219 protein-coding genes, 5 tRNA genes and 1 other RNA gene (1 of these 225 cut by a window edge) are annotated in these 228871 nt (G+C 68.2%); 134 read left to right on the top strand and 91 right to left on the bottom strand.

Translation table 11 applies throughout. The features are described from left to right. The 5 genes in view from ASF30_RS22450 to ASF30_RS01095 are tightly spaced (at most 19 nt apart) and all read left to right on the top strand, a layout consistent with a single transcriptional unit that may run on beyond the window. Nucleotides 1-452, top strand: the 3' portion of a protein-coding gene (locus tag ASF30_RS22450; protein ID WP_235480225.1) for an ECF transporter S component. The gene continues 220 nt to the left of window position 1, outside the view; only the last 452 of its 672 coding nucleotides appear in the window; its start codon lies beyond the left edge, outside the window; the stop codon is at nucleotides 450-452. After that, on the top strand, nucleotides 449-1939 hold the full coding sequence (locus ASF30_RS01110) for an ABC transporter ATP-binding protein (protein ID WP_157496849.1): 1491 nt from the start codon (nucleotides 449-451) through the stop codon (nucleotides 1937-1939). The genes ASF30_RS22450 and ASF30_RS01110 overlap by 4 nt, the downstream gene beginning before the upstream one ends. Next, nucleotides 1936-2733: an energy-coupling factor transporter transmembrane component T family protein gene (locus ASF30_RS01105; protein WP_055900331.1), complete on the top strand. Its 798-nt coding sequence runs from the start codon at nucleotides 1936-1938 to the stop codon at nucleotides 2731-2733. The genes ASF30_RS01110 and ASF30_RS01105 overlap by 4 nt, the downstream gene beginning before the upstream one ends. Further along, nucleotides 2726-3298: an ATP-binding protein gene (locus ASF30_RS01100; protein ID WP_235480224.1), complete on the top strand. Its 573-nt coding sequence runs from the start codon at nucleotides 2726-2728 to the stop codon at nucleotides 3296-3298. The genes ASF30_RS01105 and ASF30_RS01100 overlap by 8 nt, the downstream gene beginning before the upstream one ends. Nucleotides 3299-3317: 19 nt before the next feature. Then, complete coding sequence (locus tag ASF30_RS01095; protein ID WP_055900329.1) at nucleotides 3318-3578, top strand: hypothetical protein; 261 nt, start codon at nucleotides 3318-3320, stop codon at nucleotides 3576-3578. A 10-nt stretch (nucleotides 3579-3588) separates the two neighbouring features. Here ASF30_RS01095 and ASF30_RS01090 read toward each other — a convergent pair whose 3' ends face one another. The 5 genes from ASF30_RS01090 to orn all read right to left on the bottom strand — a co-directional run bounded on the left by ASF30_RS01090 (nucleotide 3589) and on the right by orn (nucleotide 6403). Beyond that, a complete protein-coding gene (locus ASF30_RS01090) occupies nucleotides 3589-4851 on the bottom strand; it encodes a D-alanyl-D-alanine carboxypeptidase family protein (RefSeq protein WP_055900327.1) in 1263 nt (420 codons plus the stop codon). Nucleotides 4852-4907: 56 nt separating this feature from the next. After that, a complete protein-coding gene (locus ASF30_RS01085; protein ID WP_055900324.1) occupies nucleotides 4908-5255 on the bottom strand; it encodes a metallopeptidase family protein in 348 nt (115 codons plus the stop codon). A 28-nt stretch (nucleotides 5256-5283) separates the two neighbouring features. After that, nucleotides 5284-5586 (bottom strand): hypothetical protein, encoded by a 303-nt coding sequence (locus ASF30_RS01080; RefSeq protein WP_055900321.1) that lies wholly within the window; start codon nucleotides 5584-5586, stop codon nucleotides 5284-5286. 57 nt (nucleotides 5587-5643) lie between these two features. Next, nucleotides 5644-5719: transfer RNA gene (locus ASF30_RS01075), tRNA-His, on the bottom strand. Nucleotides 5720-5782: 63 nt separating this feature from the next. Further along, complete coding sequence (gene orn, locus ASF30_RS01070; protein ID WP_055900318.1) at nucleotides 5783-6403, bottom strand: oligoribonuclease; 621 nt, start codon at nucleotides 6401-6403, stop codon at nucleotides 5783-5785. 63 nt (nucleotides 6404-6466) lie between these two features. Here orn and ASF30_RS01065 point away from each other — a divergent pair, with 63 nt between their 5' ends. From ASF30_RS01065 to ASF30_RS22445, 3 genes are all read left to right on the top strand, one after another. Then, nucleotides 6467-6727: a thioredoxin domain-containing protein gene (locus tag ASF30_RS01065; RefSeq protein ID WP_055900315.1), complete on the top strand. Its 261-nt coding sequence runs from the start codon at nucleotides 6467-6469 to the stop codon at nucleotides 6725-6727. A gap of 30 nt (nucleotides 6728-6757) precedes the next feature. Further along, a tRNA-Arg gene (locus ASF30_RS01060) sits at nucleotides 6758-6830 on the top strand. Between the two features lie 51 nt (nucleotides 6831-6881). Then, a complete protein-coding gene (locus tag ASF30_RS22445) occupies nucleotides 6882-7313 on the top strand; it encodes a hypothetical protein (protein WP_157496847.1) in 432 nt (143 codons plus the stop codon). Nucleotides 7314-7343: 30 nt separating this feature from the next. Here the strand turns inward: ASF30_RS22445 and ASF30_RS01050 are convergent, their stop codons facing one another. Then, entirely contained in the window at nucleotides 7344-8564 is a 1221-nt protein-coding gene (locus ASF30_RS01050; RefSeq protein WP_055900309.1) for a cation:proton antiporter, read from the bottom strand. A gap of 117 nt (nucleotides 8565-8681) precedes the next feature. On the opposite strand from ASF30_RS01050, the gene ASF30_RS01045 reads away from it, so the two are divergent. Together ASF30_RS01045 and nadE are read left to right on the top strand one after the other, a co-directional pair. Next, entirely contained in the window at nucleotides 8682-9092 is a 411-nt protein-coding gene (locus tag ASF30_RS01045) for a BP74-related protein (RefSeq protein ID WP_055900306.1), read from the top strand. Nucleotides 9093-9126: 34 nt separating this feature from the next. Beyond that, nucleotides 9127-9957 (top strand): ammonia-dependent NAD(+) synthetase, encoded by an 831-nt coding sequence (nadE, locus tag ASF30_RS01040; RefSeq protein ID WP_055900303.1) that lies wholly within the window; start codon nucleotides 9127-9129, stop codon nucleotides 9955-9957. A gap of 99 nt (nucleotides 9958-10056) precedes the next feature. Here nadE and ASF30_RS01035 read toward each other — a convergent pair whose 3' ends face one another. From ASF30_RS01035 to ASF30_RS01020, 4 genes are all read right to left on the bottom strand, one after another. Beyond that, nucleotides 10057-10785, bottom strand: coding sequence for a hypothetical protein (locus tag ASF30_RS01035; RefSeq protein ID WP_157496845.1), 729 nt, complete (start codon nucleotides 10783-10785; stop codon nucleotides 10057-10059). A gap of 96 nt (nucleotides 10786-10881) precedes the next feature. After that, nucleotides 10882-11139, bottom strand: a complete 258-nt coding sequence (locus ASF30_RS01030; RefSeq protein WP_055900300.1) for a hypothetical protein — start codon at nucleotides 11137-11139, stop codon at nucleotides 10882-10884. A gap of 100 nt (nucleotides 11140-11239) precedes the next feature. Next, nucleotides 11240-12190: an EamA family transporter gene (locus ASF30_RS01025; protein WP_055900297.1), complete on the bottom strand. Its 951-nt coding sequence runs from the start codon at nucleotides 12188-12190 to the stop codon at nucleotides 11240-11242. Between the two features lie 2 nt (nucleotides 12191-12192). Further along, nucleotides 12193-13200, bottom strand: coding sequence for an aldo/keto reductase (locus tag ASF30_RS01020; RefSeq protein ID WP_055900294.1), 1008 nt, complete (start codon nucleotides 13198-13200; stop codon nucleotides 12193-12195). Between the two features lie 230 nt (nucleotides 13201-13430). Here ASF30_RS01020 and ASF30_RS01015 point away from each other — a divergent pair, with 230 nt between their 5' ends. Genes ASF30_RS01015 through ASF30_RS01000 form a run of 4 tightly spaced genes read left to right on the top strand, consistent with a single transcriptional unit; the run spans nucleotide 13431 to nucleotide 16676 of the window. Further along, entirely contained in the window at nucleotides 13431-13931 is a 501-nt protein-coding gene (locus ASF30_RS01015; RefSeq protein ID WP_162240709.1) for a single-stranded DNA-binding protein, read from the top strand. A 22-nt stretch (nucleotides 13932-13953) separates the two neighbouring features. After that, a complete protein-coding gene (locus tag ASF30_RS01010) occupies nucleotides 13954-14478 on the top strand; it encodes a DUF6993 domain-containing protein (RefSeq protein WP_235480223.1) in 525 nt (174 codons plus the stop codon). A 5-nt stretch (nucleotides 14479-14483) separates the two neighbouring features. Next, nucleotides 14484-16166 (top strand): energy-dependent translational throttle protein EttA, encoded by a 1683-nt coding sequence (gene ettA / locus ASF30_RS01005; protein WP_055900285.1) that lies wholly within the window; start codon nucleotides 14484-14486, stop codon nucleotides 16164-16166. Between the two features lie 15 nt (nucleotides 16167-16181). Beyond that, nucleotides 16182-16676: an acyl-CoA thioesterase gene (locus ASF30_RS01000; RefSeq protein ID WP_055900283.1), complete on the top strand. Its 495-nt coding sequence runs from the start codon at nucleotides 16182-16184 to the stop codon at nucleotides 16674-16676. Between the two features lie 51 nt (nucleotides 16677-16727). Here the strand turns inward: ASF30_RS01000 and ASF30_RS00995 are convergent, their stop codons facing one another. Both ASF30_RS00995 and ASF30_RS00990 read right to left on the bottom strand, forming a co-directional pair. Continuing rightward, a complete protein-coding gene (locus tag ASF30_RS00995) occupies nucleotides 16728-17231 on the bottom strand; it encodes a hypothetical protein (RefSeq protein WP_055900280.1) in 504 nt (167 codons plus the stop codon). 17 nt (nucleotides 17232-17248) lie between these two features. Beyond that, the gene (locus ASF30_RS00990; RefSeq protein ID WP_055900277.1) at nucleotides 17249-17734 is read right to left on the bottom strand and encodes a QcrA and Rieske domain-containing protein; all 486 of its coding nucleotides are present in this window, start codon (nucleotides 17732-17734) and stop codon (nucleotides 17249-17251) included. Between the two features lie 149 nt (nucleotides 17735-17883). Here ASF30_RS00990 and ASF30_RS00985 point away from each other — a divergent pair, with 149 nt between their 5' ends. Both ASF30_RS00985 and ASF30_RS00980 read left to right on the top strand, forming a co-directional pair. Continuing rightward, complete coding sequence (locus tag ASF30_RS00985; RefSeq protein ID WP_055900274.1) at nucleotides 17884-18393, top strand: sigma-70 family RNA polymerase sigma factor; 510 nt, start codon at nucleotides 17884-17886, stop codon at nucleotides 18391-18393. Then, on the top strand, nucleotides 18390-19187 hold the full coding sequence (locus tag ASF30_RS00980; RefSeq protein WP_055900272.1) for a zf-HC2 domain-containing protein: 798 nt from the start codon (nucleotides 18390-18392) through the stop codon (nucleotides 19185-19187). Before ASF30_RS00985 ends, ASF30_RS00980 begins: the two co-directional genes overlap by 4 nt. Before the next feature lie 45 nt (nucleotides 19188-19232). On the opposite strand, the gene ASF30_RS00975 is transcribed toward ASF30_RS00980, so the two are convergent. After that, nucleotides 19233-20105, bottom strand: coding sequence for an acyl-CoA thioesterase (locus ASF30_RS00975; protein WP_055900269.1), 873 nt, complete (start codon nucleotides 20103-20105; stop codon nucleotides 19233-19235). 102 nt (nucleotides 20106-20207) lie between these two features. On the opposite strand from ASF30_RS00975, the gene ASF30_RS00970 reads away from it, so the two are divergent. Next, complete coding sequence (locus ASF30_RS00970; RefSeq protein WP_055900266.1) at nucleotides 20208-20879, top strand: hypothetical protein; 672 nt, start codon at nucleotides 20208-20210, stop codon at nucleotides 20877-20879. Between the two features lie 148 nt (nucleotides 20880-21027). Next, a complete protein-coding gene (locus tag ASF30_RS00965; RefSeq protein ID WP_055900263.1) occupies nucleotides 21028-24537 on the top strand; it encodes a hypothetical protein in 3510 nt (1169 codons plus the stop codon). Nucleotides 24538-24669: 132 nt separating this feature from the next. Here ASF30_RS00965 and ASF30_RS00960 read toward each other — a convergent pair whose 3' ends face one another. From ASF30_RS00960 to ASF30_RS00935, 6 genes are all read right to left on the bottom strand, one after another. Next, nucleotides 24670-26319, bottom strand: a complete 1650-nt coding sequence (locus ASF30_RS00960) for an FAD-binding dehydrogenase (RefSeq protein ID WP_055900259.1) — start codon at nucleotides 26317-26319, stop codon at nucleotides 24670-24672. A gap of 80 nt (nucleotides 26320-26399) precedes the next feature. Next, nucleotides 26400-26786 (bottom strand): globin, encoded by a 387-nt coding sequence (locus ASF30_RS00955; protein WP_055902353.1) that lies wholly within the window; start codon nucleotides 26784-26786, stop codon nucleotides 26400-26402. A 106-nt stretch (nucleotides 26787-26892) separates the two neighbouring features. Further along, a complete protein-coding gene (locus tag ASF30_RS00950) occupies nucleotides 26893-28041 on the bottom strand; it encodes a mechanosensitive ion channel family protein (protein ID WP_055900256.1) in 1149 nt (382 codons plus the stop codon). 12 nt (nucleotides 28042-28053) lie between these two features. After that, a complete protein-coding gene (gene pepN, locus ASF30_RS00945) occupies nucleotides 28054-30642 on the bottom strand; it encodes an aminopeptidase N (RefSeq protein WP_055900252.1) in 2589 nt (862 codons plus the stop codon). 64 nt (nucleotides 30643-30706) lie between these two features. Next, nucleotides 30707-33274, bottom strand: coding sequence for an aminopeptidase N (gene pepN / locus ASF30_RS00940; protein WP_055900249.1), 2568 nt, complete (start codon nucleotides 33272-33274; stop codon nucleotides 30707-30709). 63 nt (nucleotides 33275-33337) lie between these two features. Further along, entirely contained in the window at nucleotides 33338-34822 is a 1485-nt protein-coding gene (locus ASF30_RS00935; protein ID WP_055900246.1) for an SDR family NAD(P)-dependent oxidoreductase, read from the bottom strand. A gap of 95 nt (nucleotides 34823-34917) precedes the next feature. On the opposite strand from ASF30_RS00935, the gene ASF30_RS00930 reads away from it, so the two are divergent. The 7 genes from ASF30_RS00930 (at nucleotide 34918) to ASF30_RS00900 (ending at nucleotide 42438) form a co-directional block, all read left to right on the top strand. After that, entirely contained in the window at nucleotides 34918-35463 is a 546-nt protein-coding gene (locus tag ASF30_RS00930; RefSeq protein WP_055900243.1) for a ribose-5-phosphate isomerase, read from the top strand. Nucleotides 35464-35468: 5 nt separating this feature from the next. Further along, the gene (locus tag ASF30_RS00925; RefSeq protein ID WP_055900240.1) at nucleotides 35469-36443 is read left to right on the top strand and encodes an Fpg/Nei family DNA glycosylase; all 975 of its coding nucleotides are present in this window, start codon (nucleotides 35469-35471) and stop codon (nucleotides 36441-36443) included. 55 nt (nucleotides 36444-36498) lie between these two features. After that, the gene (locus ASF30_RS00920; protein ID WP_055900237.1) at nucleotides 36499-37131 is read left to right on the top strand and encodes an FMN-binding negative transcriptional regulator; all 633 of its coding nucleotides are present in this window, start codon (nucleotides 36499-36501) and stop codon (nucleotides 37129-37131) included. After that, nucleotides 37128-38582, top strand: a complete 1455-nt coding sequence (locus ASF30_RS00915) for an amidohydrolase (RefSeq protein ID WP_055900234.1) — start codon at nucleotides 37128-37130, stop codon at nucleotides 38580-38582. Before ASF30_RS00920 ends, ASF30_RS00915 begins: the two co-directional genes overlap by 4 nt. Nucleotides 38583-38752: 170 nt before the next feature. Further along, the gene (locus ASF30_RS00910) at nucleotides 38753-40348 is read left to right on the top strand and encodes a multicopper oxidase family protein (RefSeq protein ID WP_157496843.1); all 1596 of its coding nucleotides are present in this window, start codon (nucleotides 38753-38755) and stop codon (nucleotides 40346-40348) included. Beyond that, complete coding sequence (locus ASF30_RS00905; RefSeq protein ID WP_055900231.1) at nucleotides 40338-41759, top strand: sensor histidine kinase; 1422 nt, start codon at nucleotides 40338-40340, stop codon at nucleotides 41757-41759. Before ASF30_RS00910 ends, ASF30_RS00905 begins: the two co-directional genes overlap by 11 nt. Before the next feature lie 49 nt (nucleotides 41760-41808). Beyond that, complete coding sequence (locus ASF30_RS00900) at nucleotides 41809-42438, top strand: response regulator transcription factor (protein ID WP_055902349.1); 630 nt, start codon at nucleotides 41809-41811, stop codon at nucleotides 42436-42438. 27 nt (nucleotides 42439-42465) lie between these two features. Here the strand turns inward: ASF30_RS00900 and ASF30_RS00895 are convergent, their stop codons facing one another. Beyond that, complete coding sequence (locus ASF30_RS00895; protein WP_082467358.1) at nucleotides 42466-43542, bottom strand: phosphatase domain-containing protein; 1077 nt, start codon at nucleotides 43540-43542, stop codon at nucleotides 42466-42468. A gap of 97 nt (nucleotides 43543-43639) precedes the next feature. Between ASF30_RS00895 and ASF30_RS00890 the strand changes: the two genes are divergently transcribed. The 5 genes from ASF30_RS00890 (at nucleotide 43640) to ASF30_RS00870 (ending at nucleotide 47713) form a co-directional block, all read left to right on the top strand. After that, complete coding sequence (locus tag ASF30_RS00890) at nucleotides 43640-44293, top strand: TetR/AcrR family transcriptional regulator (protein ID WP_055900228.1); 654 nt, start codon at nucleotides 43640-43642, stop codon at nucleotides 44291-44293. A gap of 126 nt (nucleotides 44294-44419) precedes the next feature. Then, on the top strand, nucleotides 44420-45286 hold the full coding sequence (locus ASF30_RS00885; protein WP_055900225.1) for an ABC transporter ATP-binding protein: 867 nt from the start codon (nucleotides 44420-44422) through the stop codon (nucleotides 45284-45286). Then, a complete protein-coding gene (locus ASF30_RS00880; protein ID WP_082467357.1) occupies nucleotides 45283-46005 on the top strand; it encodes an ABC transporter permease in 723 nt (240 codons plus the stop codon). Before ASF30_RS00885 ends, ASF30_RS00880 begins: the two co-directional genes overlap by 4 nt. Then, nucleotides 46002-46784, top strand: coding sequence for an ABC transporter permease (locus tag ASF30_RS00875; RefSeq protein WP_055900222.1), 783 nt, complete (start codon nucleotides 46002-46004; stop codon nucleotides 46782-46784). The genes ASF30_RS00880 and ASF30_RS00875 overlap by 4 nt, the downstream gene beginning before the upstream one ends. Continuing rightward, the gene (locus ASF30_RS00870) at nucleotides 46781-47713 is read left to right on the top strand and encodes an ABC transporter substrate-binding protein (protein WP_055900219.1); all 933 of its coding nucleotides are present in this window, start codon (nucleotides 46781-46783) and stop codon (nucleotides 47711-47713) included. The genes ASF30_RS00875 and ASF30_RS00870 overlap by 4 nt, the downstream gene beginning before the upstream one ends. An 80-nt stretch (nucleotides 47714-47793) precedes the next feature. On the opposite strand, the gene ASF30_RS00865 is transcribed toward ASF30_RS00870, so the two are convergent. The 3 genes from ASF30_RS00865 to ASF30_RS00855 are packed head-to-tail and all read right to left on the bottom strand — an operon-like array spanning nucleotide 47794 to nucleotide 49798. Continuing rightward, entirely contained in the window at nucleotides 47794-48480 is a 687-nt protein-coding gene (locus ASF30_RS00865) for a DedA family protein (protein WP_055900216.1), read from the bottom strand. 30 nt (nucleotides 48481-48510) lie between these two features. Next, nucleotides 48511-49416 carry a M56 family metallopeptidase gene (locus ASF30_RS00860; RefSeq protein WP_055900213.1) on the bottom strand — a complete coding sequence of 302 codons (906 nt, stop codon included), beginning with the start codon at nucleotides 49414-49416 and terminating at the stop codon, nucleotides 48511-48513. Between the two features lie 4 nt (nucleotides 49417-49420). Then, nucleotides 49421-49798: a BlaI/MecI/CopY family transcriptional regulator gene (locus tag ASF30_RS00855; protein WP_055900210.1), complete on the bottom strand. Its 378-nt coding sequence runs from the start codon at nucleotides 49796-49798 to the stop codon at nucleotides 49421-49423. A gap of 90 nt (nucleotides 49799-49888) precedes the next feature. Between ASF30_RS00855 and ASF30_RS00850 the strand changes: the two genes are divergently transcribed. The 10 genes from ASF30_RS00850 (at nucleotide 49889) to holA (ending at nucleotide 65894) form a co-directional block, all read left to right on the top strand. Then, on the top strand, nucleotides 49889-51301 hold the full coding sequence (locus ASF30_RS00850; RefSeq protein WP_055900207.1) for a cytochrome ubiquinol oxidase subunit I: 1413 nt from the start codon (nucleotides 49889-49891) through the stop codon (nucleotides 51299-51301). Between the two features lie 9 nt (nucleotides 51302-51310). Further along, the gene (gene cydB, locus ASF30_RS00845; RefSeq protein ID WP_055900204.1) at nucleotides 51311-52318 is read left to right on the top strand and encodes a cytochrome d ubiquinol oxidase subunit II; all 1008 of its coding nucleotides are present in this window, start codon (nucleotides 51311-51313) and stop codon (nucleotides 52316-52318) included. A gap of 51 nt (nucleotides 52319-52369) precedes the next feature. After that, a complete protein-coding gene (gene cydD, locus ASF30_RS00840) occupies nucleotides 52370-54022 on the top strand; it encodes a thiol reductant ABC exporter subunit CydD (RefSeq protein ID WP_055900201.1) in 1653 nt (550 codons plus the stop codon). Then, entirely contained in the window at nucleotides 54015-55700 is a 1686-nt protein-coding gene (gene cydC, locus ASF30_RS00835; protein ID WP_055900198.1) for a thiol reductant ABC exporter subunit CydC, read from the top strand. The genes cydD and cydC overlap by 8 nt, the downstream gene beginning before the upstream one ends. A gap of 124 nt (nucleotides 55701-55824) precedes the next feature. Continuing rightward, complete coding sequence (locus ASF30_RS00830; RefSeq protein WP_235480222.1) at nucleotides 55825-57399, top strand: M20/M25/M40 family metallo-hydrolase; 1575 nt, start codon at nucleotides 55825-55827, stop codon at nucleotides 57397-57399. An 86-nt stretch (nucleotides 57400-57485) separates the two neighbouring features. Beyond that, nucleotides 57486-58877, top strand: coding sequence for an anthranilate synthase component I family protein (locus ASF30_RS00825; RefSeq protein WP_055900192.1), 1392 nt, complete (start codon nucleotides 57486-57488; stop codon nucleotides 58875-58877). Nucleotides 58878-59003: 126 nt separating this feature from the next. Then, nucleotides 59004-61586 carry a leucine--tRNA ligase gene (leuS, locus tag ASF30_RS00820; RefSeq protein ID WP_055900189.1) on the top strand — a complete coding sequence of 861 codons (2583 nt, stop codon included), beginning with the start codon at nucleotides 59004-59006 and terminating at the stop codon, nucleotides 61584-61586. A 138-nt stretch (nucleotides 61587-61724) separates the two neighbouring features. Continuing rightward, entirely contained in the window at nucleotides 61725-62456 is a 732-nt protein-coding gene (locus ASF30_RS00815) for a ComEA family DNA-binding protein (RefSeq protein WP_235480221.1), read from the top strand. 5 nt (nucleotides 62457-62461) lie between these two features. Next, complete coding sequence (locus ASF30_RS00810; protein WP_055900186.1) at nucleotides 62462-64855, top strand: ComEC/Rec2 family competence protein; 2394 nt, start codon at nucleotides 62462-62464, stop codon at nucleotides 64853-64855. 10 nt (nucleotides 64856-64865) lie between these two features. Continuing rightward, nucleotides 64866-65894: a DNA polymerase III subunit delta gene (gene holA / locus ASF30_RS22440; protein WP_055900183.1), complete on the top strand. Its 1029-nt coding sequence runs from the start codon at nucleotides 64866-64868 to the stop codon at nucleotides 65892-65894. Nucleotides 65895-66085: 191 nt separating this feature from the next. Here holA and rpsT read toward each other — a convergent pair whose 3' ends face one another. From rpsT to ASF30_RS00790, 3 genes are all read right to left on the bottom strand, one after another. Further along, a complete protein-coding gene (gene rpsT, locus ASF30_RS00800; protein WP_055900180.1) occupies nucleotides 66086-66346 on the bottom strand; it encodes a 30S ribosomal protein S20 in 261 nt (86 codons plus the stop codon). A 184-nt stretch (nucleotides 66347-66530) separates the two neighbouring features. Continuing rightward, the gene (locus ASF30_RS00795) at nucleotides 66531-67409 is read right to left on the bottom strand and encodes an NAD-dependent epimerase/dehydratase family protein (RefSeq protein ID WP_055900177.1); all 879 of its coding nucleotides are present in this window, start codon (nucleotides 67407-67409) and stop codon (nucleotides 66531-66533) included. Nucleotides 67410-67497: 88 nt separating this feature from the next. Next, nucleotides 67498-68229: an alpha/beta fold hydrolase gene (locus ASF30_RS00790; RefSeq protein ID WP_055900174.1), complete on the bottom strand. Its 732-nt coding sequence runs from the start codon at nucleotides 68227-68229 to the stop codon at nucleotides 67498-67500. A gap of 34 nt (nucleotides 68230-68263) precedes the next feature. Between ASF30_RS00790 and lepA the strand changes: the two genes are divergently transcribed. Genes lepA through hemW form a run of 4 tightly spaced genes read left to right on the top strand, consistent with a single transcriptional unit; the run spans nucleotide 68264 to nucleotide 72589 of the window. Next, nucleotides 68264-70114 (top strand): translation elongation factor 4, encoded by a 1851-nt coding sequence (gene lepA, locus ASF30_RS00785; protein ID WP_055900171.1) that lies wholly within the window; start codon nucleotides 68264-68266, stop codon nucleotides 70112-70114. Between the two features lie 17 nt (nucleotides 70115-70131). Further along, the gene (locus ASF30_RS00780; RefSeq protein WP_055900168.1) at nucleotides 70132-70665 is read left to right on the top strand and encodes a hypothetical protein; all 534 of its coding nucleotides are present in this window, start codon (nucleotides 70132-70134) and stop codon (nucleotides 70663-70665) included. Nucleotides 70666-70702: 37 nt separating this feature from the next. Beyond that, nucleotides 70703-71353, top strand: coding sequence for a DUF1990 family protein (locus ASF30_RS00775; RefSeq protein ID WP_055900165.1), 651 nt, complete (start codon nucleotides 70703-70705; stop codon nucleotides 71351-71353). 6 nt (nucleotides 71354-71359) lie between these two features. Then, on the top strand, nucleotides 71360-72589 hold the full coding sequence (hemW, locus tag ASF30_RS00770; protein ID WP_055900162.1) for a radical SAM family heme chaperone HemW: 1230 nt from the start codon (nucleotides 71360-71362) through the stop codon (nucleotides 72587-72589). 30 nt (nucleotides 72590-72619) lie between these two features. On the opposite strand, the gene ASF30_RS00765 is transcribed toward hemW, so the two are convergent. Together ASF30_RS00765 and ASF30_RS00760 are read right to left on the bottom strand one after the other, a co-directional pair. After that, nucleotides 72620-73003 carry a DUF4870 domain-containing protein gene (locus ASF30_RS00765; protein WP_055900159.1) on the bottom strand — a complete coding sequence of 128 codons (384 nt, stop codon included), beginning with the start codon at nucleotides 73001-73003 and terminating at the stop codon, nucleotides 72620-72622. A gap of 129 nt (nucleotides 73004-73132) precedes the next feature. Then, nucleotides 73133-73573 carry a DUF4870 domain-containing protein gene (locus ASF30_RS00760; protein WP_055900156.1) on the bottom strand — a complete coding sequence of 147 codons (441 nt, stop codon included), beginning with the start codon at nucleotides 73571-73573 and terminating at the stop codon, nucleotides 73133-73135. Between the two features lie 191 nt (nucleotides 73574-73764). Between ASF30_RS00760 and hrcA the strand changes: the two genes are divergently transcribed. From hrcA to leuA, 13 genes are all read left to right on the top strand, one after another. Next, the gene (gene hrcA / locus ASF30_RS00755) at nucleotides 73765-74787 is read left to right on the top strand and encodes a heat-inducible transcriptional repressor HrcA (RefSeq protein ID WP_055900153.1); all 1023 of its coding nucleotides are present in this window, start codon (nucleotides 73765-73767) and stop codon (nucleotides 74785-74787) included. Between the two features lie 67 nt (nucleotides 74788-74854). Further along, nucleotides 74855-75964 (top strand): molecular chaperone DnaJ, encoded by a 1110-nt coding sequence (gene dnaJ, locus ASF30_RS00750; protein ID WP_055900150.1) that lies wholly within the window; start codon nucleotides 74855-74857, stop codon nucleotides 75962-75964. Between the two features lie 12 nt (nucleotides 75965-75976). Then, nucleotides 75977-76726: a 16S rRNA (uracil(1498)-N(3))-methyltransferase gene (locus tag ASF30_RS00745; protein ID WP_055900147.1), complete on the top strand. Its 750-nt coding sequence runs from the start codon at nucleotides 75977-75979 to the stop codon at nucleotides 76724-76726. 51 nt (nucleotides 76727-76777) lie between these two features. Beyond that, nucleotides 76778-77128 (top strand): histidine triad nucleotide-binding protein, encoded by a 351-nt coding sequence (locus ASF30_RS00740; RefSeq protein WP_055900144.1) that lies wholly within the window; start codon nucleotides 76778-76780, stop codon nucleotides 77126-77128. 61 nt (nucleotides 77129-77189) lie between these two features. Beyond that, a complete protein-coding gene (locus tag ASF30_RS00735; RefSeq protein ID WP_082467457.1) occupies nucleotides 77190-78206 on the top strand; it encodes a PhoH family protein in 1017 nt (338 codons plus the stop codon). Nucleotides 78207-78227: 21 nt separating this feature from the next. Then, nucleotides 78228-78689 (top strand): rRNA maturation RNase YbeY, encoded by a 462-nt coding sequence (gene ybeY, locus ASF30_RS00730; protein ID WP_055900141.1) that lies wholly within the window; start codon nucleotides 78228-78230, stop codon nucleotides 78687-78689. A gap of 4 nt (nucleotides 78690-78693) precedes the next feature. After that, nucleotides 78694-80013, top strand: a complete 1320-nt coding sequence (locus ASF30_RS00725; RefSeq protein ID WP_055900138.1) for a hemolysin family protein — start codon at nucleotides 78694-78696, stop codon at nucleotides 80011-80013. Beyond that, on the top strand, nucleotides 80000-80899 hold the full coding sequence (gene era, locus ASF30_RS00720; RefSeq protein ID WP_055902340.1) for a GTPase Era: 900 nt from the start codon (nucleotides 80000-80002) through the stop codon (nucleotides 80897-80899). Before ASF30_RS00725 ends, era begins: the two co-directional genes overlap by 14 nt. Beyond that, nucleotides 80899-82161, top strand: a complete 1263-nt coding sequence (locus tag ASF30_RS00715; protein ID WP_082467354.1) for a sensor histidine kinase — start codon at nucleotides 80899-80901, stop codon at nucleotides 82159-82161. The genes era and ASF30_RS00715 overlap by 1 nt, the downstream gene beginning before the upstream one ends. Then, on the top strand, nucleotides 82158-82823 hold the full coding sequence (locus ASF30_RS00710; protein WP_055900135.1) for a response regulator: 666 nt from the start codon (nucleotides 82158-82160) through the stop codon (nucleotides 82821-82823). Before ASF30_RS00715 ends, ASF30_RS00710 begins: the two co-directional genes overlap by 4 nt. 118 nt (nucleotides 82824-82941) lie before the next feature. Further along, nucleotides 82942-83703, top strand: a complete 762-nt coding sequence (locus tag ASF30_RS00705) for an ABC transporter ATP-binding protein (RefSeq protein ID WP_055900132.1) — start codon at nucleotides 82942-82944, stop codon at nucleotides 83701-83703. Then, on the top strand, nucleotides 83700-85112 hold the full coding sequence (locus tag ASF30_RS00700; protein ID WP_055900129.1) for an ABC transporter permease: 1413 nt from the start codon (nucleotides 83700-83702) through the stop codon (nucleotides 85110-85112). The genes ASF30_RS00705 and ASF30_RS00700 overlap by 4 nt, the downstream gene beginning before the upstream one ends. 302 nt (nucleotides 85113-85414) lie before the next feature. Then, nucleotides 85415-87184 carry a 2-isopropylmalate synthase gene (leuA, locus tag ASF30_RS00695; protein ID WP_055900126.1) on the top strand — a complete coding sequence of 590 codons (1770 nt, stop codon included), beginning with the start codon at nucleotides 85415-85417 and terminating at the stop codon, nucleotides 87182-87184. A gap of 39 nt (nucleotides 87185-87223) precedes the next feature. On the opposite strand, the gene ASF30_RS00690 is transcribed toward leuA, so the two are convergent. After that, nucleotides 87224-87883, bottom strand: a complete 660-nt coding sequence (locus ASF30_RS00690) for a trimeric intracellular cation channel family protein (protein WP_055900123.1) — start codon at nucleotides 87881-87883, stop codon at nucleotides 87224-87226. 70 nt (nucleotides 87884-87953) lie between these two features. On the opposite strand from ASF30_RS00690, the gene recO reads away from it, so the two are divergent. The 4 genes from recO to ASF30_RS23445 all read left to right on the top strand — a co-directional run bounded on the left by recO (nucleotide 87954) and on the right by ASF30_RS23445 (nucleotide 90412). Next, a complete protein-coding gene (recO, locus tag ASF30_RS00685) occupies nucleotides 87954-88685 on the top strand; it encodes a DNA repair protein RecO (protein ID WP_055900120.1) in 732 nt (243 codons plus the stop codon). Further along, nucleotides 88682-89497: an isoprenyl transferase gene (locus ASF30_RS00680; RefSeq protein WP_055900117.1), complete on the top strand. Its 816-nt coding sequence runs from the start codon at nucleotides 88682-88684 to the stop codon at nucleotides 89495-89497. The genes recO and ASF30_RS00680 overlap by 4 nt, the downstream gene beginning before the upstream one ends. Nucleotides 89498-89627: 130 nt before the next feature. Beyond that, entirely contained in the window at nucleotides 89628-90293 is a 666-nt protein-coding gene (locus ASF30_RS00675; RefSeq protein ID WP_055900114.1) for a DsbA family oxidoreductase, read from the top strand. Then, on the top strand, nucleotides 90290-90412 hold the full coding sequence (locus ASF30_RS23445; protein WP_268765515.1) for a hypothetical protein: 123 nt from the start codon (nucleotides 90290-90292) through the stop codon (nucleotides 90410-90412). Before ASF30_RS00675 ends, ASF30_RS23445 begins: the two co-directional genes overlap by 4 nt. Nucleotides 90413-90541: 129 nt before the next feature. Here ASF30_RS23445 and ASF30_RS00670 read toward each other — a convergent pair whose 3' ends face one another. After that, entirely contained in the window at nucleotides 90542-91036 is a 495-nt protein-coding gene (locus tag ASF30_RS00670; protein ID WP_055900111.1) for an aminoacyl-tRNA deacylase, read from the bottom strand. 50 nt (nucleotides 91037-91086) lie between these two features. Between ASF30_RS00670 and dusB the strand changes: the two genes are divergently transcribed. The 12 genes from dusB (at nucleotide 91087) to ASF30_RS00610 (ending at nucleotide 105345) form a co-directional block, all read left to right on the top strand. Then, complete coding sequence (gene dusB, locus ASF30_RS00665; RefSeq protein WP_055900108.1) at nucleotides 91087-92244, top strand: tRNA dihydrouridine synthase DusB; 1158 nt, start codon at nucleotides 91087-91089, stop codon at nucleotides 92242-92244. Then, entirely contained in the window at nucleotides 92234-93493 is a 1260-nt protein-coding gene (locus ASF30_RS00660; RefSeq protein ID WP_055900105.1) for a deoxyguanosinetriphosphate triphosphohydrolase, read from the top strand. The genes dusB and ASF30_RS00660 overlap by 11 nt, the downstream gene beginning before the upstream one ends. 69 nt (nucleotides 93494-93562) lie before the next feature. Next, complete coding sequence (locus ASF30_RS00655) at nucleotides 93563-94009, top strand: MarR family winged helix-turn-helix transcriptional regulator (RefSeq protein WP_055900102.1); 447 nt, start codon at nucleotides 93563-93565, stop codon at nucleotides 94007-94009. Between the two features lie 107 nt (nucleotides 94010-94116). Further along, nucleotides 94117-95565, top strand: coding sequence for an MATE family efflux transporter (locus ASF30_RS00650; RefSeq protein WP_055900099.1), 1449 nt, complete (start codon nucleotides 94117-94119; stop codon nucleotides 95563-95565). A gap of 90 nt (nucleotides 95566-95655) precedes the next feature. After that, on the top strand, nucleotides 95656-97521 hold the full coding sequence (gene dnaG / locus ASF30_RS00645) for a DNA primase (protein WP_055900096.1): 1866 nt from the start codon (nucleotides 95656-95658) through the stop codon (nucleotides 97519-97521). Between the two features lie 198 nt (nucleotides 97522-97719). Then, a complete protein-coding gene (locus ASF30_RS00640; RefSeq protein ID WP_055900093.1) occupies nucleotides 97720-99357 on the top strand; it encodes an ABC transporter substrate-binding protein in 1638 nt (545 codons plus the stop codon). Between the two features lie 95 nt (nucleotides 99358-99452). Continuing rightward, nucleotides 99453-100538: an ABC transporter permease gene (locus tag ASF30_RS00635; protein ID WP_055900090.1), complete on the top strand. Its 1086-nt coding sequence runs from the start codon at nucleotides 99453-99455 to the stop codon at nucleotides 100536-100538. 2 nt (nucleotides 100539-100540) lie between these two features. After that, nucleotides 100541-101629: an ABC transporter permease gene (locus ASF30_RS00630; RefSeq protein ID WP_055900087.1), complete on the top strand. Its 1089-nt coding sequence runs from the start codon at nucleotides 100541-100543 to the stop codon at nucleotides 101627-101629. Beyond that, on the top strand, nucleotides 101626-103314 hold the full coding sequence (locus ASF30_RS00625) for an ABC transporter ATP-binding protein (protein ID WP_055900084.1): 1689 nt from the start codon (nucleotides 101626-101628) through the stop codon (nucleotides 103312-103314). Before ASF30_RS00630 ends, ASF30_RS00625 begins: the two co-directional genes overlap by 4 nt. A gap of 4 nt (nucleotides 103315-103318) precedes the next feature. Further along, nucleotides 103319-104161 (top strand): ATP-binding cassette domain-containing protein, encoded by an 843-nt coding sequence (locus ASF30_RS00620; RefSeq protein ID WP_147430642.1) that lies wholly within the window; start codon nucleotides 103319-103321, stop codon nucleotides 104159-104161. Nucleotides 104162-104164: 3 nt separating this feature from the next. After that, nucleotides 104165-105178 carry a D-isomer specific 2-hydroxyacid dehydrogenase family protein gene (locus ASF30_RS00615; RefSeq protein ID WP_055900081.1) on the top strand — a complete coding sequence of 338 codons (1014 nt, stop codon included), beginning with the start codon at nucleotides 104165-104167 and terminating at the stop codon, nucleotides 105176-105178. A gap of 94 nt (nucleotides 105179-105272) precedes the next feature. Beyond that, nucleotides 105273-105345 (top strand) — tRNA-Asn (locus ASF30_RS00610). A 61-nt stretch (nucleotides 105346-105406) separates the two neighbouring features. Here the strand turns inward: ASF30_RS00610 and ASF30_RS00605 are convergent. Then, nucleotides 105407-105808 (bottom strand): SRPBCC family protein, encoded by a 402-nt coding sequence (locus tag ASF30_RS00605; protein WP_055900078.1) that lies wholly within the window; start codon nucleotides 105806-105808, stop codon nucleotides 105407-105409. Nucleotides 105809-105816: 8 nt separating this feature from the next. Further along, nucleotides 105817-107691, bottom strand: coding sequence for an alkyl/aryl-sulfatase (locus tag ASF30_RS00600; protein WP_055900075.1), 1875 nt, complete (start codon nucleotides 107689-107691; stop codon nucleotides 105817-105819). 214 nt (nucleotides 107692-107905) lie between these two features. Between ASF30_RS00600 and ASF30_RS00595 the strand changes: the two genes are divergently transcribed. The 6 genes from ASF30_RS00595 (at nucleotide 107906) to ASF30_RS00570 (ending at nucleotide 112245) form a co-directional block, all read left to right on the top strand. Beyond that, on the top strand, nucleotides 107906-109132 hold the full coding sequence (locus ASF30_RS00595; protein WP_157496839.1) for a sensor histidine kinase: 1227 nt from the start codon (nucleotides 107906-107908) through the stop codon (nucleotides 109130-109132). Further along, the gene (locus ASF30_RS00590; RefSeq protein WP_055900069.1) at nucleotides 109129-109791 is read left to right on the top strand and encodes a response regulator transcription factor; all 663 of its coding nucleotides are present in this window, start codon (nucleotides 109129-109131) and stop codon (nucleotides 109789-109791) included. Before ASF30_RS00595 ends, ASF30_RS00590 begins: the two co-directional genes overlap by 4 nt. Nucleotides 109792-109919: 128 nt before the next feature. Then, complete coding sequence (locus ASF30_RS00585; RefSeq protein WP_055902332.1) at nucleotides 109920-110231, top strand: SHOCT domain-containing protein; 312 nt, start codon at nucleotides 109920-109922, stop codon at nucleotides 110229-110231. Between the two features lie 117 nt (nucleotides 110232-110348). Then, the gene (locus ASF30_RS00580; protein ID WP_055900066.1) at nucleotides 110349-111239 is read left to right on the top strand and encodes a sensor histidine kinase; all 891 of its coding nucleotides are present in this window, start codon (nucleotides 110349-110351) and stop codon (nucleotides 111237-111239) included. Further along, nucleotides 111236-111943 (top strand): AzlC family ABC transporter permease, encoded by a 708-nt coding sequence (locus tag ASF30_RS00575; RefSeq protein ID WP_055900063.1) that lies wholly within the window; start codon nucleotides 111236-111238, stop codon nucleotides 111941-111943. The genes ASF30_RS00580 and ASF30_RS00575 overlap by 4 nt, the downstream gene beginning before the upstream one ends. After that, a complete protein-coding gene (locus tag ASF30_RS00570; protein ID WP_055900060.1) occupies nucleotides 111940-112245 on the top strand; it encodes an AzlD domain-containing protein in 306 nt (101 codons plus the stop codon). The genes ASF30_RS00575 and ASF30_RS00570 overlap by 4 nt, the downstream gene beginning before the upstream one ends. Nucleotides 112246-112278: 33 nt before the next feature. Here the strand turns inward: ASF30_RS00570 and def are convergent, their stop codons facing one another. Beyond that, a complete protein-coding gene (def, locus tag ASF30_RS00565) occupies nucleotides 112279-112845 on the bottom strand; it encodes a peptide deformylase (protein WP_055900057.1) in 567 nt (188 codons plus the stop codon). A gap of 40 nt (nucleotides 112846-112885) precedes the next feature. On the opposite strand from def, the gene ASF30_RS00560 reads away from it, so the two are divergent. The 8 genes from ASF30_RS00560 to ASF30_RS00525 all read left to right on the top strand — a co-directional run bounded on the left by ASF30_RS00560 (nucleotide 112886) and on the right by ASF30_RS00525 (nucleotide 118916). Beyond that, a complete protein-coding gene (locus tag ASF30_RS00560) occupies nucleotides 112886-113854 on the top strand; it encodes a DMT family transporter (RefSeq protein WP_235480220.1) in 969 nt (322 codons plus the stop codon). A gap of 92 nt (nucleotides 113855-113946) precedes the next feature. Then, nucleotides 113947-115206: a glycosyltransferase gene (locus ASF30_RS00555; protein WP_055900053.1), complete on the top strand. Its 1260-nt coding sequence runs from the start codon at nucleotides 113947-113949 to the stop codon at nucleotides 115204-115206. A 6-nt stretch (nucleotides 115207-115212) separates the two neighbouring features. Continuing rightward, a tRNA-Ile gene (locus ASF30_RS00550) sits at nucleotides 115213-115286 on the top strand. Nucleotides 115287-115615: 329 nt separating this feature from the next. After that, nucleotides 115616-116191 carry a hypothetical protein gene (locus tag ASF30_RS00545; protein ID WP_055900050.1) on the top strand — a complete coding sequence of 192 codons (576 nt, stop codon included), beginning with the start codon at nucleotides 115616-115618 and terminating at the stop codon, nucleotides 116189-116191. Between the two features lie 5 nt (nucleotides 116192-116196). Beyond that, complete coding sequence (locus tag ASF30_RS00540; RefSeq protein ID WP_055900047.1) at nucleotides 116197-117072, top strand: hypothetical protein; 876 nt, start codon at nucleotides 116197-116199, stop codon at nucleotides 117070-117072. Nucleotides 117073-117167: 95 nt separating this feature from the next. Further along, complete coding sequence (locus tag ASF30_RS00535; protein ID WP_055900044.1) at nucleotides 117168-117680, top strand: hypothetical protein; 513 nt, start codon at nucleotides 117168-117170, stop codon at nucleotides 117678-117680. A 43-nt stretch (nucleotides 117681-117723) separates the two neighbouring features. Then, nucleotides 117724-118323, top strand: coding sequence for a signal peptidase I (locus ASF30_RS00530; protein ID WP_162240708.1), 600 nt, complete (start codon nucleotides 117724-117726; stop codon nucleotides 118321-118323). Next, on the top strand, nucleotides 118320-118916 hold the full coding sequence (locus ASF30_RS00525; RefSeq protein WP_055900038.1) for a hypothetical protein: 597 nt from the start codon (nucleotides 118320-118322) through the stop codon (nucleotides 118914-118916). The genes ASF30_RS00530 and ASF30_RS00525 overlap by 4 nt, the downstream gene beginning before the upstream one ends. A 42-nt stretch (nucleotides 118917-118958) precedes the next feature. Here the strand turns inward: ASF30_RS00525 and ASF30_RS00520 are convergent, their stop codons facing one another. Further along, on the bottom strand, nucleotides 118959-119306 hold the full coding sequence (locus tag ASF30_RS00520) for a UBP-type zinc finger domain-containing protein (protein ID WP_055900035.1): 348 nt from the start codon (nucleotides 119304-119306) through the stop codon (nucleotides 118959-118961). A 126-nt stretch (nucleotides 119307-119432) separates the two neighbouring features. Here ASF30_RS00520 and ASF30_RS00515 point away from each other — a divergent pair, with 126 nt between their 5' ends. Further along, nucleotides 119433-119615: a hypothetical protein gene (locus ASF30_RS00515; protein ID WP_055900032.1), complete on the top strand. Its 183-nt coding sequence runs from the start codon at nucleotides 119433-119435 to the stop codon at nucleotides 119613-119615. Between the two features lie 19 nt (nucleotides 119616-119634). Here the strand turns inward: ASF30_RS00515 and ASF30_RS00510 are convergent, their stop codons facing one another. Then, nucleotides 119635-120570: a DNA-3-methyladenine glycosylase family protein gene (locus ASF30_RS00510; protein ID WP_055900029.1), complete on the bottom strand. Its 936-nt coding sequence runs from the start codon at nucleotides 120568-120570 to the stop codon at nucleotides 119635-119637. 185 nt (nucleotides 120571-120755) lie between these two features. On the opposite strand from ASF30_RS00510, the gene ASF30_RS23250 reads away from it, so the two are divergent. Then, nucleotides 120756-121019, top strand: coding sequence for a hypothetical protein (locus tag ASF30_RS23250; protein WP_055900026.1), 264 nt, complete (start codon nucleotides 120756-120758; stop codon nucleotides 121017-121019). A 70-nt stretch (nucleotides 121020-121089) separates the two neighbouring features. Beyond that, entirely contained in the window at nucleotides 121090-122850 is a 1761-nt protein-coding gene (locus tag ASF30_RS00500) for a bifunctional 3'-5' exonuclease/DNA polymerase (protein WP_055900023.1), read from the top strand. Between the two features lie 44 nt (nucleotides 122851-122894). On the opposite strand, the gene ASF30_RS00495 is transcribed toward ASF30_RS00500, so the two are convergent. After that, nucleotides 122895-123461 carry a PadR family transcriptional regulator gene (locus ASF30_RS00495; protein WP_055900020.1) on the bottom strand — a complete coding sequence of 189 codons (567 nt, stop codon included), beginning with the start codon at nucleotides 123459-123461 and terminating at the stop codon, nucleotides 122895-122897. A gap of 201 nt (nucleotides 123462-123662) precedes the next feature. Between ASF30_RS00495 and ASF30_RS00490 the strand changes: the two genes are divergently transcribed. Beyond that, nucleotides 123663-124184 (top strand): DUF3145 domain-containing protein, encoded by a 522-nt coding sequence (locus tag ASF30_RS00490; protein WP_055900017.1) that lies wholly within the window; start codon nucleotides 123663-123665, stop codon nucleotides 124182-124184. Between the two features lie 104 nt (nucleotides 124185-124288). Here the strand turns inward: ASF30_RS00490 and ASF30_RS00485 are convergent, their stop codons facing one another. From ASF30_RS00485 to aceE, 6 genes are all read right to left on the bottom strand, one after another. Next, complete coding sequence (locus ASF30_RS00485) at nucleotides 124289-125524, bottom strand: beta-ketoacyl-[acyl-carrier-protein] synthase family protein (protein WP_055900014.1); 1236 nt, start codon at nucleotides 125522-125524, stop codon at nucleotides 124289-124291. A gap of 117 nt (nucleotides 125525-125641) precedes the next feature. Beyond that, on the bottom strand, nucleotides 125642-125890 hold the full coding sequence (locus ASF30_RS00480; RefSeq protein WP_055818711.1) for an acyl carrier protein: 249 nt from the start codon (nucleotides 125888-125890) through the stop codon (nucleotides 125642-125644). Nucleotides 125891-125951: 61 nt separating this feature from the next. Then, nucleotides 125952-126956, bottom strand: coding sequence for a beta-ketoacyl-ACP synthase III (locus tag ASF30_RS00475; protein ID WP_055900011.1), 1005 nt, complete (start codon nucleotides 126954-126956; stop codon nucleotides 125952-125954). Nucleotides 126957-126969: 13 nt separating this feature from the next. Continuing rightward, nucleotides 126970-127890: an ACP S-malonyltransferase gene (locus tag ASF30_RS00470; RefSeq protein ID WP_055900008.1), complete on the bottom strand. Its 921-nt coding sequence runs from the start codon at nucleotides 127888-127890 to the stop codon at nucleotides 126970-126972. A gap of 94 nt (nucleotides 127891-127984) precedes the next feature. After that, the gene (locus tag ASF30_RS00465; RefSeq protein WP_055900005.1) at nucleotides 127985-129178 is read right to left on the bottom strand and encodes a PucR family transcriptional regulator; all 1194 of its coding nucleotides are present in this window, start codon (nucleotides 129176-129178) and stop codon (nucleotides 127985-127987) included. Nucleotides 129179-129186: 8 nt separating this feature from the next. Beyond that, a complete protein-coding gene (aceE, locus tag ASF30_RS00460; RefSeq protein WP_055900002.1) occupies nucleotides 129187-131913 on the bottom strand; it encodes a pyruvate dehydrogenase (acetyl-transferring), homodimeric type in 2727 nt (908 codons plus the stop codon). A 173-nt stretch (nucleotides 131914-132086) separates the two neighbouring features. Between aceE and ASF30_RS00455 the strand changes: the two genes are divergently transcribed. Continuing rightward, complete coding sequence (locus tag ASF30_RS00455) at nucleotides 132087-132551, top strand: peroxiredoxin (RefSeq protein ID WP_055902329.1); 465 nt, start codon at nucleotides 132087-132089, stop codon at nucleotides 132549-132551. 23 nt (nucleotides 132552-132574) lie between these two features. Here ASF30_RS00455 and ASF30_RS00450 read toward each other — a convergent pair whose 3' ends face one another. Continuing rightward, nucleotides 132575-133282: a hypothetical protein gene (locus tag ASF30_RS00450; protein WP_055899999.1), complete on the bottom strand. Its 708-nt coding sequence runs from the start codon at nucleotides 133280-133282 to the stop codon at nucleotides 132575-132577. 75 nt (nucleotides 133283-133357) lie between these two features. Continuing rightward, nucleotides 133358-134047, bottom strand: coding sequence for a DUF1345 domain-containing protein (locus tag ASF30_RS00445; RefSeq protein ID WP_055899996.1), 690 nt, complete (start codon nucleotides 134045-134047; stop codon nucleotides 133358-133360). A 53-nt stretch (nucleotides 134048-134100) separates the two neighbouring features. On the opposite strand from ASF30_RS00445, the gene ASF30_RS00440 reads away from it, so the two are divergent. The 6 genes from ASF30_RS00440 to rnpB all read left to right on the top strand — a co-directional run bounded on the left by ASF30_RS00440 (nucleotide 134101) and on the right by rnpB (nucleotide 137706). Next, nucleotides 134101-134173 (top strand) — tRNA-Val (locus tag ASF30_RS00440). A gap of 16 nt (nucleotides 134174-134189) precedes the next feature. After that, the gene (locus tag ASF30_RS00435; protein ID WP_055899993.1) at nucleotides 134190-134705 is read left to right on the top strand and encodes a GNAT family N-acetyltransferase; all 516 of its coding nucleotides are present in this window, start codon (nucleotides 134190-134192) and stop codon (nucleotides 134703-134705) included. 44 nt (nucleotides 134706-134749) lie between these two features. Further along, nucleotides 134750-135697: a DMT family transporter gene (locus tag ASF30_RS00430; RefSeq protein WP_055899990.1), complete on the top strand. Its 948-nt coding sequence runs from the start codon at nucleotides 134750-134752 to the stop codon at nucleotides 135695-135697. Nucleotides 135698-135721: 24 nt separating this feature from the next. After that, nucleotides 135722-136543, top strand: a complete 822-nt coding sequence (locus tag ASF30_RS00425) for a Nif3-like dinuclear metal center hexameric protein (protein ID WP_055899987.1) — start codon at nucleotides 135722-135724, stop codon at nucleotides 136541-136543. Nucleotides 136544-136565: 22 nt separating this feature from the next. Next, nucleotides 136566-137303 (top strand): zinc ribbon domain-containing protein, encoded by a 738-nt coding sequence (locus tag ASF30_RS00420; RefSeq protein ID WP_055899984.1) that lies wholly within the window; start codon nucleotides 136566-136568, stop codon nucleotides 137301-137303. A gap of 28 nt (nucleotides 137304-137331) precedes the next feature. Beyond that, nucleotides 137332-137706: RNase P RNA component class A (gene rnpB, locus ASF30_RS05215), an RNA gene on the top strand. A 135-nt stretch (nucleotides 137707-137841) separates the two neighbouring features. Here the strand turns inward: rnpB and ASF30_RS00415 are convergent. From ASF30_RS00415 to ppgK, 7 genes are all read right to left on the bottom strand, one after another. Then, nucleotides 137842-138540 carry a response regulator gene (locus tag ASF30_RS00415; RefSeq protein WP_055899981.1) on the bottom strand — a complete coding sequence of 233 codons (699 nt, stop codon included), beginning with the start codon at nucleotides 138538-138540 and terminating at the stop codon, nucleotides 137842-137844. After that, on the bottom strand, nucleotides 138541-141090 hold the full coding sequence (locus tag ASF30_RS00410; protein WP_055899978.1) for an ATP-binding protein: 2550 nt from the start codon (nucleotides 141088-141090) through the stop codon (nucleotides 138541-138543). Then, a complete protein-coding gene (kdpC, locus tag ASF30_RS00405) occupies nucleotides 141087-141704 on the bottom strand; it encodes a potassium-transporting ATPase subunit KdpC (protein ID WP_055899975.1) in 618 nt (205 codons plus the stop codon). The genes ASF30_RS00410 and kdpC overlap by 4 nt, the downstream gene beginning before the upstream one ends. 20 nt (nucleotides 141705-141724) lie before the next feature. Next, the gene (kdpB, locus tag ASF30_RS00400; protein WP_055899972.1) at nucleotides 141725-143929 is read right to left on the bottom strand and encodes a potassium-transporting ATPase subunit KdpB; all 2205 of its coding nucleotides are present in this window, start codon (nucleotides 143927-143929) and stop codon (nucleotides 141725-141727) included. Between the two features lie 2 nt (nucleotides 143930-143931). After that, nucleotides 143932-145608 (bottom strand): potassium-transporting ATPase subunit KdpA, encoded by a 1677-nt coding sequence (kdpA, locus tag ASF30_RS00395; protein ID WP_055899969.1) that lies wholly within the window; start codon nucleotides 145606-145608, stop codon nucleotides 143932-143934. Continuing rightward, entirely contained in the window at nucleotides 145609-145698 is a 90-nt protein-coding gene (kdpF, locus tag ASF30_RS22435) for a K(+)-transporting ATPase subunit F (protein ID WP_120999675.1), read from the bottom strand. It abuts the gene before it with no gap. A gap of 245 nt (nucleotides 145699-145943) precedes the next feature. Continuing rightward, a complete protein-coding gene (gene ppgK, locus ASF30_RS00390) occupies nucleotides 145944-146702 on the bottom strand; it encodes a polyphosphate--glucose phosphotransferase (RefSeq protein ID WP_055899966.1) in 759 nt (252 codons plus the stop codon). 40 nt (nucleotides 146703-146742) lie between these two features. Between ppgK and ASF30_RS00385 the strand changes: the two genes are divergently transcribed. Beyond that, nucleotides 146743-146931 carry an SPOR domain-containing protein gene (locus tag ASF30_RS00385; RefSeq protein ID WP_055899963.1) on the top strand — a complete coding sequence of 63 codons (189 nt, stop codon included), beginning with the start codon at nucleotides 146743-146745 and terminating at the stop codon, nucleotides 146929-146931. Nucleotides 146932-146997: 66 nt separating this feature from the next. On the opposite strand, the gene panB is transcribed toward ASF30_RS00385, so the two are convergent. Beyond that, entirely contained in the window at nucleotides 146998-147852 is an 855-nt protein-coding gene (panB, locus tag ASF30_RS00380; RefSeq protein WP_055899960.1) for a 3-methyl-2-oxobutanoate hydroxymethyltransferase, read from the bottom strand. A gap of 70 nt (nucleotides 147853-147922) precedes the next feature. On the opposite strand from panB, the gene glnA (ASF30_RS00375) reads away from it, so the two are divergent. Beyond that, the gene (gene glnA / locus ASF30_RS00375) at nucleotides 147923-149260 is read left to right on the top strand and encodes a type I glutamate--ammonia ligase (protein ID WP_055899957.1); all 1338 of its coding nucleotides are present in this window, start codon (nucleotides 147923-147925) and stop codon (nucleotides 149258-149260) included. 11 nt (nucleotides 149261-149271) lie between these two features. Next, nucleotides 149272-152289 carry a bifunctional [glutamine synthetase] adenylyltransferase/[glutamine synthetase]-adenylyl-L-tyrosine phosphorylase gene (locus tag ASF30_RS00370; RefSeq protein ID WP_055899954.1) on the top strand — a complete coding sequence of 1006 codons (3018 nt, stop codon included), beginning with the start codon at nucleotides 149272-149274 and terminating at the stop codon, nucleotides 152287-152289. Here the strand turns inward: ASF30_RS00370 and ASF30_RS00365 are convergent. After that, complete coding sequence (locus ASF30_RS00365; protein WP_235480219.1) at nucleotides 152250-153041, bottom strand: CPBP family intramembrane glutamic endopeptidase; 792 nt, start codon at nucleotides 153039-153041, stop codon at nucleotides 152250-152252. The genes ASF30_RS00370 and ASF30_RS00365 overlap by 40 nt on opposite strands. Nucleotides 153042-153191: 150 nt before the next feature. Next, complete coding sequence (glnA, locus tag ASF30_RS00360; RefSeq protein ID WP_055899951.1) at nucleotides 153192-154616, bottom strand: type I glutamate--ammonia ligase; 1425 nt, start codon at nucleotides 154614-154616, stop codon at nucleotides 153192-153194. Nucleotides 154617-154751: 135 nt separating this feature from the next. Here glnA (ASF30_RS00360) and ASF30_RS00355 point away from each other — a divergent pair, with 135 nt between their 5' ends. Continuing rightward, the gene (locus ASF30_RS00355) at nucleotides 154752-155192 is read left to right on the top strand and encodes an RDD family protein (protein WP_055899948.1); all 441 of its coding nucleotides are present in this window, start codon (nucleotides 154752-154754) and stop codon (nucleotides 155190-155192) included. 29 nt (nucleotides 155193-155221) lie between these two features. Here the strand turns inward: ASF30_RS00355 and ASF30_RS00350 are convergent, their stop codons facing one another. Continuing rightward, the gene (locus ASF30_RS00350) at nucleotides 155222-155932 is read right to left on the bottom strand and encodes a DUF4191 domain-containing protein (RefSeq protein ID WP_055899945.1); all 711 of its coding nucleotides are present in this window, start codon (nucleotides 155930-155932) and stop codon (nucleotides 155222-155224) included. A gap of 226 nt (nucleotides 155933-156158) precedes the next feature. On the opposite strand from ASF30_RS00350, the gene ASF30_RS00345 reads away from it, so the two are divergent. Next, nucleotides 156159-157571: a hypothetical protein gene (locus ASF30_RS00345; protein ID WP_157496837.1), complete on the top strand. Its 1413-nt coding sequence runs from the start codon at nucleotides 156159-156161 to the stop codon at nucleotides 157569-157571. A gap of 3 nt (nucleotides 157572-157574) precedes the next feature. On the opposite strand, the gene ASF30_RS00340 is transcribed toward ASF30_RS00345, so the two are convergent. From ASF30_RS00340 to ASF30_RS00330, 3 genes are all read right to left on the bottom strand, one after another. After that, a complete protein-coding gene (locus tag ASF30_RS00340) occupies nucleotides 157575-159047 on the bottom strand; it encodes a 2-oxo acid dehydrogenase subunit E2 (RefSeq protein WP_055899939.1) in 1473 nt (490 codons plus the stop codon). A gap of 123 nt (nucleotides 159048-159170) precedes the next feature. Continuing rightward, complete coding sequence (gene lpdA, locus ASF30_RS00335; protein WP_055899936.1) at nucleotides 159171-160544, bottom strand: dihydrolipoyl dehydrogenase; 1374 nt, start codon at nucleotides 160542-160544, stop codon at nucleotides 159171-159173. Nucleotides 160545-160665: 121 nt separating this feature from the next. Continuing rightward, nucleotides 160666-162150, bottom strand: coding sequence for a leucyl aminopeptidase (locus ASF30_RS00330; protein ID WP_055899933.1), 1485 nt, complete (start codon nucleotides 162148-162150; stop codon nucleotides 160666-160668). 94 nt (nucleotides 162151-162244) lie between these two features. On the opposite strand from ASF30_RS00330, the gene ASF30_RS00325 reads away from it, so the two are divergent. The 5 genes from ASF30_RS00325 (at nucleotide 162245) to ASF30_RS00305 (ending at nucleotide 168125) form a co-directional block, all read left to right on the top strand. Further along, nucleotides 162245-163171 (top strand): proteasome assembly chaperone family protein, encoded by a 927-nt coding sequence (locus ASF30_RS00325; protein ID WP_055899929.1) that lies wholly within the window; start codon nucleotides 162245-162247, stop codon nucleotides 163169-163171. A 46-nt stretch (nucleotides 163172-163217) separates the two neighbouring features. Beyond that, a complete protein-coding gene (locus tag ASF30_RS00320; RefSeq protein WP_055899925.1) occupies nucleotides 163218-164552 on the top strand; it encodes an MFS transporter in 1335 nt (444 codons plus the stop codon). Nucleotides 164553-164774: 222 nt separating this feature from the next. After that, nucleotides 164775-166115: an RNA polymerase sigma factor gene (locus ASF30_RS00315; RefSeq protein ID WP_055899922.1), complete on the top strand. Its 1341-nt coding sequence runs from the start codon at nucleotides 164775-164777 to the stop codon at nucleotides 166113-166115. 10 nt (nucleotides 166116-166125) lie between these two features. After that, on the top strand, nucleotides 166126-167388 hold the full coding sequence (locus tag ASF30_RS00310) for a Mur ligase family protein (protein ID WP_157496835.1): 1263 nt from the start codon (nucleotides 166126-166128) through the stop codon (nucleotides 167386-167388). Next, nucleotides 167385-168125, top strand: a complete 741-nt coding sequence (locus tag ASF30_RS00305; protein WP_055899916.1) for a type 1 glutamine amidotransferase — start codon at nucleotides 167385-167387, stop codon at nucleotides 168123-168125. The genes ASF30_RS00310 and ASF30_RS00305 overlap by 4 nt, the downstream gene beginning before the upstream one ends. An 86-nt stretch (nucleotides 168126-168211) precedes the next feature. Here the strand turns inward: ASF30_RS00305 and ASF30_RS00300 are convergent, their stop codons facing one another. Next, nucleotides 168212-168439 (bottom strand): DUF7455 domain-containing protein, encoded by a 228-nt coding sequence (locus ASF30_RS00300; protein ID WP_055899913.1) that lies wholly within the window; start codon nucleotides 168437-168439, stop codon nucleotides 168212-168214. 175 nt (nucleotides 168440-168614) lie between these two features. On the opposite strand from ASF30_RS00300, the gene ASF30_RS00295 reads away from it, so the two are divergent. Both ASF30_RS00295 and ASF30_RS00290 read left to right on the top strand, forming a co-directional pair. Next, nucleotides 168615-170696 (top strand): DNA gyrase/topoisomerase IV subunit B, encoded by a 2082-nt coding sequence (locus ASF30_RS00295; RefSeq protein ID WP_055902322.1) that lies wholly within the window; start codon nucleotides 168615-168617, stop codon nucleotides 170694-170696. Between the two features lie 118 nt (nucleotides 170697-170814). Further along, nucleotides 170815-171261, top strand: coding sequence for an SRPBCC family protein (locus tag ASF30_RS00290; protein WP_055899910.1), 447 nt, complete (start codon nucleotides 170815-170817; stop codon nucleotides 171259-171261). Here the strand turns inward: ASF30_RS00290 and ASF30_RS00285 are convergent. Continuing rightward, nucleotides 171258-173732, bottom strand: coding sequence for a DNA gyrase/topoisomerase IV subunit A (locus ASF30_RS00285; protein ID WP_055899907.1), 2475 nt, complete (start codon nucleotides 173730-173732; stop codon nucleotides 171258-171260). The genes ASF30_RS00290 and ASF30_RS00285 overlap by 4 nt on opposite strands. A gap of 83 nt (nucleotides 173733-173815) precedes the next feature. On the opposite strand from ASF30_RS00285, the gene ASF30_RS00280 reads away from it, so the two are divergent. Next, on the top strand, nucleotides 173816-174955 hold the full coding sequence (locus ASF30_RS00280; protein WP_235480218.1) for an alkaline phosphatase family protein: 1140 nt from the start codon (nucleotides 173816-173818) through the stop codon (nucleotides 174953-174955). 72 nt (nucleotides 174956-175027) lie between these two features. Here the strand turns inward: ASF30_RS00280 and ASF30_RS00275 are convergent, their stop codons facing one another. Beyond that, nucleotides 175028-175630 carry a DUF3043 domain-containing protein gene (locus tag ASF30_RS00275; RefSeq protein WP_055899901.1) on the bottom strand — a complete coding sequence of 201 codons (603 nt, stop codon included), beginning with the start codon at nucleotides 175628-175630 and terminating at the stop codon, nucleotides 175028-175030. Nucleotides 175631-175788: 158 nt separating this feature from the next. Between ASF30_RS00275 and ASF30_RS00270 the strand changes: the two genes are divergently transcribed. From ASF30_RS00270 to ASF30_RS00245, 6 genes are all read left to right on the top strand, one after another. Continuing rightward, entirely contained in the window at nucleotides 175789-179835 is a 4047-nt protein-coding gene (locus ASF30_RS00270; protein ID WP_055899898.1) for a fibronectin type III domain-containing protein, read from the top strand. A 78-nt stretch (nucleotides 179836-179913) separates the two neighbouring features. After that, nucleotides 179914-181338, top strand: coding sequence for a dipeptidase (locus ASF30_RS00265; protein ID WP_055899895.1), 1425 nt, complete (start codon nucleotides 179914-179916; stop codon nucleotides 181336-181338). A gap of 100 nt (nucleotides 181339-181438) precedes the next feature. Next, nucleotides 181439-181795 carry an iron-sulfur cluster insertion protein ErpA gene (gene erpA / locus ASF30_RS00260; RefSeq protein ID WP_055899892.1) on the top strand — a complete coding sequence of 119 codons (357 nt, stop codon included), beginning with the start codon at nucleotides 181439-181441 and terminating at the stop codon, nucleotides 181793-181795. 203 nt (nucleotides 181796-181998) lie between these two features. Beyond that, nucleotides 181999-182892, top strand: a complete 894-nt coding sequence (gene ctaC, locus ASF30_RS00255) for an aa3-type cytochrome oxidase subunit II (protein ID WP_055899889.1) — start codon at nucleotides 181999-182001, stop codon at nucleotides 182890-182892. Between the two features lie 2 nt (nucleotides 182893-182894). Then, nucleotides 182895-184619 (top strand): aa3-type cytochrome oxidase subunit I, encoded by a 1725-nt coding sequence (gene ctaD, locus ASF30_RS00250; RefSeq protein WP_055899886.1) that lies wholly within the window; start codon nucleotides 182895-182897, stop codon nucleotides 184617-184619. After that, nucleotides 184620-185042, top strand: a complete 423-nt coding sequence (locus ASF30_RS00245; RefSeq protein WP_055899882.1) for a cytochrome c oxidase subunit 4 — start codon at nucleotides 184620-184622, stop codon at nucleotides 185040-185042. A gap of 98 nt (nucleotides 185043-185140) precedes the next feature. Here ASF30_RS00245 and ASF30_RS00240 read toward each other — a convergent pair whose 3' ends face one another. From ASF30_RS00240 to ctaE, 5 genes are all read right to left on the bottom strand, one after another. Beyond that, nucleotides 185141-185956, bottom strand: a complete 816-nt coding sequence (locus ASF30_RS00240) for a putative RNA methyltransferase (protein WP_055899879.1) — start codon at nucleotides 185954-185956, stop codon at nucleotides 185141-185143. A 73-nt stretch (nucleotides 185957-186029) separates the two neighbouring features. Continuing rightward, nucleotides 186030-187694 (bottom strand): cytochrome bc1 complex cytochrome b subunit, encoded by a 1665-nt coding sequence (gene qcrB / locus ASF30_RS00235; protein WP_055899876.1) that lies wholly within the window; start codon nucleotides 187692-187694, stop codon nucleotides 186030-186032. After that, a complete protein-coding gene (gene qcrA, locus ASF30_RS00230; RefSeq protein ID WP_055899873.1) occupies nucleotides 187691-188767 on the bottom strand; it encodes a cytochrome bc1 complex Rieske iron-sulfur subunit in 1077 nt (358 codons plus the stop codon). The genes qcrB and qcrA overlap by 4 nt, the downstream gene beginning before the upstream one ends. 39 nt (nucleotides 188768-188806) lie before the next feature. Then, entirely contained in the window at nucleotides 188807-189619 is an 813-nt protein-coding gene (gene qcrC, locus ASF30_RS00225; RefSeq protein WP_055899870.1) for a cytochrome bc1 complex diheme cytochrome c subunit, read from the bottom strand. A 24-nt stretch (nucleotides 189620-189643) separates the two neighbouring features. Further along, entirely contained in the window at nucleotides 189644-190282 is a 639-nt protein-coding gene (gene ctaE / locus ASF30_RS00220; RefSeq protein WP_055899867.1) for an aa3-type cytochrome oxidase subunit III, read from the bottom strand. 135 nt (nucleotides 190283-190417) lie between these two features. Between ctaE and trpD the strand changes: the two genes are divergently transcribed. After that, nucleotides 190418-191473 carry an anthranilate phosphoribosyltransferase gene (gene trpD, locus ASF30_RS00215; protein WP_055899864.1) on the top strand — a complete coding sequence of 352 codons (1056 nt, stop codon included), beginning with the start codon at nucleotides 190418-190420 and terminating at the stop codon, nucleotides 191471-191473. A gap of 32 nt (nucleotides 191474-191505) precedes the next feature. Here trpD and glpK read toward each other — a convergent pair whose 3' ends face one another. Beyond that, nucleotides 191506-193026 (bottom strand): glycerol kinase GlpK, encoded by a 1521-nt coding sequence (glpK, locus tag ASF30_RS00210; protein WP_055899861.1) that lies wholly within the window; start codon nucleotides 193024-193026, stop codon nucleotides 191506-191508. 98 nt (nucleotides 193027-193124) lie between these two features. Further along, entirely contained in the window at nucleotides 193125-193883 is a 759-nt protein-coding gene (locus ASF30_RS00205) for an MIP/aquaporin family protein (RefSeq protein WP_082467344.1), read from the bottom strand. Between the two features lie 211 nt (nucleotides 193884-194094). On the opposite strand from ASF30_RS00205, the gene dhaK reads away from it, so the two are divergent. The 4 genes from dhaK to ASF30_RS00185 are packed head-to-tail and all read left to right on the top strand — an operon-like array spanning nucleotide 194095 to nucleotide 196833. Continuing rightward, the gene (gene dhaK, locus ASF30_RS00200; protein WP_055899855.1) at nucleotides 194095-195096 is read left to right on the top strand and encodes a dihydroxyacetone kinase subunit DhaK; all 1002 of its coding nucleotides are present in this window, start codon (nucleotides 194095-194097) and stop codon (nucleotides 195094-195096) included. Nucleotides 195097-195106: 10 nt separating this feature from the next. After that, on the top strand, nucleotides 195107-195745 hold the full coding sequence (gene dhaL / locus ASF30_RS00195) for a dihydroxyacetone kinase subunit DhaL (RefSeq protein ID WP_055899852.1): 639 nt from the start codon (nucleotides 195107-195109) through the stop codon (nucleotides 195743-195745). 1 nt (nucleotide 195746) lies between these two features. Then, on the top strand, nucleotides 195747-196460 hold the full coding sequence (gene dhaM, locus ASF30_RS00190) for a dihydroxyacetone kinase phosphoryl donor subunit DhaM (RefSeq protein ID WP_055899849.1): 714 nt from the start codon (nucleotides 195747-195749) through the stop codon (nucleotides 196458-196460). A 55-nt stretch (nucleotides 196461-196515) separates the two neighbouring features. After that, nucleotides 196516-196833 carry a hypothetical protein gene (locus ASF30_RS00185; RefSeq protein ID WP_157496833.1) on the top strand — a complete coding sequence of 106 codons (318 nt, stop codon included), beginning with the start codon at nucleotides 196516-196518 and terminating at the stop codon, nucleotides 196831-196833. A 12-nt stretch (nucleotides 196834-196845) separates the two neighbouring features. On the opposite strand, the gene ASF30_RS00180 is transcribed toward ASF30_RS00185, so the two are convergent. Continuing rightward, a complete protein-coding gene (locus tag ASF30_RS00180; RefSeq protein WP_055899843.1) occupies nucleotides 196846-197616 on the bottom strand; it encodes an SDR family NAD(P)-dependent oxidoreductase in 771 nt (256 codons plus the stop codon). 54 nt (nucleotides 197617-197670) lie between these two features. Here ASF30_RS00180 and ASF30_RS00175 point away from each other — a divergent pair, with 54 nt between their 5' ends. Continuing rightward, the gene (locus ASF30_RS00175; RefSeq protein WP_055899840.1) at nucleotides 197671-197889 is read left to right on the top strand and encodes an SCO4848 family membrane protein; all 219 of its coding nucleotides are present in this window, start codon (nucleotides 197671-197673) and stop codon (nucleotides 197887-197889) included. A 72-nt stretch (nucleotides 197890-197961) separates the two neighbouring features. Here ASF30_RS00175 and ASF30_RS00170 read toward each other — a convergent pair whose 3' ends face one another. The 6 genes from ASF30_RS00170 to ASF30_RS22120 all read right to left on the bottom strand — a co-directional run bounded on the left by ASF30_RS00170 (nucleotide 197962) and on the right by ASF30_RS22120 (nucleotide 203642). Beyond that, nucleotides 197962-199041, bottom strand: a complete 1080-nt coding sequence (locus ASF30_RS00170) for a sulfite oxidase (RefSeq protein ID WP_055899837.1) — start codon at nucleotides 199039-199041, stop codon at nucleotides 197962-197964. A 38-nt stretch (nucleotides 199042-199079) separates the two neighbouring features. Continuing rightward, complete coding sequence (locus tag ASF30_RS00165) at nucleotides 199080-199946, bottom strand: enoyl-CoA hydratase/isomerase family protein (RefSeq protein WP_055899834.1); 867 nt, start codon at nucleotides 199944-199946, stop codon at nucleotides 199080-199082. 26 nt (nucleotides 199947-199972) lie between these two features. Next, nucleotides 199973-201313: a Dyp-type peroxidase gene (locus ASF30_RS00160; RefSeq protein WP_055899831.1), complete on the bottom strand. Its 1341-nt coding sequence runs from the start codon at nucleotides 201311-201313 to the stop codon at nucleotides 199973-199975. A gap of 2 nt (nucleotides 201314-201315) precedes the next feature. Beyond that, nucleotides 201316-202455 (bottom strand): DUF4331 family protein, encoded by a 1140-nt coding sequence (locus ASF30_RS00155; RefSeq protein WP_055899828.1) that lies wholly within the window; start codon nucleotides 202453-202455, stop codon nucleotides 201316-201318. 5 nt (nucleotides 202456-202460) lie between these two features. Further along, the gene (locus tag ASF30_RS00150; protein ID WP_055899825.1) at nucleotides 202461-202970 is read right to left on the bottom strand and encodes a hypothetical protein; all 510 of its coding nucleotides are present in this window, start codon (nucleotides 202968-202970) and stop codon (nucleotides 202461-202463) included. Nucleotides 202971-203129: 159 nt separating this feature from the next. Continuing rightward, on the bottom strand, nucleotides 203130-203642 hold the full coding sequence (locus ASF30_RS22120) for a Fur family transcriptional regulator (RefSeq protein WP_082467343.1): 513 nt from the start codon (nucleotides 203640-203642) through the stop codon (nucleotides 203130-203132). A 134-nt stretch (nucleotides 203643-203776) separates the two neighbouring features. Between ASF30_RS22120 and ASF30_RS00135 the strand changes: the two genes are divergently transcribed. Genes ASF30_RS00135 through ASF30_RS00120 form a run of 4 tightly spaced genes read left to right on the top strand, consistent with a single transcriptional unit; the run spans nucleotide 203777 to nucleotide 206241 of the window. Continuing rightward, nucleotides 203777-204466, top strand: coding sequence for an energy-coupling factor ABC transporter permease (locus tag ASF30_RS00135; RefSeq protein ID WP_055899816.1), 690 nt, complete (start codon nucleotides 203777-203779; stop codon nucleotides 204464-204466). Continuing rightward, the gene (locus tag ASF30_RS00130; RefSeq protein WP_235480217.1) at nucleotides 204463-204807 is read left to right on the top strand and encodes a PDGLE domain-containing protein; all 345 of its coding nucleotides are present in this window, start codon (nucleotides 204463-204465) and stop codon (nucleotides 204805-204807) included. The genes ASF30_RS00135 and ASF30_RS00130 overlap by 4 nt, the downstream gene beginning before the upstream one ends. A 4-nt stretch (nucleotides 204808-204811) precedes the next feature. Continuing rightward, nucleotides 204812-205471 carry a cobalt ECF transporter T component CbiQ gene (gene cbiQ / locus ASF30_RS00125; protein WP_055899810.1) on the top strand — a complete coding sequence of 220 codons (660 nt, stop codon included), beginning with the start codon at nucleotides 204812-204814 and terminating at the stop codon, nucleotides 205469-205471. Beyond that, nucleotides 205468-206241, top strand: coding sequence for an energy-coupling factor ABC transporter ATP-binding protein (locus tag ASF30_RS00120; protein ID WP_055899807.1), 774 nt, complete (start codon nucleotides 205468-205470; stop codon nucleotides 206239-206241). Before cbiQ ends, ASF30_RS00120 begins: the two co-directional genes overlap by 4 nt. Before the next feature lie 34 nt (nucleotides 206242-206275). Here ASF30_RS00120 and ASF30_RS00115 read toward each other — a convergent pair whose 3' ends face one another. Both ASF30_RS00115 and ASF30_RS00110 read right to left on the bottom strand, forming a co-directional pair. Further along, nucleotides 206276-206716 (bottom strand): hypothetical protein, encoded by a 441-nt coding sequence (locus ASF30_RS00115; protein ID WP_055899804.1) that lies wholly within the window; start codon nucleotides 206714-206716, stop codon nucleotides 206276-206278. A gap of 92 nt (nucleotides 206717-206808) precedes the next feature. Further along, a complete protein-coding gene (locus ASF30_RS00110; protein WP_055899801.1) occupies nucleotides 206809-207780 on the bottom strand; it encodes a quinone oxidoreductase family protein in 972 nt (323 codons plus the stop codon). A 76-nt stretch (nucleotides 207781-207856) separates the two neighbouring features. Here ASF30_RS00110 and ASF30_RS00105 point away from each other — a divergent pair, with 76 nt between their 5' ends. Then, a complete protein-coding gene (locus tag ASF30_RS00105) occupies nucleotides 207857-208312 on the top strand; it encodes a MarR family winged helix-turn-helix transcriptional regulator (RefSeq protein WP_200918404.1) in 456 nt (151 codons plus the stop codon). Nucleotides 208313-208462: 150 nt separating this feature from the next. On the opposite strand, the gene ASF30_RS00100 is transcribed toward ASF30_RS00105, so the two are convergent. Together ASF30_RS00100 and ASF30_RS00095 are read right to left on the bottom strand one after the other, a co-directional pair. Next, nucleotides 208463-208903: an iron chaperone gene (locus tag ASF30_RS00100; protein WP_055899798.1), complete on the bottom strand. Its 441-nt coding sequence runs from the start codon at nucleotides 208901-208903 to the stop codon at nucleotides 208463-208465. Nucleotides 208904-208982: 79 nt separating this feature from the next. Beyond that, nucleotides 208983-211358 carry an ATP-binding cassette domain-containing protein gene (locus ASF30_RS00095; protein WP_055899795.1) on the bottom strand — a complete coding sequence of 792 codons (2376 nt, stop codon included), beginning with the start codon at nucleotides 211356-211358 and terminating at the stop codon, nucleotides 208983-208985. Nucleotides 211359-211543: 185 nt separating this feature from the next. On the opposite strand from ASF30_RS00095, the gene ASF30_RS00090 reads away from it, so the two are divergent. Next, nucleotides 211544-212125 (top strand): HdeD family acid-resistance protein, encoded by a 582-nt coding sequence (locus tag ASF30_RS00090; protein WP_055899792.1) that lies wholly within the window; start codon nucleotides 211544-211546, stop codon nucleotides 212123-212125. 72 nt (nucleotides 212126-212197) lie between these two features. Here the strand turns inward: ASF30_RS00090 and ASF30_RS00085 are convergent, their stop codons facing one another. Next, complete coding sequence (locus ASF30_RS00085; RefSeq protein ID WP_055899789.1) at nucleotides 212198-212965, bottom strand: SDR family oxidoreductase; 768 nt, start codon at nucleotides 212963-212965, stop codon at nucleotides 212198-212200. 145 nt (nucleotides 212966-213110) lie between these two features. Between ASF30_RS00085 and ASF30_RS00080 the strand changes: the two genes are divergently transcribed. The 4 genes from ASF30_RS00080 to ASF30_RS00065 all read left to right on the top strand — a co-directional run bounded on the left by ASF30_RS00080 (nucleotide 213111) and on the right by ASF30_RS00065 (nucleotide 215809). Further along, a complete protein-coding gene (locus ASF30_RS00080) occupies nucleotides 213111-213590 on the top strand; it encodes an NfeD family protein (protein ID WP_055899786.1) in 480 nt (159 codons plus the stop codon). Further along, the gene (locus ASF30_RS00075) at nucleotides 213587-214519 is read left to right on the top strand and encodes an SPFH domain-containing protein (protein ID WP_055899783.1); all 933 of its coding nucleotides are present in this window, start codon (nucleotides 213587-213589) and stop codon (nucleotides 214517-214519) included. Before ASF30_RS00080 ends, ASF30_RS00075 begins: the two co-directional genes overlap by 4 nt. 8 nt (nucleotides 214520-214527) lie before the next feature. Next, on the top strand, nucleotides 214528-215295 hold the full coding sequence (locus ASF30_RS00070) for a glycerophosphodiester phosphodiesterase (RefSeq protein WP_055899780.1): 768 nt from the start codon (nucleotides 214528-214530) through the stop codon (nucleotides 215293-215295). Between the two features lie 148 nt (nucleotides 215296-215443). Next, nucleotides 215444-215809 (top strand): RNA polymerase-binding protein RbpA, encoded by a 366-nt coding sequence (locus ASF30_RS00065; protein ID WP_055818572.1) that lies wholly within the window; start codon nucleotides 215444-215446, stop codon nucleotides 215807-215809. 102 nt (nucleotides 215810-215911) lie between these two features. Here ASF30_RS00065 and lnt read toward each other — a convergent pair whose 3' ends face one another. The 10 genes from lnt to ASF30_RS00015 all read right to left on the bottom strand — a co-directional run bounded on the left by lnt (nucleotide 215912) and on the right by ASF30_RS00015 (nucleotide 226363). Continuing rightward, the gene (lnt, locus tag ASF30_RS00060; RefSeq protein ID WP_235480216.1) at nucleotides 215912-217480 is read right to left on the bottom strand and encodes an apolipoprotein N-acyltransferase; all 1569 of its coding nucleotides are present in this window, start codon (nucleotides 217478-217480) and stop codon (nucleotides 215912-215914) included. 141 nt (nucleotides 217481-217621) lie between these two features. Continuing rightward, a complete protein-coding gene (locus ASF30_RS00055) occupies nucleotides 217622-220060 on the bottom strand; it encodes a DEAD/DEAH box helicase (RefSeq protein WP_055899777.1) in 2439 nt (812 codons plus the stop codon). A gap of 27 nt (nucleotides 220061-220087) precedes the next feature. Beyond that, complete coding sequence (gene tatC / locus ASF30_RS00050; protein WP_055899774.1) at nucleotides 220088-220840, bottom strand: twin-arginine translocase subunit TatC; 753 nt, start codon at nucleotides 220838-220840, stop codon at nucleotides 220088-220090. A 43-nt stretch (nucleotides 220841-220883) separates the two neighbouring features. Next, entirely contained in the window at nucleotides 220884-221162 is a 279-nt protein-coding gene (gene tatA, locus ASF30_RS00045) for a twin-arginine translocase TatA/TatE family subunit (RefSeq protein WP_055899771.1), read from the bottom strand. A gap of 1 nt (nucleotide 221163) precedes the next feature. Next, on the bottom strand, nucleotides 221164-221511 hold the full coding sequence (locus ASF30_RS00040; RefSeq protein ID WP_055899768.1) for a hypothetical protein: 348 nt from the start codon (nucleotides 221509-221511) through the stop codon (nucleotides 221164-221166). A 9-nt stretch (nucleotides 221512-221520) separates the two neighbouring features. Further along, nucleotides 221521-222516: a helix-turn-helix transcriptional regulator gene (locus tag ASF30_RS00035; protein ID WP_055899765.1), complete on the bottom strand. Its 996-nt coding sequence runs from the start codon at nucleotides 222514-222516 to the stop codon at nucleotides 221521-221523. Further along, complete coding sequence (locus tag ASF30_RS00030; protein WP_235480215.1) at nucleotides 222509-223516, bottom strand: helix-turn-helix transcriptional regulator; 1008 nt, start codon at nucleotides 223514-223516, stop codon at nucleotides 222509-222511. Before ASF30_RS00030 ends, ASF30_RS00035 begins: the two co-directional genes overlap by 8 nt. A gap of 105 nt (nucleotides 223517-223621) precedes the next feature. After that, nucleotides 223622-224596, bottom strand: a complete 975-nt coding sequence (locus ASF30_RS00025; protein ID WP_055899759.1) for an FKBP-type peptidyl-prolyl cis-trans isomerase — start codon at nucleotides 224594-224596, stop codon at nucleotides 223622-223624. 85 nt (nucleotides 224597-224681) lie between these two features. Further along, entirely contained in the window at nucleotides 224682-225686 is a 1005-nt protein-coding gene (locus ASF30_RS00020) for a tRNA (adenine-N1)-methyltransferase (RefSeq protein ID WP_055899756.1), read from the bottom strand. Further along, on the bottom strand, nucleotides 225683-226363 hold the full coding sequence (locus ASF30_RS00015; RefSeq protein WP_055899753.1) for an HAD family hydrolase: 681 nt from the start codon (nucleotides 226361-226363) through the stop codon (nucleotides 225683-225685). Before ASF30_RS00015 ends, ASF30_RS00020 begins: the two co-directional genes overlap by 4 nt. Before the next feature lie 79 nt (nucleotides 226364-226442). On the opposite strand from ASF30_RS00015, the gene ASF30_RS00010 reads away from it, so the two are divergent. Beyond that, nucleotides 226443-227366 (top strand): proteasome assembly chaperone family protein, encoded by a 924-nt coding sequence (locus tag ASF30_RS00010; RefSeq protein ID WP_055899750.1) that lies wholly within the window; start codon nucleotides 226443-226445, stop codon nucleotides 227364-227366. Between the two features lie 258 nt (nucleotides 227367-227624). Here ASF30_RS00010 and ASF30_RS00005 read toward each other — a convergent pair whose 3' ends face one another. Further along, a complete protein-coding gene (locus ASF30_RS00005) occupies nucleotides 227625-228833 on the bottom strand; it encodes an IS30 family transposase (protein ID WP_055899747.1) in 1209 nt (402 codons plus the stop codon). Nucleotides 228834-228871 lie beyond the last annotated feature (38 nt).

Genomic DNA, 228871 nt, shown 5'->3' with positions numbered 1-228871 from the left:
CGGGCGGATGGCTCTTCGCCGGCGTTCTCGGCGGGCTCGTCATCCGCAAGCCCGGCGCCGCGATCTACACCGAACTCGTCGCCGCCGTGGTGTCGATGATCATCGGAACGCAGTGGGGCTTCTCGACGCTCATCTGGGGCCTGGTGGAGGGCCTCGGAGCGGAGATCGTCTTCGCCATCTTCCTGTACCGCAGCTTCAACATCGGCGTGGCCCTCCTCGCCGGCGCCGGGGCCGGCGTGGCCGTCGGCCTGCTCGACACCACCTTCACCAGCTATGCCGCACTCGAACTGCAGTACAAGATCGTCTACCTGGTCTCGGCCGTCGCCTCCGGGGCCGTAGCCGGGTTGCTGTCGTGGTTCGCGATGCGCGGTCTCGCCAGGACTGGAGCCCTCGGGCGGTTCGCAGCCGGTCGGGAGACGAGGTCGGTCGAGGCAGACGCTCCCGCCCTGTGAGCACCTCATCAGGCGCCCGGGTGACGGCGAGCGGATGGGGCTGGCGTCACGCCGGCCGCCGTTCGCACGCCGTCTCCGGGCTGGACCTTCGGATCGAACCCGGCGAGAGGGTGCTGCTGCTCGGCCCGTCCGGCGCGGGCAAGAGCACCCTGCTCGCCGCTCTCGCCGGAGTCCTGGGCGGCGACGACGAGGGCGAGGAGAGCGGCCGACTGGCGATCGACGGCTCAGACCCGCGTCACAGCCGCGGGCGCGCCGGGCTCGTGCTCCAGGATCCCGACGCTCAACTCGTGCTGGCCCGCATCGGAGACGACGTGGCCTTCGGCTGCGAGAATCTCGGGGTACCGCGTGAGGAGACCTGGCGGCGGGTCGGAGAGGCGCTGGACTCGGTCGGCCTCGACCTTCCGCTCGACACTCCGACGTCGGTGCTCTCCGGTGGTCAGAAGCAGCGCCTCGCCCTCGCCGGCGTGCTCGCCATGCGGCCCGGCCTCGTACTCCTCGACGAGCCGACGGCCAACCTCGACCCCGACGGAGTGATCGAGGTGCGGGATGCCGTCGCTCGGTCGCTCGATCGCACGGGCGCAACGCTCATCGTCGTCGAGCACAGGGTCGATGTCTGGCTGCCCGTCGTCGACCGCGTGATCGTGATCGATCCCGCCGGTGGCCTGCTCGCCGACGGACCGCCGGAGTCCGTGCTCACGGGGCACGGGGAGCGGCTGGCAGCCGCCGGCGTGTGGGTGCCCGGCTGGCCGCCCGCAGCGCCAGTACGGCGACGGGACTCGGTGCCGGCCGCATCCGTGCTGACTGTCGATGACGTCGCCGTCGGGCGTACGCCGTTCGCAGCACGGCGTCCCGAGGTGGCGGCGAGCGGAATCTCCTTCGAGGTCGCGGCGGGGCGGGCGCTCGCCCTCACCGGCCCGAACGGTTCGGGCAAGTCCACGACGGCCCTCACCATCGCCGGGCTCCTCGCGCCTGTCGATGGGGCTGTCAGGGCGTCGCGGATGCTGGCGGATGGCCTCGATCCATCGCCGCACCGGTGGCGCAGCCGCGAGCTGCTGCCGCGCATCGGCACCGTCTTCCAGGATCCCGAGCACCAGTTCCTCGCCCCCACGGTGCGGACCGAGCTCCTCGTCGGACCGCGCGCGGTCCGCATGGATCCGGCGGCGGCATCCGCTCGTGCCGACTCCCTTCTGGAGCGCCTGCGACTGAGTCGGCTCGCCGAGGCGAACCCCTTCACCCTCTCGGGCGGCGAGAAGCGTCGGCTCTCGGTCGCAACGGTGCTCGCCACGGCTCCCGGGCTGCTGGTGCTCGACGAGCCGACCTTTGGCCAGGACGCCATCACCTGGGCCGAGCTGATGGCATTGCTCGCCGAACTGCTCGACCAGGGCACGGCGGTGGTGGCTGTCACCCACGACAGGCACGTCGTCGAGGCCATCGCCGACACCGAGTACTCGTTCACGTCACGGTCGAGCGCCGAGGTGGTGCGATGAGCATCCTGACGCCGACCATCCGTCCCAGCCTCGTCGCCCGGATCAATCCCGTGGCCAAGCTCGGCGCCGCACTGCTCATCAGCATGACGTTGCTGCTCTCCATCGACGTGGTCTCAGCTGCTGTCGCGCTGGCCCTCGAGGCCGTCCTGCTCGGCTTCGCCGGACTGAGCGCCCGGCAGTTCTGGCTGCGCACCTCCCCGCTCTGGATCGCCGCACCGCTCGCCGGCCTCACCACAGTGCTCTACGGCGTGGATTCCGGCGCCGTGCTGTGGGAGTGGGGCTTCATCTCGGTGACGGAGGGATCGCTGGGTCTCGGTGTTGCGATCATGCTCCGAGTGCTCGCGATCGGCCTCCCGGGCATCGTGCTTCTCGCCACCACCGACCCCACCGATCTCGCCGACGGCCTCGCACAGGTGGTGCGCCTCCCGGCCCGGTTCGTGCTCGGCGCGTTGGCCGGTCTCCGGCTCGTCGGGCTCGGCATCGAGGACTGGCGCTCGCTCGGCCTCGCCCGGCGCGCTCGGGGAGTGGCCGATGCGCGCGGCCCCATCGGGACTGTGCGCCGGTTCACGGGGCAGGCCTTCGCGCTCCTCGTCATCTCGGTGCGCCGCGGCAGCAAGCTGGCGACGGCGATGGAGGCCCGCGGCTTCGGGGCCGACGATGTACCGCGCAGCTGGGCACGCCCGTCGACCTTCGGGCCTCCCGAGTACGCGCTGCTGGCCATCGGACTCGCGATCTCGCTCGCGGCTGCCGCAGCGGCCGTGTGGGCGGGGACCTGGAGCTTCGTCCTTGCCTGAGTGGTGCTCGCCAGCCAGCGCGGTCTCGCGGGTGCTCGCGCTGGCTTTGGGGGAGAACGCAGCACAATCCCGCCCGACCACCATCCTCATCGACGGGCCGTCGGGCTCGGGCAAGTCCAGTTTCGCCGTTGCTCTCGTCGCTGCGTGGCCGGACGTGCCGCGTCCGACCTTGGTGCGCCTGGACGACATCTACCCGGGGTGGTCCGGGCTGGATGCGGCATCCGGGGCCGTCGCGTCGAGCCTGCTCGCACCGCGCGCGGTCGGCCTCGACGGGGGCTGGGAGGGATGGGACTGGGCGGCGTCGGTCCCCACGGACTGGCACGTCGTCTCGGCCTCGGAGCGGCTCATCCTCGAGGGTTGCGGGGCCCTGTCCAGGGCGGCGGCGCCGCTGGCCGGAGTGCGGGTCTGGATCGAGGCGACGGATGCCGTGCGCAAGCCCCGTGCCCTCGCTCGCGACGCCGGCGCCTTCGACGCCCACTGGGAGCAGTGGGACGCCCAGTGGAGACGCTACGTGGCCCGCGAGCATCCGTCGTCGCATGCAGACGTGTTCGTGCGCGGCGACTGACCGCGAGTAGGTTGGAGGAATGACACCTGCAGAGCCCCACGACGTCGCCTACATCGCCGAGTTCACCGACGGCCCGCTCGAGGGAGAGATCGAGAGCCGCAGCCTGATCGGCGGTACCGCCGAGAAGCGCGTCGGCCGACTGGCCGCGGTCGACGGCCTCGAGTCGCTGTTCTGGTACGACGCGATCGACGAGCGCGACGTGAACGGCGAACTGCACGTGCGATTCCGCTTCGACGCCGGCGACTCCGATCCCGTGGAGTCGGAGGACGAGACCTTCTGAGCGTCGGCCGCTAGCGCGGGGTGCTCGTCGAGCTCTCCGCGCCTGAGGTCTGCGATTCGATCAGCGAGGTCACCATGGGGATCGGGTTCATCAACCGCCATCCCAGGCCGGGATCGCGAATGGCCTGCGAGAGCTTGAGGGCCACGGATGCGTCTCCATCGCCCACGCGGACGTGACCGACCAGGGCACCCTCCGACTTGGTGCTGAAGTCCTCGACATCGACGGTGGTCGACGACGAACCCGACTTCCAGGCCGAGCGGGTGACGGCCTTTCCCGTCACGCCATCGGCCTGCGCGCCCCACGGGGCGCTGAAGTGCACGTACGCGGTCGACTTCGCGATCACGTCGACGGGTTCGGCGCTCTGTTCGGCGCTCGTCGCGAAGGCCTCGATGGCACCTTCCAAGGTCTCGTAGTCCGGCTGACGGATGAATGCGCCCGACACCGTGACGGCGGAGTCATCGGCTCCGATGGTCTTCGTGAAGAGATAGCAGACGCCGGCCGGGTCGGTGAAGCTGCGCGAGATGCCGAAGACCCCGAGGTCGGAGAAGAAGTCGGTGGTGTTCTCCACTCCTCGCGCGTTCACGAGGGCGGTGGCCGGCTTCGAGAGGATGTCGTGCAGAGTGGGCTGCTGCGTGAGCAGCGTTCCGAGGATCGCGGCATCCGTCGCCGTTCCCACGGTGTTCTCGCTGAGCCCCGTCGCGTCGGCGACGGTGGTGTCCTTCATGCCGTTCTTCGCCAGCCACGCGTTCGCTGCCTCGAGGTAGGCGTCGACGGAGCCGAACGCCCACCGGACCAGCGTGTCGGCGTGATTGTTGCTCGAGCCGAGGAGCACGGCCTGGAGCACCTGCTGCTCCGTCCACTTCTCACCGCGGAAGACCGGCAGAGTGCGGGCACCCTCTTTGCTGTAGTCGATGTATCCGGCGTAGTCGGGTGTCGTGATCGTGATCTTCTCGCCGGCCTTGCCGACGGCGAGGGGCTTCTCCTCGATCGTGACGAGCGCGGCGATGACCTTCGCGATGCCGGCGATGGGCACGGCATCGCGGGTTCCGGCGACAGCGAGGGGCTTCGTCTCGCCGACGGCGATGACGGCACTCGCCCCATCGGTGGGAAGAGTCGGGGGCGTGGCGTCGGCGGCGGGGTTCGCGGGGCTGAGCACCTCGGCGTGCACGGCCGGCAGGGGCGCCAGCAGCGTCACCGGGCCGTAGACGCCGATGCCGAGGATGACGACCACGCCGAAGAGGATGCCGAAGAAGCGGCCGGGGCGGAAGTCCATGGCATCAGGTTAACCCGGCCGATCCGTCTCGCCGGCTCGCCACACTCGTTTCGCGGCTAAGCCCAGCCGAGGTCGTGCAGGCGGTCGTCGTCGATGCCGTAGAAGTGCGCGATCTCGTGCACGAGGGTGATGTGGATCTCGTCGCGGAGTTCCTCCTCGTCGTCGCAGATGGCCAGCAGCGGCTCGCGATACAGGATGATGCGATCGGGCATCTCCCCGAAGCCGTACTGCCCGCGCTCGGTGATGGCGACGCCGTCGTAGAGGCCGAGGAGGTCGAGCGAGCCGTCCTCCGGGCGGTCCTCGACCACGAAGATGACGTTCTCGAGGCCGTCGACCATGTCGTCGGGCAGCTCGTCGAGTTCGTCGATCACGAGCTTCTCGAACTCCTCGGCGTTCAGGTCCATGCGCTCATCGTGTCACGATGCGAGCGTGTCAGGCTGACACCAGAGTGCCGCCGAGCCACCACAGAAGGGCCGAGACGACCATGGCCGCGAACGGCACCCAGACGGCGCTGCGGTCCCGTGCCATGAGGATGATCGCCCCTATGGTGCCGATGACCGTCACGACGATGGGCCCGTAGACACCGAGTCCGAAGCCGAGCGGATCGGGATCCGAGTCCATCGCCCAGAGCAGCCCGCCGAAGAAGAAGGCGACCGCGAGCGCCGCTGACACCAGCAGCAGGAGCACGGTGATCGTGATGTCCACGGCGCGCGCCGTGGTGGTGCGGTCGGCCATGCTCATCCTCCGTCGCGGATACGAGAAAGGCCCCGGATCTCTCCGAGGCCTTCTCTCTGGGGTGAGTAACGGGGCTTGAACCCGCGACCTCCTGGACCACAACCAGGCGCTCTACCAACTGAGCTATACCCACCATGCGCCGGTCGAGAACGCCGGATGAATCCAGCGCCGCGCGAAAGGCAACTAGAGAAGTGTATTACACCCGGGAGGTGAAATCTGACACGACGGATGCCGCAGCAGCCTGCGCCTCCTCCGACGTAGGCCCGGGGTCGGGCACGAACATGGCACGACGGTAGTACTCGAGCTCGCGGATCGACTCGAGGATGTCGGCCAGGGCGCGGTGTCCGCCGGCCTTCGGGGGAGCGTTGAAGTAGATGCGCGGGAACCACCGGCGGGCCAGTTCCTTGATGGACGAGACGTCGACGACCCTGTAGTGCAGTTGCGCGTCGAGGCGCGGCATGAAGGCGTGCAGGAAGCTGCGATCGGTTCCGATGCTGTTGCCTGCGAGTGGCGCCTTGGCATCGGCCGGCACGTGCTTGAGCACGTACTCGATGGCCTGGTACTCCGCGTCGGCGACGCTCACACCGTGGGGGATCTCGTCGATGAGGCCGGACTCCGTGTGCATGTTGCGCACGAAGTCGCCCATGCTCTCGAGTGCGCTGTCGTCGGGCTTGATCACGATGCTGATGCCGCCGTCCAGGGGCTTCAGGTCGTAATCGGTGATCACTATCGCGATCTCCACGAGTTCGTCGACGGCGAGGTCGAGTCCGGTCATCTCACAGTCGACCCAGACGAGTCGATCCACACCACTGCTCATGAGGCGAGTCTACGTGCGCCGGGCGACACTCGATCAGCCGGCGCGGATCCGTAGACTGGAAGGATGCTGCTCGAGCTCTACACCTCAGCCTTCTGCGAGCCCTGCATGCAGACCAGGGCCGTCGTCGCCGAGGCCGCGCGTCTGGTTCCGGATGCCGAGGTCGCGGAGTACGACGTCGCGAACAACATCGAGGTCGCCGAGGCCGAGAACATCCGTTCCACGCCGACCATGATCGTGCGGTCGGCTGACGGCTCAGAGGTGTTCCGGGCCGCAGGGGTGCCGACCCTGGCCCAAGTGCTCGTCGCCGCGGCGAAGGCGCTCTGAGCGGCTGCCTGCGAATACACTGGAGCGGTTGCCTCCGTAGCTCAGCGGATAGAGCAGAGGGTTTCTACCCCTTGTGTCGCGGGTTCGATTCCTGCCGGAGGCACTTTCGCCCCGTCGCGATTCTGATGTCGTCTGGTCGCCATAGCGTGGCTGCATGAAGCGATGCTTCCGTTGCTCAGCAGTCAAGCCTTCCTCGGAGTTCAACACCTCGGCGAAGACCGCTGACGGCCTCCATTCGTATTGTCGAGAATGCCAGCATCAGCATTACCTCGACCATCGTGAAAGACATATGGAGAACGTCCGGCGTTCTCGCGATGCTCGGCGCAACGAGGCGCGGGCTCTGGTCGCCCGGCGTTTTGCCGCGGGCTGTGTCGATTGCGGTATCGCGGACATCCGTGTTCTTCAGTTCGATCATGTGCGCGGAACGAAGCTGGATGCGGTCAGCACGATGATCCGAACCGGTCGTAGCCTGACGGCGATCAGCGCCGAGATCGACAAGTGCGATGTGCGTTGTGCGAACTGCCATGCCATCGCGACGATCGCCCGCCTCGGTGCGTCCTGGCATGACCGCTTTCTGGTGACCTAGAAAAGGAGCCCAGCGGTGGCACTCGGCGCCTCACGCCTCGTCGGCGATGAACGCATCCTCCTGCGGTCCGGCGGGTGTGTAGTCGGGCGAGCGCTTGCGGAAGGCCAGCCCGAGCAGCGGGAACAGGAGCACGCTCAGCAGGCCGGCGCCGACGAGAGACGCCGCGGTCCCCGTCGAGAGATCGCCCTCGTCGACTCCGATACTGGTGACGGCGACGATGATCGGCAGCGCCGTGGCGCCGAGCAGGCCGATGGCCACCCTGTCGACGCGAGCCGATCCCGGTGGAGCTGCGATGACACTCGGCAGGCCGCGCACGAGGAGGAACAAGAGCAGGAAGATCGGCAGCAGAAGCAGGTTGCGCATGTCGCCCAGCAGCGCGGCGAGGTCGAAGGTGATGCCGGTGTTGATGAAGAAGATGGGGACTAGGAAGCCATAGCCCACCGCCTCCAGCTTCGACTCGATGATCTCGGCATCCTTCTCGGGTGCACCCGTGAGCAGGAGTCTGTACAGGATGCCGGCCGCGAATGCGCCGAGGAGCATGTCGAGCCCGAGGGCGATGCTCAATGCCGCCAAGGCGAGCAGGATGAAGATGACGAGCCGAACGGCGAACTGGCCGCTGGTGTGCAAGGTGGACGTGACGATCAGGTGCAGTCGGCGCCCGTAGCCCTTGGCCGCCAGCCAGATGGCGATGCCGGCGATGGCGGCGAACGCGATCAGCACGACAGCGGCGACGCCGGGCGTCCGGCCGCTGAGGAACAAGGAGATGGCAAGGAGCGGACCGAATTCTCCGACGGCACCGACGGCGAGGACGGCGATTCCGAAGGGCGTCTTGAGCTCGCCGGCATCCCGCAGCACCGGCAGCAGGGTGCCCAGTGCGGTCGAGGTCAGGGCGACGCCGATGAAGATGCCAGCGCCGAAGGTGGGCGCCAATGCGATGCCGATGATCACCCCGGCGACGAGCGAGATCAGCCACCCGAGAGTCGCCCTCTTGAGCGGTCGTCCCTTGATCGTGGCGAAGTCGATCTCGTTGCCGGCGAGGAAGAACAGCATGGCGAGCCCGAACTCCGACAACAGGTGCACGAAGTCGTCGGAGTGCACCCAGCCGAGCACGGCAGGACCGAGCAGCAGGCCCAGCAGGATCTCGAAGACCACGAGCGGTATCGGTACGAGGCGCCCGAAGAGCCGGGCGAGCAGTGGTGCCGCGACAGCGATCGCCGGTACGAGCACCATGGTGCCCAAGGAAACGTCCATGGATCCTCCGACTGGAAGCTGGGGAACTACCGATACGGCGGGTGCCGTCTTCGGATGATAGCGGCGAGCCGCGCGAGGGGTAGGTCGCCACAGCGCGGGGCTGCCACACTGGGCTGCATGCGTCGTGGACTCGCTGCATCCGTCATCGTCATTGTCGCCGTACTCGCGGGAACGGCGGGGTGTGCCGGCGACGAGCGCGCCGGCTCCGGGCGCCCCGTCGCCACCTTCCAGGTGGTGGATGAGACCTTCCGCATCGAGCTCGTCACGCCGGAGCTCATCGACCATGCGCAGCGACTCTTCGACGGTGAGGAGATCGCGGCGATTCCCGTCGGGAAGATCGTGCGACCTGATCCCGAGGTGAACACGGGCTGGCACTGGCATATCGACCCGACGACCCTCGAGTTCGCCGACGTCACCACCGAGGTGTGCGACGGCCTGCCCTCCTTCGTCGAGGACGAGACCCTCACCAGCGACACCTACTGCCCCTGGAGCGCGAAGATCGTCGCCATGGACTATCCGGAGGGGTAACGAGTCCGAAACGAGCGCGCAGTAGATTCGAAGCATGCGAGAGCTTCAGGCACAGATCATCCAGGAACTGAACGTGCAGGCGACGATCGATCCCGCGGGGGAGGTGGAGCGCCGGGTCGAGTTCCTCACCGAGTACACCAAGCGAGCCGGTACCCGCGGCTTCGTTCTCGGCATCAGCGGGGGTCAGGACTCGACTCTGGCTGGCCGACTCTGCCAGCTCGCGGTCGAGAGACTGGCTGCCGAGGGGGCGGATGCGGCCTTCATCGCGGTGCGGCTGCCGTACCGGATCCAGGCCGATGAAGCCGACGCCCAACTCGCGCTCGAGTTCATCCGGCCTCGGGCTCGTGCCGAGTTCAACATCCATGCCAGCGCCGATGCCTTCGCCGCGGAGTACGCCGACGCGATGGACGAGCCCTTGTCCGACTTCAACAAGGGCAACGTGAAGGCCAGGGCACGCATGATCGCGCAGTACGCGATCGCGGGTCAGCACGGGCTTCTCGTCGTCGGAACCGACCACGCGGCCGAGGCCGTGACGGGCTTCTTCACGAAGTTCGGCGACGGCGGTGCCGACATCCTGCCGCTCTCGGGCCTCACGAAGCGGCAGGGCCGTGCCATGCTGCAGTACCTCGGAGCTCCCGATGTGCTCTCAGCCAAGGCCCCGACCGCCGACCTTCTCGACGAGAATCCCGGCCAGACCGACGAGGCGAATCTCGGACTCAGCTACACCGACATCGACAACTTCCTCGAGGGCCGTGAGGTGGCCGACGATGTGGCCGAGGCGATCGAGAACCGCTACCTCGCCACGCAGCACAAGCGGCGTGATCCGGTGAGCCCGTTCGAGACCTGGTGGAAGCCGTCGCACTGACCGTGGTCGCCGCCGGCGTTCCAGCGCTGCGCGTCGCAGGGTGACGAGAAGGGGAGGACAGGTCGAGACCTGTCCTCCCCTTCTCGTGGACCCGGGTGACTACGCCGTCGTGATGACGTCGGTGCGATCGTCGCCACCGCGTCGGGCCGGGAGCGCCGAGACGTCGTCGAGGAGCTGCTGGGTCTCGGTCGATGGAGCGGATGTCGCCGACGCTGCAGCGGGAACCACGGCGGGTGTGTACGGTGTCGTCGCCGGCGCCGGGTCGAACTGCTGGTGGTGCTGCTCGGCGACCCAGGCGTCCTGCTCCGCGAGGAGGGCCTTCTCCGCGGCGGTGTTCATGACCTTCCAGCGATCGAGGTCGGTCTGGAAGAGCTTGCGGGCGCGAGCCGGACGCTTCTGCCAGTCGACGAGGCGATCCCGGAACTCGACGACTGCAGGCTCCAGTTCATAGCCGAAGGTCGCCGATGCCCGCTTCATCTCGTGCAGCTGGTGGGCGGCCCAGTTCGCAGCGACGGCCGCTCCGCGGATGGGGAGCATCCGAACCCGGATGTCGGCCTCGCCGACAGCGCGGTCGGCGAGCACCTGCTCTTGCGGCGTGAGGGAGTTCCAGACCGAGGACTCGGTTGCGGCATCGATGAGGGCGGCGACAGCCGTCGCCTTCACCTCGCGGTCGCGTTGTTCGATGAGACTGCGGACGGCGGCGCGTGCGATCCAGGCTGCGAGCAGCGCAGAGAGCACCATGGCGACGACGAGCACTCCGGCTGCGAAGAGCGTGGGGCGTGCGTCATCCGAGAAGAGCCAGTTGAAGAAGTCCGTGATCCACTGCATGTGGCGCACTTTACCCGCGCCGGGAACGGATGCTGGGAGCAGCGCCCGGCGTGCCCGAAGCCGCGTGCGGCAGAGCGTTCGTCCCCGCCCGTGGGGCTAGGCGAAGCACTCCGCGGCGGCCTGTGCCGTCCAGAACTCGCCAATCACGATGGAGCGCGATCCGCCGCGCGAGAACCTGGCGACGTAGCGCCCCAGCTCATCGGCGCCGAGGTGCTCGATGTGACCGCGGACCTCGCCGCGATCGGTGACGACCCGCCACAGCTCGGCGCGGACCGGTGCGAAGGCCAGGCCGGGAACCCGGGCGTCGAGGGCGATCCCCTGCCGCAGGGAGCGGATCTCCATCGTTGCGGTCATGTGCGTACTCCTCGCTGTCGGCCGGCCCGTGCGTGCTTTCTCCTGTGTCATCAGGCTAGGAGCACCCACCGACATCCGGTCCCGGAAGGGGCGGCGCAGCTCAGAACAGTCGTTCCGCGGCGAGGGTGCCCGTGGCGAGATCGGCATCGAGGACCTTGCCGGCCCGTGCGGTCTGTGCGAGGACGATACCGACTGTCACGAGGGCCACGCCGAGCAGTTGCACCGCCGTCAGGGTCTCGCCGAGCCAGAGCCACGCCACTCCGAAGGCGAACAGCACCTCCGACGACGCCGTGATTCCCGCCGCCGTCGCCGTGAGGTGCTTCAGTGCGAGCAGGGACAGCAGGAACGGCGCGAACGATCCGAGTACGGCGTTCCACAGCAGCGGGAGGACGAGCGGCACCCAGACGTTCGAGAGGTTGCCTCCGAGGGAGACGGTGGAGTTGAGCAGGGCGGGATCGACCTGCCACCACCCGCTGAAGACGCCCCAGAACAGCGCGGCGAAGCCCATCGACCAGAATCCGACAGCAAGGGGCGATGTCGCCCCCACCTGGCGCTCGCCCACCACGAAGTAGACGGTGAGGGTGGCCGCTGCGGCGAGCGCGAACAGCACTCCGACGACGTTCAGCGTCGACTGGCCGATCTGCGCCACGATCGCGAGGCCGCCGAGCACGAGTCCGATGGCCGCCCAGATGCGCGGCTTGACCCGCTCCTTGAAGACCACCCGCGCTATCACCGCGACGGCGAGCACGGCCAGGTACTCGAGCAGCAGGGCGATGCCGACGGGAAGAAGGCTGACAGCCACGGCGTAGGTCCACTGCAGCAGGGCCACGCCGAAGATGCCGAGCGCCGCCATGACGGCGAGCTGGCGCCCCGTGATGCGGAAGGCGGCACGGTTGGTCACCAGCAGGATGGCACCGGCGATGACCGTGACGGATGCCACTCTCCAGAACGTCAGCTGTGCCGGGGTGATGCCGGCCTCCACGATCACCTTGGTGACCGAGCCGTTCATGCCGAACAGCAGGGCCGCGGCCAGGGCGTAGAGGTAGCCCACCCCTAGCGCTGGCCGGTGCCGTGAACGGCGAAGGGCTCGATCGCGGCGATCTCGTCCGCCGTCAGGGCCGGGGCCTCGAGGGCAGCGACGTTCTGCTCCAGTTGGGCCACGCTCGACGCGCCCACGAGGGCGCTCGTGACGGTCGCGTGCCGCAGGACCCACGACAGGGCGAGCTGTGCGATGGACTGGCCACGGGCATCCGCCACGGCCTTCAGGCCCTGAAGACGTTCGAGGTAGTCGGAGTCGATGCTGTCCTCGGAGAGGAAGCGACTGGTGGCCGCGCGCGAGTCCGACGGAACCTTGCCGTCGAGGTAGCGGTCGGTGAGCAGGCCCTGGGCGAGCGGGGAGAACACGATGCTGCCGGTTCCGAGCTCGTCGAGCACGGGGAACAGGCCGTCCTCGATGTGGCGATCGAACATGGAGTACCGCGGCTGGTGGATCGTCAGGGGGATCTTGTGCTCGGCCAGCGCTGCCGCAGCGGCCTTGGTCTGCTCGGGGTCGTAGTTCGAGATGCCGACGTAGAGCGCCTTTCCCTGCTGCACGGCGCTCGCGAGCGCTCCCATGGTCTCCTCGATGGGAGTCTCGGGGTCGGGGCGGTGCGAGTAGAAGATGTCGACGTAATCGAGTCCCAGGCGCCCGAGCGACTGGTCGAGCGATGAGAGCAGGTACTTGCGCGAGCCGAAGTCACCGTACGGGCCCGGCCACATGTCGTAGCCGGCCTTGCTCGAGATGATGACCTCGTCGCGGTAGCCGCGGAAGTCCTCCGCGAAGATGCGGCCGAAGTTGGTCTCGGCCGATCCGTAGGGCGGACCGTAGTTGTTGGCCAGGTCGAAGTGCGTGATGCCGAGGTCGAAGGCGCGACGCAGGATCGCGCGCTGCACGTCGGTCGAGCGCTCGTCACCGAAGTTGTGCCAGAGGCCCAGCGACAGCGCCGGAAGCTTCAGGCCGCTGCGTCCGGTGCGGCGGTAGGTCATCTCGTCATAGCGGGTGGGGGCAGCGACATAGCTCATGACGCCAGCCTAGGGCTCGGCGCCGACGCGCGGCGGCGTGTGACTCCTCCCCACCCAGCACATCGGAGCCGGGATCCGACGGACTGCGGATGCAGCTCCTACGCCTCAGGCTGCCGCGGCGAACATGGATCCGCGCGGCCCGCTCCGTCGCTTTCAGGCACGAGTGCGACGGGCGCGGGCCGCGTCCCGGCAGCGAGCGCTGCAAGGACGTCGAGAACACGGAGGAAGCCATGTCGAGCAGTATCACCATCATCGGGAACGTCGGCACGGACCCGACGCCGACAATCCTGCCCGGAGGCGCCCGCAAGGTGACGTTCCGGGTGGCGGCGAGCGAGCGGTACTTCGACCGGAAGCGGAACGCCTGGGTCGATGCCGACCCGAGCTGGTTCACCGTCGAGGCGTTCCGCGCTCTCGGGGAGCACGTGCAGGCCTCGGTTCATCGTGGCGACAACGTGATCGTCTCGGGGCGACTGCGGGTGCGCACCTGGGAGAACGAGAAGGGGCGTGGCACAGCGGTCGACGTCGAGGCAGACGCTGTCGGCCACAACCTGACGTGGGGCACCAGCACCTACGTGAAGGCGCTGCGCCCGGAAACGACACCACCCGTCGACGAGCCGACGACCTCGGCCGGCGCCGACCAGGAGCAGCGGCCCGACTGGGCGACGCCGCTGGTCGACGGGTCCGGTGGAGCGGGGCTCGTCGGCGTCGGCGCGGAGGACACTCCGTTCTGACACCGACCCTAGACTCGAGGCTGTGCCTCCGTGGGGTGGCGGACTGGGGTGGAGCGTGCTTCGACGGAATCGGATCGCTGCCGGCGTGATCGTCGCGGCTGGCGCATCGCTCGTGCTCAGCGCCTGCATGTCGCCCACACCGGCTCCCACACCGACACCGACGACCACCTCGGCCGCACCGACGGCGACGCCGACACCGACGACGCCGGCTGTCCCCGTGCTGAAGCCCGGACTCTCCGCCGACGAGAACCTCGCCTATTTCGACATGGTCAACAACGCCGTCATCGCAGCGAACGCGAACGCCGGTGGTCGCGACTTCGTCGATGCCCTGGTCGCCGGGGGATTCGACAAGGCCGCGATGCAGGTGACCCCCGACCGCACGGCCGTCGACCTGCAGGCTGACAGCATCCAGTGGTCCGTACTGTTCAACTCGGAGTGCCTCGTCGGCCAGTACGGCCCGGCGTCGGGCGGCTATCACGGCATCGTCGCCGATCCGACGGGTCAGGGAGCCTGTCTGCTGGGCGAGACGCGCCCCATAGACTGGTAGGCGCTATGGCCGATTACATTTACTCGATGGTCCGCGCCCGCAAGGCCGTGGGCGACAAGCTCATCCTCGACGACGTCACGATGGCGTTCATCCCCGGCGCCAAGATCGGCGTCGTGGGTCCGAACGGTGCCGGAAAGTCCACGATCCTCAAGATCATGGCCGGACTCGACACGCCGTCCAACGGTGAGGCCAAACTGACGCCGGGCTACTCCGTCGGCATCCTGATGCAGGAGCCGGTCCTCGACGAGACCAAGACGGTTCTCGAGAACGTGCAGGAGGGTGTCGGCCCGATCAAGGCGAAGGTCGACCGCTTCAACGAGATCTCCCTCGCCATGGCCGAGCCCGACGCCGACTTCGACGCGCTCCTCGCCGAGATGGGCACGCTGCAGGAGGAGATCGACCACGCCGACGCCTGGGACCTCGACTCCCAGCTCGAGCAGGCGATGGACGCGCTCCGCTGCCCGCCGGGCGACGAGATGATCGGCCACCTCTCCGGTGGTGAGAAGCGCCGCGTCGCTCTCTGCAAGCTGCTGCTGCAGAAGCCCGACCTGCTGCTCCTCGACGAGCCCACCAACCACCTCGACGCCGAGAGCGTGCTCTGGCTCGAGCAGCACCTCTCCAAGTACCCCGGCGCCGTGCTCGCCGTGACCCACGACAGGTACTTCCTCGACCACGTGGCCGAGTGGATCGCCGAGGTCGACCGCGGCCGCCTCTACCCCTACGAGGGCAACTACTCGACCTACCTCGAGAAGAAGCAGGAGCGCCTCGCCGTCCAGGGCAAGAAGGACGCGAAGCTCTCCAAGCGCCTCTCCGAGGAGCTCGACTGGGTGCGCTCCAACGCCAAGGGCCGCCAGGCGAAGTCGAAGGCGCGCCTCGCCCGCTACGAGGAGATGGCAGCCGAGGCCGAGCGCACCAAGAAGCTCGACTTCGAGGAGATCCAGATCCCGCCGGGTCCGCGTCTCGGCGCGATCGTGCTCGAGGTCAAGAACCTCAAGAAGGGCTTCGGTGATCGCACGCTCATCGACGGGCTCAGCTTCTCGCTCCCGCGCAACGGCATCGTCGGCATCATCGGGCCGAACGGTGTCGGTAAGACCACCCTCTTCAAGACCATCGTCGGACTCGAGCCAGCGGATGCCGGTGAGGTCAAGGTCGGCGAGACCGTCTCGATCTCCTACGTCGACCAGACCCGTGGCGGCATCGATCCGACCAAGACGCTGTTCGAGGTCGTCTCCGACGGACTGGACTACATCCAGGTCGGCAAGATGGAGGTCCCGTCGCGTGCCTACGTCGGCACCTTCGGGTTCAAGGGACCCGACCAGCAGAAGCCGGCCGGCGTGCTCTCGGGTGGTGAGCGCAACCGTCTGAACCTCGCGCTCACGCTCAAGCAGGGCGGCAACCTGCTGCTGCTCGACGAGCCCACCAACGACCTCGACGTCGAGACCCTGTCGAGCCTCGAGAACGCCCTGCTCGAGTTCCCCGGCTGCGCCGTGGTCATCACGCACGACAGGTGGTTCCTCGACCGCATCGCGACTCACATCCTCGCGTACGAGGGCACCGAGGAGAACCCGGCGAACTGGTACTGGTTCGAGGGCAACTTCGAGTCGTACGAGCAGAACAAGATCGAGCGCCTCGGTGCCGACGCGGCGAAGCCGCACAGCTCCACGTATCGCAAGCTCACCCGCGACTGAGCGGCGGCGTCACTCGTGAGGCTCGATGTCCCGATCCGGCTGCGCTGGAGCGACCTCGACGCCTACGCGCACGTCAACAACGCCTCGATGCTGCGCCTCCTGGAGGAGGCGCGCATCCAGGCGTTCTGGGAGACTGACGAGGTCGTCGACGGCGAGAACGCCGTCGGCGCCTCGACGGCCGTGCTCGACGGCCGCCCGGGCTCCTCGACGCTGACGATCATCGCGCGCCAGGAGGTCGAGTACCTCGCCCAGGTCCCGTACCAGCGACTGCCGCTCCACGTGCAGCTGTGGATCGGGCGCATGGGCGGGGCCAGCCTCGAGGTCTGCTACGAGGTGCGATCCCCGATCGGGGTCGAGCCGAGGGTGCTCTACGCCCGGGCGGCGACGACGATCGTGCTGGTGGATGCGGCATCCGGTCGCCCGCGACGCATCAGCGATCACGAGCGTGCCTCGTGGACGCCGTTCCTCGATGAGCCCGTGACGTTCACCAAGCGCAACCCGGCCCGCTGAGCGGTTCCGGTCCTCAACGGCCGGTGTCGCTCACTCAGCGACCGGCGCCGCTCACTCGTCGAGCGGGGTGTCGCTGAACGAGCCGTCCCAGACCGCACGCGAGCCCGACTCGCCGATGATGACGGTCGTCACGATCCCGGCAGGCACGACGACGACGGCCGCGACCGCGAGGACTACCGCGACGACGCGTCGCACCAGCGCCGACGGCGATTCGTCTGCCGGCCGTCGCTCGATGAACCGGTACCAGACGTAGACGACCACGGAGAGTACGGCGAGCGCGATGGCCCACGGAAGCAGGGTGCCGCCGAGGTCGGCGTGCTTCTGGATGAGCGGGGAGTCGGGGAGCCTGGCCTCGAGCCACTCGCCGGCCTCTTTCGCCACGTAGACGAGGATGGCCGCGACGATGCCGAGGATGGGAGTGACGAGGCCGAACCAGCGGCGTGCCCGGGGCCACACAGTGGCCAGGAGCACCACCACGGCCGCGACGGGCATCACGATCACCACGGCGTGCACGATCAGGATGTGCAGTGGCAGGCCGTTGAACGAGTAGTCCATGAGGTTCGGCGGCCGGCTCAGGCCGAGGCCAGCACGGCGTCGCCGTCGACGGTGATGGTGAGCTTCGCGAGCCCGGTCAACGCCTTGCTGCCGGCGAAGGGCTCACCCGTGGCAGCGTCGAAACGGGACTGGTGGCACGGGCAGTCGTACTCGGTCTTCGCCGCCGCCACCACGCACTGCTGATGCGTGCAGATGGCGCTGAAACCGACGACCTCTCCCGCTGTCGGCTGGGCGAGGACGATGGGGTCGGATCCGAGCTTCGCGTCGATCGACCCGCCGACGGGGATGTCGGCGAGCTTGGCGACCTCGGTGCCGGATGCCGCACCCCCGGAGGCCGGGGGAGCCTCGGACGACGTGGCCGGACTCGCGGCATCCGTCGACGCCCCTCCCGACGGTGAACCGGTGTCGGTTCCGGGGCTGCACGCCGCGAGAACGACAGCCGTGGCGCCGGCACCGCTCAGGCTGAGTACTGCGCGTCGCGTGATGATCTTCTGCTCTGTCATGAGATGCGATCCTCTCGATGGTGGCGGGAGTAGCTTTGCAGTTCTACTGGAAACACGGTGCGGGGCCGCGAAAGGTTCAGCATGGACGATCATCCGCTCAGGGTGAACCGTTGGAGCACGCCGATCGTGTTAACGATGGAGGTGCTCTCGTGAGCGATGACCGAGCCGAGGCTCTGCGCGTCATCCAGGACGAGCACGCGCCCGCTCTCTGGCGATACGTCGTTCGGCTGACCGGCGACAGGGCCCTCGCCGACGACATCGTGCAGGAGGTGATGCTGCGTGCCTGGCGGCGGCCCGAGATCCTCGACCAGTCGGAGGGCTCGGCCAGGGCCTGGCTCTTCACGGTGACGCGCAACCTCGTCATCGACGACAGGAGGAGTGCCAGGGCGCAGCAGGAGTTCGCGGTCGACGAGCTGCCCGAGGTGGTCCAGGCCGATGCGACGGATGCCGCTCTCGACCGCTGGCTGATCGCCGATGCCATCGGCGAGCTCAGCCGTGACCATCGCGCCGTGCTCGTGACCGTCTACTTCGGCGGTCGCTCGGTAGCTGAGGCGGCGCAGGAGCTCGACGTTCCGAGCGGAACGGTCAAGTCGCGACTGCACTATGCCCTGCGGGCCCTGCGTCTCGCCCTCCAGGAACGCGGGGTGACAGGACGATGAGTACCAGCACAGATGCGTTCTCCGACTGGGATGCCGCTTACGTCCTCGGTGCCCTGAGCCCGCGCGAGCGGCTCGACTACGAGGATCATCTGGCGAGCTGCTCGCGCTGCACCGCGGCGCTGGCCGAGGTCGCCGCGATGCCCGGACTTCTCGCGCGGGTCTCGCTCGAGGAGGTCTTGGATGCCGTCGACGTCGAGTCGACGCCCCCTGAGCCGGGTGCGTCTCCCCATGCCGAACCCCACGCTGCGCGACCCGTCCGGTCTGCCGCCCGTCCGGCATCAAGACCCCCGACCACTCGCCGTCGGGGGCGTCGTCGCGGCCCACTCGTCGCTGGAGCCGTGCTCGGACTGGCAGCGCTGATGACAGCACTCGTGCTGTCGATCGGCGGCGTGGCGCCACCGGCTGCGCGAGCGGAGACGCTGCACCTCGACAGCACGGGCCAGACCGCGTTGACAGCCGATGTGCGGGTGGTCGGAAAGTCCTGGGGCACGGCGTTCTCGACGCACTGTCGGTATGGCCAGGGCGGAGCGGGGGACGGCGGCGGGCGCTACGGATCCGGCTCCACGTCGGGCGATGATGACGGGCAGGGCGAGTCGACGGCATCGGATCGCTATGGCCTCTACGTGACGGACAGCGCCGGCGACGCGCGTCTGGTGTCGAGTTGGACGGCAACGCCCGGAACCGACGTGCGAGCCGACGGATCGACCGACGTGCCGATGGACCAGATCTCTACTGTCGACATCCGCTCCATCGGCTCCGACGACGTGCTCCTCTGGGCCGAGCTCGAGCACTGACGGGTCGCCGGGCTGCTGCCCGCGGAGATGACGGAGACCGCTGACTCAGCGGGCGTCGGGAACCCGGATCATGCCCTCCTGGGCGACGCTGGCGAGCAGCACGCCGTCGGCGGTGAAGATGCTCCCGCGCGCCAGGCCGCGACCGCCTGAGGCGCTGGGGGAGTCCTGCACGTAAAGCAGCCACTCGTCGACCCGGCCCGAGCGGTGCCACCACATGGCGTGGTCGAGGCTGGCCACCTTCAGGCCCCTCGTCGCCCACGGGATGCCGTGCCGGCGCATCGGCGACTCGAGGATGGAGTAGTCCGTGGCGTAGGCCAGCGCGGCGCGGTGCAGGGTGTCGTCGTCGGGCAGGGTGCCCGCCGCCTTCATCCAGACGGCCTGGTGGGCCACGCGCTCACCGTCGACCGAGAGGAAGATCGGCGACTCGACGTGCCGCACGTCGAACGCACGTTCCGTCGACCAGTAGCGCGCCACGTCGTGGTCGATGTGACCGAGCAGGTCGGCCGTCGTCGGCAGCGATTCGGCGGCGGGGATGTCGCTCGGCATCTCGATCTGGTGGTCGACTCCACCATCCGGATCCTGGAACGACGCGATCATCGAGAGGATCGGAACGCCGTTCTGGTACGCCTGCGTCCGCCGGGTGGAGAAGGACCTGCCGTCGTGGATGCGGTCGACCGAGAAGGTGATCGGCAGGTTCACGTCGCCCGGGCGCAGGAAGTAGCCGTGCATGGAGTGGATGGCACGCTCGGCGGGCACGGTACGGCTGGCGGCCACGACGGACTGGGCGAGCACCTGGCCGCCGAAGACCCTGCCGTGCGGCATCCACTGGCTCGGACCCGTGAAGATGTCCTCGTCGGTGCGTGCCCCGGTGTCCACGAGGTCGAGGGTGGCCAGCAGGCCGTCGATGGGGTTCGTCATTTCCACCTCGTGTTCATCTGGCCGACCGCGTGTCGATGTCGCGCGGAGTGGGGGCCGACCGATGCGAGTCCCGGCCCGTCCCTCCGGTAGTTTAGAGGGCAGATGAGCCAGTCATTCCTCCTTACCGATCGTCCCAGTGTGGGCGATCTCACCACCTACCTGTCCCGTGCCTCGCGTGTCGAGGACGGCTCGGTGCGCCTGATCGCGGGCTCGGGCGTTCTCGCCGTGTACACGGCGATCCTCTACCCCCGCGGTCTCCTCGACGAGACGCCCACGGTCCTCGGCCTGCGCACCTTCGCGCTTGCGGATGCGGGCTCGTTCGACGCCGTCGTGCCGAGCCGATCGCTGCTCGACCGCCTGGCGCGGGCCGAGAGCAACGGCGGCGATGGGCCCGCTGAGATCGGCCTGCCCCACGAGGTCGGCAGCGTCACCTGGGCCGGCATCTCGCCGCCTCGCGGTGGCTGGCATGCTCAGGGGTCGACGGATGCCGTTCACCTCGAACTCGCGGCGCACGCCGGCATCGCCGAGATCGCCGATGCCGTGCCGACGGGAACGGGCGAGCAGCTGGTGACCCGGGCTCGTGCCGAGGTGTGGGGTCGACCGATCGACGGGCTGGAGCATGTTCCTGCCGGTGCCGCCTTCGCCGCGCTCAGCCTCGGGTTCCTGCACGCCGACGATCCCGTGAACGTCTTCGAGACCGGGCCGTGGACGCGCCTGACCTCCAAGCGCGGCCACGTGCTCATCCGTCGGAAGGCCTGGTCGCTCAAGAGCTGAGCGCCTGAGCGCGACTCGTGGGCCGTTCGGGCACCACGAGTTCATGGCTGGCTCGGCTTGTGATGGGGGCACCCCGGATGCGGCCGCCGACGAGGCGGACGTACGGTGCTTCGCATCCGCCCCGCGCGGCGGCGACGGAAGGCATCCGATGCTCACCGAAACCCTCACCTCCCTTCCCCTCGGCCGGTCCCTGTCCGTGCTCGCCGACGGCAGGATCGTCGTCGGCACCTCCGGCGGCATCAGGGTCTACCCACCTGGCTCGACCGGCTCGGCGGCCCCGACGACGGTTCTCGCCCTCGGTGGCCGGGTTCGCGCCCTCGTGCCGCACCCTGACGGCGGTGCAGTGCTCGCCGGCGTCGTCGGCCGCGGCCTCGTCTCCATCGCATTCGACGCACCGACGCCGGTCGTCAGCGACCTGGTCAGCGCGGCCGGGATCACGACCATCGATGTGGCGCAGGGTTCGCGCGCCGTCGTGGTCGGCCTCGGCCGCCCTGCCGCCCGCGTCATCGACGTCGACCTCGACACCGCCGCCGTCACGCCGGTGACCAGCGGCCTCGCGACTCCTGTCGGTATCGCCGACGACCCGGCATCAGGTCGTATCATCGTCGCGGCCAGCAGTGCCTCCACCGACCTGCTCTCCATCGAACGTGCGACGGGCATCGTGACTCCCGTCGGCCTCGCCGGGACCGTCGGCAGCGTCACATCGATCGCCTTCCGCTCGGCAGCCCACGACGAACTGGTGGTCGCCGATGGGGCCGGTCGGCTGCTCTCGGTCGCCGTCGTCGGCGGTGTCCCCGTCGCGCCGGCCACTGTCGTCGTCGACAGCCTGGACAGGCTGTGGGGCGCCGTCCCCGCAGCCGACGGCTCCGTCCTGATCGCAGAGGGCAGCCACCTCGTGCGCTTCGTCGAACAGCCTGTGGCGGTCCCGCCCGTGAAACTGGTCATCGGTGCCGACCCCCTGCACGTGAGCAGCTGGCGTCGCATCGCCGTCGAGCTGGACGGCTCCATCCCGTTCACCGATCTCACCTTCGTGACCGACCCTCCGGCTGGAGGACTCGTGTCGCCGTCGCAGGACGCATCGGATGACCCGTCGAAGCCGAGCATCCTGCTCGCCAGTGGAGGCATCACCGGCGACTTCGCCCTCCTCGCCCTCGATCCGATCGGCCAGGCCGTCGCGAAGGAGCCCTTCACCGTCACCGACGCGTGGACCGGCACGCAGGGACCGCCCGTCGCCTACTTCGGCGCGGTGAACGACCAGCAGCCCGACGGCACTTGGGGTGGCGGCGATCCGTTCGTTCCGCAGAACATCGACGTGCACAAGACCGTCGGCACGCGCAACGTCGCCGTCGTGGTCGTGGAGACCAGCGACTGCCCGGCTCTCGGGGCGGCGGATGCTGCCACCCTGCGTGCGACCCTCGACGCCGAGGTGTTCACGGGCACCGTCGAGAGCGGCGTCACCGAATCCGCCCGTGCCTATTTCCAGCGGGTGTCGTATGGCGCCTACGACATCGCGAACGCGGGCATCGTCGGACCGGTCAGGCTGCCGTCGCCGTGGACGAGCTACGCCACCACAGTTGGCGGATCTGGGGACACGAGCGACCTGGGTACGTTCTCCCAGGCCGCGATCGCAGAGGTGTACCGGCAGAATCGCGACCTGGCGGCAGCGGGGCAACCGCCGCTCGTCGACCTCACCACCGTCGACTCCGTCATCATCGTGGTGCGGTCGATCGCGGCGGATCCGGCGAATGGGATCGTCGAGCGCTTCCACTGGCCCTTCGCGTCGCGGCCCGGCGGCTTCCAGAAGTCGTTCCAGGTCGACGCCACCGCCATCCAGCTGCTGTTCGCCCAGATCGAGATCCCCGTGATGCGCACGATCCAGGTGCTGTCGATGCCCGACGATTGGGCGGCGCGTGACGTCCGCGAGTTCCGTGAGACCGTGACGCACGAACTCACGCACAACATCGGCCTCCCCGACGAGTACGCCCGCACGGCCGACTCGGTCGATGCGCACGATCGCGAGGTCGGAGACAACACCGTCGGCCAGTCGTGGACACTGATGAACTTCGAGCAGGAGTTCCCGGAGCCGACGGCGGTCGAGAAGATGCTGCTCGGATGGGTGCGGCCGGAGTGGGTGCGCGCCCTGAGCTTCGCGACCCTCGGTCCCATCGACGAGGACATCGAGCTCCACGCCCTCGAACTCGGCGCGCCACCAGCCGGCCGGGTGAGTGCCGTCGAGATCCGGAAGGGCGACGGGACGAACGCGTACTTCGAGTACCGACGCGAACAGTCCGCCATCGAGAGCGACCAGGACCTGCCCGCCACGAACACCGTGCTCGGAACCGAGTTCATCTCGGGCGACGTCGCTCCCGCGACCCGACGGAACCTGCTGCTCATCGCCGACGACAGTGACAATGACGACGGCGAGTTCCAGCAGGGGGATGACTACAGGGAGACCGACACGACGAGTCCGGAGTACCCGAACGATTTGAAGATGACGGTGCTGCAGACCGCCGCCGACTTCGCCCGCATTCACATCGTCTACGGCGACCAGAAGCCGGATCCGCAGATCCGTCCGTGGGCGGCCTCGACGAACTGGCAGAGTCAGGACATCGAGGTGAAGAACTCGCGGTCGGCGGCCAACGCGGCGTTCCGCAACGTGCCGTGGGCGGGGCATCCGAACAGCATCGAGGCCACAGTGCGGAATCCCGGTGACGTCGATGCCACGGGCGTCGCGGTCGACTTCTTCTGGAAGGACTTCACATTCTCCGAGGGCACCGAGCACTTCCTCGGCCGGGACGTGCGAGACGTGGTGCACGACACCGACGTGGTCTTCACGGCGCCGAGCACCTGGACGCCGCCCGTGCTGCCGATCCTGGGAAACCTCGGCATCACCTTCACCGGCCACTTCTGCGTGGTCGCGCGCATCGCCGAATACGCGGATCCGGTGATCCCCAATCTCAAGGAGGTCACGCCGGCCAACAACGAGGCGCAGTCCAACTACAACGTGGTCATCTCGAGCAGCGCGTCGCCGTCCACCCGCGAGGGTCAGGTGTTGACTGTGCGCAATCCGCAGCCCAAGCGGGCGCGCATCTACACCTCGGTGCGCCAGACCAGTCCGTTCGTGAGGGTCTACCTCGGTGCCGAGTGGGTGGAGCTCGACCCGGGGGAGGAGGCCAACATCACCATCCTCACCGAGTCGGTGATCGGCGACCCGAATCTGCGCGACTACCAGAAGAAGTTCCAGGAGTTCGAGCCGTACCGCCACCCCAGCCACCTCAACATCACCGGCATCGCCGACTCCCGCGAGTCCTGCCACGGCGAGGTGCTGGGAGGCGCCCACATCGTGACGATCTCGGGTCGGGCGACGCGGGTGACCGAGTTCTTCGCGGGCGACGGTGTGGCCTTCGGCCGGGTCGAGACCGTCGACACCGGTGAACCCGTCGACGGACCGATCCTCGTCACCGTCGTGCCCGAGGAGGGTGCCGCCGAGAAGGAGGTGTCGGTGACGGGAGTCGTCAAGAACGGGTCGTTCCGGGTCTCGCTGCGCGAGCTGATGGAACAGGGCGAACGGATGCTGGGCTGGGTGGCGACGGCGCACTACCTCGGCCAGGTCGACAAGGCGCCGTGCACGAGTGACCCGTTCCGCATCGAGAGCTGACGCGACCGTGGAGCAGGCACCGCTATCCGGGGCGGAACGGATCGACGGGAACAGGCCGGCTCGGCCTGCTCCCGTCGATCGCTGCGACGGTCATGCTCCCGCGATGACCGGCTGGATTCGGCCGCTGCAGAGCTAGAGCCGGGCTACAGCACGACCCGCCTGGCGGCCGGTGAAGAGGCAGCCGCCGAGGAAGGTGCCCTCGAGCGCCCTGTAGCCGTGCACGCCTCCGCCGCCGAAGCCGCTCGCCTCTCCGGCCGCGTACAGCCCGGTGATGGGTGTGCCGTCGGCAGCGAGGGCCTGGCCGTCGAGGTTGGTCTGGATGCCGCCCAGGCTCTTGCGCGTGAGGATGTGCAGCTTCACCGCGATGAGCGGACCCGCAGCCGGATCGAGGATGCGGTGCGGGCTGGCGACCCTGATGAGTTTGTCGCCGCGGTACTTGCGGGCGCTCCGCAGCGCATTCACCTGGGCATCCTTGGAGAACTCGTTGTCGAGTTCCCTGTCGCGGGCCACGATCTCGCGCTCGATCCCCTCGACGTCGAGGTCGACATCCGGAGACAGCTTCTTCATGCCGACGAACAGCTCGGGCAGGGTGTCGGCGACCACGAAGTCGACGCCCTTCTCCTTGAACGCCTCGACGGGCCCGGGGGCGCCGGACTTGACCCGCTGGGCGAGCAGCTTCAGGTCCTTGCCGGTGAGGTCGGGATTCTGCTCGCTTCCCGAGAGGGCGAACTCCTTCTCGATGATCTTCTGGGTGAGCACGAACCAGCTGTAGTCGTGCCCCGTCGCCACGATGTGCTCGAGGGTGCCGAGGGTGTCGAATCCCGGGAACAACGGGCCGGGCAGCCGCTTGCCCTCGGCATCGAACCACAGCGACGACGGACCGGGGAGGATGCGGATGCCGTGCTTGTCCCAGATCGGCGCGAAGTTCGTGATGCCCTCGGTGTAGTGCCACATGCGGTCGCCGTTGACGAGCCTGGCGCCGGCTTCTTCGGTGATGCCCAGCATGCGCCCGTCGACGTGGGCTGGCACGCCGGAGAGCATCGTCGCCGGCGGTTCGCCGAGGCGCTCCGGCCACTGAGCGCGCACGAGGTCGTGGTTGCCGCCGATGCCGCCGGAGGCCACGATCACGGCCGGGGCCTCGAACCTGAACTCGCCGACGACGTCTCGGTTGCTCGGTGCTCCGCGGCCGGCGGCATCCGGGGCCAGGACGGCGCCGTGCACTCCGACGACAGCGCCGTCCTCGACGATGAGCCCGTCGACGCGATGACGGTGACGGATGCGAACGAGCCCGGCGGCCTCGCCGGCCTTCACGCGATCGGCGAACGGCGCCACGACCCCCGGGCCGGTGCCCCAGGTGATGTGGAAGCGGGGGACCGAGTTGCCGGGACCGACGGCGCCGTAGCCGCCGCGCTCGGCCCAGCCGACGACGGGGAACCAGCGCACGCCCATCTGGTGCAGCCAGGCACGCTTCTCGCCGGCGGCGAAGTCGAGGTAGGCCTCGGCCCAGCGGCGGCCCCACTCGTCCTCCTCGCGGTCGAAGCCGGCCGAGCCGAACCAGTCCTGGGCGGCGAGGTCGCGGGAGTCCTTGACCCCCATGCGGCGCTGCTCGGGGGAGTCGATCAGGAACAGGCCTCCGAACGACCACCAGGCCTGGCCGCCGAACGAGGCGGCAGGCTCCTGTTCGACGAGGATCACCCGCTTGCCGGCGAGCACGAGCTCGGCAGCGGCGGTCAGGCCGGCGAGGCCGGCTCCGACCACGATGGCGTCAGCGGATTCAGTCATGTGGCTCCTTCGTCACAGGGTGGTGCAGGGGTGGTGCTGCAGGGTGTGCTGGGTGGGTGGTGCTGCGTGGGTGCGCGGCCTCAGTCGTCGAAGGTGTTGACCATGGCGAAGGCGGCGCGTTCGAGATAGTCCCACAGAGTCGCGTCGTGCAGCGGCGACAAGGCGAGCGTGTCGACGGCGTGTCGCATGTGGGCGAGCCAACGGTCGCGGGCGTCGGGGTTCACCTTGAACGGCTGGTGCCGCATCCGCAGCCGCGGGTGACCGCGGTGGGCGCTGTAGGTGCCCGGTCCGCCCCAGTACTGTTCGAGGAACAGGGTGAGGCGTTCCTCGGCCGGCCCGAGGTCCTCCTCCGGGTACATCGGCTTGAGCACGGGGTCGTCGGCGACCCCGACGTAGAACTCGTGCACCAGCTTCGCGAAGGTGGCATGCCCGCCGACCTGCTCGTAGAACGTCTCGGTGACGGGCACGCCGTTCTCGCCGTCGCGGAGGTGCACCGCCGCCGGGATGACGGGGACGCCAGGGACGGATGCCACGGCGTCGGTCGAGGGCGGCTGGGTGGGTTCGACCATGGCGTCAGTCTTCCGGGTTCTGAGGTGGCTTCGGCGCCCGGGGCGCCTTCGGCTGCGGGGCCGGCGTCTCGGTCGACGGCGCCGCGGTCGGCGGCAGCGCGGACGGTGGCTGCGCCGGATCCTGCGCCTTCTTGGGCGCACGCAGGCGGCGGGGCAGGCGCGGCGCCGTGTTCTTCGTCACCGGGATCGTCGTCACCGGCTTGGTGCGCGGGGGCTTGGCTCCCTTGATGCTCGCTGCGCCGTCGAATCCGCTCAGCACGACGCTGTTGAGCGAGGGAAGCTTCACGCCCATCTCGTCGAGCGCCTTCTTCAGCCGCACCCGCAGTTCGCGGGCCACGTCGTCCTTGGCGGCCGTGCGCACCTTGATGACGATTCGGATGACGACGGCGTCGGCCGAGATCGACTCCAGCCCCCAGAGCTCGGGCTTCTCGAGCACGCGACTGCGCCATTTCGGGGTCGCGGCGAGGTCGAGGGCGGTGTCGAGCATCGACTTCTCGACGGCTTCGACGTCGGCGTCGTAGGGGATGGCGAGGTCGATGATGACGCGGGCCCAGCCCTGCGACATGTTGCCGACCCGAAGGATCTCGCCGTTGCGCACGAACCAGAGGGTTCCGTTCACGTCGCGGATCTGGGTGACCCTGATGCCGACGTTCTCGACGATGCCCGTCGCGGGACCGGTGTCGACGATGTCACCGACGCCGAGCTGGTCCTCCATGACCATGAAGATGCCGTTCAGGCCGTCCTTCACGATGTTCTGCGCACCGAAACCGAGGCCGGCGCCGATGGCCGCCGTGAGCAGCGCGAAGGAGCCGAGGATCGTCGTGTCGATGGTGTTGATGATCATCAGCACCGCGACGATGAAGATCGTGACGTTGACGACGTTGGTCAGCACCGAGCCCAGGGTGCGGGTGCGCTGCACGACGCGCACCGCGGCGAGCGGCGAGGCGGCCATGATGGCCTGGGTGTCGTCGCTGGGCTGACCCTTCTTGGCGCCGGTGACCACGCGGCGCACGACCCTGTCGATGACGAAGTGCAGCACCCAGCGCACGAGGAAGGCCACCAGGACGATGATCGCGATCGTGACGGCCTTGCCGGCCGCCGTGTCCCAGAAGTTCTCCCCGACCGCGCCCCAGAAGTCGTTCCACCAGTCCATAGGTCGACCAGTCTAACGAGGCTCGGATGCGCTCTTCTGAGCGTCGTCTGTACGCGCAGCGGCATCGCAGAGCTGGGCCGCGAGGGCGCGGTCGAGCTCCGAGAGCAGCTCGCTCACGCGGCGGACGAGCGCCGGCGGTCCGTCGTTCTCCGACAACCAGGCACGGGCGGCGTCGGCGAGCTGCGACGTGACGAGTGCGGACGGGAACAGCCTGACCACGATCAGCTCGGCCATCGTGTAGCTGCGCTCCGACCACAGGCGCTGGAGCATCTCGAAGTACGGCTCGATGCTCGGTTCGAGCAGAGCTGCCGGGCGGGAGCGGCCCCATCCCGTGGCGATGGCGCGCGCCATGTCGTTCGAGAGGCTTGCATCGGTGGCGACCCTGGTCCAGGCGGCGAGCTTGACCTCGGGGTCGGGTCGGGCTGCTCGGGCCGTGGCGGCGAACTGGCGGCCCTTGGCCGTGTCGTCCGAGGCGAGAGCGTGGTCGATGTCGGCATCCGTCGCCGCTCCACCGGCCGAGAGGGCTATCACGAGCTCCCAGCGCAGGTCGGTGTCGATGGTGAGGCCTTCGAGGGCGACCGAGCCGTCGAGCAGGCTGGCGAGGATGTCGTAGTGCGGAGCCGTCGAGGCGATGCGGATGAAGCTGGTGACGAACTGCAGCTGCGCGTCGGACTCGGCGTCAGCCAGCACCGTGAGCGCCCAGAGTGCGTCACCGCAGTCCGCGGCGACCTGCTCGGCCGCAGCGGGCTCGATGTAGCGCTCGAGGGCGAGCTCCAGCTGCGACAGGGCCGTGCCGCGGGCCGACGACTGGTCCTCGTGCGAGATGTTGCCGAGCACGAGCCGGACGAAGTCGCCAGCCGGGGTCTCGCCGTCGCGGGTCGTGTCCCAGACCGCACCCCAGATGAGCGCGCGGGCGACGGGATCCCGCAGGTCGCAGAGGTGGTCGACGGCCGTGGCCAGTGAGTCCTCGTCGAGACGGATCTTGGCGTAGCTGAGGTCATCGTCGTTGAGGAGCACGAGGGCGCCTCGACTCACGCCGAGAAGCTCGGGCACCTCCGTCCTGGCGCCGTCGACGTCGATCTCCACCCGGTGCCTGCGCACGAGGGACCCCTCGTCATCGAGGTCGTAGAGCCCGATGGCGAGGCGGTGCGGGCGCAGCGTGGGGTGGTCGTCTGCGGCGGTCTGGGTGACGGCGAAGGCCGTGAACCGACCGTCGGCATCCGTGTCGAACTCGGCTCGGAGCGTGTTGACGCCGGCGGTCTCGAGCCAGAGCCGCGACCAGTCGGTGAGCTCGCGCCCGCTCGAGACCTCGAGCTCGTCCAGCAGGTCGCGCAACGTCGCATTGCCGCCGCCGTGCTTGCGCAGGTACATGCCGATTCCGGCATGGAAGGCGTCGAGGCCCACCCAGGCCACGAGCTGCTTGAGCACCGAGGCGCCCTTGGCATAGGTGATCGCGTCGAAGTTGACCTCGACGTCGCGCAGGTCGTTGATGGTCGCCACGATCGGATGCGTCGACGGAAGCTGGTCCGCCATGGCCGCGCGGGTCTTCTCGACCGATGTGAACGTGGACCAGGCGTCGGTGAACTCCGTGACGGATGCCGTGGCGATGGTGCTCGTCCAGGTGGCGAACGACTCGTTCAGCCACAGGTCGTTCCACCACTTCATGGTCACGGAGTTGCCGAACCACATGTGCGAGAGCTCGTGAAGGATGACGACTGTCCGCTGCTGCCTGCGGTGCTCCGAGACCTTGGACCGGAACAGGTACGACTCGTTGAATGTCACCGCGCCGACGTTCTCCATCGCGCCCCAGTTGTACTCGGGCACGAAGATCTGGTCGTACTTGTCGTAGGGGTACTCGACGCCGTAGCTCTGCTCGTAGTACTCGAGTCCCTGCCGCACCGTCTCGAACATGACGTCGGGTTCGGCGTACCGGGCCAGCGAGGCCCTGGTGAACAGTCCGAGCGGGATGCTGCGGCCATCGGGAAGCTCGGCGACGTCGCGCCACACCGCGTACGGCCCGGCGATGATCGCGGCGATGTAGCTCGAGATGACGGGCCCGGCCGGGAACTCCCAGACGGCGGTGCCATCGGCGAGACCGGCATCCGGCAACGGCGTCGGTGCGTTGCTCAGCACCTGCCAGTCGTCGGGAGCGGTGATGGTGAACTGGAAGGTGGCCTTGAGGTCGGGCTGGTCGAACACGGCGAACACCCGGTTCGCCTCGGCGACGGCGAACTCCGTGTAGAGGTACACGGCGTCGTCGACGGGGTCGACGAAGCGGTGCAGGCCCTCACCGGTGTTCGTGTAGGCGGCATCCGACACGACCCGCAGCACGTTCTCGGCCCGGAGTCCGTCGAGACGGATGCGCGTGCCATCGCTCACGTCCTTCGACAGCGCGACCCCGTTGAGCTCGATCGCGTGCACGGCGCGGGTGGAGGCCTCGATGAAGGTCGAGGCTCCCGGCACGGCGTCGAAGGTGACGTGGGTCTCGCTGCCGAACACCTCGGGACCCCGGGTCAGGTCGAGGGCGACGGTGTAGTCGTGCACGCGCACGACGGAGGCTCGCTCCTCGGCTTCGGTGCGGGTCAGGTTCGCAGCGGGCAAGGGCGTGCCTCCGTCGGTGGGTAGCGGTGGGTAGCGGGGGTGTCGGTCGGTCGCTCGGGAGCCGTCAGTCGCTGAGGGCGTCGCGAGCCTGGGCGGCCAGAGCGCGCTCCACACCGGCGAGGTTCTCGATCACGAGGCGACGCAGTGCCGGGATCTCGGGATTCGCAGCGAGCCACGCGGTGGTGGCGTCCACGAGCTCGCGGTTCGCCAGGCCGGCGGGGTAGAGGCCGTCCACGAGCTTCTCGGCGATGGCGTAGCTGCGGCGCTCCCACACCCGACCGAGCATCTCGAAGTACCGGGCGACGAAGGGCTCGAGCAGGCTGGTGTCGGCAGCACGCTGGAACCCGAGCCCGGTGGTGCGAACGATCGTGTTCGGCGCCGTGTCGACCTCGACCAGCGAGTCCCATGCGGCCTGCTTGGCCTCGGCCGTCGGGATGGCGGCACGGGCGTGGGCGGCCGACTGGGCGCCCGTCGCAGTGTTGTCCTCGGCGAGGCGGGCGTCGATGTCGCTCGCGTCAGCCCGACCGGCGGCGACGAGTGCGATCAGCAGCTCCCAGCCGAGGTCGGTGTCGATGTCGAGGCCCTCGAGGCTGGACTCGCCCGTGAACAGGGCTTCCAGTGCGCCGATGTGCGACGACGACTCGGCGATGGACGCGAAGTACTTCACGAACTGGAACTGCGCGTCGCTGCCGGCCTCGGCCTGCTGCGCGAGCGACCAGAAGGTGTCGGCGAGGGCAGTGACGGTCTCGGGGCGGTGGCTCGGGTCGGTGTACGCCGAGGCGGCGAGCACGGCCTGGCCGAGCACTATGCGCAGCGTGGTGGACTCGGTCTCCGATGCGATGTTGCCGAGCACGAGGCGGACGAAGTCGCTGGCGGAGACCTCCCCGTCGCGGGTGGCATCCCAGACGGATGCCCACACCAGCGAGCGGGCGAGCGGGTTCTCGAAGGCGTGCAGGTGCTCGAGGGCCACGGCCAGCGAGGCATCGTCGAGGCGGATCTTCGCGTAGGCGAGGTCGTCGTCGTTGAGCAGCACGAGGTCGGGGCGCGCGAGGCCGACGAGCTCGGCGACGTCGGTCCGGGCTCCGTCGACGTCGAGCTCCACCCGGTGCGTGCGCACCAGCTGCTCGTCCTGCAGGGAGTAGAAGCCGATGGCGAGGCGGTGCGGGCGGATGGTCGGGTACGCCTCGACGGCGGTCTGCAGCACGCCGAACTCCGTGATCGTCCCGGACTCGTCGGTCTCGATGTCGGCACGGAGGGTGTTCACGCCGGCAGTCTCGAGCCAGAGCTTCGCCCACTCCGAGAGGTCGCGGCCGCTCGCGACCTCGAGCTCGGCGAGCAGGTCGGCGAGGGTGGTGTTGCCCCACTGGTGCTTCTTGAAGTACGCGGCCACTCCGGCGAAGAAGGCGTCGATGCCGACCCAGGCGACGAGCTGCTTGAGCACAGACCCGCCCTTGGCGTAGGTGATGCCGTCGAAGTTGACCAGCACGTCCTCGAGGTCGTTGATCGTGGCGACGATCGGATGCGTCGACGGAAGCTGGTCCTGGCGGTACGCCCAGCTCTTCTCCATGGAGTTGAACGTCGTCCACGCCTCGTGCCACTCGGTGGCCTCCGCCGTGGCGATGGTCGACGCCCATTCGGCGAAGGACTCGTTGAGCCAGAGGTCGTTCCACCACTTCATGGTGACGAGGTCGCCGAACCACATGTGGGCCAGCTCGTGCAGGATCGTGACGACGCGACGCTCCTTGATGGCGTCGGTCACCTTCGATCGGAACACGTAGACCTCGGTGAAGGTCACGGCGCCCGCGTTCTCCATGGCGCCGGCGTTGAACTCGGGCACGAAGAGCTGGTCGTACTTGGTGAACGGGTAGGCGTAGTCGAACTTCTCCTCGAAGTACGCGAAGCCCTGGCGGGTCTTCTCGAAGATGTAGTCGGCATCGAGGAACTCGGCGAGGCTCTTGCGGCTGAAGATGCCGAGCGGGATGCTGCGGCCGTCCCGACTCGTCAATTCGCTGCGAACGACGTGGTACGGCCCGGCGACGAGTGCCGTGATGTAGCTCGAGATGCGGTGGGTGGGCTCGAAGGCCCAGGTCTTCGCTGCGGTGGCGGCGTCATCCGACCCGCCGACAGTGGTCGGCTCGGGGGTGGGGGAGTTGGACACGACCTCCCAGTGCGCTGGGGCCGTGACGGTGAAGCGGAACGTCGCCTTGAGGTCGGGCTGCTCGAACACGGCGAACATACGGCGCGAGTCGGGCACCTCGAACTGGCTGTACAGGTAGACCTCGCCGTCGACGGGGTCGACGAAGCGGTGCAGGCCCTCGCCGGTGTTCGTGTAGATCGCGTCGGCGACGATGGTGAGCTCGTTCTCGGCTGCGAGGCCGTCGAGCTGGATGCGCACTCCGTCGCTGACGACGGCCGGATCGAGCGAGGCTCCGTTCAGGGTGACAGAGTGCACGTCACGAGTGATGGCGTCGATGAAGGTCGAGGCCCCGGCCGTGGCGGTGAAGCGCACCGTGGTCTCGCTGCGGAACGTCTCATCGCCCGTCGTCAGGTCGAGGGTGACGTCATAGCTGTCGACGGCGACGATGCCGGCTCGCTCTTCGGCTTCCAGACGGGTGAGGTTCTCTCCGGGCAACGGTGCCTCCTGCGGCGTGTGAGGGAGTGGATGGGTCGGATCGTGTCCGAACATCCAGCCTAATCACCAGTCGGAGCGCTTGTAGTCCTTCAGGAACACTCCCGTGACGTCTTCGCCGGCCTCGCCGCGCACGATCGGGTCGTAGACGCGCGCCGCGCCGTCGACGAGGTCGAGCGGGGCGTGGAAGCCCTCCTCGGCGAGGCGCACCTTGGTGGGGTGCGGGCGCTCATCGGTGATCCAGCCGGTGTCGACGCTCGTCATGAGGATGCCGTCGGACAGCATCTCCTTGGCGCTGGTCCTGGTGAGCATGTTGAGCGCGGCCTTGGCCATGTTGGTGTGCGGATGCCCGGGGCCCTTGTATCCGCGACCGAAGACGCCCTCCATGGCCGACACGTTGACGATGTAGGTGCGACGGGCCTCACTGGCGGCGAGAGCCGGGCGCAGGCGGCTGACGAGGATGAACGGTGCTGTGGTGTTGCACAGCTGCACCTCGAGCATCTCCAGCGGATCGACATCCTCCACGTTGGCGACCCAGCTGTTGGTGTGGTGCAGGTCGGGCACGAGGCCGCCGGCGTCGATGGCGGTGCGGTCCGCCAGCTTGGCCAGCGAGCTCGAGCCCGGCGCAAGGGCGAGAGCCGTGAGGTCGTCGGCGGTCATCGTGCCAGCGAACAGGCCGGACGAGAGGATGGGGTGGCTCGCGACGGAGTCGGCGAGGGCGAGCGGATGCGCGTCGTTCGTGTGGCCGAAGCTCACGATCTCGGGCAGGGGGCCGTCGGGCAGTGGCGACGACTCGGCGTCGACGAGGGGCGAGTAGGCACCGGGGGAGCGACGCACGGTCTGGGCGGCGTTGTTGATGAGGATGTCGAGCGGTCCCTGCGCGGCGACGTCGTCGGCGAGGGCGATGACCTGGGCGGGATCACGCAGGTCGATGCCGACGATGCGCACGCGATGCAACCAGTCGGCCGAGTCGGGCATGGCGGCGAAGCGCCGAGCAGCGTCCCGCGGGAAGCGCGTCGTGATGGTGGTGTGGGCACCATCGCGCAGCAGGCGCAGTGCGATGTACATCCCGATCTTCGCGCGGCCGCCGGTGAGCAGCGCGCGCTTGCCGGTGAGATCGGTGCGAGCGTCGCGCTTGGCGTGGCTCATCGCGGCGCAGCTCGGGCAGAGCTGGTGGTAGAAGGAGTCGACGAGCGTGTAGCGCTCCTTGCAGATGTAGCAGGGCCGGGCGACCTGAAGCTCACCGGCGATGCGGGCATCCGTTCCGCTCACGAGGTCGGCGCCGCGGGTCTCGTCGTCGATGCGGGTGGGGGCGCCCGTCGCCGTCGCGGCGATGACCTGACGATCGGCATCGGCGATGACGCGACGCTTCTCGGCCCGGCGCGTCACCTTGACCGACTTGAACATCTTGGCCGTCGCACGGCGCACGGTGTCGAAGTCGGGGTCGTTCTCGTCGAGGTCGCTGAGAGCGGCGAGAACGCGAAGGGTCGTCTCGAGTTCGGCCGGGTCGATCTGCGGCGCGGAATCAGGGGACGAGGGGTCTGAGGGCATCCGAGGATTCTATCCCGGCGACATCCGTGAGAATGCTGAGGCGGATGCCGTCCCGGCGGCGAAATGCGGCATCCGTCGTCAATACACTGGATGGCATGCGCATCCACATCGCCACCGATCACGCCGGTCTGGAGTTCAGCGAGCATCTCGCGACCCACCTCACGGCCGCAGGCCACGACGTCGTCGATCACGGGCCGACGAGCTACGACGCGCTCGACGACTACCCGTCGTTCTGCATCAACGCGGCCATCGCCGTCGCGCGTGACCAGCGTGACGGGGTCGAGGCCCTCGGCGTGGTGTTCGGCGGATCGGGCAACGGCGAGCAGATCGCCGCCAACAAGGTGGCCGGCATCCGTGCTGCCCTGGTCTGGAACCACAGCACGGCGCTGCTCGCACGCCAGCACAACGACGCCAATGTGATCTCGATCGGTGCCCGACAGCACACTGTCGACGAGGCGACGAGCTTCATCGACGCCTTCATCGCCGAGCCGTTCTCGGGCGAGGAGCGCCACGCGCGCCGCATCGCACAGTTGGCCGAGTTCGAGCAGACGGGCGTGATCGCCGGCAAGTACGTGTCAGCGCAGAACGACGCCCTGGCCGACGTCCACGCTGACGTCGACACCCACGCCGCCAAGGCGTAGCGCCGATGCCCGAGGGCCATTCCGTCCATCGCATCACCCGGCAGTTCGCCCGCAACTACCTCGGCAAGCAGGTCGCCGTCTCGAGTCCGCAGGGGCGTTTCGCCTCGGATGCCGCACTCATCAGTGGTCGCACGATGGTCGACGCCCGCGCCGTCGGCAAGCAGATGTTCCTCGAGTTCGACAACGGACTGTGGTTGCGCGTGCACCTCGGCATGTACGGGGCGTGGGACTTCGCCGGCGAGATCCAGCTGGACGCGACCATCGCATCCGCCAACGGCCGAATGGGCCAGACCAACCAGCGCGGCACCATCCTCGACTCCGCCGGCGAGAACTCGCTGCACTCGATCGGCGCCCCGCGGCGCACCCGCGTGCGCATGTCGGAATCGGAGAAGCCCGGCGAGCTCTCCGACACGTTCCCACCCGAGCCGGTCGGCCAGGTGCGGGCGCGCCTGCTGACCGACACGGTCTGCGCCGACCTGCGCGGACCGACGGCCTGCGAGGTCGTCGACGCCGCCCGCGTGGCCGAGGTGATCGGCAGGCTCGGCCCCGACCCGCTCAACGACGACGAGGTCGAGTCGGAGGAGCGGTTCACCGCCACGGTGCGCCGGAAGCCGACGCCGATCGCGCTGCTGCTCATGGACCAGTCGGTGGTGAGCGGAATCGGCAACGTCTACCGAGCCGAGATGCTGTTCCGAGCGCGGGTGAACCCGCACACACCGGGCAGGCTCGTGCCCGAGGAGACCGTGCGCGGACTCTGGCGCGACTGGGCGCACCTGCTGCGCATCGGCGTGGAGACCGGCCAGATGATGACGATGGACGGCCTCGACGGCGTCTCGTACCGCAACGCCATGGCCAACCGCGCCGACAGGCACTGGGTCTACAAGCGCGAGGGTCTGCCCTGCCGCGTGTGCGGCACCCACATCGTGCTCGAGGAGATGGGTGCCCGCAAGTTGTACTGGTGTCCGCGGTGCCAGGCGTGAGCACCGACGCCCACGTGAGCGAGCCAGGCGCGACAGTCGACCGAGGAGCAGCAGCATGAGACAGAACCCCAGCTTCCTTCTGGCGAGCGACGAGGGCGTCAAACGGCTCATCCGTGAGAACCCGTGGGTCACGATCGTCAGTCGAACGGATGCCGGCGAGCTCGTCGCGTCGCACTACCCGATCGTGCTGCGGGAGGACCTCGACGGCATCGTCATCGAGAGCCACGTCGGTCGGCCCGACGAGTTACTGCACGAACTGGGTCGCCACGAGGTGCTCATCGTCGTGCAGGGTCCGCACGGCTACATCTCGCCCGGCTGGTACGACGGCGGTCCGGCGGTTCCCACCTGGAACTTCGTCGTCGCGCACCTGCACGGCACCCCCGAGCTCCTCTCCGACGCCGAGAACCTGCAGGTGCTCGAGCGCCTCGTCGATCACTTCGAGGACCGCATGCCCGAGCCGTTCCGGATGAACCGCACGCTGGAGAACACGGCGTACGCGGAGCGCATCGTCGTCGGCACCGTCGGCTTCAGGATGCGCGTGGACAGGTTCGTCGCGAAGGACAAGATGAGCCAGAACCGACCCGCCGCCACGGTCGACCGCATCATCGACGAGCTGGAGAACGGCTCGGTGTACACCAGCCGGGAACTCGCCCGCGAGATGCGCCGCGCCCGCGGGGAAGCCGTATGACCCTGGTGCTCGCCGGCGGTCGCATCCTCGGGACCGGGGCCGCCGTCGACATCGTGGTCGAGCGCGGTGCGATCGTCGCGATCGTACCTGCCGGCACCGCTGTGACGGATGCCGCTGACCGCGTCGACCTCGACGGCCGGGTCGTGCTCCCCGGCCTCTGGGACAACCACGTGCACTTCACCCAGTGGGCCCTGACATCCCGCCGCCTCGACCTGTCCGCGGCAGCCTCGGCTGACGAGGTGGTGGCCCTCGTCGGTGCGCGCATCGCCGCCGGCGCGACGGAGGTCGTGGGCTTCGGCTTCCGCGACGGACTGTGGCCGGAGCCGCCGACGGCAGCTCAGCTCGATGTCGTGGCCGCATCCGTGCCCGTGATCCTCGTCAGCGGTGACCTGCACAGCGTCTGGCTCGATTCCGCAGCCCTCGCGCTGCACGGCTTCGCGGGCCACCCCACCGGCCTGCTTCGTGAGGACGACGCCTTCGCCGTCGTGCGCGCACTCGACGACGTGGCCGACGACGTGCTCGACGGCTGGGCCCGGGAGGCCGCGACGGCCGCCGCCCGACGGGGCGTCGTCGGCATCGTCGACCTCGAGATGACCTGGAACCGCGACGTCTGGCTGCGGCGCATCCGTGGCGGCCTCACCGGCCTGCGGGTCGAGTTCGGCGTCTACCGCCAGCACCTCGCCGACGCCATCGCCGCCGGGATGCGCACGGGCGACGTCGTGCCCGGCACCGACGGACTGTTGCGCGTCGGACCGTTCAAGGTCATCACCGACGGCTCGCTGAATACCCGCACGGCGTTCTGCCTCGACCCGTACCCCGGACTCGCGGATGCCGAGGCCTTCGGCCTGCTGACGGTGCAGCCTGACGAGCTGGTGCCGTTGCTCGAGACCGCGCGCGACGGCGGGCTGCGGCCCGCCGTGCACGCCATCGGCGACCACGCGAACTCGCTCGCCCTCGACGCCTTCGCGTCAGTCGGCGTCGGCGGATCGGTCGAACACGCGCAGTTGCTGACGGAGGCGGATGTCGCCCGCTTCGCCGCGCTCGGCGTGACGGCGAGCGTGCAACCCGAGCACGCGATGGACGACCGCGACGTGGCCGAGCGGTACTGGTCCGGGCGCACCGACCGTGCCTTCATGCTGCGCAGCCTGCTCGACTCCGGGGCCGTCCTCGCGCTCGGCTCGGACGCTCCCGTCGCACCGCTCGACCCGTGGGTGAGCATCGCCGCCGCCGTCGGACGCACGCGCGACGGACGAGAGCCGTGGCATCCGGAGCAGTCGATCACGGTGGCCGAGGCCGTCGCCGCTTCGACGCGCAGCACCGTCGAGGTCGGCCAGCCCGCCGACCTCGTGATCGTCGAGACCGACCCGACCACGGCGTCCGTCGACGCCCTCCGTACGCTTCCCGTGGCCGCCACCCTCCTCGCCGGCCGCTTCACCCACCGCGCCCTCTGAGGCTTCGCCCGCCAGGCACGGTGAGCGCGTCTGCAGGACCAGGCCAGGACGTGCCTCTGGCAGGCGTCATCGGCGGCCTCATCCTGTGAACGGATGAGGGGGATAACCCCACCCCGAGTCCGGATGCCGGCCGGATGGGCGCGCCAGCGCCCGCTCGCGAGGCTGGAGGCATGCCAGAGCGCACCACGCCGAACTCGCCGAGCGCGTCGATCCCGCCGACCACCCCACGACGCCGCTCGCGTCTGCGCCGTCCTCGTGCGGTCGCAGGCGTGGCCGCATCCGCCGCGGTCCTCCTCGGCACCGTCGGTGTGCTCGGCGGCTGCTCGATGATCCCCGGCCTGCTCGACGGAGGTCGGGTGAACACCGTGGGCACCGTCGACTTCACGAATCCGCTGGCCATCCCGCCGCTGGCCGAGTCGACTGTCGATGCCGACGGCACGAGGATCTTCGAGCTCACGGCCCAAACCGGAAGTACCGAGTTTCATCCGGGAGTGACGACCGAGACGTGGGGCTTCAACGGCTCCTACCTCGGTCCGACGCTCGTCGCCCATCGTGGAGAGAGAGTTCGCGTCGATATCCGTAACGAACTCGCCGTGCCGACCACCGTGCACTGGCACGGGATGCACCTGCCGGCCGAGATGGACGGCGGCCCGCACCAGGTGATCGAGCCTGGCGACGAGTGGTCGCCGACGTGGACCATCGATCAGCCCGCGGCCACCCTCTGGTACCACCCGCACCCGCATGGCGAGACCGAGGAGCACGTACGGCACGGCCTCGCCGGCCTGTTCTACGTGCAGGACGACGTGGAGGACGCGCTCCCGCTCCCGCAGGAGTACGGAGTCGATGACGTGCCGCTCATCGTGCAGGACGCACAGTTCAACAGCACCGGTGAGCTGAAGGGCACCAACAAGGGCTTCGTGGGCGCACTCGGCAACGAGATGCTGGTGAACGGGACGGCCGACCCCTACCTCGATGTGTCGACCGAGCTGGTGCGACTGCGCCTGCTCAATGCGTCGACGGCACGCACCTACTCCTTCGGTTTCGACGACGATCGAAGCTACGACCTCGTGGCGACCGATGGTGGTCTGCTCGAGCGGCCGGTACCACTCGAGCACCTCCGGCTCTCTCCGGGTGAGCGCGCCGAGATCGTCGTGCGCATGCTGCCGGGCGAGACGACGGTGCTGCGGTCCGCGACGCCCGACCTCGGCGTCGAGGGCGACGGCGGCGCGCAGAATGGCGGCGCCGACAGCTTCGACGTGCTCGAACTGCGCGCCGGGGCGGTGCTCGGCTCCGCGGCATCCGTTACACCCCGGCTCACGACGATAGACAGCCTCGACCCGACGGATGCCGCCACCACCCGTGAACTCCACCTGGACGGCTACGAGATCAATGGGCAGCCGATGGACATGGGCCGCATCGACCAGGTCGTGAACGTCGGGGACACCGAGGTCTGGAACGTGGTGAACGACATGGACCGGCCGCACAACTTCCACATCCACGACGTGCAGTTCCAGGTCGCGGCCATCGACGGATCACCGCCGCCACCCGAGCTCGGCGGCTGGAAGGACACCATCTACCTGCCGCCGCACCGGCACTTCCACCTCGTGATGCGCTTCGACGATTACAGCGACGCGAAGCATCCGTACATGTATCACTGCCACCTGCTCTGGCACGAGGACCGCGGCATGATGGGCCAGTTCGTGGTCGTGAAGCCGGGCCAGCACGTCACAATGACACCAGGAGAGAACGCACACCATGAGCACTGAGAGCATCGCCACCGTCGCCACCACGCCCGCCGAGGCGCGCCCGTCACGCTGGGCCGGCTACGGCGCGCTCTGGCGTCGCGTCCCGCAGGAGCTCGGCTTCCTGCTCCTCACCATGCCCATCGCGATCATCGGGCTCTCGATCCTGGCGCCGCTGTTCTGGACCGGCGTCGGGTCGCTCGTTCTCGTCTTCGGCATCTTCGTCGTGATCGCGAGCCTGTACATCGGCCGAGGGTTCGGCACCCTGGAGCTGGTGCGCCTGCGCTGGGCCGGTCGCCCGGCCATCCCGCAGCCGCACTGGCAGCCGCGCAACGCCGACTCCGGGTACTGGGGGCGCTTCGTCTTCGGACCCGTGGCGGACGGCCACTACTGGCTGTACTTGCTGCACACCATGATCGTCGCGCCGATCATCAGCGTGGTCAGCTGGACCATCACGGTGGCCTGGACCGCCGTCGGCCTCGGCGGCGTGACGTTCTGGATCTGGGCACGCGACATCCCGATGGGCGATCGCCAGTTCTGGCTGCACGACGTCGTACTCGACTGGATGTTCCCCGGCAACGCCTGGCAGTTCGACGACATGGCCGGCGAGATCGTCTTCGAGTTCATCGTCGGAGTTCTATTCCTGATCACGCTTCCCTTCGTCACTCGACTGCTGACCCTCATGCACCAGGGCGTCGCCCGCGGGATGCTGGGCCGCTGGCGCTCCGAGGAGCTGCGCCGCGAGGTCGCCGACCTCAGCGCGTCGCGAGGCGCCGCCGTCGCCGCTGAGGACCGCTCGCTGCGACGCCTCGAGCGCGACATCCACGACGGTCCGCAGCAGCGGCTCGTGAGGCTGCAGATGGACCTGGCGGCCGCCGAGCGGAGGCTCGACACCGATCCCTCCGCGGCAAAGTCGCTGCTCGTCGAGGCACGCCAGCAGGCGCACGACACCCTCGAGGAGCTGCGGGCGTTGTCTCGCGGCTTCGCGCCGCCCATCCTGCAGGACCGCGGCCTGGTGAGCGCGCTCGACTCGCTCGCGACCCGCAGTCCGGTCCCGGTGCGGCTGGAGTCGTCGCTCGACCCCGAGGAGAGGCTGCCGGGGGAGATCGAACGCAGCGCCTACTTCATCGCCGCGGAACTGGTCACCAATGCCGTCAAGCACGCCGGCGCGACCGGCATCCGCCTGATCATCGCGACCCGCCCGACGGATGCCGCCACTGGTGCGACGGCAGATGGCGAGCAGCGCTGGCTCGACCTCTGGGTCGTGGACGACGGCGTCGGGGGAGCGGCGTCTGTCGCCGGACACGGCCTCAGCGGCCTGGAGGAACGCCTGACCGGACTACGCGGGCTGCTGGTCATCGACAGCCCCGTCGGCGGACCGACGAGCGTCGGCGCCCACATCCCATTGCCGGTGGAGGCCGCCGCTCTATCCTGAGTGGGTGACGACGACAGACGCCCCGACTCCGTCGGCACCCCTCCGGATCATGCTCGCCGAGGACTCGGTGCTGCTGCGCGAGGGTCTGGTGCGGCTGTTCGACGAGGCCGGCTTCGAGACCGTCGGCGCCTACGGAGACGCCGAGTCGCTGCTCGCCGAGATCGACGGGGTGCTTCCCGACCTGGTCGTGCTCGACGTGCGGATGCCGCCGACCTTCCGCGACGAGGGCGTTCGGGCCGCCGTGCACATCCGTCACACGCTGCCCGAGGTCGGCATCCTACTGCTCAGCCAGTACGTGGAGGGCGCCTATGCGCAGGAGCTCCTGGCATCGGGGGACGGCGGTGTCGGCTATCTCCTCAAAGACCGCGTCGCTTCGCTCGACGAACTGAAGGATGCGGTGTCCCGGGTGAGCTCAGGTGGCACCGTGCTCGATCCGCAGGTCGTGAGGGAGCTGATCGGCCGCCGAGTCGATCCGCTCGGTGCCCTGACGCCACGAGAACGCGAAGTGCTCGAGCTCATGGCCGAGGGGCGTACGAACGCCGGCATCGCCGAACGGCTGTTCATCGGCATCGGCGCGGTGGAGAAGAACGTCACCGCCATCTTCCAGAAGCTCGGCCTCGACGGCTCGGGCTCGGACCACCGGCGGGTGCTGGCCGTGCTGGCGTACCTGCAGCGCTGAGCGGTCTGGGCGGGCCGATCAGCCGGTTCAGACCATTCCGAGCTCGTCCAACTGTTCAGCGATGCCCGAGCCGTCTGGGGCGTAGACCCACGGAACATCGGGAGTGCTGCCCCGCTCGGACTTCGACCGTCCACCGGCCAGCACGGCCTCACCGGTCGAGAGCTGCCGGATGGCGACGGCCGACACATGACCCGGACGCTCGGCCGAGAACTCGCGGTACACGTCCTCGTCGTGCTGCCCGTCGTCGCCGATGAGCAGCCACTTGATGTTCGGGAACTCCTCGGCCAGCCGGCGCAGGTTGTCGCGCTTGTGCTCCTGGCCACTGCGGAACCAGCGGTCGTGGGTGGGCCCCCAGTCCGTCAGTAGCAGGGTGCCCGCCGGGTAGATGTTGCGCGACAGGAACCGGGTGAGGGTCGGGGCCACGTTCCAGGCCCCGGTCGAGAGGTAGATCACCGGGCTGCCCGGGTGCGACGACACCAGTCGCTCCATCAGGACGGCCATTCCCGGCGTCGGGATGCGCGCGTGCTCGTCGAGCACGAAGGTGTTCCACGCCGCGACGAACGGGCGGGGGAGCACTGTGACCATCACCGTGTCGTCGACGTCGGACACGATGCCGAACGACACGTCCGGCGCGATGATCTGCGTCGGTGCCTCGACGGCGACTCCGCCCGGCGTCTCGATCGTCGCGACATGCCACCCTGGTTCGAGCGCGATGGGGATGACGGCGTCGACGACGCCACCGCGATCGGCCCTCACCTCGGTCGTCCTGCCGTCGATGGTGATCGACACCATCGCCCCATTGAGGGGGACACTGACGAAGCTGCGCCAACCGCGGAGTCGCTCGCTGCGCTTGGCCCGCTTGCGGTCGGCGCGGGTGGGCGGATCCGACGGTACAGGCACCGGCTTCTGCAGCATGACCCGGCAGAGCACCCGTGTCCACTGGGTCGATCCGTAGCCCGCGAACGGGATGATCAGGGGCACTCGCCCGTGTTTCCGGGCCCAGGTCTCCCGTCGCGTGTGCACCATGTCCTCGAACCTGGCGAACAGATGAGTCGTCGGGTGGTCGACGGAACGCTGGGGCTCTGCATCCGTTGAACTGACCATTTGCACCAGTTTCTCACGAGCGAGCCGACTGAGAGCGCGTTCAGGAAACCCCCATTCAGATGCATAGAATGAAGGCTGCAATTTCCAAGGAGGATCAGTGCCGGTAGGCAGCATCATCGGGGCTGAGTTCCCTGTCGCACTCGTGCGAACGGAACCCATCCAACAGCGCGGAGCCGACCGCCTGAACGCTCTGCTCGACGCAGCAGCCACAATCGTCGACGAGATCGGCTTCGACCGTCTCACCACGGCCATGATCGCCGAGCGCTCCGGCGCGTCGATCGGAACGGTCTATCGGTACTTCCCCGACCGCATCGCGGTGCTCCAGGCACTGCGCGAGCGGTCGATGGCCAGGTTCCGCAGCCGCATCGTCTCCCTCATCGAGTCCGAGGCTCCGTCGAGCTGGTGGGAGGCCGTCGACCTCGGCGTCACCTCGTTCGTCGAGCTGTACCGCGCCGAGCCCGGGTTCCGCATCATCCACTTCGTCGACCGCGAGCGCATCCCCGCCGGCGGCACGGAGGACGACATCGACATGCCGTTCGCGAAGATGTACTCCCAGGTCCTCACCGAGGTCTTCGGTCTCGACGGCGGCGAGAACCTCGACTTCCACCTCGAGGTGGCAGTCGAGATGATGGACGCCATCCTCTCGCGGGCCTTCGCCTACGACGCGGACGGTGACGAGCGCTACATCGCCGAAGCGCGCCGGGTGCTGCACGGGTACCTCACGGGATTGTTCGGACCAGTCGCCGGCTGACTTGTCAAGGGGTGAGTCACAGATTCGCCTCAATCCGCAATCCTTTTTGCCTCGAGCGCCGAATGGTGTTTGTGTTGAACACTGACACTGCCCCGTTCGGCTGCATCGAGGAAAAGAGTTCGTCCCATGATCGAGTTCCGCTCGGTGTCGAAACGGTTTCCCGACGGCACTCTCGCGGTCGATGACTTCTCCCTGCTGATCCCCTCACGACGCATCACGGTGTTCGTGGGTTCGTCAGGGTCCGGCAAGACCACTCTCCTCCGCATGATCAACCGCATGGTCGATCCCACGTCGGGTCAGGTCATCATCGATGACACGGATGTCTCCGGCAGCGACCCTGTCCACCTGCGACGCAGCATCGGCTACGTGATGCAGAACGGCGGCCTCCTGCCGCATCGCCGGATCGTGGACAACGTGGCGACGGTTCCGCTTCTGCGGGGAACGTCGAAGTCCGAGGCCCGCGCACGTGCTCTCGAACTGCTCGACACCGTCGGCCTCGACCGCTCACTCGCGACCAAGTACCCGCGGCAGCTCTCCGGCGGCCAGCAGCAGCGCGTCGGGGTCGCCCGCGCCCTCGCCGCCGATCCCAACATCCTGCTGATGGACGAACCGTTCGGCGCCGTCGACCCCATCGTCCGCGTCGAACTGCAGAACGAGCTGAAGCGCCTGCAGCGCGACCTGGACAAGACCGTCGTGTTCGTGACCCACGACATCGACGAGGCCTTCACCCTCGGCGACCAGGTCGTCGTGTTCAAGACCGGAGGCATCGTCGCGCAGGTCGGCACGCCCGCGGAGATCCTCGCGCATCCGGCCGACGACTTCGTCTCGTCGTTCATCGGCGCCGACAGGGGCCAGCGCCGTCTGCACCTCGAGCCCAAGGACCCGGCGAGCGGTCAGATCCTCGTCGTCGACGACACCGGGCGCCCCGCCGGCCTGATCGACGGGGAGGCCCCGTCCGAGGACGTCACGCCCACGGACGTGAGAGTGTCGTGAACTGGTTCCTCTCGAACTGGGAACTCGTCGTCGACCTGACGCTCAACCACATCCGGTTGAGCATCATCCCGATCATCGCCGGCTTCGTCATCGCGGTGCCTCTCGGCCGCCTCGCCATCACAGGTCGAACCGCCCGCGGCATCATCATCACGTCGACGAGCCTGCTCTACACGATCCCGTCACTGCCGCTCTTCGTGATCCTCCCGGCCATCCTCGGCACCAAGGTGCTGAGCGACATCAACCTGATCGTCGCCCTCGGCATCTACGCCGTCGCCATCATGGTGCGCGCGGCCGCCGATGCCTTCGCGTCGGTCTCGCCCGACGTCAAGCAGGCCTCTCTGGCGATGGGGTACTCGCGGTGGCAGCAGTTCTGGAAGGTGGAGTTCCCCCTCGCCGGGCCGGTCCTGCTCGCCGGGATGCGCGTGGTCTCGGTGAGCACGATCGCCCTCGTCTCCGTCGGCGTGCTGATCGGCAGTGAGAACCTCGGCTACCTGTTCGTCAACGGAAAGCAACGCGGGATCCTCGAGGAGGTCGGGACCGGAATCATCGCCAGCCTTCTCATCGCACTCGTCTTCGACCTCGTGCTCGTGCTGCTCGGACGCATCCTGCTTCCGTGGAGTCGCGGCGAGCCGAAGTCGGGAAAGCGTCGGGGCACCGAGGAGATCCTCGTGTCGATGGCTCCGGTTCCCAGCGGAAACACGGGACGAGGCCTCGCATGAACCTCTTCGTGAGCGCGATCCAATGGATCCTCGATCCGGCCAACTGGGTGCCGGGCTCGCAATCGCCGCTGCCCATCCAGGACCGACTGGCGGAACACCTGCTCTACACCTTCGTGTCGGTGCTGATCGCTGCGGCGATCGCGCTGCCCCTCGGCTTCTACATCGGCCACACGGGAAAGGGACGTCAGTTCGTCATCTCCTTCACCGGAGCCATGCGCGCCCTCCCGACCCTCGGTGTGCTGTTCTTCCTGACGATGGTGCTCGGCTACTCGATGGTCGGCACGACGGCGAACTTCGTCGGGACGATGATCGCGCTCGTGCTGCTCGCGATCCCCTCCATCCTCGCCGGGGCCTACGCCGGCCTGGAATCCGTCGATCGCCAGACGATCGACTCCGCCCGGGCGAGCGGCATGACCGAGATGCAGATCCTCACCAAGGTGGAGATCCCGCTCTCGCTCCCGCTCATCATCGGCGGGCTCCGCGCCGGCGTCCTCCAGGTCATCGCGACGGTGGTCATCGCCTCCTACGTCGGTCTCGGCGGCCTCGGACGCATCATCGCCAGCGGCATCGGACTCAACGACTATGACCGCATCCTCGGCGGCGCCATCCTCATCACAGTGCTCGCACTTCTGATCGACGGCGTCTTCGCCGTCATCCAACGACTCACAGCGACGCCGGGTGTCGGCAGCGCACGCCAGACTGAACAACAGAGTCTTCGTCGGCGGGCACACGGCCCGTCCACGACGGTGGGAACACCAATCCAGGAAGGGAAATCATGAGTATTTTCAAGAAGGGCCGGATCGCCATCGGCGTTGTCGCGGTCGGAGCTGTCGTGGCTCTGGCAGGGTGCGCAACAGGAGATCCCACCGCTCCCGAGACCGCTTCGGGGGGAGACTCCGGCGACGCCATCGTCGTCGGCTCGTTCGCCTTCCCCGAGAGCGAGATCCTCGGCGAGATCTACGCCCAGGCGCTCACAGCGCAGGGCTTCGACGTGAGCACCAAGTTCAACATCGGCCCGCGCCAGCAGACCATCCCCGCCCTGCAGGACGGTTCGATCAACCTCATCCCCGAGTACAACGGCAACCTGCTGGCGTACTACGACACGGAGTACACCGAGCGCACGACGGCTGACGTCGACGGCGCCCTCGGCGACGCCGTGGCGAAGGACGACCTGGTGGTCTACAAGTCGGCAGCCGCTGAGGACAAGGACGCCTACGTCGTCACGAAGGAGACCGCCGACAAGAACGGCCTGAAGGCCATCGGCGACCTCTCGAAGATCGAGCCGTTCAGCCTCGGCGCCAACCCGCAGTTCGGTGAGCTCGGCTACGGGATCCCGGGCCTCAAGTCGGTCTACAAGGTGAGCGACGTGACCTTCGTGCCGATTGAGGACTTCGGCGGACCCGACACCGTCAAGGCACTCACCGACAACACCGTGCAGGTCGCCGACATCTACACGACGTCTCCCGACATCAAGTCGAAGAACCTCGTCGTGCTCGATGACCCCGAGAACCTCATCTCGGCGCAGAACGTGATCCCGCTGCTCAGCTCGAAGATCGCGTCGGACAAGCTCGAGAAGGCGCTCGACGCCGTCTCGGCCAAGCTCACGACCGACGACCTCATCGAACTGCGCGACAGGGTCGAGGGCGACGAGAAGGCCTCGGCGAACACCGCGGCCAAGGACTGGCTCGACAAGGCGGGGCTGCTCTAGCAGTTCAGCCACACCAACGAGAACGGGTCGGATGCCTCACGGCATCCGGCCCGTTCCTCGTTCTCGGCGGCCGTCAGCGGTCAGGGCGCCGGGGCGTCGTCCGTTGGTGCTGCGGCAGTCGGGACATCGACGTCGTCGAGGTGGCGCTTCTCCAGGCGCTGCAGCAGCTTCTTGGCCAGCAGCACGAGAAGCAGGAAGACGACAATGATCCCGACGAAGACGTAACCGGCGTAGTGCAATTTGTCGCTGGTCTCCCGGAAGCTGCCGGCCGCCGCCGAGCCCACCGAGACGTAGGCGAACGCCCAGATGATGCTCGCCGGTGCCGTCCAGGCGAGGAAGCGGCGATAGCGCATGGTGCTCATCCCGACTGTGACGGGCACCAGGGAGTGCAGCACGGGCAGGAACCGGGAGACGAAAACGGCGATGCCACCGCGCCTCTCGATGTATCGCTCCGCACGCTGCCAGTTCTGCTCTCCGATGCGACCACCGAGCCTGCTGCGACGGATGCGGGGACCGAACCATCGCCCGAGGTAGAAGCCGATGCTCTCCCCGATGAGCGCCCCGACCACGACCGCGGCGATGAGGGCGAAGTACTCGACAGTCCCGTCGACGGCGGTGCTCGCGACGAGCACGATCGAATCGCCGGGAACGACCAGCCCGACGAGCAGCGACGTCTCCAGCATGATGCCGACGCCCGCGATCAGAGTGCGCAGGACAGGATCCACGGACTGCACTGTCTCGAGGATCCAGAGGAGGACGTCGTTCATCGACCTGAGCCTAGGCGACGCGGCCGGTGATCAGGCTGCGAGTAGCCGGGAGATCCGCGCGCCGATCGCCCCGCTCACCGAAGCCGTCTGTGCGGCATCCGGAGAGAGCCGGAGCGGATGCCGCGGAGTCGTCGTCGACACCCGACGAAGGGGAGGTGCCCCCGTCACCTCGCCGTGGGCCACGTCGCCCCACGCTGAACCGACGAGCGCAATGGCCGTGGCCAGGGTCTCGGCGTCGACCTCGCGGCGTGCTGTGTCGTCGGCGAGCATCTCGACGAGCAGCGCCACCGCTCGCTCCGCCCGATTCGCAATCGGGAACCACGGGAGGGCGCTGTGCCAGGCCGTGAAGGCGAGCAGGACGAGGTGATGGTGCTGGCGCAGGTGCGTGCGTTCGTGCGCCAGCACGGCATCGAGCTGATCGCGGTCGAGCAGGTCGATCAACCCCTCCGATAGCACTGTCACCGTGTGCATGCCCGGGAGGCAGTACGCCACTGGGGCAGCATGGTCGAGCATGCGCGCCCCCGGATGCCCCGGAACAGGCGAGCTCAGCAGTTCGACGAGGGCGTGGTGGCGACGGCGACGACGCTCGGCGCGCACAGCCGTCGTCCCGAGGTTCAGCAGCAGGTGCGCACCGAGGAGTACTGCCGCTCCGAGTGCGACGATGTGAACCGCGCCGACACCCGACGGGAGCGGACCATCGATGAGGCCGCTCAGCAGCAGGCCGGCATCCGCTCCGGCAGCCCCGACGAACGGAGTGAAGCCGAACAGCAGCAGCGCGCCGATCATGCTGGTGCCGCCGGCGAGTGCGATGAGCTGCCACAGCGCCAGGGCCCGACCCGGGGTGCGCGACGGCCACGCCGCTCGGGCGAGGACTATAGGCACGGGCCAGGCGAGCGCGACGGCCACGATGGCCAAGGCTGCGGCTGCCGGATACACGGCTCTAGGCCTGCTGCCGGCGGGCGAGGAGAGTGCGAAGCATCTCGGCTTCCTCGGGGCTGACCTGCCCGACGAAGCGCGCGAGGGCGGCATCCCGATCCGATGCCGTCCCGAGGACCTCGTGCATGAGCTCGGCCGTGTGCTCGGCTCGGCCACTGACCGCGCTGTACAGGTGCGGCCTGCTCTCGCGCTTCCGGTCGACGAAGCCCTTGGCCTCGAGCCGCGACAGCACGGTGAGCACAGTGGTGGTGGCGAGGCCGCGCCCCGCGGTTCCGGCTCCCCGGGCGTCGAGGGCGTCGCGCAGCTCGTTCGCGCTCAGGGGGTTGTCGGCGTCCCAGAGCAGATCCATCACCGCTCTTTCGAGATCACCCAGTGTTGCCATAGGTTCAGAATACCGTTTCGCGTGAATGTGTTCTACGCTCTGTAGAAGTTGGTTTTCTACGCCGTGTAGAAATCATCGAGGGGAGCACCCGTGAACGACTGGCTGGATCCGCTTCTGCTGTCGCGCTGGCAGTTCGGGCTGACGACGATCTACCACTTCCTCTTCGTTCCCATCACGATCGGCCTCAGCTTCACGGCGGCGGTGTTCCAGACCGCCTGGTGGCGCACCGCGAAGGTGCACTACCTGCAGCTGACCCGCTTCTTCGGGACCCTGTTCCTCATCAACTTCGCGATGGGCGTCGTGACGGGCATCGTGCAGGAGTTCCAGTTCGGCATGAACTGGTCGACATACTCGCGCTTCGTCGGCGACGTCTTCGGCGCCCCGCTCGCCCTCGAGGGGCTGCTGGCCTTCTTCCTCGAGGCCACGTTCATCGGCCTCTGGATCTTCGGGTGGGACAAACTGCCCAAGGGGCTGCATCTGGCGACGATCTGGTTGACGAGCATCGGAACCATCCTGTCGGCGTACTTCATCATCGCCGCCAACGCCTTCATGCAGAACCCTGTCGGCTACGAGCTGAACGAGGCTCGCGGTCGAGCCGAACTCACGGACATCTGGGCGCTGCTCACCAACAAGGTGGCCCTGGCCGCCTTCCCGCACACGATCTTCGCGTCGTTCATGGTCGCGGCCGGCCTCATCATCACCGTCGCCGCCTGGCACCTCGCCCGCAACCAGAACCTCGTCACCATGCGGCCGGCCCTCAAGTTCGGGCTCTGGATGATGGTGGCATCCGGCATCCTCACCACCCTCTCGGGCGATCAGCTCGGCCTCGCCATGGTGCAGACCCAGCCGATGAAGATGGCGGCGGCCGAGGCCATGTACACGACCTCGACCGGAGCTGATGCCTCCTTCTCGATCTTCACGCTGGGCACGCCCGACGGCGTGCACGAGTTGTTCTCCATCCGCATCCCGTACCTGCTGTCGTTCCTGTCGACCCACACGCTCGACGGCACCGTCGAGGGCATCAACGACCTGCAGGCGCAGTACGTGCAGCTGTACGGCCCCGGCGACTACACGCCGGTGATCTGGATCACGTACTGGGCGTTCCGCTGGATGATCGGCCTCGGCCTGCTGCACGTCGTCGTCGCCGTCGTCGGCCTCTGGCTCACCCGCAAGGGACGGATGCCGAAGAACAAGTGGATCTGGAGAGCAGCCATCTGGTCGTTCCCGCTGTCGCTGGCGGCGATGATCATGGGCTGGATCTTCACCGAGATGGGGAGGCAACCCTGGATCGTCTTCAGCCTGCTGAAGACGGAGGATGCGGTCTCGCCCAACGTCACAGGCGTCGAGGTGCTCACCTCCCTCATCGCCTTCACCCTGATCTACGGCGCCCTGGCGGTGGTGGAGTTCACGCTCATCAAGCGAGCCGCCCAGAAGGGGCCGCCGCCCGCCCCGGAACCCGATGCCGAGAGCGGCGAGATCAAGCCGCTCACGACGGTCTACTAGGAGGCTCTGATGGATCTGCCCACCCTCTGGTTCTGGATCATCGCCGGTCTGTTCATCGGCTACTTCGTGCTCGACGGCTTCGACTTCGGAGTCGGCATGTCGCTGCCCTTCCTCGGCAAGGACGACGCCGACCGCCGCGTGCTGATCAACACCATCGGCCCGGTCTGGGATCTCAACGAGACCTGGCTCATCGTGGCCGGTGCCTGCCTGTTCGCCGCGTTCCCCGAGTGGTACGCCACCCTGTTCAGCGGCTTCTACCTGGCACTGCTGCTCATCCTGCTCGCCCTGATCGCCCGCGGGGTCTCCTTCGAGTACAGGCACCAGCATCCGGGGTCGCAGTGGAAGGCCTGGTTCGACGGGATGATCATCGTCGGATCGGCCGTCCCGTCTCTCCTGTGGGGCGTGGCCTTCGCGAACATCGTTCAGGGAGTCCCACTCGACGAGGGGCACAACTACACCGGCACCCTCATCGACCTGCTGAACCCGTACGCCCTGCTGGGCGGACTCACGACCCTGCTGCTCTTCTTCACCCACGGTGTCGTGTTCGTCTCGCTCAAGACGACGGATGAGCTGCGGGTGCGGGCGCAGAAGCTCGCCGCGCGCTCCGGCATCATCACCATCGTGGTGGCGGCGCTGTTCCTGCTCTGGACGGCGTTCATCGCCGAGTTCGCCTTCATGTACCTTGTGCTGGCCGCCCTCGCAGCCGTGGCACTGATCGGCTCGTGGGTGCTCAATCGCGCCGGGGCCGAGGGCTGGTCCTTCGCGCTCGGGGCGGCCACCATCGCCTTCGCCGTGCTGGCGCTGTTCACGGCACTGTTCCCCGACGTGATGCCGGCCTCCAACGACCCGGCGAACAGTCTCACCATCGCGAACGCGTCGAGCTCGACGTACACCCTCACCGTCATGAGCTGGACCGCGCTGGTGTTCCTGCCGCTGATCCTCGCCTACCAGGGCTGGACCTACTGGATCTTCCGCAAGCGCGTGACCCGTGCCCACGTCGAGGCTGCCCAGCATTGACGGGCGACGCGCTACCGTTGAAGCCGTGACCGAACCGACACGCACCATCGCGTGAAACCCCTCGATCCACGCCTGCTCCGCCGCGCCATCGGAGCGCGACTGTTCCTCGTCGGGGGCGGTGCCATCGGCTTCGTGCAGACGCTCGCCGTCATCGTCTTCTCCTGGTGCACAGCACAGGCGGTGTCGCGGGCCGTCGCCGGCGCCGCTCTCCCGGAGCTCGTCCCATTCCTCATCGGCCTGGCCACGGCCGTGGCCGTACGCGGCGCTGCCATCTGGGCGACGGATGCGGCCGCTGCAGCGGCATCGTCGCGCGTCAAGGGCGAGCTGCGCGCGCAGGCCGTCGCGGCGGTCGTTCGCCTCGGCCCGGGCTGGGCGCGCGGCCGGGGGACCGCTGGGCTCGCGACCATCCTCGGCGCCGGCCTGGATGCGCTCGACGCCTACTTCGGCAAGTACATGCCGCAGCTGATCCTCACCGCGATCGCCACGCCGTTGCTCGTGCTGGTCATGCTGCTGCAGGATCCGCTCAGCGGCATCATCGTGCTCATCACCCTGCCGCTCATCCCGGTCTTCATGATCCTCATCGGCTGGGCGACTCAGGCCGCCCAGAAGCGCTCGTGGTCCCGGTTGCAGATCCTCTCGGCCGCCTTCCTCGATGTGGTCGGCGGTCTCGGCACCCTGAAGATCTTCGGCCGCCAGCACCGCCAGGCCGCACGCATCGCCGCCGTCACCGACGAGTACCGCCGCGACACCATGAAGGTGTTGCGCATCTCCTTCCTCAGCGGCTTCGTGCTCGAACTGGCCGCCAGCCTCTCGGTGGCCGTCGTGGCCGTGCAGATCGGCCTCCGGCTGCTCGATGGCTCCCTCGCCCTCTCGGTCGGTCTCTTCGTGCTCCTCCTAGCCCCTGAGGCGTTCCTGCCCGTCCGCGGGGTCGGTGTGCAGTTCCATGCCGCCGCCGACGGCCTCGCGGCCGCCGACGACGTGCTCGGGATCCTCGACGAGGCTGATGCCGCACCCGACGCGGGACGGGCGGCGGCGCCCGATGCCCCGGTTCCGCGCTCCATCAACCGACGCCCGGGCGACGATTCGCTGCTCGTCATCGAAGGGTTGTCGGCTTCGCACGATGAGCTCAGCGTCCTCCGGGAGTTCTCCGCCACCGCCGTCGGTGGGAGCGTCACTGTGATCACCGGACCGAGTGGGGCGGGCAAGTCGACGCTCCTGAAGGCCATCGCCGGCCTCGGCGCCCACGACGGCGCCGTGCTCCTCGACGGCCGTGAGCTCCAGCGCTCCGACGTGTCGTGGACGGGACAGCATCCCGGTCTCATCGCGGCGTCGGTGGCCGAGAACGTCGCCCTGGGCGACGAGGCGCCCGACCCCGTGCGAGTCGCGGCGACACTCGCCCGTCTGGGACTCGGCGACGTCGATCCGGCGCTGGCGCTCGGCGTCGGCGGAGCCGGTCTGTCGGGCGGGCAGGCGCAGCGCGTCGGCATAGCGCGGGCTCTCTATCGTCTCGAGGGCCACGGATGCCGCATCCTGCTGCTGGACGAGCCCTCGTCAGCGCTCGATGCCGACTCGGAGGCGCTGATCATCACCGAACTGCGGGCAGCGGCCGACGCCGGCGCGATCGTCATCGTCGTGAGCCACCGCCCGGCCGTCATCGCTGCGGCCGATGCCCTGATCAGGCTCGAGGAGGTCGCCCGTGTCTGACCGCGATGGTGTCTCGGCCTCGGCCCGAGAGGTGCTGCGCCTCGCCCAGCCGCCGACCCGGAGATTCGTGCCCGGCGTGCTGGTCGGTGCCCTCGGCGCGGGTTCAGCCGTCGCGCTGCTGGCGACGTCGGCGTGGCTCATCGCCCGCGCCGCCGAGCAACCCTCGATCGTCTACGTCTCGCTCGCCGTCGTCGGAGTGCGCGCCTTCGCCATCTCGCGTGGCGCCTTCCGCTACCTCGAACGCCTCGTCACGCATGACGCTGCGCTTCGCCAACTCACCAGGCTGCGGGTGCAGCTTCTCGAGCGCCTCGTGCCGCTGGCGCCCGACGGCATGAACGCCATCGGCCGAGGCGACCTCCTCACGAGGTTCTCCCGCGACGTCGACGAGCTGCAGAACCTCCCGCTCCGGGTGCTCCAACCGGCTCTCGTGGCGGCCGTGACGGCCGTGGGGAGCGTGGTCGCCGTGTGGTTCATCAGCCCGTCGGCGGCCCTCGCGCTCGCCTGCTGCCTCGTCGTGGCCTTCATCGCGGGAACCGTCCTGCACGCCGGGGTGTCGGCGCGCGCTGATGCCGCCGTCGCGCCGCTCCGCGGTGCCGTCGGCGCTGCCCTGGTCGACCTGCTCTCCGGTCTCGACGCCCTCATCGCGTACGGCGCCGTCGACGCGAGCCTGGATCGGGTGGCGCGTGCCGATACCGCCCTGCGCCGGGCCGAGACCCGCGCCGCTGCCGGGGCAGGCCTCTCCTCGGCGGTCGTCTCACTCGCGGCCGGCGCCGCGACACTGGCCGGCATCATCATCGCGGTGCCGGCGCTGCACTCGGGTTCCCTCGACGGTCCCGAACTGGCCGTCATCGCCCTGGTACCGCTGGCGGTGTTCGAGGTCTGCTCCATGCTCCCGGCGGCCGTCGGAGCCTGGCGCCCGGTGCGGGCCAGCGCCCGAAGAGTTGCCTCAGCGGTGCCGGACGACGTACCGGGCGAGCTCGCCGTGGATCCGAGGGATGCGCGAGCCGTGACTGCAGCCAGCGGCGGCGAGCTGACGCTGACCGGTCTGACCGCGCGGTGGCCGGACGGCGGTGGGGCCATCGGGCCACTCGATCTCGCCGTGAGACCGGGGGAGCGCCTCCTGGTGCGCGGCGAGAGCGGCGCCGGCAAGACCACGCTCGCCCATGTGCTCGTGCGTCTGCTCGACTACGACGGCTCGTTCCGCCTCGGCGATGAGGAGGCGCGGGAACTGCAGCAGGACGGCATCCGTACCCTGATCGGTCTCTGCGAGCAGCAGCCGTGGATCTTCGACGCGACCCTGCGCGACAATCTCACCTTCGCCCGCGAGACGGCGACGGATGCCGAACTGTCGGCAGTGCTGGACCGCGTCGGCCTCTCCGAGTGGGCGGCTTCCCGCAGTGGACTCGACACGCCCCTCGGCGAGCACGGCTCGCGAGTATCGGGCGGGCAGGCGCAACGCATCGCGTTGGCGCGGTCCCTCCTGGCGGATTTCCCGGTGCTGGTGCTCGACGAGCCGACGGCCAACGTCGACGCCGACCGAGCCGACGCCGTGCTGCGCGACCTCCTCACCGCGGCGTCGACGGATGGGCGCACCGTCATCCTCATCTCGCACGGCGAGGTGCCCGCCGACCTCGTCGATCGGACGGTCACCCTCGTCGACGGACGCATCCCGGCCTGAGGACATTGCTGCGGATGAGAACTTTCACACCCGCGTGTCCCCCGATCGGGGCTAGGTTCGAGGGTGATGTCGGCGTCATCCATGCCGGCGGCTCGGAACACTCGACTCCCCAGAAGGAGCAGCAGTGAACAGAACGCAGATGAAGCGAGGACTGGCCATCGCCACGAGCATCATGCTCGGCGGCGCCCTGGCCATGACCGGAGTCTCCCCGGCGCTGGCCTCCGGGTCCCAGGGCGGCGGCGGTGACGGCTGGGAGCGACTCAACTCCTTCGCCCTCCGCAAGGCCATCACCGCGGACGGCCTGACCCGCCACCTCGAGGCCCTCCAGTCCATCGGAGCCAAGAACGACGGCAATCGCGCAGCGGGAACAGCGGGCCACAAGGCCTCGGGCGCCTACGTGGAGAAGCAGCTGGCGAAGGCCGGCTACAAGACCAGCAGGCAGTACTTCAGCTACGAGCAGTTCGTGCTGAACGACTCCGCCTTCGAACTGACGGCGCCGACACCCACCGTCTACACCGCCGATGAATTCTCGGCGATGAGCTACTCGGCGTCAGGAGACGTCTCAGGACCCGTCGTGCCCGTGGACCTCAACCTCACCGGTGATCGTGCCTCGACCAGCGGCTGCGAGGCGGCCGACTTCACCGGCTTCGTCGTGGGCGCGATAGCGCTGCTGCAGCGCGGCACCTGCCCGTTCTCCGACAAGGTCGCCAATGCCGCCACGGCCGGCGCGACAGCCGCCATCGTCTTCAACCAGGGCAACGACGTGCCCGGCGACGATCGCACCGGCGTCGTCGCCGGCACCCTGGGAACGGCATCCGCCATCCCCGCGGTCGGCACCAGCTTCGCGATCGGCGAGTCCATCGCGGCGACGACCGGCGCGGCGGCCCGGGTCTTCGTCGACGGCACGTTGAAGGAGACCGAGACGTTCAACGTTCTCGCCGACACCTCGGGTCGCGCCTCGGAGACCGTCGTGGTGGGCGCTCACCTCGACTCGGTTGCCGAGGGCCCCGGTATCAACGACAACGGCACCGGTGCGGCGACGCTGCTCGAGACCGCGATCCAGCTGAAGCGTCTGCACATCCAGCCGCAGAACCGCGTGCGGTTCGCATTCTGGAGCGGCGAGGAGGACGGCCTGCAGGGCTCGAACTACTACGTGTCGCAGCTGTCGGAGAAGCAGATCGCTGCCACAGCGGTCAACCTCAACTTCGACATGGTCGGCTCACCCAACGCCGTGCGCTTCGTCTACGACGGCGACGGGGACGCGTTCGGTGCGGCAGGACCCGATGGTTCGGCCGAGATCGAGAAGGTCTTCACCGACTACTTCGGCGCGAAGGGGCTGGCCACGGCGCCCACCGAGTTCGACGGCCGCAGCGACTACTTCGGCTTCATCGAGAACGGCATCCCCGCCGGTGGCCTGTTCACCGGAGCCGAGGGCATCAAGACCGACGAGGAGGCTGCGACCTTCGGCGGAACAGCCGGAGCCCCGTACGATCCCTGCTACCACCAGGCCTGCGACACGACGGCCAATGTCGACCCCGTGGTCTTCGAGCAGATGGCCGACGCCGCGGCCCACGCCACCCTGGCCTTCGCCAAGGTCAAGACCTGGAAGCACGGCCACGGCTGGGGCAAGGGTCACGGCAACGGCTTCGAGAAGATCAAGGAGCACGTGCAGAACCACGGAAGCCACTCGTTCCGCTGAGTGACGTCCGAGTGAGCCGAGAGGCGGATGCCCTTCCCCCGGGCGTCCGCCTCTCGTGTGCTTGGCACCGGCTCTAGGCTGGACGGATGCCCCGGATCATCGCGCTGAACGCCTGGCGCGATCCGGAGCGGGTCTTCACCGACCTGTTCGGCACCGAGAGTCACTCGTTCTGGCTCGATGCCGGCCCTGATGCCGAGCACGGGCGCAGCTGGATGGGTGCCCCCTCGTCTACCGACGCCGTGTCGTCGTTCGGCCCGGGCGATGACGTCTTCGGATTCCTCCGCGCGCGGCTGGCTGAAGCGGGCGACACGGGGTCCGATGCTCGTGGCACCGCCGCCGGGCCTTCGCCAGCCCTCGCGGGCCGCCCGCTCGGCTGGGTCGGCTGGCTCGGCTACGAGGTGGGAGCACGGACGACGGGGGTTGCACTGCCCCTGTCGCCGCATCCGGATGCCGCCTTCCAATTCATCGACCGAGCGCTCGAGTTCGACCACGGCTCGCGCTCGGTGCGGGTCATCGCCCTCGAGAGCGCCGCAGACAGCGCGGGTTTCGGTGCCTGGCTGGAACGTGTCCGGTCTGTCGTCGAAGCCGACGCCGAAGCCGACGGCGACCTGCCACGAGCAGCCCGGCCGGCAGTGGCTGGAGGAGTCAGCGCGAGATGGCGCCACGATCCAGCCGAATACGAACGGCTCATCGACCAGTGCCAACGGGCCATCGGTCGCGGCGACGCCTACCAGTTGTGCCTCACCAACACCATCACGGTCGACGGACGCTTCGACGCCCTGGACACCTATGGCAGGCTGCGTGCCGCCAGCCCGTCGCACCACGGCGGCCTGCTGCGCTTCGGTGATCTCGCTCTGCTCAGCTCATCGCCGGAGCAGTTCCTGCAGGTGTCCTCCTCCGGACACGTCATCACGAAGCCGATCAAGGGCACGCGGCCGCGCGGTCGATCCGTCGTCGAGGACATCGACCTGCGGGCCGAACTCGAGGCGAGCGACAAGGAACAGGCCGAGAACCTGATGATCGTCGACCTCATGCGCAACGACCTGGGGCGCGTCGCGGCTCTGGGGAGTGTCCGGGTGACCAGTCTGCTCGCCGTCGAGAGCTACGCGCAGGTGCACCAGCTCGTGTCGACAGTCGAGGCTGAGCTCGACGCCGGGCTCACGGGCATCGACGCCGTCGAGGCCTGCTTCCCAGCCGGGTCTATGACCGGGGCGCCCAAGATCAGCGCCATGCGCATCCTCGCCGGGCTCGAGCAGGGCCCACGGGGCATCTACTCGGGCGCTTTCGGCTTCCTCGGTGTCGACGGCTCGATCGACCTCGCGATGGTCATCCGTTCGATCGTCCTGACGACGGATGCCGCCACGATAGGTTCCGGCGGAGGCATCACGGCGCTCTCGATACCGGCCGAGGAGGTGGAGGAGACTCGTGTGAAGGCGCGTGCGCTCCTGGCGGTGCTGGGCGTCCATTCCGCTCGGTGAGCCCGGGAATGCGGCATCCGCGGCGCTGTTCAGTAAAGTGGAATCTTGGTTACAGCCATGTTTCGCACAAGGCCGCCCTCGAGCAATGGCGCTCCCATCATCACTTCCGTATCGATTGAGAGTCACGTGGCACACGAGCACGAGTCCGCGAGCAGCGCGCCCGGCGAGGACGAGGTCTACGACTTCGCCTCCATCCAGAAGAAGTGGCTGCCCGTCTGGGACGAGATGAAGCCCTTCCGCTCCGGCGATCCCGACGACAAGCGCCCGCGCAAGTACGTGCTCGACATGTTCCCGTACCCCTCGGGCGACCTGCACATGGGGCACGCCGAGGTCTACGCTCTCGGCGACGTGGTGGCCCGGTACTGGCGCCAGCAGGGCTTCAACGTGATGCATCCGATCGGCTGGGACTCGTTCGGCCTGCCGGCCGAGAACGCCGCCATCAAGCGCGGCATCGACCCGCGCGGCTGGACCTACGACAACATCGCGCAGCAGAAGGCCAGCATGCGCCTGTACGCGACCAGCTTCGACTGGGAGCGCGAGCTGCACACGAGCGACCCCGAGTACTACAAGTGGAACCAGTGGCTGTTCCTGCAGCTCTACAAGAAGGGCCTGGCGTACCGCAAGGACAGCTGGGTGAACTGGGACCCGGTCGACCTCACCGTGCTCGCGAACGAGCAGGTGCTGCCCGACGGCACCTCCGAGCGCAGCGGCGCCGTCGTCGTCAAGAAGAAGCTCACGCAGTGGTACTTCCGCATCACCGACTACGCGGACCGCCTGCTCGACGACCTGAACCAGCTCGAGGGTTCGTGGCCGGCCAAGGTGCTCAACATGCAGCGCAACTGGATCGGCCGATCCATCGGCGCCGATGTCGAGTTCGAGATCGAGGGCCGCGAGGAGCGCGTCACGGTCTTCACGACGCGTCCGGACACCCTCTGGGGAGCGACTTTCATGGTCGTGGCTCCGGACTCCGACCTGGCCGCCGAACTGGTCGACGGGTCCACGCCTGAGATCCAGGAGCGCTTCGGCACCTACCTCGCGGCCGTGCAGAAGTCGACCGAGATGGAGCGCCAGGCCACCGACCGCGAGAAGACCGGAGTCTTCCTCGGCCGCTACGCCGTCAACCCGGTCAATGGCGAGAAGCTGCCCATCTGGGCCGCGGACTACGTGTTGGCCGATTACGGCCACGGCGCCGTCATGGCAGTGCCGGCCCACGACCAGCGCGACCTCGACTTCGCGCGGGCGTTCGACCTGCCGGTGCGCGTGGTCGTCGACGTGAACGCCCCTGTCACCGGTGTCATCCCCGTGATCGACATCGACGAGCACGGCGATCCAGTCCTGCCTGACGTCGAGAGCACCGACCCTGTCGACACCGGCATCGCACTCGTGGGCGAGGGACGCCTGATGAACTCGGGTCCGCTCACGGGACTGTCGAAGTCGAACGCCATCAAGAAGGTCATCGAGATCCTCGCGGCGGAGGGCCGGGGTCGTGCGGCGAAGAACTACCGGCTGCGCGACTGGCTCATCTCGCGCCAGCGCTACTGGGGCACGCCCATCCCGATCATCCACGGTGCTGACGGCACCGAGGTCCCGGTTCCCGAGGACCAGCTTCCGGTTCTGCTCCCGGATGCCGAGGGTCTCGACCTGAAGCCCAAGGGCACCTCGCCCCTGGGTGCCGCAGAAGACTGGGTCAACGTGCCCAACCCCATCGACGGCACTCCGGCCCGCCGCGACGCCGACACCATGGACACCTTCGTGGACAGCTCGTGGTACTTCCTGCGCTTCCTGAACCCGAACGACGACACCAAGGCGTTCGACCCGAAGGAGGCCGAGCGCTGGGCGCCGGTCGACCAGTACGTCGGCGGCGTCGAGCACGCCATCCTGCACCTGCTCTACGCGCGCTTCATCACCAAGGTGCTGTTCGACCTCGGCTACCTCAGCTTCACCGAGCCGTTCTCCGCCCTGCTCAACCAGGGCATGGTCATCCTCGATGGCTCCAAGATGAGCAAGAGCAAGGGCAACATCGTCTACTTCACCGAAGAGGTGGAGAAGCACGGCGTCGACGCCGTGCGCCTGACGATGGCGTTCGCCGGTCCGCCGGAGGACGACATCGACTGGAACGACGTCTCCCCGGTGGGCTCCTCGAAGTTCCTCGCGCGTGCCTGGCGCGTCGCGAAGGACGTCTCGTCGACCCCCGACGTGCTCTGGAAGACCGGCGACCCCGCCCTGCGACGGGTGACCCACCGCTTCCTCGCCGACGCACCCGGCTTGGTCGAGTCGTTCAAGTTCAACGTCGTCGTCGCCCGCCTCATGGAACTCGTGAACGCCACCCGCAAGGTGATCGACTCGGGAGCCGGACCAGCGGATGCCGCCGTGCGCGAGGCCGCTGAGGTCACCGCCATGGCCCTCAACCTGTTCGCGCCCTACACGGCAGAGGACATGTGGGAGAAGCTCGGTTACCAGCCCGGCATCGCGCTGGTGCAGTGGCGCAAGGCCGATCCCAACCTGCTCATCGCCGAGTCCGTCACCGCCGTGGTGCAGGTCGACGGCAAGGTGCGCGACAAGCTCACCGTCTCGCCGAACATCTCGGCTGAGGAGCTCGAGGCCCTGGCTCGGGCCTCGGCCGGTGTCGTGCGCTCCATCGGCGATCGCGAGATCGTGAACGTCATCGTGCGCGCGCCCAAGGTCGTGAGCATCGCCACCAAGGGCTGACCGACTGCTCCTGTCCGCGAAGCGGGCGGGCCGACGAGAAGGGCTGGGGATTCCTCCCCAGCCCTTCTCGCGTCAGGTTGCCGCCGCGATCCGGCGGCGGCGCGGTGGGGTCCGACGACGGCGACCTAGCCTGACCCGGTGGGCATCGCAGACGACGACGCGCTCGGGCGGCTCGATCCGGCCGCACGGGCGGCCCCGCGCGTCCGTCTGGCCGTCGGCGGAGTCGTCGTGCTCGTCATCGCCGCGCTCATCGCCACCGTCGTCGTCGCCATGCTCGGGGCCGGCGGAAGCGACGAGACCATTGATGGGGCCGAGCTGCCGGCCGGGCTGAGGTCGACATCGGGTCCGACATCGGCCTCGGACCCGACGTCCGGGACGGGACTCGGCGCGGCGTCGGAACCGCAACGGGAGACAGCCGCCCTGTTCGTGCACGTGCTGGGCGCCGTCTCCAGGCCGGGGCTCTACGAGCTCACCGCCGGCACCCGCGTGATGGACGCCGTGGCCGCTGCGGGCGGTTTCTCGTCCACGGCCGACCCCGGCGGCGTGAACCTCGCACGGGAACTCTCGGACGGCGAGCAGCTCTACGTGCCCGTCGTCGGCGAGGTGCCGCCCCCGGTCGCCGGAGGCGGCACCGGCGCCGCGCCAGGCGGCGCGGTAAGTCCGGGTGCAGCATCCGCCGGTCCGATCGATCTCAACAGGGCCACGTTGGCCGAGCTCGACACCCTGCCGCGCATCGGACCGAGCCTGGCGCAGCGCATCCTCGACTGGCGCGACGCCAACGGAGGCTTCACCAGCGTCGACGAGTTGCGTGAGGTGAGCGGCATCGGCGACAAGACCTTCGAATCACTGCGCGAGCTCGTGACGGTCTGAGCGCCATGCGAGCGGAGTTGCGGCTGGCCTGGCCGGCCGTCATAGCCTGGGCGGCCGCCTTCGTCGTGATCGGGGTTCCGGATGCCGCGGGCTGGGTGGCCGCAGCCGCCGTCCTGCTCTCCATCGGCATTGTCGTCGTGCTGGTGCGCTCGCGCGGGTCTGCGCGGCTACGCCGCCTGATCGCCGTCGCGGCCCTGGCCGCTGCGGCGACGTCGGTGATCTGCACGGCGATCGCGGCAGCCGTGCCGGCGCGCTCCCCGGTAGTGCTCGTCGAGGCCGCTGAGGAGAACCGCACCGTCATGGTCGAGGCCGTCGTGTCGGCGACGCCGGTCGACGGAGCTGCCGCCTTCTCCGGGGCCGAGCAGCTGCGCTTCGAGGCGCGGGCCGTCGTGGTGGTGAGCCGCGGGCCCGAGGGTACCGCCGCTCCTGCCAGCGCCTCAGCCCCGATGCTCGTCTTCGGTGAGGTCGCGGGAGAGCGGCCGCGCATCGGCAGCACTGTGCGGGCGAAGGGCACAGTTCGAGCGACGGATGCCGGCGAGGACGTCGCCTTCCTCCTGTTCGCCACGGGGCCGATCAGCACGGTCGCACCGCCGCCGTGGTATCTCGGCTGGGCCGATCCGCTGCGGGCTGGCCTGGCGACGGCTGCTGCGACCCTGCCGGGCGACGGCGGCGACCTCCTGCCCGGTCTGGCGATCGGCGACACGAGCGCGGTCTCCGATGAGCTCGACACGGCGATGAAGACCTCGTCGCTGAGCCACCTCACAGCGGTGTCCGGCGCCAACTGCGCCATCGTCGTCGCCGCGACAGTGCTCCTCGCCGGCGTCTGCGGCCTTCCTCGACGCGCACGTTACGCGCTCGCCCTCGTCGCGCTGGCCGGGTTCGTGGTGCTCGTGACGCCCCAGCCGAGCGTGCTGCGTGCTGCCGTGATGGCGACGGTCGTGCTGTTCGCGTTCGGGGTGGGGCGCCCAGGTCGTGGCATCCCGGCTCTGGCCGTCGCCGTCACGGTGCTGCTGGCGGTCGATCCGTGGCTGGCGCGCAGTTACGGCTTCGCGCTCTCGGTCGCCGCCACGGCAGGACTGCTGCTGCTGGCCCGGCCGCTGACGGACGTGCTCGCACGGTGGATGCCGACTCCGCTGGCGATCGCCCTCGCCGTGCCCTCGGCGGCGCAACTCGCCTGTCAGCCGATCCTCGTCCTGCTCGACCCGACGCTGCCGGTGGCCGGGGTGCTCGCCAATCTCCTCGCCGAACCGGCCGCTCCGCTCGGCACGGTGCTCGGGCTGATCGGATGCCTGCTGCTGCCGGCTCTCCCTGGCCTCGGTGCGGCGTGCCTGCAGATCGCTTGGGTGCCCGCGGCGTGGATCGCCCAGATCGCCCGCACCGTCGACGGACTCTCCTGGACCCGGCTGCCGTGGGTCGGTGGGGCGGCCGGGGCCGTTCTCCTCGCCCTGGTCACGGCGGCCGCTGTCTGGCTCGGCGTGCGCCGACGGCGCGACGCGCACGCACGCGCGAGCGGCCGCGTCGCCGGTGCGCTCGTCATCGGACTCATCGTCACTGCCGGTGCCTACGGCGGTGCCCTGGTGGGCTCGTCCGTGCTGCGGTCAGCCTCCATGCCCGCCGACTGGCAGTACGCGGCCTGCGACATCGGACAGGGTGACGCCGTCGTCGTGCGCGACGGCGCCAGCTACGCCCTCATCGACGCCGGTCCTGAGCCTGCTCCGTTGAGCCGCTGCCTCGACAGCCTCGGCATCCATCGACTCGACCTGCTCGTGCTCACGCACTACGACCTCGACCATGTCGGCGGCGTCGACGCCGTCGTCGGCCGCGTCGACAGGTCGATCGTCGGCCTGCCCGAGACCGACGCCGACCGCCGCATCCTGTCGCGCTTGCAGCAGAGCGGCAGCAGCATCGAGCGCGGGGTCGCCGGGTTGACCGGTTCACTCGGCGACCTCGGCTGGGAGGTGCTGTGGCCGCCTCAGGATGCAGCCACCATGGCGACGGGGAACGACGGCAGTGTCACTGTGCGCTTCGCCGGCACCGGACTCAGCTCGATGTTCCTCGGCGATCTCGGCGAGGACTCCCAGGACGCGCTGCTGCGTTCGGCCGATGTCGTCCCGGCCGACGTCGTCAAGGTCGCGCATCACGGCTCGTCCGATCAGAGCGCCGAGCTCTACGAGCGGTTGAGCGCCACCGTCGGCCTCATCTCGGTGGGCGCCGCAACAGCTACGGGCATCCGACGGCGAAGCTCCTCGACATCCTGGCGAGAGTCGGCACCATCGCCGAACGCACCGACGAGCAGGGTCTCGTGCTCGTCGCACCGGCCGCCGATGGGGGCGTGCGCGTCTGGTCGGAGCGGCATCAGGGTGTCGGCGGCGCGGGATAAAGTGGAGGTCCCACCCTGAGAGGACCCGCGTGGCTGCTCGTACTTCCGCCCCGGCCAAGGCGCGGTCCACCGTCTCCATCCCGCAACTCGGGTGGAGCAAGGTGCGGCCGGCGCCGGTCGTCCTCGTCTCTGGCACTGAGACCTTCCTCGCGGAGCGCGCCATCCGCGATCTGCGCGACTTCCTCAAGGCCGAGGACCCGAGCCTCGAGATCGTCGACATCGCCGCCGATTCGTACGCGCCGGGGGAGTTGCTCACCATGGCCAGTCCCTCGCTGTTCGCCGAGCCGCGGCTGATCCGGGTGAGCAACGTGGAGAAGTGCACTGACGACTTCATCACCGAGACCATCGCCTACCTGCAGGAACCGGCCGACAGCACGTTCCTCGTTCTGCGTCACAACGGCGGCGTGCGGGGCAAGAAGCTGCTCGACGCCATTCGCGGCGGCCTCGGCGGCGGCATCGAGGTCGTCTGCGTCGAGCTCAAGAAGGACGCCGAGAAGTACGAGTTCGCCGCCGGCGAGTTCGCATCGCAGGGGCGTCGGGTCGCACCGTCGGCGCTGCGGTCACTGGTGTCGGCATTCTCCGACGACCTGGCCGAGCTCTCCGCGGCCTGCCAGCAGCTCATGAGCGACGCCAGCGCCGAGATCACCGAGGCCACCGTCGACCGCTACTACGGCGGCCGCATGGAGGTGAACGCCTTCAAGGTGGCCGATGCCGCCATTGCCGGGCGTCACGGCGAGGCTCTCACCAACCTGCGGCAGGCCATCTCCTCGGGTGAAGACCCGGTGCCGATCGTCGCTGCATTCGCCATGAAGATCCGCACCATGGCGAAGGTCTACGGCGCACGGGGCGGCTCGGGCCAGCTCGCCTCCAAGCTCGGTCTCGCCCCCTGGCAGGTGGAGCGCGCACAGCGCGACCTGCAGGGCTGGAGCGAAGACGGACTCGCCCGCTGCATCACGATGCTCGCCGAGACCGATGCCGCAGTGAAGGGTGCTGAACGCGACCCCGTCTTCGCCCTCGAGCGCATGGTCGGCGTCATCGCCTCCCGGGGTCGCGCGTAGGCGTCTCACGGCCAGTCCTCCCCGGCGCATTGACCGCGGACTTCGTCCGGGCGTCAGCGAGCGTCTACTCCTGAAGACCGATCTCCCGCTCGCTGAGGCCCGACGCAGTCGCGGCCGAAGCGCGCTCAGAGACTGCAGATACAGAGAAGGCCCCGGATGCCGAAGCATCCGGGGCCTTCTCGCACAGTCGCTTAGAGCGCTGCAACCTGCTTGGCGATGGCCGACTTGCGGTTCGCAGCCTGGTTCTGGTGGATGACACCCTTGCTGACGGCCTTGTCGAGCTTCTTCGAAGCGGTCTTCAGGGCGCTGGACGCAACGGCCTTGTCGCCGGAGGCGATGGCGGTGCGGGTGGCGCGGATGGCGGTCTTGAGCTCGCTCTTGACGGCCTTGTTGCGCTCCTGGGCCTTCTTGTTCGTGCCGATGCGCTTGATCTGCGACTTGATGTTTGCCACGTTGAGTACGTTCTTTCGTTTGTGTGTGGATCGGATGTTGCCGCATGACGGTAGAGGGGCGCCTGCGGCGAAATCGTGTGAGGTGGGACCCACACGCAAGCCAACAGGCAACTTTACCCTATGGAGGGCCCCGGCCGATAATCCCGCCGGGTGCGGATGCGGCGGACTCCCAGCTCGGCCGTCCTCAGACCACCGAGACCGGCGCGTAGGACCCCGAGGCGATCTCGTCGAGCACCGATGCGCCGGCAGGTCGCCACCCGAGTTCCGTCCGTGCCCGCGAGCCCTTCGCCTGCTGATCGAGGAGCAGGGCGTCGGCGAAGTCCGCGCCCAGTCGCTCACGACTCGCGTCGGCTGTCTCCGGCGCGGTTCCGCCGGCGACGTCCCACGCTGAGGCGATGGCGTCGCCGAGATCCTGCACGGTCGGATTCACGCCGCTGGCGCCGATGTACACGCCGTGGGCGCTGCGATTCTCGTAGGCGAGTACGTAAAGGTCGGCGATGTCGTCGAGGTGCACGGTGGTCCAGTGCTGCGTTCCGTCACCGACGAGCGGGACCGTCGGTGCGACTCCGGAGCCCCGGGGAGCCTCGATCAGGCTGCGCACGATGCCGCTGCCCTGGCCGTAGACGACGGCCGGCGCCACGATGGCCGTGTTGGGGGCCGCGTTGACGAGAGCCTGTCCGTCGGCCCGCCACCCGCTGATCGGCAGGGGCTGCAACGGGGACTCCTCGGTGATGTCGGCCCCGGATCCGTAGATCCAGATGCCGCCGGTGTGCACGAAGCGCGCGTCGCGGCCGGCGAGGGCGGCCAGCACGGCGGGAACGAAGACGCTGTCGACAGCGGGGGAGGAGGCGAGGTGGATGACGCCGCTGGCGGCAGCGGCCGCAGCGGCCACGATCTCGGCGTCATCGGCCGCTCCGATGATGGGCGTCGCCCCGGCCGCTTCGACGATGGCGGCCTTCTCCGGCGAGCGCACCAGCGCCGACACCTCGTGGCCGGCGGCGACGAGCCGCTCGAGGACTGCTGAACCTATGTATCCGGCACCGCCGGTCAGAAGAATGCTCATGCGATGGTGCAACCGCGATGGGCTGGGATTCTTCCCCGTTGCTCGACATTCCCGTCACACGGCGTCACGGCATCCGCGTCTGCACCGGTCAGGGCTGGGACGCAGGCACGTCGGCAAGCTCCCGCCAGGCCGCGAGCACGGCATCCGTGAAGGCCTGCGGCTGCACGAGGCTCGCCAGGTGCGTCGCGCCGGGGATGACGGTCAGGGATCCGTGCCGGCTGGCCCGCAGCATCCGTCGCTCGTCGAAGCGGATGTGGTCGTAGCGACCGTTCACCAACCAGACCCGGCCGTCGTACGCGGCGAGGTCGTCGAGGGGCCGGAGCGTTCCGATCGAGCGGAGGCCGGACTGCATGACCTCGAGGGCGATCCCGCCGGAGAGCAGGTCGGACAGGCCGGGCTCACGCACGAGCAGGCGTGCCAGCCCGTCGTTCAGGGCCGAGCCCCGGTCGGGCAGCCGATGGATCGCGGCGGCGACGGCCCGATAGCCGCCGATGAAGATCGGCCGGGGGATCGCTCCGCAGGATGCCGCGACCAGCCCGCGCAACGGTTCCGGGTGGCGCGCCGCGTAGTGCATGCCCAGGTAGCCGCCCATCGACAGGCCGACGAGCAGCACTGGCTCGCCGAGGGCGGCGATGCCGTCGTCGATGGCGGCGGTCGCGGCCTCGATCGAGAAGTCCTCGCCCATCCGTGTTCCGTGTCCGGGCAGGTCGATGGCGAGCGACTCGATGCCGCGATCGGCGAGCGCACCGATCTGCGCGCGCCACATGCTGGATGACGTGCGGATGCCGTGCAGGAAGAGCACCGGAGGACCGCTGTGCATCCAGCCATGCTAGTCATGGGAGAATCGAGTCACGATGTCTCCACGTGCCCTTCAGCCTCTGCAGCCCGCCGCGACCGACCCGGCACTCCTTCGCAACTTCTGCATCATCGCCCACATCGACCACGGCAAGTCGACCCTGGCCGATCGCATGCTGCAGATGACCGGCGTGGTGAGCGACCGCGACATGCGGGCGCAGTACCTCGACCGCATGGACATCGAGCGCGAACGCGGAATCACCATCAAGAGCCAGGCCGTGCGCATGCCGTGGTCGCTGAACGGCAGCACCTACGCGCTCAACATGATCGACACCCCCGGGCACGTCGACTTCACCTACGAGGTGTCGCGTTCGCTCGCCGCCTGCGAGGGCGCCATCCTGCTCGTCGACGCGGCTCAGGGCATCGAGGCCCAGACTCTCGCGAACCTCTACCTGGCGCTCGAGAACGACCTCACGATCATCCCGGTGCTCAACAAGATCGACCTTCCGGCCGCGGATCCCGACAAGTACGCGGGCGAGCTCGCCAGCCTCATCGGTGGTTCTCCCTCCGACGTTCTGCGCGTCTCGGGCAAGACCGGTGCCGGCGTCGAAGACCTCCTCGACCGCGTCACCGAGCTCATCCCCGCCCCGCAGGGCGACAAGGACGCACCGGCTCGCGCCATGATCTTCGACTCCGTCTACGACAGCTACCGCGGCGTCATCACCTACGTGCGCATGATCGACGGTCAGCTGAACCCGCGCGAGCGCATCCAGATGATGTCGACCCGCGCCACCCACGAGATCCTCGAGATCGGCGTGAGCTCTCCCGAGCCGACGCCCAGCAAGGGACTCGGCGTCGGCGAGGTCGGCTACCTGATCACCGGCGTGAAGGACGTGCGTCAGTCCAAGGTCGGCGACACCGTCACCACCGCGGCGAAGCCGGCGACCCAGGCGCTGCCCGGCTACACCGAGCCGCTGCCGATGGTGTTCTCGGGCCTCTACCCGATCGACGGCAGCGACTACCCCGACCTGCGCGAGGCCCTCGACAAGCTGAAGCTGTCGGATGCCGCCCTCGTCTACGAGCCCGAGACCTCCGTGGCGCTCGGCTTCGGCTTCCGTTGCGGCTTCCTCGGCCTCCTGCACCTCGAGATCGTGACCGAGCGCCTCGAGCGCGAGTTCGGCCTCGATCTCATCACGACGGCGCCATCCGTGATCTACGAGGTCACGACCGAGGACAAGAAGACCGTCACCGTCACGAACCCGAGCGAGTTCCCCGGCGGCAAGATCGTCAGCGTGCGCGAGCCCGTGGTGAAGGCGGCCGTTCTCGCCCCCAAGGACTACGTCGGCGTGATCATGGAGATCTGCCAGGCCCGGCGCGGAACGCTCCTCGGCATGGAGTACCTCGGCGAGGACCGTGTCGAGATCCGCTACACGATGCCCCTCGGCGAGATCGTGTTCGACTTCTTCGATCACCTCAAGTCGAAGACGGCCGGTTACGCATCACTCGACTACGAGCCTGCCGGCGACCAGGAGGCCGACCTGGTGAAGGTCGACATCCTGCTGCAGGGCGAGCAGGTCGACGCCTTCAGCGCCATCGTGCACCGCGAGAAGGCCTACGCCTACGGCGTGCTGATGACGGGGCGTCTGCGCAAGCTCATCCCGCGCCAGCAGTTCGAGGTTCCCATCCAGGCTGCCATCGGTGCTCGCATCATCGCGCGTGAGTCGATCAGCGCCATGCGTAAAGACGTTCTGGCCAAGTGCTACGGCGGTGACATCACCCGCAAGCGCAAGCTCCTCGAGAAGCAGAAGGAGGGCAAGAAGCGCATGAAGATGGTGGGACGCGTCGAGGTGCCCCAGGAGGCGTTCATCGCAGCGCTCTCCGGCGACGTGGAGACGAAGGACAAGAAGTAGCGCCTACGCTCGGTGATGTGACCGAGGAGAGCGACGCCGCCGTCATCAGCGGCATCCGGGACCTGGTGACGGATGCCGCCGGCCGACTGGCAGCGGCCGGCGCCCGTGACGAGGCACTCGGCGAGTACGTGCCAGCGCGCCGAACGATGCTGGTCACGCGACGGCCGGTCATGGTGCCCCGCGGGCGCGTGTGGCGGCTGGGCGTGCTGCTCCTCGACGCTGATGGCGCCCTCTATCGAGAGGGACTCACGACCCGCGCGGTTCCGCCGGGGCGAACGCAGTTCCAGTCGGAGTCGGCCGAGGTGCGCCGCGCGTACAGGGATGCCGCCCACCGCGGGAGGTTCAGCGAGGGGGAGACCGTCAACTTCGATGCGACACCGATCGTCCTGGAGGTCGCGGAACTGCGGGCGTCCGCCGGGGTGCTGTTCCTGCGCGGCGACGAGCCGCTGGTGCGCTGGAGCGCCACCGCCGGCGACGACGGGGCCGTCCCGCTGGAACGCTATCTGCGCGACAGGGTCGACCTGCTGGTGAATCCGCCGGCGGGGGCCTGAGCGGCCTCACCAGGACACTTCGGCGTAGGCTGGAGGGATGCGCCGTTCCACCTTCGTCGGAGAGCCTGTCACGTACGGGGCGATCGGCGGCACTCTCGCACCAGACCTCCTCGCCTATCCGCCCGCCGGCTACCGCGCTGAAGAGCACTCCGTCCGCCTCGGCAGCGGGGCTGAGCGGTTCTCCATCGCGTCGTCGTCGCTGATGACGTGGGGCGTGCAACGCGGAAGCGGAATCGACGTGACAGACGTGCGTTCCGGCACCGGAACGCAGTACACCGGCCTGGTCTTCAACGCCGACGGCACCCCGGCCGTCGAGCAGCCCGTTCTGCAGGCCGAGGAGCGCTACGGCCCCGACGGCTCGCCGTTCATCACCGCTGGAATGACCGCGAAGCTGAAGCTGCACCTGTGGCGCTTCTCGATCACAGCGCCCGTGCGCATCATCTACGTGATCGACGAGCCCGGCCGCATCGGCTTCGCCTACGGCACCATGCCCGGCCACCCCGAGAGCGGTGAGGAGGCCTGGGTGCTGGAGCACCGTGACGACGACTCGGTGTGGCTCGTCATCCGCCAGTTCTCCCGTCCGAGCACGGCGTTCTACAGGCTCGCCTCTCCAGTGCTGCGCTCCGCACAGAAGCGCTACACCAAGCGCTACCTGCGCGCGCTGCATCCCGTCGCCGCCGCCGTCTGAGCCACGATGCCCAGCGCTCTTCCCCTCGCCGATCCGGCGCCGGCCGACGGTCTCCTGCCGGCCTCCGTCGTCGACGGAGCAGGTGAGCGCACCTTCGGGGTGTACCTGCACGTGCCGTTCTGCCGTGTGCGCTGCGGCTACTGCGACTTCAACACCTACACCTCCGACGAGATCCGGGGCGTGAAGCAGTCGGACTACGCCGCGCAGGCATCCCTCGAGGTCGCGGCGGGAGCCGGGATCCTCAGCGAGTCCGGCCTCCCGCGGCGCGCTGCGAGCACTGTGTTCTTCGGTGGCGGTACCCCGACGCTGCTGCCGGCCGGCGACCTCGTGCGCATGCTCGACGCCGTCCGCGACTCGTTCGGCATCGAGAGCGGTGCCGAGATCACCACCGAGGCGAACCCGGACTCGGTCGATGCCGACTACCTGGCCGCGCTGGCGGCCGCAGGCTTCACCAGGGTGTCGTTCGGCATGCAGTCCGCCGTGCCGCACGTTCTGGCCACGCTCGAACGCACCCACGATCCCGCACGCATCCCGCTCGTCGTCGGCTGGGCGAGGGATGCCGGGCTCGATGTCAGCCTCGACCTCATCTACGGCACGCCGGGGGAGTCGATCGACGATTGGCGCGCCAGCCTCGAGCACGCCATCGCCCAGCAGCCAGACCACCTGAGCGCCTACTCGCTCATCGTGGAGGACGGCACGAAGCTCGCGCGGCAGATCAAGCGCGGCGAGGTGGCCGAGCCCGACGAGGACCTGCAGGCCGACATGTACGAGCTGGCGGACCGGATGCTGGCCGCCGCCGGCTACGACTGGTACGAGGTCTCCAACTGGTCGCGCGGCGCCGAGCACAGGTCGCGTCACAACCTGGCTTACTGGCAGGGCGGCGATTGGTGGGGCGTCGGCCCCGGCGCCCACAGTCACGTCGGCGGCGTGCGCTGGTGGAACGTGAAGCATCCGGCGGCGTATGCCGACAGGGTGCTCGCTGGAGTCTCACCCGGTGCCGGGCGCGAGACCCTCGACGCCGAGACCCGTGAGGTGGAGCGGGTGCTGCTGCTGGCACGCATCCGCGAGGGCGTCCCGGTCTCGTCACTCCATGCAGCAGGGCGACACGCTGTCGCCGGCCTCATCGCCGACGGCCTCATCAACGCGAAAGCCGCCCTGTCCGGCTCAGTGGAACTGACCCTGACAGGACGGCTTCTGGCTGACGGCGTCGTGCGGCGACTTCTCGCAGACGACTGATCAGGCTGCCTCAGCTGTGTCGGACTCGACTCAGTTGACGAACTTGATGGTGAGCGGGTACGTGTACAGCTGGCCCGCGTTGGCCTTCATCGCGGCGATGATGCCGAAGACTATCGCCAGCACCCAGGCCGCGAGCAGGATCAGGAACCCGACGAGCACGAGGGTGAGGATACTGCCGACCACGTAGACGATCAGCAGCGTGATCTGGAAGTTGAGCGCTGTCGCCGTGTGCTCGCGGATGAACGGTCCCTTGTCCTTCAGCACCAGGTAGCCGATCAGGGCCGGCAGGAATCCGAACAGGATGCCGCCGATGTGGATGAGGGTCGCCCAGAGCTTCTCGTCGGACGGGCTCAGCTGACCCGACGCCTGGTAGGGGTTCTGCGGCGGGGGAGGAGGAGGTGTTGCGTCGGACATGATGACTCCTAGTCGTCGGTCGGGCAGATACTCCCGCGAGCGGTCGAAGGCCCGGTGGGTGCACTGAAACGATAGCGCCACGGTCGATGCGGCGGTACACCCCTTCGTGCAGTCTCGTGGCGCGAAAGGTCAGTGCACGAGGCGCAGGGAGAACGGGTACCTGTAGCTGCCGCCGTTGTTCACCCTCATGCCGCCGATGATGGAGAAGATCACGTCGACGATCACGAGCGCCCATCCGATGATCTGGAAGAGCGGGCCGAGCACGATCCACACGGGGCCGAGCCACCAGAACAGGGCTCCGATGATCGTCGAGACGATCGCCCAGACGATGATGGCGCCCACCATGGTGATCTGGAAGTTCAGCGCCTCGCGAGCCTCGGTGCGGGTCAGGTGTCCGCGCTTCCCGAGCACGATGTAGATGATCAGGGCGGGGAGCACCGCGAGGACGGCGGCCCAGCTGCTGAAGAAGCCGAGGATGGCGATGGCCCCGCCGAAGTGCGCGAATGACGCCCACTGGCGATCCTCCGTCGCCGAGAACGGCTCGTTCGGGGTGTGGTCGGTGTCGCTCATGCGGATGCTTCTCCTCATCGGCGGATGCGCGCAGGCTGTCTCCGGTCGAGCCCGATCGCGGCCCGTCTGGCTGCGGCTTCACGCTACTGGTTCGAAACTCCGCCCGGCAAACGACTGTTGCGCCGCTGTCGGGTAGAATTGGCACTCAGACTTTACGAGTGCTAAACCTTGCGGCAGGGAGTTGACGACTGATGGTGTCAGAACGTTCGCTCGCCGTGCTCCGGGCCATCGTGCACGACTATGTCGCCTCGCGTGAACCCGTCGGGTCGAAGGCCATCGTCGAACGCCACTCCTTCGGCGTCTCGGCCGCGACCATCCGCAACGACATGGCGCTGCTCGAGGAGGAGGAGCTCATCGCGGCCCCGCACACCTCGTCCGGCCGCATCCCGACGGACAAGGGCTATCGCCTGTTCGTCGATCGTCTGACCGACGTCAAGCCGCTCTCGGTCGCCCAACGCCACGCCATCGAGACCTTCCTCGGCGCCTCCGCCGACTTCGACGACGTCCTCGGGCGCACCGTTCGGCTACTCTCCCAGCTCACCCACCAGGTCGCGCTGGTGCAGTACCCGTCCCTCAGCCGTGCACGGGTGCGCCACATCGAGCTGGTCGGCCTCAGCGACACGCGCCTGCTCTCCGTCCTGATCACCGACAACGGTCGGGTCGAGCAGCGGGTCATCGAGCTGGCTGCCCCCGTCGACGAGGTCCAGCTGGCCGAGCTGCGCATGCGGCTCAACGGCGTGCTCGGTGGATTGGCGATGCCGGATGCCGCAGAGCGGCTCACCGGTCTCGTCGACGACGTCGCCCCAGACGCGCGCCCGCTGGCCGAGGTGATCGTGCACGCCCTCGGCGAGCAGGTGCTGGCCCACCGTCAGGACCGACTCGTGATGGCGGGCGCGGCCAACCTGGTGCGCACGGAGAGCGATTTCTCCGGCAGCATCTTCCCCGTCATGGAGGCCATCGAGGAGCAGGTGGTGCTGTTGCGCCTGTTCGGCGAGATGGCGGCAGACCAGAACGCGGTCTCCGTCAGCATCGGCCGCGAGAACGCCCCGTTCGGACTGGGGGAGACCTCGATCATGCTGAGCGGGTACTCGGCGTCGCAGGGCGATATCGCGAGCGTCGGCCTGCTCGGCCCGACGCGCATGGACTACTCGAACAACATGGCGGCGGTCCGCGCCGTCGCCCGCTACCTCTCGAAGCTCCTCGCCGAGGGCTGAGGGGCAATCCAGGAACATCTCCCGAGGCTGAAGAACTCGTTCGGGAGCGGAAAGGAATCGGCTGCCTGTGGCTGACCACTACGAAGTACTCGGCGTCTCACGAGAGGCGACACCCGACGAGATCAAGAAGGCCTATCGGCGTCTCGCCCGTGAGCTCCACCCCGACGTGAACCCCGGGGCCGATGCCTCGGAGAGGTTCAAGCTCGTCACCCATGCCTACGACGTGTTGAGCGACCCCAAGCAGCGCCAGCAGTACGACCTCGGCGGACAGGGCGGATTCGGCGGCGGCTCGGCTGACTTCGGCGGCTTCGGCGACATCTTCGAGACCTTCTTCGGGGGTGGCGGCAACAGTGGGCGTCGCGGCCCGCGTTCACGCCGCGAGCGCGGTCAGGACGCCCTGCTCCGCGTCGAGGTGGACCTCGACGAGATCGTCTTCGGCACGCACCGCGAGATCGAGGTCGACACGGCCATCCTCTGCGAGACCTGCCAGGGATCGTGCTGCCAGCCGGGCACCCACCCCGTCACCTGCGACATCTGCCACGGAACCGGCAGCATCCAGCGAGCCGTGCGCTCGCTGCTCGGCAACGTGATGACCTCCAGCCCCTGCGGAACCTGCCGCGGTTACGGCACCGTCATCGCCTCCCCGTGCGTCACCTGCCAGGGCCAGGGCCGGGTGCGTGCGCGCCGGACTGTCCCCGTGGACATCCCCGCCGGCGTCGACACCGGTGTGCGGCTGCAGATGCCGGGCAGCGGCGAGGCCGGTCCGGCCGGTGGCCCGAACGGCGACCTGTACCTCGAGATGAAGGTGCGTCACCACGACGTCTTCAGCCGCGACGGTGACGACCTGCTCTGCACCCTCGAGGTTCCGATGACCGATGCCATCCTCGGTACCACCGCCACAGTGCACGCCCTCGACGGAGACGTCGAGGTCGAGTTGAAGCCCGGCGTGCAGAGCGCCGAGATCATCACGGTGCGCGACCGCGGCGTCACGAAGCTCCGCGGCAACGGACGAGGAGACCTGAAGATCGGCGTGCAGGTCGTCACTCCGATGAAGCTGAGCGGCAAGGAGCGCGAACTCATCGCGCAGTTCGCGAAGTCGCACAAGGCGCCGAAGCCGGCACTGACCCATTTCCAGCAGGGACTGTTCGCCAAGCTGCGCGACAGGTTCCTCGGCTGATCGGCACCGACCGTGAGCTCGCTGTACCTGAGTGACGACCTCGAGCCCGAGGCCGTCGCCGACTCCGTGACGATCACCGGCGCCGAGGCGCGGCACGCCGTTACCGTCGGACGCACGCGGGTCGGCGAGACCATCTCGATCGGTAACGGGCGTGGCCTGATCGTGACGGGCACCGTCACGACGGCGGCGCCGGGCGAGCTCACGATCGCCGCTGACCGGATCCAGCGGGTGGATGCGGCATCGCCCCGCCTCGTCCTCGTGCAGGCCCTCGCCAAGGGGGATCGTGACGAACTCGCCGTGCAGGCTGCCACCGAACTCGGCGTCGACGCCGTGATCCCGTGGTCGGCCTCCCGGTCGATCTCGCGCTGGGACGCTGCGAAGGCCGTGAAGGGCCGCGATCGCTGGGCGACCATAGCCCGCGAGGCCACCAAGCAGTCCATCCGCCCGTGGGCGACCGAGGTGCTCGACCTCGCCAGTACGAAGCAGCTCGCAGTCCTGGCCGGATCCACCCGGATGCTCCTGCTCGAGCCGACGGCGACGCTGGCGCTCACGGAGATCGACCTGGAGACCGAGGAGCAGCATCCGGCCGCGGCCGACATCGTCATCGTTGTCGGCCCGGAAGGCGGCATCGCCCCCGCCGAACTCGACGCGCTGGGCGCGGCCGGTGCTCGCGCCGTTCGTCTCGGGGCATCAGTCCTGCGCACCTCGACGGCCGGCCCGGCCGCCATCGCCGTGCTGAACGCCCGTCTCGGCCGCTGGTAGCGGTTCGGCGCAGGCCTGCGGTGCTCCGCGGCCACGGCTTAAGATGGATCCATGGCTGAACCGAGCATCTTCACCCGCATCATCGCGCGTGAGGTCCCCGCGACGATCGTGTTCGAGACCGACCGCGTCATCGCCTTCAACGACATTGCGCCGCAGGCGCCGGTGCACATCATCGTGACGCCGAAGACCGAGCGATATCGCGACGTCGTCGAGCTCGCCGCCGGCGACTCCGAGCTCCTCGCCGAGCTCGTCTCGACGGCGCGCACCCTGGCCGACGAACACGCCGACGGTGAGTTCAGGCTCGTCTTCAACACCGGCGCGAGTGCAGGCCAGACCGTTTTCCACGTCCACGCACACGTGCTCGCCGGCGGCCTCGGGGAGGGCACGCTTGGCTCCGAGTGACGCGGACGCGACCCCCGGAACGCCGTTCGGCGAGGCCCACCTGCACGTCGACGGCATCGCCATGGTGCGACTCCTCGGTCCGCAGGACCGCCTGCTGACGACGATCGAGCGGCAGTACCCCGTCGTGAACGTGCACGTGCGCGGCAACGAGATCTCATTGAGCGGACCGGCGAGCGACGTCGAGGCAGTCCGCCGACTCATCGAGGAGCTTCAGCAGATGGTGCGCAACGGTCAGAACCTGAGTCCCGTCGAGGTGACCAGTTCGGCGCGGATGCTCGATGCCGACGCCTCCTCGAGCCCGAGCGACCTGCTCGGCCAGGCGATCCTGCAGACCCGCGGGCGCAGCATCCGCCCGAAGACCCTCGGCCAGAAGCAGTACGTCGACGCGATCGACGAGAACACCATCGTCTTCGGCATCGGTCCTGCCGGAACCGGAAAGACCTACCTCGCCATGGCCAAGGCCGTGCAGTCGCTGCAGCGCAAGGAGGTCAACCGCATCATCCTGACCCGTCCGGCCGTGGAGGCCGGCGAGCGTCTCGGGTTCCTGCCCGGAAGCCTCACCGACAAGATCGACCCCTACCTGCGCCCGCTCTACGACGCCCTCAACGAGATGATGGACCCCGAGCTGGTTCCGAAGCTGCTCGCCGCCGGCACCGTCGAGGTGGCGCCGCTGGCCTACATGCGCGGACGCACCCTCAACGATTCCTTCGTGATCCTCGACGAGGCGCAGAACACCACGCCCGAGCAGATGAAGATGTTCCTGACCCGTCTCGGCTTCGGCTCGAAGATGGTCGTCACGGGCGACATCACCCAGGTCGACCTGCCTGCGGGTTCGTCGGGACTGCGGATCGTCACTCGCATCCTCGACGGCATCGACGAGATCCACTTCGCCAGGCTCACCAGCGACGACGTCGTCCGTCACACTCTGGTCGGCCGCATCGTCGACGCCTACAGCGAGTTCGACGAGAAGAAGCAGGCCCAGCGCTTCGAGCGCGAGCAGGCGGCCGAGTTCGCGAACCGGGCCGAACGCCGCGGGTCGCTCCCCAGAGACCACAAGCCGCCGCGTGCGACGCGCTAGAACGAGACGAGTGAGAACCCAGTGAGCATCGAGATCAACAACGAGTCGGCCGTGCCCGTCGACGAGGTCGCGCTTCAGCGCCTCGCCGTGTACGCCCTCGACACGCTGCACGTGCACGCCGACGCCGACCTCGCCATCGTGCTGGTCGATGAGGGAGCCATGGAGCAGCTGCACGTGCAGTGGATGGACGAGCCAGGCCCCACCGACGTGCTCAGCTTCCCGATGGACGAACTGCGTCCGGGCACCGAGGAGAACCCGGCCCCGCCCGGACTGCTCGGCGACATCGTCCTCTGCCCCCAGGTGGCGCAGTCGCAGGCCGAGACGGCCGGGCACGGCCTCACCGACGAACTGCAGCTCCTCACCACCCACGGCATCCTGCACCTGCTCGGATTCGACCACGCGGAACCGGAGGAGGAGAAGGAGATGTTCGGCATCCAGCGCGACATCCTCGTCGGCTTCGCCCTGCAGGAGCGTCGCGGCTGATCGCATGATCTGGTTCTTCATCATCGCCGCTTTCGCCCTGGTGGCGTTCGGCGGACTCATGGCAGCCGTCGACTCGGCCCTCTCGGCGCTCTCTCGAGCCGACGTCGTCGACCTCGCCGAGGGATCGCGCGTCGAGCGCTCTCTGCGCGCCATCGCGGAGGACACCGGCGCCCACATCAACGCCGTCAACTTCGTGCGCATCGTCTCGGAGACCACGGCCGCCGTGCTCGTCACCCTGGTCTTCGCGTTCACGATCGAGAACGTCTGGATAGCCCTGCTGCTGTCGGCGCTGATCATGACGGCCATCTCGTTCGTGCTGGTGGGCTCGAGCCCCCGCAGCGTCGGCCGGGCCAACGCGAAGACCGTGCTGCGGTTGTCGGCGCCGATCGTGCATCTGGTGCGCGTCGTCCTCGGCCCGGTGGCCAGCGCCCTCGTCGCACTCGGCAACAGGGTGACGCCGGGGCGCGCCCGCCTGGTCACCTTCTCGTCAGAGCAGCAGCTGCTCAGCATGGTCGACGAGGCGACGGAGCTCGAGGTGCTCGAGGAGGACGACCGCGAGTTGATCCACTCGATCTTCGCCTTCGGCGACACCGTCATCCGCGAGGTCATGATCCCGCGCACGGACATGGTCACCATCGATGGAACGGCCGACCTCAGCACGGCGATGGGCCTGTTCCTCAGCACCGGCGTCTCCCGCATCCCCGTGATGGCCGCTGACGTCGACGACATCATCGGCATCCTCTACCTCCGCGACGTCGCCAAGCTGAGCCACGAGCGTCCCATCGACGCCGACGGGATCAGCGTGGCGGAACTGGCGCGACCGGCCCTGTTCGTGCCCGAGTCGAAGAAGGCCGACGACACCCTCCGTCAGATGCAGACCGAGTCGAACCACCTCGCCATGGTGGTCGACGAGTACGGAGGAATCGCCGGCCTCGTGACCCTCGAAGACCTCATCGAGGAGCTCGTCGGCGACATCTCCGACGAGTACGACCGCGAGGTCGTCGAGATCGAGGACCTCGGCGACGAGCGCTACCGTGTCGCAGCGCGCCTCCCCGTCGACGAGCTGGGCGACATCTTCGGCCTCGAACTCGACGATGACGACGTCGACTCCGTCGGAGGCCTGCTGGCGAAGGCGCTGGGCCGCCTTCCGGTGCCGGGGTCGGTGGCATCCGTCAGCGGTCTCGTGCTCACGGCGGATCGCAGCGAGGGCCGCCGCAAGCGCATCAGTACAGTGATCGTTGAGCGCGATCAGGCACTCATCGATGTCCAGGCGTCTTTCGCTCCGGATGCAGCAGAGCAAGGAGAACGTCATGACAGCCACTGACTACAGGGCGGGCTTCGTCTCGTTCGTCGGACGCCCCAACGTGGGCAAGTCCACGCTGACCAATGCTCTCGTCGGCCAGAAGGTCGCTATCACGAGCTCCAAGCCGCAGACCACCCGCCGCGCCATCCGCGGGATCGTGCACAGGCCGAACGGCCAGCTCATCCTCGTCGACACCCCCGGCATCCATCGCCCGCGCACCCTGCTCGGTGAGAGGCTCAACAGCCTGGTCACCTCCACCCTCGGCGACGTCGACGTCATCGGGATGTGCTTCCCGGCGGACGAGCCCATCGGCCCCGGTGACAAGTTCATCAACGAGCAGCTCGACAGCTTCCCGCGCGCCAAGAAGGTGGCCATCGTCACGAAGGTCGACGTCGCCTCCAAGCAGAAGGTCGCCGCCCAGCTGCTCAAGGTCAGCGAACTGCGCGAGTGGGACTCCGTCATCCCGCTGTCGGCCGTGAGCGGCGAGCAGCTCGACATCCTCACGGCAGAGCTGCTCAAGCTCCTCCCGCTCTCCGAGCAGCCGCTCTACCCCGAGGAGGCCGTGACCGACGAGGGCCTCGAGGACCGCATCGCCGAGTTCATCCGCGAGGCCGCCCTCGAAGGCGTCAGTGATGAGCTGCCGCACTCCATCGCCGTCACCATCGATGACATCGTGCAGCGGGAGGACAAGGACCTCGTCGAGATCTACGCGAACCTCTTCGTCGAGCGCGACAGCCAGAAGGGCATCATCATCGGCAAGGGCGGGTCGAGGCTCGCGGATGTCGGGACTCGGGCCCGCGCCCAGATCGAGCCCCTCGTCGGTTCGAAGGTCTTCCTGTCGCTGCGCGTGAAGGTGGCCAAGGAATGGCAGCGCGACCCCAAGCAGCTCGGCAAGCTCGGCTTCTGATGACGATCCCCGACCCGGCGCCGGTCCTCCCGGGCCGAACCCCCGGGGACGGGCTGATCCGCAGGCTGCCCGGCCGCAGCCTCGCCTTCGACCTGAGCGCGGCGGCACTGCTGTTCCTGGTCGCCCTCACCGTGAGCGTCGGGCAGGGGGCGGCATCCGTCGTCGCACTCGTCGTGCTCTGCGGGGCGCTGGCGATCCGTCGGGTCTCGCCGGCGCTCGCCCTCGCCGTGGCGTGGCTCGGTGCCGTCGTGCAGCTCGTGACACTCAGCGATCCCGGCGCGGCGAACATCGCGATCTGCGGCGTGCTCTACGCCACGGCCGCCTACGGAAGCCGACTGGTGCGCTGGCTCGGACTCGGCTCGGCCGTTCTCGGCACAATCGTCGCGACCGGCTATCTGGTCGCCGTGCAGCCCGCTCTCCGGGGGCAGGACAGTGCGACCATCGTGCAGCCGACTGACGGCTCCCGAATCTGGGCGATCACCCTCGCCTTCGGAATCGGCATCCTGGCCCTGCTGGGCCTCTCGTGGACGCTCGGCCTCCTCGTGCGCACGGTGGGCCTCGCGAGAACGGCCCGCGTCGAGGCGCGCATCGCCGACGAACGCGCCCAGTACGAGGTCGCCGTCGAGCAGGAGCGCACCCGCATCGCGCGTGACATGCACGACGTGGTGGCCCACTCGCTCGCTGTCGTCATCGCCCAGGCGGATGGGGCACGATACGCGGCCTCTGTCGATCCGGCGGCGGGTGACGTGCAGACTCTCGCTCTCGCGACGATCGCCGGAACCGCCCGTACGGCCCTCGGAGACGTGCGCCTGCTGCTGGCGGAGCTCCGCCACAACGGCTCCGACTCGCCGCAGCCCAGGCTCGACGACATCGATGTGCTCGTCGAGCAGCTGCGGGCGACCGGCATGACCGTGACAGTCGAGCGCACCGGCGAACGGCGGCAGCTGGGCGCCGGACACGAGATCGCCGCCTACCGCATCGTGCAGGAGGCACTCACGAACGCCCTCCGTCACGGCGAACCCGATGCGCCGGTGCTCCTCGTTCTGGCGTGGGACGACGTCGACCTCGCGATCAGGGTCGAGAACGCTGTGCGAACCGATACCGCGACCCAGACTGTCACCTCCTTCGGACACGGCCTGCCCGGCATGCGCGAGCGCGCCACGCTGACCGGCGGCTCGCTGATCGCCCGCCGCAGCGCCGCCGACCCGAGCCGGTTCGTCGTCGAGGCGAGCATCCCGGTGTCGACCGGGGGAGCCTCGTGAGCCGCATCCGTGTCGCCCTCGTCGACGACCAGGCCCTGTTCCGCGCCGGCATCCGCATGCTCATCTCGTCGCAGCCCGACCTCGAGTTCGTGGGTGAGGCCGCGAACGGACGCGAGGCGATCCTGCTCGCGAGCTCTGCTCGACCCGACGTCATGCTCATGGACATCCGCATGCCCGAGCTCGACGGCATCCAGGCCACGGCGGAGATCGTGCAGGACGCCCCGGATGCCGCCGACCCCGGCCCGCGCATCATCGTGCTCACGACCTTCGACCTCGACGAGAGCGCTGCACGCGCCATCCGGGCCGGTGCCAGCGGCTTCGTGCTGAAGGACGCCGACCCCGAGTTCCTCCTCGCGGCCATCCGCACGGTGCACGCCGGCAACGCCGTGATCGCGGCTTCAGCCACCAGGCGGCTGTTCGAGGAGTTCCGGGCTACTCCGGATGCCGTTCCTCGGCCGACGGCCTTCGCCGAGCTCACTCCGCGCGAGCGGGAGATCTTCGTGCTCGCCGCCAGGGGACTGAGCAATGCCGAGATCGCCGCGGCGGAGTTCCTCAGCGAGGCCACGGTGAAGACTCACGTCTCTCGCATCCTGACGAAGCTCTCGCTCCGCGACAGGGTGCAGCTCGTCGTCTACGCCTACGAGAACGGCCTCGTCGACTGAGGCCACACCCGCTGGTACTCGACCAGCGGAACGAGGAGCCAACATCATCCTTCCGATGTACGCCGGATGCTCCCTCCGCCCGATTCGCCGCCGCGGGTGCGTCCGTAGCGTCGTAGACATGCAGATCCAGACCTCAGACCTCGGGCTCGTCGCCCGCGTCGCCCGCCTCAGCAAGTCCTTCGGCTCGGGAGCCGGAACAGTCACAGCCCTCGACGACGTGTCCATCGGCATCCGTCGTGGGGAGTTCACCGCCATCATGGGACCGAGTGGATCCGGCAAGTCGACCCTCATGCACCTCATGGCCGGCCTCGATTCGCCGACGTCCGGCGAGGTCTGGCTCGGCGACACCGAGATCTCCGGTCTCGGCGACAGCCAGCTGACACTGCTGCGCCGTCGTCGCGTCGGCTTCGTGTTCCAGTCCTTCAACCTCGTGCCCACCCTCGACGTGCGCGCCAACGTCATGCTGCCGTTCGAACTCGACGGCCGCCGCCCGACGGCATCCGAGAAGGAGTGGATCGAGAGGCTCTACGAGTCGCTCGGGCTGCAGTCGCGCCTCACCCACCGCCCGCACGAGCTCTCCGGCGGACAGCAGCAGCGCGTGGCGATCGCCCGCGCCCTCGCCACCCGTCCCGACCTGGTCTTCGCCGACGAACCGACGGGCAGCCTCGACTCGCGCACAGGTCGCGAGGTGCTCACCCTCCTCGCGACCGCCGCCCGCGAATACGGCCAGAGCATCGCCATGGTGACCCACGATCCGCTTGCAGCGAGCCACGCCGACCGCATCCTGTTCCTGGCCGACGGCCGGGTCGTCGACGACCGCCCCGGTGCCACGGCCGAGGAGATCTCGCGCATCATGCTCGGGATGGAGGCCGCGGCATGAGCGCCAACCCCGCTCGCCTGACCGGCCGCCCTCGCGATCACGTCTCGAGCATCGTCGTCGCCTCGCTGAGTGCGACATTCGGCGTCGTGCTGCTCGAGGCCACGGGCCTCATCAGCACCGTCGTCGACTCCTCGGGCATGACCGAGGGATCGACCACGGTACGCGCCATCCTCACCGTCGTCACGTCGGTGTTCACCCTCATCGCGGTCTACGTCGGAGCCATCGTCACGGCGAACACCTTCTCGACGATCATCGCCGGCCGCGTCCGCGAGATCGCCCTCCTCCGCCTCATCGGCGCCCAGGCGAAGACGGTGCGCCGCAGCGTCGCCACCGAGGGCCTCATCGTCGGCCTGCTCGGATCCGCCCTCGGCCTGATGGTCGGCATCCTCATCGCCGTCCTCACCGTGGTCATCGGCATGGCACAGGGCTGGCTGCCCGAGTTGGAGTACGGCTTCCTCGACCCAACGATCCTGCTGCCCGTGGGCGTCGTCGCCGTGACCACGTGGGCGGCGGCCTGGGTCGGCTCGCGCAAGGTGACCACGGTCACTCCGCTCGCCGCGACGGGTGCCTCGGTCGAGGCCACGCGCGAGGAGGCCGTGCGACGCACCGGCCGCAACGTCGCTGCGATCATCCTCTTCGTCATCGGCCTCGGCCTCGTCGCACTGGGTGTCGTCGTCGGCCTCGTCTCGGTCTTCGGCCTGATCATCGCGTTCTTCGGGGGAGTGCTCTCGTTCACCGGCATCATCGTCGGCGCGCACATCATCATGCCGCCGGTTCTGACGCTGGTCGGACGGATGCTGGGCTCCAAGCCTCCGGCACGGCTCGCCGCCGAGAACGCCGTGCGTTTCCCCGACCGCTCCTCGCGCGCCACCATCGGCCTCGTGATCGGCGTGACCCTCGTCACGATGTTCGCCGTGGCCATGCAGAGCTACCGCGACATGATCGTCACCCAGTTCGCCGACGACCCGATGGCCCTGGCCGCGATCGACCAGACCCTCACCGTCACGACAGCGATCTTCACCGGCCTGGTCGGTTTCTCAGCCGTCATCGCCGCCATCGGCATGATCAACAACCTGTCGCTCAGCGTGCTCCAGCGCACCCGGGAACTCGGCCTCCTGCGTGCCCTCGGCTTCACCGGCCGTCAGGTGCGTTCGATGATCGTCGCCGAGAGCGCCCAGATGACCGTCGCCGCCATCGGCCTCGGCGTGCTGCTCGGCGTCTTCTACGGCTGGGCCGCCGCGCAGTCGATGCTCGGCTCGATCGTTCACGGCATCGCCGCCCCGTCGCTCCCGTGGGCGATCATCGGCATCACCGTTCTCGCGGGCATCGTGCTCACGCTGGCGGCATCCGTCGCCCCGGCCCGTCGGGCCACCACGGTCTCGCCCGTCGTCGCCCTCGCGGTCGACTGAGGCGAAGGGACTCGACCGTTGGGGGGCCATCGGTCGGGACGGGCAGGGGCGGCGCTGCAGCCGCCCCTGCCGCATATCGGGTGGCATGCCGGCGCCGTGGTCGAAGCCCGAACCACGGGCGAGGTCACGGCAGCGTTGCGATCGCGACGAAGCATCCGTCATACGGTCGGCGCGGATGCTAACCTGTTTCTGTGTTCCACGGCTTCCTCCTTCTTAGCTGCCGCGACGAGTCCTAACTCAGGCCTCCCTCGTCGCGGAGTTCGTCGTCGGCTGACACCCATCGCGAAGAGATCGAGAAGACCATGAAGAACACCCAGACCGCGTCGAGCATGCCGGTCCACCGCTACACCGCCTATCACGAGCAGTTCCGCGTCGACCTGCCCGACCGCACCTGGCCGAGCAAGCGCGTCGAGAAGGCCCCGCGCTGGTGCGCGGTCGATCTCCGCGACGGCAACCAGGCCCTCATCGACCCGATGAGCCCCGAGCGCAAGCGCGTGATGTTCGACCTGCTCGTCGGCATGGGCTACAAGGAGATCGAGGTCGGTTTCCCGAGCGCCAGCCAGACCGACTTCGACTTCGTGCGCAGCCTCATCGAGGAGAACGCGATCCCCGACGACGTCACCATCCAGGTGCTGACGCAGGCCCGCGAGCACCTCATCCGTCGCACCTACGAATCGATCGCCGGCGCCAAGCAGGCCATCGTGCACCTCTACAACTCCACCAGCATCCTGCAGCGCGACGTCGTGTTCCGCACCGACAGGCAGGGCATCATCGACATCGCCCTGAACGGTGCGCGCCTGTGCAAGCAGATGGAGTCGCTGGTGCCCGGAACGACCGTCTACTACGAGTACTCGCCCGAGAGCTACACCGGCACCGAGCTCGAGTTCGCCCTCGACATCTGCAACCAGGTGCTCGACGTCTTCGAGCCGACTCCCGAGCGCAAGGTCATCATCAACCTGCCGTCGACGGTCGAGATGGCCAGCCCCAACATCTACGCCGACTCCATCGAGTGGATGAGCCGGCGCCTGAACCACCGCGAGAACGTTCTGCTCTCGCTGCACCCGCACAACGACCGCGGAACCGCCATCGCAGCAGCCGAGCTGGGCTACCTGGCCGGAGCCGACCGCATCGAGGGCTGCCTGTTCGGCAACGGCGAGCGCACGGGCAACGTCGACCTGGTCGCCCTGGGCATCAACCTGTTCACTCAGGGGATCGACCCGCAGATCGACTTCTCCGACCTCGACGAGGTCAAGCGCACCGCCGAGTACTGCAACCAGCTGCCCGTTCACGAGCGCAGCCCGTGGGCCGGCGACCTCGTCTACACCGCCTTCAGCGGATCCCACCAGGACGCCATCAAGAAGGGCTTCGAGGCGATGGAGGCCGACGCCGCCGAGCGCGGCGTCACCGTCGACGAACTGAAGTGGGCCGTTCCCTACCTGCCGGTCGACCCGAAGGACCTCGGCCGCACCTACGAGGCCGTCATCCGCGTGAACTCGCAGTCGGGCAAGGGAGGCGTCGCCTACCTGCTGAAGACCGACCACGCGCTCGACCTGCCGCGTCGCCTGCAGATCGAGTTCAGCGGTGTCGTGCAGACGAAGACCGATGCCGAGGGCGGCGAGGTGTCGAGCGACGACATCTGGCGCGCGTTCCGCGACGAGTACCTGCCTGCTCCGGCCGACCACCCCGAGGAGAAGTGGGGCCGCTTCGAACTGCTGTCGGTGCGTTCGGCGAGCGAGCTCGACGGGTCCGTCGCCCTCACCGTCGGTCTGCGCGACGGCGAGGAGCGGGTCACCATCGAGGGCAATGGCAACGGGCCGGTGGATGCCTTCCTCGACGTGCTGCGCCGCAACGGCGCCGACGTGCGAGTGCTCGACTACTCGGAGCACGCCCTGAGCTCGGGCGGCAACGCCCACGCCGCGGCCTATGTCGAGTGCGTCGTCGAGGGTGTCACGCTCTGGGGCGTCGGCATCGACGGCGACATCTCGACGGCGAGCCTCAAGGCCGTCATCTCGGCCGTGAACCGGGCGATCCGGGTGCGCGAGGGCGACCTCGTCGGCACGTCGGCGGTCTGACCTCGCTGCTTCCGCGCGGCTGCGCGCCGAAGCAGGGCGCTAGCCCCGCCGCCACCGCATCCAGCTTCCGATCGCGCGCTGCTCCGGCAGGCTCCATCCGAACTTCACGGCCAACAACCTGATGAGCGTCGTCACCACCACGCAGGCGATCCCCGCGGCGGTGATGTCGACACCGGCCGCGGCGAGCACGACCAACAGGATCGTGCCCGCCGCGGCCGCAGCGGCGTAGAGGGAGCCGACGTGCATGAGCGCGATCGGCAGGTTCAGGATCATGTCGCGCAGGATCGATCCTCCGACGGCGGCGATGACTCCCACGAACACGGCGGGCACCACGGGCACACCGTAGGCGAGGGCCTTGGTCGTGCCGATCGCGCCGAACAGGCCGATGGTCACGGCGTCGAGGCCGATGATCACGGTGTTCAGCCTGCTGAAGATGCGTTGCAGCAGCATTCCGGCCAGCGCAGCCAGCACGGCGGTGAGCAGGTACCAGTTCGTCTGCATCATCGCCGGAGTCACGTTGAGCAGGATGTCGCGCAGGAGACCACCGCCCAGTCCGACGACGAAGCCGATGATCGTGACGCCGAGCAGGTCGATGCGGTGCTCCTTCATGCGCCCCGCGAACATGGCGCCCTGGATGGCGCCGATGGCCACCGCCGTCAGGTCGAGCCAGAGCGGGATGGTGAAGATACTGGTGTGCACCCGTCATGTATACCAAGGCGATCGGCCCGGCCCGCGCGGTGTTGCGACCAGACGGTGGGATGATCGACGGGTGCCTGTCTACCGTGATGAAGCCGTCGTGCTGCGCACCCACAAGCTGGGTGAAGCTGACCGCATCGTCACCATGCTCACGCGCCAGCACGGCAAGGTGCGCGCCGTCGCGAAGGGGGTGCGCCGCACCGCCTCGAAGTTCGGGGCGAGGCTCGAGCCGTTCATGGTCGCCGACGTGCAGCTGTGGGAGGGTCGCACGCTCGACGTCATCACCCAGGCCGAGTCGCTCGGTTCCTACGGCACGCTGATCACCGATGACTACGGCAGCTACACAGCGGCATCCGTCATGGTCGAGACCGCCGACAGGGTCACTGAGGCCGAGGGCTCGTTGCAGCAGTACCTGCTCCTGGTCGGAGCCCTCCGGTCGCTGTCACGCCGGGAGCACGCGCCGACGCTGACCCTCGATTCCTACCTCCTGCGGGCCCTGTCCGTCGCCGGATGGGCGCCCACCTTCACCGACTGCGCACGCTGCGCGACGGTCGGTCCGCACCACTCGATCGTCGTCCAGCTCGGAGGCGTCGTCTGCGACGACTGCGCGCCTCCGGGAGCACCCAAGGTGGATGCCGCCACGATCGGCCTGCTCGGTGCGCTCGTCGAGGGCGACTGGCCGACGGCCGAGGCCGCGACCGAGTCGACCAGATCCAAGGCCAGTGGCATCGTGGCCGCCTACGCCCAGTGGCACCTCGAGCGCGGCCTCCGCTCGCTGCCGCACGTCTCCAGGGAGAGTTCGTGAGTCCGAAGCCCTATACGCATAAGGACGCCGTTCCCTACGTGCCCGTCGACTGGACCGGCATCTACCCGCCCGAACTGCCGAAGAAGGCCGTGCCGGATCACGTCGCCGTCGTCATGGACGGCAACGGACGCTGGGCGAATCAGCGCGGCCTCACGCGCATCGAGGGGCACAAGGCCGGAGAGGTGGCCCTGCTCGACGTCGTCGCCGGCGCCCTGCAGATCGGCGTGAAGCACCTCAGCGTGTATGCGTTCTCCACCGAGAACTGGAAGCGCTCACCCGAGGAGGTGCGCTTCCTCATGGGCTACAACCGCGACGTGCTGCACCGGCGCCGCGATCAGCTGAACGAGTGGGGCGTTCGCATCCGTTGGGCCGGTCGCAAGCCGCGCCTCTGGAAGAGCGTCATCGAGGAGCTGCAGTTCGCCGAGCAGATGACGGCCGGCAACAGCGCGCTCACCCTCACCATGTGCGTCAACTACGGGGGACGCAATGAGATCACGGATGCCGTGCGCTCGATCGCCGACGACGTGGCGGCGGGCCGCATCCGTCCGTCAGCGGTCTCGGAGAAACTGATCGCCAAGCGGCTCTACAACCCCGAGATGCCCGACGTCGACCTGTTCGTGCGCAGCTCGGGGGAGCAGCGCACCTCGAACTTCCTGCTGTGGCAGTCCGCCTACGCCGAGATGGTGTTCCTCGACACCCTCTGGCCGGACTTCGGACGGGAACAGCTCTGGGAGGCCATCGGGCTGTACGCCTCCCGCAACAGGCGCTTCGGCGGCGCTGTCGACGCCCCGACGGCAGAGGCCGCCCGCTGATCGCAGGCGTCCACGTTCTGCAGGACCACGCCGCCGATGATGCCGGTGAGGGCCTCATCCTCGGTCTCGTCCTGTAGACGCGGCAGCCAGAGTCGGGAATACGGATGCCGCCACCCCGGTTGCCCCCAGGGTGAGTGAACCCATCAAGATCGACATCTGGTCCGACATCGCCTGCCCGTGGTGCTTCATCGGGAAGCGCAACCTCGAGGGTGGCATCGCCGCCCTCGGAACCGACGGGCCCGAGGTCGAGGTGGAGTACCACTCCTTCGAGCTCTCTCCCGACACCCCGGCCGACTTCGTGGGCTCCACCACCGAGTACCTGTCGAAGGCCAAGGGCATGCCCGTCGCCCAGGTCGAGGCCATGCTCGAGCACGTCACCGGCATCGCGGCCAAGGCCGGCCTCGACTACCACTTCGACCAGGTCAAGCACACGAAGACCCTCAAGGCCCACGAGCTGCTGCACTTCGCCAAGGCGAACGGCAAGCAGCTCGAGCTGAAGGAGCGCCTGCTCGCGGCCTACTTCGAGGAGGGCGGCTTCGTGAACCGCACCGACGACCTCGTCGCCTACGCCACCGAGGTCGGCCTCGACGCCGATGAGGCTCGCAGCGCCCTCGAGAGCGGGCGCTACGCCGCCGACGTGCAGGCCGACATGGACCAGGCCCGCGCCTACGGCATCAACGGCGTGCCGTTCTTCGTGATCGACGGCAAGTACGGCGTCTCCGGCGCTCAGCCCTCCGAGGTGTTCACGCAGGCGATCCAGCAGATCGCCGGCGAGCGGGAGCAGGTCGGGGCATGAGCGACGACATATCGGCTGCGGCCACGACTACGGTCGCGCCGCTCCTCAAGCCGCTGCTCCTCCCGATGGTGACGGATGCGGCAGCTCCGGTCTGCGAAGGCGACAGCTGCTCTTTCTGAGCGCCCTGGTGATCGAGTAGCGCCCGAGCGCAGCGAGGACGCATGTCGAGATCCGCGATCCCGGCGCCACCAATGTGGTCTCGACACGGCGACTCGCTTCGGTCGCGGCCTACTCGACCAACGGACCTGCTACTCCGGGTCGGTGATGTCGGCGACCTGCGCCCCGTAAGCGGCGATCAGTGCATCCGCGTCGACGAAGGCGCTGTGACCGTGAGCTCCGGCACCCATGGCAACACGCGCACCGACGATCGATACGTCGGCCACCACGGGCCACTCGTGGCGCGACCCCAGCGGCGTGATGGTGCCGCGCTCGTATCCAGTGGCGGCCAGCGCGCGGTCGGCATCCGGCATCTGCAGCTTGTTCACCCCGAGCAGGGAGCGCAGCTTCGGCCACGAGATCTTGCGCCCGCCGGGAACCAGGGCGAACAGGTAGGTGTCGTCCCTGCGCTTGACCACCAGCGTCTTCACGATGTCGAGCGGCCTGATGCCCATCAGCTCGGCGGCCTCGGCCAGGCTCGATGCCGCGGGGCGCTCGATGATCTCGACGGCGAGCCCTCGAGCAGCGGCATCCGCCGCCACCCGTTCCGTTCCCTCGAGGCCGTCGAATCGGATCTCTTCAGTCATCAGTACCCCGCAGTTCGAGAAGCAGTCGTCATCTGGGAGAATAGAGGCACATGACTTCCGCAACCACTCTCACGCAGGCGCCCCTGAACATCGGGCCGCTCGAACTCGACGTGCCCGTCGTGCTCGCTCCGATGGCGGGCATCACCAACACGGCGTTCCGTCGCCTGTGCCGCGAGTTCGGCGCCGGCCTCTACGTCAGCGAGATGATCACCAGCCGCGCCCTCGTCGAGCGCACACCAGAGTCGATGCGTCTCATCACTCACCACGAGAGCGAGACCACCCGCTCCATCCAGCTCTACGGCGTCGATCCGAAGACCGTCGCCGAGGCCGTGACCATGCTCGTCGCCGAGGACCGCGCCGATCACATCGACCTGAACTTCGGATGCCCCGTGCCCAAGGTGACGCGCAAGGGCGGGGGAGCGGCTCTCCCGTGGAAGCTCGGCCTGTTCCGCCAGATCGTCGAGGGCGCCGTGAAGGCTGCCGGCGACGTGCCGCTGACCATCAAGATGCGCAAGGGCATCGACTCCGACCACCTCACCTACCTCGAGGCCGCGCGGGCCGCCGAGGGCGCCGGCGTCGCCTCGATCGCCCTGCACGCCCGCACTGCCGCCGAGTTCTACTCCGGCCACGCCGACTGGTCGGCCATCGAGAAGCTCAAGTACACCATCACCGGAACGCCCGTGCTCGGCAACGGCGACATCTGGTCGGCCGACGACGCCCTGCGCATGGTGCGCGAGACCGGCTGCGACGGTGTCGTCGTGGGCCGCGGATGCCTCGGCCGGCCGTGGCTGTTCGGAGACCTCGCTGCAGCCTTCAGGGGCGAGTCGGTCTCGTTCCAGCCCAACCTCGGCCAGGTCGCCGAGACCTTCCGTCGGCACGCCGAGCTGCTCGTCGACTTCTTCGACGACGAGGACCGCGGATGCCGCGACATCCGCAAGCACGTCGCCTGGTACTTCAAGGGCTACCCCGTCGGCGGCGACCTGCGTGCGCGCCTGGCGACGGTCGAGTCCCTGGCGATGCTCGACGACCTGCTCGGCACCCTCGACTGGGACCAGCCGTACCCCGGCGAGGGCGCTGAAGGCCCGCGCGGTCGCGCCGGCACCCCGAAGAGCCCGTCGCTGCCGCAGGGCTGGCTGGATTCGCAGGAGCTCGTCGGCACCGAGCGCACGACCCTGAACGACGCCGAACTGGACACGAGTGGCGGCTGAGCCGGGATCCGGCGACTACGGCGTGCGTGACGCCGAGCGCTGGCTGCCCGAGGATCATTCCACGCGTCGCAGCGACTTCGCCCGCGACCGCGCCAGGCTGCTGCATTCGAGCGCGCTGCGCCGGCTGGCTGCCAAGACGCAGGTGCTCAGCCCCACGGCCGGGCTCGACTTCGCCCGCAACCGCCTCACCCACTCGCTCGAGGTCGCGCAGGTGGGCCGAGAGCTCGCCACCAGCCTGTCGCTCGACCCCGACGTCGTCGACACGGCCTGCCTCGCCCACGACCTCGGGCACCCGCCGTTCGGCCACAACGGCGAACGCGCCCTCAACTCGTGGTCGCGCGACATCGGCGGCTTCGAGGGCAACGCCCAGACCCTTCGACTCCTCAGCCGACTCGAGCCCAAGGTGTTCGGCGACGACGGCCGCAGCTACGGGCTCAACCTCACCCGGGCCAGCCTCGACGCCAGCTGCAAGTACCCGTGGCCTGAGGCGACGAGCGTCACCGATCCCAGCGGACGCCACAAGTTCGGCTTCTACAGCGACGACATCGACGTCTTCACCTGGCTGCGGGCGGATGCCCCCGATCGCCGGCTGTGCATCGAGGCCCAGGTGATGGACCTCTCCGACGACATCGCCTACTCCGTGCACGACTTCGAGGACGCCGTCGTGAACGGCTTCATCGACATCCCCGCCCTCGCGAGCCGCTCCGAGCACGACGCCCTCGTCGACTCCATGTACGAGTGGATCGGAGGCGAGTACAGCCACGATGAACTCATGGGCGCCTTCGACCGCCTCGAGGAGTTGCCGCTCTGGATCGACACCTGGGACGGGACCCGCCGCGACCAGGCGCGACTGAAGAACCTCACCAGCGAGCTCATCGGCCGCTTCGCGCATGCGGCCACCGAGGCCACCCGTCAGGCGGCACCGCAGGCGGTCCTGGCGCGGTTCGGCGCGGATGTCGTCGTTCCGCGCTCGGTCAAGACCGAGATCGCCGTGCTCAAGGGCATCGTGGCCGCGTTCGTGATGTCGAAGAACACGCGGCAGCCCATCTACAAGCAGCAGCGGCAGGTGCTCAAGTCACTCGCCGACGTGCTGTGGGCCGCCGGCGATGAGCACCTCGACGTCGGGTTCGCGGGCGACTGGCACGCGGCATCCGATGAGGCAGCCCGCAAGCGCGTGATCGTCGATCAGGTCGCCAGTCTCACCGACCAGTCGGCCCTCGCCTGGTACGAGCGGCTCGTCCAGGACTGAGCGCCGTCGCGATGGCGACTTTCTGTTAGACCTTTGACAGTTTGATATCTAACTGTTAGAGTTCTGATCATGGATGAAACAGAACGCGCCCCTGCCACCAGCCTCGGGCTGTTGCGCTGGGTGGGTTGGGCTCAGCGCAAGGCCGGAGAGGACTGGATCCGCGAACGCGAGATCAGCTTCGAGCAGGGCTTCGTGCTCGGCTACCTGGTGCAGAACCCCGGTTCCATCCAGCGCGACATCGCACAGGTGAGCCGCACCAGCCCGGCAAGCGTCTCGAGCCTCCTTCAGGGTCTTGAACGCCGCGGCCTGGTCGAGCGTCGCACGGAGGGCGGCGACGAACGACGGAAGCGCGTGTACGCGACGCCCGCCGGCGTCGAGCTCATCGAAGGCTTCGACGCAGCCATGGCCTCGGCCGACGACCTCATCCTGGCGCCGCTGGACCAGTCGGAGCGTGACACCCTGTTCGCCCTCCTGTCGAAGATCACCGCGGAGCTTCCGCAACCGACGCGGCCGTAATCGTCCGCTGAGCGCGGGCTCGCCAAGCCCGCCCGCGCCCCCTCAACATCCCCCGCCGTGCCGGCGTCCGTCGGCGCGCGCTCGAGCCTGCCCGGAAAGGAGCAGTCATGAGCACCTCAACTTCACTCGAATCCCCGGCCACGGCCGATGCCGTCGGCACCAACCGCTGGTACCTCTCCGCCGCACCGATCGTGCGCGCTCTCGTCCACCTCTGCGTGCCGATGGCCGCCGCCATGATCGTCGGCGCCGTCTACAACGTCATCAACGCCGGCTTCGTCGGCTCGCAGCACGACCCGACCCTCCTCGCCGCCATCACCTTCGGCACTCCGCTACTCGGCCTCGTCATGGCGATCGGCGGTGTGTTCGGCGTCGGTGGCGGTGCGCTCATCTCCCGTCTCCTCGGTGCGGCCGAGAACGATCCGGCCCAGGCCGGCGAGATCAAGCACGTCTCGTCATTCGCCGTCTGGGGGTCGGTGATCGCCGGTGCCGTCTTCGGGGCTATCGGGCTGGTCTTCCTCCAGCCGCTCGTCTCACTGCTCGGTGCGGATGCTGCAGCCGTGCCGTCGACCAGCGCGTACGTCGCCGTCATGCTCCTCTTCGTTCCCGTGCTCGCCGCCGCCTTCTGCCTCGAGCAGATCGTGCGCGCCGAGGGCGCGGCACGTCAGGTCATGGTCGGCCTCATCGCGTCCACCGTGGCCAACGTCGTGTTCGACGTCCTGTTCATCCTCGTCCTGCACTGGGGCGTCGCCGGCGCTGCGCTGGCGATGGGCCTGTCGAACCTCGGCGTCGTCCTGTACTTCGTCATCTGGTTGCAGCGCAACAGCGAGCACGTGAGCCTCGCACCGCGGTGGTTCACACTGGCGCCGGCAGTGCTCAAGCCGGTCTTCGGGGTCGGCGTCGGCGAGCTTCTGCAGTCCGCGTTCCTCATCGTCACCTCGCTCGTGCTCAACAACCTTGCCGTCGCCTACGGTGACAGTGCCCTCGCGGCGATGGGCGTCGCCGTGCGCATAGCGCAGGTGCCGGAGTTCCTGGTGATGGGCGTCACGCTCGGCGTGCTCCCTCTGCTGGCCTACTCGTACGGCAAGGGTGACCGCGCCCGTCTGCACTCGGCACTGCGGGTGTCAGCGCTCACGGTCGGAGGGATCGTCCTGATCTCCTCGGTCACGGTGTTCGTCTTCCGCGAGCAGGTGTTCTCGGCCTTCGTCGCAGACCCGTCGGTTCTGGTGATCGGCGTCACGATCCTCACGGCCCAACTCGTGGCGATGATCGTCAACGGCTTCACCGGCCTCATCACCTCGCTGTTCCAGGCCACGGGGCGGGCGACGTCGGCGATAGTCATGTCGATGGCGCAGGGAGTGCTCTTCATCCCCATCGTGATCCTCGGCAACCTGTGGTTCGGCCTGCCCGGCATCATCTGGTCCTTGACGGTCTCCGAGGGCATCGTCCTCGTCGTCGGCCTGGTGATGTGGCTCGCCTCCCGCCGGGCGATCGATCGCGGGCTCGCCGAGGGCAGCGCGGAGCGCGCCGAGCAGGTGCTCGTGCAGGCCGAGGCCTGAACGCCTCCCGACGCAGACACCAGCGCGCATCCGTCCCCCAGCCCCGAGCTGGGGGACGGATGCGCACGCCCGCGCCCGTAGGATTGCAGGATGGCCGGCCGCATCCGTCAAGGAGACATCGATGAGGTCAAGAGCCGCACGAACATCGCCGACATCGTGGGGGACTACGTCTCGTTGAAGTCGGCCGGCGTCGGCTCGATGAAGGGCCTCTGCCCCTTCCACGACGAGCGCAGCCCCAGCTTCCACGTGCGGCCGCAGGTCGGCTTCTACCACTGCTTCGGATGCGGCGAATCCGGCGACGTGATCTCGTTCCTGCAGCGCATGGACCACGTCACCTTCGCCGAGGCCATCGAACGGCTGGCGGCGCGGATCGGCTTCCAGCTGCACTACGAGGACGGCGGGGGAACGCCCGATCAGGGCAACCGCGCCCGACTGCTCGCGGCCAACGCCGCTGCGGCTGAGTTCTTCGTCGACCAGCTGCGCACCGGGGGAGCCGATCCCGGTCGGCGCTTCCTCGGTGAGCGCGGCTTCGACGCCAACGCCGCAGCGCACTTCGGCGTCGGCTTCGCCCCGAAGAGCTGGGACGAGTTGACCAAGCACCTGCGGAGCCGAGGATTCAAGGACGACGAGCTCGCGGCATCAGGCCTCGTGTCGACGGGCGACCGCGGCATTTACGACCGCTTCCGGGGCAGGCTCGTCTGGCCGATCCGCGACATCACCGGCCAGACCGTCGGCTTCGGCGCCCGCAAGCTGCTCGACGACGACCCCGGCCCCAAGTACCTCAACACCCCCGAGACGCCGGTGTACCACAAGGCCCAGGTGCTCTACGGGCTCGACCTCGCCAAACGCGACATCTCCCGAGCACGCCAGATCGTCGTCGTCGAGGGCTACACCGACGTCATGGCCTGTCACCTCGCCGGCGTCACGACCGCCGTCGCCACCTGTGGAACCGCCTTCGGGGTCGAGCACATCAAGGTCGTGCGCCGGGTGCTCGGCGACGACTCGGTCGGGGGAGAGGTCATCTTCACCTTCGATCCGGATGCCGCAGGCCAGAAGGCCGCCATGCGCGCGTTCAGCGAGGAGCAGCGCTTCGCCGCCCAGACCTACGTGGCCGTCGCCCCCGACGGACTCGACCCGTGCGACCTGCGCATCCACCGTGGCGACGACGCCGTGCGCCGACTCGTCGACGAGAAGCGCCCCATGTTCGAGTTCGTCATCAAGAACCAGCTTGCACAGTACGACCTCGAGACCGTCGAGGGACGCGCAGCCGGCCTGCGCGCCGCCGCGCCGGTCGTGGCCGACATCCGCGACGCCGCCCTCCGTCCTGGGTACACCCGCGAGCTCGCCCGCATGCTCGGGGCCGAGCTCGGCGAGGTGCAGCGCGCGGTGACCGGCGCCGCGGCGCGCGGTCGGCGCGACAGGAGCGAGCCTGCTGCAGCGCCGCTGCGCGAGGGCGAGGCCGCCCCGGTCGTCGAGCAGCGGCCGTACTCCATCACCGAGCTGCCCGGCGATCCGGCGACGCGACTGGAGCGCGATGCCGTGATGGCCATCCTGCAGCATCCGTCCCTCGTCGGAGTCGACCTCATCCGTCGGGCGACTCAGACGGGCTTCTCCAACGCATCGCTCGGGGTCGTGCGGGACGGCATCGCCGGCACCGTCGACTCCATCGACCAGCCCGACTGGCTCGGCCGGGTCGTGACCGAGGTGCCCGAACCCCTGCGCGATTTCGTGCAGCAGCTGGCCGTCGCGCCCATCCCCGAGCGAAGCGAACGCGAGCTCGCCGGCTACGCGCGCGGGGTCGCGCTCTCGCTGGTCGATCGCGACCTGCTGCGCCGCAAGAGCGAGCTGCTCGGTCGGCTGCAACGCACCGACGCGACCGATCGGGAGACCTACACTGCGTTGCAGCGCGGCCTGGTGCAGCTCGAGGCCGAGCGACGGGCCCTGCGCGAGGAATGACCTCGACGCGCATCATCCCGCGCCGGGTCAAGCATCGACGCAACATGATTGCAGCTCTGTAACCTTTGAGCGCAGAAGGTGCCTCGAAACACATCCGGGAAACACGCGTGTGTTAGTTCTAGGTGTACGCGTGATTCATCCGGGGCACAGCCCTGCGTGCATCGTGCATCACACATCGACAGGAAGAGGTAGACGGATATGACATCCGCATCCAAGACCGGCAAGCGCGCCATCATCGTCGCCGCGGGCTTCACCGCAGCTGCTCTCGCGCTCTCCGGCTGTGCCGCAGGCGGCGGGTCCGACAAGGACTCCGGCTCCAGCGGAACGCTGACCATCGGCACGACCGACAAGATCACCGTCCTCGACCCGGCCGGCTCGTACGACAACGGCTCCTTCGCCGTCATGAACCAGGTGTTCCCCTTCCTGATGAACACGCCGTACGGCAGCCCCGACGTCGAGCCCGACATCGCGGAGTCCGCGGAGTTCACCGCGCCGACCGAGTACACGGTCAAGCTCAAGCCCGGCCTGAAGTTCGCCAACGGCAACGACCTCACGGCATCCGACGTGAAGTTCACGTTCGACCGCCAGCTGAAGATCGCCGACGAGAACGGCCCGTCGTCGCTGCTCTACAACCTCGAGTCGACCGACGCCGTCGACGACACCACGGTCGTCTTCCACCTCAAGTCGGCCAACGACCAGGTCTTCCCGCAGATCCTGTCGAGCCCCGCCGGCCCGATCGTCGACGAGGACGTCTTCTCGCCCGACGCGCTGACCTCGGATGACGACATCGTCAAGGGCAAGGCGTTCGCGGGTCAGTACTCGATCTCGAGCTACGACTTCAACAACCTCATCCAGTACAAGGCGAACCCCGACTACAAGGGCGTCCTCGAGCCCGCGAAGACCGGAACCGTCAACGTCAAGTACTACGCCGACGCGTCGAACCTCAAGCTCGCCGTGCAGGAGGGCGAGATCGACGTCGCGTTCCGCAGCCTGTCCGCCACCGACATCGACAGCCTTCGCGGCAACGACAAGGTGAAGGTCGTCGACGGACCCGGTGGAGAGATCCGCTACATCGTCTTCAACTTCGACACCCAGGCCTTCGGCGCCAAGACCCCCGAGGCCGACCCGGCCAAGGCTCTGGCCGTGCGCCAGGCGGTCGCCGACCTCGTCGACCGCGACGAGATCGCCGACCAGGTCTACAAGGGCACCTACACGCCCCTGTACTCCTACGTCCCCGCCGGCCTGACCGGTGCCACGGAGTCCCTCAAGGGCCTCTACGGCGACGGACAGGGTGCTCCGGATGCCGACAAGGCGAAGGCGACCCTCACGGCTGCCGGCATCACCGAGCCCGTCGTGCTCAACCTGCAGTACTCGAACGACCACTACGGTCCTTCGTCGGGTGACGAGTACGCACTGGTCAAGGACCAGCTCGAGTCGAGCGGACTCTTCACGGTGAACCTGCAGACCACCGAGTGGGTGCAGTACTCCAAGGACCGCACCACCGACGTGTACCCGGAGTACCAGCTCGGCTGGTTCCCCGACTACTCGGACGCCGACAACTACCTGACGCCGTTCTTCCTCACGGAGAACTTCCTCGGCAACCACTACGACGACAAGGAGGTCAACGACCTGATCCTCAAGCAGGCCACGACCACCGACCCCGCCGAGCGCACCAAGATCATCGAGGAGATCCAGGACAAGGTCGCGGCCCAGCTGTCGACCATCCCGCTGCTCCAGGGTGCTCAGGTCGCCGTCACCGGAACCGACGTCACCGGAACCGAGGACACGCTCGACGCGTCGTTCAAGTTCCGCTACGGCGCTCTCGCCAAGGGCTGAGAGCTCCACGACTAGAGTTTCTCCAGCGTGAAAAACCGGGGGCGGCCCGCGCAAGCGGGTCGTCCCCACTCTTCTGCAACAAACGTGAGGTACGCATGACCACAGTGGCACTGACGCCCGAGGCGACGAAGACGCCGAATGCTCGCAGACGCTCGGCTGGAGGAAGCCTCGGCAGTTATCTGCTGGTGCGGTTCCTGCTGATCATCCCGACCATCTTCATCCTGGTCACCCTGGTCTTCGTGCTCATGCGCACGACGGGCGATCCCATCACCGCAGCGCTCGGTGGCCGCCTCGGGCCCGAGCAGCTGGCCGAGCGCATCCACGCCGCCGGCTACGACCGCCCGCTGTTCGTTCAGTACCTCGAATACCTCGGCCAGGTCTTCACGGGCAATTTCGGCACGACCATCTCGACGAACCGACCCGTGACCGAGGTGCTCTTCACCTACGGTCCCGCCACCTTCGAGTTGGCCTTCTACAGCCTCCTCGTCGCCTTCGTCATCGGCATCCCGCTCGGCATGGTCGCGGCGTACTTCCGTGACAAGTATCCGGATGCCATCTTCCGCATCATGGCGATCCTGTTCTACGCGACACCGGTGTTCTTCTCGGGCCTGCTCCTCAAGCTCGTGTTCTCGGTCTGGCTCGGCTGGCTGCCGATCGCCGGGCGCGCCTCGACATCTGCCGAGCTCGAGATGGAATTCCTCTCGAACAAGACCGGCTTCTACACGATCGACGCCATCCAGACCGGCAACCCCGAGGTGCTCCTCGACGTCCTCGCCCACGCGGTGCTGCCCGCCATCGCACTCGGCCTGCTCACCGCCGGTGTCTTCCTCCGTCTGGTGCGCACCAACGTCATCGGCACCCTCTCGACCGACTACGTCGACGCCGCACGCTCCCGCGGAGTCAGCGAGTTCCGGCTCGTGCGCACGCACGCCTACCGTCCGGCGCTGATCCCGATCATCACCGTGATCGGTCTGCAGATCGCCCTGCTGCTCGGCGGAGCGGTGCTCACCGAGACGACCTTCGAGTGGAAGGGTCTCGGGTTCATGCTGATCGAGTTCATCAAGGCCCGCGACTATGTGGCGGTTCAGGGCATCGTCGTGCTTCTGGCGGTGATCGTGGCGCTGACCAACTTCATCGTCGATGTCATAGCCGCCGTCGTCGACCCGCGAGTGAGGTACTGACAATGACGACCATCACCCCGTCCGCCGCTCCCACGGCGACCCCGCCGAAGCGCAGCCTCTGGCAGCGCGTCCCCGTCGTGCACCAGCTGCGGCAGAGCGTCGGCCTGCAGCGCGGCATGCTCGTGACCGGCCTCGTGCTCATGGCGATCTTCGTGTTGACGGCCCTGTTCGCGCCGCTGCTCGCGCCGTACCGGTACAACCAGCTTCGCGCGGACGGAGTCGCCTTCGGCGCCCAGCAGCCCCCGTCGGCCGAGCACCTGCTCGGAACCACGGTCGGCGGCTACGACGTGTTCTCCCGGGTGATCTGGGGAGCGCAGACGGCGATCCTCGTCATCGTGCTCGCCGTCGTGGCCTCCATCTTCATCGGAGTGTTCCTCGGCCTGGTCTCCGGTTACTTCGGCGGATGGCCCGACCGACTCCTCGTCGTGGTGTGCGACGCGATCTACGCGTTCCCCTCGCTGCTTCTCGCCATCGTGCTCTCGATCGTGATCTCCGGCGGCAGGTCCAGCCTGTGGGGAGGCATCCTTGCGGCTGCCCTCTCGATCACCGTGGTCTACATTCCGCAGTACTTCCGGGTGATCCGCGCCGAGACCGTGCGAATCAAGGCCGAGGCCTACGTCGAGTCCGCGCGCGTGCTCGGTGCCAGCAACACTCGCGTGATGTTCCGACACGTGCTCCGCAACGCCACCCGCTCGCTGCCCCTGCTCATCACGCTCAACTCCTCCGAGGCCGTGCTCACCCTGGCCGGGCTCGGCTTCATCGGCTTCGGCATCGAGCCGACGGCAGCGGCCGAGTGGGGCTACGACCTCAACAAGGCCATCTCCGACGTCACCAGCGGTATCTGGTGGACCGCCCTCTTCCCGGGCCTCGCCATCGTGCTCACCGTCCTGGGCATCACCCTGGTGGGCGAGAGCCTGAACGACCTGGCCGACCCGCGCCTGCGCGGTCGCCGCGCCGTGGCGAAGGCATCCGGAACCGTCTCCGAGACCTCCGTGGTCCCCGGCGGCACCCTCTCGGCCGGTCCCGGCGGGCTCGCCGGTCTGGAAGACGGGGAATCATTCGACGAGCACGGAATCGAGGTCCGACCATGACGAACGTCGTCTCCATCGAGAAGCTGGGCATCTCCTTCGCCACCGACGCCGGTGCCGTGAAGGCCGTCTCCGACGTCAGCCTGTCCGTCGGTCCCGGCGAGGTGCTCGCCATCGTCGGCGAGAGCGGCTCCGGCAAGTCCGTCACCGCGAAGACCATCCTGGGGTTGCTGCCCGAGACCGCCACAGTGAGCGGCGCGGTCATCTTGAGCAGCAAGGACGGCTCGTCGTCGACGGATGTCGTCACGCTGTCGAAGAAGGAGCTCCGCCGCGTGCGCGGCACCGACGTGGCGATGGTGTTCCAGGAGCCCTCGACCGCGCTCAACCCGGTGTTCACCGTCGGCTGGCAGATCATCGAGGGGCTCCGCGCCCATGGGAAGGTGTCGAAGAAGGCCGGGCGCGAGCAGGCCATCGACATCCTCCGCAGGGTCGGCATCCCCGAGCCCGAGAAGCGCGTCGACTACTACCCGCACCAGTTCTCGGGCGGCCAGAAGCAGCGCGTCGTCATCGCGATGGCGCTCGTACTCGATGCCGGCCTCATCGTCGCCGATGAGCCGACCACCGCACTCGATGTCACCGTGCAGGCCGAGATCCTCGACCTCCTGCGTCGTTGCCGCGACGAGTTCGGTGCCGCCATCGTGCTCATCACCCACAACATGGGCGTGGTGGCCGACCTGGCCGACCGTGTCGCCGTCATGTATCAGGGTGAGGTCGTCGAAGAGGCTGACGTCGCCACGCTCTTCTCCTCGCCGAAGGATCCCTACACGCAGCGGCTGCTCGCCTCGGTTCCCCACGTGGGACAGGGCACTCTCACCGCTGCCGACCGCGCGAGCGCCCGAGCCACGGACTGGTCGAGCAACGCGCCCGTCGTCGTGGCGCAGGACCTGCGCATCGAGTATCCCGGTCGCTTCGGCCGCGCCGGCTTCGTCGCCGTCGACGGCGTGAGCTTCGACATCCGTGCCGGCGAGGTCCTCGGCCTCGTGGGTGAGAGCGGCTCGGGCAAGACGACGATCGGCCGCGCCATCGGCGGCCTGACCCGGGTGACCGGCGGCTCGCTCTCGGTGCTCGATCACGAGATGAACGGCGTGCGCGAGCGCGACTTCAAGAAGACCCGCAGTCACATCGGCTTCGTGTTCCAGGATCCGGCGTCGAGCTTCAACCCGCTGCTCACCATCGCCGAATGCGTCGCCGAGCCGCTGGTCATCCACGGCCTGTCGTCCAGCCCGGGTGCCGCGCGCGGCCGCGTCGACGACCTCCTCGAGGCCGTGCAGCTACCGCGCAGCTACGGCGACCGCTACCCGCACGAGCTCTCGGGCGGCCAGCGTCAGCGCGCCAGCCTCGCCCGGGCGCTCGCCCTCGAGCCGAAGCTGCTCATCGCCGACGAGCCGACCAGCGCGCTCGACGTCTCGGTGCAGGCTCGCGTGCTCGAGCTCTTCGCCGAGTTGCAGCGCGAGTTCGGCTTCGCGGCGCTGTTCATCAGCCACGACCTGGCCGTCGTCGACCTCCTCGCCGACCGCATCGCCGTGCTCTACAAGGGCAAGCTCGTCGAGGAGGGCACAGGAGCCGAGGTGCTCGGTGCTCCGCAGCATCCGTACACCCAGCGCCTGCTCGCCTCGCTCCCCGTGCCGGACCCGGCTGAGCAAGCGCTCAGAAGGGATGCGCTGCACGCCCTGCGACAGGCAGAGTAGACGCATGGTGGGCAACGCACAGCACGGCTATCCGATCATCGCGAGCGATCTGACGATCGAGTATCCGGCGCACGGGCCCTCGCCCGCCTACGTGGCGGTGCGGGGGCTCGACCTCAGACTGCATCCCGGAGAGGTGCTCGGCCTTCTCGGCGAGAGCGGATCCGGCAAGAGCACGATCGCACGGGTGCTGGCGGGGCAGTTCCTCGAGGCTCCGCGCGGCGGCGTGCACCCGGTGATCACGGGCGGAGACGCCGAGGTCTTCGGCGAATCGCTGCGCAGACTCCGCCGCCGCGACGCCGACCGCCTGATGTTCGAGGTCGGCTACGTCGCCCAGGACGCCTCGGAGAACCTGCCGCCGAACTTCACCGTCGCCGAGGTGGTCGGCGAGCCCATCCTGCTGCGCGACAGGCACTACAACCGCAAGGCGCTCGAGGCGCGCGTCGTCACCATGGTGGATGCCGTGCGGCTGCCGCTCAGCGTCATCCCGCGTTATCCCTACGAACTCAGCGCCGGCCAGCGCCAGCGGCTCGCGATCGCCCGTGCGATGGTGCTCGCCCCGGCGCTGCTGATCGCCGACGAGCCGACGGCGGCCATCGACGCCCTCGTGCGCAATTCGATCATCGACCTGATCGGCGAGCTGCAACAGCACAGCGCCTTCTCCGCCCTCGTCATCAGCCACGACCTCGCCGTGCTCCGCCGCATCGCCGACCGCATCGCGATCCTGAAGGACGGCGTGCTGGTGGGCTACGGACCCATCGACGACGTGCTGGCCAAGCCGCTGCATCCGTACGTGGAACGCCTCGCAGCCGAACTGGTCGGCCACACCGGCGCGGGTGAGAGGGACTGAACCATGACCGCCGATCAGCCAGGGGACCGTCCCGTCCACCGCGCCGTCGTGGCCCCCGACTCCGATGAGACCTCGGCCCGCCACCGGCCGGCGCGGGGCGGCATCGCCCTCCTGCCGAAGAGCAACCCCGTCTTCGAGGCCGCGGTGACGGATGCCGACGGCACGATCACGCCGCTCGACCCCGACACCCGCGGCATCGTCTGGCTGTCATACGCCCGGGCCGCCGAGCTCGGCCCCGTGCTCGAGGCCAACCCGCAGATCGAGTGGGTGCAACTGCCCTTCGCCGGCGTCGACGCCTTCTCGGACAGCATCCGCGATCATGCCCGCGAGAACCTGCTCTGGACCAGTGCCAAGGGAGCGTACGCGCAGCCCGTCGCCGAGCACGCCCTGGCGCTGTCATTGGCGCTGATGCGCTTCCTGCCCCGCCGCATCCGGGCCGCCTCGTGGGATTCGGTGCCCCGCGGAGTGTCACTCTATGGTCGCGACGTCGTCATCATCGGTGCCGGGGGCATCGCCATCGAGCTGATCAGGTTGCTGGAGCCGTTCGCTCCTCGCATCACCGTCGTCAGGAGACGAGCGGATGCCGTTCCGGGTGCTGCCCAGACCGTCGGAGCCGACGACCTCCACCGGGTGCTGCCGACGGCCGACCTCGTCGTCGTCGCGGCCGCTCTGACCGGCGGCACCAGGCACTTGATCGGCGCTCCGGAGTTCGACCTCATGCAGGAATCGGCATACCTCGTGAACATCGCACGTGGCGGTCTCGTCGACACCGATGCGCTGGTCACTGCGCTCAACGACGGCACCATCGCCGGCGCCGGAGTCGACGTGACGGAGCCGGAGCCGCTGCCCGACGGCCACCCGCTCTGGACTGCGGCGAACGTCATCATCACGCCCCACATGGCCGACACCCCCGAGATGACAGCGCCGCTGCTGGCCGAGCGCATCCGTCACAACGTCACGGCCCTGCTGGGCTCGGGGGAGTTCATCGGCGTGGTCGATCCGCAGCTCGGCTACTGACCGATCGGGGGCACCGCGACGGCACCCGATGAGGCCCACTCGATTTTGTTGTGGCAGAACTTTTGCTAAAGTAGACGAGGCGCGAAAGTGCTGATCCTCGATAGCTCAATTGGCAGAGCAATCGGCTGTTAACCGGTAGGTTCTTGGTTCGAGTCCAAGTCGGGGAGCGAAGGACCGGAAGGGCTCCACCCCTCCGGTCCTTTTTCGTTTAACCAGCGCAGCCGCGCATCATCCGGCTCCCACGGTCTGATCCAGTCGGTCGAGCCGGAGCCCGGGCAGGCCGGAGAGGGCGCCCCGCAGTGCGACGGCCAACGGACCGGAACGGTTCACCTCGTGGGTCACCAGGGTGCCGGCATCCGTCGCCTGCAGGGTCCACGAGCACGTCTCCTGCATGCCGGGCACGCTCCAGGTCATGCCGATCGACGTGGGTTCGATCGCCGTGTAGCCGAACGTGCCGCGAAGTCCTTGAATGGTGGCCAAGGTGTAGCTCTCGCCGACGATCGCCGCCCTCGCGCCCTGCACGCTCACGAAGGCGGGGTTCCAGTGCGGGAGCGCGAGGGGATCGAGCAGAACCTCCCGCACCCGCTCCAGCGGGGCGGACAGCAGGCGTTCTCCGATGGCAGCGGTCATCGGCGCGGCTACGGCGTGACGATGTCGAACGCGGGATCTCCGCTGTCGAGTACCCCGAGCAGGGTCTGCAGGATGCCGGCATCGCCGGTGATGGCGAGACCCTCGGAGGTCGTGTCACCACCGAGCAGCGCGATCATGCGCAGCTTGGTCGTGGTGATCGTCGCATCCGCCGTCTCCGGATCCGGCGCCTTCTCGAGCGCGATGAAGACCCCGTTGTGCAGGCTGGCCCGGAAGCTGCGGTCAAGGTCGGAGAACGTCACGTCGAACCTCAGGGTGAGGTCCCAGGCCTTCGGCCCGTCGACCGAGATGGCGATGGAGTCGAACAGCTGCTCCGGGGAGAGCTGCGCCACGATCGCGGGCGCGGCTGTCACCGTCGGAGTGCCGAAGTTCTCGCCGCGCAGTTCCGTGGCGCCCGAGAGGAAGAAGTTGCGCCAGGTCGCGTTCTCGGCTCCGTACGCGAGTTGCTCGAGCGTGTCCGCGTAGAGGGCGCGCGCGGCGGCGTGGGACTCGTCGGCGAACACCGCGTGATCGAGGAGAGTCGCGGCCCAGCGGAAATCGCCGCTGTCGAAGGCGGCCTGGGCCACCTCGACCACGCGATCGAGCCCACCGATCGCTTCGACGTAGCGGGTGCCGAGGTTCTCGGGCGTGTGAGGCCACAGCCTGGCGGGGTTGCCGTCGAACCAGCCCATGTACCGCTGATAGATCGCCTTGACGTTGTGGCTGATCGACCCGTAGTAGCCATGGGTGTTCCAGGCGTTGGTGAGCGCCGGCGGCAGCTCGAGCTGCTCCGCGATCTCGGCACCGTTGTATCCCTGGTTCAGCAACCGGAGCGTCTGGTCGTGCAGGTAGGCGTAGAGATCTCTCTGGTTGCCGATGAACTCGACGATCCGGTCGCCGCCCCAGGTGGGCCAGTGGTGCGATGCGAAGGCGGCGTCGGTGCGGTCGCCGAACCTCTCGATCGCCTCCGTGAGGTAGGCCGACCAGACATGCGGGTCGCGCACGACCGCACCGCGCAGCGTGAGCAGGTTGTGCAGCGTGTGGGTGGCGTTCTCGGCCATGCACAGCGCGCGGTATCGAGGGAAGTAGAAATGCATCTCGGAGGGTGCTTCGGTACCGGGCGCCATCTGGAACTCGATCTCCACCCCGTCGATGGTGTGGGTCTCGCCCGTCGTCGTGATCTCCAGGGTCGGCACGATGAGTCCGAGTTCGCCGCTCGAGGTGGTCTGTCCGAGGCCGGCGCCGACCGCGCCCTGCGGGCCGCGTGCGAGGACCGCGCCATACATGTATCCGGCACGACGGGACATGGCGGTTCCCGCGTAGACGTTCTCCGAGACGGCGTGACCCGTGAAGCCCTCTGGCGCGATGACCTGGATCCTTCCGGCGTCGACGTCGTCCTGCGTCGCGACGCCGAAGACTCCACCGAAGTGGTCGACGTGGCTGTGGCTGTAGATGACCGCCACGACGGGTCGCTCGCCTCGATGGGTGCGGTAGAGGCCGAGGGCCGCCGCCGCCGTCTCGGTCGAGATGAGCGGATCGATGACGATGACACCGGTGTCACCCTCGATGAAGGTGATGTTCGAGAGGTCGAAGCCGCGCGCCTGGTAGATGCCCTCGACCACTTCGTAGAGGCCCTGCTTCGCAACGAGTTTCGATTGCCGCCACAGGCTCGGGTTCACGGTGGATGGGGCGTCCCCGGTGATGAAGTCGTAGCTGTCGTTGTCCCAGACGACTCTGCCGTCGGCCGCCTTCACGACACCGGGTTCGAGAGCTGCGATGAATCCTCGGTCGGCATCATCGAAGTCCTGCACGTCGTCGAACGGAAGCCTGTCGAGGAGCTCCTGATTCAGCTGGGCGATGGCGGGGGTGGCTGGCTTCTGGTCCATGGACTGCAGTGCTCCTTCGACGAATCTTCGAGGTTCCTCTTACCGACTATGCCAGCAAGAGGAGGAAAGTTCAGGTTCCCGGGCCTGACGAGAAGATGACGAGGAGATGCGGGAATGGATGCTCGCGATCTTCGCCCGCTTCATCCCCGGGGAGTACGCGGGCAGTCATCTCCGGTGCGACGACCGCAGGCATCTCCGTGGATACCATCGAGTCATGCCGACTCCTGAGCGCTGGTCCTGGCCGGGCCCTCCCGGCGAGGCATGGGGCCCCGGGCGCCCCTGGGGGCGATGGCTGGATGATCCCCGCCCGCGGCGCCGCGCGCGCTGGTTCGCCGTCGTCTTCTCGCAACTCCTGCAGCTTCCGCTGCTGATCTGGCTCGTCCTCACCGGTGCCGACTGGACGCTCGTCGCGGCATCCGTCGTCGCCTTCGCGGCGTCGTACCTGTTGCTGATCCTGCCGACGCACCCCGGGCCCATCGTCGCGGTCATCGCCGTCGCCGTGGCGCCGGCCCTCGTGCTGGTGCCCTTCGGTCCACCCGTGGCAGCCATCCCGCTGGCCTTCGCCGTCGTGCAGGCCACGGCCCGGGGCGCTCGTGCCTGGGTCTGGGGCACCATCGGCATCGCCGTCGTCGCGGCCCTCGGTTACGGGACCGTCACGGGATCCTGGCCGTCTCTCGTGCGTTCGCTCATCGTCCTGCTCGTGCTGTCCATCCTCGTGGGCGCCGGAGAGGCTGCGCGCAGCCGCATCGAGCGCTACCGCGACTACAGGGAGCAGCAGCAGCGCGCACGCCAGAGCGAGGCCGAGCTCGAGCGTCTCCGCATAGCTCGCGAGCTCCACGACGTCCTCGCTCACTCCCTGTCCTCCATCAACGTCCAGGCCGGCATGGGACTGCACCTCATGGAGACCAGGCCGGAGAAGGCCGCAGAGGCACTCGCGAACATCAAGGAGACCAGCCGCACCGCCCTCGACGAGGTGCGCGGAGTGCTCGGCTTCCTCCGTTCCGGAGACGACAGCGCTCCGCTGGTTCCTGAACCCGGGCTGGCGCGCCTGCCGGCTCTGGCCGATTCCCTCGAGGTTCTCGGCGTCACCGTCACAGTGACCGGAGCGCTGTCAGCCGGCTCCCCGCCCGCAACGGATCGCACCGTCTACCGCATCGTGCAGGAGGCGCTCACCAATGTCACCCGCCATACCGATGCGACAACGGCGCGGGTCGAGCTCTCGACGCAGGACGGCATCGACATCGTCGCGATCAGTGATGCCGGTTCGGGCGCCGTCGGCGACCCGATCGAGGAAGGCCGGGGCTTCCTCGGCATGCGCGAGCGCGTGCACCTCGTCGGCGGTTCACTGGACGTCGGGTGGCAGCCAGACGGCGGTCTCAGGATCGAGGTGCGGATTCCGCGCGGTGGCGTCGCCGGATCGACCACGGAGGCCATCGCATGATCACAGTGTTCATCGCCGACGACCAGCACCTGGTGCGCGCCGGATTCCGTGCCCTGCTCGAGTCCGAACCCGACATCGAGGTGGTGGGTGAAGCCGCGACGGGTTCGGCAGCACTGACGGGAATCATCGCGACCAGGCCCGACGTCGTTCTCATGGACATCCGGATGCCCGACGGCGACGGCCTGCAGGCGACCCGTGAGATCACGGCCCGTCCCGAGCTGTCGGCGACGCACATCGTGATCGTCACGACGTTCGAACTTGACGAGTACGTGGCCGAAGCCATCCGGGCCGGCGCCAGCGGCTTCCTCGTGAAGGACACTGAGCCTGCGGAGCTCATCCGCGCGGTGCACGTGGTGGCCGAGGGTGACGCCCTGCTGTCTCCAGGCGTCACCCGGCGTCTGCTCTCCCGAATGGCATCAGGGGTGAAGGAGGCACCGGAGAGCGACGTGTTCGACGCCCTCACCAGGCGTGAGGTCGAGGTGCTGGAACTGGTCGCCCACGGCCTCAGCAATGACGAGATCGCGGCTCGGCTCTTCCTCAGTCCGCTCACGGCCAAGACGCATGTGTCGCGCATCATGACGAAGCTCGGTGCCCGAGACCGGGTGCAACTGGTGGTGAGCGCCTACGAGTCGGGGCTCGTGAGGCCGGGCTGGTCGTAGTCGGACTCCGGATGCTGCACCCGGGGGAGTACGCGAGGTGTCCTCCTCGGACGGATTCGCCGCGACGCGCATCTTGGGAGTCTCGAGGAGTGGCATCGATCGGTGCCCGTGACCGATTGGGAATCCTCATGTTGTCCTCTTCCATCACCCTCGCCTCAGTCTCAGCCCACGTCGGGCCATGGGCCGGCGGCTGGGGCTGGCTCTTCCTCCTCATCCCGCTGTTCTGGATCAGCGTCATCGCGCTGATCGTGACGTTCAGCCGTCGCCGATGGGCTCGCTACGGCTACGGACCCGGCTACGGCTACGGACCGGCAGCCGGGCCCTGGAACGCGGCCGGCGCCGAGCAGACCCTCGCCGACCGTTTCGCGCGCGGTGACATCGACGAGGTCGAGTACCGGGCTCGTCTCGAGGTCCTGCGCGCCAGCCGCTCAGCCGGCTGAGCCCCGCCGGGGCCGCCACCCGGTCTGGTGGACGACGGCGACGTCGTCACCGACGCGGCGGGTGGCGGCCGCTCGGGTAGAGTCTCCTCGACCCGCACACAGCGGGAGAGGAGACCGATGGACTGGCTGAACAGCCCCGCCGGCGCCAGCGCATCCCTGATCGCATCCGTCGTCCTGGCGGTCGTGTCCGTGGTGCTGCTGGTGCTCTTGTTGCGCTCGCGCGCACGCCTGCGCCGTACCGACCGCGACTGGACCACCGCCGAACGCACCCGCATCGGGCTGGAGCTCTCGCTGGCCGAGCAGACCGGCCGGCTGGGCATCGTGCGCGACCTGCAGGATGTCGCGGTCCATGCCGTCGGTCGTCTCGTGTCGCAGGCCGAAGGGGCGAAGTACACCGCGGAGAGTGATCCGTCGACGGCCGTTCGTGCCGTGACCGGGGTGGTCGACGCGGGTCGCACGGCGCTGGGCGACATGCGCCGCGTGCTGACCGTCGCCCGTGAGGGCGAGTCGCTCAGCTCGCCGCAGCCAGGCCTCCAGTCGGCGCAGAACCTCTTCCGCGTCATGCGTGACGCCGGACTCGTGATCGGCTTCGAGGAGTCGGGAGAGCGCTACGAGCTCAAGCCGGGCGCGGAGCTCGCCGTGTACCGCATCCTGCAGGCCGCCTTGGCGAACTCGCTGAAGCACGGCGGAGTCGGCACCGAGGCCCGGGTGTCCTTCGTGTGGACCGAGGAGGGCCTGCAGGTCACTATCGACGACGACGGCATCCGGGCCGCCCTGCGACGGGAGGGCGAGGAGGCCCGCGTCGACGCCACATCGATCGACGACGACCTGCGCGCGCTCACCGAGACCATCTCGGGCGCGGGGATCTCGCAGATGCGCCAGCGCGCCGAGCTCTTCGGCGGCGTCTTCAGCGCGAACTCGATCCCGGGAGTCGGCTTCAGCGTGTCCGCCGTGTTCCCGGCACTGCGATTCCACAACGGCGTGCACGGGGTCGAACTCGCACGATGACCGATGATGGCGCCCGCACTCCGGCAGTGCGCACGGCGATCAGGTCCGGGCTCTTCGTCGGAATCGCCACGGCGGCGTACGGCATCTCGTTCGGCGCCCTCTCGGTGGCTGCCGGGCTCGACATCTGGCAGACCTGCTTCCTCAGCCTGGTGATGTTCACCGGCGGCTCGCAGTACGCCCTCGTCGGCATCATCGCGACCGGCGGGGTCGCTGCCGGCCCCAGCGCCATCGCCACGGCCGGTCTCCTCGGCTCGCGCAATGCGATCTACGGGGTGCGGATGGCGCCCATCGTCGGCACCGGCCCCTGGTGGCGACGGCTCGCGGCCGCGTGGGGAACGATCGACGAGTCCACCGCCGTCTCGCTGGCCCAGCCGACGGGCCATCTCCGCCGCGTCGGGTTCTGGGTGACTGCACTCGTCGTCTTCGTCGGCTGGAATCTCACGACCCTCGCCGGCGCTCTCATCGGAGACGCCCTGGGAGACCCGCGGGCATGGGGTCTGGATGCCGCTGCGGCTGCGGCGTTCCTCGGCCTGCTCTGGCCGCGCCTGAGGAGTCGGCAGACCGTCGCCGTCGCCGTCGGTGCCGCGGTCGTCGCCACGGCACTGACGCCTGTGCTCATGCCCGGGCTGCCCGTGCTGGTTGCGGCATCCGTCGCCGTCCTCGTCGGTGCATTCAACTGGTTCGGGCGGGAGCCGCGCACATGACGCTCTGGCAGATCGTGATCCTGGCGTCGATCGCCACTCTGGCGTTCAAGTTCGCGGGCTACCTCATCCCTCAGCGGCTGCTCGAGGCGCCGACGCCGTCACGCATCGCCGACCTGCTCACCGTGGCACTGCTGGCCGCGCTCATCGCCGTGCAGACCTTCGCCGACGGCAGGGAGATCGTCGTGGACGCCAGGGTGCCCGCCGTCATCGTCGCCGCGGCGCTCTACGCCCTCCGAGTGCCGTTCATCGTGGTCGTGATCGTGGCGGCGCTCGTAGCGGCCGGCATCCGCGCCGTCGCCTGAGACGACTCGCCGGCCAACACGCTCGATCGGCGCTCAGGCGTCGAGATCGTCGACGCCGGGAAGCCAGGAGTTGCCGGGAACACCCCACCCGCGCTTGCGCGTGAGCTTGGCCACGACCTTCCTGTCGTCCCAGTCGAGCCTGTCTATGTAGAGCACGCCGTCGAGGTGGTCGTACTCGTGCTGGAAGATGCGGGCGAGCCAGCCCTCCGCGCGGATCTCGTATGCGGCCCCGTCGATGTCGGTGGCCTGCAGGATGGCCCTCTCGGCGCGCCGCAGCCCGAAGCGCTCGCCTGGGAAGGAGAGACACCCCTCCGACTCGGTCTCCTCATCGGCGACGCCGGCGGGCACGGGGCTGATCCACAGCGTCGGGTTGATCGCCACGCCACGGATCTTCTCGCCGGAGTCCTCGACCCAGGTGTAGGTGAAGATGCGCAGCGGCACGCCGATCTGCGGAGCCGCAAGCCCGACCCCGGGGGCGGCATCCATCGTCTCGTACATGTCGGCGACGAGGCCGCGCAGGTGGTCGTCGAACTCGGTGACTGGAGCGGCGGGGGAGTGGAGGGCGCCATCTCCGGTGATCCTGATGGGGTGTACGGCCATTCTTCGAGGATATCGGCGGCACTCGGGTTAGGGTCGACACGTGGTGAGCGGCGGAGGACTTGAAGACGTGACCGAGGTGTTCACGCAGAACCCGGCCCAGGTGGTCGGGATCGTGCTGGCACTGATCGGAGCAGTGTTCCTGTCCGTCGGCGCGCAACTGCAGTACCGGGGTGTCGGCAAGGTCGAGAAGGCCATCGGCGAGACCGGCGGCGGGCTCAGCATGCGACAACTGCTGGCGCTGCTCTCGCGGCCGTCCTGGGTGCTCGGAACAGCCATGCTCGGCGCAGCCATCGTGCTGCAGCTGTTCAGCCTGTCACTGGCGCCGCTCATCGTCGTGCAGCCGCTGGGAGCCGTGGCTCTCGTCATCACGGCCATCATCAACGCGCGCGTCTCGCACGTCAGGCTGAATCGGGCGTCGATCTTCGCCATAGTCCTCTGCGTCGGCGGCGTCGGCGTCTTCGTCACGATCGCCGCCTTCACCGCTGTCGACAAGCCCGTGTCGGATGCCGACCTCATCACGATCCTCACGATCCTCGCCGTGGTGCTCGTGCTCTTCGCCGTCACGTTCGCCCTGCTGCGCAAGCGCTTCAAGGCGTTGTTCTACATCATCGGCGCCGGCGTGCTCTACGGTTTCGTCGCGACCCTCGCCAAGGTGGTCATCAGCCGCGTGCAGGCGGAGAACTTCACCTGGCTGACCCTGCTCTGCCTCCTCGGACTCATCGGCGCCGCAGCCCTCGGCGCGTACTTCGTCCAGAACGCCTACGCCTCGGGCCCGCCCGACCTCGTCATCGCCGGGCTGACGGTCATCGATCCGCTCGTGGCCGTCACCATCGGCATCGTGGTGCTCGACGAGGCGTCGCAGGCACCGGCGTGGGCATTGTGGGCGTTCGCCGTCGTCGGGGCCATCGCGATCTGGGGCGTCATCCTGCTCTCGAAGCATCATCCCCAGACACAGCTCGCCGTCGAGGAATCCCCGACCCCAGCCGGGCCCACCGATGGAACGCCTTAGAATAGGCAGCACCTCGCCGGATGCGCCACAGCGCCCGGCGTTCACATCCCGCCGACCCACCACCTCGGCCGAGATACGTAGGGACACCCCACTTGACTGACACCCCCGGTTCGACTCCTTCCGCGCACGCGGACGGCGCGGAGACCGCGAGGAAGCCCCTCACCGTGCTCATCGGAGCCGACACCTTCTCGCCCGATGTCAACGGTGCGGCCAAGTTCGCCGAGCGCCTCGCCTCCGGGCTCGCGGCCCGTGGCCACGACGTTCACGTCATGGCACCGGCAGCGTCGCGCAAGCACGGCACCTGGACCGAGGAGTACGAGGGGCACACGATCACGGCCCACAGACTGTTCAGCCTGCGTTGGTACCCGCACGACTGGCTGCGGTTCGCCATCCCGTGGCGCATCAACCAGAACAGCGCCCGGATCATCGACGAGATCAAGCCCGACGTCGTGCACTTCCAGTCCCACATCATCGTCGGGCGTGGCATGTCGGTGCAGGCCGAGAAGCGCGGCATCCGCATCGTCGGCACCAACCACTTCATGCCCGAGAACATGCTCGAGTTCACGCTCATCCCGAAGGCCTGGCAGGAATGGGCCATCGGCCTGGCCTGGAAGGCCGCCCGCCGATCCTTCGGACGAGCCGAGGCCGTGACCACGCCGACCAAGCGCGCCGCCGAGTTCCTCGAGCGTTCGACCGGACTGCGCGGCGTCCACGCGATCTCCTGCGGCATCGACGCCGACCGCTACTCGCCGTCGTGGGAGCCGCGCACCGAGAACCGCATCCTGTTCGTGGGCCGGGTCACCGGCGAGAAGCAGATCGACGTGCTCCTCAAGGCCATGACCCTGCTTCCCGCCGAGCTCGACGCGAAGCTGGAGATCGTCGGAGGCGGCGACCAGTTCAAGCCGCTGCAGCACCTGTCGAAGGAGCTCGGCATCTCCGACCGCGTCACCTTCCGCGGATACCTGACGGATGAGGAACTGCGGCAGGCGTACTCACGGGCCTCGCTCTTCGCGATGCCGTCGATCGCAGAGCTGCAGAGCATCGCCACCATGGAGGCCATGGCCTCGGCGCTGCCCATCGTCGCCGCCAACGCCATGGCGCTGCCGCACCTGGTGCACGACGGCGTGAACGGCCACCTGTTCGAACCGAGCAACCCCGACGACCTCGCGGCGAAGCTGACCGAGGTGCTGACGGCATCTCCCGAGGCGTACCTGGCCATGAAGAAGGAGTCGCTGCAGCTCATCGCGCCGCACGACATCCAGCGCACGCTCTCGACGTTCGAGAGCCTGTATCGTGGTGAGCCGGTCACGGATCCCGTGACCGACATCACCAACGCGACCACTCCGGAGTAGTCGTACGGGGCGGTAGCTCAGCTGGTTAGAGCAAGCGACTCATAATCGTTCGGTCACGGGTTCAAGTCCCGTCCGCCCTACTTCTCATGCCGAATACCGCCAGTTATCAGGGTGACCGCTAGCCCTCCGTCGGCGGCTGGGCGGCGCATTCTCGAGAAGCGCATCCGGCCACGCTGCGCGGCTGAAACCCGGATCGCTTCGCTGCTCCAGTGGCCGCGCCGGGCCTGCAGATCGGCGATGACCTGGCCGCAGCCGCGCCAGCTGTACCGCCTAGCCCAGTTAGTTACGGATGTGACAGAATCTCACTCACGCGGGCGCGACCGATCGATGGAGACCGGGGACACCCTGAGGCAGGGGGAGGGTCGTGCCCGAAGTCGGTGGACGAGTCAGCGGGCGAAGATCATCCCGGGTGCTTCGCCTTCTCCTCGGTGCCATCGCTATCGCCGGCGTCGGAGCGGCCGTCACCACGGCGGCCTGGACTGATGCCGTGCACATCGCCGCCCCAGCGGCGGTAGGCACCTTCGACGTGCAAGCGCGGTTCGTCAACAACGGCGAATGGGAGGACGTCGGAGTGCCCGGCAATCCGGACACCGTCGACGACGGGGCCGAGATCGCCATCCCACCGATCAAGGACGTCCTCCCCGACCACAGTTACGTCGGAGACGTGTTCCTGTGCAACGCCGGTGACGTGGACGCGAAAATCACATTCGCCGATCTGCATGAGGAAACCACCAAGAAGGACGGGTCACCGGCAGTCCCCGGCGATCATCTCGTCGACGAGAGTTCCATCCTCGTAGAGAACATCGACCGAGGCACCATCCTCCCGGCGAACTCCTGCGCCGACTCCTCCGTGCTGGACCCGCCCAAGGACGTCCAGGGGATCCTCCACTTCACCACCGACCAGAGCTTCCTCGGTCATTACGGTGACACCAGCCGGATCGTCATCAAGATCACCTGCGAATCGGTGCAGGGGGTGCGGGGATGAAGCGCATGACACGGAGAATCGTCATCGCAGCGGCACTGTCCACCGCCTGTTGGATGTTCGCCTCCGTCGCCGTTCCGACGTCATCTGCGTGGATTGACAAGGGCGGGGCGTCGATGACCCTCACAGCAGTGGAGGAACGCCCGCCGGACCTTGTCGGACCTGTCACGCCGGGTGACGGCACGATCTTCAGGAAGCCCGACTGGAAAGGTCACGGGACCAACCCGCCGACACCGACGACCTCATGCTTCACGGTCGTGATCTTCACCACGAGCGTGGAACCCGCACCGTGGCAGGTCATCATCGAAACTGACCAACCGCCGTTCAACAATGTGCCACCGTTCACCGGGTTTCAGAACCAGATCTACGGGGAAGGCGCCAACTACACCTTCGCGCAGACCGACAACTACGCGCTTACCGCTCGCTACGTGATGACGCCTGCACCGGGCCCTGAGGGAGTGAGCCAGTGGGCCTCCCGCACCACGAGTTACACCGCCGTCGTGTGCGCCAACACTCCGGAACCTGCCTGGCAGCCTCCCGGAGATGACACCTACACGCAGCAGGAACCCGTCACGCTGTTCCGGAACGGGAACCAACCGTGCGTCTCCGCGACTGTCGTAGGCCACCAACCCTTCTTCATCGGCTTCACCGTGTCGTTCAACTGGAAGACAGTCCTCGGCAATGAGGTGGCGGCCGGCTTCATCACTCCCGCCGAGTACACCCAATGGCTGCCGTACACGCACTGGGCGGGCGCCCCTGCCGGGCACAACGCAGCCCAAGGGGCAACGGGTAACGACTACCTGGTGACGTTGCAGGCATACGACTTCAACTACCGGAACGTGTCCTCGGTCGCACCCGTCGAGAATGCAGCCTGCGCCTACTGACCCGAAATCCGACAAGCCACCCTGCACAAGGGGACCGAAGAATCACAACTCGAGGAGGAACCATGAGTAAGGCAACACGAACACCGCGGAAGAGGATGACTCTACGCATCGCTCTCGCCGGCATTGCCGTGCTGGGCGTCGGCGCGGCCATCACCACTGCGGTATGGACGGACGACGTGTTCTTCGGGGCGACGGCGACAGCCAGCAGCTTCGACCTGCAAGGCCGTCAAGCGGGCGCGCCCACGTGGGGTGACCAAGGGCTCCCTGGTGACGACGCAACCATTGTTCTCACCTCCACCGAGCTCGGGAACCTCTCGCCGAGCACGACCGTCACCATTCCGTTCGAGCTGTGCAACGCCGGGACTGCCGACGGGACGATCGAGACGATCACAGACCCGGTCATCGGCGACCCGCTGGGCTCAACGGCTGGTGCCAACATGACTGCCACCATCACAGGCGTGGCAGAGGGGGATGGCATCCCGTCCGACACCACCTGCGCCAACCCGGTCACCGGGAACCTGGTGGTGACCACCACCGTGGACTTCCCGCCAACCGCCATGGGCCAGACCGGTGACATCTCCTTCAGGGTGACCGGACAGTCCGACTGAACAGGACCACTGGTGAACCGGTGAGCGCGTGAAAGTGTTCCGGGTGATCGGCAACACCCTCCTCTGGGTGCTCGCCGGTGTCGGCGTGCTCTCCGGAGTGCTGTGGGCGGCGCACGCCGTCGGGTGGGTGCAACCTCTCGTCGTCGTGTCCGGGTCGATGCAACCCGAGATCCGGAAAGGCGACCTGCTGCTGGCGATCCCCGCGCCAGTGGAGAACCTGGCGGTCGGTGACGTCGCCTCGCTCCCCAACCCGAGGACCGGGGTTCTGGTCACCCACAGGATCGTCGCCATCAGCCAGAACGGATCCGGTTGGCTGTTCGAGATGGAAGGTGACGCGAACAACACCAAGGACCCGGCACCGTACGCTGTCACAGCCGGAACGATGGTGTGGCATCCTGTGGTCACCGTCCCGGCGGTCGGTGACCTGATTCAAACCATCGCGCGGCCCGGCGTGGCCATCCCCTTGGGCGTGGCTGTCATCGCCCTCGTCATCCTGACGATGCTGCCGACCTCCGGTGCACGCCCAGATGAGGAATCGGCGGCGGATGACACCAAGGCCGACGCCGACAGGGCAGGGCTGGAACTCCCAACCGAAGAGGGAACAGTCGCTGTCGGTACGGCATCCGAGAGGGCGGCACCATGAAACGGGTTGCCGTCATTGCACGGCGGGTCGGGACGGCAGTCATCGTCACCGGCGCCGTCCTCGTGTTCGGTGCCCTGCTCGCCCTCGTCCAACAGGCGCCGGCCGGAGCTGCACCCCCTCACGCGTTCACCCTCGCTTTCGACGACCTCGCCCCCGGCAGCCCCGAAACCCGGTCGGACTCGTTCCAGCTGGAACGCGACGCTGCCCTCACCTCGTTCGCCTGGCTCCAACGCGTCGGAGTGATGACCGACGCCACCCTCACCGTCACCGTCTGCGACACAGCCGGCACCTGCATCGACCCGGCGTCTCTCACCGACCCGGTCTCGTTGTCCGCCGGAGACATCGACGTGACGATGTCGACAGAGCTGGCCGACACCGTACCGTCGGGAGGTTCAGGGTCTGTCACCGGCCAGCTCACGTTCGTCGCCGAGGACGACCTCGCATCCGCCGGTGGTGTCGGCGGTGCTGGCGGGCTGGCAGCGACAGGAGTAGCGCCGATGCTCTGGCTGGCAGCCGGCGCAGTCGCCGTCGCCGCCGGTGCCGGCGTAGTCGCTGTCAGCTCCAGAAGGTCGCCCCGCAACCGGAAGACGTGACCGCAGCCCGTGGGACTGCTGTCAGCCGGGAGCGCGGCCGCACTAGTGCAGGAGATTCCGCCATTCCGCGGGCACGAGTTCGCGCGGCGCCGGCGAGCCCTGTCCCTCCGGACGGGCGACGGGAGGGGCGAGATCGGGACCCTCGGCATAGGAGTCGCTCTCGAAGTTCCAGAACCAGCTCTCACCGGGCTCGAAGCTGCGGATGATCGGATGCCCGGTCGCGCGGAAGTGAGCCGTGGCGTGCTGGGACGGCGAGCTGTCGCAGCATCCGATGTTCCCGCATGTCGCACAGCGGCGCAGGTGAAGCCACCAGCCGTCGGTGCCTTCGCAGTCGGCGCATCCGTCCGAACTCGGCGGAACGGTGGGGTCGATTGCGGTCTGCGCGTCCATGGATGCTCCTCGTCGTCGTTCGCATCCTGTCACGATCCGGCATCGCAGGGCCAGATCAGCGCCCCGAACCGGTGCCACCCGGACGCGGACTGACGCCGCCGGGGGAGCATCTCATAGTGTCGGGGCATGCCCCCTATTGCCGCCGGCTGGTACGAAGTCGACACCGCGATCTGGTGGTGGGACGGAGCGCGCTGGTCCCACGACGAGGGCTACAGGCCGCTCGGGGCCATCGCCTCCGATGCGGCTCCGCCGCAGGGCGAGAGGGTGCAGATCACCGGCGCCATCGAACCGCTCCCGAAGAAGCACTGACCGAGGCCAGCTCCCCGCCTCAGTGCGAGCGATGGTCGACGAAGGCCATCCGCGGTCCGCGACGCTCGCGCCCGGGTACGCCGTGGGCCTGGAGCAGGCGCACGAGCCTGTAGCGGTGCGGACGCCAGCCCTCGAGCGCCTCCACCATCTCGGCGTCGCTGAAGCTGTCGCGACCGTACAGGGCGTGCCCGACGTAGTTCGCCAGGTGGTAGTCGCCGACCGAGAGCGCGTCGGCATCGCCGAGCGCCCGCTGGGCCACCTCGGCGGCGGTCCAGACGCCGATGCCCGGGATGGCGCACAGGCGCGCCGCCGCTGTCACGGAATCGAGTCTCGTGCACTCCTCGAGGCGATCCGCTACCCGCGCAGCGGTCACGACGGTGCGCGAGCGCTGCGGGTCGACTCCGGCACGGTGCCACTCCCACGACGGGATCAGGGCCCAGGTTCGAGCCGACGGCACGACCGTCATGGGTCGCGGCGTCGGGCCGGGCGCCGGGGAGCCGAATGTGCGGACCAGGTGGCGCCAGGAGGCCGTGGCCTGCAGGGTGATCACCTTCTGCTCCAGGATGGCCGGAACCAGGGCCTCGAACACGCGCCCGGTCTTCGGAATGCGCAGGCCCGCGTGGCGTCGGTGGGCATCGACCAGTACGGGATGCGCGGGCTCGAAGCCGCTCGGATCATCGTCGGACCCGAGCAGGGCCGGCGCGGAGGCGACGGCGGCATCCGCTCCCTGTCCCCACGCGTCGCAGTGCAGCATCCCGTCAGCGTCGCGGCTGATGCGCATGCTGGCCGGGCCGTCGGCGGTGAGTGTCGTGCGCCAGAGGGCGCCATCCGGGGCGAAGACGTGTGTGGGATCGCTCGAGCCGCGCCCGAGCCGCGCCACCGTGAGTGTCACGTCGGTGGCGTGCCGAGGACTCCACGTGAGAGTCGCGTCGGGGGCCATACGTCCAGTCTGCATGTTCGCATCCTGAATGAACCCTCCGACGCTCGAACAGGGCCGCTCGAACACTGCTGCTCGACCTGCTTCGAACGCCGAGCGATCGGCGAAAGCGACTCGACCCCACTCCGCAGATCTGCGCCTGACTGGGCGTCGGAGGAAACAGCCTCTCGCGCCGAGGTCGTCCTTCGTGGCAAGATCACCGAATGAGCGATGAGGCCCGACAGCCGGTGACGATCGAGCTGTTCCACGACTTCGACCAGCGCTGGCGCGCCGTACTCCAGGATGCCGACTCCGAGGAGATCGAGACCATCGTGCTGCCTCCCGAGACCGATGGGGTGCGTTCGGCCGTCCGGCAACTGCGCCTCAAGCTCCGCGGCCGCATGCTCGACGTCGGAGCGCTGGCGCCCACCGACGAGACGAACTCGATCTGGCGCGGCGCAGTGCAGGCCGCACTTCCCGTGGCCTGAGCGCCCAGTCGCGCCGAGCCCGCGCCGAGCCGCGGTCGGCGCTGTCGGCGCCAGCGGCGAGAATGGTGGGGTGCACTTCGTCGTCGGTCGTCTCTCCTCGGGCGCTGCAGCGACGCAGGCCTTCGACGCCGACGGCGCCGCCGTCGGCGACCTGATCCGTCATGCCGACGACGCCGCCCTCGCCGGCTTCGTCCGGCACTCCTCGGTGGTATCCCCGGCCGCGCGGTGGGTCTGGGACGACACCGCACGCTGGTATCCCCGCCTGCTCCGACACGGCGTCAGGGTCGCCCGATGCCATGATCTGCGGCTCGCTCACGCCATCCTGAGGCTCTCGACCCTCGCCGCCTCCAGCGCTCTCGCGAAGAGCCCGCACGGTGTGTGGGATGCCGCCGCCGAGGTCGAACGGCCCCCGACAGCACACACGACGCTGTTCGACGTCGACGTGGACCCCGCCGATGACGGTGCGGACGTTCCCACCGACGACGTCGACGAGACTGTGGCGGAATGGCGGCGACATCTCGATGCCGTCCGCGGATCATCGGCACCCGGCCGACTCCGACTGCTGCTCGCGGCGGAATCCGCCGGTGCTCTGATCGCCGTCGAGATGCGCGCGGCCGGCCTGCCGTGGAGCGTCGATCGACACGATGCCGTCCTCACCGAGGCGGTCGGCCCGAGACCGCCCGTCGGCGCACGGCCCGCGCGCATGCACGACCTCGTGCTCGCCATCCGCGCCGCCCTCGACGACTCCACGCTCAACCCCGATTCACCGCAGGAGCTGCTGCGATCGCTCCGTCGCAGCGGCATCAACGCTTCGTCGACGAGTCAGTGGGAGCTGCGGGAGATCGAGCATCCGGTGATCGAGCCGCTCCTCGAGTACAAGAAGCTGGCACGGCTGCTCTCGGCGAACGGCTGGTCCTGGATGGAGGCCTGGATCGTCGACGGACGGTTCCGACCCGACTACGTTCCGGGCGGTGCCGCGACAGGGCGTTGGGCGACCAACGGCGGGGGAGCGCTCCAGCTGCCCAAGCAGGTGCGCTCGGCCGTGCGAGCGGATCCCGGATGGAAGCTGGTGGTGGCGGATGCCGCCCAGCTGGAGCCGCGCATCCTCGCGGCGCTGTCGGCCGACACCGCGATGGCGGCGGCCGGCCGCGGCACCGACCTGTATGCGGGCATCCAGGCGACGGGAGTCGTGGAGACGCGCGCCCACGCCAAGGTCGCCATGCTCGGGGCCATGTACGGAGCCACGACGGGGGAGAGCGGTCGCCTGCTCCCGCGTCTGGCCCGCGCCTACCCGCGGGCGATCGCTCTCGTGGAGGATGCGGCACGCACCGGCGAGCGAGGCGAGAGCGTCACCTCGTGGCTCGGGCGCTCGTCACCGCTCCCGCCGCCCAGCTGGTTCGACGTGCAATCCCTCGCCAGTGCCCCCGACGCGTCGGAGTCCGACGAGCGACGGGCTCGCAGCAGCGCTCGGGAGTGGGGGCGCTTCACGCGCAACTTCGTCGTGCAGTCGACGGCCGCCGAGTGGGCGCTGTGTTGGATGGCCGAACTGCGCACGGCGCTGATGGCGCTTCCCACCGGGACCGACAGTGACTCGCACGGTGCGCAGGCTTCGCCGGGGCCGCTCGCCGGCACAGTGTTCGACGGCCGACCGCATCAGGTGTTCTTCCTGCACGACGAGATCGTCGTGCACACACCGGCGCCCCTGGCGGATGCCGTGGCTGAGCAGGTGCGCCTGGCCGCCGAGTCCGCCGGACGGCTGCTCTTCGGCGCCTTCCCGGTCGACTTCCCCCTGGGCGCCGCCGTGGTCGACGACTACGCCGAGGCGAAATGACCCGGCCTCTCGGTCGCCTGTCGCCTGCCGGGTCGCCGTCGCATTCACGCGATCGGTCTCCCGCGTCGCGGTCTCGCGGCGCTGTAGGCGCGCGCCAGGGACGTTCCACCGCCGGCCAGCTCGTCGGCCACGCCGTCGAGCCAGCGGATCGCCGCCTCGGCCAGTGCCGCGGTCGCGTCGGAGGCGAGCCGGGCCTGAGGCACGGTGTCGACGATCACGGCTCCGGATGCCGCAGCCCAGCGTTCCCGGTAGGACTGGAGCAACTCGCGCGCATCGACGCCGGGCAGCGAGGTCGCCAGCAGCACGGCGTCGAGCATCTCGGCCCAGTCCGGTGCGCCATCCGGCGCCGAGCTCAGCGCCGAGTCGACGACGCCGCGGCCCTCATCGGTGATGCGGTACAGTGGGAGGCCGTCATCCGTCACCCCGGCCGCTCGAACCAGTCCCTGCACGCCGAGGCGGTCGAGGGTGGCGTAGACCTGGCCGATGTTCACCGTGCGCCGATGCCCCAGCCTCTCTCCGAGTTCGGTGTGCAGCTGGGCTCCGTAGGCCGGCCCGAGGGTGAGCACGGCGAGCAGTCCGTTCCTGACCGACACCGGCACCTCCGCGCTCACGAGAAATCCATACCGAGCATACCTTCGGCAGCGGAGCACCTCGGTCTGCCGACTGGCCGAATCACACAGTTGTGATTCCCCCGGAAGGTGAGGCATAATCTGCTGTATCGGCCTCTGGTCGCACAAGTTCACACACATCCGCCGTGGTATCCGTGGTCGAGGTCGTTGGGGAAGACGTACCTCACACGAACGGAGAGCACCATGGCGTCACCAGCTGCCCGGCAGGCACCGACTGCGCGGGGCGTTGTCTATGTCCACTCGTCGCCGCGAGCACTCTGCCCGCACGTCGAGTGGGCGGCGGGTCGTGCCCTCGGGCGCGCCGTGAACTTCTCCTGGGTCGACCAGCCCGTGCTCAAGGGCGCGCAGCGTGCCGAGTTCTACTGGGAGGGCGACGCCGGCACCGGCGCTGCCATCGCGTCGGCCCTGCACGGCTGGGAGCACCTCCGCTACGAGGTGACCGAGGATCCCGGGCCGGGCAGTGACGGGGCCAGGTGGATGCACACGCCCGACCTCGGCGTCTTCTTCGCCCAGACCGATAGCGCCGGAAACATCGTCGTGTCGGAGGACCGCATCCGTTCCGCCATGGAGAATGCCGGCCTGAACGCCCTCGAACTGCACAACGAGCTGCGCATAGCGCTCGGGCAGGCCTGGGACGACGAACTCGACGTCTTCCGCCACGCATCCGACGATGCCGCCGTCGTCTGGTTGCACAAGGTCGGCTGATCCGGTTCCGACCACGAACTCAGAAGCCCCGCGCTGAATACAGCGCGGGGCTTCTGTACGCTTCGGCCACGCACGTAGCGCGGGCCCCAGCGACCGGAACTCTCCTAGATCGAGCGGAACGCCACGACGGCGTTGTGACCGCCGAAGCCGAACGAGTTGCTGATCGCCAGCAGGTCGCCGGCACCGAGGTCGCGAGGCGCCGTGACGACGTCGAGCGGGATCTCGGGATCCTGCTCGGTGAGGTTGATGGTCGGCGGAGCGACCCTCTCGGCCAGCGCCTTGACGGTGAAGATCGCCTCGATCGCGCCGGCACCACCCAGCAGGTGGCCCGTCGACGCCTTCGTGGCCGAGACGGGGATGCCGTCCAGTGCGTCGCCGAACACTCGACGCAGGGCGTTGTACTCGGCGATGTCGCCCACCGGCGTGCTGGTGGCGTGGGCGTTGATGTGCGACACATCGCCGATGGAGGCATCCGCCCCCGAGATCGTGGCCAGCATGGCGCGGGCCGCCGCCGAACCCTCGGGGTCCGGAGCGGTGATGTGGTACGCGTCGCTGGTGACCGATCCGCCGACGAGCTCGGCGTAGATCCTGGCGCCGCGCGCCTTGGCGTGCTCCTCGGTCTCGACGACGAGGGCCGCAGCGCCCTCACCGAGGACGAAACCGTCACGGGTGACGTCGTAGGGCCTGGACGCCGTGGCGGGGTCGTCGTTGCGCTTCGACAGCGCCTGCATCGACGCGAACGCGGCGATGGGAAGCGGGTGGATGGCGGCTTCGGAGCCACCGGCGATCACGACGTCGGCGAGGCCGGCCTGCAGGTGGTTGTACGCGTTGACGAGAGCCTCGGTGCTCGAGGCGCAGGCCGAGACTACGGTGTGGATGCCGGCGCGGGCGTGCAGGTCCATGCCGATGGCCGCTCCGGGGCCGTTCGGCATGAGCATCGGCACTGTCATCGGCAGCACGCGGCGAGGGCCGCGCTCGCGCAGGGTGTCCCAGGCGTCGAGCAGCGTCCAGACGCCGCCGATGCCGGTCGACCAGTCCACCATGAGGCGTTCGGGCTCGACCTCGGGGGAGCCGGCGTCAGCCCAGGCCTCGCGGCCGGCGATGAGCGCGAACTGGCTCGACGGGTCGAGCCGCTTGGTCTCGTGGCGCTCGAGCACGTCGGCGGTCTTGACGGCCGACTGGGCAGCGAAGGCGACGGGCAGCGCGAGCTCTTCGACCCACGGCTGCAGGAGGGCGCTGGCCCCCGACATCCCGGCGAGCAGGTTCGACCAGCTGTCGGTCGCGTTTCCGCCGAGGGGGGACGTTGCACCGATTCCGGTGACGACGATCTTCTTGGTCATAACGGTTGAACTCTCCGGGAGGATCTATCCGGGCGCGCGACGCTGAAGGGCGGGCGCGGCCCGAGGTGGCGGGCCGGACTCACCAGGAGTGGTCCGGCCCGTCCGCGACGAACGTGACTAGTCCTGGGCCTTCACGATGAAGGAGACGGCGTCGCCGACGGTCTTGAGGTTCTTGACCTCTTCGTCGGGGATCTTCACGTCGAACTTCTCTTCAGCGTTGACGACGATCGTCATCATCGAGATCGAGTCGATGTCGAGGTCGTCGGTGAACGACTTGTCCAGCTCGACCGTGTCGGTTGCGATGCCGGTCTCGTCGTTGATGAGCTCGGCCAGGCCGGCGAGGACTTCTTCGGTGGACAATGCCATTGTTATCTCCTTGGGGGGTTTCGTTTGACCGTCACTCAGTTTAGGGGCGACGGGGGTTCGGTCAGGGAAGGACGACGACCTGCGCGCCGAAGACGAGACCGGCGCCGAAGCCGATCTGCAGGGCGAGGGTGCCGCTGAGCTCGGGATGACCCTGCAGCAGTCGGTGGGTTGCGAGGGGGATCGAGGCCGCCGAGGTGTTGCCGGTCGACTCGATGTCGCGGGCGATGACGACGGATTCGGGAAGCTTGAGCTGCTTGGCGAACTCGTTGACGATGCGCATGTTGGCCTGGTGGGGGATGAACGCCGAGAGGTCGTCGACCGTGATGCCGGCGGCGTCGATGGCCTCCTTGGCCACCTTCGCCATCTCCCAGACGGCCCAGCGGAACACGGTCTGGCCCTCCTGGCGCAGCGTCGGCCACTCGGCCTTGCCGTCGCGGAAGTCCGTGAGCGTGGCGTTCATGCCGACGGCATCCGCTTTCGATCCGTCCGAACCCCAGACCGTCGCCGAGATGCCTGGGGCATCGCTCGGGCCGATCACGACGGCTCCCGCGCCGTCACCCAGGAGGAAGGAGATGGAGCGGTCGGTGGGGTCCACGACGTCGGAGAGCTTCTCGGCTCCGATGACCAGGGCGTAGTGGCCGGCCCCGGCCCGGATGAGCGCGTCAGCCTGGGCGATGGCGTAGGTGTAGCCGGCGCAGGCCGCGTTGAGGTCGTAGGCAGCCGCGGGGTTGGCACCCACGTTGTCGGCGACGACAGCCGCCATCGACGGGGTCTGCTGCACGTTGCTGATCGTCGCAATGAGCACGAGATCGATCTTCGACGCCTCGACGCCCGACTTGGCGATGGCCTCCTGGGCTGCCGCCGTGGCGAGGTCGGTGGCTGAGACCCCGGACGACGCCCTGGTGCGCGTCACGATGCCCGTGCGCTGCTGGATCCACTCGTCCGAGGAGTCGATCGGGCCCACGAGGTCGTCGTTGGGCACGATGAGGTCGCCACGGGCGGCGCCGATCGAGTAGATGCGGGTGAAAGCGGGGCCCGTGGCCTGCGTGAGTGTGGGGACTGTCATGGTCTCTCTCGTGTCAGGCGTTCTGCTCGATGAGCGCGACGGCCGCGTCGAGGTCGTCGGGAGTCTTGATCCCGATGCTCGGGATGCCCTTGAGTCCGCGACGGGCGAGCCCGATCAGGGCGCCGGCAGGTGCGAGCTCGATGATTCCGGTGACACCGGCCGCCGCGAGCGACTCCATCGTGAGGTCCCAGCGTACGGGCGAGGCGACCTGGGTCACGAGCAGCTCGAGGAACCTCGCTCCGGACTCGACGCGGGAACCGTCGTTGTTGGTCCAGATCGGGATGGTGGGGTCCGCTGTCGTGTAGCCGTCGACGGCGCCGGAGAGCCAGGTGCGTGCCGGCTCCATGTAGCGCGTGTGGAAGGCGCCGGCGACCTGCAGTGGAATGACGCGGGCACCGCCCGGCGGCTCGTCCGCGAGGCGAGCGAGCGCATCGGCGGCACCGGCGACGACGATCTGGCCGCCGCCGTTGTAGTTGGCCGCCTGCAGGCCGAAGGACTCGGCCTTCGCGACGACCTCGGCCGCATCGCCACCGAGGACGGCGCTCATCGATGTGGGCGTGGCCGCGGCGGCCTGCGCCATCGCGACGGCACGCTCGCTCACGAACTGCATCGCATCATCAGGGCTCAGGATGCCGGCAGCCGCCGCCGCCGTGATCTCTCCCACCGAGTGACCGGCGATGCCGCCGATACGTGCGCGGCCGGCGGCGTTCACGAGGGAATTGAACGTGACGAGACCTGCAGCCACGATCAGCGGCTGGGCGACCGCGGTATCGCGGATGGTGTCGGCATCCGAGGTCGTGCCGTGAGCGGCCAGGTCGAGACCGGCTGCCTCCGAGTACTCGGCGACGAGGGCGGCGTTCTCGGGCACGGCGAGCCAGGGCGCGAGGAAACCGGGGGTTTGCGAGCCCTGTCCAGGGCAGACGACGACGATCACCTGTACAGTCTGCCAATCCGCGCCAGCGCAGCAGTGTCGAAGGTCACCAAGGATTCCGCCGATCGTTTGTTCGTGGCGCACATGGCGCAGGCACTCAGTTGCGCCGGTCCGGGTCGCTGATCGCTCCCAGCACGAGAGCCGCCTGCAGGATGAGAGCCTCCCGCGAGCCCGTGGCGTCCCAGCCGATCACCTCGGAGACCCGCTTGAGGCGGTACCGCACGGTGTTCGGGTGCACGAACAGCTCACGGGCCGTCGCTTCGAGCGAGCGTCCGTTGTCGAGATAGCTCCACAGGGTGTTGAGGAGCTCTGTCGAGTGGGCGCTGAGCGGCCGGTAGATGCGGTGGATCAGCGTGGCGCGGGCGAGTGGATCACCGGCGAGGGCACGCTCCGGCAGCAGGTCGTCGGCCTGGACCGGACGAGGGGCGTTCCGCCAGGCGCGGGCGACGGCGAACCCGGCGAGGGCCGCCTTCGCACTCTTCGAGGCATCGACGAGGTTCGGCACCTCGTGGCCGAGCACCAGATGGCCGTCGCCGAAGTGCGGTTCGAGCGCCCTGGCAATGTCCATGAAACCGAGGGTCGCCGCCGAGTCCGCGTCGTCGCCATCGCGCGCCTCCGGCCTGGCGCGGCCGATGACGAGCACCAGCCGTCCACCCTGCACGCCGATGAGCACATCCGCGGCCATGTGGCGGGCGGCGCGGCGCAGTACGTCGACATCCAGCATCCTGGGCGTGGTGCCGACCAGGACGGCGACGGCACCGTGACCGTGCCAGCCGAGCGCCGCGATCCGGCTCGGCAGTTCGTCGTCGTACTCGCCCGACAGGATCGAGTCGACGACGAGGGCCTCGAGGCGCGCGTCCCACAGACCGCGGGCCTCAGCGGCGCGGGCGTAGACGTCGGCGGCGGCGAACGCGATCTCGCGCGAATAGAGCAGGATCGCCTCCCGCAGGTCGACGCTCCCGTCCTTCACACGGTGCTCCACGACCTCGACGACCACCCGGATGAGCTGCAGCGTCTGCTGCAGGCTCACCGAGCGCAGAAGCTCCCGTGGCGCCGCGCCGAACACGTCGGCGGCGATCCACGGGATCGACTTCGGGTCGTCGTACCAGGAGATGAACGACGTGATGCCGGCCTGCGCCACCAAGCCCACCGCTGACCGCCGCCCTGGCGGCATGTCGCCGTACCAGGGCAGCGTGTCCTCTAGGCGCTTGATGGTCGCAGTGGAGAGCTCGCCCGAGATCGTGCGGAGCCAGGCGAGAGTCTCCTTCTTGGTGCGCGGCGTCGTTGGCACTGTCGCTGTTAGCTCTCGCCCCCGGCGTTGCCGGTGGTTCCAGCGTTCACGTCGTGCAGCTTGTACTTCTCGATCGCCTGCGCCGGAAGGCTGCGGTCGACCTCACCGCGCGAAGCGAGGAGCTCGAGCGCGCGCACCACGATCGACGGGCCGTCGATCTTGAAGAAGCGACGCGCCGCGGCGCGGGTGTCCGAGAACCCGAAGTCGTCGGCACCGAGCGTGGCGTACTGTCCGGGCACGAACTGACGGATCTGATCCGGCACGGCGTGCGAGAAGTCGGTCACCGCGACGAACGGACCCTGAGCTCCGGCGAGCTTCTGCCACACGTATGGTGACTGCGGAGCGGCATCCGGGTTCAGGAAGTTGTGCGACTCGGCCGCGAGACCATCGCGTCGCAGCTCCGACCAGCTGGTGACGCTCCACACGTCGGCTGAGACACCCCAGTCCTCGGCGAGCAGCTTCTGGGCTTCGAGGGCCCACGGCACGGAGACGCCGGACGCGAGCAGCTGCGTCTTCGGGCCGGCAATGGTACCGTCGGCCAGCTTGTAGATGCCGCGCACGACGCCGTCGACGTCGAGGTTCTCGGGCTCCGCCGGCTGCACGTACGGCTCGTTGTAGACCGTGAGGTAGTACATGACGTTGGGGTCGCTGTGCTCTCCGCCGTACATGCGCTCGAGTCCGGAGCGCACGATGTGGCCGATCTCGTAGCCGTAGGCGGCGTCGTACGCGACGACGGCCGGGTTGGTGGCCGAGAGCACCAGGGAGTGACCGTCGGCGTGCTGCAGGCCCTCGCCCGTGAGCGTGGTGCGACCGGCAGTCGCACCGATCATGAAGCCGCGGGCCATCTGGTCGCCGGCTGCCCAGATGGCGTCACCGGTGCGCTGGAAGCCGAACATCGAGTAGAAGACGTACACGGGGATGAGGGGCTCGCCCTGTGTCGCGTACGAGGTTCCGATGTTCGTGAAGGCGGCGAGGGCGCCGGCCTCGTTGATGCCGACATGCAGGATCTGACCCTGCGGGCTCTCCTTGTAGGCCAGGAGCAGCTCGCGGTCGACCGAGGTGTAGTGCTGGCCGTTCGGGTTGTAGATCTTCGCGTTCGGGAAGAACGCGTCCATGCCGAAGGTGCGGGCCTCGTCGGGGATGATCGGCACGATGCGGTGGCCGAAGTCCTTGGAACGGATGAGGTCCTTGAGCAGGCGCACGAAGGCCATCGTCGTGGCGATCTCCTGCGTACCGGAGCCCTTCTTGGCGATGGCGTATGCCGAGTCATCAGGCAGCGAGAGCGCCGTGTGCTTCGTGCGACGCTCGGGGACATAGCCGCCGAGGGCGCGACGGCGCTCGTGGAGGTACTGGATCGCCTCGTCCTGCTCGCCCGGGTGGTAGTAGGGCGGGAGGTAGGGGTTCTCCTCGAGCTGCGCATCCGTGATCGGGATGTGCATGGCGTCGCGGAAGTCCTTGAGGTTCTCCAGCGTCATCTTCTTCATCTGGTGGGTCGCGTTGCGGCCCTCGAACGACGGCCCGAGACCGTAGCCCTTGATGGTCTTGGCGAGGATGACAGTGGGCTGGCCCTTGTGCTCGCTGGCCGCCTTGAACGCCGCGTAGATCTTCTTGTAGTCGTGGCCGCCGCGCTTGAGGCCCCAGATCTGGTCATCGCTGAGGTCCTTGACGAGCTCGAGCGCGCGCGGGTCGCGACCGAAGAAGTTCTCGCGCACGTAGGCGCCGTTCTCGGTCTTGTAGGTCTGGTAGTCGCCGTCGGGGGTGACGTTCATGAGGGTGCGGAGGGCGCCCTCGTTGTCGCGGGCGAGCAGGTCGTCCCACTCGCGACCCCAGACGACCTTGATGACGTTCCAGCCGGCGCCGCGGAAGAAGCTCTCCAGTTCCTGGATGATCTTGCCGTTGCCGCGCACCGGGCCGTCGAGTCGCTGCAGGTTGCAGTTGATGACGAAGTTGAGGTTGTCGAGGCCGTCGTTCGCCGCGAGCTGGAGGGCTCCACGGCTCTCGACCTCGTCCATCTCGCCGTCGCCGAGGAACGCCCAGACTTGCTGGTCGCTCGCGTCCTTGATGCCACGGTTGGTGAGGTACTTGTTCGCCTGCGCCTGGTAGATGGCGTTGATCGGGCCGAGGCCCATCGACACCGTCGGGAACTGCCAGAACTCCGGCATCAGGCGGGGGTGCGGGTAGGAGGACAGGCCGTACGGGGCGTGCGACTTCTCCTGGCGGAATCCGTCGAGCTGGTTCGCCGACAGGCGACCCTCGAGGAACGCCCGGCCGTAGATGCCGGGGGAGGCGTGGCCCTGCACGAAGATCTGGTCGCCGCCGCCGGGGTGGTCCTGGCCGCGGAAGAAGTGGTTGAAGCCGACCTCGTAGAGCGATGCCGCTCCCGCGTAGGTCGAGATGTGCCCGCCGACACCGATGCCGGGGCGCTGGGCGCGGTGCACGAGCACGGCGGCGTTCCAGCGCATCCACGCGCGGTAGCGACGCTCGACCTCTTCGTCGCCGGGGAAGGCCGGCTCGTTCTCGGGAGCGATGGTGTTGAGGTAGTCCGTCGTCGGCACCATCGGAACACCGAGATGCAGCTCCTTCGAGCGACGCAGCAGGCTCAGGACGATCTCCCGAGCCCGGCCGTGGCCCTCAGCGGCGACGAGGGCGTCGAGGGACTCGGTCCACTCGGCGGTTTCCTCCGGGTCTGAATCCACGTTCGTCACAGAATACGGATCCTGGTCGTTGACAGTCACACTCGACCTCTCATTAGTGGGCAGATCATGCCGCTGGGACGTGTCGTCATAGGCGCGGTCGGATTGCGTCCGCACAACTCGCCATCCTATTGATCTTATTTCTCCTCCGTGCCCGATCGGACCACGGACTATCGTGACCCGTGGTCAGGAAGACCGACGGATCGGAGTTCACCATGGTCGTGCAGGTCGGAGATGCGGCTCCATCGTTCACGCTCGTGAACCAGTTCGGCGCCGACGTCTCGCTGGAGTCGTTCCGCGGGCAGCGGGCCGTCGCCCTCGTCTTCTTCCCGCTCGCGTTCTCCCGCACCTGTTCCGGCGAGCTCTGCGAGCTGCGGGACAACCTCGCCCTGTTCGCCGCCGACGACGTGGAACTGCTCGGCATCTCGGTCGATTCGAAGCACACGCTCCGGGCGTGGGCGGAGTCCGAGGGCTTCGGCTTCGACCTGCTCGCCGACTTCTGGCCGCACGGTGGCGTGGCGTCGGAGTACGGCGTGTTCCTTCCCGAGCGTGGCTACGCCGGCCGGGCGACCTTCCTCATCGACACCGAGGGGATCGTGCGCGCCAGGTTCGAGAGCGAGCCCGGGGAGCCGCGACCGCTGGCCGCGTACGCCGAGGCCCTGGCGGCGCTCCGCGGCTGAGCGGCAACCGTCCGCCCATTCGGTCAGCCGATGAGGCTCACAGCGCGGGCGATGACGAGGGCGAGGATCACGAACCCGCCGAACGATTCGAGGGACATCAGCAGCTTCGACCGGGCCGTCAGCGGCATGGTGTCCGTCGGGCTGAAGGCCATCGAGTTGGAGAGCGAGAAGTAGAAGTAGTCGACGTAGCTCGCCGTCCAATCGCTCTTGCCCGAGGAACCGGCCGCGACCTCGTCGATGGTGTCGTCATCCTCGTCCTGCGGGAAGCGGAAGTCGGCTCTCGGCAGGTCGCTGCGCTTGACCATCGTGCGCACGACCGGGCCGCCACGATCGATCTCCCAGTACAGCAGGGCGAAGCCGATGACATTGGCGACCCAGACCTGCAGCGCTGACTGCAGGAGCGAGGGGCCCTCCTCGGAGCCGCCGACCAACAGCAGCACGAGTGACACGATGGTGATCTGGTTGGACAGCACGACGACGATGGCCAGTGCCAGCGAGAGGGTGCGCGACCAGCGGGTCTGACGGGTCAGATGGTGCGGATTGATGGCGATCAGCGGGATGAGCAGCAGGATCCCGATCGCGACGGTGACGTAGCGCTGCACTGTGATCAGGTCGTTGGGAAGGGCGCCGTAAAGGGCCAGCGCGACCACGAGGGCGAAGACGGCCGGCCAGCGGTGCTCGATCCGCGCCGTACGCGTCGAGTGCTGGGTGATCGTCGACGGCTTCGGCATCAGGCGAGTCTATGACTGCAACGGATGGGCCGGTCGTCGGCATCCGAATGTCGACGGAGGGCTTGACAGACCTCGTCAGGCGAGGATGTTCACGGCCCGGGCGATGACCAGTGCGAGGATCACGAAGCTGCCGAAGGCCTGCAGGAGATTGAGCAGCTTGAAGCGGTGCGAGAGCGGCATCGCGTCGGTCGCGCTGTACGCCATCGACGTCGACACCGAGGTGTACAGGTAGTCGATGAAGCTCGGCATCCAGTCCTCGACCTTCGACGAACGCGTGGCCACCTCGGTGACTGCGTCGTCGTCCTCGTCCTGTGGGAATCGGAAGTCGGCGGGTGGGAGCTGGTCGCGAGCGGTGAGGGCGCGGGCGACGGGACCGCCGCGGTCGAGCTCCCAGTAGAGCAGGGCGAAGGCGATCGCGTTGGTGACCCAGACCTGCAGGCTCGACAGCAGGAGCCCGGAGGTATCGCGCGACCCGGCGACGAGGTCGCCGATGAGCGCGACGATCGTCACCTGGTTGGAGGCGACGAGAAGGCACGCCAGCACCAGCCCGATCACCCGGGACCAGCGGGTCTCCTGGTTGAGCCGGCGGGGATTCATGATCACGAGCGGGATCATGAGCAGCAGCGCCAGTCCGATGACCACGAGCCGCTGCTCCGGGAACAACGAGGCGGGGAGAAACGCGTAGAGGGCGAGGGCGAACAGCAACGCCACGGCGACGGGCCAGCGGTTCTCTGTCTGGGTCGTGCGGCTCGGATGGCGCTCCATGGCCGCGAGTCTAGGCGCGCTCCGGTAGAATCGATTCCAGCCTCGCGCGCCGAGGGCCTTTAGCTCAGTTGGTAGAGCGCCACGTTTACACCGTGGATGTCATCGGTTCGAGCCCGGTAGGGCCCACTCCTGTAAGGATTCGATGGATCGAGTCTTCGACGATGACGGCACGACCGTCGCCGGGGAGCCACCCGTCGTCAGGCGCGCGACGGCGACGGATGCTGCCGCCATCGCGGAGGTCTGGCTCGCGTCGTTCACGGCCGCACTGCCGACAGTTCGCCGTGCACACAGCGATGACGAGGTGCACGGGTGGGTGCGTGACACCCTGCTGCCGGAGGCGCAGGTCTGGGTCGCCGACGACGACGCACAGATCGTCGCGATGATGGCGATCGACTCGCGCGACATCGCCGATGGACCGGGAGAGCTCGCACAGCTCTACGTGCTGCCCGACCATCTGGGCCGTGGAATCGGTGGGCGCCTGCTCGCGATCGCCCAGAACGCGAGTCCGGCTGGACTGTCGCTCTGGACCTTCCAGGTCAACACCAGAGCCCGCGGCTTCTACGTGCACCACGGATTCCATGAGGTCGAGTTGACGGATGGCGCTGGTAACGAGGAGCGCGAGCCCGATGTGCGGCTGGTGTGGCTGCCGGAGGCGTAGCGCTCACTCCCTCTGGTGAACCGCTCCGATAGTGTGCGGGGATCGTGACTTCCGCATCCGCTGCCACCACGGCCTCCGCAGGCACGAGCCGTGGCGTTCTCCCCATCGTCGTCGCCGCTCTTCTCTGGGGAACGACCGGGACGGCCGCGCACTTCCTGCCCGACGATGTCAGCCCACTCGCGACGGGTGCGGCGACCATGCTCGTCGGCGGCGTGCTGCTGTTCGCTGTCTCGGCGCGGGGCGCGATCGCGTCCCTCGGCGATCGGCGCAGCGTGGGCTGGCTGCTGCTCGGCTCCCTCGGCGTCTTCGCCTATCCGCTCGCGTTCTACTCCTCGATGCACCTCGCCGGAGTGGCGATCGGCACGGTGGTCTCGCTCGGAGCTGCTCCGGTGTTCGCCGCCGTACTCGAGTTCCTCGTCGACCGCCGTCGTGTCACGCTGCGCTGGGGGATCGCGACGATCGTCGCCGTCGTCGGTGTCGTGTTGTTGGCAGCAGGAGGGGCATCGGGTACTGATGCTGCGGCATCCGTTCCCGGAGTTCTCCTCGGCCTGGTCGCAGCGCTCAGCTACGCGCTGTACACCTTCGCCAGTGAGAAGGCGATCGGCGTCGGCCACGCGTCGCGCTCGGTGATGGGCGCCCTCTTCGGCGTGGGCGCCGTGCTGCTGGCGCCGGTGCTGCTGACGACGGGCGCTCCACTGCTGCAGAGCGGGTCGAGCATCGCCATCACCGCATACCTGGCGCTCGGACCGATGTTCCTGGCGTACCTGCTCTTCGGTGCCGGGTTGCGCTGGGTGCGCAGCAGTACGGCCACGGTCATCACGCTGATCGAGCCTGCCGTCGCGACGGTGCTCGCCGTCGTCATCGTGGGGGAGCGCTTCGATCTGCCGGGCTGGCTCGGCCTGGGCCTCGTGGCCGTCGGCATCCTGCTGCTCGTACTGCCGGTTCGCGGTGCCGCGACCGCTGTGACGGACCCGGGCGCGCCTCGGCTCTGAGCGTCGCGACGATAAGGTTGATCCGTGCCGACTTCCCTCTCCGACGTGCTCCAGGTGGTGCAGGAACTCTGGCCTGTCGAGAACGCGGAATCCTGGGACGCGCCCGGCCTGGTGACGGGTGATCCGGCAGCCCCGATCGAACGGATGCTGCTCGCCGTCGACGCCGTCGGCGCCACCATCGACGAGGCCATAGCCACCGAGAGCGACCTGCTGCTCGTGCACCATCCGCTGTTGCTGCGCGGCGTGACGAGCATCGCCGAGGACCGCTACAAGGGCTCGCTGCTGAGCCGGCTGATCCGCGCGGACTGCGCGCTGCTGGCGGCGCACACGAACGCCGACATCGTCGAGCGCGGCACCAGTGCGGTACTCGCAGATGCGCTCGGTCTGCTCGACGCCTATCCCATCGTTCCCGGAGCTGCGCCCGACACCGGCCTCGGTCGCGTCGGTCGTCTCGCGACGCCGACGACGCTCGGCCGCCTGGCGAGGGCCCTCGCCGAGATCCTGCCCGCCACGGCATCCGGCATCCGCGTGTCGGGAGAATACGACGCGGCCGTGGAGACCATCGCTCTCTGCGGTGGGGCAGGAGACTCGCTGCTCGGGCACCCCGAGGTCACCGCCGCCGACGTCTACATCACGGCAGACCTGCGTCACCACCCGGCATCGGAGTCGCGTGAGCAGGCTGTGCTCGCCGGCCGTGGCCCCGCACTCATCGACGTGTCGCACTGGGCCAGCGAATGGCTCTGGCTCGACGCCGCCGCGGAGCAACTCCGCTCAGCACTTCCGGAGCTCGAGGTGACGGTGAGCGACCTGCGCACCGACCCGTGGGACTTCGTCATCGTCCAGTAATGCATCACCAGAGGAGATCCACGTGAAGGCCACCCCCACGGAGCAGAAGGAACTTCTGCGACTGCAGGCCATCGACACCCGCGTGCAGCAGTTGACCCACCTGCTGGCGAACCTGCCCGAGGACAAGGCACTCGCTGCTCTCGCCTCGAAGTCCGAGGACGTACGCCGTCGCCTGATCGGGGCCGTCGGCGAGCTCGACGACGCCAAACTCGAATTGACACGTCTCGAATCCGACGTGGCCGTAGTCGAGGCGCGCATCGCCCGCGACAACGATCGCGTCCAGCACACAGCATCCGTCAAGGACATCCAGGCGCTCGAGTCGGAACTTCTCGCCCTGCGCAAGCGTCAGGGAGATCTCGAGGAGATCGAGCTCAACGTCATGGAGCGGGTCGAGGACAAGGAGGCCGTCGTCGCCGAGATCGAGAACGAGCGTGCCGTTCTCGCCGACGAGGCCAGCGTCACCACCCAGGAGCGCGATCGGAGCAAGGCCGCCCACGAGGGGACCCGGTCGGAGCTGGCTCGCGACCGCGAAGCCATGTCCGGTGGCATCCCGGAGGACCTGCGCGAGCTGTACGAGAAGCGTCGGGCGCTGAACGGCGGCGTCGGTGCCGCTCTCATGCAGGCGCGCACCTGCATGGGCTGCAACATGTCGCTCACCGGATCCGACCTCGAGACCGTGCGCACGGCGCCGACCGATGAGGTGCTGTTCTGCCCGGACTGCGGGCGCATCCTGGTGCGCACCGAGGAATCGGGCATCTAGCCGCTGCGCTGTAGGCTTGCTCCTCGAGTGGGTCGGCAAGACGGCCGCGTCATCCGTTCTGCGGATGCCGAGGAACGTCCGGGCTCCGCAGAGCAGGGCGGTGGGTAACACCCACCCGGGGTGACCCGCGAGACAGTGCCACAGAGAACAGACCGCCACGGGCTTTGGCCCGCGGTAAGGGTGAAACGGTGGGGTAAGAGCCCACCAGCGGCCGTGGTGACACGGTCGGCTCGGTAAACCTCGCCCGGAGCAAGGTCAGACAGGGAACGATGGGGCTGCTCGTCCCGTTCCCGGGTAGGCCGCTTGAGGGCTGCGGCAACGCAGCTCCTAGAGAGATGGTCGTCCAGCCGGAGTCGCGCAAGCGCCCGGTGAACAGAACCCGGCGTATCAGCCGACCCACTCACTCTCTCGCTTCGCTCGTTCGTTCGCGGGCCGGCTGATGAGCTGTGTCTATTGGCGCCGCTTCGCGCCGCGAGCGACCCACCCGTTCGCTCGGTCGCTCACGACCTACCCGCCCAGCGGATGGGGGCGTCGGGCGCTACTCCTCATCGGGCACGAACCTGTAGCCCATGCCCGACTCCGTCAGCAGGTAGCGCGGATGCGCCGGGTCGGGTTCGAGCTTCTTCCGCAGCTGCGACACGTAGAGCCGCAGGTAGCCGGTGTCGGTGGTGTACTGCGGGCCCCACACCTCGGTGAGCAGCGTCGAGCGCGTGACGAGGCGGCGTGGGTTGCGCACCAGCACCTCGAGCATCTTCCACTCCGTCGGAGTGAGCCGCACGATGGCGGCCTCGGGGGAGGCATCCGTCGTCCGCAGCACCTGATGAGCGGCGAGGTCGACGGTGATGTCACCGAAGCGCACAACGGGTTCATCGCTCAGGGCCGGTGTGCGACGGGTGAGGGCTCTGATGCGCGCCAGGAGTTCATCCACCGCGAACGGCTTCGTCACGTAGTCGTCTGCTCCGGCATCGAGGGCATCGACCTTGTCGGCGGAGTCGACCCGGCCCGATACCACGAGGATGGGCACGGCGCTCCAGCCCCGCACTGCGAGGATGACGTCGATGCCGGTCAGGTGCGGCATGCCGAGATCGAGCACGATGAGGTCCGGATGCTCCGCGGCAGCGACGCTGATCGCCTGGCGTCCATCGTGGGCGACGACGACCTCGTAGCCGTGCGCCGACAGGGTGATGCCGAGCGCCCGCAGGATCTGCGGGTCGTCGTCGGCGATGAGGATCTTCACTCAGGCGTCCTTCGTGTGCGGAGTCGTCAGTGCTGTCTCGGAGTCGTCGGCTCGCGCCGCCTGAAGGCTGATCACCATCGTCAGGCCTCCGCCGGGAGTCGTCTCGGCCTCGAGCGTGCCGCCCATGCCCTCCACGAATCCCTTGGCTATGGCCAGACCCAGGCCGATGCCCGAGAGGTTGTCGGTGTCGCCGAGTCGTTGGAAGGCCACGAAGGCATCGTCGCGCCTCTCGTCGGGGATGCCGGGGCCGTGGTCGATGATGCGCACCTGCACCTTCCCGCCGAACGTGCTCGCCGCGATGAGGGGTGGGGTGTCCTCGGGGGAGTAGCGCAGCGCGTTGGTCACGATGTTCACCATCGCACGTTGCAGCAGCACGGCATCCGCGCGGACGCTCGGAACGTCCTCGGCGACGTCCAGTTCGATCGCGCCCGGTGGCAGCTGCAACTCGTCGAGCACGACGGGCAGAACATCGTCGACATCGACGTCGGTGAGCGTGACCCCCAGCACCCCGGCCTGCACGCGACTCACGTCGAGCAGATTGGTGACCAGGGCCGCGAGCGCATGCAGTGACACCTCGGCGGTGTCGAGGAGGGCGGCGCGGTCATCGTCGTCGAGCCGGATGCCCGGGGAGCGCAGGCTCGTGACGGCGGCGGTCGCCGAGGCGAGTGGGCGGCGAAGGTCGTGGCCGACAGCCGCGAGCAGGGCGGATCGAACCCTGTCGGCAGCGGCCAGCGGTCCGATCTCCTCGGCCGTCGCGGCGAGTCGGGAGTGCTCGAGTCCGGCGGCGATCTGCGCGATGATCACCCCGAGCAGGCGGCGGTCGGCGGCATCCAGGTCGCGGCCGGAGAGCTCCAGCGCCACCCCATCGGCCACGGGCAGCACCGTCACGTGCTCGTCGCGAGCAGCGCTGACGGAACCGACGGCTTCGGCGGGATCCCGGTCGGAATAGAGCACGGTCTCGCCGTCCAGGAGCCGCACCCCGGCGAGCCCGAACGCCTCGCGGGTGCGGGAGACGAGAGCCTCCATGGCGTCGTCACCGCGCAGCACGCTGCCGGCGACAGTGGCGAGTAGTTCCGCCTCACTGGCCCGCCGGCGCGACAGCCGGCTGAGCTTCGCGGACTGATCGACCACGTAGCTCACCAGGGCGGCGACGACGATGAACAGCCCGAGTGCGAGAAGGTGCAGCGGGTCGCTGATGGTGATGCGGAACAGCGGCGCAACGAGGAAGAAGTCCAGGCTCAGTCCCGAGAGCACGGCGGCGAACATCGCCGGCCAGAATCCCCCGATGAGGGCGACGACGACCACGAGCAGTTGATAGCTCAGCACATCGCTCGCCATCGACGCGTCGGTGTGATTGCTCGCCAGCAGCAGGGTGAGCAGCGGACCCACCACCAGAGCCACGGCGAGACCCCAGACGCGGCGACGACGGGTGAGGCCCCCGGTGAGGCGCGGGAGCGTGAAGCGGCCGCCGGCCTGGGCGTGCGAGACGATGTGCACGTCGATGTCGCCCGACTCGCGGATGACGGTCTGGCCGATGCCCTGACCGGTGAGCGCGGCCGTGAGGCGGCTGCGTCGGCTCACGCCGATCACCAATTGCGTGGCATCCGATGCCCGTGCGAAGTCGACGAGTGCGCGGGGCACGTCATCACCGACGACCTGGTGGTACGAACCGCCGAGTTGCTCGACCAGTGCCCGTTGCCGGGCGAGGGATCCCGGATGCGCTTCGCGCAGGCCGTCCTGGCTGACGACATGCACCGCGAGGAGATCGCCGCCGGCCGATCTCGCCGCGATGCGTGCACCGCGGCGCAGCAGGGTCTCGCCCTCGGGCCCACCGGTGAGGGCGACGACGACCCGCTCGCGCGCCTCCCACTTCGCGTCGATGCCCTGCTCAGCCCGGTAGCGCTTCAGCGAACTGTCGACCTCGTCGGCGAGCCAGAGCAGCGCGAGCTCGCGGAGCGCGGTCAGGTTGCCGAGCCGGAAGTAGTTGGACAGGGCCGCATCGATACGGGTGGCCGGATAGACCTGCCCGTCCGAGAGTCTGTCGCGGAGAGCTTGAGGCGCGAGGTCCACGACCTCGATCTGGTCGGCCCCGCGCAGCACGGCGTCAGGGATGGTCTCCCGCTGCACGACGCCGGTGATCTGCTGCACGACGTCGTTGAGCGAGGCGATGTGCTGGATGTTCACGGTCGAGTACACGTTGATTCCGGCGTCGAGGAGCTCGTGCACGTCCTGCCAGCGCTTCTCGTTGCGAGACCCGGGCGCGTTGGTGTGGGCCAGCTCGTCGACGAGCGCGTACTCGGGGTGGCGGGCGAGCACGGCATCGAGGTCCATCTCCTCGAGCAGCAGGCCGCGATGCTCGACCGGCGTGCGAGCCTGCACCTCGAAGCCCGCGAGCATCGCCGCCGTCGCCGCGCGCTCGTGGGTCTCGACGACGGCGACCAGCACGTCCTTGCCGGCATCGACGAGACGGTGGCCCTCTTCGAGCATCGAGTACGTCTTGCCGACGCCCGGTGCTGCACCGAGGAGGACCCTCAACCGACCGCGAGTCACTGGTTACCCGAATCCATCTCTGCCAAGGCGATGTTCAACTGCAGCACGTTCACCGTCGGTTCGCCCAGGTAGCCGAGGTCGCGTCCCTGAATCATAGACTCGACCAGCTTCGACACCTCGGCGACCGGCAGCCCCCGGGCATCCGCCACGCGCTGCTCCTGCAGACGGGCGTAGGCGGGACTGATGTGGGGGTCCAGTCCGGACCCGGATGCTGTCACGGCGTCGGCCGGAATGGCGTCGACGCTCACACCGTCGGCCTTCTCGATCGCCGCTTGACGATCGCCGATCGCAGCGACGAGGTCGTCGTTGTTCGGGCCGAGGTTGCTGCCGCTCGAGGCCGCAGCATCCCAGCCGTCTCCGGCCGCCGACGGGCGGGACTGGAACCACTCGGGCAGGGCGTTGCCGTCGGCATCCGTGTAGTCCTGTCCGATGAGGCTCGAGCCGACGACGCGACCATCGACGCGCACGAGCGAGCCGTTCGCCTGGGCCGGAGCCGCCAGCTGCCCGATGACCGTGATGACGAGGGGGTAGAGCACTCCGAGTAGGAGCGTGAGCACCAGCATCGCGCGGATCGCGACCCAGTACTGGCGGGAGGTTCCGCGGAGGGGAGACATGAGATGAGGTCCTTTGAGATTCAGAAGCCGGGCAGGAGGCTCACGACGAGGTCGATGAGCTTGATGCCGATGAAGGGTGCGATCACGCCGCCGAGTCCGTAGATCAGCAGGTTGCGACCGAGGATCCCCGAGGCGGATGCCGCCCGGTAGCGCACGCCGCGCAGGGCGAGCGGGATGAGGATCACGATGATGATCGCGTTGAAGATCACAGCGGAGAGGATGGCCGAGCCCGGGGAGTGCAGCTGCATGAGGTTGAGCGCCGCGAGCCCTGGGAAGGCCCCGGCGAACATCGCCGGGATGATGGCGAAGTACTTCGCCACGTCGTTCGCGATCGAGAAGGTGGTGAGCGAACCGCGAGTGATGAGCAGCTGCTTGCCGATGCGCACGATGTCGATGAGCTTCGTCGGGTCGGAGTCGAGGTCGACCATGTTGCCGGCCTCCTTCGCGGCCGAGGTGCCCGTGTTCATCGCAACGCCGACATCGGCCTGCGCGAGCGCCGGGGCGTCGTTCGTGCCGTCGCCGGTCATGGCGACGAGGTTGCCGCCCTCCTGCTCGCGCCTGATGAGTGCCATCTTGTCCTCGGGCGTGGCCTCGGCGAGATAGTCGTCGACGCCGGCCTCCGCGGCTATGGCCTTCGCGGTCAGCGGGTTGTCGCCGGTGATCATCACCGTGCGGATGCCCATGCGACGCAGATCGGCGAAGCGCTCGACCAGCCCGGCCTTCACGACGTCCTTCAGGTGGATCACGCCCAGGATGTGCGCTGTGCCGTCGATGCCCCGGGTGGCGACGACGAGGGGCGTTCCGCCCGACTCCGAGACCTGCGTCACGATGCGGTCGAGTTCTGCGACGGTTCCGGATGCCACGGGCCCGGCGGAGCGCACCCACTCGATGGCCATCGACGCCGCGCCCTTGCGCACCTGGTAGCCGTCGGCGTAGTCGACCCCGCTCATCCGTGTCTGCGCGGTGAACGGCACGACCTCGCCCGCCGGGGCGTCGGCGGCGACGGACGCCACGCCCGACGCGGAACCGGCATCCGAAGAGAGGCGGTCGGCCAGGTCGACGACCGACCGCCCTTCAGGTGTCGGGTCGCTCAGCGACGACTCCCTCGCGGCGCGAGCCAGCTCGGCGGCGGCGACTCCCGACACGGGCAGGAACTCCGACGCCTGACGGTTGCCGTAGGTGATCGTGCCGGTCTTGTCGAGCAGCAGCGTCGTGACGTCGCCGGCGGCCTCGACGGCACGGCCGGACATGGCCAGCACGTTGTGCTGCACCAGGCGGTCCATGCCGGCGATGCCGATGGCCGAGAGCAGCGCGCCGATCGTGGTCGGGATGAGGCAGACCAGCAGAGCGACGAGAACGGGCACGCTGGGGGCGGCATCCGAGTATCCCGCGATGGGGCCGATCGTGAGCACGACCACGAGGAAGACTATCGAGAGCGTCGCCAGCAGGATGTTCAGGGCGATCTCGTTCGGCGTCTTCTGCCGTGAGGCGCCCTCGACCAGTCGGATCATCCGGTCGACGAAGGTCTCGCCGGGCTTCGAGGTGATGCGCACGACGATGCGGTCGGAGAGAACCCGCGTTCCGCCGGTGACGGCACTGCGGTCGCCGCCCGACTCGCGGACGACCGGCGCCGACTCGCCGGTGATGGCCGACTCGTCGACCGAGGCTATGCCCCAGACGATGTCGCCGTCGCCCGGGATCAGTTCACCGGCGATGACCACGACGGTGTCACCGAGATGCAGATCGGCGGATGCCGTGGGTTCGACGAGCGCCCCTTCGGCGGCGGCGTCGGTCACGGCGTCGTAGGCGATGACCCTCTGCGCGACGGTGGTGGTGCGCGTGGCCCGCAGGCTCTGCGCCTGCGCCTTGCCGCGGCCCTCGGCCACCGACTCCGCCAGGTTGGCGAAGACGACGGTGAGCCAGAGCCAGATGGCGATCGCGATGGTGAACGACGGTGCCATCTCGGTGCCGCCCGACTGCCGGGAGCCTGCGATGAAGGGCTCGACGATTGCGAGCACCGTGGTGAGGGCGGCGCCCACCTCCACGATGAACATGACGGGATTGCGCCACATCGAGCGCGGGTCGAGCTTGCGCAGGGCGCCGGGGAAGGCGATGACGAGCTGTCGCGCCGAGAACGCGCCGCCGGCGGTCTTCGACGAGGTCGACGGATGCGACGGAGCGGGGGCGGGCATCGGCCCCGGGTTCGGTTCGGTGATGGTGGACATGATCAGTTCAGCCCTTCAGCCAGGGGACCCAGCGCGAGAACGGGGAAGTAGGTGAGTGCCGACACGATCAGGACCGTGCCGAAGAGGAGGCCGACGAACAGCGGCTTGTGCGTCGGCAGGGTCCCGCTCGTCACCGGGACCTTGTCCTGGGCGGCGAGCGAGCCGGCGAGTGCGAGCACGAACAGGATCGGCAGGAAGCGCCCGAGGAACATCGCCACGGCGAGCGCCGTGTTGAACCAGGGCGTGTTCGCCGTGAGACCGGCGAACGCGGAACCGTTGTTGTTGGCGGCCGAGGTGAAGGCGTAGAGCACCTCCGAGTAGCCGTGCAGCCCGGCATTCCAGATCGATGTGCCCTCGACATCCGCTCGCACCGATGGGATGGCGAAGCTGAGCGCCGTGCCGAGAAGCACGAGCGTCGGGGTGATCAGGATGTACAGGCTCGCGAGCTTGATCTCGCGGGTGCCGATCTTCTTGCCGAGGTACTCCGGCGTGCGACCGACCATGAGGCCGGCCAGGAACACCGCGATGATCGCCACGACCAGCAGACCGTAGAGGCCGGCACCGACGCCACCGGGCGCGACCTCGCCGAGCATCATGTTGATCATCGCCATGCCGCCGCCGAGCGGGGTGTACGAGTCGTGCATGGAGTTGACGGCACCAGTCGAGGTGAGGGTGCTCGTCGTGCCGAAGATGGTCGACCCGACGATGCCGAAGCGTTGCTCCTTGCCCTCCATCGCTCCACCGGCGAGGCTCGTCGCCGAGCCGGACCCGGCGAGCTCGAATGCCGTCATGGCCGACACCGACACCAGGAAGAACGCGGCCATCGTCGCGAGGATCGCGTACCCCTGCCGCTTGTCGCCGACCATCGTTCCGAAGGTGCGGGGCAGCGAGAACGGGATGACGAGCATCAGGAAGATCTCGACGAGGTTGGTCCATCCGGTCGGATTCTCGAACGGATGCGCCGAGTTCACGTTGAAGAAGCCGCCGCCGTTGGTTCCGAGAAGCTTGATCGCCTCCTGTGATGCGACAGGGCCGCCGGGGATCGACTGGGCGCCACCGGTCAGCGTGGCGGCATCCGTGTAGTCCGAGACGTTCTGGATCACTCCGCCGATGATGAGCACGACGGCGAAGATCGCGGCGAAGGGAAGCAGGATGCGGATGGTGCCGCGGAACAGGTCCACCCAGAAGTTGCCGATGGTGGAGCTGGACCGGCGCACGAAGCCGCGAACGAGCGCCACCGCCACGGCGATGCCGACGGCCGCCGAGACGAAGTTCTGCACGGCGAGGCCGATCAGCTGCACCGTGTAGCCGACGGTGAGCTCGGGGGAGTACGACTGCCAGTTCGTGTTGGTGACGAAGGAGATGGCGGTGTTGAAGGCGAGGGTCTCGGGCACGGCGGGCAGGCCGAGCGCGTAGGGCAGGAACTCCTGCAGGCGCTGCACGGCATAGACGAGCACGATGCCGACCACCGAGAAGGCGAGGACGCTGCGGAAGTATCTGGGCCAGGCCTGGTCGGAGTCACTCTTCACCCCGATCAGTCTGTACAGGCCGCGCTCGACGGCGAGGTCCTTCGGTGAGGAGAACACGCGGGCCATGTAGTCGCCGAGGGGGCGGTACACGAGACCCAGCAGCAGGCCGAGAGTGGCGAGCTGGAGGAGGAACAGCACGATCGGCGCCATCTAGAAGCGCTCCGGCTTCAGCAGGGCGACCACGAGGTAGGCCAGAGCGGCGACGGCGAGCAGCCCGGCGACGATGTCGACGACGATCACAGCCGCTCCACCCCCCGAGCGATGAGGGTCACGAGCGCTGCGAGCGCGACGATCCCCCCGATGAAGACGATGTCGAGCACGAGGATCTCTTCCGATGAAGTCGATGCGCACGCAATGCCATGCGCAGTGGCTCGGTGGCCACCTGCTTCATAGAACCCTTGTCAGGGGCAGCGGATGCCGGTCCTCACGGCTTCCTCACGGTGAGCGCGGGAACACTCACGGGATCCTCACTCCGAGCGACCGAACTACTCCGCCAGTGAGACGGCGAGCGCCGCAGCGCCCAGGATGCCGGCGTTGTTGCGGTGCACGGCCGGCACGATCGTCGTCTTGAGGTCGAGGTAGGGGAAGAAGTCCTCGTAGTTCTTCGAGACCCCGCCGCCGACCACGAACAGGTCGGGGGTGAACAGCATCTCGAGGTGGCTGTAGTACTTCTGCAGCCGCTTCGCCCAGTGCTTCCAGTCGAGGTCCTCGCGCTCCATGGCGGAGTAAGCGGCCTTCGACTCTGCGTCGTGCCCGTTGAGCTCGAGGTGGCCGAGTTCGGTGTTCGGCACCAGGACGCCGTCGTTGATCAGGGCGGACCCGATGCCGGTGCCGAGGGTCGTCAGCAGCACGACGCCCGGAACGTCCTTGGCGGCTCCGAAGCGCGCCTCGGCGTAGCCGGCCGCATCAGCATCGTTGACGAAGTGGATGTCGCGGCCGAGCTCCTTCTCGAAGAGGGCCTCGGCTTCGAGGCCGATCCACTCCTTCGACACGTTCGCTGCCGACATGGTGCGGCCGTTCTTCACGACGGCGGGGAAGCACACGCCGATCGAGAGGCCGTCGGCGTGCTGCTCGAGCTTGTCGAGGAGCTCCTTCGTCGTTGCGACGATGTCAGCGGGCTCGCCACCCTTCGGTGTGCTGAGCTTGATGCGGTCTGTGACGAGTTCGCCCGTCGACAGGTCGACCACGGCTCCCTTGATGCCCGTACCGCCGATGTCGATGCCGATCGCGTGCTGCGCTGCCATGACAGCAGACTATCGGGACGCCCGGTCGTAAGATCGCAGTATGGCCTCAGACCTCGAGCACAAGTACTGGTACAACATGAAGACCGGCGCCGTCGAGCACGGATTCGAGTCGGCGTCGTCTGATCGCGTCGGCCCGTTCGACACCCACGCCGAGGCCGAGCATGCTCTCGAGAAGCTGCGCGAGAACAGCGCGAAGTGGGCCGAGGACGACGCGGCGGAGAACCGCTAGGCGCTCACCCCGCTGATCGGGCCCGACGGAGTCGGCCGCGTGTCGAGATCACCGCCCGCGAGCGCGTCAGTCGTAGCTGTGCTCCGGCGCCGGGTACACGCCGGACTCGACATCGGCGCGGTACTGCGTGACGGCGTCGAAGAGCACTGTGCGCACGTCGGCGTACTGCCTGACGAACTTGGGCACACGGCCGTCGCTCATCCCGGCGAAGTCGGTCCAGACCAGCAACTGGCCGTCGACGTCAGGGCCGGCTCCGACGCCGATCGTCGGGATGGACAGCTGCTCGGTGACCTTCGCCGCTATAGCCGACGGCACCATCTCGAGCACGACCGCGAACGCACCGGCATCCTGCACGGCGTGGGCGTCCTCGAGCAACTGCTTCGCGCCGCTGCCGCGTCCCTGGATGATGTGCCCGCCCAGCCCGTGCTCGCTCTGCGGGGTGAATCCGATGTGCGCCATCACCGGGATGCCGGCTCCGACGATGCGGCGGATCTGCTTGTAGCTGCGCACGCCGCCCTCGAGCTTGACGGCGTGGGCGCCGGTCTCCTTCATGAAGCGCACCGCTGTGTGCAGGGCCTCGTCGGGACCGGTCTCATAGGAACCGAACGGCATGTCGGCCACCACGAGCGCGCGCGACGCGGCATGCGCCACGGCCCGGGTCAACGGGATCAGCTCGTCGACAGTCACCGGAAGAGTGGTGTCGTAGCCGAACACGTTGTTGCCGGCACTGTCGCCGACCAGCAGGAAGTCGATCCCGGCCTGGTCGAAGATGCGGGCGGTGAGCTGGTCGTAACTCGTCAATCCCGTGATCGGGATGCCGTTCGCCTTGGCGTTCTGGAAGTGCCTCGTGCGGACGCGCCGCGGACCCGAGGTCGTTCCGCCGCCGTAGGGATTGGTCTCCTCGGAAGGCTGCTCTGGCATGTCATCGAGTCTAACGACGTCAAGTCGCACCGTTGGTCGATAGTCTGAGGACGTCTAGGAAAGGGCACGGATGGATAAGCAGCGCGACTTCGTTCTTCGCACTATCGAGGAGCGGGGAGTCAAGTTCATCCGCTTGTGGTTCACCGATGTCGTCGGCACCCTCAAGTCGGTCGCCATCGCACCAGCCGAGGTCGAGGGAGCCTTCGCCGAGGGCCTCGGGTTCGACGGCTCGGCGATCGAGGGCCTCACCCGCACCTTCGAGTCGGACCTGCTGGCGCATCCGGACCCCACGACGTTCCAGATCCTGCCGTGGCGGGGTGACGTCGATCCGACCGCCCGCATGTTCTGCGACATCACGACGCCCGACGGACTGCCCGCTGTCGCCGATCCGCGCAACGTCCTGAAGCGCACCCTCGCGAAGGCGGCCGACCGCGGTTTCACCTTCTACACGCACCCCGAGATCGAGTTCTACCTGCTCAAGTCGTCGAAGTACGGCGAGAACGGCCCGGAGCCCGTCGACAGCGCCGGCTACTTCGACAACGTTCCCGGCGGCACGGCGCACGACTTCCGTCGTCGCTCGGTGCGCATGCTCGAAGACCTGGGCATCTCGGTCGAGTTCAGCCACCACGAAGCCGGCCCCGGGCAGAACGAGATCGACCTGCGCTACGCGGACGCCCTCACCACCGCCGACAACGTCATGACCTTCCGCACTGTCATCAAGGAGGTGGCGATCGAGCAGGGCGTCTACGCGACCTTCATGCCGAAGCCGTTCTCCGACAAGCCCGGATCCGGCATGCACACCCACATGTCGCTGTTCGAGGGCGACGCCAACGCCTTCTACGAAGCCGGTGCGCAGTACCAGCTCTCCAAGACCGGCCGGCACTTCATCGCGGGCCTCCTGCGCCACGCGCCGGAGATCACCGCCGTCACCAACCAGTTCGTGAACTCGTACAAGCGCCTGTGGGGCGGGGGAGAGGCCCCGAGCTTCGTGTGCTGGGGGCACAACAACAGGTCGGCGCTCATCCGCGTTCCGCTCTACAAGCCCAACAAGGGCCAGAGTGCACGCGTGGAGTACCGCGCCATCGACTCGGCGGCGAACCCCTACCTCGCCTACTCGCTCATCCTCGCAGCCGGGCTCAAGGGCATCGAAGAGGGCTACGAGCTCCCGCCGGAGGCCGAGGACAACGTCTGGGGACTCTCCGACACCGAGCGACGGGCGCTGGGCTACAACGCGCTGCCCGCCAGCCTCGACCACGCGGTGTCGCTCATGGAGGACTCCGAGCTCGTCGCCGAGACGCTGGGCGAGCAGGTGTTCAACTACGTTCTCCGTAACAAGCGCGAGGAGTGGGCGGACTACCGCACGCAGGTCACCCCCTACGAGCTGCGCACCAATCTCGAGATCCTCTGACCCGCTGACGGATGCCGGAACAGCGCTTCACCCTCACTGAACTCGCGCGCGTCGGATTCTCCGACCTGAGCTCGGCGGCAGATGACCTCGCCGAGCTCGCCCGGGTGACCGGCGTCGACGCGCGCGAACTCCTCCCGGTGTTCGCGCGCGCGGCATCGCCGGATGCGGCTCTCGGGGGCGGTCTCGCTCTCACGCGGCAGGCTCCGGATGCCGTGCGGGGCGTGCTGCAGAAGACCGATGCGGCCGTGCGCCTGGTCGGCCTGCTCGGTGCCTCCACGGGCTTCCGCGAGTTCTTCCTGCGGCGCCCGGAGCAGCTCGTGGCCTTCTCGACGGCGCTCGGCGTGCTGCCGACGGCGGAGGAGCTGCGCGGAGACCTGGTGGCGATCGCGACTGACGGCGTCGGCGCTGATCCCGCCGGCGACGAGGCGGCCTGGACCCGGTTGCGCATCCGTTACCGCACCTGGCTCGCCCGCATCGCCTCATTCGACCTGGAGCAGGCCGACCCCGTCGCGGGCCTCGATGCTGTGGCGTCCTGCCTGTCCGACCTCGCCGCGGCGGCGCTCGAGGCCTCCCTCGCGGTCGCCCGCCTCGCCGTCGCCCGCGCACCGGGCTCCCCGGCAGCGCCCGGCACCTTCCCGGCATCCGAGGTCGATGACACCCTGCTCACGATCATCGGCATGGGCAAGGCTGGCGCCGCCGAGCTCAACTACCTCAGCGACGTCGACGTGATCTTCGTGGCCGCGGCCGCGGACGGCTCGGAGCTCGAGACCGGACGCGCCGTCGACATCGCGACCCGGCTCGCCATGCTCACCATCCGGGGTATCGACGGCATCGGGAGCGAGCCCGGCCTGTGGGAGGTCGATCCGAACCTGCGGCCTGAGGGCAAGGACGGCGCTCTCGTGCGATCGCTGGATTCGCATCTGGCGTACTACGAGCGCTGGGCGAAGAACTGGGAGTTCCAGGCGCTCCTGAAGGCGCGTCCGCTGGCCGGCGACGTGGGGCTCGGGGATCGCTATATCGCCGGCATCGCCCCGAAGGTGTGGACCAGCGCCTCACGCGAGGGTTTCGTGGCGTCGGTCCAGGCCATGCGCGAACGGGTGACGGCCAACATCCCCGACGACGAGGTCGACCTGCAGCTCAAGCTCGGGCCCGGCGGCCTGCGCGACATCGAGTTCACCGTGCAGCTGCTGCAGCTGGTGCACGGCCAGGACGACGCGTCTGTGCGCGCCGCCGGCACGTTGCCGGCTCTGGCCGCTCTCGCCGAGAACGGCTACATCGGACGGGTCGAGGGCGCTGAGTTCGCCCAGGACTACCGGATGCTGCGCCTCATGGAACACCGCATCCAGCTGCGGCAGCTCGCCAGGACGCACCTGATGCCCCGCGACCCCGACGACCGGCGGGCCATCGCCCGCGCCACCGGACTAGCGAACAGCGCCGAGGCCCTCACCACGCTCTGGGCCGACCTCAAGCACCGCGTGCGCGGCCTGCACGAGCGCCTGTTCTACAGGCCGCTGCTCTCCGCCGTCGCGTCGATCCCGGCCGATGGTCGCGCCCTCACCAGCGCCGAGGCGGAGGCGCGTCTCGCGGCCATCGGCTTCCGCGACCCCCACGGCGCCCTCGCCCACATCGCCGCGCTCACCTCGGGGGTGTCCCGACGCTCCACCATCCAGCGCCACTTGGTTCCCGTCATGCTGCAGTGGTTCTCGGAGGGAGCTGACCCTGACTACGGCCTGCTCGCCTTCAGGCGCCTCAGCGACAGCCTCGGATCGACCTACTGGTACCTCCGCATGCTCCGGGATTCCTCGGGCGCAGCCCAGCGCCTGACGCGTGTCCTGTCGAGCTCGCGTTTCGTCGGCGAGCTGCTCGACCGCATCCCAGAGTCCGTTGCCTGGCTCGAGGACCTCGAGGAGCTGCGCCCGCGCTTTCTCGCCTCGCTGCAGGACGAGACCGCCGCAGTCCTGGCCCGCCACGGCTCGGCCGACACCGCTGCAGGGGTGCTCCGCTCCATGCGTCGGCGTGAGGTGCTGCGCCTGGCCTTCGCCTCCATCCTCGACGTCTGCACCGTCGAAGAGCTCGGCCGGGCCCTCGCCGACGTCACCGCCAATCACATCGACGGCGTTCTCGCCGCAGCCCGCGGCACCGAGGATGACGGCATCGAGTTCGCCATCATCGCCATGGGACGCTTCGGAGGACGCGAGCTCGGCTTCGGGTCCGATGCCGACGTGCTCTACGTGCACCGTGCGACGACGGTCGAGCCCGACAAGGCCCAACAGCGTGCTCAGTTCCTCGTCTCGGAGCTCAAGCGCCTCACCGAGGAGGCGATCCTCCCGCTCGACCTCGACGTCGACCTGCGGCCCGAGGGCAAGAACGGTCCGATGACCCGGTCACTCGAGTCGTACCGGGCGTACTACGCCCGTTGGTCACTCACCTGGGAGGCTCAGGCGCTGCTGCGTGCCCGACCCATCGCGGGCGATGCGGCCCTTCGCACCGAGTTCGAAGAGATGGCGGCCCCCGTGCGCTATCCCGCCGAACTCGGCGAGCTCGACGTTCGGGAGGTCCGGCGCATCAAGGCTCGCGTCGAGAACGAGCGACTGCCGCAGGGCGCCGACCCCACCCGCCACCTCAAGCTCGGCCGCGGATCCCTCAGCGACGTCGAGTGGCTGGTGCAGCTCCTCCAGCTGCAGCACGCGCACGCCAACCCCGCCCTGCGTACGCCGTCGACCCTCGAAGCCCTCGCGCGGGCGACGGATGCCGACCTCATCGGCAGCGCGGATGCCGAGACTCTGCGCGCAGCCTGGATCTTCGCGTCGCGCGCCCGTTCCGCCATGACGCTGTGGCTGAACAAGACGGCCGACGTGCTGCCCAGCGACCGCATCCAGCTCGACGGGGTCGCCCGTATCCTCGCCTATCCGCCCGGATCCTCGACCCAGCTCGAACAGGACTACCTGGCCGCCACCCGGCGCGCCCGCGCCGTCTTCGAGCGCCTGTTCTACGGCTTCGCCGACACGGCTCCGCCCACGACAGGCTGATCGGCCCTCAGTGGCCCTTCGTCGGCGCCCTTGATGACCCAGTAGACGACGGCGAGCGACAGCACGCCGACGACGGGACCGAGGAAGGACCCGAACGGTGTGCCGAGTGGCGCGAAGCCGACGGCGAACACCGAGACGTCCCAGAGTCCGTGCAGCGCCATCGCCCAGATCAGGGATCCGGTGGTGCGCCGCAGGATATAGAAGGCCGTGCCTGACATCGCAGCGAGTCCGGCCTGCGCCAGCGAATTCGACAGAGGTGCGCCGAGCGCGGCATTGACCAGGTGCATCCCGCCGAACAGCAGCGTGGTCAGCAGCCATGCCCACACCTCGGGAAGCCGGGAGCGGAACGAGGTGAGAACGAGGCCGCGCGACATCAGCTCCTCGCAGAATCCGACGAACACCCCCAGCGCGATCAGCGACAACACGAACGAGGCATCGAACTTCGTCCAGTCGGTCGTGAAGAGGTTGACGATGGCGGCCAAGAACATGATGATCGGCACGAAGATCGGCCAGGTGTGGTGGGAGCGCTTCCGCTCGAACAACGCGGGTCGCCACCAGCCGAGCAACGACGTCGTGATGGCGAGAAGAACGGCGGCTATCGACAGGTCGAGAACCGCACCGCGCCAGGTGCTCTCGGCGGACGTCCCGATCTTGGGGAAGGGAACGCCGCTGAGCGTCGTGACGAGGTAGATCACGAACACGTAGCCGATGAAGATGGCGAAGCCGATCCAGACACGGGGTTTCACTCGCATTGCGCAGGGCCTTCCAGTCGATGGGCGTTCGGATTCACGCTATCGGCGCGGAACCTGGTGAGCAAAGTCTGAGAACTGCGCGGCGTCCCTCAAGACGAGAACGAGCCGCACCCCCGAAGGGATGCGGCCCGAAGCCGTCGCCAGCGCTGACTACACGCCGTAGTAGAGCTCGAACTCGAAGGGGTGCGGACGCTGCGCGAGCGGCTTGATCTCCTTCTCGCGCTTGTAGTCGATCCACGTCTCGATGAGCTCGGGAGTGAAGACGCCACCGGCGAGCAGGAAGTCGTGGTCGGCCTCGAGAGCGTCGAGAGCAGCACCCAGCGAAGCCGGAACCTGCGGGATGTTCTTGGCCTCCTCGGGCGGGAGCTCGTAGAGGTCCTTGTCGACGGGCTCGTGCGGCTCGATGCGGTTCTTGATTCCGTCGAGGCCGGCCATCAGCTGCGCGGCGAAGGCGAGGTACGGGTTGCCCGAGGCATCCGGAGCGCGGAACTCGATGCGCTTGGCCTTCGGGTTCGTTCCGGTGATCGGGATGCGGATCGAGGCTGAGCGGTTACCGGCCGAGTAGACCAGGTTGACCGGGGCCTCGAAGCCGGGAACCAGGCGGTGGTAGGAGTTCACCGTGGGGTTAGTGAAAGCCAGGACGGCCGGGGCGTGCTTGAGCAGGCCGCCGATGTACCAGCGCGCCAGGTCGGAGAGTCCGCCGTAGCCGGCCTCGTCGTAGAACAGCGGCTTGCCGTCGTTCCAGAGCGACTGGTGCGTGTGCATGCCCGATCCGTTGTCACCGAAGAGCGGCTTCGGCATGAACGTGGCGGTCTTGCCCCACTGCTCGGCGGTGTTCTTGACGATGTACTTGAACTTCAGGATGTCGTCGGCCGCGTGCACCATCGTGTCGAAGCGGTAGTTGATCTCCTGCTGGCCACCGGTGCCCACCTCGTGGTGCGAGCGCTCGAGGATGAGGCCGGCGTCGATGAGCTTGAGCGAGATGTCGTCGCGCAGGTCAGCCGTCTTGTCGACGGGGGAGACGGGGAAGTAGCCGCCCTTGTAGGGCGTCTTGTTGGCGAGGTTTCCGCCCTCCTCCTTGCGGCCGGAGTTCCAGGCGCCTTCCTCGGAGTCGACCGAGTAGAAGCTCGAGTACTGGTTCACCTCGTAGCGCACGTCGTCGAAGATGTAGAACTCGGCCTCGGGGGCGAAGAAGGCGGTGTCGGCGATGCCGGTGGAGGCGAGGTACTTCTCGGCCTTCTTGGCAACCTGGCGCGGGTCCTTCGAGTAGATCTCGCCGTTGCGCGGGTTGTAGATGTCGAAGACCATGATGAGCGTGCGCTCGACGCGGAACTGGTCGACGTAGGCCGTCGTCACGTCGGGGATGAGCTGCATGTCGGACTCGTGGATGTTCGCGAAGCCGCGGATCGACGACCCGTCGAACAGCTGGCCGACGGTGAAGAACTCCTCGTCGACGGTCGACGCCGGGATGTTGAAGTGCTGCTGCACTCCCGGGAGGTCGGTGAAACGGATGTCGAGGAACTTGACGTCTGTCTCCTTGATGAATGCGAGAACTTCAGACGAGTCTTTGAACATGTAGGACTTCTCCTAGGACTGGAACCGATGGCTGCACAGCGCAACTGTTCTTGAGGGTATTGGGAGGCCGTTTCCCTGCAATGTCGCAAATGTTTCTGGCATGTTACGGCCGTGCCGTCTCATTAGACTCGTGGAGTGAGCACCCCCGCGTCAAATCCCCGCACCTTCGGCGACCTCGCCCCGAGCGGCTATCCGGGTGAGCGCCTCGGGCTCCCGCGTGATGGATCCCGATCGGTCGCGCGCGTCGGTCGGCGGCTCATCGCGCTCCTCATCGACTGGGGGAGCGCCATGCTCATCAGCCTGCTCTTCGCCAGCTACAACTCGTTCACCTACACCTGGGTGACGCCGGTGGTGTTCGCCGTGCTGCAGATCGTCTTCATCCCCACCATCGGCGGAAGCGTCGGCCATCGCCTGCTCGGCATGCGGGTCGTCGCCATCGCCGGCGGATGGGTGGGGGTCTGGCGCCCCATCGTCCGCTCGATCCTGCTGACCATCGTGCTGCCGGCGCTCGTCTGGGACTCGGACCAGCGCGGCTTCCACGACAAGATCGCCGGGACGGTGCTGCTGCGCGTCTGAGCGGATGCCCGTCGGGCAGACGCCGCGTCTCAGGCGCGTCGCTGCGCGCGCACCTTGTTCGGGTCGATGCCCTTCGGAATGGGCAGGCCGGCCTTCGACATCGAGGTCAGGCGGTTGTTCACGGCGAGCACCTCGGCTTTGGTGAGCTTCGGCTTGATCTTGACGAGCGAGCGCGAGAGCTTGTGCAGGGGGACGGCATTGGCATCCGGCCCCACCGAGATCGTGGAGATCGGCACGTTGGGAACGACCTTGCCGACCTTGCGCTTCTCGTCATCGAGCATGCGCTGCGTGCGGCTGATCGGGCCCTCGCTGATGAGCACGACGCCACCGCGGCCGACGGCGCGGTAGACGGCGTCGTGGGTCTTTCCGTTCACTGAGACGGGCATCTCGCTGCCGACCCAGCCGCGACGGAGGGAGCTGCGCAACACGGCGCCAACAGCACCGGGCTGGCCTTCGATCTGCGAGTAGGCGGCCTTCTCGGCGCGACGGCCGAGCACGACCAGGGCGATCAGGAGGCCACCGAGCACACCGGCGATGATCCAGAGCGCGATGGTGAATCCGTTGCCGTCACCGAGCCAGAGCGCGAAGCCGAGCCCGACGATGACGGGTGCGAGGAAGCCGAGGAGCATGATCCACACGGCGTTCGAATCGTAGCGACGGGTCATCTGGAAGACCTGCCACATCTGCTTGAAGCGACCGGGTTCCTTCGGAGTGGACGACGTGTCCGACTTGCGTGCCATGGGTCAAGGATACCGAGTCCGGCGGCCCCCTCGTGACGGATCGTGAGACCGCCTGGACGAACTGGTTCGGGCGACCGGCGAGGCGGCCGTCCGGGTGGGGCCGAAGCCCGGCCTGCGCGACTGGTCCGGACGTGTGGGGCTCCTCCCCGGGCAGGATGGCGGAGCGTGCTCCCGCATCCTGACTCGTCCGCTGCAGCCCGTGCGTGGAACGCTGGATCGTTGAGTCATGACACGAGACGACCCACCACGACTCGCCGGCTACAGGGTGCTGCGACGTCTCGGCTCTGGTCGACGCGCTGAAGTGCATCTCGGACACGCCGGCGACGCCGCGGACGACACCGCAGATCGCACCGTCGCGCTGAAGGTCTTCCCCGCGGCCGGTGCGGAGACCTCCGGCACCGACATCGCCGTTCTCGGCACTGTGACCGCCGTGTGCATCCCGCGACTGCTCGACGTCGCGACGCTTCGCGATGTGGGTGTCTGCCTCGTGCTCGAACGCCTGGAAGGGCCGACGCTCTCCGGCTGGCTGACAGCCGAGCGACGCCCGCATCCCGGCGAACTCGTCACTGTGGTCGGCGCCGTGATCGGGACCGTGGCTGCGGCCAGGGCGGCCGGGTGGACCCTGGGTGAGCTTGTGGCCTCGTCGATCCGATTCGATCGAGTGGGCCGTCCGGTGTTCACGTCGTTCTCGGGCGCACAGCAGCTGTCCCGACCGGATGCGGCTGACGCTTCCGCTCGCACAGCCGGCGACGAGCTTCGCCTCGAACTCCACCAGCTCGGCGACTTCATCGCTGACGTGCTCGCCCTGGCCAGGCATGCCGACCCGGGATTCCTCGCCTGGCTGCGGCAACAGGAGGCGACCAGGCCGCTCACCGATCGGCTGCCGGAGCTGGAGGCGCGCGTCTTCGACTGGGCGCCGGCGCGGCCCGTCATTCTCGGCGCCGTCTCGGCCGAGGCTCCATCGGGGGTTCCTCTTCGCCTGGCGCCCCGCAACCAGGACGGCACGACGATCGCCCATGGCGAGACCGACGACGGCGACGCCGCTTCGAAGCCGATCCTCCGACTTCTGCGGGGCCACGTCGGCTCGCTGCACCCCGCGCGCCTCCGAGCTGGCGTTGGCGCGTTCGTCGGGCGGCACCGACGCCCCACCATCCTGGCGGGAGTACTCGTCATCGGGGCGGCCGGGGCGATGCTGACGCTGGTGCCACCCGCCGCGGCGGGAGACGCTCCGCAACCGAGCGCGGATCGCGCAGTGTCGTCATCCGCCGCTCCGACGCCTCCGACCACCACGGATGCCGCCGTGCCGAAGTCGGATCCGGCCATCGCGGCTGATGATCCGGTTGCTGCGGCGTCGGCGCTGCTGACGGCTCGGGCATTGTGCCTGCGCCTGGAGGACGCCGACTGCCTGGCCGCCGTCGACCAGGCCGGTTCGCCGATCGATGAGGCCGACCGTCACGCGCTGGCGGTCGGCGACGTGCCGCCTTCTCTCCCGCCGGCTGACGGGATCATCCTGACCGGGCGCACGGGAGATGCGGCGATGGTCTCCCTGCCGGAAGCGACAGGGGAGACGACACCGGCCTCGCTCCTTCTGATGAAGGGCGAGGCCGGCTGGCGCTTGCGCGAGGTGTTCGAGGGTTGAACCCTAGATGCCGAGGTCGCCCTCGAAGTCGCCGGCCTCGAGGCGGTTCTTGACCGCGGTGAGGTAGCGAGCGGCATCCGCACCATCGACGATGCGGTGATCGTACGAGAGCGCGAGGTAGACGATCGAGCGGATGGCGATGGCATCCACGCCGTCCTGACTCACGACGGTGGGCTCCTTGACGACGATGCCCGTGCCGAGGATGGCCGACTGGGGCAGGAACACGACGGGAGTGTCGAACAGGGCGCCACGCGAACCGGTGTTGGTCAGCGTGAACGTTCCGCCGGCCAGCTCGTCGGGCTTCAGCTTGTTGTCGCGAGTGCGTCCGGCGAGGTCGGCGATCTGAGCGGCGAAGCCGGCGAGGTCGAGGGCCGCGGCGTCCTTGATGACCGGGGTCAGCAGGCCACGCTCGGTGTCGACGGCGATGGCGAGGTTCTCGTGACCCGGGTAGACGATGGAGTCACCGTCGACGGTCGAGTTGATGATCGGGAACGCCTGCAGAGCCTCGACCGACGCGAGGGCGAAGAACGGCAGGAAGGAGAGCTTCTGGCCGGTCTTCTGCTGGAACTCGCCCTTGACCTTGTCGCGCAGCTGGGCGACGCGGGTGACGTCCACCTTCACGACGGTGGTGAGCTGGGCCGTCTGCTGCATGGAGGCGACGGCGCGCTCGGCCACGACCTTGCGAAGGCGCGTCATCGGCACGCTGGTTCCACGGAGCGGGGAGACCGCGAGGGCCGGTGCCGCGGGAGCGGATACGGCGCCGGAGGCTGCGGAGAGCACGTCCTGCTTGCGGATGCGGCCGCCGACACCGGTTCCGGTGACGGTGGACAGGTCGACGCCCTGCTCGTTCGCGAGCTTGCGCACGATCGGGGTGACGTAGCCGCCACCCGAGTGCGAGCCGGAGGCAGCGGGAGCCGGAGCGGCGGGGGCGGCGGCGGGCGCAGGAGTTGCGGCGGGTGCAGGAGCGGCAGCGGGTGCAGGAGCGGCAGGCGCTGCAGCGGCGGGGGCCGGAGCAGGTGCGGGAGCCTCGGCGGCCGGTGCCGCAGCGGGGACCGGAGCGGGCGCTGCAGGAGCCGGTGCGACCGGAGCCTCGGCAGCCGGGGCCGGAGCCTCGGCCTCGACGGGAACCTCGGTCGACGGAGCTTCAGCGGCCGGAGCTGCTTCAGCGGCCGGAGCTGCTTCAGCCGCCGGAGCAGCCTCAGCGGCCGGGGCCTCTGCGGGAGCGTCGCCGCCACCCGATCCGTCCCCGATGGTCACGAGGGCGGTTCCGACCTCGACCGTCTCGTCCTCCTGCACCAGGATCGATTCGATCACACCGGCGATCGGCGAGGGGATCTCGGTGTCGACCTTGTCGGTCGAGACCTCGAGCAGCGGCTCGTCGACCTCGACGCGGTCGCCCACGTTCTTGAGCCAGCGGGTGACCGTTCCCTCGGTGACACTCTCTCCGAGTGCCGGGAGGCTGACGGATTCGCTCATGCGATTGTCTCCTTCACAAGCTTTTCTTTGCTTGGTAGCTTATTGCGTTCTGGTCGGCCGAGGCCGTGAGTGGTCGTGCGTTCTTATCGGGCGGGGCCGCTGTCGGCCCTGGTGACCCGCAGATCAGATGGCGTGCAGCGGCTTTCCGGCGAGCATGAGGAAGGCCTCGCCGAGTGCCTCGTTCTGTGTGGGGTGCGCGTGCACCAGAGGAGCGATGTCCTCGGGGTACGCCTCCCAGTTCACGGCGAGCTGTGCCTCGCCGATGAGCTCGCCGACGCGGGCGCCGATCATGTGCACGCCGACGATGGGGCCGTCGTTCAGCCGAACGACCTTGACCGATCCCGTGGTGCCGATGATGTGGCTCTTGCCGTTGCCGCCGAGGCTGTAGTCGTAGCTCGTCACCTGGTCGGCACCGAACTTCTCCTTGGCCTTGGCCTCGCCGTAGCCCACCGACGCGATCTCGGGGTCGCAGTAGGTGACCTTCGGGATGTTGACGTCCTCGACCACGATCGGGTTGAGGCCGGCGATCTCCTCGGCGACGAAGATGCCCTGCTGGAAGCTACGGTGCGCGAGCTGCAGGCCGGGAACGATGTCGCCGAGAGCGTAGACGCCGGGAACGTTTGTGGCGAGGCGCTCGTTGGCGATGACGAAGCCGCGGTCCATGGTGATGCCGACCTCGTCGTAGCCGAGCCCCGCCGTGACGGGGCCTCGTCCGACGGCGACGAGCAGCAGCTCGGCGTCGAAGGTCTTGCCGTCCTCGAGCGTCACGACTACGCCCTCGTCGTTCTGGGTCACGCTCTGGAAACGCACACCGAGGGAGAAGTTGATGCCGCGCTTGCGGAACGCACGCTCGAGCTGCTTCGACACCGACTCGTCCTCGTTCGGTGCGAGGTGCGGGAGGGCCTCGATGACGGTGACGTCGGCGCCGTAGGACTTCCAGACGCTGGCGAACTCGACGCCGATGACGCCGCCGCCGAGCACGGCGACCTTCTTGGGCACGTAGTCGAGCTCGAGCGCCTGCTCGCTCGTGATCACGCGACCGCCGATCTCGAGGCCGGGCAGCGAGCGGGAGTACGACCCCGTGGCGAGCACGATGTGCTTGCCCGTGATCGTGTCGTCGCCGACTTGGATCGTCGTGGGGGAGGTGAGCTTGCCCTCGCCGGCGATCGTCGTGATGCCGCGAGCCTTGACCAGGCCCTGGAGGCCCTTGTACTTGCTGTCGACGATGCCCTGGCGGTAGGCCGTGACGGCGGTCATGTCGATGCCGTCGAAGGTCGTCTTCACGCCGTACTTCGCCGACTCACGCGAGTAGTCGGCCACCTCGGCCGAGTGCAGCAGGGCCTTGGTCGGGATGCAACCGCGGTGCAGGCAGGTGCCACCGACCTTGTCCTTCTCGATCATGGCGACGGTGAAGCCGAGCTGGACCGCTCGCAGCGCGGTTGCGTATCCACCGCTTCCTCCACCCAGAACGACAATGTCAAACGTCTGCTCCGACACGCAGCTACTCCCTTGATTTCGAGACCTGTGTAAGGACGTGCAAGATCGGCTGCCCGGCATCCGGTTGGGAGCTCATGGAGACGATCGCGGGCAAGCGCGAAAACTTGCCTCTAAGAGCGTACTACTTGCGCGCGAACGACTCCGCCAGCGCGAGCAGCGTGCGGACCGATACGCCGGTGGCGCCGGGACCATTGAAGCTGTAGAGCTTGCCCTCGTTCAGCGCTGCACCCGCGATGTCCAGGTGCGCCCACGGAATCGTGCTCTCGCCGTCGGCCGTGGAACCGATGAAGTCCTTGAGGAACGCTGCGGCCAGCATCATGCCGGCTGCAGTGTCCCCGGGCGTGGCGTTCTTGATGTCTGCGACGCCGGAGTCGAGGCGCGCGCGCAGCTCCTCCGGGATGGGCATCGGCCAGAACGGCTCGGCGACGGCTCGCGAAGCCTCGAGGACCCGCTCCACGAGCCCGTCCTCGCCCATGACGGCCGAGTACCGGTGTCCGAGCGCGACGACCTGAGCTCCGGTGAGCGTGGCGACGTCGACGATGGCGTCCGGGTGTTCCTCGGAGGCCGCGACCAGGCCGTCGGCCATCACGAGCCGACCCTCGGCATCGGTGTTCACGACCTCGACGGTGGTTCCGCCGCGGATGCTCAGGACGTCGTTGGGCCGCACGGCGTTGCCCGACGGCATGTTCTCGGCAAGGCAGAGCCAGCCGGTCAAGCGGACCGGCACCCCGGTGCGGGCCGCAGCGATGATGACCGCGAGCACGTTCGCGGCGCCGGCCATGTCGCTCTTCATCCCGATCATCGGCACCGGGGGCTTCAGCGAGAGTCCGCCTGTGTCGAAGGTGATGCCCTTGCCGACGATGGCGAGGTGCTTCGAGGCAGCGGCGGGGGAGTAGGCGAGCTTCACGAGGCGGGGCGGCCGCACCGAGCCCTGTCCGACGCCGAGGATGCCGCCGAAGCCGTCGGCGGCGAGCTGGTTCTCATCCCAGACGGTCACCTCGATGGGCAGTTCGCCGATGGCCTCGCCGGCGAGGTCGACGAAGGTCTCGGGGTAGAGGTCGGACGGGGGAGCGTTCACGAGGTCGCGCACCAGGTTCACGCCGTCGGCGACGGCGACGATCCGTGCCTGCTCGGTGTCGTCGGGGACGGATGCCGTGTGCACGGCGATGCTCGACGCCGGGGTCTTGGTCTTCTCGAGGGAGGCGTGGCGGTAGGCGGTGTAGGCGTAGGCGCCGAGGAGTGCGCCCTCTGCGAGGGCGGCGGCCTCTGCCGCGTCGGCAGTGGGGATGGCGAAGGCGAGAGTCTCGACGCCCGTCAGCTGACGGGCGGCGGAGCCGGCGGCGGCGCGGAGGCCCGCGGCATCCGTTGCCCGTCCGAGGCCGACGATGGCGATCGACTTCGCAGCACCGACGGTGTCGACCGTGCGCACCACCTGGTCGCTGCCGCCCGTCACCCCGAGGGCGTCAAGGTGCTCGGCGATGGCGGCATAGGCGGGATCGGCGACGAGTTCGACGGAGCCGTCGACCGATCTGGCGCCGATGACGACGACGTCGACGACGGCCTCGGTGGCGGGCTCGGACGAGAAGGACAGGGCAGCGGAAGTCATGCTCCGATCGTACGGGGCGGCTGTTCGCTCTCGGCGTCGTCGCTGAGGAGCGGCTGGGGGAAGTGCACGGTGGGCGTCGCCGTAGCATTGAGGGATGCGTGATCCCCGTGGCCTGTACGAGCTGACTCCGGATGCCTCCGGCGTCCCCGAGGGCCTGCACCTCGTGGCCGGGCTGACCGGTTTCGCCGACGCCGGGAGCGCCGTGTCGCAGTTCACGGCTCACATCCTCGAGTCGCTCGACACCGTCACGATCGCCGAGTTCGATGCCGACATCCTGCTGGACTACCGCGCTCGCCGTCCGATCGTGACCTTCGACGAGGATCACCTCACGGCCTATGAGCCCTCCCGCCTGACGCTGTCACTCGCCCGCGACGAGCTCGGCCAGCCGTTCCTTCTCCTCACCGGCTTCGAGCCCGATTTCCAGTGGGAGAGGTTCGCGGCGGCAGTGCTCGACATCGTCGACAGGTTCGCGGTCAGCACCACCACTTGGGTCCACGCGATCCCGATGCCCGTGCCGCACACGCGTCCCATCCGCGTGACGGTGAGTGGAAATCGCACCGACCTGATCGAGGCGATGTCGATCTGGCGCCCGCGCACGCAGGTTCCGGCGACGGCCCTGCACCTGGTGGAGTACCGCCTCCAGGAGCGCGGAGACTCCGTCGTCGGCTTCGTGCTGCTGATCCCGCACTATCTCGCCGATACCGAGTATCCCCTCGCCGCCATCACGGCACTGGAGTCCGTGAGCGCCGCGACCGGCCGCATCTTCCCCACCGACAGCCTGCGCGAGCAGGGTCGCGATTTCGTCGGCCGCCTGGCCGAGCAGATGGGCGAGAACGGCGAATTGGCCAAGCTCGTGTCCAACCTCGAGGAACGTCACGACAGCTACATGGAGGGCACGACGCTGCACTCCCCGTTGACAGACTCGGACGGAGAGGTTCCGAGCGCCGACGACATCGCCGAGGAACTCGAGAAGTTCCTGGCCTTCCGCCGCGACCGCGAGGATCCGCCGACGGCGCTGTGACCGCCATCCGCCGACCACGGCGGATCGCTGGCGTAGGGTCTATGCAGTGAACTCCCGACGCTCGTGGTTCGTCTTCGGTGTCGGAGCGTTCCTGTACCTGGCCGCTGTGCTGCAGCGCACCTCCCTCGGCGTCGCCGGGGTGGCCGCGGCCGACAGGTTCGACGTGACGGCATCCGCCCTGTCGACGCTGGCCGTCGTGCAGATCGCCGTCTACGCGGCCATGCAGATCCCCGTCGGCGTGCTGATCGACCGCTTCGGACCACGCACCCTCATGCTGACGGGGACCGCCGTGATGGTCGTCGGGCAATGCGTCGTCGCTTTCGCTCCCAGCCTCACCGTCGCAGTCGTGGGCCGCATCCTCGTGGGAGCCGGCGACGCCACGGTCTTCGTGTCGCTCATCAGACTGGTGAGTTCCTGGTTCAGCGGGCGCATCGTGCCGCAGTTGTCCCAATGGGTGGGGAACATCGGCCAGCTCGGCCAGGTGCTCTCCGCGCTTCCCTTCGCCTGGCTGCTGCGCAACGAGGGCTGGACGACGGCCTTCGTGTCGGCCGCGTCGGTCTCCGCCCTCGGACTCCTGCTCGGGTTCATAGCACTGAGGGACCGTCCCGCTGGTGCCGCCGACGAGCACCGCGCGACGAACATCCGTGTGGCGGTCCGGCAACTCGTGGAGGCGTTCCGGCGGCCGGGCACCCAGCTGGGGTTCTGGTCGCACTTCGTGACGCAGTCTTCAGGCACCGTCTTCAGCCTGTTCTGGGGGTTCCCGTTCCTGGTCTTCGGACTGGGATACGACCAGCAGACCGCGGCAGAGCTGTTATTGCTCCTCGTCGGGGCGGGAATCGTGACCGGTCCGTTCCTCGGAATCCTGACCGCCCGCTACCCGCTGCGCCGCTCCAACATCGTGCTGGGCATCGTCGCGGCCATGGGAGTGGCGTGGGGCGTCCTGCTGCTGTGGCCGGGGCAACCACCGATCGCCGTCGTCATGGCGATGCTCGTCGTCATCGGCGTCGGAGGTCCCGGTTCGCTGATCGGGTTCGACTTCGCCCGCACCTTCAACCCGATCCGCAGTCTCGGCGCTGCCAACGGAGTCGTCAACGTCGGCGGGTTCCTCGCCAGCTTCGTGCTGATCTTCCTGATCGGCATCCTTCTGGACGTCCAGGATGCCGTCCGCCTGGGCAGCGGCGGATCGAGCGACCTCTATTCTCTGGAGTCGTTCCGCTGGGCCTTCGCCGTGCAGTACGTGGTGGTCGGCATCGGGGTCGGCTTCCTCCTGGACGCCCGTCGCCGCACGCGTCGGAGGGTGTTCGCCGACGAGGGAATAGAGGTGGGCCCCATCTGGGTTTCATTGGTGCAGGCCTGGAAGCACCGCGGGGATCGCCGATAGGCGAGTGCTCCTAATAAACCGTGCAATAATTGTCAATAGGACCCGTTCATCTCCGGGCACCCCCAGTTCGATCCGCTCGCGGCGAGCACCGGGGGAGCACTTCGGACTTGACATGGGTCCTAGTAATGTCCATTTTCGGCCACGACCGGATGCCTCAGGCATCCGGATGCGGCCACTCGGGGGAAGTCGTCACCGGCGTCCCTCCCTGTGAGAGGTGTTCGAATGCCAACCACGAAGTCCGCCGCGGCCACAGCCGCGACCGAGGAGACGGAAACCGTCGCCTCGACCCCCACGACCACTGCAGCTGCGAAGAAGACGACCGCGGCTGCAGCGAAGACCACGACGGCCGCTCCGAAGAAGGCGCCGGCCAAGAAGACCACCGGCCCGGCAGCCGCTCCCGCCAAGCGCGCCACGACGCGCTCCAAGGCGAAGGCCGCCGAAGGCGAGCCTGAGGACGGCGAGGAGGTCGTCGTCGACGATGCCGTCGCCGAGACGCCCGACGCGCCCGCAAAGGATGACGCCGACGACTTCGAGGACGACGAGACCAAGCCCGTCGCCACTGTCGAGCCGCTCCCGACCGGCGCCCTGCGCCTCTCGCTCGTCGATGACGAGGATGACGTCCCCGTCTACTCCTCGGCGATCACCGGCGCCACCGCCGACCCCGTCAAGGACTACCTGAAGCAGATCGGAAAGGTCGCGTTGTTGAACGCGGCCGAAGAGGTCGAGCTCGCCATGCGCATCGAGGCCGGCCTGTTCGCCGAGGAGAAGCTCTCCCACCTCAGCGAGGTCGAGAAGAAGTCCTCTCTCGGCCGCGAGCTGCAGTGGGTCGCGAAGGACGGCGCCCGCGCCAAGAGCCACCTGCTCGGAGCGAACCTCCGCCTCGTCGTCTCCCTCGCCAAGCGCTACACCGGCCGCGGGATGCAGTTCCTCGACCTGATCCAGGAAGGCAACCTGGGCCTCATCCGTGCCGTCGAGAAGTTCGACTACACCAAGGGCTTCAAGTTCTCGACCTACGCCACCTGGTGGATCCGTCAGGCGATCACCCGCGCCATGGCCGATCAGGCCCGCACCATCCGCATCCCCGTGCACATGGTCGAGGTCATCAACAAGCTGGCCCGCGTGCAGCGCCAGATGCTGCAGGACCTGGGCCGCGAGCCCACGCCCGAGGAGCTCAGCCGCGAGCTCGACATGACCCCCGAGAAGGTCATCGAGGTGCAGAAGTACGGTCGCGAGCCGATCTCGCTGCACACGCCTCTCGGTGAGGACGGCGACAGCGAGTTCGGTGACCTCATCGAGGACACCGAAGCCGTCGTTCCCGCCGACGCCGTGGGCTTCACGATGCTGCAGAAGCAGCTCGAGAGCCTCCTCGATTCGCTCTCCGAGCGCGAGGCCGGCGTGATCCGCATGCGCTTCGGCCTGGGCGACGGCATGCCGAAGACCCTGGACCAGATCGGCGACACCTTCGGAGTGACGCGTGAGCGCATCCGTCAGATCGAGTCGAAGACCATGGCGAAGCTCCGCCACCCGTCGCGCTCGCAGTCGCTGCGCGACTACCTCGAGTAAGCCACCGATCGTGCGGTACGTGCCGGCGATCGCCATCGGTCGCACGGTCAGGACCCTCGCGCGGCTGCGCAAGCCGGGCGGCGGTTCGGCCGTGCCCGGCCTGGTGGTCAACAAGGTCGCTCCCGGCTACCTCGCGACGACCCTCAACTCGTTCCGCGACGGGCTTGTCATAGTCTCCGGATCGAGCGGCAAGTCGACGACGACGAAGATGCTCGTCGCCATCCTGCGCGCCCACGACAGGTCGGTGTTCACGAATCCGTCGACGGCGAACATCTCGCAGGGACTCACCTCGGCACTGCTGGAGGAGGCCGACCTCCAGGGGCGCATCCGCCGCGACATCGCCGTGCTCGAGATGGACGAGGGCCATGGAGCGCTCATCGCTCCGCGCCTCTCGCCGCGCGTCGTCGCACTCACCAACGTGATGGTGGACCAGATCGATCGCTTCCACGACTCCGAGATGGTCGCGACCATGCTGACGGCCATCGCCAGCAGGGCGACGGATGCCGTGGTCGTCAACGCCGACGACGACTACCTCGTCGAACTGGCGGCAGGCGTCCCCGCCGGCGTCAAGGTCGAGCGCTTCGGCGTGACGGCAGCCGTCCTGGACGGCGCCCCGCACGGCCTCGGCCATGCCCGGCTGGCCCCGGAACGACTGAACGACTCCGCAGGCATCGTCGTGGCCGCAGTGTCGGGCCGCACCTCGACGATGCTCATCGACGGCGACGAGCACACAGTCGGTCTCCCGGCGCGTGGGGTCCACTACGCGACTGATGCTGCCGCCGCCCTCAGCACGGCGCGGGCCGTGCTCGGCGCCGGCTTCGATGTGGACGCCGCCGTGGCGGCAGTCGCCTCGATCCCGCCGGTCTTCGGGCGTGGCGAGGTCGTCGAGGTGCGGGGCCAACAGGTGGAGTTCGTCCTGGTGCAGAACCCGGCCAGCTACCAGCTGAACGTCGACACCCTGGAACCCGGAGCGCCCGTTCTGTTCGCCATCGGATCCGATGTGCGCGATCCGTCCTACTTCTGGCCCGTCGACACCTCCAGGGTCGGCCGTGTGGACATCGTCTCTGGCTCCAAGGCCTGGGAACTCGCCCTCCAGCTCAGCTACGACGGCGTGGAGATCGACCGGGTCGAGACCGACCTGGGTCGCGCCGTCGACGACTTCCTCGCTCTTCCGCAGCCTGCCACCGGCGTCAAGACCATCGTGTTCTCGGCCGACTCGATGCGGCGCACCCGTGCCCATCTCGACTTGACCGCGTCGGAGGAGCAGTCATGAGCGAACCGCTCAACATCGTCATCGCCGTGATCGCGCCGAGTCTCCTGAACACCAACGGGGATTCGGAGAACGCCAGGGTGCTCGCCCGTCGGGCCGACTGGGCGGGCGCGAACGCGACAGTCGTCGACGTCGAGTCCGCCGCCGACCTGCCGGAATACGTCGACGCCGTGATCATCGGCTCGGGCTCGGACTCGGCGCTGACGCCGGCTCGCGACCTCCTGCTGAGCATCCAGGAGCCGCTGCGCGTCTGGGCCACTGCCGGCGTCCCGATCCTGGCCGTGGGAACGGGCTGGGAGCTGATCAGCTGGGGTGTCGAACGCGCCATCGGCGGTGTCGTCGATGGCCTCGGCATCCTGCCCGGTCGTGGCGTGCCGCGCGCCGAACGCGTGAGCGGCGACCTCGTGCTCTCCAGTCGCTTCGGACGCATCGTCGGCTTCGAGAACCACGCGCGCGACTACGTCGGCGCCGAGGGCTCGCCGCTCGGACGAGTCGTCAGCGGCAGCGGCAACGGGCGCGACTCCTCGCAGGAGGGCGTCGTGATGGGTGACGTGATCGGGACGCACCTGCATGGTCCGGTGCTGGCCAAGAACCCTGTGCTCGCCGATCACCTGCTGACCACGATCTTCGAGCGCCGCGGCCAGGTGTACGCGCGTGGCGAGCGGGCGGCATCCGTCGACGACTACGCGCAGGCGGCCCGCACCCAGATCCTCGAGTCCCTCGGCCTCGACGTCGACTGATCGGTCGAGGCAGCCTCAACGAGAAGAGCCGCCCTGATGCGATGCATCGGGGCGGCTCTCGTCGTGATGGTCGGTGACGGCGCTGCTCAGTTCTCGAGGAGTCGCGAGGACTCGTCGTGCCAGCTGTGGGCGATCGACGCCAGCTTCTCCTGGTGCTTCCGGCCGTGGTGTGCGCAGAACAGCAATTCGCCACTGCTCACGACGACGCGGATGTAGGCCTGGGCACCGCATGCATCGCAGCGGTCGAGGGCCGTCAACTGGTGGGCCGTCTCGAGTTCATCGACGGCACCGCTCGGGGTAACGATCTGTGACATGACTGACCCTCCTTTTCGTATCGACCTGAAGATCCGTGACTCAATGTAAACACGCACTGCAGCCGATTCCGCTGTCATGCCCCTGCATTTCGCTCAGCGCGTACGGATTGTGACCTTTCTCACGGTCGGGTGTCAGGTCGGGCCGATCGGCCCACGCGAACTAGGCTTGACCGACGTGAGCAGTGACTATTCCGCCCGGCACCTGTCTGTCCTCGAAGGCCTCGAGGCCGTGCGCAAACGCCCCGGCATGTACATCGGATCCACGGATTCGCGCGGCCTCATGCACTGCCTCTGGGAGATCATCGACAACTCGGTCGACGAGGCGCTCGGAGGGCACGGCTCCGAGATCGACGTGACCCTGCATCCGGATTCCAGCGTCGAGGTCCGGGACCGGGCCCGCGGCATCCCCGTCGACATCGAGCCCAAGACCGGCCTGTCCGGCGTCGAGGTGGTCTTCACCAAACTGCATGCCGGCGGCAAGTTCGGCTCGGGTTCCTACGCGGCCTCGGGCGGCCTGCACGGCGTCGGAGCCTCCGTCGTCAACGCCCTCTCCGAGCGCCTCGACGTCGAGGTCGATCGCGACGGCAAGACCTATGCCATGTCCTTCCACCGTGGTGAGCCGGGCCTGTTCGCCGACTCGGGCGACACCAAGAGCCCCGATGCGCCGTTCACCCCGTTCGAGAAGACCAGCGAACTGCGCGTCGTCGGCAAGGTGAAGAAGGGTGTCACCGGTACCCGCATCCGTTACTGGGCCGATCGCCAGATCTTCACGAAGGGTGCCGACTTCCAGACCGAGGAGCTCCTCGGGCGAGCCAGGCAGACGGCGTTCCTCGTGCCTGGACTCGGCATCAGGGTCACGGACGAGCGCGGCTTCGAACCGCACACCGACGAGTTCAAGTTCGACGGCGGCATCTCGGAGTTCGTCGAGCACCTCGCTCCCGACGCACCCCTCACAGACACCTGGCGACTCTCGGGCACCGGGACCTTCACCGAGACGGTGCCCGTGCTGAGCGATGCCGGGGCGATGATCCCGACGGAACTGCAGCGCGAATGCACCGTCGACATCGCCCTGCGCTGGGGAACCGGCTACGACACCGTTATGCGCAGCTTCGTCAACATCATCTCGACGCCGAAGGGCGGGTCGCACCAGGCCGGTTTCGATGCCGGCATGCTGAAGTTCCTGCGCCAGCAGGTCGAGCTGAACGCCCGTCGCCTGAAGGCCGGAAACGACAAGCTGGAGAAGGACGACATCTTCGCCGGTCTCACGGCGGTTCTCACGGTGCGCCTGCCCGAGCCGCAGTTCGAGGGCCAGACCAAGGAGGTGCTCGGCACGCCGGCCGTGCGCGCCATCGTGGCGAATGTGGTCGCGAAGTCCATGGCCGAGCGCTACGCGTCGACGAAGCGCGACGACAAGGCGCAGTCGGCCCTGCTGCTCGACAAGGTCGTCGCCGAGATGAAGTCACGCATCTCCGCTCGCGCCCACAAGGAGACCCAGCGCCGGAAGAACGCCCTCGAGAGCTCGTCGCTTCCGGCCAAGCTCGTGGACTGCCGTTCCAACGACGTCGCCCAGAGCGAGCTCTTCATCGTGGAGGGCGACTCCGCGCTCGGCACGGCCAAGCTGGCGCGCGACAGCGAGCACCAGGCCCTCCTGCCCATCCGGGGCAAGATCCTCAACGTGCAGAAGGCCAGCGTCGCCGACATGCTGGGCAACGCCGAGTGCGCGTCGATCATCCAGGTGATCGGAGCCGGATCCGGGCGCAGCTTCGATCTAGAGACGGCCCGCTACGGCAAGGTGATCATCATGAGCGACGCCGACGTCGACGGCGCGCACATCCGGACCCTGCTGCTCACCCTCTTCTTCCGCTACATGCGCCCGATGATCGAGAACGGTCGGGTGTTCGCCGCGGTTCCGCCACTGCACCGCGTCGTCATCATGAACCCCGGTTCCAAGCCCAACGAGACGCTGTACACCTACTCGGAGGCCGAACTGCAGAAGGTCCTCTCCGCGCTCGGCAAGCAGGGCCGGAAGTACCAGGATCCGATCCAGCGCTACAAGGGACTGGGCGAGATGGATGCCGACCAACTGGCGACAACGACGATGGATCGCAAGCACCGCACCCTCCGCCGGGTCAACGTCTCCGACGCCGAGAACGCCGGTCGTGTGTTCGAGCTGCTGATGGGCAACGACGTGGCACCGCGCAAGGAGTTCATCGTCGACAGCTCCGACCGTCTCTCGCGCGAGAGCATCGACGCCTAGCTTTCCCGCCCGCGCGCCATTTCGCGGGGTTCTGCGCCCGCTCTCATGGCGCAGAACGCCAGGAAATGGCGCGCGAGGGCACTTGGCTCGAAGCGTCGCGCGGCGTACGGTCGGTCGCATGGCCGACTTCACAGCTCACGCCGATGCCTTCATTGCTGCCTCGCCGCAGGAGGTCTGGGATGTCATCACGAGTGCGGAGCCGCATCCGGAGATCCTCGCCGGTGCCCGCATCGTCACGGACTGGGCTCTCGGCGCCCAGATCCGCTGGATCGGCGAGTGGGAGGGGAAGACGTTCGAGGACCACGGTCGAGTCCTGGAGGTCGAGGAGCCATATCGGCTGGTCGTGACCCATTTCAGTCCGATGTCGGGGCAGGCCGACGTGCCCGAGAACTACCACACGCTGCGCTACGAGCTCCTTGCCGTGGATGGCGGCACCCGGGTCGAACTCGATCAGGACAACAATCCGACGGCCGAGGCTGCCGAGCACTCCGCCGAGAACTGGCGTGACATGCTCGACGGCGTCAGGACCGTCGTCGAGCGCTCGACGACAGCCCCGCCCCGCTAGCTGATCGTTGTGCCGATAGCCCCGATGACGGCTTCGACGGGGGTGCCGGATGCGTCACGCTTGGCGCCGGCCTCCGGAAGGGTCCGCGCTGAGCCGTCGGCCCCCACGGCCAGGGGGTCTCGACCGACCCAGGCCAGGGAGAGAGCGCCTTCGCCCTTGAGGAAGCGCTGGGCACGAACGCCACCCGTCGCGCGCCCCTTGGCGGGGAACTCGTCGAAGGCGCTCACCTTGGCCGTGCCGGGGTCGGTGCCGAGCAGGGTCTCGCTGCCTGTCGCAACGGTGGCGACGACGACGTCTGCGAGCTGGTCCGTCGGGACCGAGGTGAAGTGGATGACAGTGGCGTCCGCACCGAGGTTGATGCCGGCCATCCCACCGGCCGGGCAGCCCTGCGGGCGCACGGATGCGGCGGGGAAGCGCAGCAGCTGCGCATCCGTCGCCACGAAGACCAGTTCGTCGGTCTCCGCACCCTGGACGGCACCGACGACCTCGTCGCCCTTCTTCAGCGAGATCACCTCGAAGTCGGGGCGGCTGGGGTACGCGCCGGTCGCGACGCGCTTGACGACGCCCTGCTTGGTACCGAGGGCGATCGAGTCCTCGCTGGTGAGCGAGACCAGGGCCAGCACCTTCTCGCCGCGATCACTGAGCGCCAGGTAGTCGCCGACCTTCACGCCGGCGCCGAGCTGCACCGATGTCTCGGGCAGCACGGGAAGGTCGACGGGGGAGAAGCGCACCAGCCGGCCGCGGTTGGTGACGGCTCCGATCTCGGTGCGACTCGTGGTGTCGATGCTCGAGAGCAGGGCATCGTGCTTGCTGCGTCGGCGCTGGCGCACCGGACCGGCCGGGGCATCCTCGTCGCGGGCCACGAGGTCGACACGCGCGATCCGGCCGGTAGCGCTCAGGTACACCCGGCACGGCGCGTCAGCGACCTCGAGGATCGCAGCGGCGCGCTTGGCAGCGGCGCCGGCGATGCTGGGCTTCGCCTCGGTCAGCAGGGTGCGGCGCGGCGTGCCGAAGCGGTCGGCGATCTCGGCGAGTTCGTCGGAGACGAGCGAGCGGATGCGGGCGTCGCTGGCCAGCAGCGTCTCGAGCTCGGCGATCTCCGCCCGCAGCTTGTCGCGCTCGGTCTCGAGTTCGATGCGCGAGAACTTCGTGAGCCGGCGCAGTCGCAGTTCGAGTATGTACTCGGCCTGCAGGTGGGTGAGGTCGAACACGTCCATGAGGCGAGTGCGTGCCTGCTCGGTCTCGTCGCTCGTGCGGATGACCTGGATCACCTCGTCGATGTCGAGGATCGCGACGAGCAGACCCTCGACGAGGTGCAGGCGTTCGCGTCGGCGGTCGAGGCGGTAGCGCGAACGGCGCGTCACCACAAGAACACGGTGCTCGACGTAGACGACGAGCAGCTCGCGCAGGCCGAGGGTGCGCGGCCCGCCGTCCACAAGGGCGACGGCGTTGATGTTGAAGGAGTCCTCGAGGGGTGTGAGGCGGTAGAGCTGCTCGAGCACTGCGTCGGGGCTGAAGCCGGTCTTGATGCCGATCACGAGGCGGAGGCCGTTCGTGCGGTCGGTCAGGTCGGTGACATCCGAGATCCCGCTGATCTTCTTGGCGTTGACGCCGTCCTTGATCTTCTCGATGACCTTCTCAGGTCCGACGAGGTAGGGGAGCTCGGTGATGATCAGGCCGGTCTTGCGTGCAGTGATCGACTCCACCCGCACCTTTGCCCGGGTCTTGAAGCTGCCGCGGCCTGTCGCGTACGCGTCTCGCACTCCCGCGAGGCCGGCGATGGTTCCGCCCGTGGGGAGGTCGGGGCCCGGCACGAACTCCATCAGGTCGTCGAGGGTGGCGTCAGGATGCGCCAGGAGGTGCCTGGCTGCTCCGACGACCTCGATGAGGTTGTGCGGCGCCATGTTCGTCGCCATGCCTACGGCGATGCCGCTGGCCCCGTTCACGAGGAGATTCGGGTAGGCCGCGGGCAGCACGTCGGGCTGCGTCAGCTGGTTGTCGTAGTTGGGCACGAAGTCCACGACGTCCTCGTCGAGGCCGTCGGTCATCGCGAGGGCAGTGGCCGCCAGGCGCGCCTCCGTGTAGCGCGAGGCGGCCGGACCGTCGTCGAGCGAGCCGAAGTTGCCGTGGCCGTCGATGAGCGGCACCCGCAGTGTGAACGCCTGCGCCATGCGCACGAGGGCGTCGTAGATGGCGGTGTCGCCGTGCGGATGCAGCTTGCCCATGACCTCGCCGACGACGCGCGCCGACTTCACGTGGCCGCGGTCTGGACGCAGCCCCATCTCGCTCATCTGGTAGAGGATGCGGCGCTGAACGGGCTTCAGCCCGTCACGCGCGTCGGGGAGGGCCCGCGAGTAGATGACGGAGTAGGCGTATTCGAGGAAGGAGCCCTGCATCTCGGTGGCGACGTCGACGTCTTCGATGCGTTCGACCGACTCGGTCTCGGGTGTGGAGTTCTGGCGCGGCGTCATCCGTTGTTTCTCGTCTGGTGGTGCTCGTTCTGGGGCCTCGTCGTCGCGGAACAGCTGGACCGTCCTGTGCGAGACTGAGCGCGATGCCCATGGTACCTTCACCCGAAACCGGCGCTCCGCGCCTTGCCGACGTTCTGGCAAGTTGCCGCGCGAGCATCACCGGAGAGGCGAATCCGCTCGGGCTTCCCGCCGTCGATCACGCCGTCGTGCTCCTGGTCGACGGCCTCGGGACGGCGAACCTGCGGGCCTCCGGGGGCCACGCCCGGTTCCTCTCGTCGCGGCTGACCAAGAAGTCGTCGCTTCCGGGCGTCTTCCCGGCCACGACGGCCGTCGGACTCGGATCGCTCTGCACCGGAGCACCGTCCGGAGCGCACGGACTCGTGGGCTACCGCGTGCTCGACGCGGCGAACGATCGCGTCGTCAATCAGCTCAGCGGATGGGACGGCTCGATGCGTCCAGCCAGCTGGCAGCCGCTGCCGACGCAGTTCGAGCTGGCGGCCGGGTCCGGGATCCCCGCATTCGCGATAGGTCCTGCCCGGTATGCGGACTCCGGGCTCAGCCAGGCGTTGCTCCGCGGTGCCGAGTACGTGCCGGCCGGCACGATCGCCGCGCGGTTCGAGGCGGCGCTGCGCGTCATCGCGGAGACCGATCGCGCGCTGGTCTACGTCTACGTGCCCGAGCTCGACATGGCGGCCCACGCCCGAGGCTGGCTCTCCGACAAGTGGATCGGCGAACTCGAGGCCCTGGACTCCGAGGCGTCGCGCTTCGCCGCGGCCCTGCCGGCGACGACTGGCCTCGTCGTCACGGCCGACCACGGCGTCGTCGACGTCCCGGCTGACAGGCACGTGCTCTTCGACACGGCCCCTCAACTCATCGCCGGCGTGCGTCACGTCGGAGGCGACCCGCGCTGCCTCTATCTCTACCTGGAACCGGATCCCGCACCGGATGCCGCCGATGTGCTCGCCGCGGCCTGGCGCGACTCCGAGGGCGACCGAGCGTGGGTGTACACCCGCGATGAGGCCGTCACGGCCGGGCTCTTCGGCGTCGTCGATCCGGCAGTTCTGCCGCGGATCGGCGACGTCATCGTCGCCGCCCGCAAGCTGATCGCGTACTACGACTCCAGGGAGACGAACCTCGCCCCGCGGGCGATGGTCGGCCAGCACGGCTCGCTCACCGACGAGGAGTCCCGGGTGCCCTGCCTGCGCGTCGGCGCGTACGCCTGACCCCGCTCGGGCTGCTTCAACGACGAAGGCCGCATCCGAGAGTCTCGGACACGGCCTTCAGATCGTGGAATCTCAGCTGGGGTACGCCCCACGAGCGACCTGGGCCTTCGGCAGGCGCATGAAGCGCATCTGCAGCGCACGCATCGCCGAGTACCAGCGCACCTTCTCGACCTTGTCTGCACCGAACTTCGCGGCGAGGCGCTTGGTCAGGCTGAAGCCGAGGATGATCGAGTCGATCACGGCGATGAGGAAGAAGCCCCACAGCGCGAAGATGCCGTACATCTGGATCTCGTAGCTGGGCACGAAGGTGAGCACGATCACGAGTGCCATCACGGGGAGCATGAACTCGCCGATGTTGAACCTGGCGTCGACGTAGTCGCGGGCGTAACGCTTCTGCGGACCGCGGTCGCGCATCGGAAGGTAGCGGTCGTCGCCGGCAGCCATGCCCGCGCGCTGCTTCTCACGAGCCTCGGCGGCCTTCACCTTGGCCTGACGAGACGCCTCCTTGCGGTTGTCGGAGACGAGTGGACGCTTGCGTGCAGCCTCCTGCTCCTTGCGCGTCGGCGTCGGGGCACCCTTGCCCTGGCTCGTCGCGGAGGAGGTCAGACGGGCCGCGGTCTCGTCGACGGTCTCGGTCACGGGTTCGGCGCCCTGAGGCGCGGTTTGCTTGGCCACATCAAATCCTTGGTATCGGTAGGAGTCCAGAGTACCCGCTGAAGCTGGGGGAGCGGCGTGCCGAACGCGACGCGTGCCCCGGTTGCGGGGGCGCGGGCCACGCGGCGGCGCCGATAGCTTGGCGACTGCATCCGTTGACTTTCGACGGATGCAGGGGGATGCGGTTCCGCTGCTCGCGGCGCGGCACCTTCTGCACACCAACTTCCTGCCCCTACCTGGAGGTCACCTTCGTGCTGTTCCGCCGCCTGTCCGCGTTCGTGATCACTGCAGCTCTCGTCGTCGCCGGCCTGGTGGCGATACCGGCCGCCGCCCAGGCCGTCGTGCCGGACACGCCCGACGTGTCAGGCCTCGCCGCGCGCCCCATCGACGACACGAACACGACGTTCCAGCTCTCGTGGGCGCCAGTGGCCGGCGCGCTCGGCTACAGCGTGAGCCTCACGACCGCTGCGGATGCCGCTGCGCCCGCGACAGTGCTCACCAGTTACACGAACAGCGTCACCACGACGGCGTTCCTCGCGACAGCGGGGAACGTGTCGACCGAGCAGACGGTGTTCTGGCGGGTCGCCGCCTACGGGCAGAGCGGCACCGCGACGACACTCGCGGCGGCCCAGCTGAGCCCGTACTCCGGGTTCTCCTCGTTCACGCGCGCGGCCATCGGCGCTCCGACCCCGACGTCGCCGCTGGGATCCATCGACGAACCGACGTCCATCGTCTACCCCGAAGCGGTGACCTTCGCCTGGGAACCGGTCGCCGGCGCCCAGTCGTACACGGTGTCGTACTCCCAGAGCGCTTCGTTCGCCTCCGGCGTCACGTCGGCCACCACGACCGGAACGACCCTGACGCCCACGACCCTGCTGTCCCGTGACGGCGTCTGGTACTGGCGGGTGACAGCGACCATCGTCGCCTATGCGTTCTCCAGCACGACCCAGACGACCCAGGTGACGACCTCATCCGCGGTGCAGGCCTTCACCGTCACGTGGGACGACCTGACGACCGGGGACGACGAGTCGCAGCCCGTGCTGCTGAGCCAGCAGGACGTCGACACCACCACCGATGTGCTGAGCGACCCCATCCTGACGTGGACACCCGTCTCCGGCGCCGCGTCGTACCGGGTGCAACTCGGGAACGCCAAGCAGAACGGCGTGATCACCAGTCCCAAGACGTTCACCACGTACGGCACCACCTTCGTTCCGACCACCCTGCTCGCCGATCAGGACTGGTACTGGCAGGTCACCGCCCTGGACAGCGCGGGGAACGCTGGTACGCCGTCGGCGATCAAGAGGTTCCAGAAGGCCTGGGGCGCTCAGACCGCGTCGACCGCTCCGACGTTGACCGGCGTCGCGGCTCCTGTAGCCGTCACGGGCGGATCCACTCTCGCGACCCCGGAGACGTACCCGATCGACCGCCTTGAACTGTCGTGGAACGGGATAGCCCGCGCCTCGAAGTACCTCGTCTCCGTGTACACAGTGAAGGCAGGCGTTCCGGGTTCCACGCCCAACGCCGTCTGCACGACGGCCAACACCTCGGTGACCATCGTCACCTCTGCGACGGAGGTCACGGATGCCGTCGACGGCATGGGATCGTGCCTCTGGCCCAGCAGGGTAGTCGACCGCCTGAGCGTGTACAGCGAGGGAGCCAACCCGCTCACCTACAAGTGGACCGTGCAAGCGATCGCGAGCGACGCCAACACACCGGCGACGACGATCTCCAGCGCTGCATCGACTCCCCGGTACTTCCGCCTGTCACCGGCGGACGGCGGGTCGATCCTCGATCCGAACGAGGACATCGTCAACGGGGATGCTGCCGCCTGGAGCCAGCAGACGGTGTCCGCACTCCAGGGTCAGGCCGCTCCGGTGTTCACCTGGGAACCCGTGACGGGGGCCAACCTCTACGTCGTCGAGGTCGCCCTCAACAAGGAGTTCACGTCGACTGTCGCACGATTCTCCACGACGGGCACGACGCTGCGTCCGACAGGAGTCTTCGACGACACGACGACCATCAATCCCTACTACTGGCGGGTGAAGGCCGGGTTCTCGGATAACGGAACAACGCTGTCCGAGGACAGGAGTCAGTTCCCGCTCGCCTCCGACCCCGGTTTCGGCTGGCGGAACTGGAAGAAGTCCAGCACGAAGTCGTCCTTCGACGGTGTCGTGCCCGTCTCGCAGGTCGACGGAACGACGATCCTGCGCTGGGCACCCCAGGGCCGGACGGCCCTCGCCGACGGCGGAAGCACCGGGTACGTCGTCAAGATCTATCCGGGCGGGAGCGCGACTGGAACCCCTGTCAACGGCGCCGCGGGCACCAAGACCAACTACCCCTTCATGATCGCGCGCACCAGCGCCGGCGTGCCGTTGACCGAGAACTCGGCGTACTCGTTCACAGTCGCGCCCCTCGATGCGAACGGCAACGCCGGCAATGCGTCCGAGCCGAAGACCTTCACGGTTGCGGCATCCGCGCCGGTGCTCGTCGATCCCGAGGAGTCGGCCACCCGCCTGAGCTGGAGTCCGACCGCTGGGGCGCAGAAGTACACCGTGGCCTTGGTCGCACCGGACGGTGTCACGGTGCCGAGCGGCAGCGCGAGCATCGTCACCGCGCAGACGAGCGTCTCGCTTCCCCCTCTCGTGGGTTCGACCGGCGGGTACTCGTGGAAGGTGACGCCGACGCGTCCACTCACGGTTGCCGGCACGCCCAGTGCATGGTCCTCGCTCGCCGTGCCCATGGACACGATTCCGGTCGTCACGAGCACGGGGCGGGTGCTGGCGCCCTTCACCAGCGATTCGACGAGCGGCCCCGCCGACGTCGGGGCAGGTCGGATCCTGGCCTGGGAACCCGTGGAAGGCGCCACCGGCTACATCGTCTCCACCACCCCGTCGAACACCACGAAGACGACCGTCGCGACGAACTACGTCATCCCCGATCCCGTCTCCTACGGCGTCGGCTATTCCTGGAAGGTCCGAGCCGTCGTCGGTGCTCTCTCAACGACCACGCCGGGAGCCGTTGTCGCTGAGTCCGTGTCGCACGGCTACACGACAGTCACTCTTCCGAGCGCCGTCACCCTCGGAGCCATCGCGGCAGCCGGAACGACGGTCACGGCGAAGTGGACGGCCCTGTCCGGTGACGCGAAGGTCGGCTCCAGCCTGAAGCCGACCTACATCCTCCAGTGGAGAAACGCGAACGACGCCGATTGGAGCGACGCGCGATCGGTCGAGACCGTTGACGCCGTCGCCTACGCCGTGACCGGCCTGGCGACGGGAACGACGTACCAGTTCCGGCTCGCAGCCCGGGACGCAGACGGCAACCTGAGTCCCTGGAACCAGTACGCGAACGTCAAGACTGCGACGGCTCCGACGTCGGCACCGGCCATCCCTACAACGACGCCCGGCGTCGGGTCGCTGACCGCGACGTGGGCGGCGCTGCCCTCCAGCGCCAACGGTGGGTCTCCGGTGACCGGTTACGCTGTCCGCTACCGGAAGTCGACGGCATCCACCTGGGTCACGACCACCGTCAGCACGCCGAAGATCGTACTGTCCGCCCTCGCGACAAGCACGAGCTACAGGATCGAGGTCGCCGCGTCGAACGTCGTCGGAACCGGACCATTCAGCGGCACCACAGCGTCCACCCTGTCGCTGCCGAGCGCCGCGGCCGCCCCCGCTGTGAAGCGCGGTGACCGGTCGGCCACCGTCACGTGGAAGGCGCCGACGTCGAATGGCGGCTCGCCGATCACCGGGTACTACCTCGATCGTCGCAGCTACAGCACGGCGACGAAGACGTGGAGTTCCTGGCGGGCGACTGCGCTGACGACGACCACGTACGCGGCGACAGGCCTGGTGAACGGCACGGGTTACCAGTTCCGGGTCGCAGCTCGTACGAAGCTCGGCACCGGGACCTACTCGGCGGCGAGCCTCACCGTGACTCCGGCCGGCAAGCCCTCAGCACCCACGAAGGTGGCCGTCAAGGCCACGACAGGCAAGTTCACGATCAGCTGGGCGGCCGCCACCACCAACGGATCCGCCATCACCGGGTACACGGTGCAGTACTCGGCCACCGGGAAGACGTGGACCACGCTGAAGTCGGCGACGCCTGCGACACGGTCGTTCACCACGACAGCGGGCACGAAGGGCAAGACGTACTGGTTCCGGGTGCTGGCGAAGAACGCCGTGGGCAGCAGCCCCTCCAGTTCCGTCGTGAAGTCCGTCAAGAAGTGAGGCGCCGCCGTGCGGTCCGTCTCCGACCCGGAGCGGGCCGCACGGCGCGTGCATCCGTCGCCGCCTAAAATCGACAACATGACGGATGAGCGATTCCCAGCCGACCACGATTCGACGACGACAGGGCAGGGGGCCGTGCGAGAAGCCATCGAGACCGGCTTCCCGAGCACGATTGCCGACCTCTGCGACCTCGTGCGCATCCCCTCGGTGTCCTGGCCCGCCTTCGACCAGTCCCACGTCCACACCAGCGCCGAGGCCGTCGCCGAGTTGTTCCGCGGCCTCGGAGTTTTCGACGAGGTGCGGATCACCCAGGCGCCGGTCGCCGATGGCGTGACCATGGGAAACCCGGCGGTCCTCGCCGCCCGGCCCGCCCGCAACGGCGCGCCGACGATCCTGCTGTACGCGCACCACGACGTTCAGCCGCCCGGTGACGACGCCGAGTGGGAGAGCGCCCCCTACGAGCCGACGGTGCGCGGCGACCGCCTCTACGGCCGCGGTGCGGCTGATGACAAGGCGGGCGTGATGGCCCACGTCGCCTCCATCAGGGCCCTCGTCGAGGCCCACGGAACCGACTTCGATCTCGGCATCGCCATCTTCATCGAGGGGGAGGAGGAGGCCGGGTCGCTGTCCTTCGCGCACTTCCTCGAGCAGAATCGCGATGCCCTCTCGGCAGACGTCATCGTCGTCGCCGACTCCGGCAACTGGGACCTCGAGACGCCGGCGCTCACCGTGGGGCTCCGCGGCAACGTCGCGTTCCGCCTCACCGTACGTACCCTGTCGCACGCCGTGCACTCCGGCATGTTCGGGGGAGCGGTTCCGGATGCGATGCTCGCGATGGTGCGCCTGCTCGCGACCCTCCATGGAGAGGACGGTTCGGTGGCTGTCTCCGGCCTCACCGGTCGCGACGCCGAGACCCCGGAGTACCCCGAGTCGCAGCTGCGAGCTGAAAGCGGTCTGCTCGACGCCGTCTCGCCCATCGGACACGGCAGCTTCCTCAGCCGCATCTGGACCCAGCCGGCCATCACCGTGACGGGCATCGATGCTCCGAGCGTCGGAAACGCCTCCAACACCCTCCTGCCGTCGGTCGCGGTCCGCGTCAGCGCCCGTATCGCTCCCGGGCAGACCGCGACGGACGCCCTCGCCGTTCTGACCGAGCACATCGAACGCAACACGCCGTTCGGAGCCGAAGTCGCCATCGACAAGGTCGAGCTCGGAGACCCGTTCCTCGTCGACACCAGCGGCTGGGCCGTCACGGAGGCCAAGGCCGCCATGGCCGACGCCTGGGGCCGTGAGGCCGTCGACATGGGCATCGGCGGTTCCATCCCGTTCATCGCCGACCTCGTTCACGTCTTCCCGCAGGCGCAGATCCTCGTGACAGGCGTCGAAGACCCGGACTCCCGTGCCCACAGCCCGAACGAGTCGCTGCACCTCGGCGTCTACAAGCGCTCGGTGCTGAGCGAGGCGCTGCTGCTCGATCGGCTGAACTCCCGCACCGCGAAGTAGAAGCCCGGTCCGGGGGAGGGCTTCAGTGAATCCCCGGCATCCGGCAGTACTATGAGAACGATCTTCACAACTTGAGGCGCCCCGCGCGCGAAGGAGCATCATGACGGACACGATCACGACGAGCACAGCGGCCCACGGGGTTGGCCTCAGCGACGCCGCGGCCAGCAAGGTGAAGAGCCTGTTGAACCAGGAGGGCCGTGACGACCTGCGACTGCGTGTCGCCGTTCAGCCCGGTGGATGCTCCGGTCTCATCTACCAGCTCTACTTCGACGAGCGGATGCTCGACGGCGACGCCACGGTGGACTTCGACGGCGTCGAGGTCATCGTCGACAAGATGAGCGTTCCGTACCTCGATGGAGCCTCGATCGACTTCGAGGACACCATCCAGAAGCAGGGCTTCACCATCGACAACCCCAACGCACAGGGCAGCTGCGCCTGCGGAGACTCCTTCCACTAGGAAGAGCGAACCCTCCGCCTCGGGAGATCGTCCATGCGGACGATCTCCCGAGTGCTTTTAAGGCGGAATCTCGCGGGAAGACGACGGAATCCGTGCCGACAAACCCCATCGGGTGCACACCGGGGCCGAGTGTGCGGAGTAGGCTGGACACGATCAAACACACTTCCCTGTGAAGTGTCCACGAGTCCCCCGAAAGGTCACCGGTGCGCAACAATCGCCGTCTCCGATGGGCTGCTATTCCGATCGCAGCGACGCTAGCCGTAGTTCTTGCCGGGTGCACCCAGGCTCAGCTGAACGGTTTCCTCCCCGGTTTCGAGGAGGGCAAGAGCCCCGTCACTAACAACACCTCCATGGTGTCCGGCCTCTGGGTCACATCCTGGATCGTCCTGCTGGTGGTCGGTGTCATCACCTGGGGCCTGACCATCTGGGCCGTCATCGTCTACCGCCGCCGCAAGGGCCAGACCGGCCTCCCGGAGCAGCTGCGCTACAACATGCCGATCGAGATCTTCTACACGATCGTCCCGCTCATCCTGGTGCTCGGCTTCTTCGCCTTCACAGCGCGTGACCAGACCGCCATCGAGACTCCCTACGCGGAGCCCGACGTGAAGATCAACGTCGTCGCCAAGCAGTGGGCGTGGGACTTCAACTACGTGAACGAAGACGTCTACTCGCCCGGCATCCAGGGCCAGTACGAGGACAGCGCCGATGACGGCAGTGGCGCACTCGTGGAGTCGGAACTCCCGACCCTGTACCTGCCCGTCGGCAAGAAGGTCGAGATCGCACTCAACGCCCGCGATGTCATCCACAGCTTCTGGGTCATCGACTTCCTGTACAAGAAGGACATGTACCCGGGTAAGACCAACTACATGTACGTCACTCCCGAACGCGAGGGAACGTACAAGGGCAAGTGCGCCGAACTCTGCGGCGAGTACCACTCGGCGATGCTCTTCAATGTGAAGGTCGTCTCCGAAGCGGAGTACGAGTCGCACATCCAGGACCTCCGCGACGCCGGCTTCGAAGGCCAACTCGGCGCCGAGTACGACCGCAACACGAACCTGCCGGGCACGAAAGCGCCCGTGACCGAGGAGGGCGAGTAGCCTTGAGCACCGCAACAGCACCGGCGCCCGCTCGGACCTTCGGAACTCCGAAGGTCGAGAAGAAGGGCAACATCTTCGTCAGGTGGATCACCTCCACCGACCACAAGATCATCGGGTACATGTACCTGATCGCCTCGTTCGTGTTCTTCTGCGTCGCGGGTGTCATGGCACTCGTGATCCGCGCCCAGCTCTTCGAGCCGGGCCTGGAGATCCTGCAGACGAAGGAGCAGTACAACCAGCTCTTCACGATGCACGGCACGATCATGCTGCTCATGTTCGCGACGCCGCTCTTCGCCGGCTTCGCCAACGTGATCATGCCGCTCCAGATCGGCGCCCCCGACGTCGCCTTCCCGCGACTGAACGCCTTCGCTTTCTGGCTGTTCCTCTTCGGCAGCCTCATCGCCATCGGCGGCTTCCTCACCCCGCAGGGTGCTGCATCGTTCGGGTGGTTCGCGTATCAGCCACTGGCGTCGACGACGTTCTCGCCCGGTCTCGGTGGCAACCTCTGGATGCTCGGCCTCGGCATGAGCGGTTTCGGAACGATCCTCGGTGGCGTGAACTTCATCACCACGGTCATCACCATGCGCGCCCCCGGCATGACCATGTTCCGCATGCCGATCTTCACCTGGAACATCCTCGTGACGTCGCTGCTCGTGCTGATGGCCTTCCCGGTGCTGGCCGCCGCGATCCTCGCAGCCGGTGCCGACCGCATCTTCGGGGCCCACATCTACGACGCGGCCAATGGCGGCGTCATGCTGTGGCAGCACCTGTTCTGGTTCTTCGGGCACCCCGAGGTCTACATCATCGCGCTGCCGTTCTTCGGCATCGTGTCCGAGATCCTGCCGGTGTTCAGCCGCAAGCCGATCTTCGGCTACAAGACGCTGATCTACGCGACCATCGCCATCGCGGCGCTGTCGGTCACGGTCTGGGCCCACCACATGTACGTCACCGGTTCGGTGCTGCTGCCGTGGTTCGCGCTCATGACGATGCTGATCGCCGTTCCGACGGGTGTGAAGATCTTCAACTGGATCGGCACGATGTGGCGCGGTTCGGTGACGTTCGAGACGCCCATGCTCTGGACTCTCGGCTTCCTGATCACCTTCGTCTTCGGTGGCCTCACGGGTGTCATCCTCGCCAGCCCGCCGCTCGACTTCCACGTGTCCGACACCTACTTCGTGGTCGCGCACTTCCACTACGTCGTCTTCGGCACCGTCGTGTTCGCCATGTTCGCCGGGTTCTACTTCTGGTGGCCGAAATGGACCGGCAAGATGCTCAACGAGCGTCTCGGCAAGATCCACTTCTGGCTGCTGTTCATCGGCTTCCACACCACGTTCCTCATCCAGCACTGGTTGGGCGTCATCGGCATGCCTCGTCGCTATGCGTCGTACCTGCCCGACGACGGCTTCACCTGGATGAACCAGGTGTCGTCGATCGGTGCCGGCATCCTGGCCATCTCGATGATCCCGTTCTTCCTCAACGTCTACGTCACGGCACGCAAGTCGCCGAAGGTGACTGTGAATGACCCGTGGGGTTACGGCGGGTCGCTCGAGTGGGCCACTTCGTGCCCGCCGCCGCGCCACAACTTCACGTCGATTCCGCGCATCCGCTCGGAGCGTCCGGCGTTCGACCTCAACCACCCCGAGGCCGGCCTGCCGATCGGAATCGGTCCGGCGAAGGACGCCCCCGACGCCCCCACGTACGACGCCGCGAAGGACGAGGTCAAGTAGATGAAGGCCAACACCAACCTGTTCTGGATCCTCTCGGTCTTCTTCCTGCTGTCGGCGATCGGGTACACGATCTGGTCGCTGCTCGACCCGATGCACCAGCGGGTCGAGTGGGTCGGAACCGTCGCCATGACGCTCTGTGCCGTACTCGCAGCTTTCATCGGCTTCTACATCGGACGGGTGCATGGCGCCCAGGGCGGCGAACTGCCCGAGGATCGTCTCGACGCCAACATCGATGACGGAGACGCCGAGCTCGGCTTCTTCAGCCCATGGAGCTGGTGGCCGCTCCTTCTCGGAGCCTCCGTCGCGATCTGCTTCCTCGGTCTCGCCGTCGGCTTCTGGCTGACGTACTGCGCGATCGGACTGGTGCTCATCAGCCTGGTCGGCTGGGTCTACGAGTACTACCGCGGACTCTTCGCCCGCTGATCTCCATCGTCGAAGCGCCCGTCACCCTCCCGGTGGCGGGCGCTTCGTCGTTCCCGCGGCATGTGCGCGCCAGGCACGCTTGGAGGTCGCCCGAGGGCTCAGGCGACGCGGCGTCTGAGACGCACGATGTCGACGGATGCCGTGACTCGCTCGTCCCGCCCGGCGACCCCGACCTCTCGGTGATGCGCGGCCGGGCCCATACCGAGGAGCTGCTCGATCGCCGAGCCGTCGAGGCCCATGGTGTAGGCGACCCGTTCGACGCCGATCAGGTCGAAGAGCGGAGCGGCCTCCTCCTGCAGGCGCTCGGCCTTATCCGCCGGGACGGCCAGGGCACGTCCATCCGCGCGCAACTCGTGCAGATGCGTTCCCGAGGGCACGACGACGATCAGCCGGCCATCGGCGTCGAGGATGCGGTGGAACTCCGGGAGGTTGCGCGGTGCGAAGACAGTGAGCAGGGCGTCGGCACAACCGTCACGGAGGGGGAGTGGGCGCCAGGTGTCGGCGACGAGACCGGAGGCGCCCGTCGCGCGCACGGTGCGCCGAACGGCTTCGGGGGAGAGGTCGAAGGCCAGAGCCTTCGTGCCGCCTCCGGCTGACGCGAGCACGCCGGCGAGGTAGTAGCCCGTTCCGCACCCGGCGTCGACGATGCGCTCGGCCGCAGCAGGAACAGCTGCGGCGAGAGCGTCGCGGATCGGCTCGAAATGGCCGGCTCCGAGGAAGGTGTCCCGCGCATCGAGCATGGCCGCGTCGTCCCCGGTCATGCGATCGTTCGCCGCCACGAGGTTGACGTAGCCGCGCTTGTTCACGTCGAACGCGTGGCCCGTCGCACAGCGCAGCGTCAGCTGTGCTGCATCCGTCAACGAGGCTCCGCAGTGCGGGCAACGCAGCCAGTCAGCGAGATCGGCGATACTCATGCCTGCTCCGGGAAATGGCGAGGCGCCGATGACATCACAGTCATCGGCGCCTCCCAGCCTTGGGCGGAACGCTCTAGTGAGCGCCCTTCTCGTCCAGCTCGTGGTGGGTGTCGTGGTGGCCGTGCGCCGCCTCGAGCTCGGTCTGGGTGACCGGTGTGATGCGGTCCTCGAAGAACCAGCGAGAGAAGCCTGCGCGGAGACGCTGGCCCACGGTGATCCGGCCCTGCGAGTTCGGACGGATCATGAGCGGCGCGTAGTCCGTGTAGCTCACCAGGCGCCAGCGCTCGTAGTCCGTGAGCGGCTCGTGCACCTCGATGAACTCGCCGCCGGGCAGCTTCACGATGCGGCCGGTCTCGTAGCCGTGCAGCACGAGCTCGCGGTCCTTCTTCTGCAGGGCCAGGCAGACGCGCTTCGTGACGAAGTACGCGATGAACGGCCCGACGATGACCACGAACTGCAGGGTGTGGATGACACCCTCCATGGTCAGCTTGAAGTGGGTGGCGATGATGTCCGAGCTCGCCGCCGCCCAGAGGCCGGCGTAGAACGTGACACCGGCTGCGCCGATGGCAGTGCGGGTGGGCACGTTGCGCGGGCGGTCGAGCACGTGGTGCTCGCGCTTGTCGCCGGTCACCCAGGCCTCGATGAACGGGTAGATCATCGCGAGCACGATGAACAGGCCCAGTGCCGCCAAGGGGATCAGGATGTTGAACGACCAGGTGCGGTCGAGCCACACGAACTCGAGTCCCGGCGGAACGAGGCGCAGGGCTCCATCGGCGAAACCGATGTACCAGTCGGGCTGGGTACCCGCAGACACCGGGGAGGGGTCGTAGGGTCCGTAGTTCCAGATCGGGTTGATCGTGAAGAACGACGCGATCAGCATGATGATGCCGAAGACGATGAAGAAGAATCCACCGGCCTTCGCGGCGTACACCGGGAGCACGGGCTGGCCGACGGCGTTCATGTTGGTGCGACCGGGGCCGGGGTACTGGGTGTGCTTGTGCACGACCAGGAACAGCAGGTGCAGCGCGATGAGCGCGACGACGATCGCCGGCAGCAGCAGGATGTGCAGGGTGTAGAGGCGGCCGACGATCAGCTCACCAGGGAACTCGCCGCCGAACACCAGGAAGGAGATCCAGGTACCGACGATGGGAATGCCCTTGACCATGCCGTCGATGATGCGGAGGCCGTTGCCCGAGAGCAGGTCGTCGGGAAGCGAGTATCCGGTGAAGCCCTCGGCCATGGCCAGGATGAACAGCACGAAGCCGATGACCCAGTTGAGCTCGCGCGGCTTGCGGAACGCACCCGTGAAGAAGATGCGCATCATGTGCAGGCCGATGGATGCCACGAACAGCAGGGCCGCCCAGTGGTGCACCTGACGCATCAGGAGGCCGCCGCGGATGTCGAAGGAGATGTCGAGCGTCGACGACATGGCCGTTGACATCTCGACGCCCTTGAGCGGCACGTACGAACCGTCGTAGATGACCGGAGTCATCGCAGCCTGGAAGAAGAAGGTCAGGAACGATCCGGAGATGAGGATGACGACGAAGCTGTAGAGAGCGACCTCGCCGAGGAGGAAGGACCAGTGGTCGGGGAAGATCTTCCGGCCGAGTTCCTTGACCATCGTCGAGACGCTGGTGCGCTCGTCGATGTAGTTGGCGGCGGCGGCTGTGAAGCCGCCTTTCTTCTCGACGGCGGTCGACGTCGTCGGGGGTGCCTCAGGTGTAGTGGCGGTACTCACGAACGCTCCCAGAAGCTCGGTCCGACTGGTTCAAGGAAGTCGCTCTGCGCGACGAGGTAGCCCTCGGAGTCCACGGCGATGGGCAGCTGGGGGAGCGGCCGCTTGGCCGGCCCGAAGATGACCTCGCAGTGGTTCGACACGTCGAACTGCGACTGGTGGCACGGGCAGAGGAGGTGGTGCGTCTGCTGCTCGTACAGGGCGACGGGGCATCCGACGTGCGTGCAGATCTTGGAGTACGCGACGATGCCGTCGTACGACCAGTCCGCCCGCTCGGGGAGCTCGTTGAGGTCCTCGGGACGGAGGCGCATGAGGAGCACGGCCGCCTTGGCCTTCTCCTCCAGCTTGCCGTGCTCGAGGTCGTTCAGGTCTTCGGGGATCACGTGGAACGCGCTGCCCAGCGTGACGTCGGTGGCCTTGATGGCGACACCGCTCGGGTCGAGCGCGAGACGCGTGCCCTTCTTCCACATCGTGTGGGAGAGCAGCTCGACGGGGTTCTCGTCCTGCGGCGCCAGGCCGCGGAAGAGCACGACTGCAGGCAGCGGGAACGCGATGAGAGCGCCGATCAGCGTGTTGCGGATGAGGGTGCGGCGTCCGAAGCCGGACTCCTTGTTCGCGACGTCGAAGATCTCGACGGCGGCGGCCCGGGTCTCGTCGCTGCCGCGGGTGAGGTGACGGATGTCGACACCCTCGTCGTCGACCATGAGCGCCTTGCCCCAGTGCACGGCACCGAAGCCGATGGCGAGCAGGGCCAGGGTCAGTCCGACTCCGATGAACAGAGTGTTGAGACGCACGTCACCGACGTTGTTCGACTCGATCGGGAACAGCATGTAGGCCGCGATGGCCCAGACGCTGCCGACGATCGAGAGGTAGAAGAGGGTGTAGACAGTGCGCTCGGCGTGCTTCTCCTTCTTCGGATCCAGGTCCGTCACACGCTTGCGGTGCGGGACGAGTCCGGGGTCGGTGAAGGCGTCACGCGAGACCACGGCTGTGCCGGGGTGCGCCTCGTCGTGATGGTCGGCGACCGACGAATCGGCGACGGCGAGATCCTTACCGTCGTTATCGTCCTGTGCCATGGTTCTCCTTTTCGCGCTGGGTCATTGCCGTGCTTGCGGTCAGTTCGACTTCGCCGTGATCCACACGGTCAGTGCGACGATGGCGCCGAGACCGAAGATCCAGATGAAGAGTCCCTCGGCGACGGGGCCGAGAGAACCGAGTTCGAAACCGCCGGGTGAGCGGTTGTCCTGCACGTACTGGAGGTAGGTGATGATGTCGCGCTTGTCTTCAGGCGAGATGTTCAGGTCGTTGAAGACAGGCATGTTCTGGGGGCCGGTGACCATGGCCTCGTAAATGTGCACGCCGGTGACGGTGTCGAGGGCTGGTGCGAACTTGCCCTCCGTGAGTGCTCCACCAGCGCCGGCCACGTTGTGGCACATCGCGCAGTTGATGCGGAACAGCTCGGCACCGTTGGCCGCGTCTCCGCCGCCGTTGGTCAGGTGGTCCTCGGGGATCGACGGGCCTGGGCCGAGCGACGCGACGTAGTCGGCGAGGGCTCGGGTCTGCTCGGGGGTGAACTGCACGGGCTTCTCTTCAGCCTGCGGGCCGTTCATCTGCATGGGCATGCGTCCGGTACCGACCTGGAAGTCGACGGCGGCCGCACCGACGCCGATGAGGCTCGGAGCACTGTCGGTGCCGGCGGCACTCATGCCGTGACAGGTGGCGCAGTTGGCCTGGAAGAGCTTCTCGCCCTCGTCGATCGTCGACTGGGCGGCGATCTGGGTCTCAGCCGATGCCGTGCTCGTGTTCACCACGGCGTAGGCGCCGCCGGTGACGCCGAGGCCGATCGCGATCAGGGCGACTGTGGCGAGCGGATGGCGCCTGCCGGTCTTTCGGCGGCTGGCGCCTGCGGATTTCTTGTTCTCTCGCATGGGGACGGTGTTCGCTCCTGATTCCTATTTGAGAACGTAGATGACCAGGAAGAGCCCGATCCAGACGACGTCGACGAAGTGCCAGTAGTAGGACACGACGATGGCGCTGGTGGCCTCCTTGTGTCCGAAGTTCTTGACCGCGAAGACGCGGCCGATGACGAGGAGGAAGGCGATGAGCCCGCCGGTGACGTGCAGGGCGTGGAAGCCCGTCGTGAGGTAGAACGCCGAGCCGTAGGCGTCGGAGGACAGCGTCACGTGCTCGCTCACCAGGGTGGCGTACTCCCAGACCTGGCCGGCGACGAAGATGGCGCCGAACGCATAGGTGAGGAAGAACCACTCGACCATGCCCCACTGCGTCGGCTTCCAGCCGGTGCGTCGGGGCTGCATCCGCTCGGCGGCGAAGACTCCGAACTGGCACCAGAAACTGGAGATGACCAGGATGATCGTGTTGATCGTCGCGAACGGAACGTTGAGCTTCTCGGTCTGGGCCGCCCACAGATCGGGGCTGGTCGACCGCAACGTGAAGTAGATCGCGAACAGGCCGGCGAAGAACATGACTTCGCTTCCGAGCCAGACGATCGTGCCGACCGCTACGGAGTTCGGCCGGTTGATGGCTGGCGTGGTTGCCCGCGGAGTTAGAACTGTGCTCGTCACGCTTTCCATTATGGCCGAATCCGGAGCCCGTTTTGCCCATTCGAGCGGGTCAGTCGCGTGGAAATCAAGGTTAGGACAGCCTAAGAAACCCGTGGAAGTCCTGAGAATCCGCGGTGAATGGCTGGGAGCCATAGGGTGGATTCCATGCTCGAAATTCAGACGTGGCCGAACGTTCTCGCGTCCCTCCTACGCGGAGAGGACCTGAGCGTCTCCGATGCCTCGTGGTGCATGCAGGAGATCATGACCGGAGAGGCGACGGATGCTCAGATCGCGGGCTTCCTCGTGGCCCTCGCGGCCAAGGGCGAGACCGTCGATGAGATCGTCGGATTCCGGGATGCGATCCTCGACAACGCCGTGCCCCTGCCCGTGCCGTCGATGGCCCTCGACATCGTGGGGACCGGTGGAGACAGGTTCGGCACAGTGAACGTGTCGACCATGTCGGCCATCATCGCCGCGGCATCCGGAGTTCCGGTCGTCAAGCACGGCAACCGTGCGGCGAGCAGCGCCTCGGGATCGTCCGACGTGCTGGCGGCCCTCGGACTCGACCTCACCCTTCCCGCCGAGCGGGTGGCGGCGATCCTGGCCGAGACCGGCATCACCTTCGCATTCGCCTCGGCGTTCCACCCCGGCTTCCGGCATGCAGGCCCCGTGCGGGCCGGACTCGGCATCCCGACCGTCTTCAACTACCTCGGCCCGCTCTGCAACCCGGCCCGGGCCGAGGCCAATGCCGTCGGCGTCGCCAGCCTCGAGCGTGTTCCGCTCTTCGTCGGCGTCTACCAGACCCGCGGAGCGACGGCGCTGGTGTTCCGCGGAGATGACGGGCTCGACGAACTGACGACGACGGGCCACAGCCACGTCTGGGAGGTGTCGCGCGGCCTGGTGACGGAGCATGACATCGACCCGCGCGACCTGGGGCTGCCGCGCGCGAAGATGGCCGATCTGGTGGGTGGGGATGCCGCCCACAACGCCGCCGTCGTCCGTTCGCTGTTCGCGGGGGAGACCGGCGCAGTCCGCGACATCGTGCTCCTCAACGCCGCGGCCGGGTTGGTCGCCTACGACCTCGCGAACAACGCAGCGCTCGTGCAGACCAGCATCCTGGAGCGGTTCGCGGCCAAGATGACCGTCGCCGCCGAGACGATCGACAGCGGCGCCGCCGCCGCGAAGCTGGAGGAATGGATCGAGGCGTCCCGTCGTAGTTGACGGAACGCCTCGATCGACCTCTGTGCTGAGGGCTAGCCCTGCTCGACGTCCTCGTCGACCCAGTCGAAGGTCTTCGTGACGGCCTTCTTCCACAGACGGATCTGGCGGTCGCGCTCGGCGGCATCCATCTTCGGCTCCCAGCGGCTGTCCTCCTGCCAGTTCTTGCGCAGGTCGTCGAGGTCGCTCCAGAAGCCGACCGCCAGACCGGCGGCGTAGGCCGCGCCGAGTGCAGTGGTCTCCGCGACGACGGGTCGCACGACGGGCACACCGAGGATGTCGGCCTGGAACTGCATCAGGGTGTTGTTGGCGATCATGCCGCCGTCCACCTTGAGCTCGACCAGGTCGACGCCGGCATCCGCGTTCACGGCCTCCAGCACCTCGCGGGTCTGGAAGGCCGTCGCCTCGAGCACGGCACGGGCGATGTGGCCCTTGTTGACGTAGCGCGTGAGGCCGACGAGGGCTCCACGTGCATCGGACCGCCAGTACGGAGCGAACAGTCCGGAGAATGCCGGGACGAAGTAGGCACCGCCGTTGTCGTCGACGGTCTTCGCCAGGTCCTCGATCTCCGGAGCGCTCGAGATGAGCCCGAGGTTGTCGCGGAGCCACTGCACCAGCGATCCCGTCACGGCGATCGATCCCTCGAGGGCGTAGTGCGGCTTGTTGTCGCCGATCTGGTAGCCGAGGGTCGTGAGCAGGCCGTTCTTCGAGTGCACGATCTCCTCACCCGTGTTGAATATGAGGAAGTTGCCGGTTCCGTAGGTGTTCTTGGACTCGCCGGTGTCGAACGCCGCCTGGCCGAACGTCGCGGCCTGCTGGTCGCCGAGTATGCCGGCGATCGGCGTCTCGCGCAGGAGGCTCTGCGAGTCGGCCTCACCGAACACTCCGGAGGAGGGCAGGATCTTCGGCAGCATCGACTTCGGTACGTCGAAGGCCTTGAGGATGTCCTCGTCCCAGTCCAGCGTCTCGAGGTCCATGAACAGGGTGCGGCTGGCGTTCGTCACGTCGGTGGCGTGCACTCCGCCGTTGACTCCACCGGTCAGGTTCCAGAGAACCCAGCAGTCGGTGGTGCCGAACAGCAGATCGCCGGCCTCGGCCTTCTCGCGTGCGCCCTCGACGTTCTCGAGGATCCAGACGATCTTGGTGCCGGAGAAGTACGTCGCGAGGGGCAGGCCGACCTGCTGCTTGAACCGTTCGACTCCGCCGTCCTTGGCGAGTCTGTCGACGATCGACTGCGTGCGCGTGTCCTGCCAGACGATGGCGTTGTAGATCGGCTCACCGGTGTTCTTGTCCCAGACCACGGCGGTCTCGCGCTGGTTCGTGATGCCGATGGCGGCGATGTCGTGCCGGGTCAGGTTCGGCGTGCTGAGCGCCTTGCCGATGACCTCCCTGACGTTGTTCCAGATCTCCTTGGGGTCGTGCTCGACCCATCCGGCCTTCGGGAAGATCTGCTCGTGCTCCAGCTGTCCGGTGGAGACGATGGAGCCCGACTTGTCGAAGACGATGGCGCGGGAACTCGTGGTTCCCTGGTCGATGGCGAGGACGTAGTCAGCCATGGTGTACCTCTTTCGTTCTGTTCTGCTTCATTGGAGTGGCTGCCCGGCACACTGGCGAGGACCGACCGTGGTGGTCGGCCTCGCCAGTGCGCGGAAGGTCAGCTGAGGACCGGGAGGAGGACCAGTGCGGCCCAACCGGCGAGCAGGCCGCCGATGATGGGACCCACCACCGGAACCCAGGAGTAGGACCAGTCGCTCGGTCCCTTGCCCTTGATCGGCAGCAGGAAGTGCGCGATGCGCGGGCCGAGGTCACGGGCCGGGTTGATGGCGTAGCCGGTCGGACCACCGAGGGAGGCACCGATCGCGATCACCAGGAAGGCGACGGGGATGGCACCGAGTTCAGCCGGGGTTCCGCCGTAGCTGAAGCCGAGGATGACGAACACCAGCACGAAGGTGCCGACGATCTCGGTGAGGAGGTTCCAGCCGTAGGAGCGGATGGCGGGACCGGTGGAGAAGACGCCGAGCTTGTTGCCGGCTTCCGGCTCCTCGTCGAAGTGCTGCTTGTAGGCGAGCCAGACGATGATGGCCCCGATGAAGGCTCCGACCATCTGGGCACCGATGTAGGTGAGGATCGATGCTCCGTCGATCGGGATGCCGGGCACGAAGTCCGTCTCACCCTTGCCGAGGAAGTTGGCGGCGAGTCCGAGCGTGACGGCCGGGTTGAGGTGCGCACCCGAGGCGTAGGAGACGATCACACCGGCGAAGACCGCGAGGCCCCAGCCGATGTTCACCATCAGGAAGCCGCCGTTGAAGCCCTTCGTCTTGGCGAGCGCTACGTTCGCCACGACACCGCAACCGAGTAGCACCAGCATCGCCGTACCGACGAGCTCAGAAAGAAATATGATCCCGAGATTCACGTGTGACCTTCCTTCATCAGGCACGCATCGTTGCGCGCTCGTCCTCACCTTATTGCTGTACCTCGTCTGGGGGAACGATGTACGCGCATTTGTTCATCAGGCACTTACCCGCCCGGCCTCCTGCGGGCTAAGTTGAGCAAGGGATACCCGTGCGTCAGTGTCGATGCGCACAAACGTGCAGTGCGGCAGACGCCCTCTCGGAAGGAATTTCGTGAAGAAGCTCATCAATGATCCGAAGAACGTCGTCAACGAATCGATCGCCGGATTCGCCGCCGCTCACGCCGACCTCGTCCGGGCCGAGTACGACCCGAACTACGTGGTCCGCTCCGATGCTCCCGTCGCCGGCAAGGTCGCCATCATCAGTGGTGGCGGCAGCGGGCACGAGCCGCTGCACGCCGGATTCGTCGGCTACGGCATGCTCGACGGCGCCGTTCCCGGTGCCGTCTTCACATCGCCCACCCCCGACCCCATCCTGGCTGCGACCAAGGCCGTCGACGGCGGCGCCGGAGTGCTGCACATCGTCAAGAACTACACAGGCGACGTGCTCAACTTCGAGACCGCTGCCGACCTCGCAGCGGCCGAGGGCATCGAGGTCCGCGCGGTGGTCACCAACGACGACGTGGCCGTCAAGGACTCGCTCTACACGGCGGGCCGTCGTGGCGTCGCCGGCACCGTTCTCGTCGAGAAGATCGCCGGTGCCGCTGCGCAGCGCGGCGACGACCTCGACGCCGTCACGGCCATCGCCGAGAAGGTCAACGCCCAGGTGCGTTCCATGGGAGTCGCCCTGACGCCCTGCATCGTCCCGCACGCCGGTGAGCCCAGCTTCACGCTCGACGAGGACGAGATCGAGATCGGCATCGGAATCCACGGCGAGCCCGGGCGCGAGCGGATCAAGCTCGAGCCTGCCGACGCCATCGTCGAGCGCATCCTCGGCCCCATCGTCGACGACATCCCGTTCGCATCGGGCGACAAGGTGCTGCTCCTCGTCAACGGCATGGGTGGGACCCCGCTGGTGGAACTCTTCATCGTCTACCGCCACGCGGCGGAGGTCCTCGCCGCGCAGGGCATCGAGGTGACACGATCGCTGGTGGGCAACTACACCACGGCGCTCGAGATGCAGGGCTTCTCGCTGTCGGTGCTGAAGCTCGACGATGAACTGACCGAACTGTGGGATGCCCCGGTGCAGACGGCTGCACTGCGCTGGGGACGATAGGAGACACGCAATGGCGCTGGGCCTCAGCTGGACACTCGACTGGATCCGCCGCTCCGGCGCCGTCATCGCCGACAAGCGGGTCGAGCTCATCACGCTCGACCGCGCCATCGGCGATGGCGACCACGGGGAGAACATGGATCGCGGATTCCAGGCCGTGGTTCCGAAACTGGACGACCTGGATGACGATGCGACGCCCGGCGATGCTCTCAAGCTCGTGGCGACGACCCTGATCTCCACGGTCGGGGGAGCGGCGGGCCCGCTCTTCGGCACGGCGTACCTCAAGGCAGCGGTCGCCGTCGGCTCGGCATCCGAGCTCGACGGCGAGGCCGTCGTCGCCCTCCTCACAGCGGCTCGCGACGGCATAGTCCTGCGCGGAAAGGCCGAGGTGGGGGACAAGACCATGATCGACGCGTGGACGCCGGCCGTCGATGCCGCAGCGGCCGCGCAGGCGGCCGGCGCCAGCGAGGCCGAGATCCTGTCGGCTGCAGCGGACGCGGCCGCCTCCGGGGCTGCCGCCACCGAGCCGCTCGTGGCGCACAAGGGCAGGGCGAGCTACCTGGGCGAGCGTGCCATCGGTCACAGGGACCCCGGAGCACAGTCGACCGCCTACCTGCTGCGTGCTGCAGCCGACGCCGCCCAGGTGGCCTGACGTGGGGGAGTCGGACCTCCGGGTGGGACTCGTCATCGTCTCGCACAGTGCGAAGATCGCCGAGGGCGTCGTCGAGCTGGCGACGCAGATGGCACCCGACACCCGGATCGTGGCGGCCGGGGGAACCGATGACGGTCGTATCGGCACCAGCTTCGACCTGATCTCCGAGGCGATCACCCGGGCGGATGCGGGCGTCGGCGTCGCGATCCTCTGCGACCTGGGTTCGGCCATCCTGACTGCGGAGACGGCACTCGACTTCCTGGACGACGAGATCCGGTCACGGGTGGCCATCGCCGATGCGCCCGTCGTCGAGGGCGCCGTCGCAGCCGCCGTCGCCGCCCAGACCGGGGGAGACCTCGCCGCCGTGCTCGACGCTGCAGCGACCGCGAACACGGGGGCGGCATCCGACGCTCCGAGCACTCCCGAGACGGCGCCCGGAGCAACCGTGGAGGGCGGCGACTACAGCCGCACCCTCGAGTTGGTCAACAAGGACGGCCTGCACGCCCGGCCGGCCGCGGACCTCGTGAAGCTCGCCGCGACCTTCGACGCCCCGGTGACGGTCAACGGCACCAACGCTCGCAGCCTGCTCGGAATCATGGCGCTCGGCCTGACCCGAGGCACGGCGGTGACCATCGCGGCCCCGGACACGCCTGACGGACGGACAGCGGTCGACGGGGTCGCCGACCTCATCGAATCGGGCTTCGGCGAGGTCTGAGAACCGCGCGGTCAGCTCTGTCGAGGACCCCCTGTCCGGGGGTACCATGGCGGCCATGGTCAAGGATGACGCTCAGAACAAGGAGAACGGCTTCGCGCACTTCTTCGAGTGGGTCGACAGCAAGCTCTCCCCGGCATTCGGGGAGAGCGCGCCGGTTCCCTACGGAGACGCTGACAGGCCGGCCGCGCAGGCCGAGTGCCCCATCTGCGGACACGTCATGGACGAGCACCGGATCGAGAGATCGACGCTCAACACCGTCGTGGAGTGCCCGACGGGGGAGCGGCTGCCGCTGAAGCCCGACAACGTGCCCCTCGACGAATTCGGCATGCCGGCATCGGCCGAGCGCCGCGAGAAGGTCGCCCGACGTCACTGACTTCGCGTCGGCTCAGTTGCCGCCGGCCACTCGGATGTTCGCACCCGAGATGTAGGAGGCATCCGGTCCGAGCAGGAATGCGACGGCTCCGGCGACCTCGTCAGGCTGGCCGGCACGACGCATGGGAATGCGAGGCGCGCGTTCGGCCGGCGCGTTCGGGCGCCCAGCGCTGGCGTGGATCTCGGTGTGCGTCGTCCCGGGCGAGACCGTGTTGACGCGGACTCCGTAGGGGCCGAACTCCTTCGCGAGCCCGAGCGTCATGGCGTCGAGGGCGGCCTTGCTCATGGCGTAGGGGACGTAGGTGTCAGGTGCACCCGTCGTGGCCGCGCCGGAGGAGATGTTCACGATCGACCCACCCGCACCGCCGCGGTTGGTCGCCATGTGAGCTATCGCCTGCTGGGACATGATGAGCGGGGCGAGGTCGTTGACGGCGAACACGGTGCGGGACTCCTCGGTGTCGAGTTCGAGGAAGCCGCCGATCCGTCCCGTGATCCCGGCGTTGTTGACGAGACCTGTGAAGGACCCGAAGTGCCCGAGGACGGCCGGAATGACGGATGCTGCCTGCCCGGCGTCGCCGAGGTCCGCGGCGATGACCAGCACGTCGGCGCCGGACGCGCGCAGGGCCTCGGCGACAGCCTCGGCATCGGCTCCCCGCTCCCGGTAGGTGATCGCGAGGTCGTGGCCATCGGCCACCAGGCGCTCGGAGATGGCTCGACCGATGCCGCGGCCACCTCCGGTGACGACGGTGACGGGGCGACGGCGTGGCTCGTTCTCGGTGCTCATCGCTCCACCCTAGAACGGCGGGGGACCCTCTCGCGCGCGGCTAGGCTGGCCGGGATGAACACCCTGCTCGCCGTGCTCCTGCTCGTGAACGCCGTCTTCAACGTCGTCGTCTGGCCTGCTTTCCTCCGCCGGATCTCTGCCGATCCGCGGGCACGAGACGCAGACGGGCACCGCACGAAGTTCTTCACCGTGCACGCCGTGCTCATCAGCGCAGCGCTGGTGATCGCCGCCGTGTCAGCGGCGGCGGGCATCACGGCTCTGCTCGTCGGTTGATGTGGCGCTGGGTCGCCCAGTCGCCCACATCAGTGCGCAGGCCGGATTCCCACCGGCTGCCTCCGCATGGCGTCAGATGACGTCGATGTAGACGACCTCGATGGCGTTGTTCCCATATCCGAGACGATTCCACGGCGGAACCTCGGGCTGGACGTTTCCTGCTGCATCCGTCGCCCTGACGCGGACTGTGTGGCGGCCGATGTCCGTGGCCTCCCATTCGTACGACCAGTCCTGCCAGGAGTAGGGGCCTGTCGGCGGCTCGAGGGTGGCCGGGTACCATTCCCCTGCTCCGGTGAGGCTGACCTCGACTCGGGTGACCGGACCAGTGCCCGACCACGCCTTTCCGCGCACCGTGTGAGTGCCGGCCGTGATCGTCGATGCTGCGGCCGGCGCTGTCATGCGCGCGCGGACACGCATGAGCTCGACGGGCTCGTGCGCCCGGTCTGGCCACTCGTACATGTAGTGCCCGGTCTGGAACTCGCCGACGAACGGCTCCGTCAGAACGTCGATGTGCTTGAGCCACTTCACCGACGCCACCGCGTACCAATGCGGCACGATGAGCCGGAACGGGGATCCGTGGTCTCGGCCGAGGGGAGCGCCGTTCATCTCGTAGGCGATCAGGATCTCGGCAGCCGGATCGGCGACCGTGGCCAGCGGGAGGGCGCGAACGAAGCTCAGATCGTCCCTGTGCGTCTCCGCCAACACCGGATTGAGGTGGTACGGGCCGTGATCGGCTCCCTCGAAACGCACGTCGGTACCGTCGGCGGTTGGACCCGCCAGGGCCAGCACCTCGTGCAGGTAGACGCCGGTCCAGCGCGCTGTGGACACCGCGTAGTCGCCCCACGGCTCGCCAGTCGGCAGCGGTCGCATCTCCAGCCTGCCGTTCCCCGCGCATTCGAGGGTGACGTCCAGCGAGTGCGCGGGCATCGCTCGAAGCTCCTCGAGGGTCAACGTCAACGGATGGTCGACCGCGCCGCCGATCTCCAACGTTCCGTCGTGGTCCGGCAGAGCGAAGTTGCTGCGGATGTAGTGGAACTCGGTGGGCGTGATCGCGGTCGTCAGCGCTGCTGGCGGCGCTTCAGCGTTGTACGGCGCCGGGTTGATCATCTGCAGCGCTGAGCGTGCGGCGAGGAGTTCGTCGGTGACTGACATGGCACTTCTCCTTGTTCGTGGTGATCGGTTCGTGGCGATCAGAAGTCGGAATCGCGGAAGATCGGATCACGATCCTCATTGAAGGCGCCGATTCCCTCGATCCGGTCGGGATGGACCGCGGATCGCCAGTGCTCGTCCATCATGATCGCGATGGCCTGCTCGACCGGCTGCCCCTCGCCGAGCCGCACCGCCCTCTTGACGGCCTGGACGGCGGTCGGTGAATTGCCGGCGATCTTCTCGGCGATCCGTTGCGCAGCAGCCGGAAGCTCCTGCTGTGTGTGGATCTCGTTGACCATGCCGAGCCTGTGCGCCTCGGCCGCCGTGAGCGGGTCGCCGGTCATGAGCATCTGCATCGCGCGCCCTGTTCCGAGCAGGCGAGGCAGAAAGACCGGTGAGCCGCCGCCGGCGGAGAGGCCGAGCATCGCCTCGGGCTGCCCGAAGGTGGCGTTCTCCGAAGCGATGATGAAATCACAGCTCTGGGCGAGCTCGCTGCCGCCCCCGTAGGCGATCCCGTTGACGGCCGCGAAGAGCGGCTTGCGGAGTTGCCGCACCGTGTACAGGGTGCGGTCGAAGGCCTGGCGCTGGCGCAACCAATCCTCTTTCGTCATGCTCTTCCGTTGCCGCAGATCGCTGCCGACAGAGAAAGCCCGCTCTCCTGCGCCCGTGAGCACCACGACGCGGACGGCGGTTCGGACGGCGATGGTCTCGACGATCTCGGTGAGGCGTGCCCCCATCTCGGTCGTGATCGCGTTGTCGGCATGCGGCCTGTTCAAGGTGATCACGGCGATCTGGTCCGCGTGGCGGTACTCGACGAGTACTGACGATTCGGGTTCTTCGGCATCGGCGGCGGGCGGGGCGAAGTCCAGCGCCCGCCAGCGATCGGTGCCACGGGAGGATTCAGCCATATCGTGCTCTCCTTGGTCGGATCGGTTCACGGCAGATCCGCGAGCCAGCGCATCGCGGACAGGCTCGGGGCGAAACCGTACTCGCCGCCGCGCGTGATCACGAACGGGGGAAGGTCCTGGAGACGGCGCCGGATCGGCCGCTGGGGGATCGTGAAACTCCCCGTGCCCTCACTCGGCCCCACGAGAGGATCCGCTTCGTTCGGAGCGCCGATGAAGATCCCGTCGTTGAGCCACTGGGTCTTGACGAACTCGAACTGCCGCTTGATATGCGCTCCGGCGAAGACGAAGATGATGCCGCGCTCCTCGCCGTCGTCCTCCAGTACCCCGTCGGGAAGCTCCGGGCCGTAGCTCGTGCCGCGCCGGATCATCCGGTGCAGTCGAACATCGACGCTGCCATCGCCGTCGAGCCCGTCTCGGGGATTGGCCCGGCGTGCGTGAGAACCGACAGGGCACTTGAACCCGCGAGGATCGTCTCCGTAGAGGAAGTCGTTGTGACGCCGGGGATCACTGCCGAGTGCCTCGTCGTCCACGTCGGGGGAGAGGGCCAAGGGGGCGCCGCCCTGCCAGCGCCCCACCATCTTCGCGCCGAGGAGAGCCTCCTCGTGGCGGTTCACCGCCCGCGCGCGGAGGTACTGCCGGTAGTCCGCGACCTTGGTGTGCAGTTTCCGGAAGACGACGTAGGTGCCGTTGCGACCCAGGACGTCGGGCGTCGGCATCGGCGGCAGCTCGCCGGTCTCGTCCGGGTAGCCGAGCACGATCTCGCCGGCCTTGAGCGGACGCTCGTGCGGATTCGACGCCGGCCTGCCGCTGCCCTCGATGGATGGCTGGCTGATGCCGTCCTTGAATCCGAACGAAGTGCGCCCCGTTGGCAGCTGGTAGCAGTCCTGCCGCCAGACCACGGTGATGCCGTCGAGCTCCTGATGGGCCCGACGTGCCTTGTCAGCGACTGCATCGAGCCGTGCGATGTCGGGGGAGAGCACGGCGATCGCGACATGAATCTCGTTCGTTCCGAAGGGGCGCTCCCAGTGCTCCGGGCTGCTCTCGCCAAGGTCTCCCAGCTGCGCTGCGCGTGCCGCCATCCCCTCCTTGAATTCAGGGGAGAAGCTGTCCAGCGAGGCTTGGGGGACCCCGAGCGCCTGCAGTCCCTGATAGGTGAAGGCGACGGTGATCCACGCGTCGTGGTCAGGATCGTGCGAAGGAACACCCGAGTCCACGAGCCTCAGCAACCGTCGGACGAGCTCTCGGCCGTCGGCCCGATCGTCGATGCGGAGCATCAGGTAGGCGCCGACATACGGCGACGGTCGCTCATGCAGGGCACCACTCTGGATGTCGTCGAGTTCGAGGGTGACGGGCGCTGCTGTGCTCATGCTCAGTGATGTTCCGGCTTCTCAGGCGGGTTGGGGTTGGGTGCGGAGAGGTAGGGGAACTCGCGTGACGCCGGCCGTGACGACTTGTCGACACCATCGCGGATGGTCGGGCCGTTCCCGGCATTGATCAGGGTCGTGAAGAAGGTGTCCATGACGTCATCATTGATCGTCCGCCCACCGCACGTCTCGTGGGGACGGCCTCGGAGAGCTGCGAGCTCGATCTCGAGGAAGGAACCCTTCTCCTGGTACGGCTTCGTCACGTCGACGGCGAGAAAGTCAGCGAGGACGAGCTCGGTCAGGGGATGGACATCGCCGTTCAGCGGCCAGTCGGTCGTGCCGTCCAGGCCGTCCCAGAAGGCGAGATTGGCATTCAAGCGAGCCCTGTACGCACCCTCATAGCCATGTTGGATGTGGAATGCATCCTCCATGTTGTAGAGGTCGCGGATCTCGAGATCCTGATTGACCGGATCGAACTGCATCGGCCCGAGGATCAGGTTCTTCACCTCGGGTCGCCCGACCCGCTCGATGCGCACGTTGAACGTGCCGCGCGTCAGCGTCTCGGCGACGACGCCGACGAAGGTGGCCCCGCCGAGGAGCGAGGCATCGATCTCGACGACCAGCCCGAGGACGTTCTTGCCGTCCATGTAGATCTGCCCGCGATCCGCGAAAGCGAGCTCGCCGATCGCCACGGTCTTCAGGGCGGCCGGGGCGTCCAGGATGAACGGATCCCACCGAGCGCCGGCGAAGACGCGGACCCCGTGATCTGATCCACCATTCTCGTCGTTGACCCGGAAGGAGACGGAATCACCCGAGGGGGTCAGGCACGTCCCCACCTGCTCGAAGGACTCACCGTCCACATCGGTGGGCGGGGAGAACACGCAGTCGAACACGAACTCGACGGCGCCGTGCTCGGGTCCGGCGCTGAAAGGCGTCTGGGCGCCCGGGGCATTGGCAGTGAGAGGCCGCACCCGGAATCGGTAGATCAGGCCTTCGGAGAATGCGTTGGACACCTTCGCGAAGGGAAGCGTGTTCATCACGACGACGAGTGCCCCCGTGCCTTCTGGGCTGGGGAAGGCGAAGACGTCAGTGATGTCGGCGATCGAGTTGGCCAGGGCTCTGGGGCCGGAGATGTGATCCGACACGAGTCTCAGTCCGCAGCTTCCTCGAGAAGCGGCTGCAGCGCCGGATGCTGCAGTGCCGCCGCGGCATCGGGATGATCGAGCACGCGCTGGAACGCCGCATTGACTCGTTCGGCCTTGCGTATCTCCTTCACGGTGCCCGGGTAGTTGCGGGCGTAGGCGGCGGCGGTCTGCTGCGCGCTGAGGATGAATTCCTTCTCGGCAGCGAGATCGGGCAGCCCGCCGTAGCCCTCCGTGTGCCTGAAGATCACGTCGAACAGCGCCAGCGTCGGCCCCGAATTGAAGAAGTCCTCCATGTAGGCGTCCCACGGACCGTCGAAGCTGGTGATGAACGCAAGCCTGGTGTCGTCGTCGAAGAGTACGAACCGAGCCTCATGGATCGTCGTGATCGCCATTCCGTAGTCGCCGGGCCTGTAGCCGGGTGTCAGCTGCAGGTCTTTCAACGCGGCTCTCAGCGACTCACCCTGCCCGGACTTGACTCGGAAGAACAGGCTGAACTCGCTGGTCGGACCGACCATGACTCCCGGACCTGAGGATCGTGCTTCGAAAGACGCCATCTGGTACTCCCCAACCTGTTTTCCTCTAGGCTCACAGGCCCTCGGGGGCATCGCATCACCCTGACGGGGTGACCGCCGATCAGCCCGTCGGCGGCCTTCATATCCACGTCGGCGCGCACATCACGAGCTCGCGGATCTCTGGGTGCAATCGGCGCAGATTCCCATGAGCGTGGACTGCAGTGCTTCGAGGCGGAAGCCTGTCTCCTCCGTGATGCGGACGGATGCGACGTCCAGGGTGTCACCCGAGATGACCGTCACGGCTGCGCAGACGCGGCAGTGCGCGTGAAGGTGCTCGTGCCCGGTCGGCGAAGCCACCAGGTGGTACACGGACGCCTCGCCCGGTAGATGCAGGTGCGACACGACGCCGAGATCGGCCAGGACATCCATAGTCCGGTACACGGTGGCCCGATGCACCACCGGCCGTGACGATTCCAGTGCGGCGACTATTTGCTCGGCGCTGAGATGTTCGTGGCTGCTGGAGAGGACATCGATGACGGCGCGCCGGGCCTCGGTGATCCGTTCACCATGCGCACGCAACGACGCGATTGCGGCATCTCGATCTCTGTCCCGCGACTCACGATGCCGATGCTCATGCACGTCCGTGGCATCGTGCTGAGAGGGAACGCTCGCCATTCGTCCATCGTGGCACGACGCCCGGCCGCCGTGTACGTCGAATGCACTCCGCACCGGCTTCGACCCTCGCCAGGTGCGACCTGGTCGCAATAGAGTGAGCGGCAGCTGGCAACCGATCGCATGAGAGGACGCGGATGCACGTTCCTGACGGGTTCTTGAACCTGCCCACATCGATCGGCACTGCCGTGCTCGCCTCCGGGGCGATCGCGATCGCCCTCCGACGCTCGCGGGCCGAGTTCGTCGATGACCGCAAGGCACCGATGGTCGGGATCGTCGCGACAATGATCTTCGCGGCCCAGATGATCAATTTCCCCGTCGGCGCCGGAACGAGTGGCCATCTGATCGGGGGTGCCCTCGCCGCGGTGCTGGTCGGACCGGCCACCGGCCTGCTGTGCCTGAGCGTGGTCCTGATCACTCAGGCATTCCTCTTCGCCGACGGAGGCATCACCGCGCTCGGAACGAACATCACCCTCATGGGCGTGGTGACAGTGCTCATCGGTTGGTCTGTCTTCCGGGGGCTCGCACTCGTACTCCCGCGCCGCCGTTGGACGGAGGCGGTGGCTTCGGCCATCGGCGCCCTCGTCTCGGTTCCCACCGCAGCCGCGGGATTCGTGGTGCTCTTCGCCGTCGGAGGGGCCGTGGCTGTGCCGCTCGATGCCGTCTTCGCGGCGATGATCGGATGGCATGCCGTGATCGGGATCGGCGAGGCGATCATCACGGGGCTCGTCGTGTCATCCGTTGTCGCGACCCGCCCCGACCTCGTCTACGGGGCGAGGTACGTGCGACTCGCCGAGGCCAGGGATCGCGAGAGGGTTCGCGCATGATGACCAACAGGACACCGCCGTCGAAGACTTCCCGGCACCGGGTCTCCACCCGCGTGTTCACCGTGGTCGCAGTCGTCGCGTCGCTGCTGATCGCCTGCGTCGTCAGCATTTGGGCGTCCACCCTGCCCGACGGTCTCGAGTCCGTCGCCGGGTCGACTGGATTCCTCGCGTCGGCACAGGCCAGCGCTGCCGCCGGAAGTCCATTCGCCGGATACAGCTTCCTGGGGATCGCCGACCCGACGCTCTCGGTGGCCTTGGCCGGTGCCGTCGGATGCGCCTTCACGTTCGGCCTCGCCATGCTCGTCGGTCGGATCGCCCGACGCCGGTCGACCGATGACTGACGCGATGACGACCGTCTGGGCGGGCCCGGACGGACGATCTCTGCTCCACCGTGCGTCAGCCCGCGCCAAGGTCGTCGCGCTGGTGGCGTTCGCCGCCGTCGTCGTCGCGACACCACGCGAATGGTTCATCGCCTTCGCGATCTACGGGGCCGGTGTGATCTCCTTGCTGGTGATCGCCCGCGTGCCGCCTGGCACCGTGGTCCGTCGCATGCTCATTGAGGTGCCTTTCGTGATCTTCGCCCTGGTGCTGCCCTTCGTGGCGACGGGACCGAGCGTGCAGATCGGACCGCTGTCGCTATCGGTCGCCGGGCTCTGGGGAGCATGGGGCCTGCTGGTCAAGGCTGCGCTCGTCATTCTCGCCGTGGTGGTGCTCGTGAGCACGACCGACCCGCGGCGGATCGTGCTCGCCCTGGGATCTCTCCGCCTGCCGCATCAGCTCACCTCGATCATGGGGTTCATGCTGAGATACCTCGATCTGATCGTCGGCGAGACCGCGCGCATGCGCACCGCGCGCGAATCCCGCGGATTCACCGCCCGCGGCCCACGCTCGTGGCGTGTGCTGGCGCAGGGAGTCGGAGTGCTGTTCGTACGGTCGCACGCACGCGGAGAGCGTGTGCATCTGGCGATGCTCTCGCGGGGCTTCGAGGAACCCGGTAGGCCGTGAGTGAGAACAGGGGAGCGGGCATCTCGGTTCGAGATCTCCGATTCGGGTATCCATCGGGTCGCGCCCCGGCTCGCACCGTCCTCGACGGCATCAGCTTCGACATCGACGCCGGGGAACGAGTGGCCGTACTCGGTCGCAACGGGGCGGGAAAGACGACGCTGATGCTGCATCTCAACGGCATCCTCATGGCCATCGCCGGCTCCATCGAGGTCGGCGGCATCGTGCTCTCGCGAGACACCGTCCGGGAGATCCGTCGACGTGTCGGACTCGTCTTCCAGGACCCCGACGATCAGCTCTTCATGCCGACGGTCGGGGAGGACGTCGCCTTCGGTCCCGGCAATTTCGGTGTTAGCGGGGAGGAGCTCGAGGCGAGGGTCGCATCGGCCCTGGACCGAGTGGGGCTCGCGGATGCCGCTTCTCGGCATCCCCAGCACCTCTCCCTCGGGCAGCGCCGCCGGGCGGCGATCGCGACCATCCTGTCCATGGACGTGGATGTCGTCGTGCTCGACGAACCGACGTCCAACCTGGACCCGACCGCCAGGCGGGAGCTGTCGGCGACGCTCGATGCGCTGCCGGCGACACTGCTGGTGGTCACGCACGACCTGCCGTTCGCTCTCGAGCTCTGCCCCCGCTCGCTGGTGCTCGATCACGGGAGGATCGTGGCCGACGGGCCCACTCGGATGCTGCTGTCGGACTCGGCGTTCATGGCCGCGCATGGACTCGAGCTTCCCTGGGGTTTCGATCCGCGGCACACACCAGAGCGTGCGTGAACGAAGGACACCTGACGGCGGCCACCCATGACGATCAGTCGAACTCGGCTGCCTCGATGATGAACTTCTTCTCGATCTCGACGTAGAAGGCGGCCGCCAGTCGTTCGAATTGGTCGACGTCCAGGCGGATCTGGTCGCCGACGGCCAGACCCGTGATCGAGGTCGCGGGGTCCAGTGCGATCTCCGAGCTCGGCTGGAGATACCCGCCGTGGTTGATGAGCGAGTCGACGAGCACCTCGACCTCGTTGAGGGCGTTGCCGTCAGTGCCCGTCACCAGGTGGAGGCGGTGGACGAACGGCCTGTCGAGAGCGAGCAGCAGCGCATTGAAGAAGCCGGGGGAGAAGACCTCGAGGGCGGCGATGCCCGCGGGCTCGCTCACGGTGCCGGCCAGCACCTCGTAGGCGGCGAGCTGGTCGACGATCTGGGATCGGGCATGGTCGAGTTCGTCCTGGGTGTAGTCCTTGCGTCCGATCATGACGGCATCCTTTCCTGGCAACAGGTCGCGCGCGAGCGTGACCCGTCTGGCCAGTGTGTCAGTCGCGCGGGCTCGCCGTCAGCCCCGATGGCTCACGGAGTGAAGACGACGCGCTCTGTCCCGACGGATGGCGCGGCCCAGGCGGTCGCGACGTCGGCGAGGGGTACGGCTCTGGCATGGATCGCGAAAGCGCCGGCGCTGATGGCTTCGACGAGAGCCGGAAGCTCCGCCACGATGTCGGCGGTTGGAACCGAGCCCTGCCCGCTGCCGACGATCTGGAGCCTCGAAGCGCGGAGCACAGCCGAGGGGATGGGTGCCTCGACACCGGCGACAGATCCGATCTCGATCCAGGTGAGGGGTCGGGACCTGTCAGCGCGCGCACTGACGACGGCCACCATGGCCGCCGCCGTCGGCTCGCCCCAGAGGTAGTCGATGACGACATCGACGTCGGCGGATGCTGCGCCGAGGCGTCGGGCTGTCGCGGCGGCGGCCTCGTCGTCCGTCATGTCGAGCAGGACGGTCGAGGTGGCGCCGAGCTCCACGAGCTCAGCGAGGCTGGACTCGTTCCGACCGGCGGCGACGATGCAGGCGGCGCCGAGGAGCCGTGCGACCTGAACCGCCATCCTGCCCGCGCTGCCGGTGGCACCGAGAATGAGGACATTCGACGCGGGGTCGAAGGCCGTGCGGCGACGGAGCGCCACCCAGGACGACATCGCCGGGTTCATGGCGGCGGCTATCGCGATGGGGTCGGCGTCGGCGGGGAGGACGATGCTGCGTCGCACGTCGATGACTGTCCGCTCGGCCATCGAGCCTCGGGTCGTGTCGGGAAGGATGAAGTAGCGCAGCGTGCCGTCGGCGCCGCGACCGACGCCATCGATGCCCGGAATCAGCGGCAGTTCGTCGGTGCTGGTGTAGTGGGAGCCGTCGGCCTGGGAACGCACTCGGGGATGCAGCCCGCTCGCGAGCACGTCGACCACGAGGTCATGCGGCCCGGTCGGAACAGGGTTCTCGAACCGGCGGTATTCGGGGACGGCATCGAACGAACTGACGACTGCTGCATGCATGGGGATTCCTCAATTAATTGGCGATACGAACCAATAATAGTTGGTATCACGAAGTTAATCCAGATAGCATGGCAACATGACGACCGACGGGATGCCGACCGCGATAGCGGGGGAGGGCGGGAGCCTCACCCTCATGGATGGCCTCGTGCAGGCGTCCTTCGCCACCATGGCCGTCCTCAATCGCCTGAGCGCGGAGCACGACCTGTCCCTGACGCAGTTGCGGGTGCTGGCGATCCTGCGCGACAGGCGCTTGCGCATGAGTGATCTCGCCGATCATCTCGGCCTGGAGAAGTCGACGCTGTCAGGGCTCGTCGATCGGGCTGAGAAGCGGGGCCTGCTCAAACGAGCTCGGGATGCCGCCGACGGTCGCGCCATCGAGGTGTTCCTCAGTGGCGCCGGGCGCGAGCTCGCCGAGCGACTGCAGGACGACGCGGCCCGGGACCTCCGGCCCCTGACGTCCGGGCTCTCAGAGGACGAGAGCCGCGTCCTCGCGCTCCTGCTGACGCGCATGCTCGAATCCGCGGCATCCTGAGGCAGGGGAGCCCCGGTAGGCGCGTTTGGTGTCTCGCACACTATTACTTGTCATAATGTGCATTATCGGACACATTGCGCGAGCGGATGCCGTGCGGCCGGTCGGCCGCCATGCCGTTCAGCCCACGGACCACCGGTGCACCGCGACAGGTCAGCCGACAGCCTTCGTCACCAGGGCTGCGATCGCCTTCTCCGACTCGGCCGTCAGCGAGGTGATGGCGAACGACGTCGGCCACATGGAGCCGTCGTCGAGCTTCGCCGAGTCGTTGAAACCGAGCGTCGTGTAGCGCGTCTTGAACTTCGACGGATTCTGGAAGAACACGACAATGGCGCCGTCCTTGGCGTAGGCGGGCTGTCCGTACCAGAGCCTCGGGTCGAGCTGCGGAGCTGCGGCGGTCACTACGGCGTGGAGACGCTCCGCGACGGCACGTTCCTCGTCGGGCATCTCGGCGATGGCCGCCAGGACGGCCTTCGTGGCCTCCTCACGGTTCGCCGACGCCTTGAGTTCCTTGGCCCGTTCCCGCATCGCAGCTCGTTCATCGGCAGTGAATCCCGACTTGGTGCTCTTCGCCGGCTTCGTCGACTCGGCCATCTCAACCCCTTTTCTGAACGTTTCCTGTGAGGGCAGCCTACCGCGATCCGGCGTGCTGTGCTTCTTCGAATCTGCTCGATCAGCCGGCGACGTAGGCCGCGAGATGCTCCCCCGTCAGTGTCGATCCGGCTGCGACGAGATCCGCCGGCGTGCCCTCGAACACGATGCGGCCGCCGTCGTGGCCCGCGCCGGGTCCGAGATCGATGATCCAGTCGGCGTGCGCCATGACGGCCTGGTGGTGTTCGACGACGATGACGGACTTGCCAGAGTCGACCAGGCGGTCGAGCAGGCCGAGCAGGTGATCGACGTCGGCGAGGTGCAGGCCACTGGTCGGCTCGTCGAGCACGTAGATGTCGCCCTTCTCGGCCATGTGCGTCGCGAGCTTCAGACGCTGCCGCTCTCCTCCCGACAGCGTCGGCAGGGGCTGCCCGAGACGCAGATAGCCGAGCCCGACATCGACGAGCCTGGCGAGGATCGCGTGGGCCGCCGGGGTGCGCGCCTCCCCCGCCGCGAAGAACTCCTCCGCCTCGCTCACCGACATGGCCAGGACCTCGCTGATGTCGCGGCCGCCGAGGTGGTAGTCGAGCACAGAGGCGTCGAACCGCTTGCCGCCGCAGACCTCGCACACCGTCGAGACACCGGCCATGATGCCGAGATCCGTGTAGATGACTCCCGCGCCATTGCAGTTCGGGCAGGCGCCCTCCGAGTTGGCGCTGAAGAGGGCCGGTTTGACGCCGTTCGCCTTCGCGAATGCCTTGCGGATCGGCTCGAGGAGCCCGGTGTACGTGGCCGGGTTGCTGCGCCGCGAACCCCTGATGGCGGTCTGGTCGATCGAGACCACGCCCGACCCGGCCGGGATGGAGCCGTGGATCAGCGAACTCTTCCCCGAACCCGCTACGCCCGTGACCACGACGAGGACGCCGAGCGGGATGTCAACGTCGACCTCCTGCAGGTTGTGCGCCGTGGCGCCGCGGATCTCGAGTGTTCCGCGCGATTCGCGCACGGTCGACTTCACCGAGACCCTGTCGTCGAGGTGCCGGCCGGTCAACGTGTCGCTGGCGCGCAGTTCGTCGATGGTCCCCTCGAAGGTGATGGTGCCGCCGGCCGTTCCCGCGCGCGGTCCGAGGTCGACGGCGTGGTCGGCGATGGCGATCATCTCGGGCTTGTGCTCCACGACGAGCACGGTGTTGCCCTTGTCGCGCAGACGCAGCAGGAGCTCGTTCATGCGCTGGATGTCGTGCGGATGCAGTCCGATGGTGGGCTCGTCGAAGACGTAGGTGACGTCGGTGAGCGCCGATCCGAGGTGACGGATCAGCTTGACGCGCTGCGACTCCCCGCCGGAGAGGGTGCCAGACGAGCGGTCCAGGGAGAGGTAGCCGAGCCCGATCTCGACGAAGGAATCGAGCGTCTGCCGCAGGGTGGCGAGCAGCGGCGCGACGGAGGGCTCGTCGAGGCCGTTCACCCAGGCGGCCAGGTCGCTGATCTGCATGGCGCAGGCATCCGCGATGCTGATGCCGCCGATCTTCGAGGACCGTGCGCCGGCGCTCAGCCTGGTTCCGCCGCAGTCCGGGCACGCCGTGAAGGTGACGGCGCGGTCGACGAAGGCGCGGATGTGGGGCTGCATGGCCTCCTTGTCCTTCGACAGGAAGGATTTCTGGATCTTGGAGACCAGGCCCTCGTATGTCATGTTGATGTTCTGGAACTTGACCTTCGTCGGCTCCTTGTAGAGGAAGTCGTGCAGCTCGGTCTCGGTGTACTCCCGGATCGGCTTCGCCGGATCGAGGAAGCCGGATTCGCTGAAGATGCGCACCATCCAGCCGTCGACCGTGTAGCCGGGAATGGTGAGAGCCCCCTCTGCGAGCGACTTGCTGTCGTCGTAGAGCTCGGCCAGGTCGATGTCGGTGACCGAGCCCATGCCCTCGCAGCGTGGGCACATCCCACCGGTGATGGCGAAGTCATCACTCATGGCCGAGCCCGTGCCCTTGTCGATGGTCACCTCTCGCGAGCCCTGCACCGATGCCACGTTGAAGGAGAACGCCTGTGGCGACCCGAGGTGCGGCTGGCCGAGGCGGCTGAACAGGATGCGCAGCATCGCGTTCGCGTCGGTGACCGTCCCGACGGTGGACCGCGGATTCGCGCCGAGGCGTTCCTGATCGACGAGGATGGCCGTCGTCAGTCCCTCGAGCACGTCGACCTCGGGTCGGGCCATCGTCGGCATGAACCCCTGGACGAACGTGCTGTAGGTCTCGTTGATCATCCGCTGCGACTCCGCGGCGATGGTGCCGAAGACGAGGGAGCTCTTGCCCGAGCCGGAGACGCCGGTGAACACGGTCAGGCGGCGCTTCGGGATGTCGACGCTCACGTCCTTCAAATTGTTCACCCTGGCGCCCTGCACCCTGATGAGATCGTGGCTGTCGGCGGGGTGACGCTCGGTCGGCTGCGTGTCCATGCTCATGGTGTCTCCATCTGTCAGGGCGGGTCGACGTCGCCGAACAGATTACCGGCGCCCGCCGACGGTCGACCCCGCTCCCCCGCATCCGCCGCACCGCCCACGGCCATTCGCGACACCGGCCGTCTCAATGGCGAGAAATCGTCGGATCTACGCCACAATCGGCAACAACGTATCCATGAAGGAGTGACATGTCCGACAACACCGCATTGGGATTCCAGATCGATCCCGATCGTCTCAGCAAGTCCGAAGTCAACGGCATCCGGGTGGCCCTCGGTATCAGTTCCGTCATCGCGCTCGTGCTGGGAATCCTCATCCTCGTCTGGCCCGACAAGACGGCGGGTCTCCTGGCGGTGCTGTTCGGCCTCTACTTCCTCATCGTGGGAATCGTGCGCCTGGCGAAGGGGATCTTCTCGAAGGGCATCTCCGGCGGATCCAGGACGCTGAACATCGTTCTGGGCCTGCTGCTCGTCATCGCTGGCATCTTCGCTCTGCGCAACCTCGAGTCGACCGTGGCGCTGCTCGGAATCATCATCGGCATCGCCTGGATCATCGAGGGTGTCGCCGCGCTGGTCGAGTCCGCGACCGACGGCTCGCGCTGGCCCGGCATCCTCTTCGGCGTGATCAGCATCATCGCCGGCATCGTCGTGCTGTTCCTCCCGGAGGCGACGGTGGTCGTCCTCGTCTGGATCGGCGGCATCTTCCTCGTGGTCGCAGGCCTGGTGCAGCTGGTGCAGGCCTTCACCTTCGGACGGAAGTCCACGGCCGCGTAACACTCCTGCCACGGCAAAGGCCCCTGTCCGAGTGGACAGGGGCCTTCGTCGTCGTCAGGTCGGCGAACCGCCTCAGCTCTCCGGAACGAAGTCGCTCGTGTCGCCCACGTACCGGGTGTTGTCCGCCAGGATCGGGTCGACCGCCGCCGCAGCGACCTCGGCGGCGAACTCGCCGACGTTGTACAGCTTGCCGGCCGACTCCTTGCGGGACGAGATGGCGCCGGGGTTCGCCCGCTCCAGCAGGGTCGCCGTGATGGTGCCCTCGATCATGTCTCCCGACACGACGACGAAGTCGATCCCGGATGCCGAGAGCTCGGGGATCCGAGCGCGCAGGGCGTCCTCGCCGGCGCGCTTGCTCAGCGCCACGGGGACGTACTCCGGCATGGTCTCCGTCGTACGGATGAAGTGGGCCTGGTGGCTGGTGACGAACACGACCCGGCTGCCGACGCCGAGGTGCGGGAGAGCCGCATCGAGCACACCGAGCTGGGCGTCGCGATTGAGCGTCATGGCGTAGTCGGCCGCCATTCCCGACTCCATCCCGCCGGAGGCGTTCAGCACCAGGATGTCGATGCTGCCGAACTCGGAGGCGACCTCGGCCATGAGCCCGTCGACGGAGGCGCGGTCCGTGAGGTCGGCGCCGACAGTGATGGCCCGCCCACCGGCAGCGCGGATCTCGTCGGCGAGCTTGACGGCGCGCGCCTCCTTGTTGCGGAAGTTGATGACGACATTCGCGCCGGCTGCGGCGAACAGGCGCACGGTGTCGGCGCCGATGCCGCGGGACGAACCCGTCACGACGGCTGTCTTCCCGGTGAGCGATCCGGGGGCGAGCGGGTTGGTCACTGTGCGACTCCTCGAGAGTGGTGCGAAATGAAGCGAGGGCGGATGCGTGCCTACCGCGCGCATCCCCCGCTCGACACTACCGAACATCCTCGGAAGCGAGCGAAACACCTGATAGCGTCGAAGAGGAAGCGCGAAGGGGGCGTACATGGACGACGGGGTCTTCGCATTCGCCTGGGTCGTCTGGCTCGCGCTCATCCTGATCTTCGTCACGATCGAGACGCTGACCCTCGAGCTCACCTTCCTCATGATCGCCATCGGCAGTGTCGGTGGCCTGATCGCCAGCCTGCTCGGGGTGCCATGGTGGTGGCAGATCGTCATCGCCGCCGTGCTCTCCGTCGCGCTGCTCGCCTTCATCCGGCCTCCGCTGCTCCGCGCGCTCAAGCGCGGCGGCGATCCGGCTCGCAGCAATGTCGACGCCCTCATCGGCATGGGCGCGACCATCGTCGCCTCCATCGGCGTCGGTGCCGGACCGGGCCAGGCGAAGCTCGCCAACGGCGAGACCTGGACCATCCGCCTCTCCCCTGTGACCGAACAGCGCATCGTCGCCGTCGGCGAACAGGTCATCGTCACCGCCATCGACGGGGCAACCGCCGTCGTCGTGCCGGTCGAAAGGACGCCAGAGTGACAGACACAGTGACAGGCCAGATCGTTCTGGCCGTCATCATCCTCGCCATCATCATCTTCGTGCTGGTGGTGCTGTTCCGCTCCATCCGGATCATCCCCCAGGCCTACGCGGGCGTCGTCGAGCGCCTCGGTCGGTACCACAAGACCTTCATGCCCGGGTTGAACCTTCTCGTCCCGTTCGTGGACAAGGTGCGTCGACTCGTCGACCTGCGCGAGCAGGTCGTCTCCTTCCCTCCGCAGCCCGTCATCACCGAAGACAACCTGGTCGTCTCCATCGACACCGTCGTCTACTTCCAGGTGACGGATGCCCGCGCCGCGACCTATGAGATCGCCAACTACCTCGGCGCCGTCGAGCAGCTGACCACGACCACCCTCCGCAACGTGGTGGGCGGGCTCAACCTCGAAGAGGCTCTCACCAGCCGCGACAACATCAACGGGCAGTTGCGCATTGTGCTCGATGAGGCGACGGGCAAGTGGGGCATCCGCGTCAATCGCGTCGAGCTCAAGGCGATCGATCCGCCCCACTCCATCCAGGACTCGATGGAGAAGCAGATGCGCGCCGAGCGAGACCGCCGAGCCCTCATCCTCACGGCCGAGGGAACGAAGCAGTCGGCCATCCTGACGGCCGAGGGCGCCAGGCAGGCCGAGATCCTGCGTGCCGAGGGTGATGCGAAGGCCGCCGTGCTGCGCGCCCAGGGCGAGGCGGAGGCCATCCGCACCGTCTTCACAGCCATCCACGAGGGCGACCCCGACCCGAAGCTGCTGGCCTACCAGTACCTGCAGACCCTTCCGCAGATCGCCCAAGGCGAGGCGAGCAAGCTCTGGATCATCCCGAGCGAGTTCACCGAGGCCCTGAAGGGCTTCAGCTCGGCGTTCACGGCAGGCAAGGGTGGCCCCACTCCCCCAGCCGATCCGCCAGTCTCGGCCTGAGGCTCCTGGTGCAGGCGCCGGGTTCGTTCCTCGACACCGCGTGGCCGCGCGTCTTCGCACACCGGGGCCTGGCGCTCAACGCGCCGGAGAACACCCTGCTCGCCTTCCAACGCGCGTTCGAGGTCGGCGCGACCCATCTCGAGACGGATGTGCACACCAGCCGTGACGGCGTCGCCGTGATCAGCCACGACCCCGACCTGGTGCGACTGGCCGGCAGGAAGCAGCGCATCGGCGAACTCTCGGTCGCCGAGCTCCTCGACATCGACCTGGGTCACGGCCAGTCGTTCTGCACCCTCGAGGACGCGCTGACGACGTTCCCCACGGCTCGTTTCAACATCGACGTGAAGGATGCCGGGTCCATCGCGAGCGTCGCCGAGACAGTGCAGGCGGCACAGGCCATCGAGCGGGTGCTCATCACCTCGTTCTCGGAGCGTCGCCGGGCGGCATCCGTCGCCCTGCTGCCCGGCGTGGCGTCGTCGGCGTCGGCGTCCATCGTGGTGCGCGCCGTGCTCGGTGCCCGCAGCGGGCTGCGTACCAGCGCGATCAGGACTCTTGGGGGCCTGGTCGCGCTGCAGATCCCCGAGAGGAGCGCCGGTGTGCAGCTGGTCACCCCGCGCGTGGTCGAGGCGGTCCATGCCGCCGGCCTCGAGGTGCATGTCTGGACCGTGAATGATCCGGCCGCCATGCGACGGCTGTTCGCCCTCGGCGTCGACGGTATCGTCACCGATCGTGCCGACGTCGCGGGGCACGTACTGCGTCGCGACGGCAGCGCCTGAAGGCAGCGCCAGACGTCAGCTCGGATCTCGGGCGACGAGGCGCTTCCACACGCCCAGGCTGGGAGACGGCTGTGCGAACGGGAGGTCACGGCAAGGTAACGCCCAGCTTGGGACGCTATAACTGTTCAGGCAGTGAGAGGAGATCACCATGGCTGATCGTAGTTTGCGCGGAATGCGCTTGGGCGCACAGAGCCTTCAGAGCGAAGAGGGCGTCGCTTTCGCACAGCGCGTCAATCACACCTATCGGTGCGAGCACTGCGGTCACGAATCCGTGATGACGTTCTCGGCTGACGCCGAGGCCCCGCAGAGCTGGGAATGCAAGCAGTGCGGCCTCGAGGCCATCCTCATCGTGGACTCGAAGCCTGTCGTCATCGACCGCTCCGACGAGAAGGTCGCCCGTACCCACTGGGACATGCTGCTCGAGCGTCGCACCATCCCCGAGCTCGAAGAGCTGCTCGAGGAACGACTCAACATCCTGCGCGCCCGTCGTGGCCAGCAGAAGATCGGCGCCTAGCCGCCGCGAACGACCATCGGAACGCGACCGCCCGTCATCGGGCGGTCGCGTTTCCGTTTAACGGCACCGGTGAGTATCCGCCGCGGATCGCTGCAGCCGGAGTCAGCGGCTCACTCGACGACGGATGCGCCGCCCGCGGACAGCGGCCCGGCAGGCCAGCACGAACCCGGCCAGGCCGAGTCCGGCCACCAGCCACTCGAGCCCCCGGCCGATCACCATGGCGGGCGTCGTGGTGTCGCTGAGCGGAACCTCCTGCACCATGGCCCCGGCCGTGAACGCCGGCAGCGAGTCGATGGTCGATCCGTCGGGTGCGACGATGGCGCTCTCCCCGACCGTCGAGATGTTCACGACGGTGCGCCCGGTCTCGACCGCGCGGATGCGGGCTATGGCCAACTGCTGGGCGCTCTCATCCGTCGGCTGCTCGGCGGTGCCGAAGTCGGCGTTGTTCGTCTGCGCGAGGATGATCTGCGCGCCCTGGTGCATGAGGTTGGAGATCAACTGGTCGTCGGCGATGTCGAAGCAGATGGAGATCCCGGCGATGACGCCGTCGATGTCGAAGACGCCGTCGGTCCGTCCGATCTGGTAGTCCCGGCCGACGAGATCGATGAGGTCCGGAGCGAACGGGCGCCAGAATGCCCTGTCGGGCATGTACTCGGCGAAGGGGACGGGATGGCCCTTGTCGTAGTAGTCCACGATCCCCTCCCCCGGCTCCCAGAGGAACGAGGTGTTGTAGTAGAGGCCGTCGCGCTCGGTGACGGTTCCCGCCACGAGTGGAGCATCGAGCGAGGTCGAGACGAAGTCGAGCACCTTGGCAGCCTGTGCCGAGCGATTGGGGTCGACATCCGACGCATTCTCGGGCCAGACCACCATGTCGATGTCCTTGCCGGCGAGGGGCAGGGAGGCGGAGGCGTGGTCCATGAGGATCTCGCCAGCCGGACGGTTCGCGAACAGACCGGCGTCGGCGTTTCCCTGAACGGCGGCGACGGTGGTGGTTCCCGACACGATGGTGGGCCACGCAGGCACCACGATGAGAACAGCGATGGCGCCGACGGCGGCACGGGCGCGCACTCCGGCCGGGATACCGAACTCGAGGATGAGGAAGAAGCTGAAGGCTGCGAGCCACGCCATCACGAAGCTGAGTCCGGCCACCCCGAACCAGGCGGCGAGGTCGGCGAACGGGCTCTCGGACTGCGAGAGCGCCAGACGGCCCCAGGCGAAGCCACCATAGGGCGCGACGGCCGTGAAGCCCTCTCGAGCGGTCCAGAGGCCGGCGACGACGACCGGCAGCATCCCGAGCCGCCCCAGGCGCGTCGGCCAGACGGCCGGTCCCCAGCCGAGCACGACCGCTATGAGAGCGCAGCCGATCGCGAAGAAGATGGCCTGCAGGATGCCGAGGGCGAGCCACGGCACGGGGCCGAGGTAGCGCGTCAACCAGATGATCTGGACCAGCCAGAACACGGCACCGCTCACGAAGCCGACGAGGAGGCCGGTCCCGAAACCGCGACCACGGAGAGCCACGAGCAGGAGGAGCAGGGCCACCGGAGCCAATGGCCACCAGCCGCGATCGGGGAACGCGGCGTCGAGCAGATAGCCCGAGCCTGCAGCGAGGAGGACCGCGCCCCACAGCGGAACGAGCGGCGTCGCTCGCTGGGTGGGGACGCCGATCTGCACCTGATCAGCCTAAGCGAGCCGGAACGGGCATCCGTTCACGAGCGTCGAGTCATCCGAACCGCCCACTTCCGACGGTCGGGCGCACCGCACACTGGCTGAAGTGGGCGACTCGACGCGTGAGCGACGAGCCTCGAGCGGGACTCAGGCGACGGTCGAGTAGGCCACGATGCCGCGTCGAACCCCGTCGATGGCCGCGCGGGCGTTCCGGGCCACTGGGTTGTCGGCGACGACCGAGAGTTGGTCGAGCAGGTCGATGGTCTGCTTCGTCCAGCGCACGAAGTCGCCGGCCGCCATGTCGGCCTCCTTGAGCACGTCGGTGAGCCTGCCTCCCCTGGCCCACTTGTACATCGCCAGGCACAGGCCGGTCGCGATCGGGCTGGAGCCCTGCAGCTTGCTGTCGCGCTCGAGGTCGTCGAGATCGCTCCAGAGCAGTTGCGTCGCCTCCAACGCCTCGGGGAACGCGCCGCGGGGCAGATAGCGCTCCACGGTCTCGCTCTCCTCACGGCGCGGCTCGAACACGAGGGCGCAGGCCATCGCGGCGAGGCCGGCCGGCTCGAGCGAGTCCCACAGGCCGCGCCGGAGCGCCTCGGCGGCGAGCAGGTCGCGATCGCCGTAGATGCGGCGAAGCATCCGTCCGGCGGATGTCGCCCCCAGACGACCGTGCTCGTCACGCTCGAGGTAGTCGAGGCGCAGGAGCACGTCGGTGACGCGGTCGAAGATGCGGGCGACGGCGCCGGTCCGCGCGCGGATCTGCTGCTGCAGTGTGTCATTCTCGCGCTTGAGGCGATACCAGCGCTCGGCCCAGCGGGAGTGCGCCTCCCGCTCGTTGCAGGCGTGGCAGGGATGCGACTTCAGGCGATTGCGCAGCTTGGTGAGCTCGCGCTGCCGCTTCTGACGAGCCGCCTGGGGCTGGCTGTCGGCGCGGGCGCCCTGCTTCTCGAGGTCGGAGAGCTGGTGCCTGATGGAGGCGTATTCGCGGAAGTCGCCGAGGTGGCAGGTCATGGCCTCCTCGTAGCCGGCCAGCGATTCCTGCTGCTGGCGCACAGTGCGGGCCAGGTCGACGACGGCACGGTCGGCCTGGAACTGCGCGAACGACGACTCGAGGATGTCGCGGGCACGCTCGCGCCCGAACTGCTCGATGAGGTTGACGGCCATGTTGTAGGTGGGTCTGAAACTGGAGTTGAGCGGATAGCTGCGACGGGACGCCAGCGAGGCGACGGCCTGCGGGTCGAGGCCCTGCTGCCACTGGATGACCGAGTGTCCCTCGACGTCGATGCCGCGCCGACCCGCTCGCCCGGTCAGCTGGGTGTACTCCCCCGGCGTGACGGGAACCCTGGCCTCGCCGTTGAACTTCTCCAGCTTCTCCATCACCACGGTGCGGGCCGGCATGTTGATGCCTAGCGCCAGCGTCTCCGTGGCGAAGACGACCTTGACGAGCTTCTTCTGGAACAGCTCCTCGACGACCTCCTTGAACGCGGGGAGCATGCCGGCGTGGTGCGCGGCAACACCCCGCTCCAGCCCCTCGAGCCACTCCCAGTAGCCGAGCACCGCGAGGTCCTCGTCAACCATGGTGCGGCTGCGTTCCTCCGCGATGCGGCGGATCTCGCTGCGCTCGGCGGCATCGGTCAACCTGATGCCGCTTCGCAGCACCTGGCGCACGGCCTGGTCGCATCCGACCCGGCTGAAGATGAAGAAGATGGCCGGCAGGAGGTGCTTGCCGTCGAGCAGTGCCACCAGGTCCTCGCGCGGCATCCTGCCCTCGTGCGGCGGCGGGCGGTGGTAGCCGCCGCGATCGCGCCCGCGACGACCGGCTGTCGACCTGTTCTGGATGGAGCGACCACCGGATGCCGCCAGTTGCACGAGCTCGGGGTTCACCCGGATCGTCGTGATGACGCCGGACGAGTCGAACAGGTCGACCAGCTTGGTGCGCACGAGCACGTGCTGCTCGAGCGGCACGGGGCGATCCTCGGAAACGATGACCGCGGTGTCACCACGCACGGCCTGGAGCCAGTCGCCGAACTCCTCGGCGTTCGACACGGTGGCGCTCAGGGAGACCATCCGCACCCGTTGCGGGAGGTGGATGATGACCTCCTCCCAGACTGCTCCGCGGAAGCGGTCGCCCAGGAAGTGCACCTCGTCCATCACGACGAAGGCGAGGTCCGTGAGCAGGTCGGAGTCGGCGTAGAGCATGTTGCGCAGCACCTCGGTGGTCATGACCACGATGCGCGCGCCGGAGTTGATGTTGGTGTCGCCGGTGAGCAGCCCGACCTCGGAGGCACCGTACTCGTCGACGAACTCGTTGAACTTCTGGTTGGAGAGGGCCTTCATCGGCGTCGTGTAGAACACCTTCGCCCGCGACTGCTGCATGGCCAGGTAGACGGCGAACTCCGCCACCACGGTCTTGCCGGCGCCCGTCGGCGCTGCGACCAGCACGCTGCCGCCGTCTTCGAGGCTGGCGCAGCTCCCGCGTTGGAAATCGTCGAGATCGAAACCGAGCCCGGCACGGAAGGCCTCGAGCTGCGGATGCGTCGAGCTGGTCCTGAAGGCCGCGTACCGCTCGGCTGGGGAGGGTGTGCTCACGACTTCAGCCTAGGTCGTGTCGGAGCGTCAGAGCGCGAGCTCGGCCTCGAACGCCCGCGCGCGCCGTGCAGCACGACGATCGTGCACCCACGCCACGCCCCAGGCCGCGAAGTACAGCACGACCATCGGCAGTGCCAGCAGGAACATCGACACGACATCCGCTGCGGGAGTGGCGATCGCGGTGAACAGCACGATCACGAGGATCGCCCAGCGCCATGAGCCGATGATCGACTTCGCACTGATCACGCCCGCGAAGTTCAACAGGACGAGGAAGACCGGCAGCACGAAGGCGATGCCGATGGCCAGCACGAGCTTCAGCACGAACTGGAAGTAGTCCTTGGCGTTGATGAACGCCGCGTCGTCGGGCGGTGCGAAGCTCGTCATCAGGTCGACGACGTGCGGGAGCACGTACCAGCCGGCCGCACAGCCGGCCAGGAACAGTGGGATGGCCGTGAAGAAGAAGCCGAAGGTGTACTGCTTCTCGGTGCGGCTGAGCGCCGGCATGAAGAAGGCGAAGATCTGGTACAACCACATGGGGCTCGAGATCACGATGCCGATGTAGAAGGCGATCTGCAGTTTCAGGTCGAAGGCCGAGGTGATGTCGGGGTAGTTGATGACGGCGTTGCGGTGCTGCGCCTTCACGATCTGGATCACCGGAACGCGCAGGGCGTTCCAGACGAAATCGGAGAGGAACCAGCCGACGATGGCGCCCACGACGATGCCGCCGGCGGCGAGGAAGAGTCTCTTGCGCAGCTCCAGCAGGTGCTGGCCCAGTGACATCCGACCTTCGCTGTTGCTGCGCTTCGTTGCGCGAGCGGCCACGCTACTTCTTGGTGGGGGAATCGGTCGAGCCCGCGGCATCCGTCGAGGCCACAGTCGTGGTCGTCGTGGAGCCGTCGGGGTTCGTGACAGTCGTCGAACCGTCGGAGTTGATGACTGTCGTCGTCTCTTCAGGCTTCTTGTCCGGCGCGACCTCGGTCTTGAGGATCTTCATCGACTGGCCGAGGCTGCGGGCCAGAGCCGGGAGCTTGGGAGCGCCGAAGAGCAGAAGGATGATCACGAGGATGATCAGGAAGTGCCATCCGGTGAGGTTCTGAAGCATGTCAGCTGGTCCAATTCTGCGTGGAATGTGTGAGTAGTCTACCCCGCGCGACACGTGCGTCTCGGCGGGCCTGGCGGCGGTGCGCCCGCTCGGCCATGCGCATGCCCCAGGCGAAGGCGTAGCCGTCGCGATCACCGAACACCGCTCTCTCACGCTGGGCGGCCTTCTCGGCGGCGTCTTCGAGTCCGTCGAGGGCACGCTCCAGTTCGGATGCGGTACGAGTCAGGTCGCCGTAGGCCGCGAGGGCGACGCGGCCCTTGCGCCAGGCACGACGGCCGAGGAACACCACGACCAGCACGAGGGCGACCAGGAGCACACCCCAGATGAGGAACCACGACCAGCTCGGCATCCGGTCAGCCTAACCCGCGTGCGATTCGGCGTCGGCGGCGTACTGCTCGGCTCCGGCCTCGGCCCATTCCGCGACGACGCGACGCGCCTCGGGGGGCGAGACGACAGTCACGATGCCCGCGTAGCCGGCGACGATGCGCTTGAGGCCGTGATGGTGCGCCACGCGAAGGGTCGTGCGCACCAGGCCGGGACGCGAACCGGGCTCGCTGCCCTCCGGACGATAGTCGGCGAGCAGCGGCAGCCCGTCGACGGGCACCTCGATGACGACCTCGAGGTCGTCGGGCGACCCCTGGAAGAGCTCGTCGGAGAGCGAGAAGTCGTCGATCGTGCGGGTAGCGGGCTCTGGGAGCACCTCCACGGCGTCCATGCGGTCCAGCCGGAAGGTGCGCAGCGCCTCGCGGGCGTGGTCCCAGCCGCGCAGGTACCAGTCGCGATCGATCGATTCGAGGCGCAGGGGGTCGACGATCCGCCTCTCGGCATCGCCGCGCGACGTGCGGTAGTCGAAGGCGACCCTGGTGCCGGCGGATGCGGCGGATCGCAGCAGCGCCCGGGTCGCATCGGGTACCCCGCTCTCGACTCCCACCTCGGCCGGCGTTGCCGACGAACCACGCGCGAGCTTCGCCAGGAGAACGCTGATGGCGTCGCTGTCGGCGTTCTCCGGGAGGGCGGAGAGGTACTTCAGCCCGGCGATGAGCGCTGCGGCCTCGCGCGCGGAGAACCGGGGCGCCTCGTCGATGACGATGTTGCGGGTGAGGATGACTGTGCCCTCCTCGAGGGCGTCGTAGTCGATCTCGAACAGGTCGTTGTCGAGATACGCCTTCGACTCACCGGGGATGCCCGTCATCGGCAGGAGAGCGATGGTGCGACGCACCAGCTCGGGCGTGACGTCGAAGTGCTCGGCGACCTCGTCGACGGCGACGGCGCCGCGATCCAGGAGGTACGGCACGACGGAGAGCATGAAGAGAGTGCGGTCGGCTCCGAGCAGGGTGCGTCGTCGTTCAGCCACGGGCTGCTCCTTCCGAGCGGTGCTGGGCGGCGACCTGGAGCAGGCGCCGGTGCACGGCGGCGCGGAGGGCCGGGGGCTCGTGCACCAGCACCTCGGGTCCGTAGCCGGCGAGCTCGTCGGCGAGGATGTCGAGGTCGGTGAAGTGGAGCACGACGCGGGTGCCGTCGCTCTCAGCTGCCCGGCGGCCCAGCCGCATGGCGGCATCGGTCTCGGGCCTGGTCTCGATCACGGCCCTGTTGCGCTGCGACACCTCGGCGAGTTCGGTCTGCGAGCGCTCGACGGCTCCTGTGGTGTCGATCTCGGGCGCCTCGACGTCGGGGCGCTGCACGACAGTCGCCACGATGCGGGACAGCAGGAAGGTGCGGGTGGCTCCGGCGTCGATGTCCTGGGCGTAGAGGTGCCACCGTCCATCGTGCTGCACGAGGGCGAGCGGCAGCACGGTGCGCCGGCGCGGGGCCGCTTCACCGGGCTTGAGGTAGGGGAAGGAGACGACGACCTTGGCCGTCTGCGCCGCCTGCAGTGGAGCGAACGCAGCCTCGCGCACCCTGATGCGCGGCGCGTAACCGACGAGGGGCTCGCTCGCCTCGATTCCTCGCGAGCTGAGCTTGAGCAGGGCGCGGCGGGAGTCGTCCGACAGGGAGCCCTCACGCCAGACCGCCGCGGCGAGGGCCAGCAGGCCGATCTCCTGCGGCGAGAACTCGATGTCGCTCGGCAGGTCGTAAAGGCGCTTGGGGATGAGGTAGCGCAGCGCCGTGTTGTCGCCGGGGCGATCGGGCGAGTCGATGGTCTCCAGCGGGATGCCGAGTTCGCGCACGGCGTCCTTGTCGCGCTCGAACTTGCGCTCGAGAGCGCTGTTGTCTCCGCCGGCCCTGTAGTCGCGGCTGTAGCCCTGCACGGTCGAGAGGATGTCGGCCTTGGTCAGGCCGTTCTCACTCGCCATGAGGGCCAGGGTGAGACTGAAGAGACGCTCTTCGACGGAGGTGGGAGGGCTTGCAGGCACGTCTGCGATCTTACTGTTCCGGCCGCATCCGGACAGCGAGACGGGGCCGGATGCTGCGCATCCGACCCCGTCATCAGCGGGTCACGCGACCCCCGGTGCGAACGCTCAGCCGACGCCGAGCACGTCCACCACGAACACGAGGGTCGAGTTCGCGGGGATGGTGTCCTGGGCGGTGGAGCCGTAGCCCTTGTCCGGAGGGATGATGGCGATGAACTGCGAGCCGACCTTCTGGCCGACGAGGGCATCGGCGAAGCCCTCGATCACGCCACCGTCGACGCCTGATGCCGCGGTGAAGGTGGCCGGTGTGCCGCGCTCCCAGCTGGAGTCGAACACCGTGCTGGGCTTCTTGCCGTCCCAAAGCACGCCCGTGTAGTGAACGGTGACGCTGTCGCCCTTCTTCACGGCGGTGCCGGTGCCCTTCTTGAGATCGGCGACCTCGAGAGTCTTGGGAGCGGGATCCGAGCCGATGGTGATTCCGGGGGCGCCGTTCTCGGCGAGGACGACCGACGGGAAGCCGTTCTGCGGGGTCTGCTCGGCGCCGTTCGCGCGGGTCAGGTAGGTCTTGTCGACATCGATCACGAAGACCAGGTTGTCGTCAGGGCCGACGTTGATGCTGGCGTTGCCCGCGTCGCCGAAGGCGTCCTTCGGGGGCACGACGAGGCTGATGCGCGAACCCTCGGTGGCGCAGAGGAGGCCCTTTCGCAGGCCCTCCTGCAGCTGGTCCTTCGCGACGACGACCGAGAGGGGCGTCGCGTCGTCCGCGCCGTACTTGGTCTTCTCGATGAGCTTGCCATCGGTGCCGTTGTACACGGCCATCTCGATGGTGACCTTCTGGCCTGCCACGACGCCGTCTCCGGTGCCTGCCGTGAGCACGCTGGACTGGGTCTGCTCGGCCTTCAGAGGGGTCGGGAAGTCGACGTTCGGCGCGGAGCCGACGGCTCCCGTGGCCGTCACGAGCTTCGAGGCGTCTCCAGACGGGGCACCGCCGGTGCAGTCGGCCGCGGCCGGAGTCGATGAGCAGGCGGTCAGTGCGACCGCAATCAGGCCGGCGGCCGCGATGAGCGCGGGAAGCTTGCGCACGGGTCCTCGTTTCGATGCTGGGGTTCTGTGAGTGCTGGAGAACGGATGGCGCAGCCGATGCTGCCATCTCGCCCGAACAGTGATCCTAGTCGGCCTCGAGGTCGCGAGCCTTCGAGGCCGCTGCACCGGCTCCGGCGGCCCGGACGCGCTTGCGCATGCTCTTGGGACTCACCGTGCGCTCGCCGAGTGCCCCGGGGGTCCAGAGCTCGACGTCCTCGTCACTGAAGTCGGTCTTCGACGGCCGGCGCTTCAACTCGGGCAGCACCGTATCGGGCGCGAGACGACGCGCCGTCAGCAGGAAGCCGGTGTGGCCGATCATTCGGTGGTCCGGCCGAACGGCGAGACCCTCGACGTGCCAGCCGCGCACCATGGTCTCGCTGGACTGCGGGTTGGTGTACTCGCCGGTGGCGCGGATGGCCTCGGCGACCCGGGAGAGCTGGGTCACTGTGGCGACGTAGCAGAGGAGCACACCGCCGGGCTTGAGCGCCTCGGACACGGCGGGAAGGCATTCCCACGGCGCGAGCATGTCGAGCACGACGCGATCGGCGGCATCCGTCGCCACCTGCTGCGGAAGCTCCTCGGCCAGGTCACCGAGGGTGATCGACCAGTTCTCGGGCTCGTAGCCGAGGAAGGTCTCGGCGTTGCCCCGGGCGACGTCGGCGAACTCCTCGCGTCGTTCGAAGGAGGCGAGGCGACCGGCGGGACCGATGGCGCGCAGCAGCCAGAGCGAGAGCGCTCCGGAGCCGACGCCGGCCTCGACGACGGTCGCTCCGGGGAAGATGTCGGCCAGAGCGAGGATCTGCGCCGCGTCCTTCGGGTAGATGATCGCGGCTCCGCGCGGCATCGACATGACGAAGTCGGCCAGCAGCGGGCGCAGGGCGAGGTGCTCGACGCCGGCGTTGTTGGTGACGACGGATGCGTCGGGAAGACCGATGATGTCGTCGTGCGGGAGGATGCCGCGGTGGGAGTGGAAGTCCTTGCCCGACTCCAGCGTGATGGTGTTCATCTTGCCCTTGGGCCCCGTGAGCTGCACGCGGTCGCCGATGCGGAACGGGCCGCTGTTGGCCGGACGGTGGTCTTCTGCGGTCATCGTGCGATGCCTTCCGCTGATGCGGCGTGAACGCCGAGGAGATCGGCGAGGGTACGACCCTCGAGGGTCGGCCAGAGCACGTCGGCGTGACCGGCGGCGAGCGGCACCATGTGCGGCACGCCGACGGTGGTGCATCCGGCGGCACGAGCCGAGGCGAGGCCGGGCACCGAGTCCTCGATCGCCAGGCACGCGGATGCCGCCACCCCGAGCTGCTCGGCAGCGGCGAGGTAGGCGTCAGGGAACGGCTTGGGGTTCTCGACGGAGTCGCCGGTGACGATGACGTCGAAGGCCGGGAAACCGATGAGGGCGGCGACCTGCTCGGCCATCCGCTTCACCGACATCGTCACGAGGGCGGTCTTGACGCCATTCTCGCGCAGTTCGGAGAGCAGTTCGCGGGCACCGGGACGCCACGGCACCCCATCGGTCTCCAGCTGCTGCTGCACGCTGTTCGTCAACCTGTCGACGATGGCGTCGGCGTCGAGCTCGGCACCGGCGGCCTGGAAGATGCGGGCCGACTCCCAGAGGCCCAGTCCCACGACGCCGAGGGCGTCCTCGTGGGTCCACACTCCGCCGAACGATTCGATGAGCTCGGTCTCGGCACGCATCCAGTACGGTTCCGTGTCGACGAGGGTGCCGTCCATATCCCAGAGGACGGCGGCCGGAGTGTCTGTGGTCACAACGGTCAAGTCTACTTTGCGCGTCCTATCCTTGAGGTCAGGCCGTCAGCGGCCACGGACGGAATCGAGGTCGCCCCCGGTGGCAGAACGCAACGGCATCCTGAACGGTCGCATCCTGGTCGTCGCCTTCGAGGGCTGGAACGACGCGGGCGAGGCGGCATCCGGAGCCGTGCGCTCCCTCAAGGACGAGCTCGAACTGGTCGAGATCTTCACCGTCGACCCCGAGCTGTACTTCGACTACCAGTTCAATCGCCCGATGGTGGCGACGGACGAGGATGGCCAGCGCACTCTGACGTGGCCGAGTGCCGACATGTACGGACCGACGCGTCCCGAGGCCGAGGTGGCTTCGCTGGCAGCGGATGCCGACCTGCAGGTGAGCGGGGCGAACACGGGCAATATCTACCTGCTTCTCGGCACGGAGCCGTCGCGCAGCTGGAAGGGGTTCGCCGCCGAGGTGATCGACGCCGCGCTGACCGCCGACATCGGCGGCATCGTGTTCCTCGGTGCCATGCTCGCGGATGTTCCGCACACCCGACCGATCTCGTTGATGTCGGCCAGCGACAACGCCGACATGCGTGCGGCCCTGCACTTGGAGCGCTCGACGTACGAGGGTCCCGTCGGCATCCTGAGCGTGCTGGCGGATGCCGCCGAGAAGGTGGGCATCCCCACACTCACGATCTGGGCCTCGGTGCCGCACTACGTGCACAACGCCCCGTCTCCGAAGGCCATGCTGGCGCTCATCGACAGGCTCGAGGAGGTCATCGACGTGACCATCCCGCGTGGCGACCTCGTGAGTGAGGCCGCGGCATGGGAAGCGGGGATCGACGCTCTCGCCGCTGATGACGAGGACATGGCCGCCTACATCGTGCAGCTCGAGCAGGCGCGCGACACCGTGGACTCCCCCGAGGCCAGCGGTGAGGCCATCGCCCAGGAGTTCGAGAAGTACCTGCGCAAGCGTGGCGACCGCCCCGACGGGCGCAACGACGACCCGCGGCGGCACTGACCAGAGGGCGCGCCCATCGGTCGGCGCGGTTCGGCCGGGGCGTTCGCGCTGCGCCATTTCGCGGGGTGCTGCGCCAGTTCAACTGGGGCGCTGTCAAGTGGTCGTTGCAACTTGCGGGTTCAGGAGTGTGTTGAGTGCTTGGGCTGGTGTGCGGTAGTCGAGGGTGGGTCGGGGACGCTGGTTCAACGTGTCTTGTACGCGCTGCAGCGCTGCGGCGGGCGGGGAGCTCGATGCTCTGCACTGCCCTGCCNGGCGCTGTCAAGTGGTCGTTGCAACTTGCGGGTTCAGGAGTGTGTTGAGTGCTTGGGCTGGTGTGCGGTAGTCGAGGGTGGGTCGGGGACGCTGGTTCAACGTGTCTTGTACGCGCTGCAGCGCTGCGGCGTCCCACGCGTGCAGGTCGCTGCCCTTGGTCAGCCAAAACCTGAGGAGCCGGTTCGTGTTCTCGTTCGAGCCGCGTTGCCAGGGCGAGTGCGGGTCGCAGAAGAACACCGGTGCTTTCAGGGCGAGCTGGATCCGGGCGTAGTCGGCCAGCTCGACGCCGCGGTCCCAGGTGATCGAGCGCCGCAGATGCTCCGGCAGGGCGCTCATCTGCTGGATCATCGTGGTCGCGACCTCGTCGGCAGTGTGGCGGCCCGGTAGGTGCAGCAGAATCACGAACCGGGTCGAGCGTTCCACCAGCGTCCCGACCGCGGACCGGTTCCCGGCCCCCATGATCAGGTCGCCTTCCCAGTGTCCTGGCACGGCGCGGTCGGCCACCTCGGCGGGCCGGTCACTGATCGTGTAGGCGTGCTCGTAGATCGCTTTGCCCCGCCGCTCGAGATTGCCGTGCGGTTTGCGGCGGGTGCGCCCGGTGGACAGCTTGCGGGCCAGGTCCTGGCGCAGCAGGCCGCGCCCCTGGACATACAGGGCCCGGTAGATCGTCTCGTGACTCACCCGCCCAGTCTGGTCCTGGCCGGCATCCCTAGCGAGCATCGCGGCGATCAGCCCGGGACTCCAGCCCTGGTCCAGCCCCTCCTCGACCCGAGCACGCAGCACCGGGTTCGCAGCCAACTTGGGCTGTTTCGGGCGAGCGCGCTCGACTGCGGCGCCCCGATCAGCGACCGCTGCACGGTAGACCCCGTCGGCGCCGCGGTTCCGGGTGATCTCTCGACTGATCACAGACTTGTCCCGCCCGATCAGTGCTCCGATCCGGGCCAGAGTGAGTCGCCCCGTCAACCCCGCCTGAATCACCGCCCGGTCCTCGGAAGAGAGATACCGCCCGCCCTTAGCTCGAGCCGGCGGCAGCGGGGCAGCGAGCCCGCCGCGACGTCCCCGCTGCAATCGCATATTCACGCCTGCAGATTCCCACCAACCCCGCACCGTGCCCCGCGGCACGCCCAGCATCTCAGCCGCAGCCTTCACCGACGACCCCGCACAGACAGCCTCGATGAACGACGCCCGCACCTGGCTCGAGTACCTCACACTCATCGCAACCCCTCACGTTGCAACGACTGTATGAATTCACC

It is taken from the genome of Leifsonia sp. Leaf264 (assembly GCF_001422325.1).
Lineage (GTDB): Bacteria > Actinomycetota > Actinomycetes > Actinomycetales > Microbacteriaceae > Orlajensenia.
This window is presented reverse-complemented; position numbering and strand designations above follow the sequence as displayed.

Coding starts and splice junctions, on each gene's coding strand:
- ASF30_RS01105 (WP_055900331.1), top strand. CDS start 1,936: ATGAGCATCCTGACGCCGACCATCCGTCCCAGCCTCGTCGCCCGGATC.
- ASF30_RS01095 (WP_055900329.1), top strand. CDS start 3,318: ATGACACCTGCAGAGCCCCACGACGTCGCCTACATCGCCGAGTTCACC.
- ASF30_RS01090 (WP_055900327.1), bottom strand. CDS start 4,851: ATGGACTTCCGCCCCGGCCGCTTCTTCGGCATCCTCTTCGGCGTGGTC.
- ASF30_RS01085 (WP_055900324.1), bottom strand. CDS start 5,255: ATGGACCTGAACGCCGAGGAGTTCGAGAAGCTCGTGATCGACGAACTC.
- ASF30_RS01080 (WP_055900321.1), bottom strand. CDS start 5,586: ATGGCCGACCGCACCACCACGGCGCGCGCCGTGGACATCACGATCACC.
- orn (WP_055900318.1), bottom strand. CDS start 6,403: ATGAGCAGTGGTGTGGATCGACTCGTCTGGGTCGACTGTGAGATGACC.
- ASF30_RS01065 (WP_055900315.1), top strand. CDS start 6,467: ATGCTGCTCGAGCTCTACACCTCAGCCTTCTGCGAGCCCTGCATGCAG.
- ASF30_RS22445 (WP_157496847.1), top strand. CDS start 6,882: ATGAAGCGATGCTTCCGTTGCTCAGCAGTCAAGCCTTCCTCGGAGTTC.
- ASF30_RS01050 (WP_055900309.1), bottom strand. CDS start 8,564: ATGGACGTTTCCTTGGGCACCATGGTGCTCGTACCGGCGATCGCTGTC.
- ASF30_RS01045 (WP_055900306.1), top strand. CDS start 8,682: ATGCGTCGTGGACTCGCTGCATCCGTCATCGTCATTGTCGCCGTACTC.
- nadE (WP_055900303.1), top strand. CDS start 9,127: ATGCGAGAGCTTCAGGCACAGATCATCCAGGAACTGAACGTGCAGGCG.
- ASF30_RS01035 (WP_157496845.1), bottom strand. CDS start 10,785: ATGCAGTGGATCACGGACTTCTTCAACTGGCTCTTCTCGGATGACGCA.
- ASF30_RS01030 (WP_055900300.1), bottom strand. CDS start 11,139: ATGACCGCAACGATGGAGATCCGCTCCCTGCGGCAGGGGATCGCCCTC.
- ASF30_RS01020 (WP_055900294.1), bottom strand. CDS start 13,200: ATGAGCTATGTCGCTGCCCCCACCCGCTATGACGAGATGACCTACCGC.
- ASF30_RS01015 (WP_162240709.1), top strand. CDS start 13,431: ATGTCGAGCAGTATCACCATCATCGGGAACGTCGGCACGGACCCGACG.
- ettA (WP_055900285.1), top strand. CDS start 14,484: ATGGCCGATTACATTTACTCGATGGTCCGCGCCCGCAAGGCCGTGGGC.
- ASF30_RS00995 (WP_055900280.1), bottom strand. CDS start 17,231: ATGGACTACTCGTTCAACGGCCTGCCACTGCACATCCTGATCGTGCAC.
- ASF30_RS00990 (WP_055900277.1), bottom strand. CDS start 17,734: ATGACAGAGCAGAAGATCATCACGCGACGCGCAGTACTCAGCCTGAGC.
- ASF30_RS00980 (WP_055900272.1), top strand. CDS start 18,390: ATGAGTACCAGCACAGATGCGTTCTCCGACTGGGATGCCGCTTACGTC.
- ASF30_RS00975 (WP_055900269.1), bottom strand. CDS start 20,105: ATGACGAACCCCATCGACGGCCTGCTGGCCACCCTCGACCTCGTGGAC.
- ASF30_RS00970 (WP_055900266.1), top strand. CDS start 20,208: ATGAGCCAGTCATTCCTCCTTACCGATCGTCCCAGTGTGGGCGATCTC.
- ASF30_RS00965 (WP_055900263.1), top strand. CDS start 21,028: ATGCTCACCGAAACCCTCACCTCCCTTCCCCTCGGCCGGTCCCTGTCC.
- ASF30_RS00960 (WP_055900259.1), bottom strand. CDS start 26,319: ATGACTGAATCCGCTGACGCCATCGTGGTCGGAGCCGGCCTCGCCGGC.
- ASF30_RS00950 (WP_055900256.1), bottom strand. CDS start 28,041: ATGGACTGGTGGAACGACTTCTGGGGCGCGGTCGGGGAGAACTTCTGG.
- ASF30_RS00935 (WP_055900246.1), bottom strand. CDS start 34,822: ATGCCCTCAGACCCCTCGTCCCCTGATTCCGCGCCGCAGATCGACCCG.
- ASF30_RS00930 (WP_055900243.1), top strand. CDS start 34,918: ATGCGCATCCACATCGCCACCGATCACGCCGGTCTGGAGTTCAGCGAG.
- ASF30_RS00925 (WP_055900240.1), top strand. CDS start 35,469: ATGCCCGAGGGCCATTCCGTCCATCGCATCACCCGGCAGTTCGCCCGC.
- ASF30_RS00920 (WP_055900237.1), top strand. CDS start 36,499: ATGAGACAGAACCCCAGCTTCCTTCTGGCGAGCGACGAGGGCGTCAAA.
- ASF30_RS00915 (WP_055900234.1), top strand. CDS start 37,128: ATGACCCTGGTGCTCGCCGGCGGTCGCATCCTCGGGACCGGGGCCGCC.
- ASF30_RS00910 (WP_157496843.1), top strand. CDS start 38,753: ATGCCAGAGCGCACCACGCCGAACTCGCCGAGCGCGTCGATCCCGCCG.
- ASF30_RS00905 (WP_055900231.1), top strand. CDS start 40,338: ATGAGCACTGAGAGCATCGCCACCGTCGCCACCACGCCCGCCGAGGCG.
- ASF30_RS00900 (WP_055902349.1), top strand. CDS start 41,809: ATGCTCGCCGAGGACTCGGTGCTGCTGCGCGAGGGTCTGGTGCGGCTG.
- ASF30_RS00895 (WP_082467358.1), bottom strand. CDS start 43,542: ATGGTCAGTTCAACGGATGCAGAGCCCCAGCGTTCCGTCGACCACCCG.
- ASF30_RS00885 (WP_055900225.1), top strand. CDS start 44,420: ATGATCGAGTTCCGCTCGGTGTCGAAACGGTTTCCCGACGGCACTCTC.
- ASF30_RS00875 (WP_055900222.1), top strand. CDS start 46,002: ATGAACCTCTTCGTGAGCGCGATCCAATGGATCCTCGATCCGGCCAAC.
- ASF30_RS00870 (WP_055900219.1), top strand. CDS start 46,781: ATGAGTATTTTCAAGAAGGGCCGGATCGCCATCGGCGTTGTCGCGGTC.
- ASF30_RS00865 (WP_055900216.1), bottom strand. CDS start 48,480: ATGAACGACGTCCTCCTCTGGATCCTCGAGACAGTGCAGTCCGTGGAT.
- ASF30_RS00855 (WP_055900210.1), bottom strand. CDS start 49,798: ATGGCAACACTGGGTGATCTCGAAAGAGCGGTGATGGATCTGCTCTGG.
- cydB (WP_055900204.1), top strand. CDS start 51,311: ATGGATCTGCCCACCCTCTGGTTCTGGATCATCGCCGGTCTGTTCATC.
- ASF30_RS00825 (WP_055900192.1), top strand. CDS start 57,486: ATGCCCCGGATCATCGCGCTGAACGCCTGGCGCGATCCGGAGCGGGTC.
- ASF30_RS00810 (WP_055900186.1), top strand. CDS start 62,462: ATGCGAGCGGAGTTGCGGCTGGCCTGGCCGGCCGTCATAGCCTGGGCG.
- ASF30_RS00795 (WP_055900177.1), bottom strand. CDS start 67,409: ATGAGCATTCTTCTGACCGGCGGTGCCGGATACATAGGTTCAGCAGTC.
- ASF30_RS00790 (WP_055900174.1), bottom strand. CDS start 68,229: ATGCACAGCGGTCCTCCGGTGCTCTTCCTGCACGGCATCCGCACGTCA.
- lepA (WP_055900171.1), top strand. CDS start 68,264: ATGTCTCCACGTGCCCTTCAGCCTCTGCAGCCCGCCGCGACCGACCCG.
- ASF30_RS00775 (WP_055900165.1), top strand. CDS start 70,703: ATGCGCCGTTCCACCTTCGTCGGAGAGCCTGTCACGTACGGGGCGATC.
- hemW (WP_055900162.1), top strand. CDS start 71,360: ATGCCCAGCGCTCTTCCCCTCGCCGATCCGGCGCCGGCCGACGGTCTC.
- ASF30_RS00765 (WP_055900159.1), bottom strand. CDS start 73,003: ATGTCCGACGCAACACCTCCTCCTCCCCCGCCGCAGAACCCCTACCAG.
- ASF30_RS00760 (WP_055900156.1), bottom strand. CDS start 73,573: ATGAGCGACACCGACCACACCCCGAACGAGCCGTTCTCGGCGACGGAG.
- hrcA (WP_055900153.1), top strand. CDS start 73,765: ATGGTGTCAGAACGTTCGCTCGCCGTGCTCCGGGCCATCGTGCACGAC.
- ASF30_RS00740 (WP_055900144.1), top strand. CDS start 76,778: ATGGCTGAACCGAGCATCTTCACCCGCATCATCGCGCGTGAGGTCCCC.
- ASF30_RS00735 (WP_082467457.1), top strand. CDS start 77,190: ATGGTGCGACTCCTCGGTCCGCAGGACCGCCTGCTGACGACGATCGAG.
- ASF30_RS00725 (WP_055900138.1), top strand. CDS start 78,694: ATGATCTGGTTCTTCATCATCGCCGCTTTCGCCCTGGTGGCGTTCGGC.
- era (WP_055902340.1), top strand. CDS start 80,000: ATGACAGCCACTGACTACAGGGCGGGCTTCGTCTCGTTCGTCGGACGC.
- ASF30_RS00715 (WP_082467354.1), top strand. CDS start 80,899: ATGACGATCCCCGACCCGGCGCCGGTCCTCCCGGGCCGAACCCCCGGG.
- ASF30_RS00705 (WP_055900132.1), top strand. CDS start 82,942: ATGCAGATCCAGACCTCAGACCTCGGGCTCGTCGCCCGCGTCGCCCGC.
- ASF30_RS00700 (WP_055900129.1), top strand. CDS start 83,700: ATGAGCGCCAACCCCGCTCGCCTGACCGGCCGCCCTCGCGATCACGTC.
- leuA (WP_055900126.1), top strand. CDS start 85,415: ATGAAGAACACCCAGACCGCGTCGAGCATGCCGGTCCACCGCTACACC.
- ASF30_RS23445 (WP_268765515.1), top strand. CDS start 90,290: ATGAGCGACGACATATCGGCTGCGGCCACGACTACGGTCGCGCCGCTC.
- ASF30_RS00670 (WP_055900111.1), bottom strand. CDS start 91,036: ATGACTGAAGAGATCCGATTCGACGGCCTCGAGGGAACGGAACGGGTG.
- dusB (WP_055900108.1), top strand. CDS start 91,087: ATGACTTCCGCAACCACTCTCACGCAGGCGCCCCTGAACATCGGGCCG.
- ASF30_RS00655 (WP_055900102.1), top strand. CDS start 93,563: ATGGATGAAACAGAACGCGCCCCTGCCACCAGCCTCGGGCTGTTGCGC.
- ASF30_RS00650 (WP_055900099.1), top strand. CDS start 94,117: ATGAGCACCTCAACTTCACTCGAATCCCCGGCCACGGCCGATGCCGTC.
- dnaG (WP_055900096.1), top strand. CDS start 95,656: ATGGCCGGCCGCATCCGTCAAGGAGACATCGATGAGGTCAAGAGCCGC.
- ASF30_RS00640 (WP_055900093.1), top strand. CDS start 97,720: ATGACATCCGCATCCAAGACCGGCAAGCGCGCCATCATCGTCGCCGCG.
- ASF30_RS00635 (WP_055900090.1), top strand. CDS start 99,453: ATGACCACAGTGGCACTGACGCCCGAGGCGACGAAGACGCCGAATGCT.
- ASF30_RS00630 (WP_055900087.1), top strand. CDS start 100,541: ATGACGACCATCACCCCGTCCGCCGCTCCCACGGCGACCCCGCCGAAG.
- ASF30_RS00625 (WP_055900084.1), top strand. CDS start 101,626: ATGACGAACGTCGTCTCCATCGAGAAGCTGGGCATCTCCTTCGCCACC.
- ASF30_RS00620 (WP_147430642.1), top strand. CDS start 103,319: ATGGTGGGCAACGCACAGCACGGCTATCCGATCATCGCGAGCGATCTG.
- ASF30_RS00615 (WP_055900081.1), top strand. CDS start 104,165: ATGACCGCCGATCAGCCAGGGGACCGTCCCGTCCACCGCGCCGTCGTG.
- ASF30_RS00605 (WP_055900078.1), bottom strand. CDS start 105,808: ATGACCGCTGCCATCGGAGAACGCCTGCTGTCCGCCCCGCTGGAGCGG.
- ASF30_RS00600 (WP_055900075.1), bottom strand. CDS start 107,691: ATGGACCAGAAGCCAGCCACCCCCGCCATCGCCCAGCTGAATCAGGAG.
- ASF30_RS00595 (WP_157496839.1), top strand. CDS start 107,906: ATGCCGACTCCTGAGCGCTGGTCCTGGCCGGGCCCTCCCGGCGAGGCA.
- ASF30_RS00590 (WP_055900069.1), top strand. CDS start 109,129: ATGATCACAGTGTTCATCGCCGACGACCAGCACCTGGTGCGCGCCGGA.
- ASF30_RS00585 (WP_055902332.1), top strand. CDS start 109,920: ATGTTGTCCTCTTCCATCACCCTCGCCTCAGTCTCAGCCCACGTCGGG.
- ASF30_RS00580 (WP_055900066.1), top strand. CDS start 110,349: ATGGACTGGCTGAACAGCCCCGCCGGCGCCAGCGCATCCCTGATCGCA.
- ASF30_RS00575 (WP_055900063.1), top strand. CDS start 111,236: ATGACCGATGATGGCGCCCGCACTCCGGCAGTGCGCACGGCGATCAGG.
- ASF30_RS00570 (WP_055900060.1), top strand. CDS start 111,940: ATGACGCTCTGGCAGATCGTGATCCTGGCGTCGATCGCCACTCTGGCG.
- def (WP_055900057.1), bottom strand. CDS start 112,845: ATGGCCGTACACCCCATCAGGATCACCGGAGATGGCGCCCTCCACTCC.
- ASF30_RS00540 (WP_055900047.1), top strand. CDS start 116,197: ATGACACGGAGAATCGTCATCGCAGCGGCACTGTCCACCGCCTGTTGG.
- ASF30_RS00535 (WP_055900044.1), top strand. CDS start 117,168: ATGACTCTACGCATCGCTCTCGCCGGCATTGCCGTGCTGGGCGTCGGC.
- ASF30_RS00525 (WP_055900038.1), top strand. CDS start 118,320: ATGAAACGGGTTGCCGTCATTGCACGGCGGGTCGGGACGGCAGTCATC.
- ASF30_RS00520 (WP_055900035.1), bottom strand. CDS start 119,306: ATGGACGCGCAGACCGCAATCGACCCCACCGTTCCGCCGAGTTCGGAC.
- ASF30_RS00515 (WP_055900032.1), top strand. CDS start 119,433: ATGCCCCCTATTGCCGCCGGCTGGTACGAAGTCGACACCGCGATCTGG.
- ASF30_RS00510 (WP_055900029.1), bottom strand. CDS start 120,570: ATGCAGACTGGACGTATGGCCCCCGACGCGACTCTCACGTGGAGTCCT.
- ASF30_RS23250 (WP_055900026.1), top strand. CDS start 120,756: ATGAGCGATGAGGCCCGACAGCCGGTGACGATCGAGCTGTTCCACGAC.
- ASF30_RS00490 (WP_055900017.1), top strand. CDS start 123,663: ATGGCGTCACCAGCTGCCCGGCAGGCACCGACTGCGCGGGGCGTTGTC.
- ASF30_RS00485 (WP_055900014.1), bottom strand. CDS start 125,524: ATGACCAAGAAGATCGTCGTCACCGGAATCGGTGCAACGTCCCCCCTC.
- ASF30_RS00480 (WP_055818711.1), bottom strand. CDS start 125,890: ATGGCATTGTCCACCGAAGAAGTCCTCGCCGGCCTGGCCGAGCTCATC.
- ASF30_RS00475 (WP_055900011.1), bottom strand. CDS start 126,956: ATGACAGTCCCCACACTCACGCAGGCCACGGGCCCCGCTTTCACCCGC.
- ASF30_RS00455 (WP_055902329.1), top strand. CDS start 132,087: ATGGTCGTGCAGGTCGGAGATGCGGCTCCATCGTTCACGCTCGTGAAC.
- ASF30_RS00450 (WP_055899999.1), bottom strand. CDS start 133,282: ATGCCGAAGCCGTCGACGATCACCCAGCACTCGACGCGTACGGCGCGG.
- ASF30_RS00445 (WP_055899996.1), bottom strand. CDS start 134,047: ATGGAGCGCCATCCGAGCCGCACGACCCAGACAGAGAACCGCTGGCCC.
- ASF30_RS00435 (WP_055899993.1), top strand. CDS start 134,190: ATGGATCGAGTCTTCGACGATGACGGCACGACCGTCGCCGGGGAGCCA.
- kdpC (WP_055899975.1), bottom strand. CDS start 141,704: ATGTCTCCCCTCCGCGGAACCTCCCGCCAGTACTGGGTCGCGATCCGC.
- kdpB (WP_055899972.1), bottom strand. CDS start 143,929: ATGTCCACCATCACCGAACCGAACCCGGGGCCGATGCCCGCCCCCGCT.
- kdpA (WP_055899969.1), bottom strand. CDS start 145,608: ATGGCGCCGATCGTGCTGTTCCTCCTCCAGCTCGCCACTCTCGGCCTG.
- ppgK (WP_055899966.1), bottom strand. CDS start 146,702: ATGGCAGCGCAGCACGCGATCGGCATCGACATCGGCGGTACGGGCATC.
- ASF30_RS00385 (WP_055899963.1), top strand. CDS start 146,743: ATGGCCTCAGACCTCGAGCACAAGTACTGGTACAACATGAAGACCGGC.
- panB (WP_055899960.1), bottom strand. CDS start 147,852: ATGCCAGAGCAGCCTTCCGAGGAGACCAATCCCTACGGCGGCGGAACG.
- glnA (WP_055899957.1), top strand. CDS start 147,923: ATGGATAAGCAGCGCGACTTCGTTCTTCGCACTATCGAGGAGCGGGGA.
- ASF30_RS00370 (WP_055899954.1), top strand. CDS start 149,272: ATGCCGGAACAGCGCTTCACCCTCACTGAACTCGCGCGCGTCGGATTC.
- ASF30_RS00365 (WP_235480219.1), bottom strand. CDS start 153,041: ATGCGAGTGAAACCCCGTGTCTGGATCGGCTTCGCCATCTTCATCGGC.
- glnA (WP_055899951.1), bottom strand. CDS start 154,616: ATGTTCAAAGACTCGTCTGAAGTTCTCGCATTCATCAAGGAGACAGAC.
- ASF30_RS00350 (WP_055899945.1), bottom strand. CDS start 155,932: ATGGCACGCAAGTCGGACACGTCGTCCACTCCGAAGGAACCCGGTCGC.
- ASF30_RS00345 (WP_157496837.1), top strand. CDS start 156,159: ATGACACGAGACGACCCACCACGACTCGCCGGCTACAGGGTGCTGCGA.
- ASF30_RS00340 (WP_055899939.1), bottom strand. CDS start 159,047: ATGAGCGAATCCGTCAGCCTCCCGGCACTCGGAGAGAGTGTCACCGAG.
- ASF30_RS00330 (WP_055899933.1), bottom strand. CDS start 162,150: ATGACTTCCGCTGCCCTGTCCTTCTCGTCCGAGCCCGCCACCGAGGCC.
- ASF30_RS00325 (WP_055899929.1), top strand. CDS start 162,245: ATGCGTGATCCCCGTGGCCTGTACGAGCTGACTCCGGATGCCTCCGGC.
- ASF30_RS00315 (WP_055899922.1), top strand. CDS start 164,775: ATGCCAACCACGAAGTCCGCCGCGGCCACAGCCGCGACCGAGGAGACG.
- ASF30_RS00305 (WP_055899916.1), top strand. CDS start 167,385: ATGAGCGAACCGCTCAACATCGTCATCGCCGTGATCGCGCCGAGTCTC.
- ASF30_RS00300 (WP_055899913.1), bottom strand. CDS start 168,439: ATGTCACAGATCGTTACCCCGAGCGGTGCCGTCGATGAACTCGAGACG.
- ASF30_RS00290 (WP_055899910.1), top strand. CDS start 170,815: ATGGCCGACTTCACAGCTCACGCCGATGCCTTCATTGCTGCCTCGCCG.
- ASF30_RS00285 (WP_055899907.1), bottom strand. CDS start 173,732: ATGACGCCGCGCCAGAACTCCACACCCGAGACCGAGTCGGTCGAACGC.
- ASF30_RS00280 (WP_235480218.1), top strand. CDS start 173,816: ATGCCCATGGTACCTTCACCCGAAACCGGCGCTCCGCGCCTTGCCGAC.
- ASF30_RS00270 (WP_055899898.1), top strand. CDS start 175,789: ATGCGGTTCCGCTGCTCGCGGCGCGGCACCTTCTGCACACCAACTTCC.
- ASF30_RS00265 (WP_055899895.1), top strand. CDS start 179,914: ATGACGGATGAGCGATTCCCAGCCGACCACGATTCGACGACGACAGGG.
- erpA (WP_055899892.1), top strand. CDS start 181,439: ATGACGGACACGATCACGACGAGCACAGCGGCCCACGGGGTTGGCCTC.
- ASF30_RS00245 (WP_055899882.1), top strand. CDS start 184,620: ATGAAGGCCAACACCAACCTGTTCTGGATCCTCTCGGTCTTCTTCCTG.
- ASF30_RS00240 (WP_055899879.1), bottom strand. CDS start 185,956: ATGAGTATCGCCGATCTCGCTGACTGGCTGCGTTGCCCGCACTGCGGA.
- qcrA (WP_055899873.1), bottom strand. CDS start 188,767: ATGGCACAGGACGATAACGACGGTAAGGATCTCGCCGTCGCCGATTCG.
- qcrC (WP_055899870.1), bottom strand. CDS start 189,619: ATGCGAGAGAACAAGAAATCCGCAGGCGCCAGCCGCCGAAAGACCGGC.
- ctaE (WP_055899867.1), bottom strand. CDS start 190,282: ATGGAAAGCGTGACGAGCACAGTTCTAACTCCGCGGGCAACCACGCCA.
- trpD (WP_055899864.1), top strand. CDS start 190,418: ATGCTCGAAATTCAGACGTGGCCGAACGTTCTCGCGTCCCTCCTACGC.
- glpK (WP_055899861.1), bottom strand. CDS start 193,026: ATGGCTGACTACGTCCTCGCCATCGACCAGGGAACCACGAGTTCCCGC.
- dhaL (WP_055899852.1), top strand. CDS start 195,107: ATGGCGCTGGGCCTCAGCTGGACACTCGACTGGATCCGCCGCTCCGGC.
- ASF30_RS00185 (WP_157496833.1), top strand. CDS start 196,516: ATGGTCAAGGATGACGCTCAGAACAAGGAGAACGGCTTCGCGCACTTC.
- ASF30_RS00180 (WP_055899843.1), bottom strand. CDS start 197,616: ATGAGCACCGAGAACGAGCCACGCCGTCGCCCCGTCACCGTCGTCACC.
- ASF30_RS00175 (WP_055899840.1), top strand. CDS start 197,671: ATGAACACCCTGCTCGCCGTGCTCCTGCTCGTGAACGCCGTCTTCAAC.
- ASF30_RS00170 (WP_055899837.1), bottom strand. CDS start 199,041: ATGTCAGTCACCGACGAACTCCTCGCCGCACGCTCAGCGCTGCAGATG.
- ASF30_RS00165 (WP_055899834.1), bottom strand. CDS start 199,946: ATGGCTGAATCCTCCCGTGGCACCGATCGCTGGCGGGCGCTGGACTTC.
- ASF30_RS00160 (WP_055899831.1), bottom strand. CDS start 201,313: ATGAGCACAGCAGCGCCCGTCACCCTCGAACTCGACGACATCCAGAGT.
- ASF30_RS00150 (WP_055899825.1), bottom strand. CDS start 202,970: ATGGTCGGTCCGACCAGCGAGTTCAGCCTGTTCTTCCGAGTCAAGTCC.
- ASF30_RS22120 (WP_082467343.1), bottom strand. CDS start 203,642: ATGGCGAGCGTTCCCTCTCAGCACGATGCCACGGACGTGCATGAGCAT.
- ASF30_RS00135 (WP_055899816.1), top strand. CDS start 203,777: ATGCACGTTCCTGACGGGTTCTTGAACCTGCCCACATCGATCGGCACT.
- ASF30_RS00130 (WP_235480217.1), top strand. CDS start 204,463: ATGATGACCAACAGGACACCGCCGTCGAAGACTTCCCGGCACCGGGTC.
- cbiQ (WP_055899810.1), top strand. CDS start 204,812: ATGACGACCGTCTGGGCGGGCCCGGACGGACGATCTCTGCTCCACCGT.
- ASF30_RS00115 (WP_055899804.1), bottom strand. CDS start 206,716: ATGATCGGACGCAAGGACTACACCCAGGACGAACTCGACCATGCCCGA.
- ASF30_RS00110 (WP_055899801.1), bottom strand. CDS start 207,780: ATGCATGCAGCAGTCGTCAGTTCGTTCGATGCCGTCCCCGAATACCGC.
- ASF30_RS00105 (WP_200918404.1), top strand. CDS start 207,857: ATGACGACCGACGGGATGCCGACCGCGATAGCGGGGGAGGGCGGGAGC.
- ASF30_RS00100 (WP_055899798.1), bottom strand. CDS start 208,903: ATGGCCGAGTCGACGAAGCCGGCGAAGAGCACCAAGTCGGGATTCACT.
- ASF30_RS00095 (WP_055899795.1), bottom strand. CDS start 211,358: ATGAGCATGGACACGCAGCCGACCGAGCGTCACCCCGCCGACAGCCAC.
- ASF30_RS00090 (WP_055899792.1), top strand. CDS start 211,544: ATGTCCGACAACACCGCATTGGGATTCCAGATCGATCCCGATCGTCTC.
- ASF30_RS00080 (WP_055899786.1), top strand. CDS start 213,111: ATGGACGACGGGGTCTTCGCATTCGCCTGGGTCGTCTGGCTCGCGCTC.
- ASF30_RS00065 (WP_055818572.1), top strand. CDS start 215,444: ATGGCTGATCGTAGTTTGCGCGGAATGCGCTTGGGCGCACAGAGCCTT.
- tatC (WP_055899774.1), bottom strand. CDS start 220,840: ATGTCACTGGGCCAGCACCTGCTGGAGCTGCGCAAGAGACTCTTCCTC.
- tatA (WP_055899771.1), bottom strand. CDS start 221,162: ATGCTTCAGAACCTCACCGGATGGCACTTCCTGATCATCCTCGTGATC.
- ASF30_RS00040 (WP_055899768.1), bottom strand. CDS start 221,511: ATGCCGAGCTGGTCGTGGTTCCTCATCTGGGGTGTGCTCCTGGTCGCC.
- ASF30_RS00020 (WP_055899756.1), bottom strand. CDS start 225,686: ATGACCGCAGAAGACCACCGTCCGGCCAACAGCGGCCCGTTCCGCATC.
- ASF30_RS00005 (WP_055899747.1), bottom strand. CDS start 228,833: ATGAGTGTGAGGTACTCGAGCCAGGTGCGGGCGTCGTTCATCGAGGCT.